Annotated in this window: 214 protein-coding genes, 1 other RNA gene and 1 pseudogene (2 of these 216 running past the window's edge); 107 read left to right on the top strand and 109 right to left on the bottom strand. The window is 61.7% G+C overall.

Annotated features, from left to right (window positions below; translation table 11 throughout):
* Together ACIPO9_RS04155 and ACIPO9_RS04150 are read left to right on the top strand one after the other, a co-directional pair.
* On the top strand, window positions 1-1,398 hold the 3' portion of the coding sequence (locus ACIPO9_RS04155; RefSeq protein ID WP_274133276.1) for an FdhF/YdeP family oxidoreductase. The gene continues 933 nt to the left of window position 1, outside the view; only the last 1,398 of its 2,331 coding nucleotides appear in the window; its start codon lies beyond the left edge, outside the window; the stop codon is at window positions 1,396-1,398.
* Window positions 1,399-1,757: 359 nt separating this feature from the next.
* The gene (locus ACIPO9_RS04150; protein ID WP_274133251.1) at window positions 1,758-2,231 is read left to right on the top strand and encodes a glycine zipper domain-containing protein; all 474 of its coding nucleotides are present in this window, start codon (window positions 1,758-1,760) and stop codon (window positions 2,229-2,231) included.
* A gap of 59 nt (window positions 2,232-2,290) precedes the next feature.
* Here ACIPO9_RS04150 and ACIPO9_RS04145 read toward each other — a convergent pair whose 3' ends face one another.
* On the bottom strand, window positions 2,291-2,722 hold the full coding sequence (locus ACIPO9_RS04145; RefSeq protein ID WP_400779002.1) for an acyl-CoA thioesterase: 432 nt from the start codon (window positions 2,720-2,722) through the stop codon (window positions 2,291-2,293).
* A 466-nt stretch (window positions 2,723-3,188) separates the two neighbouring features.
* On the opposite strand from ACIPO9_RS04145, the gene ACIPO9_RS04140 reads away from it, so the two are divergent.
* From ACIPO9_RS04140 to ACIPO9_RS04120, 5 genes are all read left to right on the top strand, one after another.
* A complete protein-coding gene (locus ACIPO9_RS04140; RefSeq protein ID WP_400779000.1) occupies window positions 3,189-3,731 on the top strand; it encodes a hypothetical protein in 543 nt (180 codons plus the stop codon).
* 145 nt (window positions 3,732-3,876) lie between these two features.
* Window positions 3,877-5,007, top strand: a complete 1,131-nt coding sequence (locus ACIPO9_RS04135; protein WP_400778998.1) for a hypothetical protein — start codon at window positions 3,877-3,879, stop codon at window positions 5,005-5,007.
* Window positions 5,008-5,296: 289 nt separating this feature from the next.
* On the top strand, window positions 5,297-6,013 hold the full coding sequence (locus ACIPO9_RS04130) for a hypothetical protein (protein ID WP_400778997.1): 717 nt from the start codon (window positions 5,297-5,299) through the stop codon (window positions 6,011-6,013).
* A 774-nt stretch (window positions 6,014-6,787) separates the two neighbouring features.
* On the top strand, window positions 6,788-7,213 hold the full coding sequence (locus ACIPO9_RS04125) for an STM2901 family protein (RefSeq protein WP_400778995.1): 426 nt from the start codon (window positions 6,788-6,790) through the stop codon (window positions 7,211-7,213).
* Window positions 7,210-7,572 carry a DUF1493 family protein gene (locus tag ACIPO9_RS04120; protein ID WP_400778994.1) on the top strand — a complete coding sequence of 121 codons (363 nt, stop codon included), beginning with the start codon at window positions 7,210-7,212 and terminating at the stop codon, window positions 7,570-7,572. Before ACIPO9_RS04125 ends, ACIPO9_RS04120 begins: the two co-directional genes overlap by 4 nt.
* Before the next feature lie 70 nt (window positions 7,573-7,642).
* Here the strand turns inward: ACIPO9_RS04120 and ACIPO9_RS04115 are convergent, their stop codons facing one another.
* Window positions 7,643-9,184, bottom strand: a complete 1,542-nt coding sequence (locus tag ACIPO9_RS04115) for a phosphoenolpyruvate carboxykinase (RefSeq protein ID WP_274133257.1) — start codon at window positions 9,182-9,184, stop codon at window positions 7,643-7,645.
* 191 nt (window positions 9,185-9,375) lie between these two features.
* The gene (hslO, locus tag ACIPO9_RS04110) at window positions 9,376-10,278 is read right to left on the bottom strand and encodes an Hsp33 family molecular chaperone HslO (RefSeq protein ID WP_274133259.1); all 903 of its coding nucleotides are present in this window, start codon (window positions 10,276-10,278) and stop codon (window positions 9,376-9,378) included.
* Window positions 10,279-10,380: 102 nt separating this feature from the next.
* On the opposite strand from hslO, the gene ACIPO9_RS04105 reads away from it, so the two are divergent.
* The gene (locus ACIPO9_RS04105; RefSeq protein ID WP_400778992.1) at window positions 10,381-11,190 is read left to right on the top strand and encodes a phosphatase PAP2 family protein; all 810 of its coding nucleotides are present in this window, start codon (window positions 10,381-10,383) and stop codon (window positions 11,188-11,190) included.
* A 111-nt stretch (window positions 11,191-11,301) separates the two neighbouring features.
* Here ACIPO9_RS04105 and ACIPO9_RS04100 read toward each other — a convergent pair whose 3' ends face one another.
* Window positions 11,302-11,703: an RNA-binding S4 domain-containing protein gene (locus ACIPO9_RS04100; RefSeq protein ID WP_274133262.1), complete on the bottom strand. Its 402-nt coding sequence runs from the start codon at window positions 11,701-11,703 to the stop codon at window positions 11,302-11,304.
* A 187-nt stretch (window positions 11,704-11,890) separates the two neighbouring features.
* Between ACIPO9_RS04100 and ACIPO9_RS04095 the strand changes: the two genes are divergently transcribed.
* Complete coding sequence (locus ACIPO9_RS04095) at window positions 11,891-12,346, top strand: ATP-dependent zinc protease (protein WP_274133278.1); 456 nt, start codon at window positions 11,891-11,893, stop codon at window positions 12,344-12,346.
* Window positions 12,343-13,248, top strand: a complete 906-nt coding sequence (gene rimK, locus ACIPO9_RS04090; RefSeq protein WP_093465889.1) for a 30S ribosomal protein S6--L-glutamate ligase — start codon at window positions 12,343-12,345, stop codon at window positions 13,246-13,248. Before ACIPO9_RS04095 ends, rimK begins: the two co-directional genes overlap by 4 nt.
* 187 nt (window positions 13,249-13,435) lie before the next feature.
* Here the strand turns inward: rimK and ACIPO9_RS04085 are convergent, their stop codons facing one another.
* The 3 genes from ACIPO9_RS04085 to ompR form a co-directional block, all read right to left on the bottom strand.
* On the bottom strand, window positions 13,436-13,999 hold the full coding sequence (locus tag ACIPO9_RS04085) for a hypothetical protein (RefSeq protein WP_400778991.1): 564 nt from the start codon (window positions 13,997-13,999) through the stop codon (window positions 13,436-13,438).
* On the bottom strand, window positions 13,996-15,309 hold the full coding sequence (locus tag ACIPO9_RS04080) for an ATP-binding protein (protein WP_274133266.1): 1,314 nt from the start codon (window positions 15,307-15,309) through the stop codon (window positions 13,996-13,998). The genes ACIPO9_RS04085 and ACIPO9_RS04080 overlap by 4 nt, the downstream gene beginning before the upstream one ends.
* 171 nt (window positions 15,310-15,480) lie before the next feature.
* Window positions 15,481-16,218: a two-component system response regulator OmpR gene (gene ompR, locus ACIPO9_RS04075; RefSeq protein WP_274133268.1), complete on the bottom strand. Its 738-nt coding sequence runs from the start codon at window positions 16,216-16,218 to the stop codon at window positions 15,481-15,483.
* Window positions 16,219-16,500: 282 nt separating this feature from the next.
* Between ompR and ACIPO9_RS04070 the strand changes: the two genes are divergently transcribed.
* The 3 genes from ACIPO9_RS04070 to gshA all read left to right on the top strand — a co-directional run bounded on the left by ACIPO9_RS04070 (window position 16,501) and on the right by gshA (window position 21,031).
* Window positions 16,501-18,825 carry a Tex family protein gene (locus ACIPO9_RS04070; RefSeq protein ID WP_400778989.1) on the top strand — a complete coding sequence of 775 codons (2,325 nt, stop codon included), beginning with the start codon at window positions 16,501-16,503 and terminating at the stop codon, window positions 18,823-18,825.
* The gene (locus ACIPO9_RS04065; protein WP_274133272.1) at window positions 18,825-19,208 is read left to right on the top strand and encodes a PaaI family thioesterase; all 384 of its coding nucleotides are present in this window, start codon (window positions 18,825-18,827) and stop codon (window positions 19,206-19,208) included. The genes ACIPO9_RS04070 and ACIPO9_RS04065 overlap by 1 nt, the downstream gene beginning before the upstream one ends.
* A 236-nt stretch (window positions 19,209-19,444) precedes the next feature.
* On the top strand, window positions 19,445-21,031 hold the full coding sequence (gene gshA, locus ACIPO9_RS04060; protein ID WP_400778988.1) for a glutamate--cysteine ligase: 1,587 nt from the start codon (window positions 19,445-19,447) through the stop codon (window positions 21,029-21,031).
* 159 nt (window positions 21,032-21,190) lie between these two features.
* On the opposite strand, the gene argA is transcribed toward gshA, so the two are convergent.
* Window positions 21,191-22,489, bottom strand: a complete 1,299-nt coding sequence (argA, locus tag ACIPO9_RS04055) for an amino-acid N-acetyltransferase (RefSeq protein WP_274136778.1) — start codon at window positions 22,487-22,489, stop codon at window positions 21,191-21,193.
* 163 nt (window positions 22,490-22,652) lie between these two features.
* Window positions 22,653-23,801 carry an acetylornithine deacetylase gene (gene argE / locus ACIPO9_RS04050; RefSeq protein ID WP_400778986.1) on the bottom strand — a complete coding sequence of 383 codons (1,149 nt, stop codon included), beginning with the start codon at window positions 23,799-23,801 and terminating at the stop codon, window positions 22,653-22,655.
* A gap of 160 nt (window positions 23,802-23,961) precedes the next feature.
* On the opposite strand from argE, the gene ACIPO9_RS04045 reads away from it, so the two are divergent.
* Window positions 23,962-25,329 carry an inorganic triphosphatase gene (locus ACIPO9_RS04045; protein WP_400778984.1) on the top strand — a complete coding sequence of 456 codons (1,368 nt, stop codon included), beginning with the start codon at window positions 23,962-23,964 and terminating at the stop codon, window positions 25,327-25,329.
* Between the two features lie 178 nt (window positions 25,330-25,507).
* Here ACIPO9_RS04045 and ACIPO9_RS04040 read toward each other — a convergent pair whose 3' ends face one another.
* The gene (locus ACIPO9_RS04040; RefSeq protein WP_400778982.1) at window positions 25,508-25,978 is read right to left on the bottom strand and encodes an Lrp/AsnC family transcriptional regulator; all 471 of its coding nucleotides are present in this window, start codon (window positions 25,976-25,978) and stop codon (window positions 25,508-25,510) included.
* Between the two features lie 162 nt (window positions 25,979-26,140).
* Between ACIPO9_RS04040 and ACIPO9_RS04035 the strand changes: the two genes are divergently transcribed.
* The 5 genes from ACIPO9_RS04035 (at window position 26,141) to ACIPO9_RS04015 (ending at window position 30,275) form a co-directional block, all read left to right on the top strand.
* A complete protein-coding gene (locus ACIPO9_RS04035; protein ID WP_400606000.1) occupies window positions 26,141-26,488 on the top strand; it encodes a hypothetical protein in 348 nt (115 codons plus the stop codon).
* Window positions 26,489-26,600: 112 nt separating this feature from the next.
* The gene (locus ACIPO9_RS04030) at window positions 26,601-28,385 is read left to right on the top strand and encodes a GspE/PulE family protein (RefSeq protein WP_274136773.1); all 1,785 of its coding nucleotides are present in this window, start codon (window positions 26,601-26,603) and stop codon (window positions 28,383-28,385) included.
* Between the two features lie 92 nt (window positions 28,386-28,477).
* Entirely contained in the window at window positions 28,478-29,431 is a 954-nt protein-coding gene (locus ACIPO9_RS04025; protein WP_274136772.1) for an SPFH domain-containing protein, read from the top strand.
* Window positions 29,432-29,434: 3 nt separating this feature from the next.
* A complete protein-coding gene (locus tag ACIPO9_RS04020; RefSeq protein WP_274136771.1) occupies window positions 29,435-29,881 on the top strand; it encodes an NfeD family protein in 447 nt (148 codons plus the stop codon).
* 76 nt (window positions 29,882-29,957) lie between these two features.
* Window positions 29,958-30,275, top strand: coding sequence for a DUF2388 domain-containing protein (locus tag ACIPO9_RS04015; RefSeq protein ID WP_274136770.1), 318 nt, complete (start codon window positions 29,958-29,960; stop codon window positions 30,273-30,275).
* Between the two features lie 111 nt (window positions 30,276-30,386).
* Here ACIPO9_RS04015 and gcvP read toward each other — a convergent pair whose 3' ends face one another.
* From gcvP to ACIPO9_RS03970, 9 genes are all read right to left on the bottom strand, one after another.
* On the bottom strand, window positions 30,387-33,260 hold the full coding sequence (gene gcvP, locus ACIPO9_RS04010) for an aminomethyl-transferring glycine dehydrogenase (protein ID WP_400778980.1): 2,874 nt from the start codon (window positions 33,258-33,260) through the stop codon (window positions 30,387-30,389).
* Between the two features lie 205 nt (window positions 33,261-33,465).
* Complete coding sequence (gene gcvH / locus ACIPO9_RS04005; RefSeq protein ID WP_274132992.1) at window positions 33,466-33,852, bottom strand: glycine cleavage system protein GcvH; 387 nt, start codon at window positions 33,850-33,852, stop codon at window positions 33,466-33,468.
* Window positions 33,853-33,921: 69 nt separating this feature from the next.
* Entirely contained in the window at window positions 33,922-35,004 is a 1,083-nt protein-coding gene (gcvT, locus tag ACIPO9_RS04000; protein ID WP_400778978.1) for a glycine cleavage system aminomethyltransferase GcvT, read from the bottom strand.
* A gap of 156 nt (window positions 35,005-35,160) precedes the next feature.
* On the bottom strand, window positions 35,161-36,777 hold the full coding sequence (locus tag ACIPO9_RS03995; RefSeq protein ID WP_400778976.1) for an ABC transporter permease: 1,617 nt from the start codon (window positions 36,775-36,777) through the stop codon (window positions 35,161-35,163).
* A gap of 126 nt (window positions 36,778-36,903) precedes the next feature.
* Window positions 36,904-37,905 (bottom strand): extracellular solute-binding protein, encoded by a 1,002-nt coding sequence (locus ACIPO9_RS03990; protein WP_400778974.1) that lies wholly within the window; start codon window positions 37,903-37,905, stop codon window positions 36,904-36,906.
* A 91-nt stretch (window positions 37,906-37,996) separates the two neighbouring features.
* Window positions 37,997-39,217, bottom strand: a complete 1,221-nt coding sequence (locus ACIPO9_RS03985; RefSeq protein ID WP_400778972.1) for a 2-octaprenyl-3-methyl-6-methoxy-1,4-benzoquinol hydroxylase — start codon at window positions 39,215-39,217, stop codon at window positions 37,997-37,999.
* Window positions 39,218-39,275: 58 nt separating this feature from the next.
* Complete coding sequence (ubiH, locus tag ACIPO9_RS03980) at window positions 39,276-40,463, bottom strand: 2-octaprenyl-6-methoxyphenyl hydroxylase (RefSeq protein ID WP_274133002.1); 1,188 nt, start codon at window positions 40,461-40,463, stop codon at window positions 39,276-39,278.
* A complete protein-coding gene (gene pepP, locus ACIPO9_RS03975; protein ID WP_400606360.1) occupies window positions 40,460-41,794 on the bottom strand; it encodes a Xaa-Pro aminopeptidase in 1,335 nt (444 codons plus the stop codon). Before pepP ends, ubiH begins: the two co-directional genes overlap by 4 nt.
* 80 nt (window positions 41,795-41,874) lie before the next feature.
* Window positions 41,875-42,426 carry a YecA family protein gene (locus ACIPO9_RS03970; protein ID WP_400778971.1) on the bottom strand — a complete coding sequence of 184 codons (552 nt, stop codon included), beginning with the start codon at window positions 42,424-42,426 and terminating at the stop codon, window positions 41,875-41,877.
* Between the two features lie 148 nt (window positions 42,427-42,574).
* Here ACIPO9_RS03970 and ACIPO9_RS03965 point away from each other — a divergent pair, with 148 nt between their 5' ends.
* The 4 genes from ACIPO9_RS03965 (at window position 42,575) to ACIPO9_RS03950 (ending at window position 44,024) form a co-directional block, all read left to right on the top strand.
* Window positions 42,575-42,784, top strand: a complete 210-nt coding sequence (locus ACIPO9_RS03965) for a TIGR02449 family protein (protein WP_274133005.1) — start codon at window positions 42,575-42,577, stop codon at window positions 42,782-42,784.
* Window positions 42,781-43,098, top strand: coding sequence for a cell division protein ZapA (locus tag ACIPO9_RS03960; RefSeq protein WP_274133006.1), 318 nt, complete (start codon window positions 42,781-42,783; stop codon window positions 43,096-43,098). Before ACIPO9_RS03965 ends, ACIPO9_RS03960 begins: the two co-directional genes overlap by 4 nt.
* 31 nt (window positions 43,099-43,129) lie before the next feature.
* Window positions 43,130-43,308, top strand: a non-coding RNA gene (ssrS, locus tag ACIPO9_RS03955) — 6S RNA.
* 89 nt (window positions 43,309-43,397) lie between these two features.
* Window positions 43,398-44,024 (top strand): 5-formyltetrahydrofolate cyclo-ligase, encoded by a 627-nt coding sequence (locus tag ACIPO9_RS03950; protein ID WP_400606022.1) that lies wholly within the window; start codon window positions 43,398-43,400, stop codon window positions 44,022-44,024.
* A gap of 112 nt (window positions 44,025-44,136) precedes the next feature.
* Here the strand turns inward: ACIPO9_RS03950 and ACIPO9_RS03945 are convergent, their stop codons facing one another.
* Window positions 44,137-44,283 carry a hypothetical protein gene (locus tag ACIPO9_RS03945; protein WP_274133007.1) on the bottom strand — a complete coding sequence of 49 codons (147 nt, stop codon included), beginning with the start codon at window positions 44,281-44,283 and terminating at the stop codon, window positions 44,137-44,139.
* A 195-nt stretch (window positions 44,284-44,478) separates the two neighbouring features.
* On the opposite strand from ACIPO9_RS03945, the gene ACIPO9_RS03940 reads away from it, so the two are divergent.
* On the top strand, window positions 44,479-44,928 hold the full coding sequence (locus ACIPO9_RS03940) for an EVE domain-containing protein (RefSeq protein WP_400606024.1): 450 nt from the start codon (window positions 44,479-44,481) through the stop codon (window positions 44,926-44,928).
* Between the two features lie 110 nt (window positions 44,929-45,038).
* Here the strand turns inward: ACIPO9_RS03940 and ACIPO9_RS03935 are convergent, their stop codons facing one another.
* Window positions 45,039-45,434, bottom strand: a complete 396-nt coding sequence (locus ACIPO9_RS03935; protein ID WP_274133125.1) for a flagellar basal body-associated protein FliL — start codon at window positions 45,432-45,434, stop codon at window positions 45,039-45,041.
* Between the two features lie 165 nt (window positions 45,435-45,599).
* Between ACIPO9_RS03935 and ACIPO9_RS03930 the strand changes: the two genes are divergently transcribed.
* The 4 genes from ACIPO9_RS03930 (at window position 45,600) to ACIPO9_RS03915 (ending at window position 49,469) form a co-directional block, all read left to right on the top strand.
* Window positions 45,600-46,577 (top strand): NADPH:quinone oxidoreductase family protein, encoded by a 978-nt coding sequence (locus tag ACIPO9_RS03930; RefSeq protein ID WP_400778969.1) that lies wholly within the window; start codon window positions 45,600-45,602, stop codon window positions 46,575-46,577.
* Window positions 46,578-46,782: 205 nt separating this feature from the next.
* A complete protein-coding gene (locus tag ACIPO9_RS03925) occupies window positions 46,783-48,288 on the top strand; it encodes an S-type pyocin domain-containing protein (RefSeq protein WP_400778967.1) in 1,506 nt (501 codons plus the stop codon).
* Window position 48,289: 1 nt separating this feature from the next.
* Window positions 48,290-48,571 carry a bacteriocin immunity protein gene (locus tag ACIPO9_RS03920; protein ID WP_400778965.1) on the top strand — a complete coding sequence of 94 codons (282 nt, stop codon included), beginning with the start codon at window positions 48,290-48,292 and terminating at the stop codon, window positions 48,569-48,571.
* Window positions 48,572-48,617: 46 nt separating this feature from the next.
* Window positions 48,618-49,469, top strand: a complete 852-nt coding sequence (locus ACIPO9_RS03915; protein WP_400778963.1) for a hypothetical protein — start codon at window positions 48,618-48,620, stop codon at window positions 49,467-49,469.
* Window positions 49,470-49,550: 81 nt separating this feature from the next.
* On the opposite strand, the gene ACIPO9_RS03910 is transcribed toward ACIPO9_RS03915, so the two are convergent.
* A complete protein-coding gene (locus ACIPO9_RS03910) occupies window positions 49,551-50,186 on the bottom strand; it encodes an energy transducer TonB (protein ID WP_400778961.1) in 636 nt (211 codons plus the stop codon).
* Window positions 50,183-50,587, bottom strand: a complete 405-nt coding sequence (locus ACIPO9_RS03905) for an energy transducer TonB (protein WP_400778959.1) — start codon at window positions 50,585-50,587, stop codon at window positions 50,183-50,185. The genes ACIPO9_RS03910 and ACIPO9_RS03905 overlap by 4 nt, the downstream gene beginning before the upstream one ends.
* Window positions 50,588-50,846: 259 nt before the next feature.
* Here ACIPO9_RS03905 and glpT point away from each other — a divergent pair, with 259 nt between their 5' ends.
* Entirely contained in the window at window positions 50,847-52,196 is a 1,350-nt protein-coding gene (glpT, locus tag ACIPO9_RS03900; RefSeq protein ID WP_400778957.1) for a glycerol-3-phosphate transporter, read from the top strand.
* Between the two features lie 302 nt (window positions 52,197-52,498).
* On the opposite strand, the gene ACIPO9_RS03895 is transcribed toward glpT, so the two are convergent.
* Window positions 52,499-53,170 (bottom strand): gamma-glutamylcyclotransferase, encoded by a 672-nt coding sequence (locus ACIPO9_RS03895; RefSeq protein WP_400606038.1) that lies wholly within the window; start codon window positions 53,168-53,170, stop codon window positions 52,499-52,501.
* Window positions 53,171-53,530: 360 nt separating this feature from the next.
* Between ACIPO9_RS03895 and ACIPO9_RS03890 the strand changes: the two genes are divergently transcribed.
* Entirely contained in the window at window positions 53,531-53,986 is a 456-nt protein-coding gene (locus ACIPO9_RS03890; RefSeq protein WP_274133127.1) for a sn-glycerol-3-phosphate transporter, read from the top strand.
* A gap of 8 nt (window positions 53,987-53,994) precedes the next feature.
* Here ACIPO9_RS03890 and ACIPO9_RS03885 read toward each other — a convergent pair whose 3' ends face one another.
* The 6 genes from ACIPO9_RS03885 to ACIPO9_RS03860 all read right to left on the bottom strand — a co-directional run bounded on the left by ACIPO9_RS03885 (window position 53,995) and on the right by ACIPO9_RS03860 (window position 61,339).
* A complete protein-coding gene (locus tag ACIPO9_RS03885) occupies window positions 53,995-54,963 on the bottom strand; it encodes a CDP-6-deoxy-delta-3,4-glucoseen reductase (RefSeq protein WP_400778955.1) in 969 nt (322 codons plus the stop codon).
* A complete protein-coding gene (gene ubiD / locus ACIPO9_RS03880) occupies window positions 54,963-56,429 on the bottom strand; it encodes a 4-hydroxy-3-polyprenylbenzoate decarboxylase (RefSeq protein ID WP_274133022.1) in 1,467 nt (488 codons plus the stop codon). The genes ACIPO9_RS03885 and ubiD overlap by 1 nt, the downstream gene beginning before the upstream one ends.
* A gap of 73 nt (window positions 56,430-56,502) precedes the next feature.
* Window positions 56,503-58,467 carry an acyltransferase family protein gene (locus ACIPO9_RS03875; RefSeq protein WP_400778953.1) on the bottom strand — a complete coding sequence of 655 codons (1,965 nt, stop codon included), beginning with the start codon at window positions 58,465-58,467 and terminating at the stop codon, window positions 56,503-56,505.
* A gap of 87 nt (window positions 58,468-58,554) precedes the next feature.
* On the bottom strand, window positions 58,555-59,814 hold the full coding sequence (rho, locus tag ACIPO9_RS03870) for a transcription termination factor Rho (RefSeq protein WP_027979976.1): 1,260 nt from the start codon (window positions 59,812-59,814) through the stop codon (window positions 58,555-58,557).
* Between the two features lie 228 nt (window positions 59,815-60,042).
* Window positions 60,043-60,372 (bottom strand): thioredoxin TrxA, encoded by a 330-nt coding sequence (trxA, locus tag ACIPO9_RS03865; RefSeq protein ID WP_166594126.1) that lies wholly within the window; start codon window positions 60,370-60,372, stop codon window positions 60,043-60,045.
* Window positions 60,373-60,634: 262 nt separating this feature from the next.
* A complete protein-coding gene (locus ACIPO9_RS03860) occupies window positions 60,635-61,339 on the bottom strand; it encodes a FadR/GntR family transcriptional regulator (protein WP_274133025.1) in 705 nt (234 codons plus the stop codon).
* A gap of 267 nt (window positions 61,340-61,606) precedes the next feature.
* Here ACIPO9_RS03860 and ACIPO9_RS03855 point away from each other — a divergent pair, with 267 nt between their 5' ends.
* The 5 genes from ACIPO9_RS03855 to ppx all read left to right on the top strand — a co-directional run bounded on the left by ACIPO9_RS03855 (window position 61,607) and on the right by ppx (window position 66,239).
* Window positions 61,607-62,392 carry a transporter substrate-binding domain-containing protein gene (locus ACIPO9_RS03855; protein WP_400778951.1) on the top strand — a complete coding sequence of 262 codons (786 nt, stop codon included), beginning with the start codon at window positions 61,607-61,609 and terminating at the stop codon, window positions 62,390-62,392.
* 15 nt (window positions 62,393-62,407) lie between these two features.
* The gene (locus tag ACIPO9_RS03850) at window positions 62,408-63,073 is read left to right on the top strand and encodes an amino acid ABC transporter permease (RefSeq protein ID WP_400778949.1); all 666 of its coding nucleotides are present in this window, start codon (window positions 62,408-62,410) and stop codon (window positions 63,071-63,073) included.
* On the top strand, window positions 63,070-63,720 hold the full coding sequence (locus tag ACIPO9_RS03845) for an amino acid ABC transporter permease (RefSeq protein ID WP_400779237.1): 651 nt from the start codon (window positions 63,070-63,072) through the stop codon (window positions 63,718-63,720). The genes ACIPO9_RS03850 and ACIPO9_RS03845 overlap by 4 nt, the downstream gene beginning before the upstream one ends.
* A complete protein-coding gene (locus ACIPO9_RS03840) occupies window positions 63,707-64,441 on the top strand; it encodes an amino acid ABC transporter ATP-binding protein (protein WP_274133028.1) in 735 nt (244 codons plus the stop codon). Before ACIPO9_RS03845 ends, ACIPO9_RS03840 begins: the two co-directional genes overlap by 14 nt.
* Window positions 64,442-64,736: 295 nt before the next feature.
* Window positions 64,737-66,239, top strand: a complete 1,503-nt coding sequence (gene ppx, locus ACIPO9_RS03835) for an exopolyphosphatase (RefSeq protein WP_274133029.1) — start codon at window positions 64,737-64,739, stop codon at window positions 66,237-66,239.
* On the opposite strand, the gene ppk1 is transcribed toward ppx, so the two are convergent.
* Window positions 66,226-68,448, bottom strand: coding sequence for a polyphosphate kinase 1 (ppk1, locus tag ACIPO9_RS03830; protein ID WP_274133031.1), 2,223 nt, complete (start codon window positions 68,446-68,448; stop codon window positions 66,226-66,228). The two genes, ppx and ppk1, sit on opposite strands and share 14 nt — an antisense overlap.
* A 340-nt stretch (window positions 68,449-68,788) precedes the next feature.
* Here ppk1 and ACIPO9_RS03825 point away from each other — a divergent pair, with 340 nt between their 5' ends.
* Window positions 68,789-69,406: a DedA family protein gene (locus ACIPO9_RS03825; RefSeq protein WP_274133032.1), complete on the top strand. Its 618-nt coding sequence runs from the start codon at window positions 68,789-68,791 to the stop codon at window positions 69,404-69,406.
* On the opposite strand, the gene ACIPO9_RS03820 is transcribed toward ACIPO9_RS03825, so the two are convergent.
* Entirely contained in the window at window positions 69,384-70,622 is a 1,239-nt protein-coding gene (locus ACIPO9_RS03820; protein WP_400778947.1) for a sterol desaturase family protein, read from the bottom strand. The genes ACIPO9_RS03825 and ACIPO9_RS03820 overlap by 23 nt on opposite strands.
* Window positions 70,623-70,772: 150 nt before the next feature.
* On the opposite strand from ACIPO9_RS03820, the gene elbB reads away from it, so the two are divergent.
* A complete protein-coding gene (gene elbB, locus ACIPO9_RS03815) occupies window positions 70,773-71,441 on the top strand; it encodes an isoprenoid biosynthesis glyoxalase ElbB (protein ID WP_400606054.1) in 669 nt (222 codons plus the stop codon).
* Between the two features lie 151 nt (window positions 71,442-71,592).
* Here elbB and ACIPO9_RS03810 read toward each other — a convergent pair whose 3' ends face one another.
* Together ACIPO9_RS03810 and ACIPO9_RS03805 are read right to left on the bottom strand one after the other, a co-directional pair.
* Window positions 71,593-72,045: a YaiI/YqxD family protein gene (locus ACIPO9_RS03810; protein WP_274133035.1), complete on the bottom strand. Its 453-nt coding sequence runs from the start codon at window positions 72,043-72,045 to the stop codon at window positions 71,593-71,595.
* 110 nt (window positions 72,046-72,155) lie between these two features.
* Entirely contained in the window at window positions 72,156-74,051 is a 1,896-nt protein-coding gene (locus ACIPO9_RS03805; RefSeq protein WP_400778945.1) for an FTR1 family protein, read from the bottom strand.
* A 356-nt stretch (window positions 74,052-74,407) separates the two neighbouring features.
* Here ACIPO9_RS03805 and ACIPO9_RS03800 point away from each other — a divergent pair, with 356 nt between their 5' ends.
* The 4 genes from ACIPO9_RS03800 to ACIPO9_RS03785 are packed head-to-tail and all read left to right on the top strand — an operon-like array spanning window position 74,408 to window position 77,570.
* Entirely contained in the window at window positions 74,408-75,811 is a 1,404-nt protein-coding gene (locus tag ACIPO9_RS03800) for a COG3014 family protein (protein ID WP_274133037.1), read from the top strand.
* Between the two features lie 13 nt (window positions 75,812-75,824).
* Window positions 75,825-76,196, top strand: coding sequence for a YcfL family protein (locus ACIPO9_RS03795; protein ID WP_274133038.1), 372 nt, complete (start codon window positions 75,825-75,827; stop codon window positions 76,194-76,196).
* Window positions 76,197-76,232: 36 nt separating this feature from the next.
* Complete coding sequence (gene lpoB / locus ACIPO9_RS03790) at window positions 76,233-76,823, top strand: penicillin-binding protein activator LpoB (RefSeq protein WP_274133039.1); 591 nt, start codon at window positions 76,233-76,235, stop codon at window positions 76,821-76,823.
* Between the two features lie 3 nt (window positions 76,824-76,826).
* Window positions 76,827-77,570, top strand: a complete 744-nt coding sequence (locus tag ACIPO9_RS03785) for a penicillin-binding protein activator LpoB (RefSeq protein WP_400606060.1) — start codon at window positions 76,827-76,829, stop codon at window positions 77,568-77,570.
* Window positions 77,571-78,473: 903 nt separating this feature from the next.
* On the opposite strand, the gene ACIPO9_RS03780 is transcribed toward ACIPO9_RS03785, so the two are convergent.
* The 3 genes from ACIPO9_RS03780 to ACIPO9_RS03770 form a co-directional block, all read right to left on the bottom strand.
* Complete coding sequence (locus ACIPO9_RS03780; protein ID WP_400606062.1) at window positions 78,474-79,100, bottom strand: LysE family transporter; 627 nt, start codon at window positions 79,098-79,100, stop codon at window positions 78,474-78,476.
* Window positions 79,101-79,210: 110 nt separating this feature from the next.
* Window positions 79,211-79,813, bottom strand: a complete 603-nt coding sequence (locus ACIPO9_RS03775) for a mechanosensitive ion channel family protein (RefSeq protein WP_274133043.1) — start codon at window positions 79,811-79,813, stop codon at window positions 79,211-79,213.
* Window positions 79,813-81,723 (bottom strand): ATP-binding cassette domain-containing protein, encoded by a 1,911-nt coding sequence (locus ACIPO9_RS03770; RefSeq protein ID WP_274133044.1) that lies wholly within the window; start codon window positions 81,721-81,723, stop codon window positions 79,813-79,815. The genes ACIPO9_RS03775 and ACIPO9_RS03770 overlap by 1 nt, the downstream gene beginning before the upstream one ends.
* Before the next feature lie 46 nt (window positions 81,724-81,769).
* On the opposite strand from ACIPO9_RS03770, the gene ACIPO9_RS03765 reads away from it, so the two are divergent.
* Window positions 81,770-82,237, top strand: coding sequence for a TIGR02444 family protein (locus tag ACIPO9_RS03765; RefSeq protein WP_400779236.1), 468 nt, complete (start codon window positions 81,770-81,772; stop codon window positions 82,235-82,237).
* On the opposite strand, the gene ACIPO9_RS03760 is transcribed toward ACIPO9_RS03765, so the two are convergent.
* Window positions 82,234-83,316, bottom strand: a complete 1,083-nt coding sequence (locus tag ACIPO9_RS03760) for an AlgP family protein (protein WP_400778943.1) — start codon at window positions 83,314-83,316, stop codon at window positions 82,234-82,236. The two genes, ACIPO9_RS03765 and ACIPO9_RS03760, sit on opposite strands and share 4 nt — an antisense overlap.
* A 180-nt stretch (window positions 83,317-83,496) precedes the next feature.
* Between ACIPO9_RS03760 and ACIPO9_RS03755 the strand changes: the two genes are divergently transcribed.
* The gene (locus tag ACIPO9_RS03755) at window positions 83,497-84,174 is read left to right on the top strand and encodes an FKBP-type peptidyl-prolyl cis-trans isomerase (protein WP_274133046.1); all 678 of its coding nucleotides are present in this window, start codon (window positions 83,497-83,499) and stop codon (window positions 84,172-84,174) included.
* A gap of 60 nt (window positions 84,175-84,234) precedes the next feature.
* Here the strand turns inward: ACIPO9_RS03755 and rsd are convergent, their stop codons facing one another.
* From rsd to ACIPO9_RS03715, 8 genes are all read right to left on the bottom strand, one after another.
* The gene (rsd, locus tag ACIPO9_RS03750; protein WP_400606365.1) at window positions 84,235-84,693 is read right to left on the bottom strand and encodes a sigma D regulator; all 459 of its coding nucleotides are present in this window, start codon (window positions 84,691-84,693) and stop codon (window positions 84,235-84,237) included.
* A gap of 183 nt (window positions 84,694-84,876) precedes the next feature.
* The gene (locus tag ACIPO9_RS03745; RefSeq protein WP_400778941.1) at window positions 84,877-85,404 is read right to left on the bottom strand and encodes a disulfide bond formation protein B; all 528 of its coding nucleotides are present in this window, start codon (window positions 85,402-85,404) and stop codon (window positions 84,877-84,879) included.
* Between the two features lie 249 nt (window positions 85,405-85,653).
* Window positions 85,654-86,901, bottom strand: a complete 1,248-nt coding sequence (locus ACIPO9_RS03740; protein ID WP_400606073.1) for a heme biosynthesis protein HemY — start codon at window positions 86,899-86,901, stop codon at window positions 85,654-85,656.
* Window positions 86,898-88,040 (bottom strand): uroporphyrinogen-III C-methyltransferase, encoded by a 1,143-nt coding sequence (locus ACIPO9_RS03735; protein ID WP_400606075.1) that lies wholly within the window; start codon window positions 88,038-88,040, stop codon window positions 86,898-86,900. Before ACIPO9_RS03735 ends, ACIPO9_RS03740 begins: the two co-directional genes overlap by 4 nt.
* A 51-nt stretch (window positions 88,041-88,091) precedes the next feature.
* On the bottom strand, window positions 88,092-88,865 hold the full coding sequence (locus ACIPO9_RS03730; RefSeq protein WP_400778939.1) for a uroporphyrinogen-III synthase: 774 nt from the start codon (window positions 88,863-88,865) through the stop codon (window positions 88,092-88,094).
* A complete protein-coding gene (hemC, locus tag ACIPO9_RS03725; protein ID WP_400778937.1) occupies window positions 88,862-89,803 on the bottom strand; it encodes a hydroxymethylbilane synthase in 942 nt (313 codons plus the stop codon). Before hemC ends, ACIPO9_RS03730 begins: the two co-directional genes overlap by 4 nt.
* Window positions 89,804-90,054: 251 nt before the next feature.
* A complete protein-coding gene (locus ACIPO9_RS03720) occupies window positions 90,055-90,801 on the bottom strand; it encodes a LytTR family DNA-binding domain-containing protein (RefSeq protein WP_274133053.1) in 747 nt (248 codons plus the stop codon).
* Window positions 90,798-91,880 (bottom strand): sensor histidine kinase, encoded by a 1,083-nt coding sequence (locus ACIPO9_RS03715; RefSeq protein ID WP_400778935.1) that lies wholly within the window; start codon window positions 91,878-91,880, stop codon window positions 90,798-90,800. Before ACIPO9_RS03715 ends, ACIPO9_RS03720 begins: the two co-directional genes overlap by 4 nt.
* 144 nt (window positions 91,881-92,024) lie before the next feature.
* Between ACIPO9_RS03715 and argH the strand changes: the two genes are divergently transcribed.
* On the top strand, window positions 92,025-93,419 hold the full coding sequence (gene argH / locus ACIPO9_RS03710; protein WP_400778933.1) for an argininosuccinate lyase: 1,395 nt from the start codon (window positions 92,025-92,027) through the stop codon (window positions 93,417-93,419).
* Window positions 93,420-93,515: 96 nt separating this feature from the next.
* On the opposite strand, the gene ACIPO9_RS03705 is transcribed toward argH, so the two are convergent.
* Window positions 93,516-94,184: a glutathione S-transferase family protein gene (locus ACIPO9_RS03705; RefSeq protein ID WP_400778931.1), complete on the bottom strand. Its 669-nt coding sequence runs from the start codon at window positions 94,182-94,184 to the stop codon at window positions 93,516-93,518.
* Between the two features lie 169 nt (window positions 94,185-94,353).
* On the opposite strand from ACIPO9_RS03705, the gene ACIPO9_RS03700 reads away from it, so the two are divergent.
* The 3 genes from ACIPO9_RS03700 (at window position 94,354) to ACIPO9_RS03690 (ending at window position 98,227) form a co-directional block, all read left to right on the top strand.
* A complete protein-coding gene (locus tag ACIPO9_RS03700) occupies window positions 94,354-94,647 on the top strand; it encodes a hypothetical protein (protein WP_274133058.1) in 294 nt (97 codons plus the stop codon).
* 277 nt (window positions 94,648-94,924) lie between these two features.
* The gene (locus tag ACIPO9_RS03695) at window positions 94,925-95,173 is read left to right on the top strand and encodes a TIGR02647 family protein (protein ID WP_274133059.1); all 249 of its coding nucleotides are present in this window, start codon (window positions 94,925-94,927) and stop codon (window positions 95,171-95,173) included.
* 204 nt (window positions 95,174-95,377) lie between these two features.
* Window positions 95,378-98,227, top strand: a complete 2,850-nt coding sequence (locus tag ACIPO9_RS03690) for a class I adenylate cyclase (protein WP_400778929.1) — start codon at window positions 95,378-95,380, stop codon at window positions 98,225-98,227.
* Between the two features lie 114 nt (window positions 98,228-98,341).
* Here the strand turns inward: ACIPO9_RS03690 and ACIPO9_RS03685 are convergent, their stop codons facing one another.
* Window positions 98,342-98,563 (bottom strand): DUF1289 domain-containing protein, encoded by a 222-nt coding sequence (locus tag ACIPO9_RS03685; RefSeq protein WP_400778927.1) that lies wholly within the window; start codon window positions 98,561-98,563, stop codon window positions 98,342-98,344.
* A 2-nt stretch (window positions 98,564-98,565) separates the two neighbouring features.
* On the bottom strand, window positions 98,566-98,907 hold the full coding sequence (gene cyaY / locus ACIPO9_RS03680; RefSeq protein ID WP_274133062.1) for an iron donor protein CyaY: 342 nt from the start codon (window positions 98,905-98,907) through the stop codon (window positions 98,566-98,568).
* Window positions 98,908-99,146: 239 nt separating this feature from the next.
* Between cyaY and ACIPO9_RS03675 the strand changes: the two genes are divergently transcribed.
* From ACIPO9_RS03675 to ACIPO9_RS03650, 6 genes are read left to right on the top strand one after another with little or no spacing between them, the layout of a single operon-like run.
* A complete protein-coding gene (locus ACIPO9_RS03675; RefSeq protein ID WP_274133063.1) occupies window positions 99,147-99,305 on the top strand; it encodes a lipoprotein in 159 nt (52 codons plus the stop codon).
* 9 nt (window positions 99,306-99,314) lie between these two features.
* A complete protein-coding gene (gene lysA / locus ACIPO9_RS03670; protein WP_400778925.1) occupies window positions 99,315-100,562 on the top strand; it encodes a diaminopimelate decarboxylase in 1,248 nt (415 codons plus the stop codon).
* A 4-nt stretch (window positions 100,563-100,566) separates the two neighbouring features.
* Window positions 100,567-101,397: a diaminopimelate epimerase gene (gene dapF / locus ACIPO9_RS03665; RefSeq protein ID WP_274133066.1), complete on the top strand. Its 831-nt coding sequence runs from the start codon at window positions 100,567-100,569 to the stop codon at window positions 101,395-101,397.
* A gap of 13 nt (window positions 101,398-101,410) precedes the next feature.
* Complete coding sequence (locus ACIPO9_RS03660) at window positions 101,411-102,148, top strand: DUF484 family protein (RefSeq protein WP_274133067.1); 738 nt, start codon at window positions 101,411-101,413, stop codon at window positions 102,146-102,148.
* A gap of 2 nt (window positions 102,149-102,150) precedes the next feature.
* Window positions 102,151-103,056, top strand: coding sequence for a tyrosine recombinase XerC (gene xerC / locus ACIPO9_RS03655; protein ID WP_400778923.1), 906 nt, complete (start codon window positions 102,151-102,153; stop codon window positions 103,054-103,056).
* Complete coding sequence (locus ACIPO9_RS03650) at window positions 103,046-103,741, top strand: HAD family hydrolase (protein ID WP_274133071.1); 696 nt, start codon at window positions 103,046-103,048, stop codon at window positions 103,739-103,741. The genes xerC and ACIPO9_RS03650 overlap by 11 nt, the downstream gene beginning before the upstream one ends.
* A 325-nt stretch (window positions 103,742-104,066) precedes the next feature.
* On the opposite strand, the gene sutA is transcribed toward ACIPO9_RS03650, so the two are convergent.
* The 4 genes from sutA to glnK form a co-directional block, all read right to left on the bottom strand.
* On the bottom strand, window positions 104,067-104,399 hold the full coding sequence (gene sutA / locus ACIPO9_RS03645) for a transcriptional regulator SutA (RefSeq protein WP_274133073.1): 333 nt from the start codon (window positions 104,397-104,399) through the stop codon (window positions 104,067-104,069).
* A gap of 93 nt (window positions 104,400-104,492) precedes the next feature.
* Window positions 104,493-104,924, bottom strand: a complete 432-nt coding sequence (locus tag ACIPO9_RS03640) for a secondary thiamine-phosphate synthase enzyme YjbQ (protein ID WP_274133074.1) — start codon at window positions 104,922-104,924, stop codon at window positions 104,493-104,495.
* Between the two features lie 251 nt (window positions 104,925-105,175).
* On the bottom strand, window positions 105,176-106,513 hold the full coding sequence (locus ACIPO9_RS03635; RefSeq protein WP_274133075.1) for an ammonium transporter: 1,338 nt from the start codon (window positions 106,511-106,513) through the stop codon (window positions 105,176-105,178).
* 33 nt (window positions 106,514-106,546) lie between these two features.
* Entirely contained in the window at window positions 106,547-106,885 is a 339-nt protein-coding gene (gene glnK / locus ACIPO9_RS03630) for a P-II family nitrogen regulator (protein ID WP_002555808.1), read from the bottom strand.
* 419 nt (window positions 106,886-107,304) lie between these two features.
* Between glnK and ACIPO9_RS03625 the strand changes: the two genes are divergently transcribed.
* Window positions 107,305-107,568 carry an accessory factor UbiK family protein gene (locus tag ACIPO9_RS03625; RefSeq protein ID WP_400778921.1) on the top strand — a complete coding sequence of 88 codons (264 nt, stop codon included), beginning with the start codon at window positions 107,305-107,307 and terminating at the stop codon, window positions 107,566-107,568.
* Window positions 107,569-107,618: 50 nt separating this feature from the next.
* Here the strand turns inward: ACIPO9_RS03625 and ACIPO9_RS03620 are convergent, their stop codons facing one another.
* Both ACIPO9_RS03620 and ACIPO9_RS03615 read right to left on the bottom strand, forming a co-directional pair.
* Window positions 107,619-107,924: a HigA family addiction module antitoxin gene (locus ACIPO9_RS03620; RefSeq protein ID WP_400778919.1), complete on the bottom strand. Its 306-nt coding sequence runs from the start codon at window positions 107,922-107,924 to the stop codon at window positions 107,619-107,621.
* A 7-nt stretch (window positions 107,925-107,931) separates the two neighbouring features.
* Window positions 107,932-108,210: a type II toxin-antitoxin system RelE/ParE family toxin gene (locus ACIPO9_RS03615; RefSeq protein WP_400778917.1), complete on the bottom strand. Its 279-nt coding sequence runs from the start codon at window positions 108,208-108,210 to the stop codon at window positions 107,932-107,934.
* A 168-nt stretch (window positions 108,211-108,378) separates the two neighbouring features.
* Here ACIPO9_RS03615 and ACIPO9_RS03610 point away from each other — a divergent pair, with 168 nt between their 5' ends.
* Window positions 108,379-109,872: a YifB family Mg chelatase-like AAA ATPase gene (locus ACIPO9_RS03610; protein WP_400778915.1), complete on the top strand. Its 1,494-nt coding sequence runs from the start codon at window positions 108,379-108,381 to the stop codon at window positions 109,870-109,872.
* A 138-nt stretch (window positions 109,873-110,010) separates the two neighbouring features.
* On the opposite strand, the gene ACIPO9_RS03605 is transcribed toward ACIPO9_RS03610, so the two are convergent.
* The 3 genes and pseudogenes from ACIPO9_RS03605 to ACIPO9_RS03595 form a co-directional block, all read right to left on the bottom strand.
* Window positions 110,011-110,733, bottom strand: a complete 723-nt coding sequence (locus tag ACIPO9_RS03605; RefSeq protein ID WP_400779234.1) for a methyl-accepting chemotaxis protein — start codon at window positions 110,731-110,733, stop codon at window positions 110,011-110,013.
* Window positions 110,734-110,865: 132 nt separating this feature from the next.
* A pseudogene (locus ACIPO9_RS03600) lies at window positions 110,866-111,984 on the bottom strand (Cache 3/Cache 2 fusion domain-containing protein); the annotation flags it as partial.
* Between the two features lie 358 nt (window positions 111,985-112,342).
* Entirely contained in the window at window positions 112,343-113,263 is a 921-nt protein-coding gene (locus tag ACIPO9_RS03595) for a LysR substrate-binding domain-containing protein (RefSeq protein ID WP_400778913.1), read from the bottom strand.
* 166 nt (window positions 113,264-113,429) lie between these two features.
* On the opposite strand from ACIPO9_RS03595, the gene ACIPO9_RS03590 reads away from it, so the two are divergent.
* The gene (locus ACIPO9_RS03590) at window positions 113,430-114,812 is read left to right on the top strand and encodes a NorM family multidrug efflux MATE transporter (protein WP_400778911.1); all 1,383 of its coding nucleotides are present in this window, start codon (window positions 113,430-113,432) and stop codon (window positions 114,810-114,812) included.
* Window positions 114,813-114,934: 122 nt separating this feature from the next.
* Here the strand turns inward: ACIPO9_RS03590 and ACIPO9_RS03585 are convergent, their stop codons facing one another.
* Window positions 114,935-116,605, bottom strand: a complete 1,671-nt coding sequence (locus ACIPO9_RS03585; protein WP_400778909.1) for a putative bifunctional diguanylate cyclase/phosphodiesterase — start codon at window positions 116,603-116,605, stop codon at window positions 114,935-114,937.
* 203 nt (window positions 116,606-116,808) lie between these two features.
* Between ACIPO9_RS03585 and rep the strand changes: the two genes are divergently transcribed.
* The 4 genes from rep (at window position 116,809) to ACIPO9_RS03565 (ending at window position 121,372) form a co-directional block, all read left to right on the top strand.
* Window positions 116,809-118,818 (top strand): DNA helicase Rep, encoded by a 2,010-nt coding sequence (gene rep / locus ACIPO9_RS03580; RefSeq protein ID WP_400606115.1) that lies wholly within the window; start codon window positions 116,809-116,811, stop codon window positions 118,816-118,818.
* Between the two features lie 40 nt (window positions 118,819-118,858).
* On the top strand, window positions 118,859-119,431 hold the full coding sequence (locus tag ACIPO9_RS03575) for a xanthine phosphoribosyltransferase (protein ID WP_400606117.1): 573 nt from the start codon (window positions 118,859-118,861) through the stop codon (window positions 119,429-119,431).
* A gap of 121 nt (window positions 119,432-119,552) precedes the next feature.
* Window positions 119,553-120,437, top strand: a complete 885-nt coding sequence (locus ACIPO9_RS03570) for an MBL fold metallo-hydrolase (protein ID WP_400778907.1) — start codon at window positions 119,553-119,555, stop codon at window positions 120,435-120,437.
* 119 nt (window positions 120,438-120,556) lie between these two features.
* The gene (locus ACIPO9_RS03565; protein ID WP_400606123.1) at window positions 120,557-121,372 is read left to right on the top strand and encodes a sulfite exporter TauE/SafE family protein; all 816 of its coding nucleotides are present in this window, start codon (window positions 120,557-120,559) and stop codon (window positions 121,370-121,372) included.
* A 112-nt stretch (window positions 121,373-121,484) separates the two neighbouring features.
* Here ACIPO9_RS03565 and ACIPO9_RS03560 read toward each other — a convergent pair whose 3' ends face one another.
* The 6 genes from ACIPO9_RS03560 to dadA form a co-directional block, all read right to left on the bottom strand.
* Window positions 121,485-123,410, bottom strand: coding sequence for an acetyl-CoA hydrolase/transferase C-terminal domain-containing protein (locus ACIPO9_RS03560; RefSeq protein ID WP_400778905.1), 1,926 nt, complete (start codon window positions 123,408-123,410; stop codon window positions 121,485-121,487).
* A gap of 190 nt (window positions 123,411-123,600) precedes the next feature.
* Window positions 123,601-123,978 (bottom strand): c-type cytochrome, encoded by a 378-nt coding sequence (locus tag ACIPO9_RS03555; RefSeq protein WP_400606371.1) that lies wholly within the window; start codon window positions 123,976-123,978, stop codon window positions 123,601-123,603.
* A gap of 217 nt (window positions 123,979-124,195) precedes the next feature.
* Entirely contained in the window at window positions 124,196-124,744 is a 549-nt protein-coding gene (locus tag ACIPO9_RS03550) for a cupin domain-containing protein (protein WP_274133093.1), read from the bottom strand.
* 150 nt (window positions 124,745-124,894) lie between these two features.
* Entirely contained in the window at window positions 124,895-125,968 is a 1,074-nt protein-coding gene (alr, locus tag ACIPO9_RS03545) for an alanine racemase (RefSeq protein ID WP_400778903.1), read from the bottom strand.
* Between the two features lie 133 nt (window positions 125,969-126,101).
* Window positions 126,102-126,455 (bottom strand): RidA family protein, encoded by a 354-nt coding sequence (locus ACIPO9_RS03540; protein WP_274133095.1) that lies wholly within the window; start codon window positions 126,453-126,455, stop codon window positions 126,102-126,104.
* A complete protein-coding gene (dadA, locus tag ACIPO9_RS03535; RefSeq protein ID WP_274133096.1) occupies window positions 126,427-127,728 on the bottom strand; it encodes a D-amino acid dehydrogenase in 1,302 nt (433 codons plus the stop codon). Before dadA ends, ACIPO9_RS03540 begins: the two co-directional genes overlap by 29 nt.
* A gap of 157 nt (window positions 127,729-127,885) precedes the next feature.
* On the opposite strand from dadA, the gene dadR reads away from it, so the two are divergent.
* Entirely contained in the window at window positions 127,886-128,374 is a 489-nt protein-coding gene (dadR, locus tag ACIPO9_RS03530; RefSeq protein ID WP_274133097.1) for a transcriptional regulator DadR, read from the top strand.
* Between the two features lie 110 nt (window positions 128,375-128,484).
* Here the strand turns inward: dadR and ACIPO9_RS03525 are convergent, their stop codons facing one another.
* Both ACIPO9_RS03525 and ACIPO9_RS03520 read right to left on the bottom strand, forming a co-directional pair.
* Complete coding sequence (locus tag ACIPO9_RS03525) at window positions 128,485-128,838, bottom strand: YkgJ family cysteine cluster protein (protein ID WP_400778901.1); 354 nt, start codon at window positions 128,836-128,838, stop codon at window positions 128,485-128,487.
* Window positions 128,839-128,955: 117 nt separating this feature from the next.
* Window positions 128,956-129,189: a DUF1127 domain-containing protein gene (locus ACIPO9_RS03520; RefSeq protein WP_274133099.1), complete on the bottom strand. Its 234-nt coding sequence runs from the start codon at window positions 129,187-129,189 to the stop codon at window positions 128,956-128,958.
* A gap of 177 nt (window positions 129,190-129,366) precedes the next feature.
* Between ACIPO9_RS03520 and ACIPO9_RS03515 the strand changes: the two genes are divergently transcribed.
* Complete coding sequence (locus tag ACIPO9_RS03515) at window positions 129,367-130,794, top strand: PLP-dependent aminotransferase family protein (RefSeq protein ID WP_274133100.1); 1,428 nt, start codon at window positions 129,367-129,369, stop codon at window positions 130,792-130,794.
* A gap of 59 nt (window positions 130,795-130,853) precedes the next feature.
* A complete protein-coding gene (locus ACIPO9_RS03510; protein ID WP_400779233.1) occupies window positions 130,854-132,434 on the top strand; it encodes a phospholipase D family protein in 1,581 nt (526 codons plus the stop codon).
* Here the strand turns inward: ACIPO9_RS03510 and ACIPO9_RS03505 are convergent.
* Together ACIPO9_RS03505 and ACIPO9_RS03500 are read right to left on the bottom strand one after the other, a co-directional pair.
* Window positions 132,431-133,576, bottom strand: coding sequence for an MFS transporter (locus ACIPO9_RS03505; RefSeq protein ID WP_274133101.1), 1,146 nt, complete (start codon window positions 133,574-133,576; stop codon window positions 132,431-132,433). The genes ACIPO9_RS03510 and ACIPO9_RS03505 overlap by 4 nt on opposite strands.
* Before the next feature lie 190 nt (window positions 133,577-133,766).
* Window positions 133,767-135,260, bottom strand: coding sequence for an aldehyde dehydrogenase (locus tag ACIPO9_RS03500; RefSeq protein ID WP_274133102.1), 1,494 nt, complete (start codon window positions 135,258-135,260; stop codon window positions 133,767-133,769).
* Between the two features lie 276 nt (window positions 135,261-135,536).
* Between ACIPO9_RS03500 and ACIPO9_RS03495 the strand changes: the two genes are divergently transcribed.
* Window positions 135,537-135,899, top strand: a complete 363-nt coding sequence (locus tag ACIPO9_RS03495; RefSeq protein ID WP_400778899.1) for a cupin domain-containing protein — start codon at window positions 135,537-135,539, stop codon at window positions 135,897-135,899.
* Between the two features lie 154 nt (window positions 135,900-136,053).
* On the opposite strand, the gene rpmG is transcribed toward ACIPO9_RS03495, so the two are convergent.
* A complete protein-coding gene (gene rpmG / locus ACIPO9_RS03490; protein WP_062379766.1) occupies window positions 136,054-136,209 on the bottom strand; it encodes a 50S ribosomal protein L33 in 156 nt (51 codons plus the stop codon).
* Between the two features lie 11 nt (window positions 136,210-136,220).
* Window positions 136,221-136,457 (bottom strand): 50S ribosomal protein L28, encoded by a 237-nt coding sequence (rpmB, locus tag ACIPO9_RS03485; protein WP_274133105.1) that lies wholly within the window; start codon window positions 136,455-136,457, stop codon window positions 136,221-136,223.
* Between the two features lie 363 nt (window positions 136,458-136,820).
* Here rpmB and ACIPO9_RS03480 point away from each other — a divergent pair, with 363 nt between their 5' ends.
* Window positions 136,821-138,410, top strand: a complete 1,590-nt coding sequence (locus ACIPO9_RS03480; RefSeq protein WP_400606146.1) for an ABC transporter substrate-binding protein — start codon at window positions 136,821-136,823, stop codon at window positions 138,408-138,410.
* Window positions 138,411-138,531: 121 nt separating this feature from the next.
* Here the strand turns inward: ACIPO9_RS03480 and radC are convergent, their stop codons facing one another.
* Window positions 138,532-139,206: a DNA repair protein RadC gene (radC, locus tag ACIPO9_RS03475; protein WP_274133109.1), complete on the bottom strand. Its 675-nt coding sequence runs from the start codon at window positions 139,204-139,206 to the stop codon at window positions 138,532-138,534.
* 133 nt (window positions 139,207-139,339) lie between these two features.
* Here radC and coaBC point away from each other — a divergent pair, with 133 nt between their 5' ends.
* From coaBC to argB, 4 genes are all read left to right on the top strand, one after another.
* Window positions 139,340-140,548 (top strand): bifunctional phosphopantothenoylcysteine decarboxylase/phosphopantothenate--cysteine ligase CoaBC, encoded by a 1,209-nt coding sequence (coaBC, locus tag ACIPO9_RS03470; protein ID WP_400606149.1) that lies wholly within the window; start codon window positions 139,340-139,342, stop codon window positions 140,546-140,548.
* A gap of 6 nt (window positions 140,549-140,554) precedes the next feature.
* Complete coding sequence (dut, locus tag ACIPO9_RS03465) at window positions 140,555-141,010, top strand: dUTP diphosphatase (protein ID WP_274133111.1); 456 nt, start codon at window positions 140,555-140,557, stop codon at window positions 141,008-141,010.
* A 1,302-nt stretch (window positions 141,011-142,312) separates the two neighbouring features.
* Entirely contained in the window at window positions 142,313-143,710 is a 1,398-nt protein-coding gene (locus ACIPO9_RS03460; protein ID WP_274133132.1) for a phosphomannomutase/phosphoglucomutase, read from the top strand.
* Window positions 143,711-143,735: 25 nt separating this feature from the next.
* Window positions 143,736-144,641, top strand: a complete 906-nt coding sequence (gene argB, locus ACIPO9_RS03455) for an acetylglutamate kinase (protein WP_400606153.1) — start codon at window positions 143,736-143,738, stop codon at window positions 144,639-144,641.
* A gap of 116 nt (window positions 144,642-144,757) precedes the next feature.
* Here argB and ACIPO9_RS03450 read toward each other — a convergent pair whose 3' ends face one another.
* Both ACIPO9_RS03450 and pyrE read right to left on the bottom strand, forming a co-directional pair.
* On the bottom strand, window positions 144,758-145,369 hold the full coding sequence (locus ACIPO9_RS03450; RefSeq protein WP_400778897.1) for a DUF4124 domain-containing protein: 612 nt from the start codon (window positions 145,367-145,369) through the stop codon (window positions 144,758-144,760).
* Between the two features lie 23 nt (window positions 145,370-145,392).
* Entirely contained in the window at window positions 145,393-146,034 is a 642-nt protein-coding gene (pyrE, locus tag ACIPO9_RS03445; protein ID WP_274133114.1) for an orotate phosphoribosyltransferase, read from the bottom strand.
* Between the two features lie 82 nt (window positions 146,035-146,116).
* Between pyrE and ACIPO9_RS03440 the strand changes: the two genes are divergently transcribed.
* Window positions 146,117-146,896 (top strand): exodeoxyribonuclease III, encoded by a 780-nt coding sequence (locus ACIPO9_RS03440; RefSeq protein WP_274133115.1) that lies wholly within the window; start codon window positions 146,117-146,119, stop codon window positions 146,894-146,896.
* 183 nt (window positions 146,897-147,079) lie between these two features.
* On the opposite strand, the gene ACIPO9_RS03435 is transcribed toward ACIPO9_RS03440, so the two are convergent.
* A complete protein-coding gene (locus ACIPO9_RS03435) occupies window positions 147,080-147,448 on the bottom strand; it encodes a DUF4870 domain-containing protein (RefSeq protein WP_274133116.1) in 369 nt (122 codons plus the stop codon).
* A 36-nt stretch (window positions 147,449-147,484) separates the two neighbouring features.
* Entirely contained in the window at window positions 147,485-148,207 is a 723-nt protein-coding gene (rph, locus tag ACIPO9_RS03430) for a ribonuclease PH (protein WP_274133117.1), read from the bottom strand.
* A gap of 302 nt (window positions 148,208-148,509) precedes the next feature.
* Between rph and ACIPO9_RS03425 the strand changes: the two genes are divergently transcribed.
* The 6 genes from ACIPO9_RS03425 (at window position 148,510) to ACIPO9_RS03400 (ending at window position 153,909) form a co-directional block, all read left to right on the top strand.
* Complete coding sequence (locus ACIPO9_RS03425) at window positions 148,510-149,373, top strand: YicC/YloC family endoribonuclease (protein WP_400606162.1); 864 nt, start codon at window positions 148,510-148,512, stop codon at window positions 149,371-149,373.
* 13 nt (window positions 149,374-149,386) lie between these two features.
* A complete protein-coding gene (gene gmk / locus ACIPO9_RS03420) occupies window positions 149,387-150,007 on the top strand; it encodes a guanylate kinase (RefSeq protein ID WP_400606376.1) in 621 nt (206 codons plus the stop codon).
* 267 nt (window positions 150,008-150,274) lie between these two features.
* Complete coding sequence (rpoZ, locus tag ACIPO9_RS03415) at window positions 150,275-150,538, top strand: DNA-directed RNA polymerase subunit omega (protein WP_400606164.1); 264 nt, start codon at window positions 150,275-150,277, stop codon at window positions 150,536-150,538.
* Window positions 150,539-150,598: 60 nt separating this feature from the next.
* Window positions 150,599-152,707: a bifunctional GTP diphosphokinase/guanosine-3',5'-bis pyrophosphate 3'-pyrophosphohydrolase gene (spoT, locus tag ACIPO9_RS03410; protein ID WP_400606167.1), complete on the top strand. Its 2,109-nt coding sequence runs from the start codon at window positions 150,599-150,601 to the stop codon at window positions 152,705-152,707.
* Between the two features lie 24 nt (window positions 152,708-152,731).
* Window positions 152,732-153,112 (top strand): RidA family protein, encoded by a 381-nt coding sequence (locus tag ACIPO9_RS03405; RefSeq protein WP_274133121.1) that lies wholly within the window; start codon window positions 152,732-152,734, stop codon window positions 153,110-153,112.
* A gap of 59 nt (window positions 153,113-153,171) precedes the next feature.
* The gene (locus ACIPO9_RS03400) at window positions 153,172-153,909 is read left to right on the top strand and encodes a hypothetical protein (protein WP_400778895.1); all 738 of its coding nucleotides are present in this window, start codon (window positions 153,172-153,174) and stop codon (window positions 153,907-153,909) included.
* A gap of 123 nt (window positions 153,910-154,032) precedes the next feature.
* On the opposite strand, the gene ACIPO9_RS03395 is transcribed toward ACIPO9_RS03400, so the two are convergent.
* Window positions 154,033-154,887 (bottom strand): SDR family oxidoreductase, encoded by an 855-nt coding sequence (locus ACIPO9_RS03395; RefSeq protein ID WP_400778893.1) that lies wholly within the window; start codon window positions 154,885-154,887, stop codon window positions 154,033-154,035.
* Between the two features lie 212 nt (window positions 154,888-155,099).
* Between ACIPO9_RS03395 and exbB the strand changes: the two genes are divergently transcribed.
* The 6 genes from exbB to ACIPO9_RS03365 all read left to right on the top strand — a co-directional run bounded on the left by exbB (window position 155,100) and on the right by ACIPO9_RS03365 (window position 161,825).
* Window positions 155,100-156,071 carry a tonB-system energizer ExbB gene (gene exbB / locus ACIPO9_RS03390; RefSeq protein WP_274135546.1) on the top strand — a complete coding sequence of 324 codons (972 nt, stop codon included), beginning with the start codon at window positions 155,100-155,102 and terminating at the stop codon, window positions 156,069-156,071.
* Between the two features lie 3 nt (window positions 156,072-156,074).
* A complete protein-coding gene (exbD, locus tag ACIPO9_RS03385; protein WP_274135547.1) occupies window positions 156,075-156,500 on the top strand; it encodes a TonB system transport protein ExbD in 426 nt (141 codons plus the stop codon).
* Window positions 156,497-157,240, top strand: coding sequence for an energy transducer TonB (locus ACIPO9_RS03380; protein ID WP_274135548.1), 744 nt, complete (start codon window positions 156,497-156,499; stop codon window positions 157,238-157,240). The genes exbD and ACIPO9_RS03380 overlap by 4 nt, the downstream gene beginning before the upstream one ends.
* Window positions 157,241-157,331: 91 nt before the next feature.
* Complete coding sequence (locus ACIPO9_RS03375; protein WP_274135549.1) at window positions 157,332-158,261, top strand: hydrogen peroxide-inducible genes activator; 930 nt, start codon at window positions 157,332-157,334, stop codon at window positions 158,259-158,261.
* Between the two features lie 8 nt (window positions 158,262-158,269).
* Entirely contained in the window at window positions 158,270-160,345 is a 2,076-nt protein-coding gene (gene recG / locus ACIPO9_RS03370; protein WP_400778891.1) for an ATP-dependent DNA helicase RecG, read from the top strand.
* An 85-nt stretch (window positions 160,346-160,430) separates the two neighbouring features.
* Entirely contained in the window at window positions 160,431-161,825 is a 1,395-nt protein-coding gene (locus tag ACIPO9_RS03365; protein ID WP_274135551.1) for an aminoacyl-tRNA deacylase and HDOD domain-containing protein, read from the top strand.
* A gap of 197 nt (window positions 161,826-162,022) precedes the next feature.
* Here the strand turns inward: ACIPO9_RS03365 and ACIPO9_RS03360 are convergent, their stop codons facing one another.
* From ACIPO9_RS03360 to ACIPO9_RS03345, 4 genes are all read right to left on the bottom strand, one after another.
* Window positions 162,023-162,394, bottom strand: coding sequence for an SCP2 sterol-binding domain-containing protein (locus ACIPO9_RS03360; RefSeq protein WP_274135552.1), 372 nt, complete (start codon window positions 162,392-162,394; stop codon window positions 162,023-162,025).
* Between the two features lie 203 nt (window positions 162,395-162,597).
* Complete coding sequence (locus ACIPO9_RS03355; protein ID WP_037017594.1) at window positions 162,598-162,873, bottom strand: HU family DNA-binding protein; 276 nt, start codon at window positions 162,871-162,873, stop codon at window positions 162,598-162,600.
* A gap of 190 nt (window positions 162,874-163,063) precedes the next feature.
* Window positions 163,064-164,212, bottom strand: coding sequence for an NAD(P)/FAD-dependent oxidoreductase (locus ACIPO9_RS03350; RefSeq protein WP_400778890.1), 1,149 nt, complete (start codon window positions 164,210-164,212; stop codon window positions 163,064-163,066).
* Between the two features lie 34 nt (window positions 164,213-164,246).
* Window positions 164,247-164,414 (bottom strand): rubredoxin, encoded by a 168-nt coding sequence (locus tag ACIPO9_RS03345; RefSeq protein ID WP_108236219.1) that lies wholly within the window; start codon window positions 164,412-164,414, stop codon window positions 164,247-164,249.
* Between the two features lie 204 nt (window positions 164,415-164,618).
* On the opposite strand from ACIPO9_RS03345, the gene ACIPO9_RS03340 reads away from it, so the two are divergent.
* On the top strand, window positions 164,619-165,194 hold the full coding sequence (locus tag ACIPO9_RS03340; RefSeq protein WP_400778888.1) for a chorismate--pyruvate lyase family protein: 576 nt from the start codon (window positions 164,619-164,621) through the stop codon (window positions 165,192-165,194).
* Window positions 165,194-166,084 (top strand): 4-hydroxybenzoate octaprenyltransferase, encoded by an 891-nt coding sequence (ubiA, locus tag ACIPO9_RS03335; RefSeq protein WP_274135559.1) that lies wholly within the window; start codon window positions 165,194-165,196, stop codon window positions 166,082-166,084. Before ACIPO9_RS03340 ends, ubiA begins: the two co-directional genes overlap by 1 nt.
* A 47-nt stretch (window positions 166,085-166,131) precedes the next feature.
* Here ubiA and ACIPO9_RS03330 read toward each other — a convergent pair whose 3' ends face one another.
* The gene (locus tag ACIPO9_RS03330; RefSeq protein WP_400778886.1) at window positions 166,132-166,509 is read right to left on the bottom strand and encodes a hypothetical protein; all 378 of its coding nucleotides are present in this window, start codon (window positions 166,507-166,509) and stop codon (window positions 166,132-166,134) included.
* 171 nt (window positions 166,510-166,680) lie between these two features.
* Between ACIPO9_RS03330 and phoB the strand changes: the two genes are divergently transcribed.
* The 3 genes from phoB (at window position 166,681) to ACIPO9_RS03315 (ending at window position 170,160) form a co-directional block, all read left to right on the top strand.
* Window positions 166,681-167,370: a phosphate regulon transcriptional regulator PhoB gene (phoB, locus tag ACIPO9_RS03325; protein WP_062379821.1), complete on the top strand. Its 690-nt coding sequence runs from the start codon at window positions 166,681-166,683 to the stop codon at window positions 167,368-167,370.
* Between the two features lie 48 nt (window positions 167,371-167,418).
* Complete coding sequence (gene phoR, locus ACIPO9_RS03320; RefSeq protein ID WP_400778884.1) at window positions 167,419-168,720, top strand: phosphate regulon sensor histidine kinase PhoR; 1,302 nt, start codon at window positions 167,419-167,421, stop codon at window positions 168,718-168,720.
* A gap of 99 nt (window positions 168,721-168,819) precedes the next feature.
* Window positions 168,820-170,160, top strand: a complete 1,341-nt coding sequence (locus tag ACIPO9_RS03315) for a hemolysin family protein (RefSeq protein WP_274135564.1) — start codon at window positions 168,820-168,822, stop codon at window positions 170,158-170,160.
* A gap of 159 nt (window positions 170,161-170,319) precedes the next feature.
* Here the strand turns inward: ACIPO9_RS03315 and ACIPO9_RS03310 are convergent, their stop codons facing one another.
* The 8 genes from ACIPO9_RS03310 to ACIPO9_RS03275 form a co-directional block, all read right to left on the bottom strand.
* Window positions 170,320-171,228 carry a peptidoglycan DD-metalloendopeptidase family protein gene (locus ACIPO9_RS03310; protein ID WP_400606188.1) on the bottom strand — a complete coding sequence of 303 codons (909 nt, stop codon included), beginning with the start codon at window positions 171,226-171,228 and terminating at the stop codon, window positions 170,320-170,322.
* 337 nt (window positions 171,229-171,565) lie between these two features.
* A complete protein-coding gene (locus tag ACIPO9_RS03305; RefSeq protein ID WP_400778882.1) occupies window positions 171,566-172,462 on the bottom strand; it encodes a response regulator in 897 nt (298 codons plus the stop codon).
* Between the two features lie 182 nt (window positions 172,463-172,644).
* A complete protein-coding gene (gene phoU, locus ACIPO9_RS03300; protein WP_274135569.1) occupies window positions 172,645-173,403 on the bottom strand; it encodes a phosphate signaling complex protein PhoU in 759 nt (252 codons plus the stop codon).
* 54 nt (window positions 173,404-173,457) lie between these two features.
* Window positions 173,458-174,291 carry a phosphate ABC transporter ATP-binding protein PstB gene (gene pstB, locus ACIPO9_RS03295; RefSeq protein ID WP_274135570.1) on the bottom strand — a complete coding sequence of 278 codons (834 nt, stop codon included), beginning with the start codon at window positions 174,289-174,291 and terminating at the stop codon, window positions 173,458-173,460.
* Between the two features lie 112 nt (window positions 174,292-174,403).
* Entirely contained in the window at window positions 174,404-176,074 is a 1,671-nt protein-coding gene (gene pstA / locus ACIPO9_RS03290; RefSeq protein WP_400778881.1) for a phosphate ABC transporter permease PstA, read from the bottom strand.
* 15 nt (window positions 176,075-176,089) lie between these two features.
* Entirely contained in the window at window positions 176,090-178,102 is a 2,013-nt protein-coding gene (locus tag ACIPO9_RS03285; protein ID WP_400779232.1) for an ABC transporter permease subunit, read from the bottom strand.
* A gap of 483 nt (window positions 178,103-178,585) precedes the next feature.
* Window positions 178,586-179,557 carry a phosphate ABC transporter substrate-binding protein PstS family protein gene (locus tag ACIPO9_RS03280; protein ID WP_274135573.1) on the bottom strand — a complete coding sequence of 324 codons (972 nt, stop codon included), beginning with the start codon at window positions 179,555-179,557 and terminating at the stop codon, window positions 178,586-178,588.
* Between the two features lie 168 nt (window positions 179,558-179,725).
* Window positions 179,726-181,018: an MFS transporter gene (locus tag ACIPO9_RS03275; RefSeq protein WP_274135574.1), complete on the bottom strand. Its 1,293-nt coding sequence runs from the start codon at window positions 181,016-181,018 to the stop codon at window positions 179,726-179,728.
* A 380-nt stretch (window positions 181,019-181,398) separates the two neighbouring features.
* Between ACIPO9_RS03275 and ACIPO9_RS03270 the strand changes: the two genes are divergently transcribed.
* Complete coding sequence (locus tag ACIPO9_RS03270; RefSeq protein WP_274135576.1) at window positions 181,399-181,800, top strand: acyl-CoA thioesterase; 402 nt, start codon at window positions 181,399-181,401, stop codon at window positions 181,798-181,800.
* Window positions 181,801-181,896: 96 nt separating this feature from the next.
* On the top strand, window positions 181,897-182,808 hold the full coding sequence (locus tag ACIPO9_RS03265) for a D-hexose-6-phosphate mutarotase (RefSeq protein WP_400778879.1): 912 nt from the start codon (window positions 181,897-181,899) through the stop codon (window positions 182,806-182,808).
* A 173-nt stretch (window positions 182,809-182,981) separates the two neighbouring features.
* Here ACIPO9_RS03265 and ACIPO9_RS03260 read toward each other — a convergent pair whose 3' ends face one another.
* From ACIPO9_RS03260 to ACIPO9_RS03240, 5 genes are all read right to left on the bottom strand, one after another.
* Entirely contained in the window at window positions 182,982-183,518 is a 537-nt protein-coding gene (locus ACIPO9_RS03260; protein ID WP_400606197.1) for a DUF3299 domain-containing protein, read from the bottom strand.
* An 81-nt stretch (window positions 183,519-183,599) separates the two neighbouring features.
* A complete protein-coding gene (locus ACIPO9_RS03255) occupies window positions 183,600-183,845 on the bottom strand; it encodes a GlsB/YeaQ/YmgE family stress response membrane protein (protein WP_274135582.1) in 246 nt (81 codons plus the stop codon).
* A gap of 250 nt (window positions 183,846-184,095) precedes the next feature.
* Window positions 184,096-185,178, bottom strand: a complete 1,083-nt coding sequence (locus ACIPO9_RS03250; protein ID WP_274135584.1) for a 5-(carboxyamino)imidazole ribonucleotide synthase — start codon at window positions 185,176-185,178, stop codon at window positions 184,096-184,098.
* 6 nt (window positions 185,179-185,184) lie between these two features.
* A complete protein-coding gene (gene purE / locus ACIPO9_RS03245) occupies window positions 185,185-185,676 on the bottom strand; it encodes a 5-(carboxyamino)imidazole ribonucleotide mutase (protein WP_074754780.1) in 492 nt (163 codons plus the stop codon).
* A gap of 212 nt (window positions 185,677-185,888) precedes the next feature.
* A complete protein-coding gene (locus tag ACIPO9_RS03240) occupies window positions 185,889-186,800 on the bottom strand; it encodes a LysR substrate-binding domain-containing protein (protein WP_274135587.1) in 912 nt (303 codons plus the stop codon).
* Window positions 186,801-187,100: 300 nt separating this feature from the next.
* Here ACIPO9_RS03240 and ACIPO9_RS03235 point away from each other — a divergent pair, with 300 nt between their 5' ends.
* The 6 genes from ACIPO9_RS03235 (at window position 187,101) to ACIPO9_RS03210 (ending at window position 194,858) form a co-directional block, all read left to right on the top strand.
* Window positions 187,101-188,525 carry an aspartate ammonia-lyase gene (locus ACIPO9_RS03235; RefSeq protein ID WP_274135588.1) on the top strand — a complete coding sequence of 475 codons (1,425 nt, stop codon included), beginning with the start codon at window positions 187,101-187,103 and terminating at the stop codon, window positions 188,523-188,525.
* 323 nt (window positions 188,526-188,848) lie between these two features.
* Window positions 188,849-190,303, top strand: coding sequence for a sodium:alanine symporter family protein (locus tag ACIPO9_RS03230; protein ID WP_274135589.1), 1,455 nt, complete (start codon window positions 188,849-188,851; stop codon window positions 190,301-190,303).
* A gap of 30 nt (window positions 190,304-190,333) precedes the next feature.
* Window positions 190,334-191,338 carry an asparaginase gene (locus ACIPO9_RS03225; RefSeq protein ID WP_400778878.1) on the top strand — a complete coding sequence of 335 codons (1,005 nt, stop codon included), beginning with the start codon at window positions 190,334-190,336 and terminating at the stop codon, window positions 191,336-191,338.
* A 179-nt stretch (window positions 191,339-191,517) separates the two neighbouring features.
* Window positions 191,518-192,510, top strand: a complete 993-nt coding sequence (locus ACIPO9_RS03220; RefSeq protein ID WP_400778876.1) for an AraC family transcriptional regulator — start codon at window positions 191,518-191,520, stop codon at window positions 192,508-192,510.
* Window positions 192,511-192,688: 178 nt separating this feature from the next.
* Window positions 192,689-193,717 carry a histone deacetylase family protein gene (locus tag ACIPO9_RS03215; protein WP_400778874.1) on the top strand — a complete coding sequence of 343 codons (1,029 nt, stop codon included), beginning with the start codon at window positions 192,689-192,691 and terminating at the stop codon, window positions 193,715-193,717.
* 28 nt (window positions 193,718-193,745) lie between these two features.
* On the top strand, window positions 193,746-194,858 hold the full coding sequence (locus ACIPO9_RS03210) for a polyamine ABC transporter substrate-binding protein (protein ID WP_400778873.1): 1,113 nt from the start codon (window positions 193,746-193,748) through the stop codon (window positions 194,856-194,858).
* A gap of 110 nt (window positions 194,859-194,968) precedes the next feature.
* On the opposite strand, the gene ACIPO9_RS03205 is transcribed toward ACIPO9_RS03210, so the two are convergent.
* Entirely contained in the window at window positions 194,969-195,850 is an 882-nt protein-coding gene (locus tag ACIPO9_RS03205) for a bestrophin family protein (protein ID WP_274132165.1), read from the bottom strand.
* A 150-nt stretch (window positions 195,851-196,000) separates the two neighbouring features.
* On the opposite strand from ACIPO9_RS03205, the gene tkt reads away from it, so the two are divergent.
* Window positions 196,001-198,073: a transketolase gene (tkt, locus tag ACIPO9_RS03200; RefSeq protein WP_400779231.1), complete on the top strand. Its 2,073-nt coding sequence runs from the start codon at window positions 196,001-196,003 to the stop codon at window positions 198,071-198,073.
* A gap of 164 nt (window positions 198,074-198,237) precedes the next feature.
* Here tkt and ACIPO9_RS03195 read toward each other — a convergent pair whose 3' ends face one another.
* Complete coding sequence (locus tag ACIPO9_RS03195; protein ID WP_274132164.1) at window positions 198,238-199,449, bottom strand: YeeE/YedE family protein; 1,212 nt, start codon at window positions 199,447-199,449, stop codon at window positions 198,238-198,240.
* Between the two features lie 177 nt (window positions 199,450-199,626).
* Window positions 199,627-201,174: a PLP-dependent aminotransferase family protein gene (locus tag ACIPO9_RS03190; RefSeq protein WP_400778871.1), complete on the bottom strand. Its 1,548-nt coding sequence runs from the start codon at window positions 201,172-201,174 to the stop codon at window positions 199,627-199,629.
* A gap of 89 nt (window positions 201,175-201,263) precedes the next feature.
* On the opposite strand from ACIPO9_RS03190, the gene ACIPO9_RS03185 reads away from it, so the two are divergent.
* Genes ACIPO9_RS03185 through ACIPO9_RS03175 form a run of 3 tightly spaced genes read left to right on the top strand, consistent with a single transcriptional unit; the run spans window position 201,264 to window position 203,033 of the window.
* Complete coding sequence (locus ACIPO9_RS03185; protein ID WP_400778869.1) at window positions 201,264-201,905, top strand: FMN-binding negative transcriptional regulator; 642 nt, start codon at window positions 201,264-201,266, stop codon at window positions 201,903-201,905.
* Window positions 201,898-202,344 carry a GNAT family N-acetyltransferase gene (locus ACIPO9_RS03180; RefSeq protein WP_400778867.1) on the top strand — a complete coding sequence of 149 codons (447 nt, stop codon included), beginning with the start codon at window positions 201,898-201,900 and terminating at the stop codon, window positions 202,342-202,344. Before ACIPO9_RS03185 ends, ACIPO9_RS03180 begins: the two co-directional genes overlap by 8 nt.
* Window positions 202,345-202,361: 17 nt before the next feature.
* A complete protein-coding gene (locus ACIPO9_RS03175) occupies window positions 202,362-203,033 on the top strand; it encodes a GNAT family N-acetyltransferase (protein WP_400778865.1) in 672 nt (223 codons plus the stop codon).
* Window positions 203,034-203,377: 344 nt separating this feature from the next.
* Here the strand turns inward: ACIPO9_RS03175 and oadA are convergent, their stop codons facing one another.
* Window positions 203,378-205,183: a sodium-extruding oxaloacetate decarboxylase subunit alpha gene (gene oadA / locus ACIPO9_RS03170; protein WP_400778864.1), complete on the bottom strand. Its 1,806-nt coding sequence runs from the start codon at window positions 205,181-205,183 to the stop codon at window positions 203,378-203,380.
* Between the two features lie 98 nt (window positions 205,184-205,281).
* On the bottom strand, window positions 205,282-206,697 hold the full coding sequence (locus ACIPO9_RS03165) for an acetyl-CoA carboxylase biotin carboxylase subunit (protein WP_274132153.1): 1,416 nt from the start codon (window positions 206,695-206,697) through the stop codon (window positions 205,282-205,284).
* Window positions 206,698-206,905: 208 nt separating this feature from the next.
* On the opposite strand from ACIPO9_RS03165, the gene ACIPO9_RS03160 reads away from it, so the two are divergent.
* Window positions 206,906-207,856, top strand: a complete 951-nt coding sequence (locus ACIPO9_RS03160) for a LysR family transcriptional regulator (RefSeq protein WP_400778862.1) — start codon at window positions 206,906-206,908, stop codon at window positions 207,854-207,856.
* Here ACIPO9_RS03160 and ACIPO9_RS03155 read toward each other — a convergent pair.
* The 3 genes from ACIPO9_RS03155 to ACIPO9_RS03145 all read right to left on the bottom strand — a co-directional run bounded on the left by ACIPO9_RS03155 (window position 207,810) and on the right by ACIPO9_RS03145 (window position 211,169).
* A complete protein-coding gene (locus tag ACIPO9_RS03155) occupies window positions 207,810-207,956 on the bottom strand; it encodes a PA3496 family putative envelope integrity protein (protein WP_400779230.1) in 147 nt (48 codons plus the stop codon). The two genes, ACIPO9_RS03160 and ACIPO9_RS03155, sit on opposite strands and share 47 nt — an antisense overlap.
* Window positions 207,957-208,118: 162 nt before the next feature.
* Complete coding sequence (hexR, locus tag ACIPO9_RS03150; protein ID WP_274132150.1) at window positions 208,119-208,985, bottom strand: transcriptional regulator HexR; 867 nt, start codon at window positions 208,983-208,985, stop codon at window positions 208,119-208,121.
* A gap of 144 nt (window positions 208,986-209,129) precedes the next feature.
* Complete coding sequence (locus tag ACIPO9_RS03145; RefSeq protein ID WP_400778860.1) at window positions 209,130-211,169, bottom strand: putative bifunctional diguanylate cyclase/phosphodiesterase; 2,040 nt, start codon at window positions 211,167-211,169, stop codon at window positions 209,130-209,132.
* 294 nt (window positions 211,170-211,463) lie between these two features.
* On the opposite strand from ACIPO9_RS03145, the gene uvrD reads away from it, so the two are divergent.
* The 3 genes from uvrD to ACIPO9_RS03130 all read left to right on the top strand — a co-directional run bounded on the left by uvrD (window position 211,464) and on the right by ACIPO9_RS03130 (window position 215,339).
* Window positions 211,464-213,650: a DNA helicase II gene (uvrD, locus tag ACIPO9_RS03140; protein ID WP_400778858.1), complete on the top strand. Its 2,187-nt coding sequence runs from the start codon at window positions 211,464-211,466 to the stop codon at window positions 213,648-213,650.
* Window positions 213,651-213,947: 297 nt separating this feature from the next.
* Window positions 213,948-214,799: a Tim44 domain-containing protein gene (locus tag ACIPO9_RS03135; protein ID WP_274132147.1), complete on the top strand. Its 852-nt coding sequence runs from the start codon at window positions 213,948-213,950 to the stop codon at window positions 214,797-214,799.
* Window positions 214,800-214,931: 132 nt separating this feature from the next.
* Window positions 214,932-215,339, top strand: a complete 408-nt coding sequence (locus ACIPO9_RS03130) for an SMI1/KNR4 family protein (RefSeq protein WP_274132146.1) — start codon at window positions 214,932-214,934, stop codon at window positions 215,337-215,339.
* A gap of 48 nt (window positions 215,340-215,387) precedes the next feature.
* On the opposite strand, the gene ACIPO9_RS03125 is transcribed toward ACIPO9_RS03130, so the two are convergent.
* Entirely contained in the window at window positions 215,388-217,151 is a 1,764-nt protein-coding gene (locus ACIPO9_RS03125; protein ID WP_400778856.1) for a cation:proton antiporter, read from the bottom strand.
* A gap of 310 nt (window positions 217,152-217,461) precedes the next feature.
* Here ACIPO9_RS03125 and ACIPO9_RS03120 point away from each other — a divergent pair, with 310 nt between their 5' ends.
* Entirely contained in the window at window positions 217,462-217,947 is a 486-nt protein-coding gene (locus tag ACIPO9_RS03120) for an acyl-CoA thioesterase (protein ID WP_274132144.1), read from the top strand.
* Between the two features lie 172 nt (window positions 217,948-218,119).
* Here ACIPO9_RS03120 and pdxY read toward each other — a convergent pair whose 3' ends face one another.
* Entirely contained in the window at window positions 218,120-218,992 is an 873-nt protein-coding gene (pdxY, locus tag ACIPO9_RS03115) for a pyridoxal kinase PdxY (RefSeq protein ID WP_400606232.1), read from the bottom strand.
* Between the two features lie 134 nt (window positions 218,993-219,126).
* Here pdxY and ACIPO9_RS03110 point away from each other — a divergent pair, with 134 nt between their 5' ends.
* The gene (locus ACIPO9_RS03110; RefSeq protein WP_274132142.1) at window positions 219,127-219,519 is read left to right on the top strand and encodes a DUF3301 domain-containing protein; all 393 of its coding nucleotides are present in this window, start codon (window positions 219,127-219,129) and stop codon (window positions 219,517-219,519) included.
* A 7-nt stretch (window positions 219,520-219,526) separates the two neighbouring features.
* On the opposite strand, the gene ACIPO9_RS03105 is transcribed toward ACIPO9_RS03110, so the two are convergent.
* Window positions 219,527-220,489, bottom strand: a complete 963-nt coding sequence (locus ACIPO9_RS03105; protein ID WP_274132141.1) for a GTP-binding protein — start codon at window positions 220,487-220,489, stop codon at window positions 219,527-219,529.
* Window positions 220,490-220,543: 54 nt separating this feature from the next.
* Here ACIPO9_RS03105 and ACIPO9_RS03100 point away from each other — a divergent pair, with 54 nt between their 5' ends.
* Window positions 220,544-220,915 carry an NADH:ubiquinone oxidoreductase gene (locus tag ACIPO9_RS03100; RefSeq protein ID WP_400778854.1) on the top strand — a complete coding sequence of 124 codons (372 nt, stop codon included), beginning with the start codon at window positions 220,544-220,546 and terminating at the stop codon, window positions 220,913-220,915.
* A 153-nt stretch (window positions 220,916-221,068) separates the two neighbouring features.
* Here ACIPO9_RS03100 and zigA read toward each other — a convergent pair whose 3' ends face one another.
* Window positions 221,069-222,274 carry a zinc metallochaperone GTPase ZigA gene (gene zigA, locus ACIPO9_RS03095; RefSeq protein WP_400778852.1) on the bottom strand — a complete coding sequence of 402 codons (1,206 nt, stop codon included), beginning with the start codon at window positions 222,272-222,274 and terminating at the stop codon, window positions 221,069-221,071.
* Window positions 222,275-222,361: 87 nt separating this feature from the next.
* Here zigA and ACIPO9_RS03090 point away from each other — a divergent pair, with 87 nt between their 5' ends.
* Window positions 222,362-222,751 carry a glutamine synthetase gene (locus tag ACIPO9_RS03090; protein ID WP_400778850.1) on the top strand — a complete coding sequence of 130 codons (390 nt, stop codon included), beginning with the start codon at window positions 222,362-222,364 and terminating at the stop codon, window positions 222,749-222,751.
* Here the strand turns inward: ACIPO9_RS03090 and ACIPO9_RS03085 are convergent.
* Both ACIPO9_RS03085 and ACIPO9_RS03080 read right to left on the bottom strand, forming a co-directional pair.
* On the bottom strand, window positions 222,748-223,998 hold the full coding sequence (locus ACIPO9_RS03085) for an N-acetylmuramoyl-L-alanine amidase (protein WP_400778848.1): 1,251 nt from the start codon (window positions 223,996-223,998) through the stop codon (window positions 222,748-222,750). The genes ACIPO9_RS03090 and ACIPO9_RS03085 overlap by 4 nt on opposite strands.
* Before the next feature lie 253 nt (window positions 223,999-224,251).
* Window positions 224,252-224,637: the 3' portion of a DUF3617 domain-containing protein gene (locus ACIPO9_RS03080; RefSeq protein ID WP_400778847.1), read on the bottom strand. It continues 136 nt past the right edge of the window; only the last 386 of its 522 coding nucleotides appear in the window; its start codon lies beyond the right edge, outside the window — the gene reads right to left on this strand; the stop codon is at window positions 224,252-224,254.

The following is a 224,637-nucleotide window of genomic DNA, read 5'->3' as shown; positions in this document are numbered from 1 at the left end:
ACCAATGGGCCTGCGGTGTTCGACCACGCCTTCCTCAACGAGCACACCCACGGCGTGCTGGACTACCTGGCCGTGGTCGACGACACCTCCTGGGAGTTCATCGTCGAGCAGTCCGGTCTGTCGCTGCAAGACATCGAGCTGGCGGCGCGCATGTACGCCAAGAGCAAGAACGTCATCATGTGCTGGGCGATGGGCCTGACGCAGCATCGCCATTCGGTGCCGACCATCCAGGAAGTCGCCAACCTGATGCTGCTGCGCGGCAACATCGGCAAGCCTGGCGCTGGCCTGTGCCCGGTGCGTGGCCACAGTAACGTTCAGGGCGACCGCACCATGGGCATCAACGAGCGCCCACCGGCGTTCTTCCTCGATGCCCTGGAAAAACGCTTTCAGTTCAAGGTGCCGCGCGAGAACGGCCACAACGTGGTCGAGGCCATCCATGCGATGCTCGAAGGCCGCTCCAAAGTCTTCATCGCCCTGGGCGGCAACTTCGCCCAGGCCACGCCAGACAGCAACCGCACCTTCGAAGCACTGCGCAACTGCGACCTGACCGTGCAAATCAGCACCAAGCTCAACCGCAGCCACCTGACCCACGGCAAGGAAGCGCTGATCCTGCCGTGCTTCGGCCGCACCGACATCGACATGCAGGCCGAAGGCCCGCAGGCGGTCACCGTGGAAGACTCCTTCAGCATGGTTCACGCCTCCAACGGCCAGCTCAAGCCGCTGTCGCGCCACATGCGCTCGGAGCCTGCGATCCTGGCCGGTATCGCCAACGCGACCCTGGGCAAGCAGCCGGTGGACTGGCTGTGGCTGGTGGAAGATTATGACCGCATCCGCGACCTGATCGCCGACACCATTCCGGCGTTCCAGAACTTCAACGAGAAGATCAAGAATCCGGGCGGCTTCTACCTGGGCAGCACCGCCGGTTCGCGCAAATGGAACACGCCAAGCGCACGCGCCACCTTCAAGTCCAACCAGTTGCCGCAGGACCTGCTGCACGAAAGCATTCGCGCCAAGGGCATCGTGCCGGACCTGATCATGCAGTCGATGCGCTCCCACGATCAGTACAACACCACCATCTACGGCCTGGACGACCGTTATCGTGGTGTGAAGGGCATGCGTGACGTGATGTTCCTCAACGAAGCCGACATCATCCGCCTGGGCTTCGTGCCCGGCCAGAAAGCCGACATCGTGTCGATCTGGGGCGATGACATCGAGCGCCGGGTCAAGGGCTTCACCCTGTTGCCGTTCGATATCCCTGCCGGCCAGGCTGCTGCCTACTACCCGGAAGTGAACCCGCTAGTGCCGCTGGAAAGCATTGGCGAAGGCAGCCATACGCCGACGTCGAAGTTCGTGGCGATCAAGCTGGAGCGGCATAGCGAAACGGCGCGAATCATCTAACGCCGAACGCCATTCCTTGTAGGAGCGCGCTTGCCCGCGACAGCGGTGTGTCATGACCGAATCCGGTGCGGACACGCCGCCGTCGCGGGCAAGCGCGCTCCCACAGGTCAGTCACTCATCCGCATGACTCTGTGTATCCCGCCCTGTACATTTGAATTCCTTTCGCCCACAAAAAAGGCCCGAATCGCATGATTCAGGCCTGTGTGAAGTAGTCTATGACCGGGCAAAATAGATTAAGTTCCCGATCAAAAACAATAACTTAGATATTTGTATACAAGTCGTGTTACTCGTCGGAATTCGATTGTGACATTTTCTTCATGATTGCAGGATCGCGTCGTCATCCCTACGAGCACTCATACATGAAGTATTCCTCGATTCTGTTGTTGTCCCTCTCGCTGGCCACTGGTTTCGCCTCGGCTGGCGATAACCTGAACGCCGGTGTGGGCGGCGCATTGGGTGGGGTACTGGGTTCGGTTGTCGGCCAGCAGATCGGCGGCAGCACTGGCTCCGCCATCGGCGCAGGCCTGGGCGGCGCTGCAGGTGGCGCAGTGGGCGCCAACCGCCACAACCGTGCCGAAGCTGCCATTGGCGGTGGCCTGGGCGCTGCCGGCGGCAACGTGATCGGCCGCAGCGTCGGTGGCAGCACCGGCAGCCTGATCGGCGCAGCAGCCGGCGGCGGTGCCGGTGGCGCACTGGGTAACTACATGGGCGAGCAGAGCCGTCGTGACGACGACAACCGCCGTGGTTATCGTGGTGACCGTCGTTACTACGACCATGACCGCGGCCACCGTCACCACGACCACGGTCGTCATCGCGGCTGGCGTCATCGCTGATCCGCAAAGCAGCTATCGCACATGACCACCGGCCGCCGACTACGCGGCCGGTTGTCGTTTCAGACCGTCAGATGTTCCAGCGCCTGACGCATTTCTGCGGGAATGGCCACCGGCTGGTTCGACTGGCGATCCACGAACACATGCACGAAGCGCCCGGCCGCACAGGCCTCCTCTTCTCCCGCCCTGAAAATCGCCAGCTCGTATTGCACTGAACTGTTGCCCAGCTTACCCACCCGCAGACCGACCTCGATCAGGTCCGGGTAGGCAATCGAGGCAAAGTAGTCACACGCCGAACTGACCACGAATCCCACCACGCTCCCCTCATGAATATCCAGCCCGCCGCGTTCGATCAGGTAGCTGTTCACGGTGCTGTCGAAGAAGCTGTAGTACGTCACGTTGTTCACATGGCCGTAGATGTCGTTGTCATGCCAACGCGTGGTGATGGGCTGGAAGTGGCGGTAGTCGGTGCGTTGCGGGGTCTGGCTCATCATGCATCCCTCTGTGATTGCTCAAGGCCGTGACACAAATGTCGATCAGGATACATTCCTCACACAACTTCGATACCGGGCACTAGCAAAACAACATCACGCCGCTTAACCTCCCGCAACACAAAACCGCGGTCGAATGCGCCCGTGCGCTCATGCCCCAAGATCATCTAGAAAACGCGACATCCGCCAGGGAGAGGCCATGCAACCCAACCAACCGCCCAAGGACGACGGGCAGACCGTGATACAGCGCCTGACACCCGACCAGTTCGATGTCGTACTCGGATCGCATCCAGGCAAGCGAAAAGTCCCACAGCAAAAAAGACCCTTGCCCCTGGGGACCCTGCTGATTGGCGTCGCCCTGCTGCTGGCGATCGTTTACCTATTCACGCAGATGCTCCAACCAAGGAAAGCAGTTGCGACGGCTGTTGACCCATCCTTGACGCTCCAGGCTCCGAGCGAGCCGGAGACCATGGCGCCTGAACCCGCGATCCGCACCACTGAGCAGGTGGTCTACGTGGCGCCACGGCTGGACACGACATCCCAGCCTGCGGCCTCCAAACCGCTGGATGACTGCCTGAAAGAAGGCAACGTGATCGACCGCGACGTCATCAATTGCCGCTTCGGCGACGGCCAAGCCAACGACTACAACGCGCCTCGCCCCCAGGGCATGGTCTCGGATCGCTACATGGCGCAGTACAAATCTGCCGCCGCCAAGCCCAAGGCCGAAACCGGCCGGCAATACGAAGTGGCGGGCGTGCTGATCCGTGAGGTTGACGGCCGCAACCGCTACGAGGCGCGTTATCGAATCTACAACCACCACGTCGAAAACAGCAGCGTGTGCATGAACTTCAAGAGCGACAGTGTCGAATACCGCGAATGCCGGCGTGCCGCCGAGCCCTACTTCAAGGACATGTGCAGCGACTGGACCAAACGCGCAGCCAAGGACAAGGATGAAAAAAACAAATTGGCACAAGACCAGTTCTGCGAAGCGGCGCGAACCTATCGGCCATAGTGGCACCGCAGGCATTTAAGGTAATCAATGCGTGCCGTCTTCAAAGAGGGCTAACATATTAAATATCGCGCAACAAACCTAACTTTGCTAACGGCAGAATCACGTCATACCTTTTGAATTCCAATCAACCAAAAGGTAACAGGCAATGAGCATTTTTACGGTATTCTTTTGTGGCACGGGCTCCAACAAGTTTGATCCGCACAATCCCAACTACTGGAATGGCGAACTGGTTTCCACGCTGGCCAATAATATGGCAAGCAAGGAGTTTGCTGACTGGATCGTGATCGACGGCCCAGGCAGTGGCAACTTGCAAGCGGACGAGTTATTCACCTCCCCTGGTGGCTACGGCATGACCGGCACCCTGTTCGGCTCTGGCTGGGAGGAGAACGTCCAGCATGCCATGAACGTCATGAAGGGCCACACGACCTGGCAACGCACCGAGCTGACGCAGAAGGAACATGATCGCCTGACCAAAGCCGGGGTGCCGATTCCACCGGTGGAGGTCGGCAACTCCTGGTTCTGGCGCCGTTACGACTACGGGAAACGCCACGTTACTCAGCAGCAGTTGCAGGAACAGATCATCAAGACCTTCCGCAAAGGCGAGATCATTCCCAAGCAGGTCAACCTGGTGGGCTGGAGCCGTGGCGGCATCAGCTGCCACATGCTGGCAAATGCCATGCTCGCCGATCCGAAACTCAAGCACATCAACGTCAACATCCTGGCCCTGGACCCGGTCCCTGGCCTAGGGAATTGCCAACCCCACCGCATAAAGCTGGGCAGCAACGTAAAAGAATATGTGGCGTTTTACGCCCGTGACGAACGCTCGAAAGGTTTCGCCTGCGTGATCCCGCAGATGGACAGCTCTACCGCTGTGCATGTCTATCCAATGGTGGGCCGCCACGCAACGCTGGTAGGCAACGCAGCACTGGATGGCATCAAGGGCCCGAGGGTCGTGGAGCAACCGGGGCTGGTGGTGCGCCACTATGCCGAACGATGCCTGACCCGGTGGGGATCGGCATTGAACAAGATGCTTAAACTCACCCCTGCCCAGATCAACGCACATCTGAAAACAATTGCTGACCGCCAAGTGATGTATCTGGATATGCGAAAACACTCTTACACCAAGATCACTGAGCATGAGGGTGATGAGCGTTATGTCACCTTGGGAAGTAAGGGGGTAAAGTTTTCGCTGGTCGCAGGTCTTAACTTCAAGCCTGACACCGGACTGTCAGCACCCATTGCCAAATCCGCAGAGGACTACAAACACATCTCGTAAGCAAGGCTTCAAATTAATTAATGGAAAAGATTGCGTGATTACATGATTCCAGAATGATCGTCACATCTTCGCTTCACCCTCGCGTTCTTGAGTGATCCACTCGAACACTTGGCACCCAGAATTCACCCCAGCACGGCCTGCCTTCATTAGCGACCACGTCTTGCTTTGAAGGTGGGCCTTTCTGCTCTGTACCCAAAGATTTTCAGAACTCGTTCGACAAAATCCGGTTTCGATGGTCATACGTTTCGCCAAGCAGAAGCCCTCAGGCCGATCACTTCAGGAAGACGTCATGACCCGCACCCATTACCTGCCCCTGTTATTCACCGCCTTGATGGCCAGGCTCGCCGGTTGCGGTGACAAGAGCGCCGGAAAAGCCGCCAGCGCCACTGCCGACGCTCGCGGGCTGTCCAAATCAATGACGGTGGATGTCAGCGGCGCCATGAACCTGCACTACGAGGCCCATGGCGACGCGGTAGGTGTAGGGTTCCTGCCGGGCAAGCAGCCCGGCGCCAACTGGCTGACCCTGAGCGCCGACCAGGAAGCCGACGGCGACCGCAACGAAGTCAGCATCGGGCCGGTGGTGGGCTTCTCTTTTGAAGATCCCGATCAGGAAAAGCACGCCATCATGTTTCAGGGTGGCCGCGTGGAAGTCGCCCACGACGAAAACAGCGCCTCCTACGATACCGGTTCCTACTACCAGTACTACGATGCCGACAAGAGCGGTGCCAACAGCAACGTGAAACTCGATTTCAGCAAGATCGAGAAGCTTGAGTCGGGCAACAAGCTGCTGGACCGCTATCGCCTGATCGGCACCTTCCAGTTCAATGCCGCCCTGTCACCCGAGCAGCCGTCCGACGACTGTACCCGGGAAGCCGCCGCCTACGCCGCCGAGCACGGCGAACGTCATCCGGGGTTCGACGCTGGGTTGTGCAATGCCAAGAGCGTCGTTGCCAAAGGCAGCTTCGACATCACCCAGGACTTTCCCGCGACCCAAAAAGCGGGCTGAGCCCTGCCAGGTCCGATGACTGGCGATGCCGATCTCAAAGCCGCCCCCGCCGGCAAGCCGTGCTGCTACGGGGTGGTGGGGGGATGCGCGGTTTGTGTTACACCATTGAATCCGTAGCAGCACGGCTTGCCGGCGGGGCGATTTCAAGGACGCCGACGCCGGCGAGCCGGATTGCTACGGACCAGCGGTGCGACACAAACCTCGCCGGCACCCACCACCCCGTAGCAGCACGGCTTGCCGGCGGGGCGATTTCCAGACCGCCGACGCCGGCAAGCCAGACTGCTACGGACCAGCGGTGTGACACAAACCTCGCAGGCACTCACCACCCCGTAGCAGCACGGCTTGCCGGCGGGGCGATTTCAAGGACGCCGACGCCGGCGAGCCGGACTGCTACGGACCAAGGGTGTGACACAAATCTTGCGCCCCCCCCAATCCCCCGTAGCAGTCCGGCTTGCCGGCGATGACGGTTTCGAGGACACATCCGCCGGCGAGCAGGGTTGCGACGGGATGCAGGCCAGTTCCACGATCTGACAGGTGCAAGCGGCTGAAAGCCTTTATGAAGTTCACGCAAAGGATAGGGAGACGACTGTAGGAATCGTCACTTTTTGCGTTCACCTGTCGCCAGATTTTTCCTCCTTATGGCGTTTGAAGAAAAAGGGAGATACGCACACTGTTCTCGGAGACTTCCTACGCAACGCCCGGACTGCGCCTGCAAACCGCGATCATCCTCCCCCTTAGTATGTCCAGCCTGACTAAAGTGAGCGGCTGGACTACATGAGCAATACCTACTGCTACGAATATGATTGCGGCCTTACCGCAGAACAACTCTGGTGGTTGATCGCAACAGAGACTCTGATGGAAGAATTCGGGCTTGATGACATTCTGGCGGCAACCGCTATCGTCAGCGGTGCGAACATCGTTCCCACGCGCGCCAAACCAAGCGGCGCTGTTCCCCGCACGTCCCTTGCATCATTACTAGCACGCAGGCTCAGTCGTAAACGCAATCTGCCGTTCAGGGTCCCAACGCTGACCGGATTTTTCCCTCCCAACATCAGGATGACCAGTAAAGCAGGCGCTGTGTTTGGTAGAGCCATTCCAGTAGTAGGATGGGCTTACACGGCATATGAGCTAACGTCGGTTGCCATCAAAACGCTCAAAAAATACAACGCCATAGTGAAGCCCGAGGATCAGGCCTTTTGACTGCAAAAAAGACTGCTGCGCTTCCAGACGACCAAGACATGCAGCGACTGATAGCGCTGCTTCTTGAGCACATCAGCCCACTGGCCGTCGAAGAGCTAACTCTCAACACCTCGATCAATCATGATCTGGGATGTGATGGCGACGACGCTGCGGAGCTGATGGCAGATCTCGCAGACCGTTTTCCTATTGATTTCGTTGACTACGACGCCTATCGATATTTCCACCCGGAAGGGTATGACCTGATGCGATGGCGTCGGGCAAAGGATCGCAGAGGCAACGTTCCCCTGACGCTTGCGATGATGTACGAGGCAATACAGTTACTGCGATGGAGCACTTTTGAAGTTGAATCTGCGGCTTGATATCCCGTAGCAGTCCGGCCCATAAAAAAACCGCCCCGAAGGGCGGTTTCTTGTTCGGCTGAATCCGATCTTACAACTTCGGACCCGCTGCCTTGATGGCGTCGCTCACGTCGAACTTCTTGAAGTTCTCGATGAACAGGCCGGCCAGGGCCTTGGCGGCTTCGTCGTAGGCCGCTTTGTCAGCCCAGGTGTTGCGCGGGTTGAGCAGTACGGTTTCGACGCCCGGTACCGACTTCGGCACGTCCAGGTTGACGGTGTCCAGGTGCTCGGTTTCAGCACCGATCAGCGCGCCGCTCTGGATGGCTGCGATGACGCCACGGGTGGTCGGGATGTTGAAGCGTTTGCCCACGCCGTAGCCGCCGCCGGTCCAGCCGGTGTTGACCAGGTAGACCTTGGAGCCGAAGCCGCGGATGCGCTTGATCAGCAGCTCTGCGTATTCGCCAGCCGGACGCGGGAAGAACGGCGCGCCGAAGCAGGTGGAGAAGGTCGACTTGATGCCGGCGCCCGAGCCCATTTCGGTCGAACCGACCAGCGCGGTGTAGCCCGACAGGAAGTGGTAGGCCGCTTGTTCTTCGCTGAGGATCGACACAGGCGGCAGCACGCCGGTCAGGTCGCAGGTCAAGAAGATCACGGCGTTTGGCTCGCCGCCCAGGTTCGCTTCGGAGCGCTTTTCAACGTGCTCCAGCGGGTAGGCGGCGCGGCTGTTCTGGGTCAGGCTGCTGTCGGCGTAGTCGGCGTGCTTGTTGGCATCCAGAACGACGTTTTCCAGCACTGCGCCATGCTTGATGGCTTTCCAGATGACAGGCTCGTTCTTCTCGGACAGGTCGATGCACTTGGCGTAGCAGCCGCCTTCCATGTTGAAGACAACGCCTTCGCCCCAGCCGTGCTCGTCGTCACCGATCAGGTAACGGCTTTCGTCGGCCGACAGGGTGGTCTTACCGGTGCCCGACAAACCGAAGAACAGCGTCACGTCGCCTTCTTCGCCGATGTTGGCGGCGCAGTGCATTGGCAGCACGTCGGACGCTGGCAGCAGGAAGTTCTGCACCGAGAACATGGCCTTTTTCATTTCGCCGGCGTAACGCATGCCCGCGATCAGGACTTTCTTCTGTGCGAAGTTGATGATGACGGTGCCGTCGGAGTTGGTGCCGTCACGCTCAGGCACGCACTCGAAGTTGGCAACGTTGAGGATCTGCCATTCTTCGCGACCGGCCGGGTTGTACTGCGCCGGGTTGATGAACAGGCAACGACCGAACAGGTTCTGCCAGGCAGTCTGGGTGGTCATCTTCACGGCCAGGTAGTGATCGGCCGCTGCGCCTACGTGCACGTGGGAAACGAAGTGTTCCTGGGCGTTGTTGAACGCCTCGACACGGGCCCACAGGGCATCGAATTTGTCGGCAGGGAATTTGCGGTTGATCGGACCCCAGGCAATTGCTTCCTGAGTAGTCGGTTCTTCAACGATGAAACGGTCGACTGGCGAACGGCCAGTGCGATGGCCGGTTTCCACGACGAGTGCGCCGGTATCGGACAGTACGCCTTCACCGCGACTGAGGGCTTCTTTAACCAGATCGTCGACACTGAGATCGGTGTGAACGGCGTTATTGGCTTGCGTCATGAGATTCCCCGTCGGCCCGCTGGCCGAGTGCTCCAAACGTTTTGTAGTAGAAAAACCCTGACTACTACAGCTAAAAAGTGGCCGGATTATGCCAGAAAAGCCCAAAAAAGGTAGGGCCCTCCTGTCAGAACTACATAAAGGAGAGCCAAGCCTGCCGGGCAGAAACCATTCAGCCCGGTCGCGGCACTACATCAATGGCGAGTGTCGGAAGGGGTATCGACGCCACCGCCTGCAAACAGCTGCACTACATCTGTTGCATCGAACAGATAGCGCTGATTGCAGAACTGGCAATCGATCTCGACGGTACCGTTGTGCTCGACCACCAATTGCTGTGCATCTTCCAGACCAAGACTGACCAGCGCGTTGGCCGACCGCTCGCGCGAGCAGCTGCAACGGAACACCAGCGGCTGAATATCGAACATGCGCACGGCGTCTTCGTGGAACAGGCGGTGCAGAACGGTCTCGTTGTTCAGGCTCAGCAGCTCTTCGGCAGTCAGGGTGTCGACCAGCGTGTTGACGTGCTGCCAACTGGCTGCGCGCTCTTCGGGCTCGCGGAGTTTTTCCGGTGGCAACTGTTGGAGCAGCATGCCTCGGGCCCGTTTGCCGTCAGCCTTGATCCAGAAGCGCGTAGGCAACTGCTCGGACATCACGAAGTATTCGGACAGGCAGGCCGACAGATCGACGCCGTCCAGACCGACGATGCCCTGGTAGCGTTTGCCCTGGCGAGGATCGATGGTCATGGTCAGGTCGCCGTCGGGCATCAGGTCCTGCAACGTCGCGCCTGGCGTGACCAGGCTCTCGTCGTAACGGGCAATACCGCGAAGCTCGCGCTCGCTGGAGCACTCGATCATCAGCAGCGACACCGGGCCGAGGGAGCGCGCCTGGAGCACCAGCAAACCGTCAAACTTCAAGGTTCCCACCAGCAAGGCGGCCGCTGCGAGCATTTCGCCCAGCAATTGCGCGACCGGCTCTGGGTACGGGTGCTTGGCCAAAACCTCCGCGTAGCTGCGCTCGAGCGCCACTAGCTCGCCGCGAACGTCGCTCTCATCGAAGATGAAACGCTGGGTGTAATCGATATCCGGGAATTCATGCATGGGAAAAAGGTATCTGAATTAATGACAAAGTGATGACAAGCGCCTATAAAACGCGGTTTCGCACTAACCTGTGCCGCATTGCCATTTCGATGGGGTTATTTTATGGACTATCCAGCGCTGTTCCAACCCAAGTGGAACGCCAAAAAATTCTTGCTGTGTCATCTGGTAGCGCTCGTCTTGCTGCTGGTGTGGATTTGGCCCACAGGCCATACGGCATTCACGCAGTTCGACGAATGGTTTTTCCATCTGCTGAACCGACCACTGGTACAGAACAAGGCCTGGTTGTGGACCTGGACAGTCGCCAGTATGCGCCCGTTCGATATCGTCGTCGGCCTGATTCTGTTGATGCTGCTCATCAAGGGCGACTGGGTGTTCAAGGCGGTGCAGGCACGGGCTGCATTGATCGGCTTCGTGTTGACGCTGATCCTGCTGCTGATCATCCGCACCGTGTTTTCCAAGATCATCGACCACACGTCCTTGCAGCATGACAGCGCATCGGTGGTTATTCCCGACGCGATCAAGCTCAGCGAGATCTTCCCGACGCTGGAAGACAAATGGCAGCTCAAGGACCGTTCGAGCCAGAGCTTTCCGGGCGACCACGCTTCGGTCTTGCTGATCTGGGCAATGTTCATGACCCTCTTCAGCCGCACCGTTGGCCAACGCGTAGTGATCTGGGCGCTGGCGTTGCTGTTCATGATGCCGCGCCTGGTCGCGGGTGCGCACTGGGGCCAGGATGACTACATCGGCGGCGTATTGATCGCCCTGCTGGCGCTGGCCTGGAGCTGCTACACCCCGTTCGCGGCGGTCGCCACCGGCTTTGTGCTGCGAGCGACGGCGCCGATCTTCAATCTGTTCGGGCGGATTCCGCTGTTCAAATGCCTGGCGATCATGAAGCCGGGCGCGCAGTTGTAACCGCCGACGACTTGTAGCAGCACGGCTTGCCGGCGGGGCGTCATTGAAATCGCCCCCGCCGGCAAGCGGAGCGCCGCCCGGCCGGGCTGCTAGGAATTGGCAGGCGCGACTTCAATCATCCCCTGACCGAAACTGAAACAATTGTCGGCGCTGCTTCTTGGTCGGCCTGCCGTCCGTTGTCACGCCCAGGCTGCCCGCCTTGCGCATCTCGGCCGCCTGCTCACGTTTGGCCACACTTTCCGGGGTTTCGCTGTAGAGCAACTGTGCCTCCGGCGCGCCGCGGCGCACGATGGACAGCGCCTTGACGACGACCGTGCGCTCATCGAAGCCGGCTCGAATCTGGAACTCGTCGCCAATGCGCGGCTCCTTGCCCGGCTTGCAACGCTCTCCACGGCAATGCACCTTGCCGCTTTCTATGGCCGCCTTGGCCAGTGCGCGGGTCTTGAAGAAGCGCGCGGCCCAAAGCCATTTGTCCAGACGAACCTTGTCGTCCTCGTCTGACTTCTGTGTCATCTGAATTCCTCAATTACGTGATAGTCAGAACTGTACTACGCAATGTCGAGCACGCAGTAATCGCAAGCGTTGGGTAGAATCCTCCGCACACATGTGAGGGCATGCACACTCGTCTTCGCCAAGCTATTGTGGGCAGAACGCTCAAACGTACGGGATCGCTTTGAAAACATTCGACCATCTCACAGTCATCGGCCTTCGCGAATGGGTGGCGCTGCCCCATCTGGGCGTCGCCGGGCTGCGCGCGAAGATCGACACCGGGGCCAGCACCTCAAGCCTGCACGCCACGGAAATCGAGCCCTTCGAACGCGATGGAGAAAAGTGGGTGCGCTTCAACGCCCACCTTGGCACCGTCGTGCAGTTGCGCCATCGCCGATGCGAAGCGCAACTGGTGGCGATGAAAACCATCAAGAGTTCCAACGGGCAGGCTCAGGTGCGGTATGTGATTCGCACCACGCTGGCGCTGGGTGACCGGGTCTGGCCCGTCGAATTCACGCTGGCGTGCCGCAAGGCCATGCGGTATCGGTTGTTATTGGGTTCCAAGGCTCTGATCGACGGCCAGCTGGTGGTCAATCCGGGCGTTACTTATGTTCAGGACAAACCGGTATTTCCGGCCTCAAATTCCTCTGTCACAGGTGTTGCATGAAGATCGCTGTGCTTTCGCGAAATCCGCGTCTGTATTCAACTCGTCGCCTGGTCGAAGCCGGTATCCAGCGAGGCCACGAGGTCGTTGTGATCGATACCCTGCGCGCCTATATGAACATCGCCAGTCATAAGCCGCAGATCCACTACCGGGGCAAGCCACTGGAAGGTTTCGATGCGGTGATCCCGCGCATCGGCGCCTCGGTCACCTTCTATGGCTGCGCGGTACTGCGTCAGTTCGAAATGATGGGCGTGTTCCCGCTCAACGAATCGGTCGCCATCGCCCGCTCGCGAGACAAGCTTCGCTCGCTGCAGCTGCTGTCCCGCCGCGGGATCGGCCTGCCGGTGACCGGCTTTGCCCACTCCCCCGACGACATCCCCGACCTGATCCAGATGGTCAATGGCGCTCCGCTGGTCATCAAGGTGCTGGAAGGCACCCAGGGCATCGGCGTGGTGCTGTGCGAAACCGCCACGGCTGCGGAATCGGTGATCGAGGCGTTCATGGGCCTCAAGCAGGACATCATGGTGCAGGAGTACATCAAGGAAGCGGGCGGTGCGGACATCCGCTGCTTCGTGGTGGGCGACAAGGTTATCGCCTCGATGATGCGCCAGGCCAAACCCGGCGAGTTCCGCTCCAACCTGCACCGTGGCGGCACGGCCAGCCTCATCAAGATCACCCCCGAAGAACGCATGACGGCCATCCGCGCCGCCAAGGTCATGGGCCTGAGCGTGGCCGGGGTCGACATCCTGCGCTCCAACCACGGGCCGCTGGTGATGGAAGTGAACTCCTCGCCGGGCCTGGAAGGCATCGAGGCCACCACAGGCAAGGACGTGGCGGGAATGATCATTCAATACATCGAGAAAAACGGCGGCCCGCACATGACGCGGACCAAGGGCAAGGGGTGATCCTCCCTCGAATTGACGCAGGTGCCAACTGCTAATATGATGGGGCATCGAGGCGACTGACCGGATGAGAACGAGCGCCTCCCAGCGGTGAAACCGTAACCACGCAAGGTGGTTCGAAAGTGGTGTCCGGATCTGCTTTACCCAATACAAACTAAGACGCCTTGTGCGTCTTTTTTTGTTTCTGCCGTCAGCGCTTGGTGGCGGTTGGTTGTCGCAGGTAAACCTTGCCACACAGCAGCATGAATCCCATCCGGCCGAAGAGTTTCGGAGGCGCTTGTGTCTGATGGTAGGCGCTCTCCACTACAAGGTTCAGGTCCTGAGGTTTGCTGGGCGCAGCCCGACGAACCTCAAAGAAAATGTGGTATGGCCCCTCCGGATTCTCAATCCTCAACGAGTAGGCCCAGTTGCGTTGCGCTGCGGTCTGCCACACCTTGATATGCGGCTGATTCAGATTCGCCACGATCGTCGGCAGATCCAGCGACAACCGATAGCGCACAGGACAAAACGTCCTTGGCCTCGCCCCTGCGTCGATGGTTGCCTCACCCGCTTGCGAGGCCTCAGGGTCACATGCCTTGCTGAAGCAATGGTTCGAGAACGTGACGTGAATACTCAACGTGCGCTTGGCCAGCTCACTATGAAACGAAAACGTAAAAGGGTTCAGGTGATCGAACCCGTAAGTCAGATCACCTATCGTCAGCGGCGGGAAGTAGTTGGCTAACGGGGAGTTCCGCGTGGCACCACTCGATGTCAAACCGCATCCCTTGGCAACATCAACCCCAGCGGCAGCCTGACTCGCGCTTCCAGCCCTCCTCCCGAACGGTTACGCAGCTCGACATTGCCGCCGTGCATCGCGGCGATGCGCTTGACGATCGCCAGCCCCAGGCCGGTGCCTTTGCCGCTGCGGGCGCGGTCGCCGCGGGTGAAGGGGTTGAAGATGCCTTCCAGTTCCGACGGATCGATGCCCAGGCCGCGGTCCATGACGCTGAGCACCACGTAAGGAGCGCCGCTGTCGCCGGACACATAGGCCGCCACCTCAACACCATCCCCTGCGTGATGCATGGCGTTGCCGATGAGGTTGGCGAGCAGGCGCTTCATCGAAACACGGCGCAACGCAAAGGGCGGAATGGACTCAAGGCACAGGCGCACCTGTTCCACCGGCGTGTTGTAAGGCGCGACCACTTCGTTGACCAGCTCCACCAGATCGACTTCCTCGACCTCTTCGTCGCGCCCGTCGCGGATGAACGCCAGAAACTGATCCAGGATCGCGTCCATGTCTTCGATGTCGCGAACCATGCCATCCATGAATTCGTTGTCCTTGGGCATCAGCTCCAGTGACAGCCGCAGCCGCGTGAGCGGTGTGCGCAAGTCGTGGGATACCCCGGCCAGCATCAGTTCCCGCTCCTGCCCTGCCTGCTCGACGTCTTCGGCCATCTGGTTGAAGGCGCGGTAGACCTCGGTCATTTCGCTGGGGGTATCGCTGACCGGCAGGCGCACGCTGCGCCCCTGCCCCAACTGGCGGGCGGCGAACACCAGGCGCTTGAGCGGCTGGTTGAGCTGGCTGACGAAAATCCACGCGGAGGCCGTGGACAGCAGACCGATTGCCAGGAACCAGCCCAGCACGCTCCAGATTTTCTGGCCACGCAGAGGGTGCGGATACAGCGGCACCTTCAGCCAGCCATCGCCCAGACTCGGCGCACGCACCCACAGCGCCGGAGGCGCATGCACGCGCAGTCGCACCTCGGTGTCTGCGCCAAGCTCCGCCTGCATCTGCCGCTGGTAGATCTCGGAGTACGGCCAGTGCTGCTCGCCTTCCGGAACGCCACCGCCAACCACGCGAATCAGGCCCGCCGCGTCGGCGATGGTCTGCCGGTCGCTTTCATCCGCCGCCCAGTAGGCCCGCAAGGTCAAGGCAACGCCATGGCTGTACTGGCGGTCCACAAGCACGTCCTCGTTCATCAGCAGATAGACCAGCGTCAGTGCCTTGGAGAACAGAACCACGATAAGCACCAGCCACAGGGTGCGAGAGAAAAAACTTTGCGGGAACCAGAGCGGCGTCTTCATGGCAGCAGCTACACACTTTGCAGGAGCGAGCCAGGCTCGCGAATTTTCGCGGATGACAAGAGACAGCAAAACCAGGCACTCCGGCGATTCCGTCTGGAAACGTCAGGGTGACTGGTTGGCGTTTGCGGGTGCTCAACGCACCCGACGGGCAATCTGTCGACTCGACCTTTGTTACTTGTTGGCGCCGTCCGGCACAAATACATAGCCCACACCCCAGACCGTCTGGATGTAGCGCGGCTTGGCAGCGTCCACTTCGATCAGGCGCCGCAGGCGGGAAATCTGGACGTCGATGGACCGCTCCAGCGCATCCCATTCACGACCACGGGCCAGGTTCATGAGCTTGTCCCGGGTCAATGGCTCGCGGGCATGCATGACCAGCGCCTTGAGCACCGCGAACTCACCGGTGGTGAGCATGTGCACTTCATCGCCGCGCTTGAGCTCACGGGTTGCCAGGGACAGCTCGTAGTCGCCGAAGGTGACGGTTTCGTCCTCGCTGGCCGGTGCTCCGGGAACTGGCGCGGACTGGCGACGCAACACCGCCTTGACGCGGGCCATCAGCTCGTCAGGGTTGAAAGGCTTGGCCAGGTAATCGTCAGCGCCCAGCTCAAGGCCCTTGATGCGGCTCAGCTCGTCGCCCTTGGCGGTGAGCATGATGATGGGAATCTGGTTGTTGGAGGCGCGCAGACGACGGCATGCCGACAGGCCATCCTCGCCCGGCAGCATCAGGTCCAGGACCACGAGGTGAAACACTTCGCGAGCCAGCAGTCGGTCCATTTGCTCCACGTTGGCCACCGCACGGGCGCGATAGCCCTTGCTGGTGAAAAAGCGTTCTAACAGGCTGCTCAGGCCCGGGTCATCATCGACGATGAGGATTTTCTCGCCTTCAGCCGTTTGTGCAGTGCTGCTCATTGGATGCTCCTTTGATCTCGGCGCGCATTATGGCGTAGCTGCTGCTACGCGCACCGTGTGCATTGTTAGCAGATTTTTCCTGGGCTGCCACTGATGCTCTGCCTCGCGGCTGCGGGGCTATCGCGGGCGGGGCTTCTACAAGGGTTTTACCGCAGCTGACGGGCCGGTCCCCATATCCGGGTTCACTGGGTATAATGCGCCGCCCTCAAGGTCAGGCAACACCCGCTCACGGCGGTTCGCCAGCAGCTGGATTTTTTGCACATACATTTGCCAGGTGGTTTTATGGACAGTATCAACAGCCGCATCGCCGAGGAACTCGGTGTCCGCCCGCAACAGGTCGAAGCGGCCGTCGCGCTACTGGATGAAGGCTCTACCGTGCCCTTCATCGCTCGCTACCGTAAAGAAGTGACTGGCAGCCTCGATGACACGCAACTGCGTCATCTGGAAGAGCGCCTGCGCTATCTGCGTGAACTCGAAGACCGCCGCGTGGCGATCCTTGCCAGCATCGAAGAGCAAGGCAAGCTGACCCCTGAATTGGCCCGCGACATCAAGCTGGCCGACACCAAGACCCGCCTCGAAGACCTGTACCTGCCGTACAAGCAGAAGCGCCGCACCAAGGGCCAGATCGCCCTGGAAGCGGGCCTCGGCGAACTGGCGGACGGCCTGTTCAACGACCCGACGCTGACACCTGAAACCGAAGCTGCGCGCTTCGTCGATGCCGAAAAAGGCTTCGCCGACACCAAGGCCGTGCTCGAAGGCGCCAAGTACATCCTCATGGAGCGCTTCGCCGAAGACGCCACGCTGCTGGAAAAACTGCGCGGTTTCCTCAAGCAGGAAGCGGTCATCAGTGCCCGAGTGGTGGCTGGCAAGGAAGAAGAAGGCGCGAAATTCCGCGACTATTTCGAACACGACGAGCCGCTCAAGAGCATGCCGTCGCACCGCGCCCTGGCGATTTTCCGTGGCCGCAACGAAGGCATCCTCAGCTCGGCGCTGAAGGTCGGCGAGGAACTGCCAGGCACCCTGCACCCTTGCGAGCTGATGATCGGCGAGCGTTTCGGCCTGTCGAACCAGAACCGCCCTGCCGACAAATGGTTGGGCGAAGTGGTGCGCTGGACGTGGAAGGTCAAGCTCTATTCGCACCTTGAAACCGACCTGCTGGGCGAGCTGCGCGACGGCGCCGAGACCGAAGCCATCAACGTGTTCGCCCACAACCTGCACGACCTGCTGCTGGCCGCCCCCGCAGGCCCGCGTGCGACCCTGGGCCTGGACCCTGGCCTGCGCACCGGCTGCAAGGTGGCCGTGGTCGATGCCACCGGCAAGCTGCTGGATCACGCCACCGTTTACCCGCATGTGCCGAAAAACCAGTGGGACCAGAGCATCGCTGTGCTGGCCGCCCTGTGCGCCAAGCACTCGGTTGACCTGATCGCCATCGGCAACGGCACCGCCAGCCGCGAAACCGACAAGCTGGCCGCCGAACTGATCAAGAAATACCCGGGCCTGAAGATGACCAAGATCATGGTCTCCGAGGCAGGCGCTTCGGTGTATTCGGCCTCGGAACTGGCGGCCAAGGAATTCCCGGACCTGGACGTGTCGATCCGTGGCGCGGTATCCATCGCCCGTCGCCTGCAGGATCCGCTGGCAGAGCTGGTGAAGATCGATCCGAAATCCATCGGCGTCGGCCAGTACCAGCACGACGTTTCCCAGCTCAAGCTGGCGCGGGGCCTGGACGCGGTTGTCGAGGACTGCGTGAATGCCGTGGGCGTGGACGTGAACACCGCGTCGGTCGCCCTGCTGGCGCGCATTTCCGGCCTCAACACCACGCTTGCGCAGAACATCGTCAACCACCGTGACGAGAACGGCGCCTTCAAGACTCGCGCTTCGCTGAAAAAAGTCCCGCGCCTGGGCGAGAAGACCTTCGAACAGGCCGCAGGCTTCCTGCGCGTCATGAACGGTGACAATCCGCTGGATTCGTCCGCGGTGCACCCTGAGGCCTATCCGCTGGTGCAACGCATCGCCGCTGAAACCGACCGCGACATCCGCTCGCTGATCGGCGACGCCAGCTTCCTCAAGCGTCTGGATCCGAAGAAATTCACCGACGAGACTTTCGGCCTGCCGACCGTCACCGACATCCTTCAGGAACTGGAAAAGCCGGGCCGCGACCCGCGCCCGGAGTTCAAGACTGCCGAGTTCCAGGAAGGCGTCGAAGACCTCAAGGACCTGCAACTGGGCATGATCCTCGAAGGCGTGGTGACCAACGTGACCAATTTCGGTGCTTTCGTCGACATCGGCGTGCATCAGGACGGTTTGGTGCATATCTCTGCGCTTTCGGAGAAGTTCATCAAGGATCCTCGCGAAGCGGTGAAAGCCGGTGACGTGGTCAAGGTCAAGGTCATGGAAGTCGACATTCCGCGCAAGCGCGTGGGCCTGTCGATGCGCATGAGCGACACCCCGGGCGAGAAGATCGACGGCGCCCGTGGCCCGCGTCCAGGCTCCTCGCCGCGTCAGCAGCAGAGCAGTGCACCGCGCAAGGAAACCGCGACCGCAGCCCCGGCCAACAACGCCATGGCTTCACTCTTCGCCAACGCCAAACAACTGAAGAAGCGCTGATGGATATTCCGCAAGGTCTGACCGAAAGCGCCTACTTCAAGACGCTGGGCTGCAAGCTGGTGCGCCTGGGCGACGGTGTCGCCGAGGTGACCCTGGCGCTGGAGCCGCACCTGCGCAACCGTGGCAACGTGATGCACGGCGGCGCGCTTTTCAGCCTGGTCGATATCGCCATGGGGCTGGCCTGTTCCAGCTCCCACGGTTTCGACAAGCAAAGCGTTACCGTTGAATGCAAGATCAACTACATGCGCGGCGTGCCGGACGGTGAAGTCACCTGTATCGGCACCGTCCTGCACGCAGGAAGACGCACGCTGGTGGTCGAAGCCGAGGTGCGCCAGGCCGACAAACTGGTCGCTAAAGCGCAAGGCACGTTCGCGATCGTCTAGCTGTCCGATAGGAATATGAGTTAATTTCGGCGCAGAATCTGTGCACTGGTTCCGAGATGGACAGCAGTGCCGGAATTATTCTGGCAGTTCCTGCAGGCAGACCTGCAGGAACCGACAGCGACGGACTCAGGCGTTCGGACCAAAAACGAGGCGAAAACGCCAGTTCCTTTCTTCACCCTTGTAGACCGCCATATCGCCCCCATATAGGGCCGACTGACGCGTGAAGGAATTCCAACTTGAGCGAACTTCTCAACCGCCGCCTGGCTCTGCTTGGCGAGCAGCCCAACCTCTCCCTCCTGGAGAAGTGCTTGCATGGTATCGAGCGTGAATGCCTGCGCGTGACGGGCGAAGGTCGCCTGGCCCAGACGCCGCATCCCGAAGCACTGGGCTCTGCGCTGACCAACGAACAGATCACCACCGATTACTCCGAATCGCTGCTGGAGTTCATTACCCCGGCGCTGAGCAACCCTGCAGATACCCTCGAAAGCCTGGAGAAAATCCACCGCTTCGCCTACAGCAAGCTGGGCAACGAGTACATCTGGAGCCCTTCGATGCCGTGCCCGCTGCCGGCCGAGGAAGACATCCCGATCGCGTATTACGGCACCTCCAACATCGGCAAGCTCAAGTACGTGTACCGCCAGGGCCTGGCGCTGCGCTACGGCAAGACGATGCAATGCATTGCCGGGATCCACTACAACTTCTCGCTGCCGGAGGCCATCTGGCCGCTGCTGCGCCAGACCGAAGGCTTCCAGGGCAGCGACCGCGACTTCCAGTCCGAGAGCTACATTGGCCTGATTCGCAATTTCCGTCGCTACAGCTGGCTGCTGATGTACCTGTTCGGTGCATCGCCGGCGCTGGACGCCAGCTTCCTGCGTGGCCGTTCGCACCAGCTTGAGCAGTACGACGCCGACACGCTGTACCTGCCCTACGCCACCAGCCTGCGCATGAGCGACCTGGGTTACCAGAGCAACGCCCAGGCCGACCTGACGCCTTGCTATAACGACCTGCTGACCTACACCGACAGCCTGCGCAAAGCGGTGGCAACGCCCTACGCGCCGTATGTCGAAATCGGTACGCACAAGGATGGCGAGTGGATTCAGCTCAACACCAACGTGCTGCAGATCGAGAACGAGTACTACTCGACCATCCGCCCCAAACGCGTCACCTACTCGGGCGAACGTCCGATTCAGGCGCTGATGGCCCGTGGCGTGCAGTACGTCGAAGTACGCTGCTTGGACATCAACCCGTTCCTGCCAGTGGGCATCGACCTGCAACAGTCGCGCTTCATCGACGCCTTCGTGCTGTTCTGCGCTCTGCAGGAAAGCCCGCAACTGGCCGATTGCGAGTGCGGTAACGCCAGCAGTAACTTCCTGACCGTGGTCAAGGAAGGTCGCCGTCCGGGGCTGCAACTGAGCCGCAACACCTCGACCATCGACCTGAAGGTCTGGGCCGACGAGTTGCTGGACAAGATCGAGCCGATCATTGCGCTGCTGGACAAGAGCCAGGGCATCGACGAGCACGCCAAATCAATGGCCGCGCAGCGTGCCAAGGTCGCGGATGCGTCGCTGACGCCGTCGGCACAGGTGCTGGCCGCGATGAGCGAGCACAAGGAAGGCTTTACCGCGTTCTCGCTGCGCCAGGCGCAGGTGCACGCCGAGCACTTCCGTAGCCAGCCGTTGAGTGTCGAGGATCAGACGGACTTCGAAACCAGGGCTCGCGAGTCGCTGGCGCAGCAGTCCGAGATGGAACAGACCGAAGAGCCGGTGGACTTCGACACCTTCGTCGGGGCTTATCAGGCGAGCATTCTGGCGATCAGTAATTGATTCAGCGATCACTGTAATTGTAGGAGCGCGCTTGCCCGCGATAGCAGAGTGTCAGGCACCGACGATGTGCCCGGCAAAATCGCAGTCGCGGGCAAGCGCGCTCCTACAAGGGCCATATTCCAAACCAGGTGATTGACCCGGCCTGGAATCACTTCTTCGTCAGATCGCCTTCTCGAAAATCTTCGAATTACGCTGATAGTTGTACAGCGACGCCCGCGCACTTGGCAGGCGGTCCACGCTGCTTGGCTCGAAGCCCCGCTCGCGGAACCAGTGCGCGGTGCGGGTGGTGAGCACGAAAAGGGTCTTGAGGCCCTGGGCCCGCGCCCGCTCCTCGATGCGTTCGAGCAACTCATCGCCGCGTCCGCCGTGGCGGTACTCAGGATTCACCGCCAGACACGCCAGCTCCCCCGCCTCGGAATCGGCAATCGGATACAGCGCCGCACAGGCAATGATCAGCCCTTCGCGTTCGACCACACTGAACTGCTCGATCTCGCGCTCCAGCACCTCGCGGGAGCGGCGCACCAGAATGCCCTGCTCTTCCAGCGGGGTGATAAGGTCGATCAGGCCGCCCACATCGCCAATCGACGCCTCGCGCACCAGTTCGAACTGCTCCTGGGCGACCAGCGTACCGCCACCGGCGCGGGTGAACAGCTCGGACAACAGCGCGCCATCCTCGACATAACTGACGATGTGGCTGCGGGCCACGCCACCACGGCAGGCCTGGGCCGCCGCATCCAGCAACTCGGCCTGATAGTTGTTGCCCAGACGCTGAAGGTGCGCCGGTACTTGCTGCGGGCGCAATTCACGCACCAGCCGGCCCTGCTCGTCCATCAGGCCGGATTCAGCGCCGAACAGCAGCAGCTTCTCCGCCCCCAGATCGACCGCCGCGCGGGTCGCGACGTCTTCGCAGGCCAGGTTGAAAATCTCGCCCGTTGGCGAATAGCCCAAGGGCGACAGCAGCACGATGGAACGCTCATCGAGCAGGCGATTGATACCCTTGCGGTCGATGCGGCGCACCTCGCCGGTGTGCTGATAGTCGACGCCTTCGAGCACGCCAATCGGGCGCGCCGTGACGAAATTGCCACCGGTCACCCGCAGGCGCGAGCCCTGCATGGGCGAAGCAGCCATATCCATCGACAGCCGGGCCTCGATGGCGATACGCAGCGCGCCGACCGCATCGATCACGCATTCCAGCGTGGCCGAGTCGGTCACCCGCAGGTCGCGGTGGAAATGCGGGGTGATGCCCCGCGCTTCCAGGCGGCTTTCGATTTGCGGGCGCGAACCGTGGACCAGCACCAGACGCACGCCCAGGCTGTGCAGCAGCACCAGGTCATGGACGATGTTGCCGAAGTTGGGGTGCGCGACGCCGTCCCCCGGCAGCAGGACGATAAAGGTGCAGTCGCGGTGAGCATTGATATAGGGAGACGCGTGGCGTAGCCAATTGACGTAATCGGGCATCTTCAAAAGGGCCTGTAGAAAAATGGACGAAGGGTGAAAACACTCACAGCGGCATGAGCTTTATCGTCGGAACAGGCATCGCAACACGCGTAGTCTCCTTCTGGTTCTGGGTTCTGGCTGGCTCAGGTGACAGCACTCAATGGACAGCATTCAAGGGCCGCATTCAAGGTGTAGCCAGGCAGTAATGCTGGATCAATTCACGCAGTAGACGCACTGTAGGCTGCAAACGTGACATTTCGAGATATTCGCCGGGCTGGTGCGCGCAGGCGATGTCTCCCGGGCCCAACACGATGGTTTCACAGCCCAGGCGCTGAAGATAAGGCGCTTCAGTGCCAAATGCCACCGCTTCTGCGGTATGCCCTGTCAGACGCTCGGCCACCCGCACCAGTTCCGCATCGGCGCTTTGCTCGAACGGCGAGACTTCGGCGAACAACGGCGCGTAGTCGATCTGCACCTGATGCTGTTTGGCCAAGGGTTGCAGCTTCTGGCGAATGGCGGCGCGCAGCATTTCCGGGTCCATGCCCGGCAGCGGGCGCAGGTCGAACTCCAGTGAACACTGGCCGCAAATGCGGTTGGGGTTGTCGCCACCGTGGATGCAGCCGAAGTTCATGGTCGGTTGCGGAACGCTGAACTGTGGGTTGCTGAACTGCGTCTGCCACTGCTGGCGCAGGCCCTTGAGGGCGCCGATGGCGTCATACATCGCTTCAAGGGCGCTGTGGCCAAGGCTCGGATCCGACGAATGGCCACTGCGGCCCAGAATCTCGATGCGCTCCATCATCACGCCCTTGTGCAGGCGAATCGGCTTTAGGCCCGTGGGCTCGCCGATCACCGCAGCGCGGCCCAGCACGCCACCGGCCGCTGCGAGGGCCTTGGCGCCGGACATCGAGCTCTCCTCGTCGCAGGTCGCCAGGATGATGAGCGGCTGCTTGAACGGCTTGTCCAGCAAGGGTTGCAGGGCCTCGATCGCCAGCGCGAAAAAGCCTTTCATGTCACAGCTACCCAGTCCTACCCAGTTGCCGTCGACTTCTGTCAGCTTCAGCGGATCGGTCTTCCACAGCGCATCGTCATAGGGCACGGTGTCACTGTGGCCCGACAGCACCAGGCCGCCGGGGCCGCTGCCGTAGGTGGCCAGCAGGTTGAATTTGCCAGGGCTGACCTGCTGGATGTCGCAGGCAAAACCCAGATCGCCAAGCCAGGTGGCCAGCAGGTCGATGACGGCGCGGTTGGACTGATCCAGCGCAGGTTGCGTGCAGCTCACCGAAGGCGCGGCGATCAGGGCCGCGAACTGCTCTTTCATGGACGGCAATGGCATAGGCGACTCCTGGGTGCAGGTTGTCGAACATCATAGGGTGTTCGAGCAGCTGGAATAAACGGTCACGGGTGATGTCCTGTACACTGCACGACCCACGCAGCTGTGTCGATTCCGGCTGCGTCTCCTGTTATCAGTCATACAGCTCCTGGATTCTCCGGCCATGCAGAAAGAAACCGAAATCAAACTCCGCGTCAGCCGCGAAACCCTCACCGCCTTGCGCGAGCACCCGCTGCTAAAGAAACGCAACAAGAGCGGCTGGGAGCGTCTGGAGCTGTTCAACCAGTACTTCGACACCCCAGAGCGCGAACTGGCTCACGCCAAGGTCGCCCTGCGCCTGCGCCGTGACGGCGACGCGATCATCCAGACCCTCAAGACCCGCGGCCAGAGCGTTGCCGGCCTGTCCGAGCGCAACGAGTACAACTGGGACCTGCCCAAGGCCAAGCTGGACTTGAAGAAGCTCGACGGCGAATGCTGGCCCGAGCAACTGGCCGACCTGGACAAGAAGACCATCAAGCCGCTGTTCACCACCGATTTCGTCCGCGAAAAGGCCGAGATTGCCTGGGGCCGTGGCAAGTCCAAGGTGGTGATCGAGGCGGCGCTGGACCTGGGCAACGTGATCGTCGGCAAGCAGAAGGAAGAAATCTGCGAGCTGGAGCTGGAACTGCGCGAAGGCGAACCGGCCGCCCTGCTGGAACTGGCCGCCGAGCTTGCCGAGAAGCTGCCACTGATGCCATGCGACATCAGCAAGGCCGAGCGCGGTTATCGCCTGTTCGACGCCAGCAGCTACTCGATCAAGCTGCCGGTTCCCGAGCTGCACGCCGAAACCTCCATGGACGATGCCTACAGCGCGCTGGCCTGGTTCCTGCTGGGCAGCAGCCAGCGTCTGGCCGAGCAATACCGCTTCAACGGTCACTGGAGCCTGCTGCAAGACTGGGTGCAGATGCTCGCCGAGCTGCGTGCCCTCACCGGCAGCCTGGGCCAGGCCGCCCCACGCGCCTTGACCCACGACCTGCGCGCGGCGCTGGACGCCCTGCTCGAAGACTGGCGCACGCTGGTGCAGGCCGGCCAGGACGATCCTGATGTCCGTGCTGCCGCCCACGAGCAGTTCATCGAAGAGCTGGAAGACCCCCGCTGGGGCCTGTTCTCGCTGACCACCTCGCGTTGGCTGATGGAGCGCAGCTGGACCGTGGAGCGCACCAACCGTGGCAACCGCCAGGGCAACGCGATGCTCAGCAGCTGGCTGCCGCGCTTCCTGGGCGATGAAGCCACCGCGCTGAACCTTGCGCGCTATCAGCAGCAGCCTGAAGACCTGGCCGAGCAGTTGCCACGCATCGAGCGCATCCAGGTCTGGCTGCACCGCGCCCGCCAGACCCTGGAACTGCCGGAACTTGACCGCCTGTACGGCGAGCTGAACAAGCTTGAAGAGTTGGCGCAGCTGGACATCACCGACGAAGTCCTCGATGCCCGCGAACAGCAGACCATTACCGTGCTGCAAAGCAAGGCGTGGAAGACGCTGCTGAAGATCTAAGCAACGCCAAACCCCTGTAGGAGTGAGCTTGCTCGCGATTGCAGAGTGTCAGATTCGGAAATGGTGACTGATACGCCGCGATCGCGAGCAAGCTCACTCCTACAGGAGAGGTGGTGAATCAGTCAGGCAACCTCCAACTGATCCACCGCCATCGCGGGCAAGCGCGCTCCTACAGAGGTTACCGGGACACGGGCAGACTCGTGGTCGATTTGATCTCCGACAGCGCCACCGTCGAGTTCACCTCCTGAATCCCCGGCACCAGCGACAGCTTTTCGAAGAAAAACCGCTCGTACGCCTCGATGTCCGGCGTGACGATGCGCAGCAGAAAGTCCACCGCCCCCATCAGCACGTAACACTCCAGCACTTCCGGAAAGCCGCGAATCGCCTCGGTGAATTCGGTGAAATTCGAACGTCCGTGGGCGTTGAGCTTCACTTCGGCGAAGATCTGCGTATTCAGGCCGATCTTCTTGCGATCCAGCAGCGTCACCTGGCGCCGGATAACCCCCTCATCCTTCAACCGCTGAATCCTGCGCCAGCACGGCGACTGGGACAGGCCCACCTGCTCGGCGATCTGCGCGCTGGACAGCGAAGCGTCCTCCTGCAGCAGCGCCAGGATCTTGCGGTCATAGGCATCCAGTTCAATTTGCATAGGATATTCTCGGATTCAACAATCGACGCATAATCTAGTCGAAATGGCCGTTGATCAACCGATCATAGACCAGAAATTCCCGTTTCAGCATGCAAGACTTTCTCTCACTCAAACAGCTCGCTGCCGTCAGCCCATCGGACAGCGAAAACAGGAGAGTTCAGCATGTCCCACCTGCAAGCCGTCAACGCCGCGCCGCTTCGTCACGATGCCTGGTCCGTCAGCAATGCCCACTGCCGTTCGCGTTACCAGATCCTTGCCGAGGCCGAGCCAGACCTGATCTGCCGGGTGCTGAACCTGTTCGCCATGCAATACCTGATTCCGCAACAAGTCAGCGTGTTGCAGCAGGAAGGCATGCTGATGATCCAGGCGGAAGTCGACGGGCTGACGTGGCACCGAGCCCAGGTGATTGGTGAAAAAATGCGCAATCTGATCAATGTTTGTTCAGTGGAACTGGAACCGATGGAGGATTTTCACGTCCTATCCGAGCCCGTCTCACTGGCGGTCGGTTGAGTACGCTGAAAATATTGGCAACGCTTCACTACCTGCAGGACGCAACAACTGGCACGCTTGGGACTACTCTTGCTTACCAACGAAGTAAGCCGTCTCGTCCAAAGGAGCCCGCATGTCCGTCCTTGCCTCATCTTCCCAGGACCGCTGGCTGGATCTGAATGAAGTCCTGCGCGATCTCGTCGCGCAGGGATACCTCGACCAGGACAACGCCGAATACGCGCTGACCCTGCGTCGCACTGCGCAGAACCTGCAAACCCACCCGCTGGAATTCATCGCGGCGCAGCAGTTCGACAACCTGCGTCGCCCCGGCAAGAAGCTCGACCTGGAAACCCTCACGGCCTGGCTGGCCGAGCAATCCGGCCAGCCCTACATGCGCATCGACCCGCTGAAGATCAACGTCGCGGCCGTCACGCCGCTGATGTCCTACGCCTTTGCGCAGCGTCACAAGATTCTCGCAGTGGCCGTGGATCGCGAAGCCGTGACCATCGCCAGCGCCCAGCCCTACGTGAAAGCCTGGGAAGCGGACCTGATGCACGTGCTGAAAATGCCGATCAAGCGCGTGGTCGCCAACCCGGCCGACGTGCAGAAGCTGGCGGTCGAGTTCTACCGGTTGGCCAAGTCGGTCAGCGGTGCCAGCGCCACCGACCAGAAAGTCAGCTCGCTGGGCAACTTCGAGCAGTTGCTCAAGCTCGGCGCCAGCGATCAGGAGCCCGACGCCAACGACGCGCACATCGTCAACATCGTCGACTGGCTGTTCCAGTACGCCTACCAGCAGCGCGCCAGTGACATCCACATCGAGCCACGCCGGGAAGCCGGCACGGTGCGCTTTCGCATCGACGGCGTGCTGCACAATGTCTATCAGTTCCCGCCGCAGGTGACGATGGCGGTGACCAGCCGCCTGAAAAGCCTGGGCCGGATGAACGTTGCCGAGAAGCGCAAGCCGCAGGACGGCCGGGTCAAGACCAAGACGCCCGACGGCGGCGAAGTGGAGCTGCGACTTTCGACCTTGCCTACCGCATTCGGCGAGAAGATGGTGATGCGGATCTTCGACCCCGAAGTGCTGCTCAAGGATTTCGACCAGTTGGGCTTCTCCGGTGACGATCTGCGGCGCTGGGAGGGCATGACCTATCAGCCCAACGGCATCATCCTGGTGACCGGCCCGACCGGTTCCGGCAAGACCACCACGCTCTACACCACGCTCAAGAAGCTGGCGACGTCGGAGGTCAACCTCTGCACCATCGAAGACCCTATCGAGATGGTGGAGCCGGCCTTCAACCAGATGCAGGTCCAGCACAATATCGACCTGACCTTCGCCAGTGGCGTGCGCGCGCTGATGCGGCAGGACCCGGACATCATCATGATCGGCGAGATTCGCGACCTGGAAACCGCCGAAATGGCGATTCAGGCCGCGCTGACAGGGCACCTGGTGCTGTCGACCCTGCACACCAACGACGCGCCGAGCGCAATCAGCCGCCTGCTGGAACTGGGCGTGCCGCATTACCTGCTCAAGGCGACGATTCTTGGCGTGATGGCCCAGCGTCTGGTGCGTACCTTGTGCCCCCATTGCAAGGCGCCCATCGAGCTTGATGAAGTGGATTGGCAGACCCTGACCCGACCGTGGCAGGCGCCGGTGCCGAGCGGCGCCCATCGCGCGGTTGGCTGCGCTGAGTGCCGCGACACGGGGTATCGCGGGCGTGCGGGGGTCTACGAAATCATGTTGATGTCCGATGCGGTCAAATCCCTGATCACCGCCGACCTGGACCTCACGGCCCTACGCCGGCAGGCCTTCAAGGACGGCATGCGCAGCCTGCGCCTGTCGGGTGCGCAAAAGGTTTCGTCCGGCATGACCACCGTCGAAGAAGTGCTGCGCGTCACGCCTCAGAGCGAACAGCGCTAGGCAACACCCCGCCACGTTCCCCCAATGTTTATCGCCACTACACAGGGTAGAATCGGTACAGAACTCCAACCATTGTTCAACAGGGATAGGTTATGCAAATCGGTAGTGTGGTTTTACTCTTCGTCGCCTTGGCCATCGCCATCGTGTTCATGGGTTTCAAGGTGGTGCCGCAGGGCTATCAATGGACGGTCGAACGCTTTGGCCGCTACACCAACACCCTGAAGCCGGGCCTTAACATCATCGTGCCGGTGATGGACCGCGTCGGACACAAGGTCAACATGATGGAGACCGTGCTCGACATCCCCCCACAGGAAGTCATCACCTCCGATAACGCCACGGTGCAGATCGACGCCGTCTGTTTTTATCAGGTGGTCAACTGCGCCCAGGCTGCATACGAAGTGAACAATCTGCAGCACGCGATCCGCAACCTGCTGCAAACCAACATCCGTACCGTACTCGGCTCCATGGAACTGGACGCCATGCTCAGCCAGCGAGACTCGATCAACGAGCGCCTGTTGCGCATCGTCGATGAAGCCACCGCGCCATGGGGCATCAAGATCACCCGCATCGAGATCAAGGACATCAGTCCGCCTGCCGACCTGATGGCAGCCATGAGCGGCCAGATGAAAGCCGAACGGATCAAGCGCGCACAGATTCTCGAAGCCGAAGGCCTGCGCGCCTCGGCGATTCTCACCGCCGAAGGCAAGAAACAGGCGCAGATCCTGGAGGCAGAAGGCGAACGCCAGGCCGCTTTCCTGGAGTCCGAAGCCCGCGAGCGGCAGGCCGAAGCCGAGGCCCGTGCGACCCAGGTGGTATCCGAAGCCATTGCCGCCGGTGATGTGCAGGCGATCAACTACTTCGTTGCACAAAAATACATCGACGCGCTGGGCAGGCTCGCGGCAGCCAACAACAGCAAAGTCATCCTCATGCCACTGGAAGCCAGCCAGATGATCGGCGCGGTCGGCGGTATCGGTGAAATCGTCAAGGCCACCTTCGACAAAGGCGCTGCCGACAAGAGCAGGCCTGAAGCCGGCAAGCGAGTCTGAGCCATGTGGGACTACCTGCAAAATCTGTCGTTCTGGGACTGGCTCGGGCTGGGCACCGTCCTGCTGATCCTGGAAGTGTTCGGTGCAGGCGGTTATCTGCTCTGGATTGGCGTGGCCGCGGCGGGCGTCGGAATTCTCACCTACATCATCCCGGCAATGAGCTGGGAGGTGCAGTTCCTGCTGTTCGCCGTGCTGTCGGTGCTGACTGCGCTGTACTGGTGGCGACGCCAGCGCAGCGTGTTGCGCAAGTCCGACCAGCCAGGTTTGAACATGCGAGGTTCGGAGCTGATCGGCCGCACTTTCACCGTTCACGACGCCATCGTCGGCGGTCGCGGCAAGATCAAGGTGGGCGATGGCGTATGGATGGTCGTAGGGCCGGATACCGCCGTGGGCATGCAGGTCAAGGTGATCGCCCAGGACGGCGCGATCCTCAAAGTGGAAGCAGTATGAGTGGGGCGAAATGGAACTACATCGACCTTGGGCGTATCAAATCATTTCAGAACAACCAAAGTCGGAGTAACCCGTCATGCGTCTTAAACTTGCTGTAGCCACGTTAGCCCTGCTCTCCCTGCCGGTCGGTTCAGCCATGGCTGACGGCTTTCTGCGAGACATCATTTCGTCCGGCGCCACCACTGGCTCGACGTACCTCACGTTCCGCCACCACAAGCTGATCGTTGCGGCTCAGGATGACGCCGGTAGCTTCGTCGCCAGCGATGGCGCAATCCGTGGCCCATACCTGGAAGCAGCGCTGGACCAGGTACGCAAGGACAACCCAGGCCTGAACGCCTCGGACATGGACCTGGCCAACGCGATTCTGGCGAAGAATCTCGTTGCTGAAGAGTAATTTTCAGACCACACGCATACATGTAGCAGCACGGCTTGCCGGCGGGGGCGATATCAAGGACGCCCCCGCCGGCAAGCCGTGCTGCTACGGATACCCAGTGTCACCCTTGCCTCACCGGTAATCATCCACCGGCACACAGGCGCAGAACAGGTTTCGATCCCCGTAGACATTGTCGACCCGATTCACCGCTGGCCAGTACTTGTGCTGACGGGTGTGCGCGGTCGGCGTGATCGCCTCGGCAAGGGTGTACGGCCTGTCCCATCCATTGATGACGTCTTCCAGGGTATGCGGCGCACGCTTGAGCGGGTTGTCTTCGGCCGGCCAGACGCCCTTCTGCACCTGAGTGATCTCCGCACGAATGCTCAGCATCGCCTCGATGAAGCGATCCAGTTCGGCCTTGGATTCGCTTTCCGTTGGCTCGATCATCAGCGTCCCCGGCACCGGAAACGACATGGTCGGCGCATGGAATCCGTAGTCCATGAGACGCTTGGCGACGTCCTCCTCACTGATGCCGGTGTCAGCCTTGATCGGCCGCAAGTCGATGATGCACTCATGGGCCACACGATCATTGCGCCCGGTATAAAGCACAGGAAACGCGCCGGTGAGCTGCTGCGCCAGGTAGTTCGCGGCAAGAATCGCCACCTCACTGGCGTCGGCCAGTTGCGGCCCCATCATCGCGATGTACATCCAGCTGATCGGCAAGATACTCGCACTGCCCCAGGGCGCGGCACTGACTGCCGTGTTCTGCGCGTTGGGCCCCTCCAGCGGGATCACCGGATGGTTGGCCACGAACGGCGCCAGGTGCGCCCTCACCCCGATCGGCCCCATGCCCGGCCCGCCGCCGCCATGGGGAATGCAAAAGGTCTTGTGCAGGTTCATGTGCGAGACATCGGCGCCGATGTCCGCTGGCCTCGCCAACCCGACCTGCGCGTTGAGGTTCGCGCCGTCCATGTACACCTGCCCGCCGTGCTTGTGGATAACCTCGCAGATATCACGCATGCCTTCCTCGTAAACACCGTGGGTCGAGGGATAGGTCGCCATCAGGCAGGACAGCTTGTCCCCGGCCTCCTGGGCCTTGGCTTTCAGGTCCTCCAGATCGACGTTACCGGCATCGTCACACTCGACGATCACCACCCGCATGCCCGCCATCTGCGCCGACGCCGGGTTGGTGCCGTGGGCCGATGACGGAATCAGGCAGATGTCCCGCTGCCCCTGCTTGCGGCTCTCATGGTACTTGTGAATCGCCAATAGCCCCGCGTATTCGCCCTGAGCGCCGGAGTTGGGTTGCATGCAGATCGCATCGAACCCTGTGATCGCGCACAACCAGGATTCCAGCTCATCGATCATCGCCTTGTAGCCCGTGGCCTGCTCCACCGGCGCGAAAGGATGCAGGTTGGCGAATGCAGGCCAGGTGATGGGGATCATTTCACTGGTAGCGTTGAGCTTCATGGTGCAGGAGCCCAGCGGGATCATCGACTGGTTGAGGGCCAGATCCTTGTTTTCCAGTTGCTTGAGGTAGCGCAGCATCTCGGTTTCGCTGTGATGGGCGCTGAACACCGGGTGGGTCAGATAGGGCGAGGTGCGCGTGAGGCTGGCGGGAATGCCGTCGCCCAGCGCCTCGGCATCAAGATCGGCGACGTTCAGTCCATGATCGGCGCCGCAGAAGATATCCAGCAGCTTATCCACCGTGTGCTCATCGCAGCTTTCGTCCAGGCTCACGCCCAGCCTGCCTTCGCCAAGAATCCGCAGGTTGAAGCGCGCCGCGCTGGCACTTTCCAGAATCGCCGTCTGCGCGCCGCCGACGTCCAGAGTCAGGGTGTCGAAGAAGTGCTGGTTGAGTCGCTTCACGCCTTTGCGTTCGAGGCCTGCGGCGAGAATGGCGGTCAGACGATGCACCCGCTGTGCGATGCGTTTCAGGCCTTCGGGGCCGTGGTACACCGCATAAAAACTGGCGATATTGGCCAGCAACACCTGCGCGGTACAGATGTTGGAGTTGGCCTTCTCGCGACGGATATGTTGCTCGCGGGTCTGCAGGGCCATGCGCAGCGCGACATTGCCCCGTGCATCCTTGGAGACGCCGATGATGCGCCCCGGAATCCCCCGCTTGAACTCCTCCCGACAGGCAAAATAGGCTGCATGAGGCCCGCCGTAGCCCATGGGCACCCCGAAGCGCTGCGAAGAGCCGAACACCACATCGGCGCCCATTTCACCGGGCGGCGTCAGCAGCAACAGGCTCAACAGGTCCGCCGCCACGCAGGCCAGCGCCTGTTGCGCGTGCAATTGTTCGATCAAGGGCTTGAGGTCGCGGATCTCGCCGTGAGTGTCGGGGTATTGCAGCAGCGCGCCGAACACCTGGTGGCTGGCGAGGTTATCCACAGCATCGACCACCAGCTCGAAACCGAAGCCTTCGGCGCGGGTTTGCACCACGGACAGGGTCTGGGGATGGCAGTTTTGGTCGACGAAGAAGGTGTTGCTTTTGGATTTCGAGATGCGCCGGGACAGCGCCATGGCTTCGGCTGCGGCAGTGGCTTCATCGAGCAGGGAGGCGTTGGCCATGGCCAGGCCCGTGAGGTCGATGGTCATCTGCTGGAAATTGAGCAGTGCCTCGAGCCGGCCCTGGGCGATTTCAGGCTGATAAGGCGTGTAGGCGGTGTACCAGCCAGGATTTTCCAACACGTTGCGCAGGATGACGTTGGGCGTGAGGGTGCCGTGGTAGCCCATGCCGATGAGGCTGGTCCAGATCTGGTTGCGCTCGGCGTGGGCCTTGAGTTTGGCCAGGGCGGCTTCTTCGCTCAAGGCGGCAGGCAAGTCCAGTGCGCGATTGAAACGGATGGCCGGCGGCACCGTTTGTTCGATCAATTCGGTTCGGCTGGCAACGCCAAGGGCGTCGAGCATGGCCTGCTGCTCGGCGGCATCGGGGCCAAGGTGGCGACGCAGAAAGCTGTTGGGGTCGTGTAACTGGCCAAGGGATGGCGACGTAGACATGACGGCCTCTCTCTTTTTGGACGACTAAAGCCGCAACGGGCAGAGCTTTAGAGTCTAGAAAGGGATTGGCGGTTGTGTGGAGAAAAGTCCAACGCCGTGATTACACCGTAGGAGCGCGCTTGCCCGCGAAGGCGGTGTGTCAGGCCACTACTAGAGATCTGACACACCGCAGTCGCGGGCAAGCGCGCTCCTACAAGAGCACGGCTTACTCGCCGATGGCGGCCTTGTAGCCGGCAGCGTCCAGCAGTTTGTCCAGGTCGGCCTGGGCATTGGCTGGCTTGAGCTTGAAGATCCAGGCGCCGTACGGGTCGCTGTTGAGCGACTCAGGGGAGCCGTCCAGCTCGTCGTTGACCGCGATGACTTCACCGGCAATCGGCGAATAGATGTCGGAAGCGGCTTTCACCGACTCAACGACGCCCGCCTGATCGCCTGCTGCGAAGGTCTTGCCGACTTCGGCCAGTTCAACGAACACCACGTCACCCAGCGCTTCCTGCGCGTGGTCACTGATACCCACGGTCACGGTGCCATCAGCTTCCAGACGCGCCCACTCGTGGCTTTCGGCAAAACGCAGGTCGGCGGGAATATTGCTCATATTTTTTATCCTCTATACATCATCAGGTCAGCGGAGAAACCCGCCAGGGATGGCTTGCAAAAACAAAGGTCAGATCAAGGCCTTGCCGTGGCGCACGAACGTCGGCTGAACCACTCGGACCGGGTACCACTTGCCGCGAATCTCCACCTCGGCACGGTCGCCAGTCGCCATCGGTACGCGCGCCAGCGCAATCGACTTGCTTAGCGTAGGAGAGAAACTACCACTGGTGATCTCTCCTTCGCCAACTTCCGCTATTCGGACGACCTGATGGGCGCGAAGAACACCACGTTCTTCCAGCACCAGCCCCACCAGCCTCGATTCCACGCCTTTGGCCTTTTCCGCCTCAAGCGCCTTGCGGCCGATGAACTCACGGTCCTCGGGCGTCCACGCCACGGTCCAGGCCATGTTGGAGATCAGCGGTGAAACCTGTTCGTCGATTTCCTGACCGTAAAGGTTCATACCGGCTTCAAGGCGCAATGTGTCGCGGGCGCCGAGGCCGATCGGCGAGATGCCGGCGCCGACCATGTCGTTGAAGAAGCTGCAGGCCTGATCGCTCGGCAGGATGATTTCCAGTCCGTCTTCGCCGGTGTAGCCGGTGCGCGCGATGAACCAGTCGCCTTGCTGGCGACCTTCAAATGGCTTGAGGGTGTGGATAAGTTCGGCGCGGGCCTGGGTCACCAGTTCGGCGATCTTGTGCCGTGCGTGGGGGCCTTGAATGGCCAGCATCGCAAGTTCCGAACGGTGGGTCAGTTGCACATCGAAGCCGGCCAGATGAGCGTTCATCCAGGCCATGTCCTTGGCACCGGTGGCGGCGTTGACCACCAGACGATAACCGTCTTCGGTCAGGTAGACGATCATGTCGTCGACAATACCGCCGCGGGTGTCGAGCATGGCGCTGTAGAGGGCGCGTCCCGGGCTTTGCAATCTGCCGACGTCGTTAGCCAGCAGATGTTGCAGCCAGGGCTTGGCGCCACTGCCCGACACATCGATGACATGCATGTGCGACACATCGAAAATCCCGCAATCGCGGCGCACCTGATGGTGTTCCTCGACCTGCGAGCCGTAGTGCAACGGCATATCCCAACCACCAAAATCGACCAGCTTCGCGCCGAGCGCGAGGTGCAAGTCGAATAGGGGCGTACGCTGTCCCATGGGGTTCCTCCTTCCGGGCTTGGCGAAGACGCAATCGGTCAGAACGCAGGCAAGTCCCCCGTGACTTGGGGTATGAAACCTTTGCGAACTTGCAGAATTGTCTGACAGACCACGTCGATTGCGGCGCATTGTAGCCGCAAGGCTGTGACCCCGCACCTAGCCGATGGGTCTGGCCGAACGTCTGATTAGGCCAATTACCGGTAGTAAACCGACCAGGACCAACGTAAGCGCCGGCAAAGCGGCACGCGCCCACTCGCCTTCGCTGGTCATTTCGAAAATCCGCACCGCCAGTGTGTCCCAGCCAAACGGGCGCATCAGCAGGGTGGCGGGCATTTCCTTGAGCACATCGACGAACACCAGCAGCGCAGCGCTCAGGGTCCCCGGCACCAGCAGCGGCAGATAAATTTTGAAAAACAAACGTGGCCCACTGACACCAAGGCTGCGGGCAGCTTCCGGCAATGACGGGCGAATGCGCGCCAGGCTGCTTTCCAGCGGCCCGTAGGCCACGGCAATGAAGCGCACCAGATACGCCAGCACCAGGGCGGCAAGGCTGCCCAGCAGCAGCGGTTTGCCCGCCCCGCCCAGCCAGGTGGAAAGGGGCACCACCAGTTCACGATCCAGGTAACTGAACGCGAGCATGATCGACACCGCCAGCACCGAGCCCGGCAACGCGTACCCGATATTGGCCAGGCTCACGCCCGAGCGGATGGCGCGGGTCGGTGCCAGGCGACGGGCGAACGCCAGGATCATCGCCACGCTCACGGTCACCAGCGCCGCGATCCCTCCAAGATACAGGGTGTGAACAATCAACCCGGTGTAGCGTTCATCCAGGTCGAACCGCCCGCGCTGCCAGACCCAGACGATCAACTGCAGCAGCGGCACCACGAATGCGCAGGCGAACACCAGGCCACACCAGCCACTGGCCGCCAGCGCCTTGATGCCCTTCAGGTGATACAGCGCCTTGACCCTGGGTCGCTCGTTACTCGGCCGGCTGGCGCCCCGCGCCCGTTGCTCGCCGTACAGCACCAGCATCACCGCGAGCAGCAGCAGGCTCGCCAGTTGCGCCGCGCTCGACAGGCTGAAGAAGCCGTACCAGGTCTTGTAGATCGCGGTGGTGAAGGTGTCGAAGTTGAACACCGAGACCGCGCCGAAGTCGGCCAGGGTTTCCATCAACGCCAGTGCCACACCGGCGCCAATCGCAGGCCGCGCCATGGGCAATGCCACTCGCCAGAACGCCTGCCAGGGCGATTGCCCGAGAATTCGCGCCGCCTCCATCAAGCCCTTGCCCTGGGCGAGAAACGCGGTGCGCGCCAGCAGGTAGACGTAGGGATAGAACACCAGCACCAGAACGATGATCACGCCCCCGGTCGAACGCACCCGTGGCAGGCGCAGACCGCTGCCGAACCACTCGCGCATCAGGGTTTGCACCGGGCCTGCGAAGTCCAGCAGGCCAACAAAGACGAAGGCCAGCACGTAGGCAGGAATGGCAAAGGGCAGCATCAGCGCCCAGTCGAGCCAGCGCCTGCCGGGAAACTCGCACAGGGCCGTCAGCCAGGCGAGGCTGACGCCCAACAGCGTGACGCCCACGCCCACGCCCAGCACCAGTGTCAGGGTATTGCCCAACAGGCGCGGCATCTGGGTTTCCCACAGATGGAACCAGATTTCGTGATCGATGGTCTGCCAGGAGAACAGCAACACGCTCAGCGGCAGAAGCACCAGTGCGGCGATGGTGAAGACCAGGGGGTACCAGCGACGCTGGGCGGGATGGGCCAAGGGGAATATCTCAGATTTACCAGGACCTTTAGGAGCGCGCTTGCCCGCGACTGCGGTGTGTCATCTGAAGATGTAACGTCAGACACTCCGCCGTCGCGGGCAAGCGCGCTCCTACAGGCGTGTTCGTTAATTCCAGCCAGCGCGATCCATCATGCGGATTGCTTCGGCCTGGCGGCGGCCGGCGACTTCCACGGGGATGGTGTCGGCCTTGAACGACCCCCAGCTCGCGACCTCTTCCGATGGCGCGACGTTCGGGTTGGCCGGGAATTCCTGGTTGGTGCCGGAGAAAATGGTTTGTGCCTCAGGCCCGGTCATCCACTCCACCAGTGCCTTGGCGGCCTCCGGGTGCGGTGCGTATTTGGTCAGGCCGATGCCCGAGAGGTTCACGTGCACGCCACGGTCCGACTGGTTCGGCCAGAACAGACGCACGGCCAGGTCCGGGTTCTGCTTGTGCAGGCGGCCATAGTAGTAGGTGTTGACCACGCCGACGTCGCACTGCCCGGCGTTGATCGCCTCAAGCACGGCGATGTCATCGGAAAATACGTCGGTGGACAGGTTGTTGACCCAACCCTTGAGGATCTTCTCCGAAGCCTCGGCGCCGTGGGTTTCGATCAGCGTGGCGGTCAGCGACTGGTTGTAGACCTTCTTGGCGGTGCGCAGGCACAGGCGGCCTTCCCACTGTTTGTCAGCCAGAGCTTCGTAGGTGGTCAGCTCTTCAGGTTTGACCCGGTCCGTGGAGTAGGCAATGGTCCGCGCGCGCAGGCTCAGGCCGGTCCAACTGTGAGTGGAGGAGCGATATTGCGGCGGGATGTTGCTGTCGATCACAGGCGAGGTGAACGGCTGCAGGATGCCCATCTGTTCGGCCTGCCAGAGGTTGCCGGCATCAACGGTGAGCAGCAGGTCGGCGGTCGCGTTCTGCCCTTCGGCCTTGATGCGCTGCATCAGCGGCGCTTCCTTGTCGGTGATGAACTTCACCTTCACGCCGGTCTTGGCGGTGTAGGCGTCGAATACGGGTTTGATCAGTTCATCGATACGGGAGGAATACACCACCACTTCGTCGGCAGCCTGGGCGGTATTGCCGAGCACGGCCAATGCCAGGGCAGCCAGAAGTCGCTTGCTCGCCTGCATGCTGAGGTCTCGTCTTTGCGGAATGAGGCGAAATGGTAGTGAATCTCATCAACGAAATCCGTGCGGAGCCGTTACGAGATGTTGCAAACCCTCAGATCTTGGCCAACTCCGGCAAATCCCCGGTCAAACCCAACGCCTGACGAACAAACATCGCCTTGGCCTCGGCCGACTGGTCCACCATTTTCAACCCGGTGTTACGCAGCCAGCGAACCGGCAGCGGATCGGCCTGGAACAGTCGCTCGAAGCCTTCCATCGCAGCCATCAGCGCCAGGTTGTGCGGCATGCGGCGGCGTTCGTAGCGGCTCAACACCTTCTGATCGGCCAGGCGCTCGCCTCGCTCGGCGGCGTTGTGCAGCACTTCGGCCAGCACCGCAGCATCCAGGAAACCCAGGTTCACGCCCTGCCCCGCCAGCGGGTGGATGGTGTGCGCGGCATCACCGATCAGCGCCAGCCCTTCGGCCACATAGCGTTTGGCATGTCGCTGACGCAACGGCACACACACTCGCGGATCGGCTGAAACGACCTGTCCCAAAGTCCCCTCGAATGCCCTCTCCAGTTCCCGGCAGAAAGTGTCCTCATCCAAGGCCATCAAGCGTTCGGATTCAGCCGGGGTCACCGACCAGACAATCGAACACCAATGCTCGCCGTCACGCTCCAGCGGCAGGAATGCCAGCGGACCTTCATCGGTAAAGCGCTGCCAGGCAGTGCTGCGGTGGGATTGTGCCGTGCGAACGCTGGTCACGATGGCGTGGTGCATGTAGTCCCATTCGCGGGTCGCGGTGCCGGTCATGCGTCGCACGGTCGAATTGGCGCCGTCGGCCGCCACCACCAGCGGCGCGCGCAAGGTGCGGCCATCGGCCAGGGTCAGCAGCCAGTCATCGCCGGAGCGGCGCATCTGCTCCAGCCTTGCGTTGGCCAACAGGCCGATGTCGCAATCGTGCAGACGCTCGATCAAGGCATCCTGGACCACGCGGTTTTCCACGATATGCCCCAGCACCTGGGCGTGCACGCTGGACGCCGAGAAGTGCACCTTGCCCGTGCCGCTGCCGTCCCACACGTGCATTTCGCCGTACGGGCTGGCGCGTCGCGAGACGATGCCGTCCCAGACATTCAGCCGTTCAAGGATGCGCTGGCTGGCCGCCGACAAAGCACTGACCCGCGGCTCGAAAGGCGCGTCCTGGTCGAAGGGTTTGACACTCAACGGGCTGCCGTCGACCACCAGAATGTTCAACCCGCTGTTCTGCAGGGCCAGCGCAAGCGCGCTCCCGACCATTCCAGCCCCGACAATCAGCAGATCTGCGCGCGTTTCCATGCTTTAAATCGTTCTCGTGTGTGGCGTACGTGGCATAGCCCGGCAATGAAAAATAGACTCAGACATCCGCCCGCGTCCCCAGCCCCATGGCCTGGCGGGCGAACCAGCTCTTGGCCGACGGCAGCAAGTCCAGGCCAAGCAGGCCGATATTGCGGCCAGCGGTAATCACCGGTTGGCGGCTGCCGAACAGGCGGGTGACCTGATCGGAGAAACCGACGGTGAGTTTCTGGTCCATGAACTGACGGTCGCGATAAGCCTGCAGGGTCGCCAGATCGCCGGGCGGCGCGTCGCTGGCGAGCAGCGCTTCGGCCAGCGACGCCGCATCGCGCAGTGACAGGTTGAAACCCTGCCCGGCAATCGGGTGCAGGCTATGAGCCGCGTTGCCGAGCACGACCAGATTGGAGCGCACCTGTTCCTGCGCCTGAATCAGCGACAGCGGGTAGGTATGACGCACACCCACCTGTTTCAGCGCACCCAGGCGATAGCCGAAGATGCCCTGTAATTCGTTGAGAAAACTGCGGTCATCCAGTGACATCAGCCGTTGCACATCATTGCCGGTGCGGGTCCAGACCAGCGCGCAGCGGTTCTCCGGCAGGGGCAGCAATGCCATCGGGCCTTCATCGGTGAAGCGCTCGAACGCCTGTCCGCAATGGGCCTCGCCGGGGGTGATGTTGGCGATCAACGCACTCTGGTCATAGGGCGTGCTGTCGACCGCGATGCCCAGTTGCTCGCGCAGGCTGGAACGGCCACCGTCGGCCAGCACCGCCAGGTCGCATTCGATCTGGGTTTCGTCGTTCAAGGTCAGGCGATAGCCATCGGGCAGCGCCTGCATCTGTTTCACTTCCGCCGGCACGCGCCAACTGACCACATCCTTGTCCAAACCTTGCCACAGGCATTGGCCCAGCCAGGCGTTTTCGACCACATAGCCCAGTGCTGGCACACCTTCTTCCATCGAAGACAACCGTGCCGCGCCGAAGCGGCCTTTGTCGGACACCTGAATCTGCAGGATCGGCTCGGCGCGACGGCTGATCTGCTGCCACAGGCCGAGCCGGTCGTAGATCTGCCGCGCGCCAAAAGACAGCGCAGAGGAACGCGCGTCGTAGCTCGGCTGATAACTGTCGCCGGGAGCGAAAGGCTCGATCATCACGATCTTCCAGCCCCGCGCCTTGGCACCTGCCTGCAACGCCAACGCCAGGCTGGCGCCAACCAGGCCGCCGCCGACGATGGCCAGATTGAAGCGGCTCATGCGACTTCCACCCGCGCAGCAGCCATCAGTTCCTCGATCTCGGCCACCGTCTTGGGCACACCGCCGGTCAGGATTTCACAGCCTTTTTTGGTCACCACGACATCGTCCTCGATTCGTACACCAATCCCGCGCCATTTCTTTGCGACGTTCTGGTTGTCCGGCGCCACGTAAATGCCAGGCTCGACCGTCAACGCCATGCCGACTTCCAGCACACGCCACTCGCCGCCGACCTTGTACTCGCCGACATCATGCACGTCCATACCCAGCCAGTGCCCGGCGCGATGCATATAGAAAGCTTTGTACGCTTCGCTGGCGATCAGTTCATCGACCTCGCCCTGTAGCAACCCAAGCTCCACAAGGCCCTGGGTGATGACCTGAACCGTCGCCTCGTGAGCCTGGTTCCAGTGGTTGCCCGGCTTGATCGCTGCGAACGCCGCTTCCTGGGACCTGAGCACCAGCTCGTAGATCGCCTTCTGCTCGGGAGAAAACCTGCCATTGACCGGGAAGGTCCGGGTGATATCGCTGGCGTAACAGTCGATCTCGCAGCCGGCGTCGATCAACACCAGGTCGCCATCCTTGAGCGGTGCGTCATTCTCCTGATAGTGCAGGATGCAGGCGTTGCGGCCCGAAGCGACGATGGAGCCATAGGCCGGCATCTTTGCCCCGCCCTTGCGGAATTCGTAGTCGAGCTCGGCCTCCAGGCTGAACTCGTGAAGGCCCGCACGGCTGGCCTGCATCGCACGCACGTGGGCACGGGCAGAAATCTGCGCGGCCTCACGCATCACCTTCACTTCCGCGGCGGATTTATACAGGCGCATGTCGTGCAGCAGGTGATCCAGCGCAACGAATTCCTTGGGCGGCTGCGCACCCAGGTTCGCCTTGGAGCGAATGACGTTGATCCACTCCATCACATGACGATCGAACTCGGGGTTGCTGCCCATGGACGAATACACCCGGTCGCGGCCTTCGATCAGGCCCGGCAGGATGTCGTCGATGTCGGTGATGGGGAATGCATCGTCGGCGCCGAAATCGCGGATGGCGCCGTCCTGTCCTGCGCGCAAACCGTCCCACAGCTCGCGCTCGGGGTTGCGTTCGCGGCAGAAGAGCACGTACTCGCCGTACTCGCGCCCGGGAATCAGCACGATCACGGCCTCGGGCTCGGGAAAGCCGCTCAGATACTGAAAGTCGCTGTCCTGACGGTACACATGTTCGACATCACGATTGCGAATGGCCACGGCAGCCGCCGGCAGAATGGCGATGCTGTTGGGCTCCATCTGCTCCATCAAGGCTTTGCGGCGACGGGCATATTCGGCTTTCGGGATATGGATCATGGGCAAGTACGGTCCTCCGGATGAGCGCTCCGGCCACTGACGCGCTCAGGCGCCAGCGACCGGTTCGCGGCAGTGGGCAATCAATGCAGGGAAGGTTTGGCTTCAGGTTCCGCTTTCTTGTTGAACTCGGTGAACAGCAGCAGCGGCGCGACGCGCAGGTATTCCATGACTTCCATGAAATCGCTCTCGCCGTCTTCGGACTCTTCCAGGGTGTCCTGGATTTGCGCGATGGCGGCCAGGTCTTGCAGGACGTCGCGGGCGTCTTCGCTCAGCGACTGACCGCCGACACGGGCGAAGCCGTTGAGGAAGCCCTGGCACCACTGGCCCATGGCGGCCGTACGGTCGGACAGGGGTTCGTCGTCGCCGGGAAGCAGCAGCACGACAGCCATGTCATCGCCGGTCAGCTCGCCCTTGACCATCTCCTGCAGGCCGATCAGGGCCTGGCGGACGTTGGCTTCAGGTTCGGTTTCCAGCAGCAGAATCGCATCGGCGATCCACTCCTCGGCATCGAAGCCTGCGCCGGCGCAACTGCGGCCCAGCAACAGGCCGTGCAACTCGGCGGGGGAAACGGGGTGGCCTGCGCTGCTGAGCAGGGTCGCAAAACCGGTATACGGGGAATTCTGTTTAGGCATGGCAACTAGGCGCCAAGCGGCGCAATGTCTAGAATGGAGGCCTTGTATCGTAGCACCGGCAGACGCACCCAAGCTATCCAGGCGAATTTCGAGGCGATCCAGACGCCAGCACCTGCACCACTCATCTGAAAATAATCAGTGGAAAACAATGGAAGACAACGACCTGCATGCGCTGATGGCCCGACTGGAGTTATTGATCAATCGTGTCGAGCAACTAAAAAGTCAAAACGGACTCTTATTAGCTCAGGAAAAATCCTGGCGCGAGGAACGCGCTCACCTCATTGAAAAGAACGAAATCGCCCGGCAAAAGGTCGAGTCCATGATTTCGCGCCTCAAGGCCCTGGAGCAAGACTCATGAGTAATGGCAACAGCATCACCGTTCAAATTCTCGACAAAGAGTATTCGATCATCTGCCCTCAGGAGGAGCGCACCAACCTGGTCAGCGCCGCCCGCTACCTGGATGGCAAGATGCGCGAGATCCGCAGCAGCGGCAAAGTGATCGGCGCCGACCGCATTGCCGTGATGGCCGCCCTGAACATTACTCATGACCTGTTGCACAAACAGGAACTGCCGCAGACCCAGGCCAACGGCTCGACTCGCGAGCAGGTTCGCGACCTTCTCGAGCGTGTGGACCTGGTCCTTGCCACGGATTCGGATAAAGCACAAGGCTGATTGTTCGGACATGATTGGGTATACTTGCGACCGCTCCCTGGAGTGCTTGCCAGTCGGTCATGTCCCTGAGCCGATACGCACAACCACGGGGGTTGCACGTTGGGGTTGGTGTGCATGTCCGCTCGACGGAAAGCCTTAAAACCTCCTGCAATCTCCACCTTGAACTTTCGGGTTCAAGGGCTACACCGACAGCGGTTCGTCGGGGAGTCTCGAATTCTCTATCCATTGCCAGGCGCCCTGTCTGGCAATGGAGATCGTGATCGCACGGTCACTCCTTCAAATCGCACGGACCCGCCTGCATGACCTCTTCTGGCGCAGCCTCCCTGAACGATTCGTCCACCCTCTCCCGCCCTCAGTTACGCCGCGTTCTACGCAAGGCCCGCCGCGCGCTCAACCGCGCAGAACAGCGACGAGCGGCACAGGGCTTGTACCGGCAACTGGCGCAAAACCCGCTTTTTCGACGTTCCCGGCATGTTTCGCTGTACCTTCCGATGGACGGTGAAATCGACCCGCGCCTGCTGCTGCGTGAAGCACAACGGCGCGGCAAGGCGACCTATCTTCCGGTGCTCAGCGCCTGGCCACGGACCAAGATGGTGTTTCAGCGTGTGAGGCCCGGGGATAAGTTTCGTCCCAATCGGTTTCGCATTCCCGAGCCGCACATCAACCCGCGCCAGCAGCGCAAGATCTGGGCGCTGGACCTGATCTTGATGCCATTGGTGGGTTTTGATGACCAGGGCGGTCGGCTGGGCATGGGCGGTGGATTCTACGACCGCAGCCTGGCGTATCAGGCACGCCGCAAGGCCTGGCAGAAGCCAGTGCTGCTGGGCATGGCCCATGAGTGTCAGAAAGTCGGAAAGCTGGCGGTTGCCAGTTGGGATGTACCGCTACAAGGAACGGTATCGGACAAGCGCTGGTATATGGCGTGACAGCTTGTCGGAGCGCGCTTGCCCGCGATTGCGATGTGTCAGGTATGGATTTGTCACCGACACACCGCCGTCGCGGGCAAGCGCGCTCCTACAAGCGGTGTATCCGGGGGAACTAGCGGCGATACGGCTGCTGTTGCTGGGTGATTTCAACCGGTGCGTCGGTCTTGGCCGACCAGAGACTTTGCGCGTAACCGGTGGTGACAATGCCCAAGCCGAACAAAATGACCAAAATCCATAGTAAATCCGGCTTGCGTTGCATTGATTGCCCCCCTTTGGCAAATCAAAACCCGGCATCCACTGCCTCTGAAAATAGGGCCGCGTAGCGGTGTAGCGCTTGAAGTGGCGGCATTCTCCAACAACGTGACCCAACACGCAAATACTGGCGTCAACCGACTGTCGGTTTGTCACGAAAGCGTCGGACAACCTGTCCAGACCCCATTCAGGAGCTTCAAAAATGGCCTATTGGCTGATGAAATCCGAGCCTGACGAGCTGTCCATCGCAGGCCTGAAAAAACTGGGCGAGGCCCGCTGGGATGGGGTTCGGAACTACCAGGCACGCAACTTCCTGCGCGCCATGGCGGTGGGCGACGAATTCTTCTTCTATCATTCGAGCTGCCCTGAACCGGGCATCGCGGGTATCGGCAAAATCGTCGAAGCCGCGTATCCCGACCCCACGGCGCTGGACAACACCAGCCACTACTTCGACGCCAAGGCCAGCCAGGACAAAAACCCCTGGAGCGCAATCAACGTCGCCTTCGTCGAGATTTTCCCCAAGGTGCTGGGCCTGGGCTACCTCAAACAACAGGCCGCCCTTGAGCAAATGCCCTTGGTGCAAAAAGGCAGCCGGCTGTCGGTCATGCCTGTCACGCCGGAAGAATGGGCTGCGGTGCTGGCCTTGCGCTGAAAAAATTCAACCGCCAACGACATCGCCCCGTAGCAGTCCGGCTTGCCGGCGTCGACGGTCCTTTGATCGCTGACGCCGGCAAGCCGGACTGCTACGGGAAGTTCACTGCATCACTGCGCGATGAAGTTGTTGAACAACAGATCATCCACCACAGGCTTGCCAGTCTCCTGGCTCAACACCTGCTGGGTCTGCTTCAGGGCTTCCTGACGCAGCTTTTCCTTGGCATCGACGTTGCTCATGGACTCGATCGTCTGCTGGGTGAACAGCGCCACCAACTGATTCCGAATCAGCGGCTCATTGGCCTTCACCAGCTTCTGCGCCTCGGCGCCGGTCACGCGCAAGGCCACGTCAGCCTTGTACACGTGCAGCTTCGGCCCGCCATCGAGCGCATAGTTGCCCACGAACGGCGGGGTCAGGGCCACATAGGAAACCTTGTTCGGGTCATCTTTCTCGCCACCCTCTTCGTTGGCCATTGCCACAACAGGCATCGACAACGTCAACAGCATCAGAATCCACGCTTTCGCTTTCAAAATCCCACTCCTCTAATCCGGTGCGCCATAGCTTACAGGGCTCTGCGGCTTATGTAGGTCTATCAGGCCGGGTCATGCTCATTGACCCCAAAACCCCTCTACCTACACTTATCGGCCATCACTGGAAAAGGAATAGCCCCGATGAAAGCCGTGCTCTGCAAAGCCTTCGGTCCCGCCGCAAATCTGGTGCTGGAAGACGTCGCCACCCCGGAACCGAAAAAGAACGAAATTCTGCTCGACGTGCACGCCGCCGGGGTCAACTTCCCCGACACCCTCATCATCGAAGACAAATACCAGTTCAAGCCGCCCTTCCCCTTTTCCCCCGGCGGCGAAGCCTCGGGCGTGGTGAGCGCGGTGGGTGAAAAAGTCAGCCACCTCAAGGTCGGCGACCGGGTCATGGCCCTCACCGGCTGGGGCAGCTTCGCCGAACAGATCGCCGTGGCCGGGTACAACGTCCTGCCCATCCCCGAAGCAATGGACTACACCACCGCCGCCGCATTCAGCATGACCTACGGCACCTCCATGCACGCCCTCAAACAGCGCGCCCAGTTGCAACCCGGCGAAACACTCCTGGTGCTCGGCGCCTCGGGCGGCGTGGGCCTGGCCGCCGTGGAAATCGGCAAAGCCATGGGCGCCCGCGTCATCGCCGCCGCCAGCAGCGCCGACAAACTGGAAGTCGCCAGAAACGCCGGCGCCGACGAACTCATCAACTACAGCGAAAGCAGCCTCAAGGACGAACTCAAGCGCCTCACCAACGGCAACGGCGTCGACGTCATCTACGACCCCGTCGGCGGCGACCTCTTCGACCAGGCCGTGCGCGCCCTCGCCTGGAACGGCCGCCTGCTCGTCGTCGGCTTCGCCAGCGGCCGCATCCCGGAACTGCCCGTCAACCTCGCGCTGTTGAAAGGCGCCTCGGTCGTCGGCGTCTTCTGGGGCTCCTTCGCCCAGCGCCAACCACAGGACAACGCGGCGAACTTCCAGCAACTGTTCAAATGGTACGGCGAAGGGAAATTGAAACCGTTGGTGTCGAAGGTTTATCCGCTGGAGCGGGCGGGGGAAGCGATTGATTCGTTGGGGCAGAGGAAGGCGGTTGGGAAGGTGGTGGTTGGGGTGAGGTGAAGTCATTACTCATCTGCAAAGCGCCTGCCGCAACGGCGGGCGTTCCTTTGAGGTTCTCTTGCCCTAGAGCCCATCCTTCAATAACTGTACAAGAGTCGCGACGCCCCTAGCACAAATTAAAATCAAAAAGTAATAATTATCTATACAACCTTTATATCACAAACATAGTTACTTCAACGCCATACAGCTAACAAGGAGAAACTGTATGGCCGAAAAAAATATTATCGTAAATCGCGGCATACCTCTGGACTCAGGGAACGGCCCTGGATTCCATTCTGATGTGCCTTACGGCTATGGGCTTGGCAGCAGGGGCGAGATCTTAAATCAGGACTTCGATGGAAGTGACACCATTGCTGCCTGGCTTCAGACGATGTGGGCAGAGGAAGCAGCTGCTGCTGCCCGTGAGGCAGAAGCTGCATCGATTATTGCTGCCGAAGTTGCGCGCAGAGATGCAGAAGCGGCTGATCGCGCAGCTGACCAGAGAGCACGCGAGCTTGCTCAAGCTCAGGCAGACTCCTCTGCTCGCCAGTCGGCGGAGGATCAGGCTAGAGACGAGGCTAACAAACTTGCTCAGCGGCTTATGGCGGAAGCCAACTTAACTGCGCAAAAAGCCGCACTAGAAAGTGAGAGGAGGAATGCGGAAGACTATATAAAACATGCATCCGATGCCGGGCGGCTCTGGTCGACAATCGCGAGCCCCAATACGGTCTCTACTGGCCATCCAAAAGGATTGGAAAGGGCAACCGAGATCGCGAAAAAACTTCTGATTCGTAAAGCAGCCGCAACTCTGGGGAGGCAGCTGCCCTTACTGGCGGCGCTTTACCCGTCAGATCTTGCCCCGAGCGAACTAGCTCCTGCAATTTTCACAACGCCAGCTTCCGAACTGGGAGTCAGTGAAACCGATCTTGGATTTGTTGCGGGCAACAAAGGGACGACCGCTGTAACTCACCGGTTGATGCCTAGTGCCGACGCATCAGATAGTCGTGTGGAATGGAGAGAGGTAGACGGCGTAGCTGTCGGATCTCAAGTTCGGGTAAGACCAGCTGTCTATGATCCCGTTACAAACACTTATAACTTTACGCGAGATGGTGAATCCACACCAACGCTGACATGGACGCCACAGCAACTCCCAGACGCCAGCTCCACGAGTCTGCCTTCCGCCCCACAGAGCAGCCCTCTTTACACTGGGGGCGATAGTACGCCTGCGCGCCCTCAACATAACATCCATCCCGAACACACTGTAGAACCAGACGACTACATAGTCCCATTACCCGCAGAATTAGGACTCGGCAGCGCGTATATTTACTTCAAAAACCCGAGGCAGATCGCGGGCGTTGCAAGTGGGTATGGATCTCCTGTACAGGGAACCTGGCTCGGTGATAAAACCAGAACAACTGGAGCACCCGTCCCTGCTCAAATTGCCAACCAGTTACGTGGTCAGAGGTTTAAAAATTTTGATAGATTCCGTGAAGCATTCTGGGAGGCCGTCGCTGCGGACGCACAACTGGGGCCTCAGTTGAGCAGTGCAAATCTGTCGCAGGCAAAACGCGGGAAGGCACCATACCCACAAAAAAATGATCAGGTCGGCGGCCGAGATAAATTCGAGATCCATCATGTGGACGAGGTTGCCAAAGGAGGGGCAGTATACGATATGGACAATATGGTTATCATGACCCCAGCGCAGCACATTGAATATCACAAAGGTGAATAACATGATTTTCAAAGAAAAACTTGAGGACTACACAGAGGCGGAATTTTTAGAATTCCTTCAAAACATCTTCAGCCCACATGAAAATCTCCCAGCTGATGAGTTTGATGCCTTCGTTAGGGCGCACGTAAAACATTTCGAAAAAATTTCAGGGCATCCTAATCAATCCGACGTGATTTTCTATCCAAAGCCGGGACAGGATGATAGTCCACAAGGAGTTCTTGAAGAGGTCAAGAATTGGCGGGCGGCTAACGGGATGCCGGGATTTAAGTCAGAACATGACTGAGCCAGACTACTAGAACATACCAATCCAAAACACGGATGTAATACATATGCACGACATTAATCTTCAGCTCAACCAACTGCCATACGCCATCCGAGCCGAACTGACGGCACACGTAGGCGATACGTCAGGATTCACAGCTATTCAACGCGTCGCCCACCACCGGGCAGTGGCAAACAATCTGATCGCATATAAACGCTCTCTCTATGAACCTCTCGCCCCAGGTGATGAAATGGCGGGCGTTATCGCCGACATGCTGCAGGGGACAGATCTCTCGTTTATCACCGGGCCGGCGCATCAACCTTTTCCGCGATGGGCGACACACGAGATCATCAAGTATCTGCAGGTGTTCGTAAATAATCTCGCTCCAGTGCAAACCAGACTTGAGCAGGAAGCTCATCAGCGCGCCGTTCAAGCTGCACAGGAGGCTGCCCGAATAGCCGCACAGCGTCAGGCCGAAGAGGCAGAGCGGCGTCGAATTCAGGAAGAGGCGGCGCGCCTGCAGGCCCAGCGAGAGGCTGAAGCCGCTGCACGTCTCGCAGCCGAACAGGCTGCTCGCCTGCTTGCCACACAACAGGCCGAAGCCGCGGCGCGGGCACTTGCCCAGCGCAAAGCCGAAGAAGCCGCGCTTGAAGAAGCACGCATGGCTCTTGCGCTCGCGGAGGCATCAATGCCGCAACCGGCAACTCCTGCCGAGGCAAACGATGGCAACACTGAGCAGTCAGCGGAGCACCGCCCTGCACGTGAAATCTTCTTCATTCCCGGCCCAGCCGCCATGGCGGAAATCGACCGCGCAACGCTGGCTCTCAAGCACAGCATTGACGCAGCCGTGGCTCAGTACGCTTCAGCCATCGGTCCGTATCTGAATACATCACCTGCGCTGGCAGCCACTGCACGCTAACCCAAAGCAGACGGGGTAACCGCAAGCAAAGGAGCGCAGATTCAACATCTGTGCTCTTTTGCACCGGTCACTCGCCGAAACCTACAACCGCGCCCTGATCCGCTCTGGCAACAAATCCAGATACTTGAGCTCCGGGCGCTCCCGACACGCACTCAGTATCCCCGGGATCGCGCTTACAAACTGCTCATCGATTTCCCTGTCAGCTGCAAACGACAACTTCTCGTTATGAGCCTTGCGCGCCAGCAACTGTCGGGTGTGGCGAAACGTGGGGATTTCCACCGCGTACTCATCGGGGATCTTCTGCTTGAGGTAGTCGGCCTCTTTGTTGATCCTGGCGCAGCTCAACGACCGCACACGGCTGCGCATGCGCGCCATCAGTTCACGGCTGTCGCCCTTGGCCGCGAAATACACATCGGTCTGCACCCGAATCGTTGCCGGGCTGCTGGCATCGACCGTCCACGGCTTGAGCCGCCAGCGGGAAACGGTGCGAATCGCCGACTCGGCAAATTCGCGGTAGGAGCTTTGCAGCACTTCAATGTCGGTGATCGAACCATCGTGGTGGGCGGAAAACTCCACGCGCACCACACCGGATACTCCCGCACGATAAAGGCTTGCTGGATAAACAGCATGAGGCTGCTTTTCGTATTCCAGTTTCATTTCCTCAGCCTGAGCCAGGGCGCTCAGGCCAAGCGCGATACACAAGACCAGTCCCTTCACGATTCCTGCCTCCTTTCCCACGAAATCACCATACGCAAGCGCTGCTCCAGCCGCTCCTGATCGAACAGGTAATGGACCGACTCACCTATCACCGCCGGCATCTCATCCGTGACGTCCCAAGGCTTGAAGCGCCAGCGTCTGATGGCAGAAACAACGGCGTTTGCCGCCTTCCGGTCGGTTTGTTCCACAACCCTGATGCCGCTCACCGAGCCGTCGTGGTGGATGTCGTAATCCACCCGCGCACTGGAAAACAACTTGCCGCCACGCAGCGAGGACGGGTACGCGGGGGATACATATCGATCGAACTCGGGATGGGACGTATCGCTGGCGTACGCGCCACCCAGCAGCAGCGCGCTAAGCCCGACGATCCCTGAAATCCTCCATAGCAACTTCACCTTCACCTCCACTCCAGACGCCCTGCGGCAGATGGCGGCGATGGTATGGCGGAGTGATGGCGCAAGTAAGGGAACGATTCCTGTTCTCAAGTAGGACAAATCTGAAAGACGAAATCCAGAGATACACATTCGCGTCATGTTCGTAATCCAACACGGCAAATCGCCGGAATCCGGAACGTTCAGCGATGAGAAACCTTCCTATTTTCTGTAATGAAAATGTAATATTCGGATTCGCATAACAAAACAAAAGCCACTGGAGTGTTCGATGTTTGCCCTTTTCCGCCCTGCCGCGCATCAGGCCCCGCTGCCTGCCGAGCGCGTCGATAGCACGTACCGTCGTCTGCGCTGGCAGATTTTCGCAGGCATCTTCTTTGGCTATGCGGGGTACTACCTGCTACGCAAGAACTTCTCGCTGGCCATGCCCTACCTGATCGATCAGGGCTACACCCGGGGTGAGCTGGGGGTGGCGATTTCGGCGATCGCGATTGCCTATGGCCTGTCGAAATTCCTGATGGGGCTGGTGTCGGACCGCTCCAATCCGCGTTACTTCCTGCCGTTTGGCCTGCTGGTTTCTGCGGCGGTGATGTTCGTGTTCGGTTTCGCGCCTTGGGCGACGTCGAGCGTGACGATCATGTTCATCCTGCTGTTCATCAACGGCTGGGCGCAGGGCATGGGCTGGCCGCCGAGCGGGCGGACGATGGTGCACTGGTGGTCGCAGAAGGAGCGCGGCGGCGTGGTTTCGGTGTGGAACGTGGCGCATAACGTCGGTGGCGGCCTGATCGGTCCGCTGTTCCTGCTGGGCCTGGGCTGGACCAACGACTGGCACGCCGCATTCTATGTACCGGCTGCGGTGGCGCTGTTCGTGGCGTTGTTCGCTTTCGCTACCATGCGCGACACCCCGCAATCAGTGGGCTTGCCGCCGGTGGAGCAGTACAAGAACGACTTCCCGGAAGGCTACGATGCGAGCCACGAGGAGGAGTTCAGCGCCAAGGAAATCTTCGTCAAGTATGTGCTGCGCAACAAGATGCTCTGGTACATCGCGCTGGCCAACGTGTTCGTCTACCTGCTGCGCTATGGCGTGCTGGACTGGGCGCCGACCTACCTCAAGGAAGCCAAGCATTTTGATGTCGACAAGACGTCCTGGGCCTACTTCTTCTACGAATGGGCCGGCATTCCGGGGACGCTGCTGTGCGGCTGGATGTCGGACAAGATCTTCCGTGGCAACCGTGGCCTGACCGGAATCGTGTTCATGTTGCTGGTGACAGTGGCGACCCTGGTGTACTGGCTCAATCCGGCCGGTAACCCGACCATCGACATGATCGCGCTGGTTTCCATCGGCTTCCTGATCTATGGCCCGGTGATGCTGATCGGTCTGCAGGCCCTTGAACTGGCACCGAAGAAGGCGGCAGGAACTGCGGCAGGGTTCACCGGCCTGTTCGGCTATCTGGGCGGCTCGGTCGCGGCCAGTGCGCTGATGGGCTACACCGTGGACCATTTCGGCTGGGATGGCGGCTTCGTGATACTGATTGCTGCGTGCGTGTTGTCGATCGTGTTCATGGCACCGACCCTGCGTCACACGCGGGTGGCGAGCCAGTCGCGGGAAGCCGTGGCTTAAGGCCGCTGGGCTTGATATAGCAGCACGGTCGGGCGGCGATCCGATGCCGGCGATAGTGATGCAACGGACGCCACCGCCGGCAAGCCGTGCTGCTACGGGGCATGAAGACCACCTCATAAGACCCACCTGTGGGAGCGGGCTCGCCCGCGAAGGCGGTGGGTCAGTCACCATCGAGTCATCATGGCTGACACATTCGCGGGCAAGCCCGCTCCCACAGACTGTCTTGGCGCAGGAATTACGGGTAGTTCCGTGACTCGACCGTTGAGAGCGCTGATGAACACCGATCCTTCATACCAATCTCCTTAAACCGCCAACAAAACCGGCCTGCACCGCTTGAAGCGCTCTTCCAGGCTCACGTCCGGCATGGCGTGGGTGCGTAGGGCGTGGATGGTTTGTTCGACGTATTCCCAGGTGGTGCCGTAGCGGCCGGCGGCGTTGGCCAGGACCTGGGTCAGGATGCTGTCGGGCAGGTTGCCGGCGTAGCTGGGCAGGTGGCGTTCGAGCACGAAGCCCAGGGCCTGGACCTTGGTGCCGTCTTCGAGGCGGCAACTCAGCCAGTGCGGGCGATAGGAGGGATACGGCATCTCCCGCTCCCACAGCGCCAGCAGGGACTGCTCGATGTTTTCTTCGGGCAGCCGATAGGCGAAACCACTGCACGAGCCGCCGCGATCCAGACCGAAGACCAGGCCGGGTTGCTCGGGTGTGCCGCGATGTTCGTGGGACCAGAGATACAGGCCGCGATGGTAGCCATGCACCCGACCGCGCTGACGCTCCACGGCGGAGCACTCGGGGCGCCAGATCAGTGACCCATAGGCGAACAGCCAGATGGGGCCGCCTTCGTGACGGGACAGGGTGGCGTGCATGGAGGCCAGGAGTTGCTCGTGGGTCAGTTTGGGGCCAAGGTCGATAACAGGTGGATAACTCAGCCCCAGACCCTCATGGACGGCTGCCACCAAGCTATTGATTTGATTCACCCTCTGGCTCCTCGCTGGCCAACTCAAGGCCAGTGTAATGCTAAACGCCTGCACACGCGCTGAACGCAGCGTTCGCAACTGCATGACTATCAGACTCAACCCTGACGCAATCCGTCACGCCAGAAAAGCCGAATCAACCCGATCAGAGATGCAATTCGCACTCCAGCCGCCGCGCCGCCCGGCAGGATGCGGCCTGCAGCCTGGCGACCATTTGTCGGTCGGCAGATTAGGACGTTTCCTACGCAACCATCGGAAACTTCAACTTACGCGCCAAATGGGGCTTACGTATAAATCCGCGCGTTCGCGCCCAGTGCGCGCTGGCGATTAACGGAACGACACGTGAATACATTCAGTAGAGTCCTGCCACTGCTGCTGGGCAGCGCCATATGGCTCAGCCCGGCCCATGCCGATCACGACGACAGGGGCTTCTGGCAACTGCAGACCAGCGTCTATACCCGACACTTCTCGCCCTCCCCTGAGCACACCAACCGGCAAAACCTGATCGGCGTGGAGCGCAATGAAGAGTCGGGATGGCTGTATGGCGCCGCAACCTTTCGTAACTCGTTCGGCCAGCGGTCGGTCTATGCCTATGGCGGCAAACGCTTCGACAGCACTGACCATCCGTTCTATGCCAAGCTCAGCGGGGGGCTGTTGCATGGCTACAAGGGCAAATACCGCGACAAGATCCCGCTGAACCGGTTTGGAGTCGCCCCGGCGCTTATTCCGGCCGTCGGCATCAGCATCAAGCCGGTCACCGCAGAACTGGTGCTGCTGGGCAGTTCCGCTGCGATGGCCAACGTCGGCTTGAGGTTCTAGCGGGCGCCTCAGGACCGGGGCGCGTAGGCGAACACATCGGCGCGCATCTGCTGCGCGTCCATGCCGGCAACCACGAGGGCGTCGAGCGTCGAGTAGACCATGGCCGGCGATCCGCTGGCATAGACCTGGATGGATTTGAGATCCGGGAAGTCCTCGCAGACCGCCTCGTGCAGCATGCCGCAGCGCCCTTCCCAACCGCAGAGGTCGCTGACCACCTGATGCAGGTAGAGGTTGTCGAGGGTTTTCCACTCGTCCCAGTGCTTGAGCTCGTAGAAATCCTCGGGGCGACGCACGCCCCAGTACACGTGGACCGGATACGGGAAGCCCTTGGAACGGCAGTGCTCGATCAGGCTGTGCATCTGGCCCATGCCGGTGCCCGCCGCGATCAACACCAGCGGACCGTCAGGCAGTTCGCCCAGGTGGGTGTCGCCAAACGGCAACTCCACCCGCGCCATGCCGTCACGCTGTAACTGTTTGATCAGATTTTGCGCGCTGGCTTCGCGGGCCAGTACATGCAGCTCCAGGTCGCGCCCGCTTTCCGGGGCGGAAGCCATGGAGAACGCGGACTTCTCGCCGTCGTCGCGGGCAATCATCAGGTATTGCCCGGCGTGATAGCGCGGCGGCTTGCCGGCCGGGGCGCGCAGCATCACCCGCCACACATCGCCGCCGACTTCGACGCATTCGGTAACCTGGCAGGCGAACTTGCGCACCGGCAGCTCGCCCAGTGGCAGGACGCTGTCCCACACCACGACGCAATCTTCCTGCGGCACTGCCAGACAGGTGTAGATCTCGCCGTGGCCATGCAGCTCGCCCGCCTGTACGACACTGCCTTCAACCAGCAACGCCGAGCAGATGTGGCAATTGCCGTTGCGGCAGCTCTGTGGACATTCATAACCCAGGCGCTGGGCTGCATCGAGGATCCGCTCGCCGGGCAATGTCTCAAGTACTGCGCCCGACGGCTGCAAGGTTACACGCATCAATCTATTCCCAGCTGATTCCAGAGTTCGTCGATACGACGCGTGACGGCTTCATCCTTGACGATGGCTCGGCCCCATTCGCGGGTGGTTTCACCCGGCCATTTATGGGTCGCATCCAGGCCCATCTTCGAGCCAAGGCCCGAGATCGGCGAGGCGAAGTCCAGGTAGTCGATCGGCGTATTGTCGATCATCACCGTGTCGCGCTTGGGGTCCATGCGCGTGGTGATTGCCCAGATGACGTCGTTCCAGTCCCGCGCGTTGATATCGTCGTCGGTGACAATAACGAACTTGGTGTACATGAACTGTCGCAAAAACGACCAGACACCCAGCATCACGCGCTTGGCGTGGCCCGGGTACTGTTTTTTCATGGTCACGACGGCCATGCGGTACGAGCAGCCTTCTGGCGGCAGGTAGAAGTCGGTGATCTCCGGGAACTGCTTCTGCAGGATCGGTACGAATACCTCGTTCAGCGCCACGCCCAGAATCGCCGGCTCATCCGGCGGACGTCCGGTGTAGGTGCTGTGGTAAATCGGCTTGATGCGGTGGGTGATGCGCTCGACGGTGAACACCGGGAAGCGGTCGACCTCATTGTAATAGCCGGTGTGGTCGCCGTACGGCCCCTCATCGGCCATTTCGCCGGGGTGAATCACGCCTTCGAGCACGATCTCGGCGCTGGACGGCACTTGCAGGTCATTGCCACGGCACTTGATGAGCTCGGTGCGATTGCCACGCAACAGGCCGGCGAAGGCGTACTCCGAAAGGCTGTCGGGAACTGGCGTCACGGCGCCGAGAATCGTCGCCGGGTCTGCGCCCAGCGCCACGGACACCGGGAATGGCTGGCCAGGGTGCTTGTCGCACCATTCCTTGAAATCCAGTGCGCCGCCGCGATGGCTGAGCCAGCGCATGATGACCTTGTTGCGGCCGATCACCTGCTGGCGATAGATGCCCAGGTTCTGGCGCTCTTTGTTCGGACCCTTGGTGACGGTCAGGCCCCAGGTGATCAGCGGGCCGACGTCGCCGGGCCAGCAGGTCTGTACCGGGAGCATGCCCAGGTCGACGTCATCGCCTTCGATGACCACTTCCTGACACGGGGCGTCCTTGACGACCTTGGGCGCCATGGAGATGACCTTCTTGAAGATCGGCAGCTTCGACCAGGCGTCTTTCAGGCCCTTGGGCGGCTCGGGCTCCTTGAGGAAGGCCAGCAGCTTGCCGATTTCCCGCAGCTCGTCGGTGGACTCGGCGCCCATGCCCATGGCCACGCGTTCGGGCGTGCCGAACAGGTTGCCGAGCACCGGGATATCAAAGCCGGTCGGGTTCTCGAAGAGCAAGGCCGGGCCCTTGTTGCGCAGGGTCCGGTCGCAGACTTCGGTCATCTCAAGCACCGGAGAAATGGGTACCTGGATGCGTTTCAACTCTCCGCGCTGCTCAAGCTGCTGCACGAAATCCCGTAGATCCTTGAATTTCATTAACCCGGCCACTTAACAAATAGATGCACATCCTACCTGCTCTGGCGGCCGACAGCAGCCACCTGGCGTGCATTCATCCGCCTTTGGACAGGTTTTCACCGAGGAAAATGGGCGCCAGCAGGGAGGTCATGCGCTCCCCGCCCTGATCGGAGAGGTGATTTTCATCCATGTACTGGGAATAGCCGTCGAATTCGGCGCGGCAGATGCCACCCGGACACATCAAAGTCGCGGGGTCCAGCACGCGGACCTGGGCATCTTCCCTGCTCAACTGGCTGAACAACGCATCGAGAAACTGCTGACGCGCCTCATGCTCGGCGATCGGACGCCCCAGGCGCTCGGCCGAACGCCCGACCATGGCGAGGCTGGCCAGCCGCGCCACGGTGCCCTGACGTTGCAGCGGCACTTCCTTGAAGATCCACACCCGCGCGCCGGTCTCGCGCACGCTGTGCACCATGGCGCTCAGATCCTTGGCCACCTGTTGCTCGGCAATGCGACGGCTGTCATTGCGGTACAGCACGTGCTGCATGTCGCCATCCTCCTCGCCATAGAGGTAGAGGCTCCAGCGCGCGGCCAGCACCACGTCGCGAATCTTGTTTTCGCGAATCGATTGCAGGGTCACCTGATTGAAATCCTGGCATTGCTGACGAGTTTCGTGCCCCTGTATCGGCAGGCAACCGGACAGGCTCGCCAGCCACACCGGCGTTTCATAGCGCCGGGCGTCAGCGGCGATGGCCGGCATCAGCGCGGCGGCGTGGCTGTCTCCCCACACCAGTTGCACGGGGGGCGCATTACCGTCATCGGCAAAGCGGCAGACCTTGGTCAGGTCTTCACTTTTGCGCTGCAGCAGGCACTCTTTCTGCCCCAGTTGCCAGTTCCGGCTCTGGGCATACTGCTGCGCCTGACCAGAGAGGCGTTGCGGCATGCCGTCGGCGTCGCGTACTACCTGCCCCGCCGCGCCGATGACCAACAGCGCCGCAAGGCCCGCGCCCAGCACCTGCTTGCGCCCGGCCAGAATCCGCTTTTCGCGGAATGGCAATTCGACCAGCCGCCAGCTCAAAAACGCCAGCACCAGGCTGAGCACGACCCAGCCACCGGCCTCCAGCGCCTGCATGCCATCGACAGAAACGGCGTTGGCGTAGACGAAAACCGGCCAGTGCCACAAGTACCAGGAATAGGAAATCAGGCCGACGCCCACCATCACCGGCAGGCTCAACAGCCGCCCCACAAGCGTAGGTGCGTGGCCGTTGGCCCAGATCATCGCCGTGGCGCCGAGCACCGGAAGCAACGCCGCCCAGCCTGGGAACTGCGTGTACTTGTCGAAACCGAAAATCGCGTACAGCACCGCCGCAAGCCCGGCCAGGCTTACCCACTGACAGGTCTTGGCCGATGGCGCGTGTCGAGGCGCGGGCAACACCGCGAGCATTGCACCGCACAGCAATTCCCAGGCGCGCATCGGCAGCAGGAAAAACGCCGCATCAGGCTGGCGTTTGATGACCCAGACGTTGAGCGCAAACGACACCAGCAGAAGACCGAACAGCATCCAGCGCCAATGCCGCAGGAAGCGGGTCAGCAACACCATCAGCAACGGAAACAGGATGTAGTACTGCTCTTCTACCGAGAGCGACCAGGTATGCAGCAGCGGTTTGAAATCGGAGGCGGGGTTGAAGTAGCCGTCTTGGCGCATGAACAGGATGTTGGAGACGAACATCGCCTGATAGCGCACCGCGCGGCCCAGTTGCGAGTAGTCGTTGGCGGGCATCAGCAGCCAGCCGACCAGCAGTGCCGCGAGCATCATCACGCTCAGGGCGGGGATGATCCGGCGCGCCCGACGCGCCCAGAAATCGACAAAGCTGAAGCGTCCGGCGCTGATTTCCCGAAAGATGATCGAGGTAATCAGAAAACCGGAGATGACGAAAAACACATCGACGCCAACAAAGCCGCCGCTGAAGACGCCAAAACCGAAGTGGTAGAGCACTACCGGAATGACAGCCAGAGCCCGCAGCCCGTCGATGTCCCGACGATTGCCAAAGGTATGCATGACGCTCCTTGTCCCGCTTTTTCAAATATTGAAACCAAAAAAATGGTGCCCCAAAGGGACACCACTTTTCTACAGCCGTTCAGCAGCTTACTTGCGCTTCATCGACAGGAAGAACTCATCGTTGGTCTTGGTCTGTTTCAGCTTGTCGACCAGGAATTCGATGGCAGCGACTTCATCCATCGGATGCAGCAGCTTGCGCAGGATCCACATGCGCTGCAGTTCGTCGTCGGCGGTCAGCAACTCTTCGCGGCGGGTGCCGGAACGGTTGATGTTGATGGCCGGGAAGACGCGCTTTTCAGCGATCTTGCGATCCAGAGGCAGTTCCATGTTGCCGGTGCCTTTGAATTCTTCGTAGATCACTTCGTCCATCTTCGAGCCGGTTTCAACCAGCGCGGTGGCGATGATGGTCAGCGAGCCGCCTTCTTCGATGTTACGAGCCGCACCGAAGAAACGCTTCGGTTTTTCCAGCGCGTGAGCATCGACACCACCGGTCAGTACCTTGCCGGAGCTCGGGATCACGGTGTTGTAGGCGCGGGCCAGACGGGTGATGGAGTCGAGCAGGATGACCACGTCCTTCTTGTGTTCGACCAGGCGCTTGGCCTTCTCGATCACCATCTCGGCAACCTGCACGTGGCGGGTTGGTGGCTCGTCGAAGGTGGAGGCAACCACTTCGCCGCGCACGGTGCGCTGCATTTCGGTCACTTCTTCCGGACGCTCATCGATCAGCAGGACGATCAGATGGACTTCGGGGTTGTTACGGGTGATGTTCGACGCGATGTTCTGCAACATGATGGTCTTGCCCGCCTTCGGCGGCGCAACGATCAGACCACGTTGACCTTTGCCGATCGGGGCGCACAGGTCGATGACACGACCGGTGAGGTCTTCGGTGGAACCGTTACCGGCTTCCATCTTCATGCGCACTGTCGGGAACAGCGGCGTCAGGTTTTCGAACAGAATCTTGTTCTTCGCGTTTTCTGGACGGTCGAAGTTGATGGTGTCGACCTTGAGCAGTGCGAAGTAACGCTCGCCTTCCTTCGGTGGGCGAATCTTGCCAACGATGGTGTCGCCAGTGCGAAGGTTGAAGCGGCGGATCTGGCTCGGCGAGACGTAGATGTCGTCTGGGCCGGCGAGGTAGGAAGCGTCTGCAGAGCGGAGGAAGCCGAAGCCATCCTGGAGGATCTCCAGCACGCCATCACCCGAGATTTCCTCGCCGCTTTTAGCGTGCTTCTTCAGCAGGGAGAAGATCACATCCTGCTTGCGCGAACGGGCCATATTTTCTATGCCCATCTGTTCGGCCATTTCGAGCAGATCGGTAATAGGCTTTTGCTTGAGTTCAGTCAGGTTCATATAGGAATGACGTAATCATGTATGGAGGGGGAAATTAAGCTTTTGGCTTAATGAGGCCGCGCCGCAGAGAAGGCGACAGGATCGCGTACAAATCGAAAGGAGAGCGTCGGCGACGGCTAGCAGGGGGCAACGGAGAAGCCGTTGCGGGGCCGAATGTACCACTTGATTTTCCGAGCGTCTAGTGCAACGCCAGAAAAAAGCCCCGCAATTTGCGGGGCTTTAGCGCCATCAGATGTTGGCGTCGAGGAATGCTTGCAGCTGGGACTTGGACAGTGCGCCGACCTTGGTCGCCGCGACTTCGCCGTCCTTGAACAGCATCAGGGTCGGAATACCACGAACGCCGTGCTTGGCCGGAGTTTCCTGGTTTTCGTCGATGTTCAGCTTGGCGATGGTCAGCTTGCCTTCGTAGGTGCCGGCGATATCGTCCAGAACCGGGGCAATCATTTTGCAAGGGCCACACCACTCAGCCCAGTAATCTACCAGCACAGGGCCTTGTGCCTTCAGGACATCGGCTTCGAAGCTCGCGTCGCTGACGTGTTTGATAAGGTCGCTACTCATGAGATTTCTCCGAGGTCATAGGCAAAAAAACGTGGCCCATCATAACTGCGTCAAGCCGTGACAGGAAGGCGCTGGCGATTGTCTCTTGCTATGGAGCGTAATGACTAGCTTTATTGAAGTGACCCCGCACACCTCCGACCTGTAGCTGCACGGCTTGCCGGCGGGGGCGGTGTGTCTGTGAATGATGTGCCGCCTGACACGCCGCTCCCGCCGGCAAGCCGTGCTGCTACGGGGGTCGTGAACGGCCAGTTGGTTCGTTCAATCAGGCCGAAGGGGCGACGAAGACGATCCCTGTGCGCAGGGCAGCGCCTCTGATGTGTTCCTGCATGGCCTTTTGTGCCGGCCCCGAGGCATTACGGGCCAGGGCGCGGAGGATCTTGCGGTGTTCCTGCCAGGTTTCCATCGCCCGCCCAGGGCGGATGAAAGGCAGCTTCTGGCTCTCAAGGAAGATGTCGGCGCTGGCGGTGATGATGTCGAGGATCGCCTGGTTACCGCTGGCGACCAGAATTCGGCGGTGAAAGTCGAAATCCAGCTTTGACGCACACTCAAAATCCCCCGCCTTCAGCTCAAGGCGCATGGCTTCGACGTTGTCTTCCAGCGCGTCTCGCTCATCGGCGGTCAGCGTGACTGCTGCAAGCCCCGCAGCGAACCCCTCCAGCGCATAACGCAATTGAAAGGTTTCTGCCGGTGACGCATGGGCGGCGTGTGGCCAGGAAAAACCATGGGTGCTCTGTTGTGGTTCAACGATCGCCTGGACGAACACGCCTTTGCCGGGCTGCACGCTGACCACGCCCAAGGCGCTCAGTGACGACAATGCCTCGCGCAGGGACGCCCGGCTCACGCCCAGCCGGACAGCAAGATCGCGCTGCGAAGGCAGGCTGTCGCCGGGGCCGTAGCCCTGCTCGGTGATCAGTTTGCGGATCGCCTGGAAGGCGGCTTCGGGTACTGCAACGGGGCTGGAATGCATGGCAATCGGAACGCGGCAACCAAAGGTAAGACCCTCTTGTATCGCCATCGCAAGGATTCGGCAAGCGACGCCCAAGCCGGGTGCTTCGCCGCTCACAGCCGCTCCAAGACGGGGCGCGCCCTTTGCCAACTGTTCAGACCAGTTAGACCACATCACCCCTGCAGCCCGCATTCCTTGGTCGCTTTTGATCGACTGGCATGGGCTGTGCACTGGCGCATGACATCAAACCCCGATTCGCCTTCCCATCAGTTCGATCCGGAGATGTCCATGACCAAGCGTTACAGCGCACTGTTCGCCGCCCTGTTTGCCAGCCTCATGCTCGGCCAGGCCCCCGCCCACGCCAATGGCCTGGATGACGTGACCGCCCGCGGCGTCTTGAAAGTCGCCGTGCCCCAGGACTTCCCGCCCTTCGGCTCGGTAGGCCCGGACATGAAACCCCGCGGCCTGGACATCGACACCGCGCAACTGATCGCCAATCAGTTGAAGGTCAAGCTGGAACTGACGCCGGTCAACAGCACCAACCGCATTCCGTTCCTGACCACCGGCAAGGTCGATCTGGTGATCTCGAGCCTGGGCAAGAACCCTGATCGCGAGAAGGTCATCGACTTCTCCCGCGCCTATGCGCCCTTCTACCTCGCGGTGTTCGGCCCGCCTGACGCATCGATTGCCGGGGTCGACGACCTCAAGGGCAAGACCATCAGCGTCACCCGCGGCGCCATCGAAGACATCGAGCTGACCGCCGTCGCGCCGAAGGAAGCCACCATCAAGCGCTTCGAAGACAACAACTCGACCATCGCCGCGTACCTCGCCAACCAGACCGACCTGATCGCCAGCGGCAACGTGGTGATGGTGGCGATCAGCGAGAAGAACCCCAAGCGCATTCCCGCACTGAAAGTGAAGCTCAAGGATTCGCCGGTCTACGTGGGCGTGAACAAGGGTCAGCCGGAGCTGCTGGCCAAGGTCAACGAGATCCTGGAAACCGCGAAGAAGGACGGCGCGCTGGAGAAGAACTCGCAAACCTGGCTCAAGCAACCGCTGCCAGCCGATCTCTGATTCGAGGCCCTCTAGATGGCGTATCAGTTCGACTTCATACCGGTTGTGCAAAACGCTGACCTGTTGCTGCGCGGCGCCTTGTTCACCCTGGAGCTGACCGCCATCGGTACATTGCTTGGGGTCAGCGTCGGCATCGTCGGCGCGATTGTCAGGGCCTGGAAGATCCAGCCGTTCTCGGCCCTGTTCGGGGTCTACGTCGAGCTGATCCGCAACACGCCGTTCCTGGTGCAACTGTTCTTTATCTTCTTCGGCCTGCCGTCACTGGGGCTGAAGATTTCCGAATGGCAGGCGGCGGTGCTGGCGATGGTGATCAACCTTGGCGCGTACTCCACGGAGATTATCCGCGCCGGCGTGCAGGCCATTCCTCGCGGACAGCTGGAAGCCTCGGCGGCGCTGGCGATGACGCGCTTCGAAACCTTCCGTCACGTGGTGCTGGTGCCCGCGCTGGGCAAGGTGTGGCCTGCGCTGAGCAGCCAGATCATCATCGTGATGCTGGGTTCGGCGGTCTGTTCGCAGATTGCCACCGAAGAGCTGAGCTTCGCCGCTAACTTCATTCAGTCCCGCAACTTCCGCGCCTTCGAGACGTACATCATCACCACCTTGATCTACCTCGCCATGGCACTGCTGATTCGTCAGTTGCTGGCCTGGGTCGGGCGTCGCTACATCGCGAGGAACCACTGATGGAATTCACTCTCTGGGACATCGTGCGCAACCTGCTCACGGGGCTGCAATGGACGCTGGCGCTGTCGCTGGTGGCGTTCATTGGCGGTGCCGTGATCGGCTTGCTGGTGATGACGCTGCGCATCAGTGACACGCCTTTCCTGCGCGCCCTCGCCCGCGGCTACATCGAGCTGTTTCAGGGCACGCCGCTGTTGATGCAGCTGTTTCTGGTGTTCTTCGGCGTGGCATTGCTGGGTGTGGAAATCTCGCCGTGGGTGGCGGCGGCATTGGCGCTGACGCTGTTCACCAGCGCGTACCTGGCCGAAATCTGGCGTGGTTGCGTGGAGTCGATCTCCAATGGGCAGTGGGAAGCCTCGGCGAGCCTCGCGCTTACACCCTTCGAACAGCTGCGTTACGTGATCCTGCCTCAGGCGCTGCGCATTGCCGTGGCGCCGACCGTGGGCTTTTCGGTGCAGGTGGTCAAAGGCACCGCCGTGACCTCGATCATCGGCTTCACCGAGCTGACCAAGACCGGCGGCATGCTCGCCAATGCCACCTTCGAGCCTTTCATGGTCTACGGCTTCGTCGCCCTGGGCTACTTCCTGCTTTGTTATCCGCTGTCGCTCAGCGCGCGCTACCTGGAAAGGAGACTTCATGCCTCTGCTTAGAATTTCCGCCCTGCACAAGTATTACGGCGATCACCATGTGCTCAAAGGCATCGACCTGAGCGTCGAGGAAGGCCAGGTCGTGGCGATCATCGGCCGCAGCGGCTCGGGCAAAAGCACCCTGCTGCGCACGCTCAACGGCCTTGAGTCGATCAACGATGGCGTGATCGAGGTCGACGGCGAGTACCTGGACGCCGCCCGTGCCGATCTGCGCAGCCTGCGGCAGAAGGTCGGGATGGTGTTTCAGCAGTTCAACCTGTTCCCGCACCTGACCGTGGGCGAGAACGTGATGCTCGCGCCGCAGGTGGTGAAAAAGGCCTCAAAGGCCGAGGCGGCGAAGCTGGCCAAGGAAATGCTCGCTCGGGTGGGTCTGGGCGAGAAGTTCGATGCGTTTCCAGATCGGCTGTCCGGCGGCCAGCAACAGCGCGTGGCCATTGCACGGGCGTTGGCGATGTCGCCGAAGGTTCTGCTGTGCGACGAAATCACTTCGGCGCTGGATCCGGAGCTGGTCAACGAAGTGCTGAGCGTGGTGCGCGAGTTGGCCAAAGACGGCATGACCCTGATCATGGTGACCCACGAAATGCGTTTTGCCCGGGAAGTGGGTGACAAGCTGGTGTTCATGCACCAGGGCAAGGTGCACGAGGTAGGCGACCCTCGGGAATTGATGGCCAACCCGAAAACGCCTGAGCTGGCGAATTTCATCGGTTCGGTCGAGCACGCCTGATTACCTCACCGGCCCTGTAGGAGCGCGCTTGCCCGCGATGGCGTCAGGCCAGGCGACACGATGGTGATAGATCCTCCGCCGTCGCGGGCAAGCGCGCTCCTACAGCGATTGCCCTGGACACACTCCAGTCGCAACCCGCGATAGCGTTTTTGTCATGAAACAGAAACCTTACTGACACACCGCAATCGCGGGCAAGCGCGCTCCTACGGCGATTTGCGGCGATTGATGCCATCTTGTTTGGCGACGATGGCCGTTCGTGGCACGATGTCGGGGTTAACGACCGAGACTTTTGACCATGCCGCCATCCACCGAACCAAACCTCTCGCTGATCGCTGCGATCGACCTGGGCTCCAACAGCTTTCATATGGTTGTTGCCAAGGCTCACCAAGGCGAAATCCGCATCCTTGAGCGGCTTGGCGAGAAAGTGCAGTTGGCCGCCGGGATCGACGACGAGCGCCAGCTCAACGAAGAATCCATGCAGCGCGGGCTCGATTGCCTCAAGCGTTTTGCCCAGCTGATCAACGGCATGCCACCGGGCGCCGTGCGGATCGTCGGCACCAACGCCCTGCGCGAAGCGCGCAACCGCAATGACTTCATCCACCGCGCCGAAGAAATCCTCGGCCATCCGGTGGAGGTCATCTCTGGCCGTGAAGAAGCGCGTCTGATCTACCTGGGCGTGTCCCACACCCTGGCCGACACCCCGGGCAAGCGTCTGGTGGCGGACATCGGCGGCGGCAGTACCGAATTCATCATCGGTCAGCGCTTCGAACCATTACTGCGTGAAAGCCTGCAGATGGGCTGCGTGAGCTTCACCCAGCGCTACTTCAAGGACGGCAAGATCACCCCGGCCCGCTACGCCCAGGCCTACACCGCCGCGCGCCTCGAGATCATGAGCATCGAGCATGCCCTGCACCGCCTGACCTGGGATGAAGCCATCGGCTCGTCCGGCACCATCCGCGCCATCGGCCTGGCCCTCAAGGCGGGCGGCCATGGCACCGGTGAAGTGAATGCCGAAGGCCTGGCATGGCTCAAGCGCAAGCTGATGAAGCTGGGCGAAGTGGACAAGATCGACTTCGACGGCATCAAGCCTGATCGCCGCGCGATCTTCCCGGCGGGCCTGGCGATTCTGGAAGCCATCTTCGACGCCCTCGAACTAAAACGCATGGACCACTGCGATGGCGCGCTGCGTGAAGGCGTGCTCTATGACCTGCTGGGCCGTCATCACCACGAAGACGTGCGCGAACGCACCCTGACCTCGCTGATGGACCGTTATCACGTCGATCTGGAGCAGGCCGAACGCGTCGAGCGCAAAGCACTGTCCGCGCTGGACCAGGTGGCTGCGGCGTGGGGGCTGGAAGACGAGATGTACCGCGACCTGCTGAGCTGGGCCGCCAAGGTGCACGAGGTGGGCCTGGACATCGCCCACTACCACTACCACAAGCACGGCGCCTACCTGATCGAGCACTCGGATCTGGCAGGGTTCTCGCGCGAAGACCAACAGATGCTCGCGCTGCTGGTGCGCGGCCATCGTCGCAATATTCCCAAGGACAAGTTCGCCGAGTTTGGCGATGAAGGCGTGAAGCTGATTCGTCTGTGCGTGCTGCTGCGTTTCGCGATCCTGTTCCACCACATTCGCGGCACCCAAGAGATGCCGCAGCCTGTGTTGACCGCCCTCGATAACCAGCTCGACGTGCTGTTCCCCGATGGCTGGCTGGAAAACAACCAGCTGACTCAGGCCGACTTCGCGCTGGAAGCGGAGTGGCTGACCCGAGTCGGCATCGTCCTCAGCGTACGCTGAGGACCGGGTTGCTCAATTTCTCCAGCAACGACGCCTGCACATTGCGGGCGTTCTGGTTGCCGGTCGGGGTGCTGCGCACGTAGCGCCCGTCCGGTTGCAGGATCCAGGCGTGGGTGTTGTCCGTCAGATACCCTTCGATTTCCTTCTTCACCCGCAGAATCAGCTTCTTGCCCTCGACCGGGAAGCAAGTCTCCACGCGCTTGTCCAGGTTGCGCTCCATCCAGTCGGCACTGGACAGGAACATCTGCTCGTCGCCGCCATTGAGGAAGTAGAACACCCGGGTGTGCTCCAGGAAGCGGCCGATGATCGACCGCACCTGAATGTTATGCGAGACGCCCGGCACGCCCGGACGCAGGCAGCACATGCCGCGCACGATCAGGTCGATCTTAACGCCGGTCTGGCTGGCCTTGTACAGCGCGCGGATGATCTTCGGATCGGTCAGCGAGTTGAACTTGGCGATGATGTGCGCAGGTTTGCCCTCGGCCGCGAACTGGGTTTCGCGGGCGATCATGTCGAGCATGCCTTTCTTCAGGGTGAACGGCGCGTGCAGCAGTTTTTTCATGCGCAGCGTCTTGCCCATGCCGATCAACTGGCTGAACAGCTTGCCCACGTCTTCGCACAGCGCGTCGTCCGAGGTCAGCAGGCTGTAGTCGGTGTACAGGCGGGCGTTGCCGGCGTGGTAGTTACCGGTGCCCAGGTGCGCGTAGCGCTGGATCTCACCGCCCTCGCGGCGCAGGATCAGCATCATCTTGGCGTGGGTCTTGAAGCCGACCACGCCGTAGATCACCACCGCACCGGCCGCTTGCAGGCGGCTGGCCAGTTGCAGGTTGGATTCTTCGTCGAAGCGCGCACGCAGCTCGATGACCGCCGTCACTTCCTTGCCGTTACGCGCGGCATCCACCAGCGCATCGACGATTTCCGAGTTGGCGCCACTGCGGTACAGGGTCTGGCGCACGGCCAGAACGTGCGGGTCTTTCGCCGCCTGGCGCAGCAGATCCACCACCGGTGTGAACGACTCGAACGGGTGCAGCAGCAGAATGTCCTGCTTGCTGATCACGTTGAAGATGTTTTCGCTGTTCTGCAAAAGCTTCGGGATCGCTGGAGTGAACGGCGTGTATTGCAGCTCCGGATGGCTGTCCAGGCCGGTAATGCTGAACAGGCGCGTCAGGTTCACCGGACCGTTGACCTGATACAGCTCGGTCTCGCTCAGGTTGAACTGCTTGAGCAGGTAGTCGGACAGGTGTTTAGGGCAGGTGTCGGCCACTTCCAGACGCACCGCATCGCCGTAGCGACGGGAGAACAGCTCGCCACGCAGGGCGCGGGCAAGGTCTTCGACGTCTTCGGAGTCGAGCGCGAGGTCGGCGTTACGGGTCAGGCGGAACTGATAGCAGCCCTTGACCTTCATGCCCTGGAACAGGTCGTCGGCGTGAGCGTGGATCATCGACGACAGGAACACGTAGTTGTCGCCAGGGCCGCCGACTTCTTCCGGCACCTTGATGATGCGCGGCAGCAGGCGCGGCGCAGGAATAATCGCCAGGCCCGAGTCGCGACCGAAGGCGTCGATGCCTTCGAGCTCGACGATGAAGTTCAGCGACTTGTTCACCAGCAACGGGAACGGGTGCGTCGGGTCCAGGCCGATCGGGGTGATGATCGGCGCGATCTCGTCGCGGAAATAGCGACGTACCCAGGTCTTGAGCTTGGCGGTCCAGTAGCGGCGACGGATGAAGCTGACCTGATGCTTTTCCAGCTCAGGCAGCAGGATGTCGTTGAGGATCGCGTACTGGCGGTCCACATGGCCATGGACCAGTTCGCTGATGCGCGCCAGCGCCTGGTGCGGCTGCAGGCCGTCGGCACCGGCCTGTTCACGGGCGAAGGTGATCTGCTTCTTGAGGCCGGCGACGCGGATTTCGAAGAATTCGTCCAGGTTGCTGGAGAAGATCAGCAGGAACTTGAGGCGTTCGAGCAGCGGGTAGGACTCATCCAGCGCCTGCTCAAGGACGCGAATGTTGAACTGCAACTGCGACAGCTCGCGATGGATGTAGAGGCTGCTGTCGTCCAGGTTGGGAATCACGATCGCCGGAGTGACCGGAGGGTGCGGCTCGGGCGCGGGCACTACCTCGATGGTCGGTTCGACCATGGCAGTGATTTCCTGCGTCACGGCCTGAGGTTCAAGTTCAACTGCGGCTTCGGTAGATCCTTCGGTGCTCATGACTAATCCTGTAAGGCAAATGCCCTGTGTCAGTTGGGCTGCGTAAACGGCTGGCGTAGGAATGTGCCGTTCGCGCTATAAACCCCGCGATGAAATCAGTGACGAACAGTATCGCAGACCGGTCACTGAGGCTACGAGCGGGCAAACGTGACAGTTATAAGCCGGAATTATGACTCTTACATGACAGATACATTTCCTCTGAGCATGCAGGACGCTAAACCCGCTTCCTAGACGACGATTCTCTTTAGCTTGTAGGAAACTTTAACGCCGAGACACATTTCCACACTTTCCTAGATGTCTTCGGCGAGTTAGGCTGCGCGTTCATTTCGCCAGCACCCATATGATGCTCCAGCATTTTTTACAAGAATTTGGCTACTTCGCCCTTTTCCTCGGAACCTTCTTCGAAGGCGAGACGATTCTGGTCCTCGCCGGATTTCTTGCGTTCCGTGGGTACATGGACATCAACCTGGTCGTGGTGGTTGCCTTCTTCGGCAGCTACGCAGGCGACCAGCTCTGGTATTTCATGGGGCGCAAACATGGCCGCAAGTTGCTGGCACGCAAACCGCGCTGGCAGATGCTCGGTGACCGGGCCCTGGAGCATATTCGCAAGCATCCGGACATCTGGGTCTTGAGCTTCCGCTTCGTCTACGGCCTGCGCACGGTCATGCCTGTTGCCATTGGCCTGTCCGGCTACCCACCGGGACGCTACCTGCTGCTCAACGGCATTGGCGCCGCGATCTGGGCCGCTGCGCTGGGCGCGGCTGCCTACAAGTTCGGCGCGGTGCTGGAAGGCTTGCTGGGCAACGTCAAGAAGTACGAGCTGTGGGTACTTGGCGCGCTGCTGGTGATCGGCGGCCTGCTGTGGATCCGCCGCCGCATCAAGAACGCACGCATCGCCCGTGAGGCCAAGCTGGCGGTGCCGGCGGCGGTCGACGTCAAGGACCGGCCAGACGAGTGAAGTGCCCCCGAGCGCAATACACTGCGATTGCGCTCGCCAGGGTGTAACTGAGCAGCACAACCCACCCCAGCGCAGTGCCCGGCCACAGGCCCACCACAGGCGCCAGCGCCATCAGCGGCAGATTCGCTGCCAGGCGAACACCTTCCAGTTTCAACGCCGCCGGCCGGTTCTCCAGCGCAGCGCCAAACACGAACAGCCCCAACGCGACCCACGCCCAGCCGACGATCAGCGCAGGCCACGGCAACACTTCGCCATTGGACAGCAGGTAGCTGCCCAGCAGCGTGTACAGCGAAAACTGCACCCCGATGTATACCTGCGCAGCCAGGCTCAACGGCACCTCGAATTTGCGAAACTGGGCAAGATCGGCCTTGTGCAGCGGATGACTGGCGGCCACATCCTCGGGGCGCCAGCCAGTGGGCATGAACCAGATCCGCAGCTTGTCGCGCCAGGAGCGGGTGCGCCGCGCATCCTGCAGCAGTTGCGCATAGAACTGCACATTGGCCCACAGCGGGTTCCAGCTTCGAAGGGGTGTGGTCACGCCAAAGATCGGCGGCTCGCTGTCCAGTTCCTCCTGGAAGGTGCCGAATAGCCGGTCCCAGACGATGAACACCCCGCCGTAGTTGCGATCCATGTAGACAAGGTTCTGCGCATGGTGGGCGCGATGATTGGACGGCGTGACGAAGAACCACTCGAACCAGCCAAGCTTGGGGATGTGCCGGGTATGGACCCAGAACTGGTACAGCAGGTTGAGGGACGCTACCGCCACGAACACCACCAGCGGTACACCGATCACGGCCAGCGGCAGGTAGAAGATCCAGCTCAGCAGAAAGCCGGTGCTGGTCTGGCGCAGGGCCGTGGACAGGTTGTAGTCCTCGCTCTGGTGATGAACCGAATGCGCGGCCCACAGAATGTTGCGCTCGTGGCCCATGCGGTGCAGCCAGTAGTAGCAGAGGTCATAGAGCACAAACGCCATGACCCAGACCCAAACGCTGTCGGCAGACAGTTGCCACAGGCCCAGATGCTTGAGCGCAAAGCCATAGGTCACAAGACCCACGCCCTTGGTCAGCAAGCCCGTGGTGGTCGAGAGCACGCCAGTGCTCAGGCTGTTGATGGCGTCGGCGACCCGGTAGTTGCTCACCTTGCGCCAGCGGTCGGCCAGCAGTTCCACGGCAATCAGCACGAAGAAAAACGGCACTGCGTACAAAATGAAATCCATGAACGCCCCCTGCGATAAAACGTCAGAGATTAGGCCTGCCCTTGGCAAAACCCTATGGCAACAGATGACAAATTAGTAGACATTTGACGACATCACTGGCGCGGCGAGCGACTCGCCCACGCCGGGAAAACCCACGAGAGGGAGCACAGCATGAGCAAGAAAGTGGCCGTCATTCTTTCCGGTTGCGGCGTCCAGGACGGCGCGGAAATTCATGAAAGTGTGCTGACCCTGCTGCGCCTGGACCAGCGCGGCGCCGAGGTGAAATGCTTTGCGCCCAACATCGCCCAGCACCATGTGATCAACCACCTGACGGGCGAAGAAACCGGCGAAACCCGCAACGTGCTGGTCGAATCGGCCCGAATCGCCCGTGGTGCCATCGAAGATATCCGCGAGGCTGACATCACCGAGTTCGATGCGCTGATCATTCCCGGCGGCTTCGGCGCGGCGAAGAACCTGTCGAACTTTGCCGCGGAAGGCGCGAACTGCAAGGTTCAGGCAGAAGTGCTGGCCATGGCCGAAGCTTTCGCCGAGGCCGGCAAACCCATCGGACTGATCTGCGTGTCACCGGCGCTTGCCGCGAAGATCTACGGCCCCGGCGTGACCTGCACAGTGGGCAACTGCCCGGACACCGCCGCGCAGATCACCCGGATGGGCGGCAAGCATCAGGAATGCGACGTGGCCGACATCGTCGAGGACAAAGACCGCAAACTGGTCAGCACCCCGGCCTACATGGTGGCCACTTCCATAAGCGAAGCGGCGTCAGGGATCAACAAGCTGGTGGATCGGGTGTTGGAATTGACGCAAGAAAGCGAGGCCTGAGTCAGCTTCTACCCGTAGGAGCGCGCTTGCCCGCGATCTGGCGCGAAGCGGCAGCAAACTCTCAAATGCCGTACACCTGACACACCGTGTGCAATGGTTTTACGGCTGCTACGCAGCCGATCGCGGGCAAGCGCGCTCCTACGCTTCAGGGTCAGCCGCGGGCCAGGCGCGTGAGGATCCGGTCCAGCGAGTTGGAAAAGGCCTGCTTCTCGCGATCACCATAGGCACCCTGCCCACCCCCGACCTGCCCCTGCTCGCGCAGGTCGGTAAACAGGTTGCGCACGGCCAGACGCTCGCCCATGTTCTGCGCGTCGAACTCCTTGCCGCGCGGGTCCAGTGCAGCGACGCCCTTCTTCACCAGCCGGTCGGCCAGCGGCACGTCGCTGCAGATCACCAGTTCCCCAGGCACGGCATGCTCGACCAGGTAATCATCCGCCGCATCCGGTCCACTGGGCACCACGATCAGCTTTACCAGCGCGAACGACGGCCGTGGCACGGCCTGCCCGGCCACGAGGACCACTTCGAACTGGCGCTTGAGGGCAAATTTGACCACTTGATCCCGCGCTGCCTTGGGGCAGGCGTCGGCATCGATCCATACGCGCATAGATTCACTCCCGATCGTAGGAGCGCGCTTGCCCGCGATGGCGGTGTGTCTGGTGACCAATACGGGTCTGACACACCGCCGTCGCGGGCAAGCGCGCTCCTACAGGTTATTCAAGCAGTCTCGGCGCGGCGTTTTTCCGCCAGCCAACTGCGCCCGTACAACAGCGCAATCGCGATCAACGCAACCGCCTGCGCCGCCAGCGAATACGCATCGGCATGAATCCCCAGCCAGTCGAACTCGAAGAACGGCACCGGACGCGTGCCGAAGATGCCCGCCTCCTGCAACGCCTTGACCCCGTGCCCGGCGAACACCACCGACAGCGCGCACAACAGCGCGGCATTGATGCTGAAGAACATCGCCAGCGGCAGTCTCGCCGAACCACGCAGGATCACCCACGCCAGGCCCACCAGCAGCACCAGCGCCGTCGCACCGCCCGCCAGCACAGCGTTGTGTCCCGCAGGCCCTGCCTGGAGCCACAGGGTTTCGTAGAACAGAATCACCTCGAACAGCTCGCGATACACCGAGAAGAATGCCAGCACCGCAAAACCGAAGCGCCCGCCGCCGCCCACCAGACTGCTCTTGATGTAGTCCTGCCAGGCCGCCGCATGACGCCGGTCGTGCATCCACACACCCAGCCACAGCACCATGACCGCCGCAAACAGCGCCGTCGCACCTTCGAGCAGCTCACGCTGGGAGCCGCTGACGTCGATCACGTAAGCCGCCAGCGCCCAGGTGCCCAGGCCTGCCAGCAAGGCCAGCCCCCAGCCGATGTTGACGCTGCGCACCGCCGACTGCTGGCCGGTGTTGCGCAGGAACGCGAGGATCGCCGCCAGCACCAGAATCGCCTCCAGGCCTTCGCGCAGCAGGATCAGCAAGCCAGAGATGAAGCTCAGCGACGTGCTCAGGCCATCGCTGCCCAGCAAACCGGCCGATTCCTTGAGCTTGACCTTGGCCGTCTCCAGCCGCTGCGCCGCCTGTTCGGTCGGCAAGCCGTCCTGCAGTGACTGCCGATAGGCCATCAGGGCCTTCTCGGTATCCTTGCGCACGTTGGCGTCGACGTTGTCCAGCGAGCTTTCCACCAGCTCGAAGCCTTCCAGGTAAGCTGCAACCGACAGGTCATAGGCCTGCTCGCGGTCACCGGAACGGTAGGCGGCCAGGCTCTTGTCCAGCGTCGCGCTGGTGTAGTCGAGCAACTGCGCAGGGCCACGCTGAACCTGGGGCGGCTGGGCACGCTGGGCACGGAAGGCGGCAGCGGCCTGCGGGCCTTCGGCGGCGAGCACCTCGGCCGGGGTCTGGCGGGCCAGGTCCGCGAGGTTGAAGGTCTTGACCGGTTCTGCCTTGGCGTCGGCGGTAAAGCTGGCGATGTAGGTCGCGACGTCCCAGCGCTGGCGATCATCGAGCTGATCGGCGAAGGACGGCATGTCGGTGCCTTCGATCCCCAGTCCCAGCGTGCTGTAGACGTCATACAGGCTCAGGCGATCGAACCGCGCCGCGTCACGCATGTTCGCCGGCGCCGGGCTCATGCCCACCGCAGCCGGGCCATCGCCCGCCCCTGCATCGCCGTGGCACACCGAGCAGTACTGCGCGTACAGCGGCGCGCCACGGGCCGCATCCGGCGTGATGATCGGCGCCTGGCTCACCTCATAGGCCACGGCCAGCTTCGCGCCCAACTGGCGCGCCTGGCGGGCGACCTGGGCACCGTCCTGCTTCTGCCCCACCGCTTCGAGCAGCGCCTTGGTGCCCTGGGCAAGCTCCGCCTGCTCAGCACGGGCGGGCAATGCCGCGATCAGATCCTGCACGGCGCCGAGGAACTCGACCTGTTCATGGTATTCGGCTTCATCGATGACCTTGCCGTCCGCCACCGTCGCCGGGTAATCGGCGCTGACGTAGTTGAACAGGTGCAGGGCCTGGGCGGCGCCATCGACGGAGTCGGCCCGGGTGGCCACGCTGAACAGCGTCAGCAGCGCCATGCCCAGGCAGGCCATGAAGCGTGAATGGGAAAGCATGAGTGAATCTCAAATAGGAATGCGAAGGGTTGTTATTGTTCATGTCTGCCGCCGCGCACTCAAGCGATATGGCGCGATGTGGAGGCTTTTTGCGGGAAATAGGCACGCGATCAGGGGCCTGCGGGCGACTTTGAGCCCATTGGCAGAACTGTGAACCACTTGTCAGATGGATCCGAAACCGTTGTAAGCCATCAAAAAGCCATTGTTTTAGCCAGAGTCCTCCTTATAATCCCGGCGCACTATGGCAGGCGGCCATCATCCGCCCTGCCCCTCAACCGGGCCTCCCAGCCTCTCGAACGGACCCGCCTTCACTGGCTCAATCAAGCCAGGCCGGCTTTTTTCAAGGATTGATCTTGATGTCTTCCCGCGCTCTGACTGCACTCGCGCTGATCACGGCTGTGCAACTGACCGGCTGTGCCGCGTTTCGCAACTACGACAGCGAGCTGCAACAAACCAACCAGCAGCTCACCAGCGGCAATGTCGATGGCGCGCTGACCCTGCTGGAAAAGAACAACACCGGCGAAGACAAAGACCTGCTCTATTACTTCGAGAAAGGCGAACTGCTGCGCTCCAAGGGCGACCTGACGGGCAGCCAGGCGGCGTGGGGCCGTGCCGACCAGACGGTGATCGCCTGGGAAGATTCGGTCAAACTCGACAGCGGCAAGTACCTGGCCCAATTCGGCAGCTACCTGGTGAACGACAAGGTTCGTCGATACGAAGGCTACGACTACGAAAAGGTCATGCTGACCACCCAGATGGCCCTGAACCTGCTGGCCAAGAACGACTTCGAAGGCGCGCGCACCGAGATCAAGAAGACTCACGAGCGCGAGGCCGTCATCGCCGAGCTACGTGACAAGCAGTACCTCAAGAGCGAGGACGAGGCCAAGACCCAGGGCGTCGCCACCCAGTACAAAGACCTCAAGGGTTATCCGGTCGAATCCCTCGATGCGCCGGAAGTCGTCGGCCTGAAAAACAGCTACCAGAGTGCGTTCAGCCATTACCTGGCAGGCTTTGTCTATGAAGCGCTGGGCGAGAAGGACCTGGCCGCGCCGGGTTATCGCCAGGCCGCCGAGCTGCGGCCGAACACCCCGTTGCTGGATCAGGCGCTGCTGAACCTCGACGCCGCCGGCAGCAAGAACACCGCCACCGACGGCAGCGAAGTGCTGATCGTGGTGCAGTCCGGTTTCGCCCCGGCCCGTGACTCGGTGCGCATCCCGCTGCCGCTGCCGATCAGCAACAACATCGTGATCACCCCGCTGTCGTTCCCGGTCATCAAGCCGGACAACTCCACGCCGTTCTTCAACCAGATCGGCCTGGACGGCCAGCAGGTCAACCTGACGTCGCTCAACAGCATCTCGGCGATGTCCCGCCGCGCCCTGCGTGACGACATGCCGGGCATCATCGTGCGCACCACCGTGCGCGCCATTACCCGTGGCGTGACCCAGAAGAAGCTCAACGAGACCAGCCCTCTGGCGGGCCTGGCAGTGGGCATCGCCTCGGCGGTGGTCGAAGGCGCGGACACCCGCACCTGGCGCACCCTGCCGGACAACACCCTGGTGGCCCGCATGCGCCTCAAACAGGGCGAGCATCAGGTCGTGCTGCCCTCCTCGCTGGGCGGCACCCATGTACAGGTCAAGATCGACCGCCCTTATCAAGTCGTCACCCTGCGCGCCGTCGGCAACCAGGTCTACACCGACGGCCTGGCCGCCCACGTGATCCCGTCGAGCCTGCCGCAGGCCGTGGCCGCCAACAAACCCTGACCGGAGATAGTTCATGCGTTGCAAGATTCTGGGCGTGATGGCCCTCGCCCTACTCGCCGGTTGCGCCACCCCGCCGCCGCCAGCCCCTGGCAGTGCCGCCAGCAAGGTGGTTGCCATGGGTGATCTGAAGAACATCGAGATCGGCCCGATGCGCGTTGCACGGGAAAACGGCTTCATGACCGTCAACGTCTCGCTGCACAACACCAGCAGCTACAACAAGACGATGTACTACCGCTTCGCGTGGCTGGGCAACGACGGCTTCCCCGTTGCCGAACCCGAGGCCTGGAAGAGCCTGACGCTGTACGGCACCCAGAGCAGCTTTCTGCCGGCCATCGCCCCGGTGCCGAAGGCCACTGACTTCCGCCTTGAAGTCAAAACTCCTTAATCGCTCAACATTCGCCTGGCCCAAGAGATCCTGAACATGTTTTCCATTCGCCTCTCGCTCATCGCCGCCGTCGCCCTGCTGGCCACCGGTTGCGCCAACAACTCGCCCACCCTGGGCAGCAAGAACATCAGCTACGGCGACACCAAGGCTGTCGAAACCGTCACCAACGAATTCGGCTCGACCGACCTGCAAATGATCGCCGAGAGCATGACCCGCTCCCTGGCCCAGTCCGGCACCCTGCAAGGCCGTCCGGTGGTGCAGGTCTATGACGTGAAGAACAAGACCAGCGAGTACATCGATACCCGCGAGATCACCACCACGATTAAGACCCAGCTGATGAAGTCCGGGACCGCCCGTTTCGCCAGCGACAACACCGACATGCAGAGCCAGGTCGACCAGCTGAAGCTGCAGAACCAGAGCGGCCTGTACAAGAAATCCACAGTCAGCAAGACCGGCAACATGGTCGCGGCCAAATACCGCCTGGAAGGCTCGATCAGCTCCATCGTCAAGCGCAGCAGCGACTACAAGGACGTCTTCTACAAATTCAGCCTGCAACTGATCGATGTCGAAAGCGGCATCGCTGAGTGGATGGACGAAAAAGAAATCCGCAAGACCACGGAGCGCTAAGCAATGCGTGCATGGATCGGCATTCTTGGCCTGCTGTGCGCCGTGGGCGCCCAGGCCGCCCCGAAAGTCGCGGTCACGGACATGGCCTTCGAACAGCAGGTGGAGCAGTACATCCACACGGTGTCGGCGCAGACCAGCTTCCAGGCCAACCGGTACAGTGCCAGCGGCTCGGCCAGCTACAGCGAGTACGAAGCCCGCAACACCTACATCGAGCAGGGCGAACTGCGTAAATTCAGCGGCGACATCAAGGGCGAGATTCTAAAGTCCGGGATGTTCCAGCTAGTGCAGGGCACGCCGTACACCGCAGGGTCCAAGGAGGACGTTTACGACGTCATCAAGCGGATCAAGAACGGCAATTTCAAGGGCGCCGACTACGTGCTGTTTGGCACCGTCTCGGACATCGACTTCCATCAGGACGTCAACGAGATCGCCAACACCAACGCTCACTCGGCGGTGCTGGGCCTGACGCTGGTAGGTGATTTCAGCCTGATCAACACCCGCACCTTCGAAATCACCTCGGCCTTCACGGCCATGGGCGAAGGCCAGGACACCAAGCTGGTGAACGGCAACGACCTGCGCGTCACGCCCAACCGCGGCCGCGTGGTGAAGGAAGTGTCGAAGTCGATCGGCATGGATGTAGCGCGTCAATTGCGTGAGCAACTGCGCGGTGAAGTGGAGTACTCCCAGGAGCTGCCACCGTCGCGCAACAACCTGCCCCGCGACGAAGCCCCGAAAATCCTGCGCTGAAGCAGAACGTCGGGTGATGATCCCCGGTTGCAGTACGGCCGGGCGGCGCTCCGCTTGCCGGCGATGGCGCCCTTGAAATCGCTATCGCCGGCAAGCCGGACTGCTACGGTGGTGCGGTTTTCCCCGAGGCACGGCGCGCCGCACGCCCGTAGGAGCGCGCTTGCCCGCGATGGCGTCCGGTCACCCGCACATCCGGCACTGACACACCGCAGTCGCGGGCAAGCGCGCTCCTACAGGTTCATGCGCAGTGCAAATTTGCCCGACCCGCCAAAATCCTGCGGCGACCACGTTTCCTGTAGGAGTGGGCTTGCTCGCGATAACGTTATGTCTGTGATGAGTACGGTGCCTGACACACCGCTATCGCGAGCAAGCTCACTCTACAGGTTCTTTGCCAAACGGCTGTCAGGTGTGATGCATCAACCGCCCATGCCAAACACCGAAAATCCTGCAGCGCGAGAGGCACGGTACGCCGCGCGCCTGTAGGAGCGCGCTTGCACGCGATGGCGTCCGGTCAGCCAGCACATCCGGCACTGACACATCGCGGTCGCGGGCAAGCGCGCTCCTACGGGGTCATGCGCAGGGCAGCTTTGCCATACACACCACGACCCTGCGGCGACCACGTTTCCTGTAGGAGTGAGCTTGCTCGCGATAGCGTTATGTCTGTGATGAGTACGGTGCCTGACACACCGCTATCGCGAGCAAGCTCACTCCTACAGGTTCTTTGCCAAACGGCTGTCAGGTGTGATGCATCAACCGCCCATGGCCAAACACCGAAAATCCTGCAGCGCGAGAGGCACGGTACGCCGCATGCCTGTAGGAGCGCGCTTGCCCGCGATGGCGTCCTCAAGACCGCTCCCGCCGGCAAGCCGTGCTGCTACGGTTATGTCGTTGGCCCAATCTGGGTCATGCGCGATGCAAGGTCGCCAGGAACGCCGCGGCGCTGACGAACAAACCGGCAAAGGTGCGGTTCATTCGGCGTTGCTGCTTGGGGGTCTTGAGGGCGCGCAGCACCTTCGAGGCCAGCCCTGTGTAACCGGCCATGACGGTCAGGTCCACCGCCACCATGGTTACGGTGATGGTCAGGTACTGCGGCAGCAGCGGCAGGTGGGTGTCGATGAATTGCGGCAGGATCGCCAGCATGAACACCAGCGCCTTGGGGTTGCTGATGTTCACCAGAAAGCCCCGGGCAACCAGCGCCAGCGGCTTGCCAATCGGGCGGATGCCCGCGTTATCGGACAGGTCGGTGGGCAGCGCGCGCCATTGCTTGATGCCCAGGTACACCAGATACGCCACACCGAACCATTTGATCAGCGTGAACGCCAGCGACGAAGCCGCGAGTACCGCACCGAGCCCCGCAGCGATGATTGCGATCTGAACGATGAGCGCCAGTTGCAGCCCCAACGCGTTCCAGTAACCGCGCCAGAAACCGTATTGCAGGCCGCTGGACATCGACGCAATGGCACCGGCTCCCGGCGAAAGACTGATGACCCAGCAGGCGGCGAAGAAGGCCAGCCATGTTTCGAGCGACATTGCGCACCTCAGGCAAGAATGTAACGTTGCCTTAACCTAAGGTTTCTGCGGCCCGAAGACCAATTATTTCTAACTGTTGCGGCGACTTGGCAGATAGCTGTGCAGGTGTGTCAGGCCTGGCCCTGTTCGCCCGCGCGCTTTTCGCCCGAGATGATCGGCGTGCCGTCATTGCCCCGCCAGCGGCGGATCGACTTCTGGAAGAACTGACTGTTGGGCACCTGCACCAGCGTGCCGCCCAGTTCGGCCGGCTCCACCAGCGTGGTGAACATCAGGTTGATGGCCGTGACCCGGCCCTTGATGCCAGGCTTGTCGGTGGTGTCCACCAGCTCCACCACATCGCCGATGCGAAACGGCCCCATGGTGAAGATGAACACCGCACACAGCAGGTTCGACAGCACGCTCCACATGGCGAAGAACGCCACCGCAGCCACCGCGACGAACCCTGAAAGCGCCGCCCACAACACCGATGCCGAAACCCCGAGACGACCCAGCACCGCCACCAGCGCCGTGCCCATGATGAGCCAGCGCAGGCCGCCGCGCACCATGACCAGCAGCTCAGGCGGCAGCAAGGGATAGCGCTCGGCAATGCGCGTCAGGAAGCGTGCGACGAAGCGCTGCAAGGTGTAGCCGATCAACAGGATCAGCAGAATCTGCAGCGCCACCAGAATCGGTTCGATCCAGTACGCCGGAACCGGCAGGGCCAACGACTCCATCAGGACAAGGCTTCCAGTTCCGCCTGCATCGACTCCAGCAGCTCCAGCGCCTCCATCCAGGCCTCCTCCACTTCCGACTCGCGAGCTTTCAGCTTGGCCTGCTCGGCCAGCAGATCGCGCAGTTTGTCCTTGTTGGCGGCCTCATAGATCGCGCTGTCGCCGAGGGACGCTTCGACCTTCGCCAGCTTCTCGTGAAGGGTATTGAGCTCTTTTTCCAGCTTCTCGGCTTCACGCTTGTGCGGAGCCAGTTGCTGACGCAACGCAGCCGCCTGCTGACGCTGGGCCTTCTTGTCAGTCTTGTCGGCATTGACCGGGGTGTTGCTCACCGGTGCATTGCGCTGACGGTAATCAGCCAGCCAGCGGGTGTAGTCGTCCAGGTCGCCGTCGAACTCTTCGACCACGCCATCGGCTACCAGCAGGAAGTTGTCCGTGGTGCTCTTGAGCAGGTGGCGGTCGTGGGAAACCACCAGCACCGCACCGCCGAACTCCTGCAAAGCCATGGTCAGCGCCAGGCGCATTTCCAGGTCCAGGTGGTTGGTCGGTTCGTCGAGCAGCAACAGGTTCGGCTTGTCCCAGGCGATCAAAGCCAGGGCCAGGCGGGCCTTCTCACCACCGGAGAAATTCAGCACCGGCTCTTCAAGGCGCGCGCCCCGGAAGTCGAAACCGCCGAGGAAATCGCGCAGGGTCTGCTCGCGTTCGGTCGGGGCGATGCGCTGCAGATGCAGCAAGGGGCTTGCCTTGGCGTCCAGCGAATCGAGCTGGTGCTGGGCGAAGTAGCCGACCGTGGTGTTCTCGCCCCGATACAGGCGCCCGCTCAGGGGCTCAAGCTCGCCAGCGAGGTTCTTGATCAGCGTGGATTTACCGGCACCGTTGGGGCCCAACAGACCGATTCGCGCGCCAGGCGTCAGTTGCAGCTTGACCTTCTGCAGGATGGCCTTGTCGCCATAACCCAGGCGGGCGTCCGACAGGTCCAGCAGCGGGCTCGAGATCTTATCCGACTCGCGGAACGAGAAGTTGAACGGCGAATCCACATGGGCCGCCGACAGCTCTTCCATCCGTTCCAGCGCCTTGATCCGGCTTTGGGCCTGACGGGCCTTGGTGGCCTGGGCCTTGAAGCGGGCGATGTACTTTTCCATGTGCGCGCGCTGCGCCTGCTGCTTCTCGAAGGCTTGCTGCTGCTGCGCCAGACGCTCGGCGCGAGCCCGTTCGAAGGCGCTGTAGCCGCCGCGGTACAGGGTGATTTTCTTCTGTTCGACGTGGGCGATGTGATCGACCACCGAATCGAGGAAGTCGCGGTCGTGGGAAATCAGCAGCAGTGTGCCCGGATAGCCCTTGAGCCAGTCTTCAAGCCAGAGAATGGCGTCCAGATCCAGGTGGTTGGTCGGTTCGTCGAGCAGCAACAGATCCGACGGACACATCAAGGCCTGCGCCAGGTTCAGACGCATCCGCCAGCCGCCGGAGAAACTTCCGACCTGCCGCTCCATCTGATCGTTAGTGAAGCCCAGACCTGCGAGCAATTTGCGCGCGCGGGCGTCGGCGGTATAACCGTCGGCGCTGTCGAGTTCAGAGTGCAGGCGAGCCTGGGCTGCGCCGTCGTGGGCAGCCTCGGCGGCAGCCAGATCATTTTGTACCTGGCGCAGACGGATATCGCCGTCCAGGACGTAGTCCACCGCCAGGCGCTCAAGGGTATCGACCTCTTGGCGCATGTGGGCGATACGCCAGTCGGCGGGCAACGAGCAATCACCGTTATCGGGTGACAGCTCCCCGCGCAACAGGGCGAACAGGCTGGATTTGCCGGCGCCATTGGCGCCGATCAGGCCGGCTTTCTGGCCGGCGTGCAGGGTCAGCTCGGCGTCTTCTAGCAGACGTTGCGGACCACGCTGTAAGGTGAGGCTTTGAAGTCGGATCATAATGGCGGCGGAGTCTACCAGCTTCGTCCAGAACGGGTAGATGACTATGCATGCAGACCTATGGAGTTTCACTCTGGATTTTTACGCACGCCCCGGTGTTGAACAGGCGTGTCTGGCGCTGCAAGCCCACGGCGGCAATGTCTGCGCGCTGTTGTGTGGCGTCTGGCTGGACCAGAACCGCACCCCTTTCGATAGCGCGCGTGCAGGACAAATCAGACAATTGGCGTCGCCCTGGCACGATCAGGTGGTAGGCCCGTTGCGCGCGCTGCGCACGCAGTGGAAAAGCGCAGCCGCCACCGATGAAGAACTGGGCGCATTACGTGAACGTTTGAAGGTGCTGGAACTGGATGCCGAGCGAGAGTTGCTGGTCAGGCTGCAACGATTGATTCAGGACTGGCCTGAGCGAGGCGCGCAAAGGACTGGCGCCTGGCTGGAAGCGCTCGCGGGAGACGCCGCGAACCGTGCCCCGGACGCACTGCAGATCCTGCAGCACGCCGGGGAGGACATCACTTAGGAAGCGCTGCCTGGCGTCGAACCCGATGCAGGGGTCGCTGCCGGGGTCGCAGGCGCTACCGAAGCGGCTGGCGCGGTGGCCTGAGTCGATGCTGCCGGAGCAGGCGTCGCAGGCTTGGCGGCTGCCGGGGTCGCAGGTTTTGCTGCTGGTTTTGCTGCTGGACGGGCCGCAGGTTTCGCTGCTGCTGGCTTGGCGGCGGCTGGTTTGGCCGCAGGCTTTGCAGCAGTTGGCTTGGCAGCTACCGGTTTGGCTGCGGGTTTGGCAGCGGCTGGCTTGGCTGCGGTCTTGGCGGCAGCCGGTTTCGCGGCAGGCTTGGCAGCAGCGGTGGCAGGCTTGGCTGCAGGCTTGGCTGCAGCAGTCCTGGCCGGAGCCTTGGCGGCAACCGGAGCTTTTGCAGCCGGCTTGGCGGCAGGCTTGCTCGCAGCTTTGGCAGCGACAGGCGCCTTGGCAGCAGCAGGTTTGGCGGCGGCGGTTTTAGCAGCAGGTTTGGCTGCAGCTTTCACCGGGGCCTTGGCCACAGGTTTTGCAGCGGCTTTGACCGGCGCTTTCGCAGCGGCGGCTTTGGCAGGTGCCTTGGCAGCAGCGGCTTTGGCAGCAGGTTTTGCAGCTGGCTTGGCGGCTGGTTTCGCGGCAGCCTTGGCAGCAGGTTTAGCCGCAACCTTGGTCGGTGCCTTCGCTGCACGGTCGCTCAACGCCTTGCCCACGGCTTCCTTCACACGGCCAACGCCCTGCGCCAGCTTCAGGCTTTCCTGAGCGTCGCGCTTGAGGTTCTGGATGTAGGTGCGGGTTTCGGTCTGGCGATCTTTCAGCGCATCGAGCAACGCTTCAAGTTCATCGACGCCGGACTTGGCCTTGGCCTGCGCCTTGGCTTTGCCGGCAGTGGCGGCGTCCTGCAGTTTGGTGCGCGACTTGTGCAGTTTTTCCTGCGCCTTGCCGCGTTGTTTTTCGAGCTTGGCGAGCAACTTCTCGGCGTCAGCCAAAGCGGTGGAACAGGCATTTTCGAGATGTTCGAGCAAGCTGCTCGAGAGTTGTTGGAGCAAATGCAACGGAGTGTTTACTGGCTTCTTGTTGGCCGACATGACTTTCCTCCTGACTGATTTGAATGCGGCTCATACTAGACCTCTGCCCGCTACGCCGCTAGGGCATCTTGACACTACAATTTCCGGTCTGTTGCACTCGCACGAAAAACAGCACATCTACCCATCACACTCGGCCCCCGGCGCTGGCATAATCGCCACTCCCCAGGCCGGAGAGCATTCATGTCGCGCTACCTGTTTATGTCGTTGTTCCTCTTGGTACCCCTTGCTCACGCGACCGATGCCCCACCCTCCGACAATGCCCATGACCTGGCATACAGCCTGGGCGCGAGCCTGGGTGAACGCCTGCGCCAGGAGGCGCCGGACCTGCAGTTGCCGGCACTGATCGAAGGCCTGCAACAGGCGTATCAGAACAAGCCGCTGGCGATAAAACAGGAACGCATGGAGCAGATCCTCAGCGACCACGACGCAGCGCTCACGCAAGCTGAAAATTCCGGCCAGTCCGAGCCGCAGACCGAAGCTGCACTCAAGGAAGAGCGCCGGTTCATGGACAGCGAGAGAGCCAAGCCGGGTGTGCGCCAGCTCGCCGACGGCATCCTGATGACCGAGCTGACACCCGGTTCAGGCCCCAAGCCCGACATCAACGGTCGCGTGCAGGTGAAGTACGTCGGACGCCTGCCTGACGGCACGATCTTCGACCAGAACCCGCAGCCTCAGTGGTTCCGCCTGGACAGCGTGATTGCCGGCTGGACCACGGCGCTGGCCGACATGCCGGTCGGTGCCAAATGGCGCCTGGTGATTCCATCCGCGCAAGCCTACGGGGCCGAAGGCGCAGGCGACCTGATCGATCCGTTCACTCCGCTGGTGTTCGAAATCGAGCTGCTCGGGGTCTCCCAGTAACAGTAAAACCAGGCAACAAAAAAGGGTGCTCGAAGGCACCCTTTTTTACATCAGACCGACTCAGGCCTGGGCTGTAGCCGACTCGCTGTGAGCCGTGTGCAGCACTTCGATCAGGCAATCCTCGAGCTCGAACCGCTCATGGAGCAGGCCACCCAGCTCCTTGAATTTTTCCGCGACGCATTTGCCTTCATCACACAGATCGTTGAAGGCCAGAAGCTTTTCGGTGATGACGTCGATGCGGGGATAGATCGTGTCGGCGAGTTCAAGACCGCGCTTATCGTTGAACGCCTTGGCCTCGCCCGTCAGTTGCTCGTAGATTTCGAAATGACCGGCCGAGACATAATCGACCAGGGTGCCGCAGAATTCCTGCAGCTGCTTGGTGGTTTCCGACAAGGCATGGGGCTCTGCACCCAGAACATCGTAAGCCTTGATAAGCTCGGCGCGCTCCAGCAACCAGCGATCGATCAGCTTGTGAACTCCGCCCCAGCGTTCCTGAGCATTCTGACAACTTTCCAGCATGATGTTCTCTCTTCCCTTCAGGGGCACGCTGCCTGGAATCGCTTGGCGATCCGGCCTGATGCTTATGAAAACCGGCTCTGAAAAACGTCGACAGCAGCCTAAATCCGATGACGCGTGCGGCCCAGATTATGCCCGCTCGACCAGGCCTTCAAGGTACGTCGCCGATAAAGTTCATACAAGCGTTTAATCCGCCGACCCCACATCCATTGATCTGAACGGGCGAAATTCGATTACCAGGTAGTACAGCGCAAACAGACCAAGCCCCGAAAAAACCAGCAGGCTCCACTCCGGCGCACTGATCCCCAGAAGCGACCAGGTGATTTCCGAGCACCCCGCGCCACCGACGAGAATCAGGTAGACGACCTTCCAGAAAGGCTGGGAGTCGAGCAGGTATTGCAGGTTTTCGGCACAGGAAGCGGGGACGTCCACCGGCAGGTCTTGCAACCACACTTGCCGCGCCGCGACTGCGGCGCCTGCCAGCGCAAAGACGAACAGAGCCCCGGAGTAGACGCGCCAACCATTCATGCCGGGCTTGTGCAATACCGCAATCAGGCACAGACCCGAGCAGCTCAGCAACAGACCACGCTGCAGGAAACACAGCGGGCAAGGTGCGCCTAACGCGACGCGCTCAAGATAGAAAGCAGCTCCCACGACCGATGCGCAGGCGAGGAACGCCAGGAAAAACAGAGAGCGCGTGCGGGCCAGATGCATGGAAAATCCGTAACAAAAGACGAAGGCGGCTACGGTAGAGGAAAGGCGGACCCGCTTTCAAGGCGGCCAGAGGAGGATATTTCCTTCATTGCGTAGGGATTTCCGGATTCCAACGATAGGAATTTGAACTGCCACTCTGCTCATTCATGGCAAGGCTTATAGCAATTAGGGAAACGTCCTACACCAAGCGCCGCGAAGACAGCAAAAAGGCCCGAACACGGGCCTTTTGCGGTGACAGCGAAGCAAAGGTCAGGCGCGGGCGAGAGCAGGCAGCGGACGCGCCAATAAACGCTCATCCAGCAGGCCAAGCCCTTCTTGAAACAGCTGGTTGCTGCGGTCGGTTTCACCCAGTTGCCCAAGAAGCCGGGCAAGCTCGGCACAGGCTTCAGGGTTGCGCTGCAGCCTGAGGCTCGCCTCCAGATAGTCCCGCGCCTTGCCCCACAGGCTGCCTTGCAGGCACAAACGGCCCAGGGTCAGCAGCAGACCCGGATCGTCGGAATGGCCCTTGAGCCAGCCCTCGGCGGTTTGCAGTTGCCGGGCCGGATCGTTGCCTCGAACCAGGCCGTACAACCGCGCCAGATGGCTGTTGTAGTCGCGTTTCATGGCGGTGCGCAGCACCTCTTCGGCCTGGGCATCGGCGCCGTGGCGACGCAACTGTTCGGCGTACGCCAGAATGAGCGCAGGCTCCTGACGCTGGGCCGAGGTCAGTTGCTGCCAGGCCTGCTCCAGCGCTGGCAGGCCAGCGGCCTCGGATTCGTTTCCAGTCGGGCGGTACGCAGCCAGCGAGAGGTTTTCGCCCCAGGCACGCTTTTCCAGTTCCGCCAGTTCCTGGGCAGGCAGGACCTTGTCCTTGCGCAGTTCAGGCATCAGGCGGATCAGCTCGGACCACTCGCCGCGCTGGCGATACAGACGCTGCAATTGGCGCAGCACCTGCGGGTTGTGCGGATGACGCTCCTGCATCGCTTGCAGGGTCGAGAGCGCACCATCGCTGTCGCCACGGTCGAGTTGCAACTGGGCGTGGTTCAGGGCAATGGCCAGCTCGGCGTGCGGCTGACGCTCCAGGGCGCGCTCCAGCAGGTTGTCGCTGTCCTCGTAACGACCCTGTTCATTGGCTGCACGCGCTGCGCCCAGGTAGAATTGCAAAGGCTGCGGCTCGGCTTCGGCGGCGCGGCTCAGGTGCTTCTGCGCGCTGGCCCAGCGACCTTCGGCCAGGTCCATCTGCCCCTGCTCGATAGCGTTCTGCACGCGACGGCTGCGGTTACGTCGGGACCACGGATTGACCACCCCGCCCGAGGTGGTCAGCAACGTCACCAGGCCGCGCACGATCCAGATCAGTAAACCGATTGCCACCAGCAAGCCCAGCGCCGCCCACAGGCTGGATTCGTAGCGGAAGCTGTCGTAGGCGATGAGCACGTAACCCGCATGCCGGGAGATGGCCAGCCCCACCAGCGCCGCCACCACGATCAGTACGAAGACGATCACATAGGCGCGCTTCATGGCTTGCTCCCGGACTGCGCTCCGTCAGCCGGCTGCTCCAGCGCGCCGCCCACTGGTTTGTGGCGCTGCTCAAGATACGCCTGAACGGCGCCCAGGCTCTGGGTCAGGTCCGGGGTCATGACGGAGACCGGCTGTTTGGCCAGTTCGTCCAGGCGCTCGCCCAGCACTTTGCTCTGCGGGTTGTCCTGATTGAAGTTCGCGTCCAGCACGCTGCGCGCTTCGGCCACGGCTTTGCTGTAGACCGGCGCCTCACCGTTGAGGGCGGCCCACTGAGCCTGCTCCAGCGCCAGGCTCAGGGCCAGGCGAACCTGGGTCAGGCTTTCGCCTGCCAGCAACGGACGGATGTTTTTATCGGCGTTGAAATCGATGCGGATGTACTGGGAAATCTTGTCCCACCACTTGGCCCAATAGCTGTCTTCGCTGCCATCGGTAAGGCCGAGCAGCGACTGGCCCTTGTCCTTGTACTCAGGCGCCAGTGCATTGAGTTGCACCGCCTGCTCACGCAGCGCGGCCAGCTGCAGAAACAGCCCGGTGCGGTCCGGTTGATCGACGCTGCGCAGCGCCGCCAGGCTCTTGGCCAATTGCTCGCGGGCAGCGTAGGCACCCGGATCGTCCTGCTCGCGCAGGATTTCATCGGCGCCCTGCACCAGCGCCTGAGCGCTGTTGATGTCCTGCAACGCAGACAACCGCAGGCTGGCCAGGCGCAGCAAGTGCTCGGCTTCGGCCAGGCGCCAGTCCTTGCGGCTGGCACCGAGCACGGTTTCCAGCCGCTGACTCAGGCGCTGCTGGTCGCCCTGAAGCTGGGTGACCAGACGGCGGCGGTCTTCCAGCTCCGCGGCAGGCGGCAGTTGCGCCAGGCGCGCGGCCAGTTGCTCTTCGCTCTGCTTGAGGCTTTGGGTCTGGGCAGTAATGTCCTGCAACTGCCCGGACTGCTGCTGGTGGCCGGCCTGGATCGCTCGAAGCTGCCAGACGCTCCAGCCACCGACGGCAACGCCTGCCGCGCCCAGCAGTAACGCCAGTACAGCCAGCCCCGTAGCGGAGCGACGATGGGAAGGTTCTTTTTGCGCTGGACCTTGCAACGGCTCAGGTTTGGCCATTACCGGTTCAACGTCATCTTTGGGCAAGACTGTTTCGCTCACGTATCCATCCTGTGCATTTGGGCGCAATCGCGTCGTACGACTCGTCGATCATTACGCCTGAGAGGCAGGTTCGGGTTGTTCCCGCAACGCTGCCAGCAAGGCCGCGGCACTCGCGCCACGACAGTCCACTACGCTCTGAGCCCCGGCTTCACGGGCAAGTTCTGCGACCCTGGGGCTCGGTACGAATAAAGGCAACCGCGCCAGTTGCGGCCAGGCATCGCCCGCAAGCTGACGCAGATGTTCAAAACCCTGTCCACTGCTGACCACCAGCCCGTTCAGGCGTTCCGCCTCGACTCGTTGTGGCAGGACGAACGCCGGGTACTGCGGCAACGAGCGACGGTACAGCGGCAGATAATCGACAGCAACTCCCTGCTCACGCAGCTGCTCGGCCAGCCATTCGCGGCCGCCTTCGCCGCGCATGATCAGCACTTTGGGATCGTAGCCAGAAATGGCGGCTTGCAGTTGCGGCAGAGCGACCAGCGCTTCGCTGTCATCGCCCTGCTCGGGGTAGAACACCCGCAGGCCGTAGTCATCGAGAATCTGCGCGGTGGCGGCACCCACTGCAAACCAGTCCTGCATCGGCGGTTGCGGCCAGACTTCATCGACCAGTTCCAGCCCCAGCCGGGCCGCAGGCTTGCTGACCACGATCACCGCGCAGTACGCGGCGAGGTTGTAGATGATCGAGCGATTTTCTTCCGAAACCGGCAACGGCTGGATGTCCAGAAGCGGCAGGCTGCTGCTGAAAATGCCTTCTTCGGCGAGGGTCAGGGCCAGTGCCTGGGACTCCTCGGCCGGACGCGTCAGCAGCAGGCGCCAGCCCTTCACTCCTCGCCCGCCTCGCCGTACACCGCCTTGAGGATCTGCGCAGCGCCCTGCTCCAGCAGCGCTTCGGCCACCTGTACGCCCAAGCCTTGCGCATCTGCCAGCGGTGCTCGCGCTTCGGCGTGAAGCAGCAGGCTGCCGGCAGGGTCGCCCACCAGGCCACGCAGCCACAGCTGGTTGTTTTCCAGCACGGCATAGCAGGCGATCGGCACTTGGCAGCCGCCGTTGAGGTGCTTGTTCAACGCACGTTCTGCGGTGACGCGCACGGCGGTGTCGATGTGGTGCAGCGGCGCCAGCAAGGCGTGAAGCTCGGTGTCGGCAGTGCGGCACTCGATGCCCACCGCACCCTGACCACCGGCGGGCAGGCTGTCCTCGACGCTGATCGCCGAGGTGATGCGGTCTTCGAAGCCAAGGCGAATCAGGCCGGCGGCGGCGAGGATGATCGCGTCGTATTCGCCGGCATCGAGCTTGGCCAGACGGGTATTGACGTTGCCGCGCAGGAAATGGATTTTCAGGTCGGGACGGCGCGCCAGCAACTGGGCTTGACGACGCAGGCTGGACGTACCGACGATGCTGCCGGCAGGCAGATCGTCGAGACTTGCGAAGGAGTTGGACACGAACGCATCGCGCGGATCTTCCCGCTCACAGATGCAGAACAGGCCCAGCCCCTGGGGGAAATCCATCGGCACGTCTTTCATGGAGTGCACGGCGATGTCCGCTTCGTTTTCCAGCAGGGCGGTTTCCAGCTCCTTGACGAACAGGCCCTTGCCGCCGATTTTCGACAACGGGGAGTCCAGCAGCTTGTCGCCACGGCTGACCATCGGAACCAGGGACACGGTCAGGCCTGGGTGGGCCTGTTCCAGGCGAGCCTTGACGTACTCGGCCTGCCAGAGGGCCAGCGCGCTTTTGCGGGTGGCGATGCGGATTTCGCGAAGGGACATGGATCAATCCGTACTGAGTGAATGCGCCGATGATAACAGCTCGACCCAGGCGGGCCGAATGACTGTCTTGTATCCGCACGCATCATGAACTCAATCGGTGCACGCAAGCCATGCGACGGCGTGTCGCTCGCCCTGCCGGCCGGATCCCATGTAGGAGCGCGCTTGCCCGCGACCGCATTGTTTCAGGCAACCCTATTCACAGACATACCGCAGTCGCGGGCAAGCGCGCTCCTACAGAGAACGGCGATGGTTCAAAGCTGCTGCATCATCTTGCGCACGCCCGCCACGTGCCGGCGGCTGACAATCAGTGCATCGCCATTGAGTCCCTTGAGGAACAGCTGGAAATGCCCCAGGGGCGTTCGCTGCAGGCGCTCTATACGGTCGCGGGCCACCAGGGCGTTGCGGTGGATGCGCACGAAGCGATCACCGAACTCGTCTTCCAGCGCCTTGAGCGGCTCATCGAGCAGCACCTCGCCATCCTCGTGGCGAAGGGTCACGTACTTGTGGTCAGCGATGAAATAGATCACGTGATCCAGCGGGATCAGCTCGATGCCCTTGCGGGTGCGGGCACTGATGTGGCTGCGCGGGCCGTTGCCGCTTTCGGCAGCGGGCCGGGTCATGGCGGCCAGTTGCACGCGGTTGGGGCGCTCGGCCTTTTTCAGGGCTTCGAGCAGGTTTTCAGGGCGCACCGGCTTGACCAGATATCCCACGGCGCTGACCTGGAAAGCCTCCAGGGCAAACTCATCATGGGCGGTACAAAAGACCACTGCCGGAGGGGTGTCGCGTTCGCACAGTTTGGCTGCGACCTGGAGTCCATCCAGGCCCGGCATGCGAATGTCGAGCAACACCACGTCGGGCTTGAGGCTGTCGATCAGCGTCAGGGCTTCTTCGCCATTGGTGGCACTGGGTTCAAGGACCCGATAGCCCTCCAGGTCGCCAACCAGACGGCTCAGGCGATCGCGGGCTAGGGGTTCGTCATCAACGATCAGGACATTCATATTGCTCTGGCTTCCTGCGTGAGTCTCGCACAAGGATAGCGTAGACAGGTGAAGTGACGACCGTCACGGCGTTCCACGCTCAGACTCGCGAGAGGGCCAAAAAGTGCCGTGATTCGGGCGCCGATATTTGCCAAGGCCTGCTGAGTGCCGCTCGAAGCCTGCCTCAGGCTGGCTTCTTCATAGGGATTACTGACACGCAATATGAATACTCCCCGTTCGTAGTTCGCCTCGACCCTGACCACCCCGCCTTCGACGCGGGGCGCGATACCGTAGATCAATGCGTTCTCAAGTAATGGCTGCAAGGTTAGCTGGGGAATCGGCACATCGTCGGGAATTGCACTGACGTCCCAGTCCAACTGTAGACGCTCGCCAAGTCGATATTGCTCAATCGATAGATATCGTTTGGCCAACTCCAGCTCATCTCGCCACGTGGTCAGGCTGCCGGGCTTTCCCAGGCTGGCGCGAAACAGGTCCGACAGATCCAGCACCGCCTGCTCGGCCTTGCGCGGGTCACTGGTGACCAGGCTTGCGATGCTGTTGAGCGTGTTGAACAAAAAGTGCGGCCGGATCCGCGCCTGCAATGACTCGATCCTGGCCCGCAACTCCGCCTGTTGCTGTTTGCGCCACTGACTCTGCAGATAAAAGTAGCGCAACATCAGCGCAGACATGATGAGTGCAATCAACGAATAACGAAGATAGCGCTCGATGTCCCCGTCTGCGGCACTGGCGCCCTCGATCTGACAATAGTCAGTCACCCCGGTGCACGCCAACGTCACGGCCACCACCAGCAGGCAACCCAGGGCCCCGGCGATGCCAGGCTTCAAACGCGCGAGCCAGGGCCGCAAGCCGCACAGCAACGCCGCCGACAGCAGCACGATCCACTGCACGAACAGCGAAATCAAAGCCAGGCGCACCCAGTCGAACCCCGGATGCATGGGTTCGACCAGCACCAGGACCAGCACCAGCAGTTCGGCCAGCACGACCAGAACCAGCAGCGCCCCGGGCAGGCACAGTTCCGGAAGGAAGAACTCGGTTCTGGCCGCAGCGCTCTGGCCCGGATTGTTGCGCTCGTTTTGCATGGGTTCAGTCTCTGCCCTCGCGCCCCTGCGGGCAAGCCGCCCGGCATAAAAAACAGCAATGCTGTTATCATCGCCCGCGCCTTTTGAAAACGGCGACGCGAATTCTCAATCAGCACAGTAACCAGCACAGCAGCGAGCGAATCCATGAGCACCGACAAGACCAACCAGTCCTGGGGCGGCCGCTTCAGTGAACCCGTCGACGCCTTCGTCGCACGCTTCACCGCCTCCGTCACTTTCGACCAGCGCCTCTACCGCCACGACATCATGGGCTCGATCGCCCACGCCACGATGCTGGCCAAGGTCGGCGTACTGACCGATGCCGAACGCGACACCATCATCGACGGCCTGAAGACCATTCAAGGCGAGATCGAAGCCGGTACGTTCGACTGGCGCGTGGACCTGGAAGACGTGCACATGAACATCGAAGCGCGTCTGACTGACCGTATCGGTATCACCGGCAAGAAACTGCACACCGGCCGCAGCCGCAACGACCAGGTCGCCACCGACATCCGCCTGTGGCTGCGTGACGAGATCGACCTGATCCTGGCTGAAATCACTCGCCTGCAAGAAGGCCTGCTGGGCCTGGCCGAGCGTGAAGCCGAGACCATCATGCCGGGCTTCACTCATCTGCAGACCGCACAGCCTGTGACCTTCGGCCACCACATGCTGGCCTGGTTCGAAATGCTCAGCCGCGACCACGAGCGCCTGGTCGATTGCCGCAAGCGCACCAACCGCATGCCACTGGGCAGCGCGGCGCTGGCCGGCACCACCTACCCGATCGATCGCGAACTGACCTGCCAGTTGCTGGGTTTCGAAGCCGTGGGCGGCAACTCGCTGGACAGCGTTTCGGATCGCGACTTCGCCATCGAATTCTGCGCAGCCGCAAGCGTAGCCATGATGCACCTGTCGCGCTTCTCCGAAGAGCTGGTGCTGTGGACCAGCGCGCAGTTCCAGTTCATCGACCTGCCTGACCGCTTCTGCACCGGCAGCTCGATCATGCCGCAAAAGAAAAATCCCGACGTGCCTGAGCTGGTGCGTGGCAAGAGCGGCCGCGTGTTCGGCGCGCTGATGGGCCTGCTGACCCTGATGAAAGGCCAGCCGCTGGCCTACAACAAGGACAACCAGGAAGACAAGGAGCCACTGTTCGACGCCGCCGACACCCTGCGTGACTCGCTACGCGCCTTCGCCGACATGATTCCCGCGATCAAGCCCAAGCACGAAATCATGCGTGAAGCAGCCCTGCGCGGCTTCTCGACGGCGACTGACCTGGCCGACTACCTGGTGCGCCGTGGCCTGCCGTTCCGTGACTGCCACGAGATCGTCGGCCATGCCGTGAAATACGGCGTGCAAACCGGCAAGGACCTGGCCGAAATGACACTGGACGAGCTGCGCCAGTTCAGCGACCAGATCGAGCAGGACGTGTTCGCCGTGCTGACCCTGGAAGGCTCGGTCAACGCCCGCGACCATATAGGCGGCACCGCCCCGGCTCAGGTCAAGGCGGCCGTGGTGCGTGGCAAGCAATTGCTCGCCACCCGCTAACCCGTAGGAGCGCGCTTGCCCGCGATAGCGGTATGTCAGTCGACGATTTTGTCACAGGCACACCGCCGTCTCGGGCAAGCGCGCTCCTACAACAGCTTAGGCAGCGCCTGCGGGCCTGACCCGCTCCAGAAATAGCGGATAGTCCACTTCCCGATCCGCCGCGATGATGCGGGCGTTCGGCCGATCATTTAGTTGCGCCAGCAATTGCCTCGCACCCATCACTTCGTCAATCAGGTTCAGACCGAACAGCTGCTGCGCTACCTGCTGCGCGAGATCCACGCTGTACATGAAGTAGATATCAGCCAAGGTAAACTCATTGCCGCTGAGATAGGGCGCGATGCGCGCGCGTCGGGCTAATGCCGCGAAGCCCTTGATCAGATCCCGCCTGGCCTTGGCCTTGAGCGCCTCAGGCGTGGCACGGCCTGCGAATAGCACTTCGACGTAGCAAAGCCGTGCAGGCAGTTCGATATAGAGCTCGATTTCCTTGACCGTCGTCCAGATTTGCGCACGTTCGAACGGGTCGATGGGCAGCAACGCAGGCTGCGGGTGGGTGTCTTCGATATAACGCAGAATAACGTCGGTTTCGCTGATGAAGCCATTCGGTGTGCCCAGCACTGGGACCTTGCCACGAGCGCTGATCGCCAGCGTTTCGGGATTCTGACAACCGTGCAGCGGCATTACTTCAAAGGGCAGTCGCTTTTCGAGCAACGCCAGCTTGACCATGTTGAAGTAGTTGCTAGAGGCGAATCCATAGAGTTTGTACATAAAACCGGGCCTCCCTGGCCGTGTAAGTGGATAGGTGCGTTCCGTCCGGACACCGAAGCGGACCGGAACCAAACCTAACACCCGATTGAGATCTTGGGTTGATCCGAATCATGACCAGACCTTGCAAGAAATTGGCGTTAAACTGCCAGCCTTTCCCGAGGAGTTCGCCATGAGCGACCAGATCGACAACGATGAAGAAGAATTCGCTGGATCGACCCTGATCCAGGCGATCGAAAACCAGATCGAGAGCGACAACCCGCCTGCCGCCAAGGCCACGTTCAACAAGCTGACGCTGGTGGGTTACGAGCGTGACGACATCCTGGAAATGATGGCCCACGTGCTGGCGTTCGAAATCGACGACATGCTCGAAGCCGATCGCCCGTTCGACAACGAGTGGTACGAAAAAGCCCTGCGCGCCCTGCCAGAGCTGCCACCGGGCGTGAAGCTCGAAGACGACGAGTAAACGACGAAAACCCCGTAGCAGCGCGGCTTGCCGGCGGGGGCGGTGTGTCAGTTGAACAATGTTTGGCTGACACACCGCTCCCGCCGGCAAGCCGTGCTGCTACGAGAGCAAGACAATGCCCCGCGCCAAAACGTCACCTGACGACCGGCCAGATACTTTCTGCAAAACCCCCAGACGCTTACTACACTCCAGATGCCCCGCTGCCGCTTCGAAAACGGGGTTGTCACGTCTGCGATGCACTCGCCGCGTCATTCATTAGAAAAAGTCTGGAGCCTCTATGTCGTTCACCCCTGAATTGGTTGCCGAACTGGAAATCCTGTCTCTGTTCAATCTGCGCAATACCCAGGAGGGCTTGAAGGTCCATCACGTGGCCGCCCCTGCAGCCATCGCTGCCGCCCAACGACTCTTTGACAAAGGCCTGACCACTCAGGTCGACGGTGGTTATCTCACAAGCCTCGGGCTGGACGCCGCCGAACACGCGCAATCGCTGCTCATCATTCTGTCTGCCGCCCAGGAAGCGGCCTGAGGTCGCCCGCTCGCGAAACCTTTGCTCAGGATGTGTGAAATAAAGGTTTCGCGAACCCTTCATTTATAAGATGCTGCGCCGATAGAATTCTGACGCCAGAAAAAACACTAACAGTCGCGTCAACGACCGTTGCTCGCCCCTGTACCTTCTTCCTGCCGTCCAGTTCGCCACCCCAGCAGTGCCGCTCGCCGGCCTTGAGTCGCGATGACGCGTAGTTTCGAAATCCGCCCCGACCTGGATGAGGGCATCGACCGCAAGGTTCTCAGCCAGTTACGCAACCGCTTCCTGACCCTCAATGAAGGGCGGATCGCGCGTGCCAATGAAGGTCTGTCCACACGTCAGCAATCGGTTCTGGCGCTGCTGCCGCTGTTCTTTCACGTCAATCACCCGCTGCTGCCCGGCTATGTGTCCGGCGCCACGCCTGCGGGGGTTTCAAATTACGAACCCGATGCCCAGGCCCTTGCCGAAGCCCAGCGCCTGACCCGCTCGTTTTCCTACAGACCAAGGCGCGGCAGTGCGCCGCAACCGATCCACGGCATCTTCCTGATGGGCAGCCTGGGCACACTCGCCCAGGCCGATCACAGCGACATGGACGTTTGGATCTGCCACGACACCCTGCTCCCCCCCGAGCAGGTGCTGGAACTGCGCAAGAAATGCCAGGCGCTGGAAGCCTGGGCAGCGACCATGGGTGCCGAGGTGCATTTTTTCCTGATCGACCCGCAGCGCTTCGTGCTGGGCGAGCGCGACGCGCAACTGAGCGGCGAAGACTGCGGGACCACCCAGCACTACCTGCTGCTGGACGAGTTCTACCGCACTGCCATCTGGCTGGCCGGGCGCACGCCGATGTGGTGGCTGGTGCCCGTCTACGAAGAATCCCGTTACGCCGAATACACCCATACGCTGCTGTCCAAACGCTTCATTCGGGCCGATGAGGCCATCGACCTGGGTAACATGTCCCACATCCCGCCCGGAGAATTCATCGGCGCAGGGCTGTGGCAACTGTTCAAGGGAATCGAATCGCCCTACAAGTCGGTGCTCAAGCTGCTGTTGACCGAGGTCTACGCCAGCGAACATCCGAACGTGCAGTGCCTGAGCATGCGCCTCAAGCAGCAGGTGTTCGCCAACCGCACCGACCTCGACGAGCTGGACCCGTACATGATGGTCTACCGTCGCATCGAGGAGTACCTGCTGGGGCGCGGCGAAACCGAGCGGCTGGAGCTGGTGCGGCGCAGCCTGTACCTGAAAGTGAACAAGAAACTCACCGGCCTGCCGCGCCTGCGCACCACGAGTTGGCAGCGCCAGTTGCTCGACAAGCTGGCCAGGGAATGGAAGTGGGACGAACGCCAACTGGCGCTGCTCGACAGCCGCAGCCAGTGGAAGGTGCGCCAGGTCGCCAGCGAGCGCCGGGCGCTGGTCAGCGAGCTGAATTACAGCTACCGCTTCCTGACCCAGTTCGCCCGAAACCAGAACGTCATCAGCTCGATCAACAAACGCGACCTGAGCGTGCTCGGCCGCAGGCTTTACGCAGCCTTCGAGCGCAAGGCGGGCAAGGTCGAGTTCGTCAATCCCGGCATCGCCCCGGACCTGGCCGAGGACACCCTGACGCTGGTGCAGTCGCCCAACAAGCTTGAGCCCGGCAAATATCAGTGGGGCCTCTACAACGGCAACCTCGGCATTCAGGAGTGGGAACATTTCGCGCCGATAAAGCGCAGCCGCGAATTGCTGGAGCTGCTCGCCTGGTGCCATCGCAACAATGTGATCGACAGCAGCACCCGCCTGGCGCTGCACCCCGGCACCAGTGACCTGACCGAATTCGAGCTGTTCAACCTGCAAGGCGCGTTGCAACAGAGCCTGCCGATGCCACTGGGCGTGGTGAGTGAAGAAGCGCTGTTGCGCCCCAGCGTGCCGACGGAAATCCTGTTGCTGGTGAACGTGGGCGTCGATCCGCTCAAGCACCACAAGGACCTGAACATCCTGATGACCACCGAGCGCACGGACTCGCTCAGTTACGCAGGCGTGCGGGAAAACCTGGTGCTGACCTTCGACCAGATCACCCTCAACAGCTGGAACGAGGTGCTGGTCAGCCGCTTCGATGGCCCATACGCGCTGCTCGACTGCCTGACCGAACTGCTCAATCACCTGCCCGATTCGCAGCCCAGACCGGTGATTCGTGTGCGCTGTTTCTGCCACAACCGCGCCCCGGCCATCGCCCAGCGGGTCGAGGAGCTGGTCAATACCGCGCAGTTGCTCTTGGCCAGGCGGCTGAATCATCGCTACCTGATCCAGATCGAACAGAAGTATCACGTGCTGGAGATGACGCCGGGCCAGGTCACTCACGTCCCGCTCGATAACCTGCCGGCGCTGTACGACTATCTGGGCGAGGAATTGCCCGATTACAGCCCGATCCATCTGGACCCGCAGGCGCTGGATGACAGCGATCTGTCGCTGATCATTCCTCACGGCCAGCCAGAATGTATCCAGGTGTTCTACCGCATCAGCGAGCCCTGGGCCGATCTGTACGTACTCGATGAGCACAATGCGCTGTGGCACCAGCGCCTGCCCTGGCACGACGAGCCCAGCCTGCTGATGCCGATCCAGCGCTTCCTGCAATCGCTGATGTACCGCCGCGGGGCGTTGCTGCCGCTGGACAACCCGATGGATCCGCAGGTGCTGGAAACCCTGTACTACCGCATCACCCCGGACGGCAGCGCCCGCGCGCGGCGTATCGAGCAGCGGCTGGCGCCCGTGACCCGGACCGACAAACCGTTCTACGACGTGCAGGCCATCGTCGAGGAAGCCGCGCCGGGTGAGGTCAACGTCACGCTGTACTGCGATGGCATGGAGTTTTCGGAGCTGGAATTCGGCGAGCAACTGTTCAGCATCGTGGCCCGGCAGATCCTTGAGCGGCGCAGCGAGCCACAGCGCTATCGTTGCTACATCACGGACCTGGATCTATCCGGTGTGCTGACGGAAACCCGCGGCCAGACGATCCTGTTCCTGCGCTACAAGGCCGAGCTTGAGAAGTCGCTGAATGATGCGATGGATGAGGCTTGATCCCACAAGTCACACCACCCCGTAGCAGCACGGCTTGCCGGCGGGAGCGGTGTGTCAGTTGGAAAATGTCTGGCTGACACACCGCTCCCGCCGGCAAGCCGTGCTGCTACGGAGCTAGGCGTCCAGACGGCGTTGCTCGGCCTGGCGCACGATCTCGCGCCGGCGCTCGTCGGTCGCCGCACGCCATTCGCGGATGTCTTCGACGTGGCGCAAACATCCGGTACACACTTTCTGCTCATCGAGCCGGCACACACTGATGCACGGCGAAGGCACCGCCGGGCTGACGTTGCTGAACAGCGGCTTGGGCGGACGGACGGGGGCGGTGCTGGTGGTCACGATCAGTTGCCGTCGATGGCTTCGAAGTCGATTTCCACGCCGGCCTGCTTCAGCGCCAGTCGGCCGAGCATCTCGCCCAGCAGCTCTTCGGTCTTGTCGCAGACCCAACGCTTTTCCTCGGCGTCGTAGTCGAAGTGAAAACCGCCTGCGACAGCGGCCAGCCAAAGCTGACGCAGCGGCTCCTGGCGGCTGAAGATGAATTGAGTGCCGTTCTCGAATTTCACGGTCAGCACGCCGGCCGAACTCTCAAGGTCCAGGTCCAGGTCGCTCTCGTCGAAAATATCTTCGAGCTTTTCTTGGGTCGCATCGACCAGGTCGTGAAAACGGGCTTCGGTCAAACTCATTGCAGGAACCTCGAAAGTGTCTACTGATGGCGCAGCGACGCAAGATACGGTCGCTTACAGCCAATTGCAAAGCATACCCGCCCTTCGGCGACTTGCCGCGCCAAAAAAACGCACGTTCATCGGCAGGCACACCGGCGGTTGCGTCAAAGCCCCGCCGGACGGGAACCTTGGCGCATAGGCAATCTGTCGGGTGGTGGGTATACTCGGGCGCAATTAATGCTTATCCAAAGGATTTCGCCATGAAGCGCCTGATTTCCTCACTGGCCGCGCTGCTTGCTGTCGCGTGCCTGGTATCTGCCTGCGGTCAGAAAGGTCCACTGTATCTGCCAGACGACGAACAGTCCGATGCACCTGGCGCCCAGACCAAATCGCACTCGCACAAGCATTCGACCTACTAGGGATCAGCCATGGAAGCCTTCAACTACCGCGGCGGTGAGCTGTTCGCGGAAGGCGTGGCATTGTCTGCCATCGCCGAGCGGTTCGGCACGCCGACCTACGTCTACTCTCGCGCTCACATCGAGGCGCAGTACCGCGCCTACGCCGATGCCCTGAGCGGCATGCCGCACCTGGTGTGCTTCGCGGTCAAGGCCAACTCCAACCTGGGCGTGCTCAATGTGCTGGCGCGCCTGGGTGCCGGTTTCGACATCGTTTCCCGTGGCGAACTGGAGCGCGTGCTGGCCGCAGGCGGCCAGGGCGACAAGATCGTGTTCTCCGGCGTCGGCAAGACCCGTGACGACATGCGCCGCGCCCTTGAAGTGGGCGTGCATTGCTTCAACGTCGAATCCACCGACGAGCTGGAGCGCCTGCAGGTCGTGGCCGCCGAGATGGGCGTGCGCGCCCCGGTTTCGCTGCGTGTGAACCCCGACGTTGACGCGGGCACCCACCCGTACATTTCCACGGGCCTCAAAGAAAACAAGTTCGGCATCGGCATCGAGCAGGCCGAAGACGTGTACATCCGCGCGGCCCAGTTGCCGAACCTGGAAGTGATCGGCGTCGATTGTCACATCGGTTCGCAACTGACCACCCTGTCGCCTTTCGTCGATGCGCTGGATCGCCTGCTGGATCTGGTCGACCGTCTGGGCGACTGCGGCATCCAGCTGCGTCACCTGGATCTGGGTGGCGGCCTGGGCGTGCGCTACCGCGACGAAGAGCCACCGCTGGCCGGCGACTACATCAAGGCTGTGCGTGAGCGCCTGGCCGGTCGCGACCTGGCGCTGATGTTCGAACCGGGCCGTTTCATCGTCGCCAACGCAGGCGTACTGGTGACCCAGGTCGAATACCTCAAGCACACCGAGCACAAGGATTTCGCCATCGTCGATGCGGCCATGAACGACCTGATTCGTCCCGCGCTGTACCAGGCCTGGATGAATGTCACGGCGGTCAAGCCACGCGACGGCGCGACCCGCACCTACGACATCGTTGGGCCAATCTGCGAAACCGGCGACTTCCTGGCCAAGGAGCGCGAACTGGCGCTGGCCGAAGGTGATCTGCTGGCTGTGCACTCTGCCGGCGCCTATGGTTTCGTCATGAGCTCCAACTACAACACCCGCGGGCGTGCCGCCGAGGTTCTGGTGGATGGCGATCAGGCGTTCGAAGTGCGTCGTCGTGAAACCGTGACTGAGCTGTTTGCCGGCGAAAGCCTGCTGCCGGAGTAAGCCCATGCTGCTGCGTTTTACCAAGATGCATGGCCTGGGCAACGACTTCATGGTGCTGGACCTCGTGAGCCAGCACGCGCACATCCTGCCCAAGCACGCCAAGCAATGGGGCGATCGACACACCGGTATCGGTTTCGATCAGCTGCTGCTGGTTGAAGCGCCGAGCAATCCGGACGTGGATTTCCGCTACCGGATCTTCAATTCCGACGGCTCTGAAGTCGAGCAGTGCGGCAACGGAGCGCGCTGCTTTGCGCGCTTCGTGCTGGACAAGCGCCTGACGGCCAAGAAACAGATTCGCGTGGAAACCAAGGGCGGCATCATCGAGCTGGACATCCGCAACGATGGCCAGATCAGCGTCGACATGGGCGCACCGCGCCTGGTGCCTGCCGATATTCCGTTCGATGCGCCGCAACAGGCCACCAGCTACACGCTTGATGTCGAAGGCGAAAGCGTCGAGCTGGCTGCCGTGTCCATGGGCAATCCCCATGCGGTGCTGCGGGTTTTCGACATCAATAACGCACCGGTTCACAGCCTGGGCCCGAAAATCGAGAACCATCCCCGCTTTCCTGCGCGGGTGAACGTCGGTTTCCTGCACGTCGTGGATCGTCAGCGCGCACAATTGCGTGTCTGGGAGCGTGGCGCCGGGGAAACCCAGGCCTGCGGTACCGGCGCATGTGCGGCAGCGGTTGCGGCCATCAGCCAGGGCTGGATGGATTCGCCGCTGCTGATCGATCTGCCTGGCGGACGCCTGTCCATCGAGTGGGGCGGCCCTGGCCAGCCCGTGCTGATGACCGGCCCCGCCGTCAGGGTCTATGAAGGCCAAGTACGTCTATGAGTGAGAGCATGCAATGACCGACCAGCCTCAGACTTCAACCGACCTGCCCAGCGAATCGCCTGCCGATGACGCAGCGCCCGCCCTTGAAGCCGAGGCTGTCGCGAAATGGCTTGCACAACACCCGGACTTTTTCGCCGAACACGATGAGCTGCTGACCAGCATGCGCATCCCCCACCAGCGCGGCGACAGCGTCTCGCTGGTGGAGCGCCAGCTCAAGCTGCTGCGCGAGCGCAACATCGAGATGCGCCATCGCCTGTCGCAACTGATGGACGTGGCCCGGGACAACGACCGCCTGTTCGAAAAGACCCGTCGCCTGATTCTCGCGCTGATGGACGCCACCAGCCTCGAAGAAATCGTCATCGCCGTGGAAGACAGCCTGCGCCAGGACTTTCAGGTGCCCTTCGTCAGCCTGATCCTGTTCAGCGACAACCCCATGACCGTTGGCCGCTGGGTCAGCGCAGCCGAAGCGCAGAAGGCCATTGGCGGGCTGATGTCGGGCGGCAAGACCGTTTGCGGCGCCCTGCGTGAGCACGAACTGGAATTCCTGTTCGGCGCCGACCAGAGCAAGGAAGTGGGCTCGACCGCCATCGTTTCCCTGAGCCATCAAGGGCTGCACGGCGTGCTTGCCATCGGCAGCCGTGATCCGCAGCACTACAAGAGTTCGGTCGGTACCCTGTTCCTGAGCTACATCGCCGACGTGCTGAGCCGCCTGTTGCCGCGCTTCACCAACGCCCTGCGTTCGGTTCGCTAGTCATGGAACGGCAACTGGACGCTTACTGCACGCACCTGCGCAGTGAGCGCCAAGTGTCGGGCCACACGCTGCAGGCCTACCGCCGCGACCTGAGCACGGTGCTGGGCTACTGCGAAAAACAGCAGATCGCCAGCTGGCAGGCACTGGACGCCCAGGCCATGCGCGGCCTGGTGGCACGCCTGCACTCCCAGGGCCAGTCATCGCGCAGCATCGCCAGGCTGCTGTCGGCCGTGCGCGGCTTCTATCATTACCTCAACCGCGAGGGCCTGTGCGATCACGATCCGGCCAATGGCCTCGCGCCGCCCAAGGGCGAGCGGCGACTGCCCCGCACGCTGGACACCGACCGCGCCCTGCAACTGCTTGAAGGCGGTGTCGAGGATGATTTCATCGCCCGCCGCGATCAGGCGATCCTCGAGCTGTTCTATTCGTCAGGCCTGCGGCTATCCGAGCTGACGGGGCTGAACTGCGAAAATCTGGATCTGGCCGACGGCCTGGTTCAGGTGCTCGGCAAGGGCAGCAAGATGCGCGTCCTGCCCGTGGGTAAAAAGGCTCGGGAGGCGCTGGAGCAGTGGCTCAAACAGCGCGCACTGACCAACCCCCAGGACGACGCGGTATTCGTCAGCCAGCAGGGCCGACGCCTGGGCCCGCGCTCGATTCAGCTGCGGGTCAAGGCCGCCGGCGAGCGCGAACTGGGGCAGAACCTGCATCCGCACATGCTGCGGCACTCTTTCGCCAGCCACTTGCTGGAATCGTCCCAGGATCTGCGCGCCGTACAGGAACTGCTCGGCCACGCCGACATCACCACTACGCAGATCTACACCCATCTGGATTTTCAACACCTGGCAACGGTGTATGACAGCGCCCACCCCAGGGCCAAACGCAAGGATTCTTCTGACCATGAGCATTAAGCTGATTACCTTCGACCTGGACGACACCCTGTGGGACACCGCGCCGGTGATTGTCAGCGCAGAGGCCATGCTCCGGGACTGGCTGGCCGAGCACGCGCCCAAACTGGGCCCGGTGCCGGTGGAGCATCTGTGGGAAATCCGCTCGCGGCTGGTCGAAGCCGACCCGAGCTTGAAGCACCGAATCAGTGCACTGCGCCGTCGGGTGTTGTTTCATGCGCTGGAGGATGCCGGTTATCCACAGGCCGAGGCGCAGGATCTGGCGGATCAGAGCTTCGAAGTGTTCCTGCACGGACGGCATCAGCTGGATATCTTCCCTGAAGTGGTGCCGACCCTTGAGATCCTGACCCGCTCCTACACCCTGGGCGTGGTCACCAACGGCAACGCGGACGTGCGCCGCCTGGGGCTTGCCGACTTCTTTGCCTTTGCCTTGTGCGCCGAAGACATAGGCATCGGCAAACCTGACCCCGCGCCATTCCTCGAGGCCCTCAAACGCGGCAAGGCCCAGGCCTTCGAGGCCGTGCACATCGGCGACCACCCCGGCGACGACATCGCCGGCGCCCAACAGGCCGGCCTGCGTGCGATCTGGTACAACCCGGGGGGCAAGGTGTGGGAAGCCGACAGAAGACCCGATGCAGAAATCGAGAGCCTGACGGAGTTGCCTGAGGTGTTGTCGCGTTGGGGTTAGGGGTTGGCTTGATATCGCTACGTTGATGCCCTTCGGGCGCATTCGCGGGCAAGCGCGCTCCCACATTTTTTGCAACGTACCATGGCCTGATGGACCGAGTGGATAGCCTTCGAGGCAGACCGTAAAGATCATATGCCTGGCACCAAGGCTACCAACTCGGCCCATCAGATGCGGCACGTTGCAACAAATGTAGGAGCGCGCTTGCCCGCGATAGGCCCAAAGGGCATCAACGTAACAATTCAAAGCCGAAAACCTACATGCCAAACCCCACCCAAAAAAAAGCCCGCAGCGACAGCGGGCTTTTTCCAGCAGGCATCAGACACCCTCAGATAGGGCGGCTACCGTACTTGTTGTCAGGCTTCTTGGGCGGATCGGCGACCACGTTGGCCTCCACTTCCTGCACTTTGCCGCCACGGGCGAGGAACTCTTCCATCGCGCGAGCCAGAGCATCACGCTCCTTGTTCTTGGCCTCGACGCTAGGCAGTTCATCAACCGAGACCGCAGCCTTGGCCTTGCCTTTGGTTGGGGTTACCGGGGCATCGGAACTGTCATCAATTTCCGCGCCATCGTCTTCGGGAGCAGCTGCAAGCTCCTCACCCTCGTCCTCACCTTCCAGATCGTCGTCAAGACTTTCGTTATCGATGTCGTCGTCGCTCATGTTCTACCTCATGACTTGCGAAAGCAGATTAGTTATAGCCCAGCTGCGCTTAATTTCTAAGACCGCCAGAAAAAATTCAACTACCGCCGATTATCAGCGGTCGTGCCCCTCACCCTGAAGGGTGGCGAGGACTTTGCGGGCACCGCCGTGATCGCGATGCTCGCCTAAATAAACACCTTGCCATGTCCCCAGCGCCAACCGTCCATCCGATACCGGGAGGGTCAACTGGCAGCCTAGCAAACTGGCCTTGAAGTGCGCGGGCAGGTCGTCAGGACCCTCGTCGTCATGTTCATAACCCTCAAGTCCTTGTGGGACCAGCCGGTTGAAAAAACGCTCGAAGTCGCGCCGCACTGCCGGGTCGGCATTCTCGTTGATGGTCAACGAGGCCGAGGTATGCTGCAGCCACAAATGCAACAGCCCGACTCGGCAATCACGCAGCCAGGGCAGCTGTGAGACGATTTCCTCCGTTACCAGATGAAATCCCCGAGGCCTTGCCCGTAGCGTGATCCTGGTCTGTTGCCACATACAGTTCTCCGCCCTTCGGCGCGCATTCTAACGCGCTGAAAAAAAAAACAAAGCGCGTAATGAGTGACGTTTTCTGTAAGCCAGAAACCCTTGGCTGCATCCTGCCGCCGCAGCCCCGTGCAAGGCTCTGTAGCGACCTGTTCAAGCCAATTGCGCCCAGCGCTTGCGCCTTCTGCGCCCGGTCATGCCTATCGACAAACGCCAGACAAAAAAATGCCCGGCAAACCGGGCATTTTTTTCAAAAGCGATGATTACAAGTTGTAGCCACGCTCGTTGTGTTGCGCAAGGTCCAGGCCGACCGCTTCTTCTTCCTCGGTGACACGCAGGCCCATGACCACGTCCAGCACCTTGAGGATGATGAAGGTCACGATCGCGGTGTAAATGATCGTGAAGCCCACGCCTTTGCACTGAATCCAGACTTGTGCGGCGATGTCAGTGACAGTGCCGAAGCCGCCCAGCGAAGGTGCAGCGAAGACGCCAGTCAGGATCGCACCCAGGATACCGCCGATGCCGTGCACGCCGAAGGCATCCAGGGAGTCGTCGTAGCCCAGTTTGCGTTTCAGGCTGGTGGCGCAGAAGAAGCAGACCACGCCAGCGGCCAGACCGATCACCAGGGCGCCCATCGGGCCCACGGTACCGGCAGCCGGAGTGATGGCAACCAGGCCGGCAACCACGCCCGAAGCGATACCCAGTGCGCTTGGCTTACCGTGGGTCAGCCACTCGGCGAACATCCAGCCCAGTGCAGCGGCGGCGGTTGCGATCTGGGTGACCAGCATCGCCATGCCCGCAGTGCCGTTGGCCGCAGCGGCGGAACCGGCGTTGAAGCCGAACCAGCCTACCCACAGCATTGCCGCGCCGACCAGGGTGTAGCCCAGGTTGTGCGGAGCCATCGGGGTGGTCGGGAAGCCTTTGCGCTTGCCCAGTACCAGGCACGCTACCAGACCCGCCACACCGGCGTTGATGTGAACAACGGTGCCGCCCGCGAAGTCGAGCACGCCCCAGTCCCACATCAGGCCGCCCACGCCGCTCCAGACCATGTGTGCGATCGGTGCGTAAACCAGGGTGAACCAGATCGCCATGAAGATCAGCATCGCGGAGAACTTCATGCGTTCTGCGAAGGCGCCGACGATCAGGGCCGGGGTGATGATGGCGAAAGTCATCTGGAAGGTGACGAACACCGCTTCAGGGAACAGAGCGGCAGCGCCGGTGATGCTCGACGGGGTGATGCCCGCCAGGAACGCCTTCGACAGACCGCCGACGAAGGAGTTGAAGTTCAGCACGTTGGCTTCCATACCGGTGGTATCGAACGCCAGGCTATAGCCGTAGACCATCCACAGGATGCTGATCAGGCCGGTGATTGCAAAGCACTGCATCATCACCGAAAGAACGTTTTTGGAGCGAACCATGCCACCGTAGAACAGCGCCAGACCCGGAATGGTCATGAACAGCACCAGCGCGGTGGAGGTCAGCATCCAGGCGGTATCGCCGGAATTGAGTACAGGGGCTGCCACTTCGTCTGCCGCCATGGCCAAGCCAGGGGTTACGAGGGACAACAGGGCTCCTAGCCCTGCGAATTTACGCAGAGTCATATTGTTTTCTCCTGGGGCGTTGGGTTTGGCGGCTTAGATTGCGTCGGTATCGGTTTCGCCGGTACGGATGCGAATCGCCTGTTCCAGATTGACTACGAAGATCTTCCCGTCACCGATCTTGCCGGTGTTGGCCGCCTTGGTTATCGCTTCGATAACGCGGTCCAGATCCTTATCGTCGATCGCAACATCGATCTTCACCTTGGGAAGGAAGTCGACAACATATTCCGCACCGCGATACAGCTCGGTGTGGCCTTTCTGACGTCCGAAGCCTTTGACTTCAGTAACGGTGATGCCCTGCACGCCGATTTCGGACAGCGACTCGCGGACGTCGTCCAACTTGAACGGCTTGATGATGGCAGTGACTAGCTTCATGAAACTCTCTCCCGAATTGGTGGACTTGCCCCAGGAAAACAAACCCGTCTCAAGTCTAAGCGCAGTGTCTGGCTTTGTAACGCGTCGAAGGCCTCAAACAGACCCGACCCTCTCCAGAAAACTGCTTCTGACGAAACACTTCCCTGCTCCGCTTGCCGCACTGCATTCGTCACAGCGACTGCATCAGTGCATGGGTCATATGCCACTAAGCAGAAACCTTGCCACATCGTCACAAACCACGATTTGCCGGGCCTCGGTCCCGATCCTGTGATATCCACATCGCCATCATCGATTTCATCCGCACAACAACAGTGCGTCCATGCACGGGCCGATGCGCGAAAACCGTGCAGTGCGCCGCCAGCGAAGTCCCACAGGCGCTGCGTGTTACACTGGCCACCCACTGATTCCGGAAAATGACCATGCTCGCGCCCAAAGCTTTCCTAGATGCCCTGAGCGGCCACACCTCGCGGATGTTCAACGGCGAAACCCCGTTGCCACGCAACGAGTTCGAAACCCAGTTCAAGGCACTGATGCAGAGCGGCTTCAGCAAACTGGACCTGGTCAGCCGCGAGGAATTCGACAGCCAGATGGTCGTCCTGGCCCGCACCCGTGCACGGTTAGAGGCGCTGGAGGCGAAGATGGCAGAGCTTGAGGCGCAGGTGGCGGGGCAGGTGAAGGACTGAGTCACCAGAGCCGATGTGCACCGGCACTGATCGGGCACATCGGGACTTGCTCACGCACAGTGCGTGATGGGTTGGACTTGCGCTTTGATTGCCAGACCTCGTTCGATCTCTGCCTTGCGCAGGTCGTAGGTCAGTTGCAGGTTCAGCCAGAATTCCGGAGTCGTTTCCAGGCACGCTGCCAAACGCAGCGCTACGTCTGCGCTTACGCCGCGGCGCTGTAGAACGATGTCATTGACGGTCGGCGTGGAAACATTGAGTGCGCGCGCAAGCGCGGCCGACGTCAGGCCCAACGGCTCCAGATATTCCTCTTTGAGAATTTCGCCAGGGTGTACCGGGCGCATTCCATTTTTGGTCATGGTTACCTCAGTGGTAATCGACGATTTCGACATTTTCCGGGCCGTTCGCGCCCCACACAAAACAAATTCGCCATTGGGCGTTGATCCGAATGCTGTGCTGCCCCTTGCGATTACCGCCGAGCGCTTCCAGACGATTTCCCGGTGGGGATTTCAGATCCGCCAGCGATGTCGCAGCGTCAAGCATTGTCAGCTTGCGTTCCACGACAGAAAGGACCGATGACCACACACGAGTCTTGCCCTGCCGAAAAAGCGATTCAGTGTCCGTACATTTGAAGCTTGCAATCATTGCTAACGCTTAACGTTATTCGTTAATTTCGAATTGTAGGCATAGCTCAACACGAACGCAACGCGAACATCCTCGGACACACCCCGTAGAACTTGCAGCCTCCTCAAACCTGCCCCCACGACTATCCTTGAGCACGCCGCAGGAAGCGGTGCCGTTCAAGGATCGATCATGTCTCTGGCCATTGTTCTCAGCCGCGCTCAGGTTGGCGTCGAAGCGCCTGCTGTCACTGTCGAAACCCATCTGGCGAACGGTTTGCCCAGCCTGACGCTGGTCGGGTTGCCGGAAGGCGCGGTGAAGGAGAGCAAGGATCGGGTGCGCAGTGCGATCCTCAATTGTCGCCTGGAGTTTCCGGCCCGGCGCATCACCTTGAATCTGGCCCCTGCGGATTTACCCAAGGACGGCGGGCGCTTTGATCTAGCGATTGCGCTCGGGCTGCTGGCGGCCAGCACGCAGATTCCGATGCTGGCGCTCGATGGCGTGGAGTGTCTGGGCGAACTGGCGCTGTCCGGGGCGATCCGGCCGGTCCAGGGCGTGCTCCCTGCGGCCTTGGCGGCACGGGACGCGGGGCATACGCTGATCGTCCCGGCGGTCAATGCCGAAGAGGCCTGTCTGGCTTCGGGGCTGAAGGTGATTGCGGTCAGTCATCTGCTGGAGCTGGTGTCGCACCTCAACGGCCACACCCCGATTGCCCCGTTCAAGTCCAACGGGCTGATCCTGCAAAGCCTGCCTTATCCCGATCTCAGCGAAGTACAGGGCCAGACCGCCGCCAAACGCGCGCTTCTGGTGGCCGCTGCCGGGGCCCACAACCTGCTGTTCAGCGGCCCGCCAGGCACTGGCAAGACCTTGCTCGCCAGCCGCCTCCCCGGCTTGCTGCCGCCGCTGGACGAGCGCGAGGCGCTGGAGGTCGCGGCCATCCAGTCGGTCGCCAGCCATGCGCCGCTGACCAGTTGGCCACAGCGGCCATTCAGGCAGCCTCACCACTCGGCTTCGGGCCCCGCGCTGGTGGGTGGCGGCAGCCGTCCGCAGCCTGGCGAAATAACCCTGGCGCATCATGGGGTGCTGTTTCTCGATGAGCTTCCCGAGTTCGAACGACGCGTGCTGGAGGTATTGCGGGAGCCTTTGGAGTCGGGCCATATCGTGATTTCCCGCGCCCGTGATCGGGTGCGGTTTCCTGCGCGCTTTCAACTGGTGGCCGCGATGAACCCCTGCCCTTGCGGTTATCACGGTGAACCCACGGGGCGCTGTCGCTGCTCCACCGATCAGATCCAGCGCTATCGCAACAAACTCTCCGGCCCCTTGCTGGACCGCATCGACCTGCACCTGACTGTAGCGCGCGAGGTCACCTCGCTAAACGCCCAGCCTCAGACCGGAGAAACCAGCGCCAAAGCCGCACTTTTGGTGTCCGAAGCCCGCGATCGGCAGCTCAAACGCCAGGGATGCGCCAACGCCTTTCTCGATCTGCCTGGGTTGCGTAAGCACTGTGCATTGCAGGCAGAGGACGAGGCCTGGCTTGAATCCGCCTGCGAGCGCCTGAATCTCTCTCTGCGTGCCGCGCACCGCCTGTTGAAAGTGGCGCGCACGCTGGCGGACCTGGAGCGGATGGAGGCGATATCCCGAAGCCATATTGCCGAAGCACTGCAGTATCGGCCGTCGTCGGGATGAGCGCCTCAGGCTTTTGATTCTGGCCGCAGGCCGTAGCAGCACGGCTTGCCGGCGGGGCGGTGTGTCAGGCAAGTATTGTTTAACTGACACACCGCCCCCGCCGGCAAGCCGTGCTGCTACGGGATCTTGATCGGCGCGTTAGCGAAACCGATCCACTTCCTTACGCAGATCCGCCGCCAGCGAGTTCAATTCTTGCGCGGTCACCGCAAGGTTCGAAACCACTTCACGCTGTTCGCTGTTGGCCAGTGCAATGCTCTGCAGGTTGGCACTGAGTAGCGTCGCGGTGTTGCTCTGCTCTTGAGTCGCGGTGGTGATGGAGGCGAACTGCTCGCCCGCCGAGCGGCTTTGCTCGTCGATCTGGGCCAGCGCTGCAGCGACCTTGGCGTTGCGCGACAGGCCTTCCTGCATCAGCGCATTGCCCTGCTCCATGGTACTGATGGCGTTGCCGGTTTCCTGCTGGATGCTGGCGATCATCCCGGAGATTTCGTCGGTGGCCTGGCGGGTGCGCGAAGCCAGGTTGCGAACCTCGTCGGCCACCACCGCAAAACCACGACCCTGCTCACCCGCCCGCGCCGCTTCGATGGCGGCATTGAGGGCCAGCAGGTTGGTCTGTTCGGCAATCGAGGTAATCACGCTGACAATGCCGCCGATTTCCTGGGAACGCTGGCCCAGGGTGTCGATGACCGCCGCCGTGCTGCCCAACGAACCTGCAATCTGTTCCAGCGAAGCCGAGGCTTCTTCCATCGACGCGCGACCGATGCGTGTCTGCTGGGCATTGCCCTGGGCCAGACGCTCGGTGTTGCCCATGTTGTCGGCAATGGTCAGGGCGGTGGCGCTGAACTCTTCGACGGCACCGGCCATGCTGGTGATCTCGCCAGACTGCTGCTCCATGCCTTCGTACGCACCACCGGACATGCCGGACAGCGCATGGGCGCGGCCGCTGACTTCCTGGGCTGCGGTGCGGATGTGCGAAACCATGGTTTCCAGCGCCTGCCCCATCTTGTTGAAGCTGCCTGCCAACTGGCCGATCTCGTCATCGCGGGCGACATTCAGGCGCGCAGACAGATCACCGGCACCCAAGGCCTCGGCCTGCCGGACCAGATCCGACAGCGGTTGCAGCTTGCTGCGCAGCAGCCAGATCGCGGCGCCCACGGCAATCAGCATCGCCAACAGGCTGCCGATGCCCAGTTGTGTGCCGACACTCCAGGTCACGGCACTGATTTCGTCCTTGGGCATGACCGCCAGAATCGACCACGGCCCGCCCTTGAAGGGTTCGGCGATGGTGTAGAAGTCGTTGCCCGCGTCCTGCCAGAAACGGCCTTTGCCCGGGGTCTTGACCAGCTCGGACAAGGTATTGCTCGCCTGATCCAGATCCTTCACGCCTGCCGGCGGCACCAGCCATTTGTTCTGCTCGTCCAGCAAGGCCAGCGAGCCGGTCGAGCCGATGCGGAAGCTCTTGAGGTTGTCGAACTGCGCCTTCTGCGCGTCGGTGTAGTCAAAGCCTACGAACAGTACGGCAATCACCTTGCCGCTGGTGTCGCGCACCGGGGAATACTGGGTCATGTACAGGCGGTCGAACAGCAGCGCGCGCCCCACGTACCCTTGCCCGGCCAGCAGCTTTTCATAGGCCGGGTGCTTGTGATCGAGCACCGTACCGATGGCGCGGGAGCCGTCCTGTTTGCTCAGGGAGGTGCTGATGCGAATGAAGTCATCGCCACTGCGCACGAAAACCGTCGCCACACCGGCGGTCATCTTCTTGAAGTCATCGACCTCGGTGAAATCATTGTTCAGGGCATTGCCATTGAGCAGCAGCGCCGGCGTCTGCACGCCCGCCACGGCGATCTGCTGATCGGCCTGCACGCTCAGGTTGCTAAAGCGCTTCTCGAACAACCCGCTCAGGCGCTGAGTGCTGTCACGCAAGGTGCTGTGAAAGGTGGTGAGCTGGTCGGCGAGCAGGCGCGCTTCGCTACCCATGTGTTCTTCGCGGATGGCCAGGTTCGCCGAGTCCAGTGAACGCAGGGCGAACAGGGTGCTGCCACTGATGACAACGGCCAGGACGATGGCCAGGGCAATGCCGAGCTGTGAGGCAATTCGGGCGCGGGGCGCAGGCATGGAGACTCCTTGCCGAACGACTGGATCGTCCTGATCTCAGCAAACGCATTCGGACTGATTTAATAGATGGGATCGATGACACAATGTGGAACAAACGTTCTGCAATTACACATTCGGCTGACAGACAGAATACTTGAGTCCTACACCGGGTCTTAGGACAGGAGGCTACATTTCCGGATGTTTCGCGCGGGTGGCTGACCTCAATCCTGTAGGAGCGCGCTTGCCCGCGATGGCGTCATCAAGATCGCCGACGCCGGCAAGCCGGACTGCTACGGTCCGAGCTGACCGCTCTTGCCCGCGATGGTTGAGATCGCCCCCGCCGGCAAGCCGTGCTGCTACGGGACCGGGTTTATCTCAATCACTCTAAAATGGTGACTTCCGGCAACTCCATCGCCTGCACCTCGGCCTGAAGAAAGTCACTGAGCCTGCGCAGGCGCTCTCCGCCGGGACGGGTCTTGGGCCAGACCAGGTAGTAGTTTTCGCCGCTGACCACCGCAGTCCGCCATGGCAGGCTCAGCCGCCGCTGGCTCACATCCTCGGCGACCATCAACAGATCCCCCATCGACACCCCGTAGCCCCGGGCGGCGGCGATCATGCCCAGCTCCAGGGTGTCGAACACCTGCCCGCCACGCAGCGATATCTGATCCGACAACCCCATGCGTTCCAGCCAGTTGCGCCAGTCACGGCGGTCGGGCGTTGGGTGCAGAAGCTCGGCGCTGGCCAGCCGCTCGGCATCCCAGGGCGCATCATCGAGCAGGCTCGGCGAGCCCACCGGAATCAGCAACTCCGGGAACAGGTAGGTCGCCTCCCAATCCGCCGGAAAATGCCCACGGCTGAGCAACACGGCGCAGTCGAACGGCTCCTGAGTGAAGTCCACGGCGTCGATGTCCATCCACGCGCTGGTCAGTTGCACCTCGTTGCCGACCTGCAGATGACGAAAGCGGCTGAGCCGCGCCAGCAACCAGCGCATGGTCAGTGTCGACGGCGCTTTCATGCGCAGGATGCCTTCTTCTGCCATCAACGCACTGCACGCCCGCTCCAAGGCCGAAAACCCTTCGCGAACGCCGGGCAACAGCTCCCGGGCCGCTTCGGTCAGTTGCAGGTTGCGGCCGTTGCGGCGAAACAACTTGCAGGCGAAATGCTCCTCCAGCGTGTGGATATGCCGGCTCACCGCACTCTGGGTCACCGAAAGCTCTTCGGCTGCGCGAGTGAACGAGCTGTGCCGTGCAGCGGCTTCAAATGCACGCAACGCATACAAGGGCGGAAGACTACGAGACATGAGGCGCTTTCCTACTTGAGGATCGTCGATACCGACCACTGTACTGCAAAATTATCAGGATGAGTTTTACTCATGCCAATGATCGGATTTATCCCTTTGTGCATCTGGATCCGAACCACGACAATGAGTCGCTCACCAATGCCTCTCCTTCTTGAGCGACACGCCCATGCATCAGCACGCCTTCAAAGAACTGTGGATCATCCTGCGCCTGGCCGGGCCGCTGATTGCATCCCAGATGGCGCACATGCTGATGGTCTTCACCGACACCGTCATGATGGGCAAGCTCGGCCCCGAATCTCTCGCGGGCGGCGGCCTGGGTGCGGCCAGCTACAACTTTGTGTCGTTTTTTTGCGTAGGCGTGATGGCCGCCGTGGGTACGCTGGTGGCCATTCGGCGCGGCGCCAACGACGACGACGGCGCCACCCGCCTGACCCAGGCCGGGCTGTGGCTGGCGTGGGGCATGGCGCTGGTGGCCGCGCTGATCCTGTGGAACCTCGAGCCGATCCTGCTCAACTTCGGCCAGGACGAGGCCAACGTGCACATGGCCAGCCAATTCCTGATCACCCTGCCGCTCGCCCTGCCCGGTCTGCTGAGTTTCATGGCCCTGCGTGGCTTCACCAGTGCGCTGGGGCGTGCCACGCCGGTGATGGTGATCAGCCTGGTGGGCGTGGTGCTCAACTTCGCCCTCAACTACGCCTTCATCCACGGCCTGTTCGGCCTGCCGCACTGGGGGCTGATGGGCATCGGGCTGGTGACCGCCATAGTCACCAACGGCATGGCGCTGAGCCTTGCGCTGTATATCCGTTACCACAAGGCGTACGCGGCCTATCCGATCCACAAGAACCTGATGAAGCTGTCGCGTCCCGACCTCAAGGAACTGTGGCGCCTGGGCCTGCCGATTGGCGGCACTTACGCGGTGGAAGTCGGGCTGTTCACCTTCGCCGCCTTCTGCATGGGTGCCATGGGCAGTACGCAAATGGCCGCGCACCAGATTGCCCTGCAGTCGGTGTCGATGGCGTTCATGATTCCCGTGGGCATTTCCTACGCGGTCACCATGCGCATCGGCCTGCATTACGGCGCGGGAAACCTGCTGCTCGCGCGCACTGCCGGGCGCATGGGCATCGCTTTTGGCGGCCTGCTGATGCTGAGTTTCGGGATTCTGTTCTGGGTCGCGCCGCATCTGGTCATCGGGCTGTTCGTGGACCTGAACGATCCGAAATTCCAGGGTGTGGTGGAACTGGCGGTGAAACTGCTGGCGATTGCGGCCTGGTTCGAAATCCTCGACGGCACGCAGACCATCGCCATGGGCGCGATTCGTGGGTTCAAGGATGCCAAGACCACGTTCCTGATCGGCCTTGCCAGTTACTGGGCCGTGGGCGCGCCACTGGCCTGGGGCCTGGGCTTTCTCGCGCATCAGGGTGCCGAAGGCGTGTGGTGGGGGCTGGCGGTGGGGCTGCTGTGCTCGGCGGTGGCGTTGACCTGGGCGTTCGAACGCAAGACCACCCGGTTGCTGCGCAAGGAGGCGACGGGTGTCGTGGTGATGGGTTGAAGTGAAGCTTCTGTAGGAGCGCGCTTGCCCGCGACGGCGGCGTGTCAGGCGACTAATTCATGGCCTGACACACCGCTGTCGTCCGGATGCGGCCCAGACCAAGCGCGCTCCTACGAATAGACTCACATTCCTTGTATCAACCGCCCTTTCGCCTGGTCGAACATCAAGTAATCCAGCAACTCCGGCAGCGCCAGCGGGTGGCTGATCAGGTAGCCCTGGGCCTGATCGCAATTGAAGCTGCGCAGCAACGCCAGTTGCTCCGGCGTTTCGACGCCCTCGGCCACCACTTCCAGGCTCAGGTTGTGCGCCAGGTTGATCATGGCGTGAACCAGCTTGCGGTTCTCCTCGCGCTGTTCCATCTCCCCGACGAAACTGCGATCGATCTTGAGCAGGGTGATGGGCAGGCTGTTCAGGTGCACGAATGAAGAGAAGCCAGTGCCGAAATCGTCCAGCGAGAAGCGCACGCCCAGGCGTCCCAGAGCGTCCATAGTCTGTTTGACCAGATCGCTGCGGCGCATGACGGCGGTTTCGGTCAGCTCGAATTCAAGCCATTGGGCATCCACGCCACGGTCGGCAATCAGGCGGCCCAGCGTTGCCAGCAGCTGATTGTCTTGAAACTGGCGGAACGACAGGTTGATCGCCATGTGCAGCGGCGGCAGGCCTTTTTCGCGCAAGGTCTGCATGTCGCGCAGGGCCCGGGAAATCACCCAGTAGCCCAGCGGCACGATCAGCCCGCTCTGCTCGGCCAGCGGCACGAACTCACTGGGCGGCAACAGGCCGCGCTCGGCATGGCGCCAGCGCACCAACGCTTCAAGCCCCAGGATCCGCCCCGAATTCAGGCACAGGCGCGGCTGGTAGTGCAGTTCCAGCTCGTCGCGACGCAACGCGCGGCGCAGTTCGCTTTCCAGGTCAGCGAGGCTGCGGGCGTTGCGGTTGATGCGTTCGTTGAAGATATGAAAGGTGCAGCCCTGCACGCCCTTGGCCTGCTGCATCGCGATGTGCGCATGCCACATCAACGGGTCGGCGCCGGCGTCGGCCCGAGCGTGGGCGATGCCCAGGCTGCAGCCGATCAGCAGGCTTTCACCATCGACCCAATACGGCTCCGACAGCGCCTCGGTAATGCGCTCGGCCATCCACTCGGCACGCTCCGGGGCGCGGCGGGTGTCGATCAGCAAGGCAAATTCGTCGCTGCCAAGGCGTGCAACTTGATCGCAGGCCTCAAGCTGGCTTTTCAAGCGCGAGACAACCTGCAGAATCAGCCGGTCGCCTGCCTGGTGCCCCAGTGCATCGTTGGCGCGGCGGAAGTTATCCAGGTCCAGATGCCCCAGCGCCAGGCCTCGACCGTCGAACTCTGCCAATCGAGCTGTAAGAAGCGTCTGAAAACCCTGCCGATTGGCGATACCCGTCAACGGGTCCTGTTCCGCCAGGCGCTGTAGGGTGTTTTCCAGCAGCCCGCGCTCGCGAACATGACGCAGGCAGCGGCGCAAACTGTGAGTACTCAGGGAATCGCGCACCAGCCAGTCGCTGACGCCCACCGGATCATGCTCGGGCTCGGCGTCCAGCAGCAGCACCGTGGGCCAGTTGCACTGCCCCGCGAAAGGCTGCAAATCAGGTGTCGTCAAAAGAATGTAGGTATGAGAGGGGTCTATCCAGCTGCCAATAGCTTCCCAGCTCGAAGCACTGTCGAGAAAAACGGCGTCCCCAAGGGGCACCAGGCACTCGCGTAACAACGCTGACCAATGCGGCGTGTCCGCCAGCAGCAGCAAACGCAAGGGTTCGACAGGCGTAGACAAGCTAGATCCCCACACAATCCAAAGACATCGGCGCCCATTCGGATGAGGGTCGCCGAACGCGTGAATCCCCACGTGATGCGCAAATGTAACAAATCGGCGAAATATTGATAGCGCGGCGCATCACAGTGTCAGACGGTCGCTGCACAATCCACGGACCCTGTTAAAATGCTCGCCCATTTTTACAGCGACCTCCTCAATTCCCCATGTCCCGACTCAATCCCCGGCAACAGGAAGCCGTGAACTACGTCGGCGGCCCTCTTTTGGTGCTCGCCGGTGCTGGCTCCGGCAAGACCAGCGTGATCACGCGCAAGATTGCCCACCTGATCCAGAACTGCGGCATCCGTGCCCAGTACATCGTCGCCATGACCTTCACCAACAAGGCGGCGCGGGAAATGAAGGAACGGGTCGGCACCCTGCTGCGCGCAGGCGAAGGGCGCGGCCTGACCGTTTCGACGTTCCACAACCTGGGGCTGAACATCATCCGCAAGGAACACGCTCGCCTCGGTTACAAGCCCGGTTTCTCGATTTTCGACGAAACTGACGTCAAGGCGCTGATGACCGACATCATGCAGAAGGAATACTCGGGCGACGACGGCGTCGACGAGATCAAGAACATGATCGATTCCTGGAAAAACGATCTGATCCTGCCTGCAGAAGCCCTGGCCAACTCGCGCAACCCCAAGGAGCAGACCGCCGCCATCGTCTACACCCACTACCAGCGCACGCTCAAGGCGTACAACGCGGTGGACTTCAACGACCTGATCCTGCTGCCGGTGAAGCTGTTCCAGGAACACGCCGACATCCTCGAAAAATGGCAGCACAAGGTCCGCTACCTGCTGGTGGACGAATACCAGGACACCAACGCCAGCCAGTACCTGCTGGTGAAGATGCTCATCGGCACGCGCTGCCAGTTCACGGTGGTGGGCGACGACGACCAGTCGATCTATGCCTGGCGCGGCGCGCGGCCGGAAAACCTGATGCTGCTCAAGGACGACTATCCGTCGCTCAAAGTCGTGATGCTGGAGCAAAACTACCGCTCCACCAGCCGCATCCTGCGCTGCGCCAACGTGCTGATCTCCAACAACCCCCACGAGTTCGAGAAACAACTGTGGAGCGAGATGGGTCACGGCGATGAAATCCGCGTGATCCGCTGCAAGAACGAAGACGCCGAAGCCGAGCGCGTGGCGGTCGAGATTCTGAGCCTGCACCTGCGCACTGACCGCCCCTACAGCGACTTCGCGATCCTGTACCGCGGCAACTACCAGGCCAAGCTGATCGAGCTGAAACTGCAGCACCACCAGATTCCCTATCGCCTGTCGGGCGGCAACAGCTTCTTCGGCCGCCAGGAAGTGAAGGACCTGATGGCCTATTTCCGCCTGCTGGTGAACCCGGACGACGACAACGCCTTCTTGCGGGTGATCAACGTGCCGCGCAGGGAAATCGGCTCGACCACCCTGGAAAAACTCGGCAACTACGCCACCGAGCGCAAGGTGTCGATGTACGCCGCCACCGACGAAATCGGCCTGGGCGAGCATCTGGACGGCCGCTTCACCGACCGTCTCAAGCGCTTCAAGCACTGGATGGACGGCGTGCGCCAGCAGTGCGCGACCCAGGACCCGATCGCCGCCCTGCGCAGCATGGTCATGGACATCGACTACGAGAACTGGATTCGTCAGAACAGCTCCAGCGACAAGGCCGCCGATTACCGCATGAGCAACGTGTGGTTCCTGATCGAGGCATTGAAGAACACGCTGGAGAAAGACGAAGAAGGCGGCATGACCATCGAGGAAGCCATCGGCAAGCTGGTCTTGCGGGACATGCTCGAACGCCAGCAGGAAGAGGAAGACGGCGCCGAGGGCGTGCAGATGATGACGCTGCACGCATCCAAGGGCCTGGAATTCCCCTACGTGTTCATCATGGGCATGGAGGAGGAAATCCTCCCGCACCGCTCCAGCATCGAAGCCGACACCATCGAGGAAGAACGCCGCCTGGCCTACGTGGGCATCACCCGCGCCCGCCAGACCCTGGCGTTCACCTTCGCCGCCAAGCGCAAGCAGTACGGCGAGATCATCGACTGCCTGCCGAGCCGCTTCCTGGACGAATTGCCACCGGACGACCTGGCCTGGGAAGGCAACGACGACACACCAACCGAAGTGAAAGCCGTTCGCGGCAATACGGCATTGGCGGACATTCGCGCCATGCTGAAAAGATAAACAACCATTTCGCGCATCTTTTGCGCACCGAGGAACTGCCGTGGAAGCACTGCACAAGAAAATTCGCGAGGAAGGCATCGTACTTTCCGAGCAGGTACTGAAGGTCGACGCGTTTCTCAACCATCAGATCGATCCGGTCCTGATGCAGCAGATCGGTGACGAATTCGCCACGCTGTTCGCCAATTCGGGCATCACCAAGATCGTCACCATCGAGGCCTCGGGCATCGCGCCTGCGGTGATGACCGGCCTGAAACTGGGCATCCCGGTGATTTTCGCGCGCAAGCACCAGTCCCTGACCCTGACTGAAAACCTGTTCTCGGCGACGGTGTACTCGTTCACCAAGCAGACCGAAAGCACCATCGCCATTTCCACGCGCCACCTGACCAGCAGCGACCGCGTGCTGATCATCGATGACTTCCTGGCCAACGGCAAAGCGTCCCAGGCGCTGATTTCGATCATCAAACAGGCCGGCGCCAGCGTGGCGGGCCTGGGGATCGTGATCGAGAAGTCGTTCCAGGGCGGCCGCGCGGAACTGGACGCCCAGGGCTATCGTGTAGAGTCACTGGCTCGGGTGAAATCCCTGGCCGACGGCAAGGTGACATTCGTGGAGTAATCCATTGTAGGAGCGCGCTTGCCCGCGACCGCAGTGTGTCAGACGACCAATTCATGGACTGACACCTCGCAATCGCGGGCAAGCGCGCTCCTACAGCAGGCAGCAACAGACGGAGAGAAGCATGAACATCGGCGAAAAACTGAGCGTTGAAGCCTTCTTCGACCCGCAGACCTCGACCATCAGCTACCTGGTGACCGACCGTTCGACACTCAAGGCGGCGGTGATCGACAGCGTGCTGGACTACGACCACAAGTCCGGGCGCACGCGCACCGAATCGGCTGACAGGCTGATCGCCCGAATCCGTGAAACCGGCGTGACGGTGGAGTGGATTCTGGAAACCCACGTTCACGCCGACCATCTCTCCGCGGCCGCCTATCTCAAGGAACAACTGGGCGGCACGGTGGCCATCGGCAGCCACATCACCCGTGTGCAGAAAGTCTTTGGCACCCTGTTCAACGCCAAGGGCGAATTCGCCCGCGACGGTAGCCAGTTCGATTGGCTGCTGGAGGACGACGCGCACTTCCAGATCGGCTCGCTGCAAGCCCGCGCCATGCACACGCCAGGGCACACCCCGGCCTGCATGACGTACGTGGTGGATCTGGGCGATGAAGCCATCGCGTTCGTGGGCGACACCCTGTTCATGCCGGACTACGGCACCGCCCGCTGCGATTTTCCCGGCGCCGATGCGCGCACGCTGTATCGCTCCATCGGGCGGATTCTCAGCCTGGCGCCGCAGACACGGCTGTTCATGTGCCACGATTACCTGCCCAACGGCCGCGACCTGATGTACATGACCACCGTCGCCGAACAACGCGCCAACAATATTCATATTCGCGAAGGCATCGATGAAGACGCCTTCGTGCAGATGCGCGAAAAGCGCGACGCGACGCTGGAAATGCCGGTGCTGATCCTGCCTTCGGTGCAGATCAACATGCGCGGCGGCCACATGCCCGAGCCCGAGGACAACGGCGTTCGCTACCTCAAGATTCCGATCAATGCCTTGTAATCACGCCGCCACGTAGCAGTCCGGCTTGCCGGCGTCGGCGCTCTCAAGATCGCTGTCGCCGGCAAGCCGGACTGCTACGTTTGAATCAATGAGCCCAACCAGAATAAGCCCCACTGAACATGACTGAACACGAAATGATCGGAGCCGGCCTCGGCACAATCATTGGAGCGGTATTGGCGCTGACAGGCGCCGGCGGCGGGATTCTTGCGGTGCCGTTGCTGGTTTTCGCATTGCACCTGAGCATGGTCGAGGCAGCACCCGTCGGGCTGCTGGCCGTGGGCCTGGCCGCTGCGGTCGGCGCGTTGCTGGGCTTGCGTCAGGGCATCGTGCGTTATCGGGCGGCGCTGTTCATCGCCCTGATCGGCATGTGCCTGACGCCCCTGGGCCTGTGGCTGGCGCACCAGATCCCCAACGCGCCGCTGGCACTGGCCTTCGCCGGGGTGCTGATCTACGCCTGCGCGCGTATCTATCGCAAGGCGGCCCACGAGCTTCACCACGGCAAGCCACCGGAGCGCGCGGCGTTCCTGCCCTGCGTGCTCAACCCGCTGGAAGGCCGCCTGCGCTGGACCCTGCCCTGCGCACGCTCGCTGGCGATCACCGGCGTGGTGTCGGGCGTGCTGTCCGGGCTGCTGGGCGTGGGGGGCGGCTTCGTCATCATCCCGGCCCTGACCCGCTACACCGACCTGGACATGAAAAGCATCGTCGCCACATCGCTGGCGGTGATCGCCCTGGTGTCCACCGGCAGCGTCATCAGCGCCAGCTTCAGCGGCGTGATGCACTGGGCGGTCGGCGTGCCGTTTGCGGCGGGGGCCGTGGTGGGGTTGATCGCCGGACGGCAGATGGCGCGGTTTCTCGCTGGGCCCAGGCTGCAGCAGTTGTTTGCCGTGACCGGGTTTGTTGCGGCGGTGCTGTTGATCGTCAAAACCTTGGGCTAACGAACACCACCGCCTGTAGGAGCGCGCTTGCCCGCGACGGCGTCGTGTCATCCGACAAATTTGTCACAGGCACACCGCCGTCGTCCGGATGCGGCCCAGACCAAGCGCGCTCCTACAGGGTTGTGGCCTGCAACCCTGCCAGCAGCAGCCGCTGATACAGGTCCTCGCGCAGGCCCTGCGGATCATCCAGCTCCATGCGCCGCAGATGCTCAGGAAACGCCTCGGGCTCCGGCGCCTCTAGCGCCGCCTTGCCCAGATCGAGAATCTCGGTGAGCTTGAACTTGCTCTTGAGCCAGTTCAGCGCCCGCAGCAGATCCCGCTCCACCGGGGTGAAGTCAGTCCCCAGCGGGTATTCCACGAACAACGGCGCAAACTGGTCGCGTATCTCCTTCAACCGCTGGGGCGTGTTGCGGGTGAACAACGGGTCGAGCCGGAACCCCTTAGGCAACTTGCCCGCCTTCTGCGCCTGGTCGATCAGCCCCTGCTGAAAACGTGAGTCGGTGACGTTGAGCAAGGCTTCGATCACCGCCGCATCAGTCTTGCCGCGCATGTCGGCGATGCCATATTCGGTGACGACGATGTCGCGCAAATGCCGAGGAATGGTTGTGTGCCCGTATTCCCAGACGATGTTGGAGCTGACCTCGCCGCCGGACTCACGCCAACTGCGCAAAATCAGGATCGAGCGGGCACCCTCCAGCGCATGGGCCTGGGCGACGAAGTTGTACTGCCCGCCCACGCCGCTGACCACCCGCCCATCCTCCAGTTGGTCGGAGACCGCCGCGCCAAGCAGGGTGACGGTAAACGAGCTGTTGATGAACCGCGCATCCTTGCGCTGTGCGCGCTTGAGCGCCTCGTTGCCGTATAGCTCGTTGATGTAGCTGATGGCGGTCATGTCGATCTGCGCCAGTTGCTCGGGCGTGAACTCACCCAGACGCTGATAGAAGCTGCGCGGGCCGAGGAAAAATCCGCCGTGGATCAGCACGCCATTGTCATGGACCGACTCATCGAGCAGACCCGCGTCCGCCTGCTGCTGCAAGGTCACGTCGGGATAGACCTTGCGCCGGATGATCCCGGCATCGAGCAACACCAGCAGGCCGTTGACCAGCATCTCGCTGCAACCGTATAGCCCCGCGCCAAAAGGCATGACCCCGCCTTCGGCCTCGATCAACGGCCGCCAGGTGGAGATCCCGTCCAGCTCGGCCAGGCACGCGCGATACATGTCGTTGTTGGCCTGCCGCGCCAGCAAGGCCGCCGTCAGCGCATCGCCCATCGAGCCGATGCCGATCTGCAATGTCCCACCATCGCGCACCAGGGTGCTGGCGTACAGGCCAATGAAATGGTCCTGAAACCCCACCGGCATGTTGGGCGTGGAGAACAGCGTGCTGCGCTCCGGGTGTTCGATCAGCAGGTCGAAGGTGTCGATGCCCACCTCGGCATCGCCGGGCATGTAGGGCAAGTCGGTGTGGACGTGGCCAAGCATGAGGATGTTTTCGCCAAGCGCACGACGTTTTTCCAGCATGGGCAGCAGGTCGAGGGTGATGTCGGGGTTGCAGCTCAGGCTCAGGTGATCCGGGCGCTGGGGATCGTGGGCGACCAGTTGCGCCACCAGGTTCAGGCCATTGGCATTGATGTCCCGGGCGGCATGGCTGTAGTTGCTGCTGACGTAGTCCTGCTGCGCCGCAGGGCTGCCCAGAAGGCTGCCGGGCTGCATGAAGAACTGCTCGACGTGCACGTTTTCGGGCAGGCTGTTCTTGTGCAGGTCGGTGAGAAAGTCCAGCTCGGGGTAGTCGCCGAAGACCCGTTCGAGGAACGGCTCCAGAAACCGCCCCTGCAACCCGTCACCCGCCTTGGGACGCCCCAGGCACAACGCGGTGTAGATCGTCAGTTGCCGCTGGGGCAAGGTCTTGATGCGGGCATAGAGCGCGTTGGCAAAGCGATTGGGCTTGCCCAGCCCCAACGGCATGCCCATGTGGATGTGCGGCGGCAGTTCGGCCAGTGCATGGTCGACGGCTTGCTCGATCGAGCAGGAATGGGGCATCCGGCCTCTCCTGAAGGGTCATTCGATGGAGCTTGGACCGGGCGGGGGCGGGTTTTGCTGCAAATCTTGCGGCATGGCAACGTCCCGTAGCAGCACGGCTTGCCGGCGGGGGCGGCGTGTCAGACAACACATCCGTGGCAGGGACACCGCTCCCGCCGGCAAGCCGTGCTGCTACGGGACCGCGTGCATCTTATAAACCCGACATCTTCTTGATCGCGCCCTTGAGCTCTTCGTCCGAGCAATCGGCGCAGGTGCCCTTCGGTGGCATGGAATTGATGCCCGTGATCGCCTTGGCCAACAGACCGTCCAGGCCGCCCTGCTCCTTGGCGCGCTTGCCCCAGTCGGCGCTGTCGCCGATCTTCGGTGAGCCCAGCAGGCCCGAGCCGTGGCAGGCGTTGCAATGTTTGCCGATCACATCGTCAGGCGACTTCGCGCCCCCGCCGCCGCCCGCAGTGGCCGCGACGTCCATGCCCGGGCACTCCTTGCCTTGCACGCAAACCTGCCCGACCGGTTCGAGTCGCTTGGCAAGATCGTCTTGAGTGGTGGCCTGGGCGGTCAGCACCCACATGGCCAGACCTGCAACTGCAGCGAGGATCTTATTGGTATGGTTCACGCTTTCACCCTCATGGTGGCTATAACGCTCCTGCGATCACGGTAAGTCGCAGGTGACGAGATTATAGCGGGTCGCCCGTTGGTCGTAACATCCCTGAAGACAGCAGGGTTATTGACACATCGACCCGAGGGCTTCGCCCCCCACCGGCACAAGGATGGGGAGAACGCGTGAATCAGAAGTTCGCCGGGGTGGCAGCGCTGATGAGCCGCGCCGGAGCGTCGAACGGATTGCGAAAGCGATGGGGTCGGGTGCTTTCGAAATAGTAGCTGTCGCCAGCCTCGAGCACATAAGTATCGAGACCGACCACCAGTTCAAGGCGTCCTTCGACCAGAATGCCGGTCTCCTCGCCTTCGTGGACGAGCATTTCGTCGCCCGTGTCGGCGCCTGGCGGATACACCTCGGTGAGGAATGCTATCGCCCGGCCAGGATGGGATTTGCCCACCAGCTTCATGGTCACGGCGCCGTCCGAAATATCGATCAGCTCGCTGGCCTTGTACACCACCTGCGTGGGGTTCTGCGGCTCAAGCTCTTCGGAAAAGAACTCCACCATGGACATTGGAATGCCGCCCAGCACTTTTCGCAGGGAGCTGATCGAGGGGCTGACGCTGTTCTTCTCGATCATGGAAATGGTGCTGTTGGTCACGCCCGCTCTTTTGGCGAGTTCACGTTGCGACAGACCTTTCAGTTTGCGAATGGATTGCAGTCGTTCGCCGACGTCCAATGCGGGGGTCCTCCTTATAGTCAATCACGGTCTACGGGTCGCAATGATCGCAACCGCGTTCAGTATTTACAACACTTGACCAGATTAGCAAAGGGACCCGCACCCGCCAGCGTCGGCGGGTGTTTGTCTGAGGTGGGCGCGCCTAAGGCCTCAAGCCTCGGAATAGAGCCGTGGCACGCGCTTGAGGTTGCAGAAGATCTGATAGGGAATGGTGCCGGCACTGGAAGCGACGTCGCTGGCCAACACGTTCTTGCCCCACAATTCGACGCGGCTGCCCAGGCCTGCACCCGGAACGTTGGTCAGGTCGACGCAGAGCATGTCCATGGAAACACGCCCTAGCAGTTGGCTGCGATGGCCATCGATCATCACAGGGGTGCCCGTGGGTGCCTGGCGTGGATAACCGTCGGCATAACCCATGGCCACCACGCCGATGCGCATGGGGCGGTCGGTGACGAAGGCGCCGCCATAGCCAACGGGTTCGCCAGCGGGCAGGTCACGGACGCAGATGACTTTGGATTCGAGGGTCATGACCGGTTGCAAGCGGTCAGCCACCGGCTGCGACTGATCGAAAGGCGTCGCGCCGTACAGCATGATCCCGGGACGGACCCAGTCGCTCGGCACCTTGGGCCAGCCCATGACGCCCGGGGAATTGCGCAGGCTGATCTCAGCCGACAGTCCTTCGCGTGCTGTCTGGAAGATCGCCACTTGTTCGTCGGTGCGGGTGCTGTCGAGTTCGTCGGCGCGGGCGAAGTGGCTCATCAACACCACCTTCGCGACCTTGCCGCTGGCCTGCAGGCGCTGGCAGGCGGCCTGGTATTCGGCGGGGTGGATACCGACGCGATGCATACCCGAATCCATCTTCAGCCAGACCGTCAGCGGCTTGCCGACCGCCGTGCGCTCGATGGCCTCGAGCTGCCAGGTGGAGTGCACCACGCACCAGAAATCGTGCTCGACAATCAGCGAGAGCTCTTCTGCCTCGAAAAAACCTTCCAGCAGCAAGACCGGCGCACGAATACCCGCGTGGCGCAGTTCCAGGGCTTCCTCGATGCAGGCCACGGCAAAACCGTCGGCTTGGGATTCCAGTGCCTGAGCCACCCGTACCGCGCCGTGCCCATAGGCATCGGCCTTGATGACCGCGAGCGCTTTGGCACCCGTGGTTTCGCGGGCCAGTTGGTAGTTGTGGCGCAGGGCTTGAAGATCGATGAGGGCGCGGGCTGGACGCATGGTGGGGCTCGGGTCTGAAGTGTTCGGACTGTAGGAGCGCGCTTGCCCGCGATTGAGGTATGTCTGTTACGAATGGCTCGACTGACACACCGCTGTCGCGGGCAAGCGCGCTCCTACAGGGACGTTTGTGGCATTACGGCAAAGCAGCGACTACGGACATCTCGATCAGCACATCCGGCGCGGCCATCTTCGCTTCGACGGTGGCACGGGCTGGGGCGAAGCCTTTGGCCAACCAGGTGTCCCAGATGCCGTTCATGGTGGCGAAGTGGGAGCCGATGTCATTCAGGTAGATCGTCACCGACAACAGACGGCTCTTGTCGGTGCCAGCCAGATCCAGCAGGCGCTCGATATTGCCGAGCACTTCGCGGGTCTGTTGCTCGATGTTCCCGGTCATGTCGTTGGCCACTTGGCCGGCAAGGTAAACGGTGCCGTTGTGGATGACGACCTGACTCATGCGCTCATTGGTGAGCTGGCGCTGTACTGACATGTTTTGCGATCTCCTTGGAACTGCCATAGCGGGAAATATCGAGGCCTTCGGCGCTGATCTGAGGCTTTTTGCGGGCGATCAGGTCGGCCAGCAAACGACCGGAGCCGCAGGCCATGGTCCAGCCCAGTGTTCCGTGGCCGGTATTGAGGAACAGGTTGCGATACGGAGTGGCACCCACGATAGGCGTGCCGTCCGGCGTGGTCGGGCGCAGGCCGGTCCAGAAACTGGCCTGGGCCAGATCGCCGCCCTGAGGATAGAGATCGTTGACGATCATCTCCAGCGTTTCACGCCGACGGGGATTCAGCGAGAGGTCAAAACCGGCAATCTCGGCCATGCCGCCGACGCGGATGCGGTTGTCGAAACGGGTGATCGCCACCTTGTAGGTTTCGTCCAGGATGGTCGAGGTCGGGGCCATGGCGGAATTGGTAATCGGCACAGTCAGCGAGTAACCCTTGAGCGGATAGACCGGCGCCTTGATGCCCAGCGGCTTGAGCAACTGCGGAGAGTAGCTGCCCAGCGCCAGCACGTAGCGGTCAGCGGTTTCCAGCTTGCCGTTCACACGTACGCCGTTGATCCGGTCGCCGGCGAAATCGATCGACTCGATCGACTGGCCGAAACGGAATTCAACGCCTAACTTCACACACATCTCGGCCAGGCGCGTGGTGAACATCTGGCAGTCGCCGGTCTGATCGTTCGGCAGACGCAGGGCGCCGCTCAGAATGTTGCTGACGCTGGCCAGCGCCGGTTCGACCCGGGCAATGCCTTCGCGATCCAGCACTTCGTAAGGCACACCGGCCTGTTCCAGCACGGCGATGTCCTTGGCGGCGTTGTCCACCTGCTCCTGGGTGCGGAACAGCTGGGTGGTGCCCAGGCTGCGGCCTTCGTAGGCAATACCGGTTTCGGCGCGCAGTTCGTCCAGGCAATCGCGGCTGTACTCGGACAGGCGCACCATGCGCTCCTTGTTCACGGCATAGCGGTTTTGCGTGCAGTTACGCAGCATTTGCGCCATCCACAGATACTGATCGATGTCGGCAGTGGCCTTGATCGCCAGCGGAGCGTGACGTTGCAACAGCCATTTGATGGCCTTGAGCGGCACGCCCGGCGCGGCCCACGGCGAGGCATAGCCAGGCGAAACCTGACCTGCGTTGGCGAAACTGGTTTCCATGGCAGCGGCAGGCTGACGGTCGACGACAGTCACCTCGAAGCCAGCACGGGCCAGGTAATAAGCACTGGTGACACCGATTACGCCACTTCCAAGGACCAGAACGCGCATGTTGATTTCCTCATCGCGGATATCCGCTGACGTTTTCAAGTTTTAAACAAGGATGTGCGCAGTATATGCAGCGATGAGCAGTGCATTTAACTGTATAAAATCCTATATTCAGCTTTAATTCTCGACAACGAAGGCTTTGACCAGAGGGGGTTGTTCGATGCGCACCCAACACCAGTCCAAACGTGAGCTGGACAAGATCGATCGCAACATCCTGCGCATCCTGCAGGGCGACGGCAGAATCTCCTTCACGGAGCTGGGCGAGCGCGTGGGGCTGTCTACCACGCCCTGTACGGAGCGGGTCAGAAGGCTTGAGCGCGAAGGAATCATCATGGGCTACAGCGCCCGCCTCAACCCGCAGAATCTCAAGGCCAGCCTGCTGGTGTTCGTCGAGATCAGCCTGGATTACAAGTCCGGCGACACCTTCGAGGAATTCCGCCGCGCCGTGCTCAAACTGCCCCATGTGCTGGAGTGCCATTTGGTGTCGGGGGACTTCGACTACCTGGTCAAGGCGCGCATCTCGGAGATGGCGTCCTATCGCAAGCTGCTGGGGGACATCCTGCTCAAACTGCCCCATGTGCGGGAGTCCAAGAGCTATATCGTGATGGAAGAGGTGAAAGAGAGCCTGAACCTGCCGATTCCGGAGTGACACACAAATCCCTGTAGGAGCGCGCTTGCCCGCGACGACGTCGTGTCAGACGACATCGATGTCACAGATCCACCGCAGTCGCGGGCAAGCGCGCTCCTACAGGCGTTGCGTCAGACCAACACCTGCCGCGTCGAGGCGATGAATTCGTGCACCTGCATCTCGACTCTGGGATGAATCAGGACTTCAGGGCGGCGACCATTGGGGCATGGCAGGGACGCGGTGGTGCCAAACAGCCGACAGATCAGCGGGCGTTCGTCGTAGACCGTGCAGCCGCCGGGCCCGAGATGCACGCAGTTCAATTCGTTGAGCGCCGCTTCCTGCTCGGCGGCCGTCTTGCGCGGCAGGCGGGCCATTTCTTCGGAAGAGGTGGTGACGGGGCCGCAGCAGTCATGGCAGCCGGGCACGCATTCGAAAGACGGGATCTGCCGCCGCAAGTCGCGGATTTTCTGGCTGTTGCAGCTCATCGCGTCAGATTTCCCTGTGAAAGGCTCTATTGTGCCTCACCCCTGGCGCGGGTTAAAACCTGCGGGCGATCCCTGCCCTCTCTGCGCCATTCCAGGCTTTGCGAGTGATCGACCAGCTCAGTCCTTCCAAAATGGTTTGATCCCCTCGTTACGCGCCTGCTCATAGCTCAAGCCAATATCGCGCAGCTGGTCAGCTGTCAGCCGGAGCAGCGCGCGACGGGTCGCCCGACGATGCTGAAACAGCCCCCACAGGCTCAACCCCTCGGGCGCGTTCACTCGGACCGATACGCCCTGCTCTTCAACCAGTTCCTGTGCATACAGCGTCAACCTGACATCGCTCATCCCGCTCATTTCCAGACACCTCATCATGGGTTTGCAGTGAATCCATGATGCGTCTGTATGGAAAACCATTACAGATCCAAAGAATTCCAATTTTTTGCATACAGATCCAGCACAGCCCTGGCTGAATGCTGTATTTTTGCCCTATCTGTATCGGTCGAATACCGGAACATCCTGCGGGAGTACGCCATGACCCTCTACGTCAATCTTGCCGAACTGCTCGGCACGCGCATCGAAAACGGTTTCTATCGCCCCGGCGACCGGCTGCCGTCGGTCCGTGCCTTGAGCCTGGAACACGGCGTGAGCCTGAGCACCGTGCAGCAGGCCTATCGATTGCTGGAAGACAACGGACTGGCGTCCCCCCGGCCCAAGTCAGGGTATTTCGTCCCAGTAGGACGCAAGACACCCGCCTTGCCCGCCGTAGGACGCCCCGCACAAAGGCCTGTGGATATTTCGCAATGGGACCAGGTGCTGGAACTGGCCCGCGCCACGCCCAGCCCGGATATCGTGCAACTGGCGCGCGGCATGCCGGACATCACCAGCCCCACGTTGCGCCCCTTGATCCAGGCGCTGGGCAAGATCAACCGCCGCCTGGACATGCCCGGCCTGTATTACGACAACGTCCACGGCACCCAGGTGTTGCGCGATCAGGTCGCGCGGTTGTTGCTGGACTCGGGCACCAGCATCGCGCCGGACGACCTGGTGATTACCACCGGGGCGCAGGAGGCACTGGCCGTCAGCATTCGCTCGATCTGTGAGCCTGGCGATATCGTCGCCGTGGACTCGCCCAGCTTCCACGGCGCCATGCAGGCCCTCAAAGGCCTGGGCATGAAGGCGCTGGAAATCCCCACGGACCCCATCACCGGTATCAGCCTGGATGCGCTGGAGCTGGCGCTCGAACAATGGCCGATCAAGGCCATACAACTGACGCCCAACTGCAACAACCCGTTGGGCTACATCATGCCCGAGGACCGCAAGCGCGCCCTGCTGACCCTGGCGCAACGCTTTGACGTGGCGATCATCGAGGATGATGTCTACGGCGACCTCGCCTACAACTACCCTCGCCCGCGCACCATCAAATCCTTCGACGAAGATGGCCGCGTGCTGCTCTGCAGCTCGTTTTCCAAGACCTTGGCGCCGGGCCTGCGGGTGGGCTGGGTAGCGCCGGGGCGCTATCTGGACCGCGTGCTGCACATGAAGTACATCAGCACCGGCTCCACCGCGACCCAGCCGCAACTGGCGATTGCCGAATTCCTTCAGGCCGGCTTCTACGAGCCGCACATGCGCCGGATGCGCGGCCAGTACCAGCGCAGCCGGGACCTGATGACCGACTGGGTGACCCGCTATTTCCCGGAGGGCACGCGGGTCAGCCGCCCGCAGGGTGGCTTCATGCTCTGGATCGAGCTACCGGAGGATTTCGACTCCCTGCGTCTGAATCGCGCACTGGAAGGCCAGGGCGTACAGATTGCGGTCGGAAACATCTTTTCGGCGTCGGGCAAATACAGAAACTGCCTGCGCATGAACTTCGCCGCCAAACCCACACCTCAGATCGAAGAGGCCGTGCGCAGGGTAGGCGTCACGGCCGCACGGCTGATGGCGCAAACTGAGCCGGCATGACTTAACCTTTTGCCGAAAATGCGGTCATATCGCCATGGTGGACCATTCGGATGACTGCGTTGACACACAAATGGGCACAGCCCCTCTTTCTGGCGTTTGCCCTGGTTCTGGGTGGCTGCACTCACTCGCCCGTGCAACAGGACGGCCCGACCCAGGCGCTGCTGGCATCAGAATCGGCCTTTGGCCGCTCGATCCTGGCCCAGGCCGCACCCCATGAAGGCCGCTCGGGCTTTCGCCTGCTGCCCAACAGCACCGAAGCCTTCATGGCGCGAGCCGAGCTGATCCGCAACGCCAAGACCAGCCTGGACCTTCAGTACTACATCGTCCACGACGGCCTGAGCACCCGGGCGCTGGTGGACGAACTGCTCAAGGCCGCCGATCGCGGCGTGCGCGTGCGCATCCTGCTGGATGACACCACCAGCGACGGCCTGGATGAAGTCATTGCCACCCTCGCCGCCCACCCCAACATCCAGATTCGCCTGTTCAATCCGCTGAACCTGGGCCGCAGCACTGGCGCCACCCGCTCGCTGGGCCGGCTGTTCAACCTGTCGCTGCAACACCGGCGCATGCACAACAAGCTCTGGCTGGCCGACAGCGCCGTGGCCATCGTCGGCGGGCGCAACCTGGGCGACGAATATTTCGACGCCGAGCCCAACCTGAATTTCACCGACATCGACATGCTCAGCGTCGGCCCGGTCGCCGAGCAGTTGAGCCACAGCTTCGACCAGTACTGGAACAGCACTCTGAGCAAGCCGGTCGATGATTTTCTGTATTGGCCGCCTGACATGAAGGATCTGGCCGAAGCGCGCAAACGCCTGGCCGCATCGCTGGATCAGTCTCACGTCGAGAAGAAGGCCCTGTATGAGCGGCTGATGGCCTACAAGACCCATCCGCGCATGAAGACCTGGCTCAACGAACTGATCTGGGCCCATAACCAGGCGCTGTGGGATGCGCCGACCAAGGTGCTGTCTCGCGGTGAGCCCGATCCGCACCTGCTGCTGACCACCCAGCTGAGCCCGGACCTGCTGAACGTGCATCAGGAACTGATGATGATTTCGGCGTATTTCGTGCCCGGCCAGCAGGGCCTGACCTACCTGACCGGCCTTGCCGACAGCGGCGTATCGGTGAGCCTGCTGACCAACTCGCTGGAGGCCACCGATGTGCCTGCAGTGCATGGCGGCTACGCGCCCTATCGCAAGGCGCTGCTGGCCCATGGCGTGAAGCTGTTCGAACTGCGCCGCCAGCCTGGAGACCCGAGCAACCGCGGCAGCGGGCCGCGTTTTCTGCGCACCAAGACCTTCAAGGGCGGCTCCGAATCGAGCCTGCACAGCAAGGCGATGATCTTCGACCAGCGCAAGACCTTCGTCGGCTCGTTCAACTTCGACCCGCGCTCGGTGCTGTGGAACACCGAGGTCGGCGTGCTGGTGGACAGCCCCGAGCTGACCGGCTACCTGCGTGATCTGGCCCTGCAAGGTATGGCGCCGGCCATCAGCTACCAGGCCAAGCTGGAAAACGACCGCGTGGTGTGGGTCACCGAAGACAACGGCAAGATGCACACGATCTACAAGGAGCCCGGGGACTGGTGGCGCAGGCTCAATGCCTGGTTTGCCAGCGCGGTAGGCCTTGAGCGGATGCTTTAAGCCGCGACAGGTTGCGGACCGAACGCCTCTCGGCGCCGGGACAACACCACCAGGCCCATGGCGCCCGCAGCCATCAACAACGGCAGCGCCTGTCCGCTGATCCATTGGCTTCCCGCCCCGGCCGCCAACGGCCCGAGCAGACAGCCGACGCCCCACAGCTGCGCCACGTGGGCGTTGGCCCGCACCAACGCGTCGTCGCGATAACGCTCGCCGATCAAGATCAGCGACAGGGTGAACAGCCCGCCCGCGCTGGCGCCGAACAGCACCCACAGCGGCCAGATCGCAATCGTGTCGATGAACAGCGGAATCGCCAGGCTCGACAGCATCAGGGCCAGCGCGCATCCGGAGAACAGGCCCCGGCGCGAAATCCGGTCGGCCAGCGCACCAATCGGCAGTTGCAGCAAAGCGTCGCCGACCACCACGGTGCTGACCATTGCCAGGGCAATTTCAGGGGTAAAGCCCTGCTCCAGGCAATACACCGGCAACAAGGTCAGAATCATCGCTTCAAAACCGGCGAACAAGGCAATGGCCCACGCGATGGCAGGCAATTCCCGACAGAAGCCGCCCAGATCGCGCAGGCTGACATGACTTTCCTCGGCACTCGGCGCGCCGGTTCGCCCCAGCAGCACGAACGGCGAGACAGCAAGCAGGGCTGTGCCGATCCAGAAGCCGTAGTCGTGCCCGGTGCCGATCACGCCCAGCAGCACCGGCCCGCCCAACTGGCTCAGGGCATAGCAACTGCCGTACAGCGCCACCAGCTTGCCGCGCAGGTTTTCGGTGACCAACTGGTTGATCCAGCTTTCGCCGAGGATGAACACCATGGTCAGGATCACGCCGAGCATCAGGCGCAAGCCCAGCCAGATCCAGTAATGCGGGAGCAGCGCTAAAAGCCCCACGGAAATCGAACCGCCCCACAGGCACAGGCGCATCAGGTTCGCCGTGCCCAGCATCGCCGCCAGGCGACTGGCCAGGCCCGCGCCCAGCAGCACGCCGATGGCCGGCATCGCTGCCATGACGCCGATCGCGAAGCTGCCATAGCCCCAGGCCTCAAGGCGAAGCGACACCAACGGCATGCTCACGCCCAGCGCCAGGCCGACGCTCAGCACGGACGACAGCACCGCAAAATAGGTACCCCAACGCATTGCTGCCCTCCCGCCGAGACAAAACAGCCGGGCTCTTTTGAGGGGAACCCGGCTGCTCATGATATCGATGTTGCCTGAACCGACGCCTTCGCGAGCAAGCTCGCTCCCACAGGCGTAAGCGATCCCTGTGGGAGCGAGCTTGCTCGCGAATGAAGCCGCCGCGCAGTTCAGGCGTCTGCGCGAACCCTTCTTACAACTTGATCCAGGTCGCTTTCAGCTCGGTGTACTTGTCGAACGCATGCAGCGACTTGTCGCGGCCGTTGCCCGACTGCTTGAAGCCACCGAACGGCGCGGTCATGTCGCCACCGTCGTACTGGTTGACCCACACGCTACCGGCGCGCAGCGCACGAGCCGTCAGGTGCGCCTTGGACAGGTCAGCCGTCCACACCGCCGCCGCCAGGCCGTATGGCGTGTCGTTGGCGATCTGCACCGCTTCTTCTGCGGTATCGAAGGTCAGCACCGACAGCACCGGCCCGAAGATTTCTTCCTGGGCGATCTTCATGGCGTTGGTCACGCCGTCGAAAATCGTTGGCTCCACGTAGGTGCCGCCGGTTTCCTGAAGAATGCGCTTGCCGCCAGCGACCAGCTTGGCGCCATCGGTGTGGCCGGCTTCGATGTACGACAGCACGGTGTTCATCTGCTGGGTATCGACCAGCGCGCCCACGTTGGTCGCAGGGTCCAGCGGGTTGCCCGGCTTCCAGGCCTTGAGCGCCTCGATCACCATCGGCAGGAATTTGTCCTTGATCGAACGTTCCACCAGCAAGCGCGAACCGGCGGTACAGACTTCGCCCTGGTTGAAGGCGATGGCACTGGCCGCCGATTCAGCCGCTGCCTGCAGATCAGGCGCATCAGCGAAAACGATGTTCGGGCTCTTGCCGCCCGCTTCCAGCCAGACGCGCTTCATGTTGGATTCGCCGGAGTACACCAGCAATTGCTTGGCGATCTTCGTCGAGCCGGTAAACACCGCAGTGTCGACGTCCATGTGCAGCGCCAGCGCCTTGCCGACGGTGTGACCGTAGCCCGGCAGCACGTTCAGCACGCCAGCAGGAATGCCGGCTTCGATAGCCAGTTGCGCAACACGGATGGCGGTCAGCGGGGATTTTTCCGACGGCTTGAGCACCACCGAGTTACCGCTCGATAGCGCAGGGCCCAGTTTCCAGCAGGCCATCAGCAGCGGGAAGTTCCACGGCACGATGGCCGCAACCACGCCGATAGGCTCGCGGGTCACCAGACCCAGTTGGTCGTGGGGGGTGGCTGCAACTTCGTCATACAGTTTGTCGATGGCCTCGCCACTCCAGCTCAACGCCTGCGCGGAGCCCGGGATGTCGATGCCATAGGAGTCGCTGATCGGCTTGCCCATGTCGAGGGTTTCGAGCAGGGCCAGCTCTTCGATGTTTTCCTTGATGAGCGCCGCGAAGCGAATCATCGCTGCCTTGCGCTTGACCGGTGCCAGACGCGACCAGGCGCCGGAATTGAAGGTCTTGCGGGCGCTTTCCACGGCACGCTGGGCGTCGGCTGCATCGCAGCTGGCAACCTTGGCCAGGAACCGGCCATCGACCGGGCTGATGCAGTCGAAGGTGGTGCCGGATGCGGCGTCGGTGTACTCGCCATGGATGAAGGCACGGCCTTCGATCTTCAGATTCTGGGCGCGTTTTTCCCAGTCAGCTTGAGTCAGGGTGGTCATGAAACGTCCTCCTCTTGTGAATTGTGCGCGCCCTCGCGCTCATGAACCGTGCTGCAGGAGATCACCTGACGCGCTGCCGGATCGGCCAAAGGCATCCGTCACCCTAAACCAGCCTTGAGGGAATTTCCAATATATTGGACAAAAATAGGCTAAAAGGCGTTTTATCGTGCATTTTATTCAACAGCCGGTCTGTCAGTCCGTCAGAGGGATCTGGCACTATCGCAACACAGCCTCACTCAATCACCATCTTCCATCGCCCATTCAGGAGCCAGGGACATGAGCATCGAAAGCATCGTCGATTTCAGCGAAGCCAGCACCAGCGCAGAACGCTACACGCCAGCGGCAGAGAAGATTCTCAAGGGCGATCCGGCGCAAACCCTCTACAACCACTACAACAGCCCCTGCGGGCAGATGAACGCGGGCGTGTGGGAAGGCGAAGTGGGCCAATGGAAGGTCAACTACACCGAGCATGAATATTGCGAGATCGTGCAGGGGGTTTCGGTGCTGCGCGATGAGCAAGGCAACGCCAAGACCCTGCGTGCGGGGGATCGGTTCGTGATTCCGGCGGGGTTCAAGGGGACCTGGGAAGTGCTGGAGGCGTGCCGCAAGATCTACGTGGTGTTCGAACAGAAAGCCTGACCTGTAGGAGCGCGCTTGCCCGCGATTGCGGTGTGTCAGCCAAAGAAATTTCACAGACACAACGCAATCGCGGGCAAGCGCGCTCCTACAAGAATCCGTCGCCCACAAAAAAGCCCGCATCGCTGCGGGCTTTTTCGTAAGAGGCGAAAATCAATTACTTGATTTTGGCTTCTTTGTAGATCACGTGCTTACGAGCAACCGGATCGAATTTTTTAATTTCGATTTTGTCCGGAGTGGTGCGCTTGTTCTTGTCGGTGGTGTAGAAGTGGCCGGTATTAGCGGTCGACACCAGACGGATCAATTCACGCATGATTCTCTCCCTTAAACCTTGGCGCCAGCAGCGCGGATTTCGGCCAGAACAACCGTGATGCCACGCTTGTCGATGATACGCATGCCTTTAGCAGATACGCGCAGACGTACGAAGCGTTTCTCTTCCTCAACCCAGAAGCGATGATGCTGCAGGTTTGGCAGGAAACGACGACGGGTTTTGTTGTTTGCGTGGGAAATGTTATTCCCGGTTACCGGACCCTTACCGGTAACTTGACAGACTCTCGACATGCCTCAGCCCTCTAAAACCACATGCCCAACCCGGCATGGGTTGGCCGCTTAATCTCTCAGTCATTTGGCGCCAGGCGCCGCGTTTCTTCAGGGGTCTTACCGGCCACACCTGCGGTGAAGGCAGCGGGCCCCTAGAAAAGAGCGCTGCTTTATACCAGAAACCCTTTGGAGCAACAACACAAACGACGAATTACCTGCAAGAAACTCAGGGCTTTGAGTCTGGCAGGGCCAGCGCCAAGGGGCGCGACGGGAAATATACCACTCGTCGCGCCAGAGCGATTGTTCTGGGCCGACGCATGGTCTAGGGTTGATCTCTCTCCAGACTGCGCCGGCAGATGGGCCATTTCAGAAAGGAAACTCGCCATGCGCCTAGCTGTTTTACCCCTGTTGCTTGCGTCCCTGTCCGCCCCCCTGATGGCGCAGGCCGCGACCAGCCTGAGCGTTTGCACCGAAGCCAGCCCCGAAGGCTTTGACGTGGTGCAATACAACTCGCTGACCACCACCAACGCCTCGGCCGACGTGCTGATGAACCGCCTGGTCGACTACGACGCCCAGACCGGCAAGCTGGTGCCCAGCCTCGCGGAAAGCTGGAGCGTCTGGCCCGACGGGCTGACCTACGACTTCAAGTTGCGCTCCGGGGTGAAATTCCATCACACCGACTATTTCACCCCAACCCGCGACTTCAACGCCGATGACGTGGTGTTCAGCTTCCAGCGCATGCTTGACCCTGCCAACCCGTGGAACAAGGTCGCGGTGCAGGGCTTCCCGCACGCCCAGTCCATGCAGTGGCCATCGCTGATCAAGAAGGTCGAGGCGCCGGATGCCAATACCGTGCGCATAACCCTGGACCACCCGGACGCGACCTTCCTCGCCACCCTGAGCATGGGCTTCGCCTCTGTCTATTCGGCCGAATACACCGCGCAACTGATGAAAGCCGGCACGCCGGAGAAGCTCAACAGCCAGCCAATCGGCACCGGGCCGTTCATCTTCAAGCGTTTCCAGAAGGATTCGGTGGTGCGCTATGAAGCCAACCCGGATTACTTCGCCGGCAAACCGGCGGTCGATGCGCTGATCTACGCGATCACCCCCGATGCCAACGTCAGGCTGCAACGCATCCGCCAGAACGAATGCCAGATCGCCCTCTCGCCCAAGCCGCTGGACGTCAGTGAAGCAGGCAAGGATCCGAACCTGAAAGTCGAAAAGACTGACGCATTCATGACCGCTTTCATCGCGATCAACAGCCAGCATCCGCCGCTGGACAAGCCCGAGGTGCGCCAGGCGATCAACCTGGCGTTCGACAAGGACACTTACCTCAAGGCGGTGTTCGAAGGCTCGGCCCGTGCCGCCAATGGCCCGTACCCGCCGAACACCTGGGGTTACGCCAGCGACCTGCCCGGCTACAAGCATGACGTGGCGAAAGCCAAGGACCTCTTGGCCAAGGCCGGGTTGAAGGACGGTTTCAAGACCACGATCTGGACCCGCCCTTCCGGCAGCCTGCTGAATCCCAACCCCAATGCGGGCGCGCAACTGCTGCAGAATGACCTCGCGGCGGTGGGCATCAAGGCGGAAATCAAGGTCATCGAGTGGGGCGAGCTGATTCGTCGCGCCAAGACCGGCGAGCATGACCTGCTGTTCATGGGCTGGGCCGGCGACAACGGCGACCCGGATAACTTCCTGACGCCGCAGTTCTCATGCGCGGCGGTGAAGTCCGGCACCAACTTCGCGCGTTACTGCGATGAAGGCCTGGACAAGCTGATCAGCGAAGGCAAGGCCGTGCCGGACCAGGACAAGCGCAGCAAGCTGTATCACCAGGCCCAGGAGCAGATCCAGAAACAGGCCCTGTGGCTGCCGCTGGCACACCCGACCGCCTTCGCGCTGACCCGCAAGAATGTGCTGGGTTATGACGTCAGCCCGTTCGGACGGCAGGATTTCGCCAAGGTGATGGTGAAGTAGGACGAAGGATCCCTGCTTCCCTGTGGGAGCGCGCTTGCCCGCGATGGCGGTGTGTCAGTCGACGGATTCGTCTCAGGCACACCGCCGTCGCGGGCAAGCGCGCTCCTACAGGCATCAAGGCCTACATCAACCCATGCTCCACCATCGACAACGGATCACCGTCGCCGATGATCACATGGTCGATCACCACGACATCCACCATCGCCAACGCTTTCTTCAGGCTTTGCGTCAGGTCGATATCCGCCTGGCTGGCCTCGCACACGCCGGACGGATGGTTGTGGCAGAGGATTACCGCCGCGCAGTTGTGCGCCAGCGCCCGCTTGACCACCTGCCGGGCATGCACATGGGCCATGTTGATCGAGCCCTGAAACAGCGCTTCGAACGCCTGCACGCGGTTCTTGCTGTCCAGGAACAGACACCCGAACACCTCGTGAGGCTCGTGCCGCAGCAAGGCCTTCAGGTAGCTGCGCACCTGTGTCGGGCTACCCATCACCGAGCCGCGCCTGAGGTCCTCGCCCATATTGCGCCGGGCGATTTCCATGACGGCCTGCAATTGCGCAAACTTGGCCGGGCCCAGGCCCATTTCGCTGCTGAACGCGGCCAGATTGGCATCGAGCAGCGCCCGCAGGCTGCCGAACCGGCTCAGAAGATGCCGGGCCAGGTCCACGGCGCTCTTCCCCGACACACCCGTGCGCAGGAAGATAGCCAACAGCTCGGCATCGGAAAGGCTCGCAGCCCCTCGTTCGAGCAACTTCTCCCGGGGCCTTTCGGCGGCTGGCCAATCGCGAATACTCATAGCACCTCCCTGACTGTGGGCGCCGCTGTTCCCGTGCGGTCGCTGTGCTATCTTAGCCATCTTTTTTACGCGGCAGCCGGGCCTTGGGAGGCGACTTGTTTGCCGCGTGTAAACTCGACCAAAAGGCAGGCCTATGCAGCGGCTGTATCGCAAACGAATCGTTCTTGGCGTCGGCGGTGGCATCGCGGCTTATAAAAGTGCAGAGCTGGTGCGTCGATTGCGCGACCACGGCGCCGAAGTACGCGTGGTCATGACCCGTGGCGGCGCCGAGTTCATCACCCCACTGACCATGCAGGCGCTGTCCGGCCACCCGGTTCACCTCGATCTGCTGGACCCGGCGGCAGAAGCCGCGATGGGCCACATTGAACTGGCCAAGTGGGCCGACCTCGTGCTGATAGCCCCGGGCACTGCCGACCTGATGGCGCGCCTGGCCCAGGGCATCGCCAATGACCTGCTGACCACCGTGGTGTTGGCCACCGACGCTATCGTCGCGGTCGCGCCGGCCATGAACCAGGCCATGTGGCGCGACCCGTCCGTGCAGGCCAACCTTGCGACTCTGGAATCCCGCAACTTCCGCATCTTCGGCCCTGCCAGTGGCAGCCAGGCCTGTGGCGACGTGGGTTACGGCCGCATGCTCGAACCCAACGACCTTGCGCAACTGGCCGCCGATTGCTTCGAGCGCCTGACGCTGACCGGCAAACACGTACTGATCACCGCCGGCCCGACCCAGGAAAACATCGACCCGGTGCGCTACATCACAAACCACAGCTCCGGGAAAATGGGCTTCGCCCTGGCCGAAGCTGCCGTGGAAGCCGGTGCACGGGTCACGCTCATCACCGGCCCCGTGAACCTGCAGACCCCGGACCGGGTGACGCGCATCGACGTGGTCAGCGCCCGCGACATGCTCGCCGCCTGCGAAGCCGCCATGCCCTGCGATCTGTTCATCGCGTCTGCCGCAGTCGCTGACTACCGCCCGGAAGTCGTCGCCCCACAAAAATTGAAGAAAGACCCTACGAAGGGAGATGGCTTGCTGCTGCAGATGGTTCGCAACCCGGACATTCTGGCGACCATCGCCCAGCGTGAGGACCGCCCCTTCAGTGTCGGTTTCGCCGCCGAAACCGAGAACCTGCTCGACTACGCCGCGCGCAAGCTCAAGGACAAGAACCTTGATCTGATCATCGCCAATGACGTCGCCAACCCAAGCATTGGCTTCAACAGCGAAGAGAACGCCTGCAGCGTGATCGACCGGGCATTGCACGAAACGCTTTTCGCACAGACCAGCAAGGGCAAGATTGCCCGCCAGCTGGTGACTTTTATCGCTGACCGTATGAAACAGGTTTAATCACGTATGCACGCTCTACAAGCCAAGATCCTCGACCCACGCATTGGCGGCGAATTCCCGCTTCCGGCCTACGCCACCACAGGCTCGGCCGGCCTGGACCTGCGCGCCATGCTCAAAGAGGACACGGTGCTTGAGCCCGGCCAGACCCTGCTGATCCCGACCGGCCTGTCGATCTACATCGCAGACCCGAGCCTGGCCGCGCTGATCCTGCCGCGTTCGGGCCTGGGCCATAAGCACGGCATCGTGCTGGGCAACCTCGTCGGCCTGATCGACTCCGATTACCAGGGCGAGTTGATGGTCTCCTGCTGGAACCGTGGCCAGACCGCGTTCAAGATCTCCATCGGCGAGCGCATCGCACAGCTGGTACTGGTGCCCGTGGTTCAGGCGCACTTCGAAGTGGTTCAGGAATTCGACGAAAGCCAGCGTGGCGCAGGCGGTTTCGGACATTCCGGCAGCCATTGATCGTGCGGCACAATTCACTGGCAGGCCTGCCGATGAAGCCCTGAGCGGGCCTGGCAGGATGCAGAACACCTCATCCGCACCCGTAAGACCGAGCAGGGAGAGTCGAGTTTGAAAGGCATCAAACGCACAGCCAAAGCGGCCGCAGGCCAGGAAACGACTGATGCAACGGTCAAGGACGCCAACCTGAGCCTGGCAAGCCCGGGCCTTCTCCCTTCGCTCATCGGCATAGTGGCCGCCGGGGTCCTGGTCTGGCTCGGCCTGATGAGCCAGCCCCAGCAACAGGACCAGTTGGCCCAGGCCTGGGGCACCGCTCAAGCCGGCGCCATCGGCAAGGCCCTGCGCCAGATCAACGCCGGCACCCAGGCTGCCGCGCAGGACCCTGCATTGGGTGAAGCCCTGCAAAGCAACGACCCGGCGCGGATCGAAGCCGTCCAGAGTCAACTTGCCCACCGTGACAGCGTCATCGGCGCGCGCGTGAACCCCATCGGCTTCAACACCGTCGACAATCAGGGCGCCCTGCCGATCAGCTTTGCGACCCTGGACATGCTCGCCAAGGCCGCCAAAGGCGAGACGCCCACCCCCGAAGCCCGCAAGGTGGGCGACAACTGGGTGGTCTACAGCGTCGCACCGGTGCGCACTTCCGCCGATGCGCCCGTCACCGGCACCCTGCTGCTGGGTTTCAAACTGCAACGGCTGACCAACGCCCTGCCAGAGGCACCCGCCGACGTCGGCCAGATCGTGCTGAGCCAGCAGTTTGGCGATGCAGCCGCCCAGAGCTTCCTGACCCGCGGGCAAACCGATGGCGGCCGCCCGATCGAATTCGCCACCGGCTTCCCCAACTGGAAGCTGACGTTCGCCCCCGGCCCCGCCCTGGTGTCTTCACCGCCCTCGCTGATGTTGCTCCTGGCGGCGCTGGTGGCCATTGGCAGCGTGCTGTTGGGTCTGTACCTGAACGAAAGCGCGCTCAAGCGCCGGGTCAAGGCCGACGCCCGGCAGCTGGAACAATTGCTTGAAGAACTCTCGGGCGGCAAAGCCGTCAAAGCCTTCAGCCTCAGCCTGCCGGCCCTGAACAGCCTGGCGCAGAGCATGGCGCGGATCTCGTTGCGCACCCCGCCGACCCCGGTCGTCGCCAGCAACGGTTCTGCCGCGACCCCGTCCAGCTCGCCAGGCAGCAAGGCTGTCTTTACGTCGCAGGATACCGATGACAGCGAGCTGACCGATCCACTGTTTCAGGACACAGACATTCTCGATCTCGATGTCATCGACGAGTCGCAGTTTCTGGAGTCGGAGCAATCCCACGCAATGAGCAGCACCGTTTCCATCGCACCTGCATTTCCGGACACCATCTTCCGCGCCTATGACATTCGCGGCATCGTCGGCGAAACCCTCAGCGGCGAAACCGCCTACTGGATCGGCCGCGCCATCGGTGCCCAGACCCAGGCACAGGGCGAACCCAACGTCAGCGTCGGCCGCGACGGTCGCCTTTCCGGCCCGGAACTGGTGGCCCAACTGATCAAAGGCCTGTACGACAGCGGCTGCCACGTCAGCGATATCGGCCTGGTGCCGACGCCCGCGCTGTACTACGCCGCCAACGTGCTGGCCGGCCGCACCGGCGTGATGCTCACCGGCAGTCACAACCCCAAGGACTACAACGGCTTCAAGATCGTGATCGCGGGCGACACTCTGGCCAACGAGCAGATCCAGGCGCTGCACGACCGCATCAAGCGCAACAACCTGCCGCCGGCCAAGGGCAGCGTCAGCAAAGTCGATATTCTTGACCTGTACAAAGGCCAGATCATCAACGATGTGGTGCTGGCGCGGCGCATGAAAGTGGTGGTGGATTGCGGCAATGGCGCAGCCGGGGTCATCGCGCCCCAACTGCTCGAAGCCCTCAATTGTGAAGTCATCCCGCTGTTCTGCGAGGTCGACGGCAGCTTCCCCAACCACCATCCGGACCCGGGCAAACTGGAAAACCTCCAGGACCTGATCGCCAAGGTCAAGGAAACCGGCGCCGACGTGGGCCTGGCATTCGACGGCGATGGCGACCGCGTAGGTGTCGTCACCAACGCGGGCAGCGTCGTATACCCTGACCGCCTGTTGATGCTGTTCGCCCGCGATGTGGTCAAGCGCAATCCGGGTGCCGACGTCATTTTCGACGTCAAATGCACACGGCGCCTGATTCCGTTGATCCAGGAGTACGGCGGGCGTCCGGTGATGTGGAAAACCGGTCATTCGTTAATCAAGAAGAAGATGAAGGAAAGCGGCGCGCTGCTGGCTGGCGAGATGAGCGGCCACATCTTCTTCAAGGAACGCTGGTTCGGTTTCGACGACGGTATCTACAGCGCTGCGCGCCTGCTGGAAATACTCAGCCAGGAAAAACTCAGCGCTGAAGAGCTGTTCCAGACCTTCCCGAACGATCTGTCTACACCGGAGATCAACGTCAAGGTTACCGAGACCAGCAAATTCAGCATCATCCAGGCGCTGGAGCGTGATGCGCAGTGGGGCAACGCCAACCTGACGAGCATCGACGGCGTACGCGTCGATTATCCGAAAGGCTGGGGCCTGGTTCGGGCTTCCAATACCACCCCGGTGCTGGTATTACGCTTCGAAGCCGAGACCGAGGCCGAACTGCAACGGATCAAGGACGTGTTCCGCACCCAGTTGAACAACGTAGCACCGGACCTAGAACTTCCTTTTTGATCAAATTTTCTTCAGTGGAGCCCAAATGACCCTCGAACGTGATGCCGCAGCCAACGCCGCCAAGGTCCTTTCCGAAGCGCTGCCTTACATCCGACGCTTCGTCGGCAAGACGCTGGTGATCAAGTACGGCGGCAACGCCATGGAGAGCGAGGAGCTGAAAACCGGCTTTGCGCGCGACATCGTGCTGATGAAGGCCGTGGGCATCAACCCGGTCGTGGTTCACGGTGGCGGCCCGCAGATCGGCGACCTGCTCAAGCGCCTGTCCATCGAGAGTCACTTCATCGACGGCATGCGCGTCACCGATGCCCAGACCATGGACGTGGTGGAAATGGTGCTGGGTGGCCAGGTCAACAAGGACATCGTCAACCTCATCAACCGTCACGGTGGCAGCGCCATCGGCCTGACCGGTAAAGACGCGCAACTGATCCGCGCGAAAAAGATGAACGTGACCCGCCAGACCCCGGACATGACCAAGCCGGAAATCATCGACATCGGCCACGTTGGCGAAGTCGTGGGCATCAACACCGATCTGCTGAACATGCTGGTCAAGGGTGACTTCATCCCGGTGATCGCGCCGATTGGCGTGGGCGCCAATGGCGAGTCCTACAACATCAACGCCGACCTGGTCGCGGGCAAGGTGGCCGAAGCGCTGAAAGCCGAAAAGCTGATGCTGCTGACCAACATCGCGGGCCTGATGGACAAGGAAGGGAAAGTATTGACCGGCCTGACCACCGAGCAGGTCAACGGCCTGATCGCCGACGGCACCATCTATGGCGGCATGCTGCCCAAGATCCGCTGCGCCCTTGAGGCCGTGCAGGGCGGCGTGACCACCTCGCACATCGTCGATGGCCGCGTACCGAACGCCGTGCTGCTGGAAATCTTCACCGACACCGGCGTCGGCACCCTCATCAGCAACCGCAAGCGCGCCTGATCGATCTCTAGACGGGCGAATCACTCGTAGCAGCACGGCTTGCCGGCGGGGGCGTCCTTGAGATCGCCCCCGCCGGCAAGCCGTGCTGCTACGGGAGATGTTTGCAGCAGAAAAACCTACTGCGTCAGCAACTGCTGCAATCGCGCGCGGTCCTGCGCGAAATCGGCGTCAGCCTGCTTGCGCGTGGTCTGGTACCGCAGGATGTCTCCTTTGAGATTCTGCTGCTGGTCGCGCACATCGCTCATCTGATCGATCAGGCTTTGCGGAACCTGACGCCCCGCTCGCTCCTGATCGGCCGCCTGCCCCTGCAACACCCCTTGCTGGGTCGCCAGGTTCTGGATATTGCCCTGGGCCACGGAAATCAGCGTATCGAGCTCCGCCAGCTTGCGCGTGCGGGCACGGTCGACGTCCGCCACGCTGCTGTACAAGTGCAGCAACTGCGCATCGGCATCGGCCTGGACCTTGGCCGCCTGCGCAGCCGCCTGGGCCTCGCGCATTTCATCGGCGGTCGGCGCAGGGGGCACCACCTGGATGACCCGCCCGCGCTGGTTGAGCACCTCATAGCCCTTGCCGGAATACTCCGCCGGCACCTGACGGTCCATGACGGTCACGCCACGGCTGTCGATGTACCGGTAGAACATGATGCCCGGGCTGTCATCGGCTTGAACGCCTGCGATGCAACCGACACTCAGCAACAACGAAAGACCTACTGCGCCCGGCTTGAGCATAAAAATCCCGATCCTCTGACGACTCAGATTCCGTACTGAGCCCGGTACGCCTCAACGGCTGGCAGATGCTGCTTGAGCTGCGGATCGTCTGCCAGGAATTCCAGCACCTGATTCAACGAAACGATGCTCACCACCGGAATACCGAAGTCACGCTCGACTTCCTGGATCGCCGACAGCTCGCCGTTGCCACGCTCCTGACGGTTCAGCGCGATCAGCACGCCAGCGGCATTGGCGCCCTGGGCCTTGATGATCTGCATGACTTCGCGAATCGCGGTGCCTGCGGTGATCACATCGTCGATGATGAGCACATTGCCCGCCAGCGCAGCGCCTACCAGGCTGCCGCCTTCACCGTGGTCCTTGGCTTCCTTGCGGTTGAAGCACCAGGGCGTGTCGATGTCATGCCGGTCGGCCAAAGCCACGGCTGTCGTGGCCGCCAGGGGGATACCCTTGTAGGCCGGGCCGAACAGGACATCGAAGGAAATACCGCTTTCAACCACGGCGGCCGCATAGAACTTGCCCAGTTGGGCAAGTGCCGAACCGCTGTTGAAAAGACCGGCATTGAAGAAGTAAGGACTGGTCCGTCCGGACTTCAGAGTGAACTCACCGAAGCGCAAAACCCCACGATCGATGGCAAAACGAATGAAATCGCGCTGATACGCATGCATGAAAAAAGCCCCGAATACCACGGATTTAGCTAATTAGGTAGAGCTCGGGTATCATACACGCACGTGATTTTTGGGGCCATTTATGCGGATCATCAGTGTGAACGTTAATGGTATTCAGGCTGCAGTCGAGCGTGGTTTGCTCAGTTGGCTGCAAGCCCAGAATGCCGACGTCATCTGCCTTCAGGATACCCGCGCCTCCGCCTTCGAACTGGATGACCCGGCCTACCAACTGGACGGTTACTTCCTTTATGCCTGCGATGCCGAAGTCCCCACTCAGGGTGGCGTGGCACTTTATTCGCGGTTGCAGCCGAAAGCGGTCATCAACGGTCTGGGCTTTGAAACAGCCGACCGTTACGGGCGTTACCTGCAGGCCGATTTCGACAAAGTCAGTATTGCAACTTTGCTGCTTCCTTCCGGGATGAACGGCGATGAAGACTTGAACCAGAAGTTCAAGCTCATGGACGACTTCGGCAAGTACCTGGACAAGCAGCGGCGCAAACGTCGCGAGTACATCTATTGTGGCTCGCTGTATGTGGCGCAGCAGAAGCTGGACATCAAGAACTGGCGCGACAGCCAGCAATCCCCGGGCTTCCTGGCGCCAGAGCGTGCCTGGATGGACGAGATTGTCGGCAACATGGGTTATGTCGATGCCCTGCGCGAAGTCAGCCGCGAAGGCGACCAGTACAGCTGGTGGCCGGATAACGAACAGGCCGAGATGCTCAACCTGGGCTGGCGCTTCGATTATCAGCTGCTGACCCCGGGCCTGCGCCGTTTCGTACGCAGCGCACGCCTGCCACGCCAGCCGCGCTTCTCGCAACACGCGCCGCTGATCGTGGACTACGACTGGACGTTGACCATCTGACGTTCAGTTGACCAAAAGAAAAGCCGACGTGAAGTCGGCTTTTGCTTGTCTGCACCCCGAGAACACCCCAACCCCGTAGCAGCACGGCTTGCCGGCGGGGGCGGCGTGTCAGGCGATGCATATTTTGCTGATACACCGCTCCCGCCGGCAAGCCGTGCTGCTACGGGTGCGCCGGGCAGCGAGTTACTTGATCAGCCGCCAGGTGAACGGGTAGCGATAGGCAACGCCGTCATTGGCCTTGATCCCGGCAATGATCGTCAGCACCAGTGCGCCGACGCCTACCAGCATCAGCAGCGGGAAGCCGATGACGATCACCATCAGCAGAAAGCAGATCATCGCCGCGATCGCCACGGTGATCTGGAAGTTGAGGGCTTCCTTGCCCTGGGCGTCGATGAAAGGGTCAGCCTCTTTCTTCAACTGCCAGACAATCAACGGCCCCAGCAGGTTGCCGAACGGAAAGATCAGGCCGAAGAACGCCGCAAAGTGGCACAACATGGCCCACTGACGCACTTCCTTGCTCGGTACTGGCAACGGCGGTTGGCTGTCGATCATCGAACATTCCCTTTTCAGATGGTGGTGAAACCCGAATCAGTCAGCCAGGGCGGCTTTCTGCAATTCGAAGATTTCGTTCATGCCTTTCTGGGCCAGCGCCAGCATCGCATTGAGATCCTGCGGCTGGAACGGCGCGCCTTCGGCGGTGCCCTGCACCTCGATGAAACCGCCGGTGCTGGTCATCACCACGTTCAGGTCGGTCTCGGCAGCGGAGTCTTCCAGGTAATCCAGGTCCAGCACTGGCTCGCCCTGATACATGCCCACCGAAACGGCGGCGATCATCTGCTTGAGCGGGTCGCCGGCTTTGAGGCCGCCGCGCTTCTTGATGGTCTTGAGGGCATCGATCAGCGCCACCATGGAACCGGTGATCGAAGCGGTGCGAGTACCGCCGTCGGCCTGGATCACATCGCAATCAACGTACAGCGTAATGTCGCCCAGCTTGGACATGTCCAGGGCTGCGCGCAGCGAACGGCCGATCAGGCGCTGGATTTCCAGGGTCCGGCCGCCCTGCTTGCCCTTGCTCGCTTCACGCTGGTTACGCTCGCCCGTTGCGCGGGGCAGCATGCCGTATTCGGCAGTCAACCAGCCCTGGCCCTGACCCTTGAGAAAGCGCGGCACGCCGTTTTCGACGCTGACGGTGCAGATCACCTTGGTGTCACCGAACTCGACCAGCACAGACCCCTCGGCGTGTTTGGTGTAGTTGCGGGTGATGCGGATCGAGCGGAGCTGATCGGCAGCGCGACCACTTGGACGTTTCATCTGGGATACCTGTACTGAGACGGAAAACTTGGGTGCATTATAGAGGCGCAAGCTCACGCTGGGGCATCTAATGAGCCGTCGATGACCGCTGGCACGCTCGCGAAACGACAAAACCGAACGCCTCACACATCCGATGGCCAATTCCCACGGCAGTTGCGGCATTTGGACATTTGGGCGCGCGACCTGCTCTGCGCTACAATCTTGCGCCTTTATAGCCTGTCGTTTTCGCACGACATTCATTCGGGCAGATCACCGCCCCGAACAGGCTACCGCCAACGCCTGACTTTATAGAGGTAATTGCCATGGTGCACAGCATGACGGCCTTCGCCCGCGCCGAACGAGCCGGCACCCAAGGCACGCTGAGCTGGGAACTGCGCTCGGTCAACCATCGTTATCTCGAACCGCACCTGCGCCTGCCCGAAGCTTTCCGCGACCTGGAAGGCGCCGTTCGCGAAGCGCTGCGCCAAGGCCTGTCCCGGGGCAAGATCGAGTGCACCCTGCGCTTTACCGAAGAAAGTGCCGGCAAACCGCTGCAGGTGGATCGCGAACGCGCAAGCCAGTTGGTGGCGGCAGCCGAGACCATCGCCAGCCTCATCAAGCAGCCGGCTGCGCTGAACCCGCTGGAAGTCCTGGCCTGGCCGGGGGTTCTGGTCGGCGACGCCAGCGACCCGCAGGCGCTGAACAATGACGCCCTGGCGCTGTTCAACGAAGCGCTGGACGAACTCAAGGCCGGTCGCGCCCGCGAAGGTGCGGACCTGGCCAAACTTCTCGACGAACGGCTGACGTCCATAAGCACCGAGGTCGCTACCCTGCGCACCCTCGTGCCGCAGATGCTCGCCACCCAGCGCCAGAAGGTGCTGGATCGCTTCGCCGACATGAAGGCCGAACTCGATCCGCAGCGCCTGGAACAGGAAATGGTACTGCTGGCGCAGAAAAGCGACGTCGCCGAAGAACTCGACCGCCTGAACACCCACGTCACGGAAGTGCGTCGGGTGCTCAAGACCGGCGGACAGGCCGGGCGCCGGCTGGACTTCCTGATGCAGGAACTCAACCGCGAAGCGAACACACTGGGCTCCAAAGCCTTCGATCCTCGTAGCACCCAGGCTGCGGTCAACCTCAAGGTGTTGATCGAGCAGATGCGCGAACAAGTGCAGAACATTGAGTAAGGCCACCTCCGACATGACCCACAGCACCGGCACTCTTTATATCGTTTCCGCCCCTTCGGGCGCGGGCAAGACCAGCCTGGTCAAAGCCCTGATCGATGCCCAGCCGCAGATCCGCGTCTCCGTTTCCCACACCACTCGCGCCATGCGCCCGGGTGAAGTGGACGGTGTGAACTACCACTTCGTCGATCGCGCCGAGTTCGTGCAGATGATCGAGCACGGTGACTTCCTGGAGCAGGCCGAAGTCTTCGGCAACCTGTACGGCACCTCGCAAAGCCGCCTGCAGCAGACCCTGGACGAAGGCCACGACCTGATTCTGGAAATCGACTGGCAGGGCGCCGAGCAAGTGCGCAAACTGATGCCCCACGCCCGCTCGATCTTCATCCTGCCACCCACCCAGCAGGCCCTGCGCCAGCGCCTGACCAACCGTGGCCAGGACAGCGACGAGATCATCGAAGGCCGCATGCGCGAAGCCGTGAGCGAGATGAGCCACTACGTCGAGTACGACTACATCGTCATCAACGACGATTTCGCCACGGCGCTGGAAGACCTCAAGGCGATTTTCCGCGCCAACCTGCTGAGCCAGGAACACCAGCAGCAGCGTCATAGCCAGCTGCTGACACAATTGTTGGCATAAACACGCTACTGCCGTTCTGCTTACACCACGAACCTGTAGGAGCGCGCTTGCCCGCGATGGCGGTGTGTCAGGCAATGATTGTGTTGGATTGATTGACGCCATCGCGGGCAAGCGCGCTCCTACAGGGTGGGGCAAAGCATTGAAAACGTGTCAAAACCGACCGCTCGTGGCTTGCCGCTTGAAGCTTTTGCCTGTCCACTTGTAAACTACCGAGTCCGCTCGCCCATCCGGGCACCGCGCATACCGCATTTGCTACGAGGAATACCCATGGCCCGCGTGACCGTTGAAGACTGCCTGGAACATGTAGATAACCGCTTTGAGCTGGTCATGCTCGCCACCAAGCGTTCGCGTCAACTGGCTACCGGCGGTAAAGAGCCTAAAGTAGCCTGGGAAAACGACAAGCCTACCGTTGTTGCCCTGCGTGAAATCGCAGAAGGCCTGATGGACTACTCCGTCATTGCAGAAGCCGAAATCGTTGAAGATGAACCACTGTTCGCAGCGTTCGAGGACGAGTCCAACGAGGCCGTCTAAGCCTATGCCCGGTCGACGTAGCAAGGCGCAGGGTCACAGCCCTCGGCAAGGAGTCCTATCTTGCCGAGCATAGACGCCCTCGCCGATCGCCTCTCGACCTACCTCGGCACTGACCAGGTCAACCTGGTTCGCCGAGCGTACTTCTACGCCGAACAAGCCCACGACGGCCAACGCCGTCGCAGCGGTGAAGCCTACGTCACGCATCCGCTGGCGGTGGCCAATATCCTTGCCGACATGCACATGGACCATCAGAGCCTGATGGCCGCGATGCTGCATGACGTGATCGAAGACACCGGCATCGCCAAGGAAGCGCTGTGTGCGCAGTTCGGCGAAACCGTGGCCGAACTGGTCGATGGGGTCAGCAAACTGACCCAGATGAACTTCGAGACCAAGGCCGAGGCGCAGGCCGAGAACTTCCAGAAGATGGCCATGGCCATGGCGCGCGACATCCGCGTGATCCTGGTCAAGCTGGCCGACCGCCTGCACAACATGCGCACCCTGGAAGTGCTGTCGGGCGAGAAACGCCGCCGCATTGCCAAGGAAACCCTCGAAATCTACGCGCCCATCGCCAACCGCCTGGGCATGCACAGCGTGCGTATCGAATTCGAAGACCTGGGTTTCAAGGCCATGTACCCGATGCGCTCCACGCGCATTGGCCAGGCCGTCAAGCGCGCCCGCGGCAACCGCAAGGAACTGGTCAACAAGATCGAAGAGTCGCTGAGCCACTGCCTGGCGGTCGATGGCATCGAGGGCGAAGTCAGCGGCCGGCAGAAACACCTCTACGGCATCTACAAGAAGATGCGCGGCAAGCGTCGGGCCTTCAACGAGATCATGGACGTCTATGCGTTCCGGATCATCGTCGACAAGGTCGACACCTGCTATCGCGTGCTCGGCGCTGTACACAATCTGTACAAACCCCTGCCCGGCCGCTTCAAGGATTACATCGCGATTCCCAAGGCCAACGGCTACCAGTCGTTGCACACCACGCTGTTCGGCATGCACGGCGTGCCCATCGAAATCCAGATTCGCACCCGGGAAATGGAAGAGATGGCCAACAACGGGATTGCCGCGCACTGGCTGTACAAGTCCTCTGGCGACGAGCAGCCCAAGGGCACTCACGCTCGCGCCCGCCAGTGGGTCAAGGGCGTGCTGGAAATGCAGCAACGCGCCGGGAACTCGCTGGAATTCATCGAGAGCGTGAAGATCGACCTGTTCCCGGACGAGGTCTACGTGTTCACACCCAAGGGCCGGATCATGGAGCTGCCCAAGGGCTCCACAGCGGTGGACTTCGCCTATGCGGTGCACACCGACGTCGGCAACAGCTGCATCGCCTGCCGGATCAACCGCCGCCTGGCGCCGCTGTCCGAACCGCTGCAAAGCGGCTCGACGGTCGAGATCGTCAGCGCGCCGGGCGCACGACCCAACCCTGCCTGGCTCAATTTCGTGGTCACCGGCAAGGCGCGTACCCATATCCGTCACGCCCTCAAGCTGCAGCGCCGCTCCGAGTCCATCAGCCTGGGCGAACGCCTGCTGAACAAGGTGCTCAACGGCTTCGACAGCAGCCTGGACAAGATCCCGCGCGAACGCCTGCAAGCGATCCTGGCCGAGTACCGGGTCGAGGTCATCGAAGATCTCCTCGAAGACGTCGGCCTGGGCAACCGCATGGCCTACGTCGTGGCGCGCCGGCTGCTGGCCAGCGAAGGCGAGGAGCTGCCAAGCGCCGAAGGACCGCTGGCGATTCGCGGCACCGAGGGCCTGGTGCTCAGCTACGCCAAGTGCTGCACACCGATTCCGGGGGACCCGATCGTCGGCCATCTCTCGGCGGGCAAAGGCATGGTCGTGCACCTGGACAACTGCCGCAACATCAGTGAAATCCGCCACAACCCGGAAAAATGCATCCAGCTTTCCTGGGCCAAGGACGTCACCGGCGAATTCAACGTCGAGCTGCGCGTCGAACTGGAACACCAGCGCGGGCTCATTGCCCTGCTGGCCAGCAGCGTCAACGCAGCGGATGGCAACATCGAAAAAATCAGCATGGACGAGCGCGATGGCCGCATCAGCGTGGTTCAACTGGTGGTCAGCGTGCACGACCGTGTGCATCTGGCCCGCGTGATCAAGAAACTGCGCGCCCTGACCGGCGTGATACGCATCACCCGCATGCGCGCGTAGCCAAACCGCCAACAGGAGTTTTTCATGAGCAAGACCGTCATCTCCAGCGACAAAGCCCCGGCCGCAATCGGCACTTACTCGCAGGCGATCAAGGCAGGCAACACTGTCTACATGTCCGGCCAGATTCCTCTGGACCCAAAGACCATGGAACTGGTCGAAGGCTTCGAAGCCCAGACCGTCCAGGTGTTCGAGAACCTGAAAGCCGTGGCTGAAGCGGCTGGCGGTTCGTTCAAGGACATCGTCAAGCTGAACATCTTCCTGACCGACCTGAGCCACTTCGCCAAGGTCAACGAAATCATGGGTAAATACTTCGAACAGCCTTACCCGGCACGCGCTGCAATCGGCGTCGCTGCCCTGCCACGTGGCGCCCAGGTTGAAATGGACGCCGTGCTGGTCCTCGAGTAAATCCCCTCGCGGAGCGCATCCACGCTCCGCTACCCCCGAGCAAAGAAAGGACTCCGCATATGCGTATCGCATTTGCCCTCTCGCTGCTGGCCGCGCTATTGAGCGGTTGCGCCAGCCATTCCAACAAGACGCCCGACGGCGTCTGGATCAACCAAGCCGCCATCGATGCCGCTGCCGAAGGTGGCAACCTGCGCCAATCGCTGCTGGCGTATGGCCCGACGCTGGAATGGAACATCAATACGGCGGCAGGCCAGGCTACGTCCTATAACGGTTTCGAGCTGACCGAAGGCAAGATCGCCAAAGACCCCGAGGGTCTGTGGAAGGTCAATGTCTATGGCAGCGCCTCTGACGATCTGAAGCTCAAGGGCGATGAACTGGTGCAGAACGCCAGCGACACAGGACCCGAACAGCATTTCCGCCAACCCAAGGAAGCCGCACAGGCCGGCGCACAGCCGGGTGCAGCCTTCGAACGGGCGCTCTACACCGCCTATCTGGGTGGCAAGTGGAAAATCGTCAATGGCGAAGGTGAAGGCAGCATCGTCGAATTCCAGCCGGACGGTACCGTCAGCGGCCTGCCGGGCAATGACCGCTACGCGCTGTGTCTGGCCGGCGACTGCGCTGCCATGAGCGGCGAATACGACAGCATGTGGCTGGAGAAGAACGAGCGCGGCAATCCGTGGGTGTTCGTGCGCACGGGCAAGCAGCTGGAGATTTTCCAGGCGGTGAACAACGCCCAACCAACCGAAATGCCCGAACTGCGTCCGGGCGAGCGGCATTGGGTGCTGGAGAAAAACTGATCCACACCAACCTGTAGGAGCGCGCTTGCCCGCGACGGGGTCGATGAATTCAACACAGCCATCGCCTGACACACCGCCGTCGCGGGCAAGCGCGCTCCTACAGGGTTTTGTGTGGATGGACGATCACTCTCCAGCCAACATCGCCTCATACCCTTCCTTGTAACTGGCATAACGCGGCGCCCACCCCAGCGCTTTGGCCCGTGCATTGCTGCACCGCTTGCTGCCTGCGCGGCGAACGCTGTTTTCATCCGACCACTGCGTCACTCCCAGGCGCTCGCGCATCCAGTCGACCACCTCAGCCAGCGCCACAGGCGCGTCATCGACGCCCAGGTAGCAATCCTCGAGCGCCACGCCGCGCGCATCGGCCTGCAGCAGAAACGCCAGCAGGCCCGCCGCATCGTCGGCATGAATCCGGTTGCCATAGAGAGGTGGCTCAACGGCCACGCTGTAGCCCTGACGCACACGGTTCATCAGGTCACTGCGCCCCGGCCCGTAGATCCCGGTGAGCCTGACGATGCTTGCAGGGATGCCACTGCTCAGCGCCACCTGCTCGGCCTCGCGCATCACCTGTCCGGAAAAGCCTGTGCCTTCGGCGGGCGAGGTCTCGTCGATCCACTCCCCGTCCTGCTGCCCGTACACGCTGCTGCTGGAGACGAACAGAATCCGCTTGGGCCGCTGCCCACTGCGTTCGGTCCAGGCCAGCACGTGGCGCAAGCCCTGGACATACGCCGCGCGATACCCTGCTTCGTCGCGCTGACTGGGCGTCGCGCTGTAGACCAGGTAATCGATACGCCCTTCCGGCCATTGCTCGGGCATGCGTGCGTCGAACAGGTCGCCACTGACCCCGCGCACGCCGCGGGGGAGCTTGGCGACGCTCCTGCGCAATCCGTAGACCGTCCACCCCTGAGGCAACAGCTCAGCGGCCAGACGCCCGCCAATATCCCCGCAGCCAGCTATCAAAACGGATGGCACCGTCATGGCCAATCTCCACATCAAAAGTAGGTTCTAGTCCGTAAAACAAGGCTGGAATGCGACCATCGGGACGCATTCGTGTTAAAAAAAGATACTCTATTACTTTTGTTAACAAGAATTACTTGCAATAATATCGGCCCTTTGTTCTTCACCGCTCGCCTCGTGCCAGCGCGTCGCATTCAGAACGAAACACCTTTTTCATATCAGGTCGGGCCAGCATGACACTTAATCAATCCCCCGCTTCGTCGATCACGTCTTCGGCCCTGCCACGTGCAGGTCGCGCGATTGCCGCCGTATTGTTCAGCCTCATGCTGGCGCCTGTGGCGCTGGCCGACTCGAACGCTCCGGCTCAGTCCCCGGCGCCGGCGGTTCAACCTGCAGCCCCTGCCGCTACGCCAGTTGACACCACCGCAGCCCCTGCCGTTCAGGACGCTGCACCGGTCGAGTCGGTTGAAGCCGCTGCCGAAGACAACAGCCTGGGCATGTCCCACGACCTGTCGCCGTGGGGCATGTACAAGAACGCCGACATCGTCGTTAAAGCCGTGATGATTGGCCTGGCCATCGCCTCGATCATCACCTGGACCATCTGGATCGCCAAAGGCTTCGAGCTGCTGGGCGCCAAGCGTCGCCTCAAGGGTGAAATCGCCGCCCTCAAGCGCGCCCGTACTCTGGACGAAGCCAGCGCCGGTGCCAAGAAGCAAGGCACCCTGGCCAACCTGCTGGTGCACGATGCCCTCGAAGAGATGCACCTGTCGGTCAACAGCCGCGAGCGCGAAGGCATCAAGGAGCGCGTCAGCTTCCGCCTGGAGCGTCTGGTAGCCGCTTGCGGCCGCAACATGAGCATGGGCACCGGCGTGCTCGCCACCATCGGTTCCACCGCGCCCTTCGTCGGCCTGTTCGGTACCGTGTGGGGCATCATGAACAGCTTCATCGGCATCGCCAAGACTCAGACCACCAACCTTGCAGTCGTCGCTCCCGGCATCGCCGAGGCACTGCTGGCCACCGCACTAGGCCTGGTCGCGGCGATTCCTGCCGTGGTCATCTACAACGTCTTCGCCCGCTCCATCGCAGGCTACAAGGCGCAGGTCTCCGATGCCTCGGCCCAGGTACTGCTGCTGGTCAGCCGCGACCTGGACCACCAGCCGACCGCCGAACGTGCCCAGCAACCGCACATGGTAAAAATGGGGTAAGCCATGGGCCTGCATCTAAACGAAGGTGGCGATGACCTCGCCGAGAACCACGAAATCAACGTGACGCCGTTCATCGACGTCATGCTGGTGCTGTTGATCATCTTCATGGTGGCGGCGCCTCTGGCCACCGTGGACATCAAGGTCGACCTGCCCGCCTCCACGGCCAAGCCGGCGCCCCGACCCGAGAAGCCGATCTTCCTGAGCGTCAAGGCCGACCAGAGCCTGTACCTGGGCGACGAGAAGGTCGCTCGCGAGCAGATCGGTCCGGTGCTGGACGCCAAGACCAAGGGCAAGAAAGACACCACCATCTTCTTCCAGGCCGACAAGGGTGTGGATTACGGCGACCTGATGGAAGTCATGAACGCGCTGCGCGGGGCCGGTTACCTGAAAGTCGGCCTGGTCGGTCTTGAGACGGTTGGTAAGAAATGATCAATACGCGCCAAAAACTGACGCGCTATAGCGGTAGTCTGTTGTTGGTGCTGGCGGTCCATGCTGGGGCGATCTTCGTCGCGCTGCACTGGTCCGCCCCGCAGGCCATCGAGCTGCCACCGGCGGCGATGATGGTTGAGCTGGCGCCTGTACCCGAGCCCGCTCCGCCTCCACCGCCCAAAGTGGTGCAACCGCCGCAGCCGCCTGCGCCGGAAGAGGAACTGCCGATTCCGCCAATCGCCGAAGCGCCGAAGCCGGAAATCGCCATTCCAAAACCGGTCAAGCCCAAGCCGAAACCACAGCCGCCAAAGCCCGTTAAAAAGGTCGAGCCGCCGAAGGAAGAAAAGCCTGCCGATGAAAAGCCGGTGGACACTCCCCCTTCGACCGCAAAGCCCGAGAAATCGGCCGCACCGGAACCTGCTCCGCCAACGCCACCGAGCACCGCACTGCCAAGCTGGCAGGGTGATCTGTTGCGCCACCTGAGCAAGTACAAGAAGTATCCGGATGATGCGCGTCGTCGTGGCATGCAGGGCATCAACCGTCTGCGCTTCGTCGTGGATGGCGAAGGCCGCGTACTGTCCTACGAAATTGCCGGGGGTTCAGGGAGTGCCTCGCTGGATCGGGCCACACTGGAAATGATTCGTCGTGCCCAGCCGTTGCCCAAGCCGCCGGCCGAACTGCTCAACAACGGCACGCTGGAAGTGGTCGCGCCCTTCGTTTATTCCCTGGATAAACGTTGAAACGGTGATTTTGCGACAACAGAGGGTTTGATAACGTGCGTCTATCGATTGCACCCGCTATGCTGGGGCCGCAACTTCATGGACGCACGCTATGACCCTCACAGAATTGCGCTATATCGTTACCCTCGCTCAAGAGCAGCATTTCGGCCATGCCGCCGAACGCTGCCACGTCAGCCAGCCGACCCTGTCGGTAGGCGTGAAGAAGCTGGAAGATGAACTCGGTGTGCTGATTTTCGAGCGCAGCAAGAGTGCGGTACGTCTGACGCCGGTTGGCGAGGGCATCGTGGCTCAAGCGCAGAAGGTGCTCGAACAGGCCCAGGGCATCCGTGAACTGGCCCAGACCGGCAAGAACCAGCTGACCGCCCCGCTGAAGGTCGGCGCCATCTACACCGTCGGCCCTTACCTGTTTCCCCACCTGATTCCGCAACTGCACCGGGTCGCCCCGCAGATGCCGTTGTATATCGAAGAGAACTTCACCCACGTGCTGCGCGACAAACTGCGCAACGGTGAACTCGACGCGATCATCATCGCCCTGCCGTTCAACGAAGCCGACGTACTGACCATGTCCCTGTACGACGAGCCGTTCTACGTGTTGATGCCGGCCGATCACCCCTGGACCCAGAAGACCTCCATCGACGCCGCAGCGCTCAACGACAAGAGCCTGTTGCTGCTGGGCGAAGGCCACTGCTTCCGCGACCAGGTGCTCGAAGCCTGCCCGACCCTGGTCAAGGGCGGCGACAGCGCCAAGCACACCACGGTCGAGTCCAGCTCGCTGGAAACCATCCGCCACATGGTGGCTTCGGGCCTGGGCGTTTCGATCCTGCCGATGTCGGCCGTTGACAGCCACCATTACGCCCCCGGCGTGATCGAGGTTCGTCCGCTGTCCGCACCGGTTCCGTTCCGCACCGTCGCCATCGCCTGGCGTGCCAGTTTCCCGCGTCCAAAGGCCATCGAGATCCTGGCCGACTCGATCCGCCTGTGCTCCGTAGCCCGCCCCAAAGCCCAGGCACAGGCGAGCTAAGTAGCGGTATGACGGAGCTGTCTCACGTCTCGGTCACGGCGCTCAAGGGCGTCGGCGAGGCCATGGCTGAAAAGCTGGCGAAAGTCGGACTGGAAAATATCCAGGACGTACTGTTCCACCTGCCCCTGCGTTATCAGGACCGCACCCGCGTCGTGCCCATCGGCGCCTTGCGGCCCGGGCAGGATGCGGTAATCGAAGGCGTGGTCAGTGGCGCAGACGTGGTCATGGGCAAGCGCCGCAGCCTGCTGGTGCGGCTGGGTGACGGCACGGGCGTGCTGAGCCTGCGCTTCTATCATTTCAGCAATGCCCAGAAAGACGGCCTCAAGCGTGGTACCCACGTCCGCTGCTACGGCGAAGCCCGGCCCGGCGCGTCGGGGCTGGAAATCTATCACCCCGAATACCGCGCCATCACCGGCGAAGAGCACATCGCGGTGGAGCAGACCCTAACCCCGATCTACCCGACCACCGAAGGCCTGACCCAGCAGCGCCTGCGCCAGTTGACCCAACAGAGCCTGGGCATGCTCGGCCCGCGCAGCCTGCCGGACTGGCTGCCGGACGAACTGGCCCGGGACTACCAACTGGCGCCACTGGCCGATGCCATCCACTACCTGCATCACCCGCCGGCCGACGCCGATGTCGAAGAGCTCGCGCTGGGCCATCACTGGGCACAGCACCGGCTGGCATTCGAAGAGCTGCTGACGCACCAGCTTTCCCAGCAACGCCTGCGTGAAAGCCTGCGCTCCCAACGCGCGCCCGCGCTGCCGATTGCCAAGCGCCTGCCCAGACAGTTCCTCGCCAACCTCGGCTTCCCGCCGACCGGTGCGCAGCAACGTGTGGGCAAGGAAATCGCCTACGACCTCAGTCAGCAGGAACCGATGCTGCGGCTGATTCAGGGTGACGTAGGTGCAGGCAAAACCGTGGTCGCAGCGCTGGCCGCATTGCAGGCACTTGAGGCCGGGTATCAGGTCGCGCTGATGGCGCCCACCGAGATTCTGGCCGAGCAGCACTACATCAACTTCACCCGCTGGCTCGAACCACTGGGCATCGAGACTGCGTGGCTGGCGGGCAAGCTCAAGGGCAAGGCCCGCGCTGCGTCGCTGGAACAGATCGCCAATGGCGTACCAATGGTCGTCGGCACCCATGCGCTGTTCCAGGACGAGGTGCAGTTCAAGAACCTGGCCCTGGTCATCATCGACGAACAGCACCGCTTCGGTGTGCAGCAGCGCCTGGCGTTGCGCAAGAAAGGCGTGGGCGGCCTGATGTGCCCGCATCAGCTGATCATGACCGCAACGCCGATTCCGCGAACCCTGGCGATGAGCGCCTACGCCGACCTAGATACCTCGATCCTCGACGAACTGCCGCCGGGCCGCACGCCGGTCAACACCGTGCTGGTGGCCGACAGCCGCCGTATCGAGGTGGTCGAGCGCGTGCGCAATGCCTGCGCCGAAGGCCGTCAGGCCTACTGGGTGTGCACGCTGATCGAAGAATCCGAAGAGCTGACCTGCCAGGCCGCCGAGACCACCTTTGAAGAACTGACCAGCGCACTGGGCGAGCTCAAGGTCGGGCTGATCCACGGCCGCATGAAGCCCGCCGAAAAAGCTGCGGTCATGGCCGAGTTCAAGCAGGGCAACCTGCAACTGCTGGTGGCGACGACGGTGATCGAAGTCGGCGTGGACGTGCCCAATGCCAGCCTGATGATTATCGAGAACCCGGAACGCCTGGGCCTGGCGCAGTTGCACCAGTTGCGCGGGCGGGTTGGCCGGGGTAGCGCGGCCAGTCATTGTGTGTTGTTGTACCACCCGCCATTGTCACAGATCGGCAAGCAGCGTCTGGGCATCATGCGCGAGACTAACGACGGCTTCGTGATCGCCGAGAAAGACCTCGAATTGCGCGGGCCGGGCGAGATGCTCGGCACCCGACAAACGGGCCTGTTGCAGTTCAAGGTCGCGGACCTGATGCGCGACGCCGACCTGCTGCCCGCGGTCAGAGACGCCGCCCAGGCGCTGCTGGAACGCTGGCCGCAACACGTCAGCCCCTTGCTCGAAAGATGGCTGCGGCACGGGCAGCAATACGGGCAAGTGTGATTCAGTCAGCAATAAGAACTTGTCTCACCTATACGACAACTAAGCTGGTTATACTTCAGCAATTGTAGGAATCTGGATACAGGCCATGACAGAAGTTGCCCAAATCGACGCAACCCAACACGCCCCGTCTGTCATCCGGCAGTTGCTTGGCAAAGCTGCCATCAGCTACCGCGAAGTCATGGACGACGAAAACCTCCCCAGCGCGCAGAAGGTCCAGGCCATTCTGGTACACGATTCCGTCGGCGCATTGCTGATCCTGTTCCCGCAAAATCAGCTGCTGGATCTCAACCGCCTGACCGAACTCACCGGGCGCAAGCTGACGGCGGTCTCGCAGGATCATCTGAGCCAGATGCTGGGCAAGAACAATCTGCATGCCCTGCCGGCGCTTCCGGCGCTGACCAGTTCGCCTTGCCTGTACGATGAGCGCGTGCTGCAGGAATCGACCGTGCTGATCGATTCAGGCGAGCCAGGCCTGCTGCTGGAAATCGGCAGCGACGACTTCAAGACCCTGCTGAGCAAAGCCAGCGCCGCGCGTTTTGGCGAGCCCGTCACCTCCGTGCAGCCGAACCTGACCCGTCCTGACGATGACCGCGAGGAAATCACCAAGGCGGTGCAGAACTTCACAGCGCGCCGAATCCAGCAGCGTCTGGAAGCGACCGTGGAAATTCCACCGCTGGCCGACACCGCGCAGAAGATCATCAAACTTCGAGTAGACCCGGACGCCACCATCGATGACATCACTGGCGTCGTGGAAACCGATCCGGCGCTGGCCGCTCAAGTGGTCAGCTGGGCCGCCTCGCCGTACTACGGTTCTGCCGGCAAGATCCGTTCGGTCGAGGACGCCATCGTTCGCGTGCTGGGCTTTGACCTGGTCATCAACCTGGCCCTGGGCCTGGCGCTGGGCAAGACCCTCGAACTGCCGAAAGACCATCCGCAGCACGCCACGCCTTACTGGCAGCAGTCGATCTACACCGCTGCGGTAATCGAAGGCCTGACCCGCGCCATGCCGCGCGCCAAGCGCCCGGAAAGCGGCCTGACTTATCTGGCCGGTCTGCTGCACAACTTCGGCTATCTGCTGCTGGCTCACGTGTTTCCGCCGCACTTCTCGCTGATCTGCCGCCAGATCGAAGTGAACCCGCACCTGCACCACAGCTTCGTGGAGCAGCACCTGCTGGGTATCAGCCGCGAGCAGATCGGTTCCTGGCTGATGCGCAACTGGGACATGCCCGAAGAACTGGCGACCGCCCTGCGCTTCCAGCACGACCCGCAGTACGCCGGCGAATACCACGAGTACGCCAACCTGGTGTGCCTGGCGGTGCGTCTGCTGCGCAAGGAAGGCATTGGCTCGGGCCCGGTGGAAGGCATCCCGGACGAGCTGTTCGAGCGTCTGGAACTGCCACGCGAGAAAGCCGAAGAAGTGGTGCAAAAGGTGCTCGAAGCCGAAGTACTGCTGCGCGAACTGGCTTCGCAGTTTCACTGACACCGCATGACCCGTAGCAGCAGGGCTTGCCGGCGGGGGCGTCTTCAAGATCGCTCCCGCGGGCAAGCCCGGCTGCTACAGGAAATCACCGCCCACAAACTCCTGCCTTACCACTGACCCGTAGCAGCACGGCTTGCCGGCGGGGGCGTCTTCGAGATCGCTCCCGCCGGCAAGCCGGACTGCTACGGTTTCGCGCGTTATTTCTTCTTCGGTTTCAGGTACTTCGTAAGGCCCTGGAACCACATCACCAGGCCGGTGTTGCCGGTCACCTGAATGTTCTTGTCCTGAATCCCCTGCATGAACGCCAACTGCTTGTTCTTCGCCTGCATCGTGGCGAAGCCGTAGGCGGCGTCCCTGAACGAGATGGCGAACGCTGGCGATGCTACCGCGCCACCCCGGCTGACGACACGCTGGTCACGCACGACAAAATGCCGGGCCACCTTGCCGTCGGTGGTCTGCAATTGAAAGGTCAGATCCTTGCCCGCCAGTTGTTGCTGGAACGCGGGGTTGTTGCGGCTGGCGCGGGCCATCAATTGGCCCAGCATCCAGAGAAGAAAACGAAACTTCATGTCCAAGACCTCTACCGTTGAGCAGCCAATGCAGCATCCAGCGGCAGTGTATCGGGCTTGATGGCAAGGGGGAGAAGCAGAACCTGCCGGTCGCAAAGTGGTTGTGGCACCACACGAATCGCAGGCAATAAAAATGGGCATCCCGCTGTCCGGGTATGCCCATCTGTACGCTGTTCGCCCTCCGCAAGGCGTCCAGCGTGGTATTACGGATTGACGCTGTCTTTCAGGAACTTGCCCGGCTTGAACGCAACGGTGTTGCTGGCCTTGATTTTTACCGGCTCGCCGGTCTGTGGGTTTTTACCTGTGCGCGCGCCGCGATGGCGTTGCAGGAAGGTGCCAAAGCCAACCAGCGTCACACTGTCCTTCTTGTGCAAGGCGTTGGTGATTTCATCCAGGACGGCGTTGAGGACACGATTGGCTTGTTCTTTGGTGAGATCTGCTTTTTCAGCAATAGCGGCTGCGAGTTCTGGTTTACGCATATGAAGCCTCTTTTACGGTTTTTTGTTTTTATGTCCCGTGCAGCCCTTCCAGGGGCAGCGAGCAGGTGCCGCAACGGCTCTACGTAGCGGCAGACCGCAATGAGGATGGCATGGCGCCGATTCCGACGCCAGTGCGTGAGCGACGTTTGTATCAACAAAAACGTGCCTTATCCGACAGAACGACAGTTATTTACGCCAGCAGCGGCGGCAGCGCCTTGTTCAGGGCCAGTTTCTCCATCACCGCCGCGCCTGTCAGGGCGTATCCCAGGAGGCTTCCGTCAGCGGCGTGGCACAGCGCCTTGATGTCCGCGCCCTGCCCTTCGACCGTCCATACGCCTTCCATGCCCTTGGGCACGGGGGAGACAACCAGCGGGCACACCGGGGTTTTCACGGTGATCGGCATCGGCCCGTATTTGACGGCAGTCGGCGTGCCCGCCAGGGTTTGCGCCAGTGCCCGGGCGCAGCTCATCAGCGGCATCACGTACAACAGGTTCAGGCCATCGACCTCGGCGCAGTCACCCAGCGCGTAGATGTTGGCGTGAGAGGTTTTCAGGTGACGGTCCACTACCACGCCCCGGCCCGTCTCAAGGCCGGCAGCGGCGGCCAGATCGACGCGCGGGCGCAGGCCGATGGCCGAGACCACCAGATCGCACTCGATCACCTGGCCATCGGAGAGATGCGCCTCAAGGCCATCTTCACGGCGCGAAAGTCGCGTCAGCACCGGCCCCAGATGGAATCGCGCGCCCAGGCCTTCGAGCCCGGCCTGCACTGCCGCCGCGGCTGCAGGATGCAACAGCGTCGGCATCACCTGCTCACAGGGCGCGACCAGATCCACCTCATGCCCGCCGACGATCAGGTCATTGGCGAACTCGCAGCCGATCAGGCCCACGCCCAGGATCAGTACCCGGCGCTTGCCTGCCGCCGCCGCGCGAAAGCGGGCGTAGTCTTCCAGATCGTTGATCGGGAAGATCGCATCGCCAGCGTCGCCTTCCACCGGCACGCTTACCGTTTGCGCGCCCCAGGCCAGGATCAGGTCGCGATAGTGCACCGCTTCCTCGCCGATCCACAGGCGCTTGTGGCCACGGTCGATGCCGCTGACCCGGGTGTGGGTGCGCACTTCGGCGTTCAGTTGCTCGGCCATGGTGCCGGGTTCGGCCATGCTCAGGCCGTCGGCGTCCTTGTTCTTGCCAAAGCCGGTGGAGAGCATGGGTTTGGAGTAGGAACGCCCGTCATCGGCGGTGATCAGCAGCAGCGGCGTTTGGCCATCGAGCTTGCGAAATTCCCGGGCCAGGTTGTAGCCCGCAAGGCCAGTACCGACAATCACCACAGGTGCGTTCATTCATTTCTCCTTGAGTCGTTTGGGGAATGGCGGATCAGGCGATTTCGATCATTTCGAAGTCCATCTTGCCTACGCCGCAGTCCGGGCAGAGCCAGTCTTCGGGTACGTCTTCCCAGCGGGTGCCAGGCGCGATGCCGTCATCAGGCCAGCCATCGGCTTCGTTGTAGATCAGGCCACAGACAATGCATTGCCACTTTTTCATGGTTCGGTTCTCTCGTTTTCCAAGGCTAAACGTGCCCGGCCGCCGCGCTGTGCTCGCGCAGGTTTTCAACCGGGTCAGGGCGTTTTACTGATCGGGGGGCGATGACGCAAGTTTCATTGACGCCAAAGCCGCGTCCCGGCTTCAAGTGAGGCCCTGCAATCATGCTAAGCTCGCCGCCTCGATTACTGCCAATGTTTGCTCACTGTGATCCAGCAAAATCCTGCAAGTCCGACGCCCCGATGGCTGCTGCGCGATGAACTGACGCAAGCGCCCGAACCTGTCGTCCTCGAGTGGCTGTTCCACGAAGACTCCCTGACCCGCCGCCTGACCCGCCTGTCCCACGATGGCTTCAGCGTCGCGCCGCAGTTCGAAGGCTGGCAGACCCTGCGCGCCGATGAGTGCAGCGCCTTGCAGTTGCCCCAGGGCAGCGAGGGTTGGGTGCGCGAGGTGTACCTGCAAGGCCACGGCCAGAAGTGGGTGTTCGCCCGCAGTGTGGCCGGCCGCCAGGCGCTGGAACACGACGGCTTGCACATGGATGAGCTGGGCACCCGCTCACTGGGCGAGCTGCTGTTCAGCGACCGCGCCTTCACCCGCGGCCCGTTGCAGATCTGCCAATACCCGCAAGAATGGCTGCCGAACGCCGATACCGCGCACGGCCTGTGGGGGCGCCGGTCGTGCTTTAGCCGTGGTGGCTTGAGCATTCTGGTGGCCGAGGTGTTTCTGCCCACCGTCTGGCACGCTATCGATCAAGCCGCTGACTTCAACAAGGAGCGTCACTGATGTACCTGTCGCTGCTCAAGTCCCTGAACCGCCTGCACCCACGCACCTGGGACTTCATTCAACTGACCCGCGTCGATAAACCCATCGGCATCTACCTGCTGCTGTGGCCGACGCTGTGGGCCTTGTGGATCGCGGGCAAGGGTTCGCCGTCGCTGGGCAATGTGCTGATATTCGTGATCGGCGTGTTCCTGATGCGTGCCGCCGGCTGCGTGATCAACGATTTTGCCGACCGCAAGGTCGATGGCCACGTCAAACGCACCGAGCAGCGCCCGCTGGTGAGCGGCAAGGTCACTTCCAGGGAAGCGCTGACGCTGTTCGCGGTGCTGGTGGGGCTGAGCTTCGCGCTGGTACTGCTGACCAACGCCACGACAGTCTGGCTGTCATTCGGCGGCCTGGCGCTGGCCGCGACTTACCCTTTCATGAAGCGCTACACCTATTACCCGCAGGTGGTGCTGGGCGCTGCGTTCTCCTGGGGCATGCCGATGGCGTTCACCGCCGAGACCGGCAACCTGCCCGCCGCCGCCTGGCTGCTGTACATCGCCAACCTGTTGTGGACGGTGGGCTACGACACCTACTACGCGATGACCGACCGCGAGGACGACCTGAAGATCGGCGTGAAGTCCACCGCTGTGCTGTTCGGCGATGCCGACCGCGTGATCATCCTGACCCTGCAATGCCTGGCGCTGTTCTGCCTGATGCTGGCCGGTTCGCGCTTCGAGCTTGGGCTGTATTTCTTCCTCGGCCTTCTGGTGGCGGCCGGTTGCTTCGCCTGGGAGTTCTGGTCCACGCGCAGCAAGGATCCACAGGCCTGCTTCAAGGCATTCCTGCATAACCATTGGGCGGGACTGGCGATTTTCGTGGGGATCGTGCTGGACTATTGGTTGAGGTAAAGCGGTGGTTGCGCTGACCGCAGGCCAGCGCAACGTCAGCCCCTAGTTCAAGGCTTGGCAACGTGCCAGACGCCACCTTTACCGTCGCCGGTCTTGTCACCGGCCTTGTCTTCCTTATAGGTGTACAGCGGCTTGCCTTTATAGACCCACTGCGAGGCACCGTCGTCGCGCTTGATGATGGTCCAGTCGCCTTCGGCCTTGTCGTCGGCACCGGCCTTGAGCGGCGGCCAGTTGGTTGCGCACTGGTCATTGCAGACCGACTTGCCGGCCGAGGTGTCCTTGTCGAAGGTGTAGAGCGTCATGCCATGGTGGTCGGTCAGTACGCCGTCCTTTTCCATCGCCTGATGATGAGCGAAGGCCAGTGTGGACGATGCCAGCGCGGCAGCGCCCAAGAGACCCATAACAGCAGTGGAAATTCTAGCCATAGGTACATCCTCTTTTTGTTGATCCAGGGTGGGACAATCTTTGTGGGACAAGACCACAAGCGTAGCTCTGGACCGGACATAACGCCCGTGGCCAACTAACCTGTCACACGACTGCAATAATTCCGTTATCTAATGCGCCCCAAGACAGTTAAATGACATGAGGTTCGAGGCATGGTTGGCAGGAGCATTCTGATCGTCGACGACGAAGCGCCCATTCGCGAAATGATCGCCGTTGCGCTGGAAATGGCCGGCTATGACTGCATGGAGGCGGAGAACTCTCAACAGGCTCACGCCGTCATCGTCGACCGCAAACCCGACCTGATCCTGCTCGACTGGATGCTGCCCGGCACGTCCGGCATCGAGCTGGCCCGCCGCCTGAAGCGCGACGAGCTGACCGGTGACATCCCGATCATCATGCTCACGGCCAAGGGTGAGGAAGACAACAAGATCCAGGGTCTTGAAGTCGGCGCCGATGACTACATCACCAAACCATTCTCTCCTCGCGAGCTGGTCGCACGCCTCAAGGCCGTGCTGCGCCGCGCTGGCCCCAACGATGGCGAATCGCCAATCGAAGTCGGCGGCCTGCTGCTGGACCCGATCAGCCACCGCGTGACCATCGACGGCAAACCTGCCGAGATGGGCCCGACCGAATACCGCCTGCTGCAGTTCTTCATGACTCACCAGGAACGCGCCTACACCCGCGGGCAGTTGCTGGACCAGGTCTGGGGCGGCAACGTCTACGTCGAAGAGCGCACCGTTGATGTACACATTCGTCGCCTGCGTAAAGCACTCGGTGATGCCTACGAAAATCTGGTACAAACCGTCCGCGGTACTGGCTACCGTTTTTCCACCAAAAGCTGAGACAGCTTTTGGGAGCGAATCCGTTCGCTGAAGACAAGGACGCGTTAATTGAACCACAACTGGCATGGCACCCTGATCCGCCATCTGCTGCTGTTGATTACAGTCTCGCTGCTGGCGGGCCTGGTCAGCGGCCATTACGGCTGGTGCCTGACAATCGGCCTGGGCTTTTACCTGGCCTGGACCCTCAAACAGCTGATGCGCCTGCATCACTGGCTGCGCCATCACAAGCCTGACGAGCCGCCACCGGATGGATACGGCCTGTGGGGCGAAGTCTTCGACAGCATCTATCACCTGCAACGCCGCGACCAGCGCGTGCGAGGCCGCCTGCAGGCGGTCATCGACCGCGTTCAGGAATCCACCGCAGCGCTCAAAGACGCCGTCATCATGCTCGACAGCGAGGGCAACCTGGAATGGTGGAATCGCGCCGCTGAAACCCTGCTGGGCCTCAAAACGCCCCAGGACAGCGGCCAGCCGGTGACCAACCTGGTGCGCCACCCGCGCTTCAAGGAATACTTCGAGCAAGGCAGTTACGCCGAGCCGCTGGAGATCCCCTCCCCGGTCAACGACCGCCTGCGCATCCAGATGCTGATTACCCGCTACGGCAACAACGAGCACCTGATGCTGGTGCGCGATGTGACCCGGCTGTATCAGCTTGAGCAGATGCGCAAGGATTTCGTCGCCAACGTGTCCCACGAACTGCGCACGCCGTTGACCGTGATCTGCGGTTATCTGGAGACGCTGCTGGACAACGTGGACGAGATCAACCCGCGCTGGGCCCGCGCGCTGCAACAGATGCAGCAGCAAGGCGGGCGCATGCAGACGCTACTCAATGACTTGTTGCTGCTGGCCAAGCTCGAAGCCACCGACTACCCCTCCGACAACCAGCCCATCGCGGTACCGGCCCTGCTACAGAGCATCGCCGCCGACGCGCAGGCGCTGTCGGGCAGCAAGAATCAGAAGATTACGCTGGACATCGATAGCGACACGAGCCTCAAGGGCAGTGAAGCGGAATTGCGCAGCGCGTTCTCCAACCTGATCTTCAACGCAGTGAAATACACCCAGGCAGAAGGCCAGATCCGCATCCGCTGGTGGGTCGACGGCCGGGGCGCGCACCTGAGCGTGCAGGACTCAGGCATTGGCATCGACCCCAAACATATCCCCCGCCTGACCGAGCGTTTCTACCGGGTGGACTCCAGCCGCGCCTCCAACACCGGTGGCACGGGGCTGGGCCTTGCGATCGTCAAGCACGTGCTGTTGCGACACCGTGGCTCGCTTGAGATCAACAGCGTGCTGGGCAAAGGCAGTGTGTTTATCTGCAACTTTGCCCCGGTACAGATGACCAAGGCCTAGTAAAGGCGGCAGATAGCCGCTAAATTGCGCTGCTTATGCCCTCCATTTGTGAGGGTTTATTTCATCCCTGCACTTATACGGAACCTGCAAAACTCCATCATGGACCCTTCCCCTGGTATTAGCCTGGCTTCAATTTTCGCCGACTTCGGCATGATTCTCTTCGCAATGATCCTGGTCCTGCTCAACGGTTTCTTCGTTGCGGCAGAGTTCGCCATGGTCAAACTGCGCGCCACGCGCGTGGAGTCCATCGCCGACAAGAACGGCTGGCGCGGCCGCATCCTGCGCACGGTTCACAGCCAGCTCGACGCTTATCTGTCGGCCTGCCAACTGGGTATCACCCTGGCCTCGCTGGGCCTTGGCTGGGTCGGTGAACCGGCGTTCGCCCACCTGCTGGCACCGCTTCTGGAAGCTGTCGGCATCGGCTCGCCGGAAGTCATCAAGGGCGTGTCGTTCTTCTCCGCCTTCTTCGTGATCTCCTACCTGCACATCGTGGTCGGCGAGCTGGCGCCCAAGTCCTGGGCCATCCGCAAACCCGAACTGCTGTCGCTGTGGACGGCGGTGCCGCTGTACCTGTTCTACTGGGTCATGTACCCGGCGATCTACCTGCTCAACGCCAGCGCCAACGGCATCCTGCGCATTGCCGGCCAGGGCGAGCCTGGCCCGCATCACGAGCACCATTACAGCCGTGAAGAACTGAAACTGATTCTGCACTCGAGCCGTGGCCAGGACCCGAGCGACCAGGGCATGCGCGTGCTGGCGTCGGCCGTGGAAATGGGCGAGCTGGAAGTGGTGGACTGGGCCAACTCCCGGGAAGACCTGGTCACCCTGGATTCCAACGCCCCGCTCAAGGAAATCCTTGCGCTGTTCCGCCGCCACAAATTCAGCCGTTACCCGGTGTACGACGCAAAAAGCGGCGAGTTCGAAGGCATTCTGCACATCAAGGACTTGCTGTTGGAGCTGGCGGCGCTGGATCACATCCCGGAATCCTTCAACCTCGCCGAGCTGATCCGCCCGGTAGAGCGCGTGTCCAAGCACATGCCGCTGTCGCGCCTGCTGGAGCAGTTCCGCCAGGGTGGCGCGCACTTCGCGCTGGTCGAGGAAGCCGACGGCAAGGTCATCGGCTACCTGACCATGGAAGACGTGCTGGAAGTGCTGGTCGGCGACATTCAGGACGAACACCGCAAGGCCGAGCGCGGCATCCTGGCCTACCAGCCCGGCAAACTGCTGGTACGGGGCGACACGCCGCTGTTCAAGGTCGAACGCCTCCTGGGTATTGATCTTGACCACGTCGAGGCCGAAACCCTGGCAGGCCTGATCTACGACAGCCTCAAGCGCGTGCCTGAGGAAGAGGAAGTGATGGAGGTCGAAGGGCTGCGCATCATCATCAAGAAGATGAAAGGCCCGAAGATCGTACTGGCGAAGGTTTTGAAGCTGGATTGATCCACCAGACGCCGTGATCGTTCCCACGCTCCGCGTGGGAATGCATCCCACGACGCTCTGCGTCGGCCAGCCATCGGACGCGGAGCGTCCGGGGCGGCGTTACCACGCTGAGCGTGGGAACGATCATCGTCGCGGGCAAGCGCGCTCCCACAGGTGCAATCAATTCCCGCCAATCGCGAAATTGGGCAGGTTCTGCACCGGCTGGGCGAACTCGTAGGGGATCGACTCCAGCGCCAGCCCCACGTTGCGCTGCACCACGAAATGCAGATGCGGCCCGGTGCTGTTGCCGGTGTTGCCAGAACGCCCCAGCGGCGTCCCCACGGCCACACGCTCGCCTTCCCTGACGCTCACCGAACCCTGCTTGAGATGCAGATACACACCCATGGTGCCGTCGTCATGCAGGATGCGCACGAAGTTGCCCGACGGGTTGGCGCCCCGTCCTGATTGTCCGTTCTCGGTCTTGATCACTGTGCCACTGCGCGCCGCGATGATCTGGGTGCCTTCAGGCATCGCGATGTCGATGGCGTAGCGGCTCTTGGCGCCCGTGTGGCTGTACTGCCCGTTGGGCCCCTGGCTGATGCGGAACGGCCCGCCCACCCACGGCAGCGGATAACGGTAGCCAAGGCCTGCGAAAGATGCGCTGCGCTGCGGATCGCCGACGATGGAGCGCAGGCTGGACTTGTAGGCCATGGCCCTGCTGGGGATCTGTGGGCTCAGCGCGATGAGACGTTCGTTGCTGCGGGCGGGAATGGTGCGGCGGATGACCTGATCGGCAACCCCGACCACGTTCTTCACGCCCGAGAGCCTGAGTTCCACTTCGACCGGCGCATACAGGTCGTTGCGCACGTAGAGGCTGTCCACGCCCTTGGCTTTCTTGACGTTCAGCCGCACCTGGCTGTCGATGCGCTCGACCATGCGCTCGCGCAGTTTCATCACTTGCGCGCCGGGGACGGGTTGATCGGTAAACGAGACCACTCCGTTGGCATCGGTGAATCGGTAGATAGTGACAGCTGCGGCCGATTGCGCAGCCAGCAACAACACACACACCACCAGCAAGCGCTCTAACATCAGGATAGGCCTGGCTAAGGGGACGATTGGCGCCCAGCCTAACAGCGAAACCGACGGAAAAGGACTCATCCGTATCAATCGGTGACAGACGAAGCGTCAAGGAATTCGCGTCAGGGGCGAGCGCGAGGGAATGTGCAATTTCTATGCAAGGGAGAAGGCCGTGCTGCTACGACTCCACGTGTGTCATTGAGGGTTGAATTGTCTGACCTGACGCCTTCGCGGGCAAGCGCGCTCCTACAGGAAATCCGCTGCCACACAAATCTGTGTCGAACCGCTGGCCCGTAGCAGCACGGCTTGCCGGCGGGGGCGTCCACGAGAACGCCGCCGGGGCAAACGGTCAGGCGCCAGGAATAAAGTGCTTCTGCGCCGTACCACGGGCGATCAGGCGCGACAGGTAGTCGAGCTTCTGGGTGTCCTGGTCGACGAAGCGGAAAGTCAGTTGCAGCCAGTCGCTGTCGGGCTTCTGCTCGAACGCCGCGATGGCGTGCAGATAACCGTTCAAACGCGCCACTTCTGCGTTCTCGCCCTGCTCAAGGTCGAGCACGGCGCTGTCGAGGATCTGCGGCAAGGCTTCGCTGCGACGGACCACAAGCGAGGCTTCCTTGAGGGTCAGCGCCTTGATGATGCACTGCTGGATGCCGCTGGACAGGCGCAACTGGCCCTGGCCACGGCCACTCGGCTCGGCAGGTGCCGTCGGCTTGGCCATGGGTTTGACCAACGGCTGCGCAGGTGCGGCGGCCGCAGGGGTCGCGTTGACCACTTCCGGACGGTTGCCAGTCAGAGCGCCGAGCGAGTCGTTGGCGAACGCCGCATTAACGCGAGCCGGGCCGCTGCTCATCAGGGCCTCCAGCTTGCCGACCTTGTGCAGCGCCTTCTTGACCTTGGTCAGCAGTTGCTCGTTGGTGAACGGTTTGCCGATGAAGTCCGAGACCCCGGCCTGAATGGCCTGAATCACGTTTTCCTTGTCGCCACGGCTGGTCACCATGATGAACGGCATGCCCTTGAGGCTTTCCTGCTGGCGGCACCAGGTCAACAGTTCCAGACCCGACATCTCGGGCATCTCCCAGTCGCACAGCACCAGATCGAACGCTTCGCGGGTCAGGAGCACCTGAGCTTTACGGCCGTTGACCGCGTCTTCCAGGGTGATGCCGGGAAACGCGTTACGCAAACCTTTCTTCACCAGATCGCGGATGAACGGCGCATCATCCACCACCAACACACTGACTTTACTCATTGACGCTCCTGATGGCGTGTTCACCGCAAATGGCGAGCATATCGCTGGCTAGTGGCCAACTGCCAAATTGTTTGACGGCACCGGGATATTTATTCGCGGGTGACTGAAATAAGCGGCCCCAAAACAGCCGGTTGGCCCAAAAAAAAGCCTGGCATCGGCCAGGCGTTTTTTCTCAGGCAATCTTACTTATCGTCAGGCGAGTCCGGAACATTAGGCATTTCGGCAGACAGCCCTTTGACTTCTTCCTGCATGCGCTTGAGGCCCAGGTGACGCACGTCGGTGCCGCGCACCAGGTAGATCACCAGCTCCGAGATATTGCGAGCGTGGTCGCCGATGCGCTCCAGCGAACGCAGCGCCCAGATCACGTTCAGAACGCGGGAGATCGAGCGTGGATCTTCCATCATGTAGGTCACAAGTTCACGCAGGGCGGTCTTGTACTCACGGTCGATGGTCTTGTCGTACTGGGCGACCGACAGTGCCAGGTCAGCGTCGAAGCGGGCGAACGAGTCCAGTGCATCACGCACCATGCTGCGTACCTGGTCGCCGATGTGGCGCACTTCGACGTAGCCGCGTGGCGACTCGCCTTCTTCGCAGAGCTGGATGGCGCGGCGGGCGATCTTGGTGGATTCGTCGCCGATGCGCTCCAGGTCGATCACCGACTTGGAGATGCTGATGATCAGACGCAGGTCCGAGGCCGCAGGCTGACGACGCGCCAGAATGCGCAGGCACTCTTCGTCGATGTTGCGTTCCATCTGGTTGATGCGGTCGTCGACTTCACGAACGCGCTGGGCCAGGCCCGAGTCGGCGTCGATCAGTGCGGTAACCGCGTCGTTGACCTGCTTCTCGACCAGACCACCCATTTCCAGCAGGTGGCTGCGAACTTCTTCCAGTTCAGCGTTGAACTGCTGGGAGATGTGATGTGTATGGCTGTCTTTGATCATGCTGAGTGTCCGTCCGATTGATTGCGCGGTGGTTCAGGGCTGACGAAACACGTGCTAGCCGTAACGACCGGTTATGTAGTCTTCAGTCTGTTTTTTGGCCGGGTTGGTGAACACCGTATCGGTGTCGCCGTACTCGACCACCTTGCCCATGTACAGAAATGCGGTGTAATCCGATACACGCGCCGCCTGCTGCATGTTGTGGGTAACGATCACAATGGTGTATTTGGATTTCAGTTCGTAGATCAACTCTTCGACTTTTAACGTCGAAATCGGGTCGAGCGCGGAGCACGGCTCATCGAGCAGCAGTACTTCGGGTTCGACGGCGATAGTGCGGGCGATCACCAGACGTTGCTGCTGACCACCGGAAAGCCCGAGCGCCGACTCGTGCAGGCGGTCCTTGACCTCATCCCACAGTGCCGCGCCACGCAGTGCCCACTCGACCGCTTCGTCGAGCGCACGCTTCTTGTTGATGCCCTGAATCCGCAGGCCGTAGACCACGTTCTCGTAAATGGTCTTGGGGAACGGGTTGGGCTTCTGGAACACCATGCCCACCTGACGACGCAGTTCGGCGACGTCTTCGGTGCGGGTGTTGATGTCACGCCCGTAGAGCTTGATCTCGCCCTGCACCCGGCAGCCGTCCACCAGATCGTTCATGCGGTTGAAGCTGCGCAGCAGAGTCGACTTGCCACAGCCCGACGGGCCGATGAACGAGGTGACCCGTTGCTTGGGAATGTTCAGCGCGATATCGAACAGCGCCTGTTTTTCACCGTAGAACAGGTTCAGGCCCGGCACTTCCAGGGCGATGTCTTCACGGGCGAGGTCCAGCCCCTGGCGCTTGCGACCCAGGGCCGACATGTTGATGCCGTGGGTGTGGGGATCTTTCTGCATCTTCGGTTCTCTGTTCGTTCTTGGCGGCAAGTTTCAAGCCGTAAGCTGCAAGTTCGGGCAAACGCGACTACGGCTTTGCTTGCCGCTTATTGCTTGCCGCTTGACGCTGGTTTTATCCATCGAGCGCCCGGTATTTCTCGCGCAGGCGGTTGCGGATGGTCACTGCCGACAGGTTCAGCAGGGCAATCACCAGCACCAGCAACAGCGCCGTGGCGTACACCAGCGGCCGCGCCGCTTCGACGTTGGGGCTCTGGAAGCCCACGTCATAGATGTGAAAGCCCAGGTGCATGATCTTCTGATCAAGGTGCAGATAAGGGTAGTTGCCGTCCACCGGCAGCGACGGCGCGAGCTTGACCACGCCCACCAGCATCAGCGGCGCGACTTCGCCAGCGGCGCGGGCCACGGCCAGGATCAGGCCGGTCATCATCGCGGGGCTGGCCATGGGCAGGACGATCTTCCACAGGGTTTCGGCCTTCGTCGCGCCCAGCGCCAGCGAGCCTTCGCGCAGGGTCAGCGGAATGCGCGCCAGGCCCTCTTCTGTCGCGACGATCACCACCGGCACCGCCAGCAGCGCCAGGGTCAGCGATGCCCACAGCAAGCCCGGCGTACCGAAGGTGGGCGCAGGCAGCGCCTCGGGGAAGAACAGCCGGTCGAGGGAGCCACCCAGCACATAGACGAAGAAGCCGAGGCCAAACACCCCGTAGACAATGGCCGGTACACCCGCGAGGTTGTTCACCGCAATGCGGATCAGCCGGGTCATCGGGCCCTGACGGGCGTATTCGCGCAGATAGACCGCCGCCAGCACGCCGAACGGCGTCACGATCACGGCCATGATCAGGGTCATCATCACGGTGCCGAAAATCGCCGGGAAGATCCCGCCTTCGGTGTTGGCTTCCCGCGGATCGTCGCTCAGGAATTCCCGGAGCTTGGTGAAGTAGAAGCCCAGCTTGGTGGCAACGCCCATGGCGTTGGGCTGGTAGGCATGCACCACCTTACCGAGGCTGATGACCACCTCTTTGCCGTTGGCATCGCGCGCGGTGAGGCTGTCGCGGTTGAAGTCGGTGTGCAGGGCGAGCAGCCGCGATTCGATTGCCTTGTAGCGGGCATCGTACTCGGCGCGCTCGCTGGCCATATCAGCTTGGGCCTGCGCATCCAGCCTGCCGTTGAGCTCAAGCTTGCGGGCCTGCAGACGCAGACGCTCGATACCGTGGTTGACCGCGCCGATTTCGGTTTTCTCAAGGCGGTTCAGCTCATCGGCGATCTTCTGCACGCGCTTGATGCGCTCGTGAAGCTGCGGCCACGCGGCCTCACCCTCGGCCACCACGCGCTCGCCTTCCTTGACGTTGACCAGATAGCCGTAGAAGTTGCCCCACTCGCGGCGCTCGATCGTCATCAGATCGGCAGGCTTGCGCTGGTCGGTCAGCCAGTCGCCGACGATCCAGCTGAAATCACTGCGGTTGATGTCACGGTTGCCGACCTTGAACAGGTCGCGGGTCATGAACTCCGGGCCCTGGTCAGGCACCGGCAACCCGGCGCTCTTGAGCCGCGCGCGAGGCACCTGCTCGGACTGCACCAGCTCGCCCACCAGCACATGCCGCTCCTGGCCGGGCACGTCGTATTGTGCAGAGATGACATCGGCGGGCCAGAAATGCCCCAGCCCGCGCACAGCAATCACTGCCAGCAGGCCAATGGTCATGATGACGGCAATGGAAACCGCGCCCGCACTCATCCACACGCCGGGGGCGCCGCTTTTGAACCAGTTCTTCAGGGAGGTCTTTTTCATCAGTTTCTACCTGCCCTAGAGAGACGAATACTTCTTGCGCAGGCGCTGACGAATCAGCTCTGCCAAGGTGTTCATGACGAAGGTGAACATCAGCAACACCAGCGCCGCCAGGAACAGCACGCGGTAATGGCTGCCGCCCACTTCGGACTCGGGCATCTCCACCGCGACGTTGGCCGCCAGGGTGCGCATGCCTTCGAACAGGTTCATGTCCATGATCGGCGTGTTGCCGGTGGCCATCAGCACGATCATGGTTTCGCCCACCGCGCGGCCCATGCCGATCATCAGCGCCGAGAAGATGCCGGGGCTGGCGGTCAGGATCACCACGCGAGTCAGCGTCTGCCAAGGCGTCGCACCCAGCGCCAGTGAACCCAGGGTCAGGCTGCGCGGCACGCTGAACACGGCGTCTTCGGCGATGGAGTAGATATTGGGAATCACCGCAAAGCCCATGGCCAGGCCGACCACCAGCGCGTTGCGCTGATCGTAGGTGATGCCCAGATCATTGGTGATCCAGGAGCGCATGTCGCCGCCGAAGAACCAGTTCTCCAGGTGCGAACTCATGCCCAGCGACACCCAGCCCACCAGCAGGATCACCGGGATCAGGATCGCGCTTTCCCAGCCTTCGGGCACCCGCAGGCGCAGCGACTGGGGCAGGCGCGACCAGGCAAACCCGGCCAGCAGGATGCCAACGGGCGTGAAAAGCAGCAGGCTGAAGATCCCCGGCAGATGGCCTTCCAGGTACGGCGCCAGAAACAGCCCGGCGAAGAAACCGAGGATCACCGTGGGCATGGCTTCCATCAATTCGATCACCGGCTTGACCTTGCGGCGCATGCCCGGGGCCATGAAGTAGGCGGTGTAGATCGCCGCAGCCACCGCCAGCGGTGCTGCCAGCAACATCGCGTAGATCGCGGCCTTGAGCGTGCCGTAGGTCAGTGGCGCCAGGCTCAGCTTGGGCTCGAAGTCGGTGTTGGCCGCCGTGGACTGCCAGATGTACTGGGGCTTGTCGTAGTTTTCATACCAGACCTTGTCCCACAGCGCGCTCCACGAGACTTCCGGGTGCGGATTGCTCAGGCTCAGCGGCTGCAACTTGCCGTGCTGCTCGACCAGCACCAGGTTGGCCCGAGGCGACATGGCCATCAGCGCCGGGCCATCGGCCACCTGATCGATCAGCAGCGTGCGGTGTGCGGTGCTGTGGAACACGCCAAGCTTGCCGGCGCTGTCCATGGCGATGAAACCCTTGCGGCGTTGCTCCGGCACAATCTGCGAGATCGGCGCGCCGTTCATGCTGAAATCGCGGATGTGTTGCAGGCGCATCTCGCCATCGACGTCCCGCGCCATGAACCACTGGGCAATGCCGCCCTTGGAGTTGCCGATCATCAGCGAGATACCGCCCACCAACTGGATGCTGGCGGTGATCTCGGCGTTGGCGTCCTCCAGAAGCTTGTAGCGACCGTTGAGGCTGCGATCGCGCAGGTCGAACACGTCCGCCTGGGCGCGGCCGTTGATGACGTACAGCCACTGCTGGCGCGGATCGACGTAGATCGCCTTCACGGTGGCGGACAACTGCGGCAGCTCGATGCGGCTTTGAACGTTGGTGGTCTCGCCGGTCATCAGGTTTTCAGTCTGGCTAACCGAGACCACATGCAGCTGAGTCCCGGTGGAACCGGCCACGATCAATGTGGAGTCGCCGGCATTGAGGCTGACGTGCTCCACCGCCCGGCCTTCCTGATCCAGCCCCAGCGGAGTCTCGCCGTACGGATAGGTGATGGCAGGAGTAATGGTTTTCTTGTTGTCCGGGTAGCTGATCGGATAGGCGTGCTTGAACACCAGTACCTGACCGTTGGACAGGCCGACGGCGATCACCGGCTTGCCGGGTTGATCCTTGGCGACGGAGGTCACGTGGGCGCCCGCAGGCACCGGCAGGCTCACGCGAGACAGCTCGGAGCCATCCTTGATGAGGAAGAATATCGCCTGGCCATTGTCGGACACACGCATGCCGACCTCGTTCTGCTCCTCGATGGCGAAGACCATGGGATTGCCGGCATCCTGCAACCAAGCTGGGGCCAGGGCAGGCCGGGTGGTCAGTTTCGCGCCCTGGAACAGCGGCACCACGACGTAGGCCAGGTAGAAGAAAATCAGAGTGATTGCGGCCAGCACGGCAAGGCCGCCCACCAGCACGTACCAGCGTGTGAGCCGGTCCTTTAGCGCACGAATACGACGCTTGCGTTGTAGCTGCGGCGTATTGAAATCAATGCGCTCGGGTGGAGACTTGTCGGTCATCGATGAATTGGCCAAATCATTCATGCGCACACCCTAGTCACTGCACATGACAAATACATGACAGCGTGGTGACGCAAAAAAGCCCGCCGCCTCGATAATCGTGGCAACGGACTGCTCATTTTTGCGAGCCTCGTTCCATAAGGCCTTTTCGTTCAATTGGCGGGACGAACCTGTTGCCCGCCCCTGGGATGCACTTTTTATAACGGCAGGACGGCTCTGCGTGCCACCCCCTTGTTAAAGCCCCAGATCAGCCAATGCCTTGCTGGCAACCTTGGCTGGAAGTGGAATGTACCCGTCTTTGATGACAACTTCCTGACCTTGTTTGGACAAAATCAGTTTTACGAACTCGGCCTCAAGCGGGTTGAGCGGCTTGTTCGGTGCCTTGTTGACGTACACATAAAGGAAGCGCGCCAACGGATAGGTGCCGTTCAGAGCGTTCGCTTCGTTGTCTTCGACGAATTCGCCGCCTTCTTTCTTCGCCAGCGGCACAGTACGCACGCTGGACGTTTTATAACCAATGCCGGAATAACCGATGCCGTTCAGCGAGCTGCTGATGGAGCTCACCACCGAGGCCGAGCCCGGTTGCTCGTTGACGTTGGCCTTGAAGTCGCCCTTGCACAGGGCCTCTTCCTTGAAATAACCGTAGGTGCCCGACACCGAATTGCGGCCGAACAGCTGGATGGTCTTGCCCGCCAGATCCCCCGCTACGCCCACGTCGCCCCAGGTTTTGGCTTCGGCCTTGGCGCCGCACAGCCGCGTGGCGGAGAAAATCGCATCGACCTGCTGCATCGTCAGGCCCTTGATCGGGTTGTCCTTGTGCACGAACACGGCCAGCGCATCCACCGCCACGGGAATCGCGGTGGGCTTGTAGCCGTATTTCTGCTCAAAGGCCGACAACTCGCCGTCCTTCATTTTGCGGCTCATCGGGCCCAGGGTCGCGGTGCCTTCGGTCAGCGCCGGTGGCGCGGTGGAGGAGCCGGCGGCCTGAATCTGGATGTTTACCGTGGGGTACTCTTTCTTGTAGGCCTCGGCCCACAAGGTCATCAGGTTGGCCAGGGTGTCGGAGCCGACGCTGGACAGGTTGCCCGATACACCGGTGGTTTTAACGTAGGGCTTGATCGCCGGATCGACCGCAGCAACGGCCTGGACAGCGGGCACGCTGACGGCTACCAGGGTGAATGCGGTCATCAAACGCTTGAATGTCATGCCTGGCTCCTGGCGAGAAAAGAGAGTCGGCCGGGATCAATGATGGCCATGTGACTACTCTATGTCCGAATTGTGACAATGAAATGAAAGGCCGCGCCTCTTTTGAAGGAACGGCCTTTAATGGAGCCATGAATTTGCTACAGGATATTGCTCAGTCAGCAGACTGAATCAAGCGACCTTTTTCTTGAGCAGAAACAGCCCGATTCCCATCCCCAGTCCACACAGGATCGCCACATACCAGGCCGGGCCCATCGGGTTGGCCTTGAGCATCAGTGTCACGACCATAGGCGTCAGGCCACCGAAGATCGCATACGCCAGGTTGTAGGAAAACGACAGCCCGGAGAAACGCACCACCGGCGGGAACGCCTTGACCATCACGAACGGCACGGCGCCGATGGTGCCGACGAACAGGCCGGTCAGCGCGTACAGCGGATACAGCAGGTCCGGGTGGGCGCCGACGGTGTGGTAGAAGGTCCACGAAGTGATCAACAACCCAAGCGAGCCGATCAGGAACACCAGGCCCGCGCCGAAGCGGTCCGCCAGGGCGCCTGCGCCGATGCAACCCAGGCTCAGCAGGACGATGGCCAGGCTGTTGGCCTTGAGGGTGTCTGCCGGGGCGAAACCGTAGCTGGTCTGCAGAAGGGTCGGGGTCATGAGGATGACCACCACCACACCTGCCGACAGCAGCCAGGTCAGCAGCATCGACAACACCACGGCGCCGCGATGATCGCGCAGCACGGCCTTGAGCGGCACTTCCTCGGCCAGGGCCTTGCGCTGTTGCAGTTCGGCGAACACCGGCGTCTCGTGCAGCCAGCGGCGCAGGTACACCGACATCAGGCCGAACACCCCGCCCAGCAGGAAAGGAATGCGCCAGGCGTAGTCCGAAACCTCGGCCGGTGTGTAAATGCTGTTGATCCAGGTGGCGACCAGCGAGCCGAGCAGAATGCCCGCGGTCAGACCCGAGGTGAGGGTGCCACAAGCGTAACCGACGTTACGTGCGGGAACGTGCTCGGAAACGAATACCCACGCCCCTGGCACTTCGCCACCAATGGCGGCGCCCTGAATGACGCGCATCAGCAGCAACAAAAGCGGCGCCCAGATGCCAATCTGCGCATAGGTGGGCAGCAGGCCCATGATGAGGGTCGGCACAGCCATCAGAAAAATGCTCAGGGTGAACATTTTCTTGCGGCCCAGCAGGTCACCGAAGTGCGCCATCACGATGCCGCCCAGTGGGCGAGCCAGATAGCCAGCGGCGAAGATGCCAAACGTTTGCATCAGACGCAGCCATTCAGGCATGTCCACGGGGAAGAACAGCTTGCCCACCACGGCTGCGAAGAAGACGAAGATGATGAAATCGTAGAACTCCAGCGCGCCGCCCAAGGCAGACAGCGACAGGGTTTTGTAATCGTTGCGGGTCAGTGGGCGCGAAGGCTGCGCAGCACTTGAAGACACAGAGGACATGACAATGGCTTCTCTTTTGAGGCTTTCCTGGGACAAAAAATCAACAACGAGGCAGCCGTGGGTAACGGTGCTACACGCGATTTATCGTCTCGAAGAGGTAATCGGGCATCAAAATTGCGTGCCAATAACGGCGTAGTGCGCCAAATCGGTTCGGCACGATAGCAAATTGCGCGTGAATGCACATGGATTGCAACGAGAGCCCGCCACAATGGGAACCCGGCGGTCGTCTCGTGACGCATGGACCGATATACTTGCCGACCGCGACTCAACCGGTCTTTGAGGGAAGTTGTGCGAAACCATTTACCCAAGTCGTTTTCGCAGAGTTTCCCTAATTAAATGTATTGAAGACTTAGAGAGTCATGGGTCAGAGGGACCCCGCAATGAACGAACTTGAACAGGAAGATCCAATCCCGCAGGGCGATCTGGCTCTGCAAATCACTGCGCTTCCGCGCGAAACGAACGGCTTTGGCGATATCTTCGGCGGCTGGCTGGTTGCCCAGATGGATCTGGCCGGCACGGCCATGGCCAGCAAGGTCGCAGGTGGCCGCGTGGCGACCGTGGCCATCGACCGCATGGCGTTTCTGGTGCCGGTGGCGGTGGGCGCGCAACTGTCCTTTTATACCCAGACCCTGGAAATCGGCCGCAGCTCGATCCGCATGATGGTTGAAGTGTGGAGCGACGATCCGCTGTCCAGCGAATGGCGCAAGGTCACCGAGGCCATGTTCGTGTTCGTGGCCATCGATGGCAGCGGGCGCACCCGTTCGGTACCGGCGCGGCGCTAAGCGCAGGGCAGGCGTCAACGCACTTGGCATCGGGCGGTAAACTCATCAAGCTTGGCAGAGTCTGATTCAGTCACTGTCCTTTGAGTGAGTACCCCTATGCCTACGCCAGAAGTCGAATCCATCCAGCTCGGTGAGCTCAATTGCTGGCGCATCCGCCACGGCCAGGCCGAACTGGTGGTCGCCCAGCAGGGTGCGCACATCGTCAGCTATCAGATCGACGGCGACGAGCCGCTGATCTGGTCAAACCCAGGCGCGGTGTTCAAGCACGGCAAGGCGATTCGCGGCGGCATGCCGATTTGCTGGCCGTGGTTCGGCAATTTCCAGCGCAACCCGCAAGCCGTCCAGGACATGCGCCAGGGCAGCGAGCCGGCCAACGCCCACGGTGAAGTCCGTGCCATCGACTGGGAGTTGATGGGCATGGGCGAAGATGGCGATGCGTTGATCGTCGAGTTCATTCAACCCAAAGCCGAAGGCCATCTGCCCGGCTGGCCGCACACTGTCGGCGTGAAGCTGCAGATCCGCATGGACGCTGCGCTGAACGTCAGCCTGCTGAGCTTCAACGCCGGCCCCGAAGACGTCACCATCAGCCAGGCACTGCACAGCTATTTCGCCGTCAGCGACGTGCGCCAGGTCAGCATCGAAGGCCTGGACGGGGTGAGCTACCTGAATACACTGGAAAGCTGGGACACGCCGCAAGTGCAGGCCGGTGACATCACCTTCACGGGCGAGACCGACCGGATTTACCAGGGCACCCCGGACCTGATTTCCATTGTCGACCCTGGCTGGAAGCGCCGGATCCAGATCCAGACCCTTGGCTCGAACTCCTCGGTGGTGTGGAACCCGTGGATCGAGAAGACCAAAACCTTCAGCGACATGCAGGCCGATGGCTGGCAGAGCATGGTGTGCGTCGAGACCGCGAACGTCATGAGCGACATCGTGACGCTCAAGCCGGGCGACATGCACGCGATGAGCGTGAGCATCTGGGCCGAGCCGCTGACGGACGAGTAATCCACATCCGTAGCAGCACGGCTTGCCGGCGGGAGCGATCTGAAGAACGCCCCCGCCTGTAGGAGCGCGCTTGCCCGCGATGGCGGTGTATCTCTGGCATATGTGTTGTCTGACACACCGCTGTCGCGGGCAAGCGCGCTCCTACAATGCAGAGTTCAAGCCGGGGATCGCGCTTACAAATCCGCCTCAGTCACCACCCTCACCTTCGACGCATCCAGCGCGTACGCCGCATCGGCCAGGTCATGGTTGACCGTCTCGATCTTCAGCGTGCCGATGACCCACAGCGGCGTGTAGATATCGTCGATCTTCAGACCCTTGGGATAGCGCACCAGCACCAGTTGGTTGGGCGGCGGTGGCGGTACGTGGATGCAGGCGCCCGGGTAAGGCACCAGAAAGAACAGCGTGCTGTGGCCCTTGGCGTCAGTTTCCAGTGGCACCGGATAGCCGCCCAGGCGAATGATCTTGTTGTTCATGGCCGCGACGGTCTTGGTCGAGTACATCACCGCGGGCAAGCCCTTGCTCTGCTTCAGGCCGCCCTTGGCATCGAACGTCCCCTTGGCTTCCGGGGAGTTGTGATCGATCTCGGGCATGGCTTCGAGGGCTTTCTGGTCCGACTTGGGCATCAGTTCCAGCCAGTCGGTTTCAGGGGGTTCGGCGGCGCTGGCCAGTGCACAGACCAGCAGCAGGGGAAGCAGTAGAAGACGACGCATCGATAGGCTCGGCAGGGGGAATTCAAGTGCCGCGCATTCTAGCCCTCTGCGCGCTGATAGCGCAGAGGGCCGGAACCGGTTTCATTTCTTTTTGATCATGCCGTAGATGACCAGCAGCACGATTGCACCCACCAGAGCACCCAGGAAACCGGCGCCCTCGCCTGCCTGATAGATACCCAGTGCCTGACCGCCGTAGGTCGCGACCAGCGAGCCTGCGATACCCAGGATGATGGTCATGATCCAGCCCATGCTGTCGTCGCCGGGTTTCAGAAAACGAGCCAGCAGCCCCACGATCAGGCCGATGAAGATGGTTCCGATGATGCCCATGCCATTTCCCTCTGTTTGAATGAATATGCCAAAGCCTAGTCGGCTATCGGCAACACGCTATGAGAGGGGTTGGGGGGATGAATGGTTCAACACGATTCCCCACGAACCTGTAGGAGCGCGCTTGCCCGCGACCGCAGTGTATCTGTACCACAAGCGGGGCCTGACACACCGCCGTCGCGGGCAAGCGCGCTCCTACAGGGCAACGGTCCGCATCAAAGATTGTGATCCGGACCGAGGATTGTGGCGCAAATCAGTTCTTGATCAGCGCCTCAACCAGCTTCACCTGGCGATCCAGCGTTGCGCGGTCCTTGCTGCGCACGGTGGCATGACCCACCTTGCGACCGACCTTGAACGCCTTGCCGTAGTGATGCAGGTGGCAGTCATCGACGGCGATGACCTTGTCCACGGCTGGCACTTCGCCGATGAAGTTGAGCATCGCGCTCTCGCCCACCTTGGCCGTCGAACCCAGCGGCAGGCCGGCAACGGCGCGCAGGTGGTTTTCGAACTGGCTGCACTCGGCGCCTTCGGTGGTCCAGTGACCGGAGTTGTGAACGCGCGGAGCGATTTCGTTGGCTTTCAGGCCGCCATCGACTTCAAAGAACTCGAACGCCATCACGCCCACGTAATCCAGCTGCTTGAGCACACGGCTCGAGTAATCCTCGGCCAGTGCCTGCAACGGGTGGTCGGTGCTGGCGATGGACAGGCGCAGGATGCCGCTGTCGTGGGTGTTGTGCACCAGCGGGTAGAAGCGGGTTTCGCCATCGCGGGCACGCACGGCGATCAGCGACACTTCACCGGTGAACGGCACGAAGCCTTCGAGCAGGCAAGGCACGCTGCCCAGCTCGGCGAAGGTATCGACCACATCTTCCGGCTTGCGCAAGACTTTCTGGCCCTTGCCGTCGTAACCCAGGGTGCGGGTTTTCAGCACCGCCGGCAGGCCGATGCTGGCGACTGCCGCGTCAAGGTCCGCCTGGGACTGGATGTCGGCGAACGCAGGCGTCGGGATGCCCAGGTCCTTGAACATGCTCTTCTCGAACCAGCGGTCCCGGGCGATGCGCAGGGCTTCGGCGCTCGGGTAGACCGGCACGAACTGCGACAGGAACGCCACGGTTTCAGCAGGCACGCTTTCGAATTCGAAGGTCACCAGGTCCACTTCGTCAGCCAGCTGACGCAGGTGGTCCTGATCGCCGTAATCGGCACGCAGATGCTCGCCCAGTGCAGCGGCGCACGCGTCCGGCGCAGGGTCCAGGAAGGCGAAGTTCATACCCAGCGGGGTGCCCGCCAGTGCCAACATGCGACCCAGCTGGCCGCCACCGATTACGCCGATCTTCATGAAAACTCAGGCCTCGCGTGGGTCTGGATTGTCCAGAACGCTGTCTGTCTGCTCAGTGCGGAATTTTTTCAGCACTGCATGGAATTGCGGGTGCTTGGCGCCCAGGATGCTGGCCGACAGCAGCGCTGCGTTGATCGCACCGGCCTTGCCGATCGCCAGGGTGGCAACCGGAATGCCTGCTGGCATCTGCACGATGGACAGCAGCGAATCGACACCCGACAGCATCGAGGATTGCACAGGCACGCCCAGCACCGGCAGGTGGGTCTTGGCGGCGCACATGCCCGGCAGGTGAGCAGCACCGCCAGCACCGGCGATGATCACCTCGATGCCACGGCCTTCAGCCTCTTCAGCGTACTGGAACAGCAAGTCCGGAGTGCGGTGGGCCGATACCACTTTGACTTCGTACGGAATGCCGAGCTTTTCCAGCATATCGGCGGTGTGGCTAAGGGTGGACCAATCGGACTTGGAGCCCATGATCACGCCAACCAGTGCGCTCATCGTCGTGCCTCTTCATCGGGCGCCCGCAGGCGCGTCTAAAAACAACAAGCCACGCGGGAGAACCGGCGTGGCTTGTCGTACGAATTATGACCAGTGCAACCGGCCAAAGGCCGCGCAGTATACCGCAAAGAGTGAGGTTTGACAGACGGCTGATGACCTCCTGTCAGCAGCCCGCAAACAGCCGCCAGCGCCCGAGATTACTGACCTGCAGGTCAAGTGACCGGCTGCGCCACGCCACCCTCGAGCTTGCGCCACAACAACCGCACGTTGGCCTTGCGCACCAGGGCGCAGCGGTACAGGCGAATCTCCAGCGGCACATGCCATTGCGCACCACCGCAGACCACCAGTTCGCCTCGTTCCAGCTCGGCGGCGATGGACAACCTGGGCACCCAGGCGATCCCCAATCCTTGCAGGGCCATGCCCTTGAGGCTGTCGGCCATCGCCGTTTCATACACCGTGGTGAAGCGCAGCGCGCGCTGGCGCAACAGCAGATTCACCGAACGGCCCAGAAATGCGCCGGCGCTGTAAGCCAGAAGCGGCACGCTCTGATCGCTCTCCAGATCGAACAACGGTTTGCCGTCGGCATCTGCCGAGCAGACCGGCAGCATCTCGGTCATGCCCAGGTGCAGCGAAGGAAAAATCTCGGCGTCCATCTGCAGCGCCGCATCCGGATCGTAGAAGGCCAGCATCAGGTCGCAACCGCCTTCGCGCAGGGCATGCACGGCGTCGCCAACGTTGGTGGCGACCAGCCGGGTGGCGATGTTCAGGCCTTCGTTGCGCAACTGGGCGATCCAGCGCGGGAAGAAGCTCAATGCCAGCGAGTGCGCCGCCGCGATCTGCATGACCTCGCCCTGCCCGCTTTCCAGATGATGCAGATGGCGCAGCACTTCGCCGAGCTGATCGACCACGGTACGCGCCGTGACCAGGAACAGTTGCCCCGCCGCCGTCAACTCGATGGGCGTGCGCGAGCGGTTGACCAGTTGCAGGCCCAATGCGGCCTCAAGGCTGCGAATCCTGCGGCTGAACGCCGGCTGGGTCACAAACCGCCGCTCGGCCGCCTGGGAGAAGCTGCGAGTGGCAGCCAGGGCGCTGAAGTCTTCCAGCCATTTGCTTTCCAGATTCATGGTGTTCTCCGGGGGACAAAACGCACCGCTTTGCGTAGGAGCGCGCTTGCCCGCGATCAGGTTGTGTCAGCCGATGCCCGTGGTGCGGACAGATTGCGGTCGCGGGCAAGCGCGCTCCTACAGGAAACATGTTGTCCCTTGGCTCGCTGTTCACACGCTCGTCACAATCCGAACGTCACATCAACATTATGCCGTTTGTGCATAGGCTAGCGCTTAACAGCATTGGTCCGCAATCATCCACAAGCCTAGTATTCAAGGCGTTCCGGCTCAGACCGTGTCCCATTTGAGAGTTTCTCTATCATGTCCTCCGCTGCATCATTTCGCATCGAAAAAGATCTGCTTGGCACCCTCGAAGTCCCCGCTGATGCCTACTTCGGCATCCAGACCCTGCGCGCGGTGAACAACTTTCACCTCTCCGGCGTTCCGCTCTCTCACTACCCCAAGCTGGTCGTGGGCCTGGCCATGGTCAAGCAAGCAGCCGCCGATGCGAACCATCAGCTGGGCCACTTGAGCAGCGAGAAGCACGCAGCCATCAGCGAAGCCTGTGCACGCCTGATCCGCGGTGATTTCCACGAGCAGTTCGTGGTCGACATGATTCAGGGTGGCGCCGGTACGTCCACCAACATGAACGCCAACGAAGTCATCGCCAACATTGCCCTCGAAGCGATGGGCCATGCCAAGGGCGAATACAAATACCTGCACCCCAACAACGATGTGAACATGGCGCAGTCGACCAACGACGCCTACCCGACGGCCATCCGCCTGGGTCTGCTGTTGGGCCACGACGCCCTGCTCGCCAGCCTCGACAGCCTGATCCAGGCGTTCGCCGCCAAGGGCCAGGAGTTCTCCCACGTCCTGAAGATGGGCCGCACTCAGCTGCAGGATGCCGTGCCGATGACCCTCGGCCAGGAATTCCGCGCCTTCGCCACCACGCTGACCGAAGACCTCAACCGCCTGCGCAGCCTGGCGCCTGAGCTGCTGACCGAAGTGAACCTGGGCGGCACCGCCATCGGCACCGGCATCAACGCAGACCCCGGCTACCAGCACCTGGCCGTGGAACGCCTGGCAATCATCAGCGGCCAGCCACTGGTTCCAGCCGCCGACCTGATCGAAGCCACCTCCGACATGGGCGCCTTCGTGCTGTTCTCCGGCATGCTCAAGCGCACCGCGGTCAAGCTGTCGAAGATCTGCAACGACCTGCGCCTGCTGTCCAGCGGCCCGCGCACCGGCATCAACGAAATCAACCTGCCGGCGCGCCAGCCAGGCAGTTCGATCATGCCGGGCAAGGTCAACCCGGTGATTCCGGAGGCCGTGAACATGTGCGCCTTCGAAATCATGGGCAACGACCTGGCCCTGACCGTGGCAGCCGAAGGCGGCCAACTGCAACTGAACGTGATGGAGCCGCTGATCGCCTACAAGATCTTCGACTCGATCCGCCTGCTGCAGCGCGCCATGGACATGCTGCGCGAGCACTGCATCGTCGGCATCACCGCCAACGAACAGCGTTGCCGCGAGCTGGTCGAGCACTCGATCGGCCTGGTCACCGCGCTGAACCCGTACATCGGTTACGAAAACGCCACCCGCATCGCCCGCGTCGCCCTGGAAACAGGCCGTGGCGTGCTGGAACTGGTGCGCGAGGAAGGCCTGCTCGACGAAGTGATGCTCGCCGACATCCTGCGCCCGGAAAACATGATCGCTCCACGATTGGTGCCCCTTAAGGCCTGATTGCGTGCCACCCGTTTTGACTGCAATACGATCACCAGGCTGAGGGCCTAGACACCCCTCACCCTTTTGAGGGCCGGAAGTACACGCTTCCAGGCCCTTTTTTTTGCCCGCTGTTTCGCAGTTGCCCATGTAGGAGCGCGCTTGCCCGCGACAGCGGTGTATCTGCTCCACATGCATGACTGACACACCGCAATCGTCCGGATGCGGCCCAGACCAAGCGCGCTCCTACAGGCCAAATCCGGATCAAAAGCAGAAACGGTCTACAGACTCCGATAACGCGCACCGGTATAGTGCGCCCCCTCTAAAAAAGCGAGGAACATCCAATGCTTGAAGTCATCAACGACTTCCTCTCGGGAAAACTACTGATCGTGCTCATCGTCGGGCTCGGTGGATATTTCACGATTCGCTCGCGTTTCGTTCAATTGCGCCACTTCTTTCACATGTTCGCGGTGTTTCGCGAAAGTCTGCGCAGCAGCTCGGGCCAGTTGAGTTCGTTTCAGGCGCTGATGCTCAGCCTGGCTGGCCGAGTGGGCGCGGGTAACATCGCCGGTGTCGGCATCGCCGTGACCCTGGGCGGACCGGGCGCGGTGTTCTGGATGTGGGTCACTGCCCTGGTCGGCATGGCCAGCAGCTTCTTCGAATGTTCTCTGGGTCAGCTGTACAAACGCTGCGACTCCGAAGGCCAGTACCGCGGCGGCCCGTCTTTCTATATCCAGCACGGCCTGGGCAAGCGCTGGCTGGGCATGGTCATGGCGGTCCTGCTGCTGGTGACCTTCGGTTTCGCCTTCAACGGCCTGCAATCCCACGCCGTGACCCACTCGCTCAATAACGCCTTCGGGGTATCGCCTACCTACGCCGGTATCGCACTGGCGGTGTTGCTGGGCCTGGTCTTCGTCGGCGGCATCAAGCGCATCGCGGCCGTGGCCGACCTGCTGGTACCCGTCAAGACGCTGGTCTACATCGCCGTGACCCTGTACGTGATCGGCGTGCAGTTCGAACACGTTCCGCACATGCTGATGACCATCGTCAAAAGCGCCTTCGGCCTGGACGAAGTGTTCGGCGGCCTGCTGGGCAGCGCGATCGTGATGGGCGTGAAGCGCGGCGTGTTCGCCAACGAAGCGGGCCTTGGCAGTGCGCCAAACGTCGCCGCGGTCGCCGAGGTCAAGCACCCGGTCGCCCAGGGCGTGGTCCAGGCGTTCAGCGTGTTCCTCGATACCTTCGTCATCTGCACCTGTACCGCGCTGCTGATCCTGCTGTCGGGCTTCTACACCCCGGGCTTCGAAGGCGACGGCATTGCGCTGACCCAGAACTCGCTGGCTGCGGTGGTCGGTGACTGGGGCAAACTGTTCATCAGCGTTGCACTGGCGCTGTTCGTCTTCACCTCGATCCTCTACAACTATTACCTGGGCGAGAACAGCCTGCGCTTTCTGATCGGCGAGAGCCGCAAGGCGTTGCTCGGCTACCGTGCACTGGTGCTGGCGCTGATCCTGTGGGGCGCGGTGGAAGACCTTGGCACCGTATTCGCATTTGCCGACATCACCATGACGCTGCTGGCGTTCGTGAACCTGATCGCGCTGGCGATGCTGTTCAAGGTCGGTTTGCGTATCCTGCGTGACTACGATGAACAGCGTAAGGCAGGCATCGACACCCCGGTGTTCGACTCCAGCAAGTTCCCCGACCTGGACCTGGACCTCAAGGCCTGGCCCAAGCCCGGCCACGAGCAAGCTGCTGCCCAGCCCGCAAAGGCCGGCGACAAAGCACTCGCCGACGCACCATGACCATCTGAACATCAGCCCAGGGAGACATGCATGAATCGCGACAACCACGCACCGGCCAAGCAAGTGATGGTGCTCTACACCGGTGGCACCATCGGCATGCAGGCCAGCGAGAACGGCCTGGCGCCAGCGTCCGGATTCCAGGCGCGGATGGCCGCACAACTGGCTGGCCAGCCTGCGCTGGTGGTGCCGCAGTGGCAATTTCGCGAAATGTCTCCCCTGATCGACAGCGCCAACATGACGCCTGCCTACTGGCAGCGCCTGCGCGAAGCGGTGGTCGATGCGGTTGAAAGCCAAGGTTGCGACGCTGTGCTGATCCTGCACGGCACCGACACCCTGGCCTACAGCGCGGCGGCCATGAGCTTTCAATTGCTGGGGCTGAATGCGCCGGTGGTGTTCACCGGTTCCATGCTCCCGGCCGGAGTGCCGGACAGCGATGCCTGGGAAAACGTCAACGGCGCCCTGCAGGCCCTCGGCGAAGGCCTGGCGTCCGGCGTGCATCTGTATTTCCACGGCGAGCTGCTGCAACCGACCCGCTGCGCAAAAATTCGCAGCTTCGGGCGCAACCCCTTCGCTGCGCTGAACCGCGCTCGCGGTGGCGAGGCTGCCGGGAATCTGCCTGCGGCGCTGGACTACCGCCAGCCTAAACACCTGGCCGAAGTCGCCGTACTGCCGCTGTTTCCGGGCATCGGCGCGAGTCAGCTCAACGGCCTGATCGACAGCGGCATTCAAGGCCTGATCCTCGAATGCTTCGGCAGCGGCACCGGCCCCAGCGACAACCCCGCCTTCCTGGACAGCCTGCAACGGGCCCAGGAACAAGGCATCTGCGTGGTCGCGATCACCCAATGCCACGAAGGCGGCGTCGAACTGGACGTCTACGAAGCCGGCAGCCGCCTGCGCACCGTGGGCGTACTCTCCGGCGGCGGCATGACCCGCGAAGCGGCGTTCGGCAAGCTGCACGCCCTGCTCGGCGCAGGCCTGCCCATCGCAGAAGTGCGGCGGTTGGTGGAGCTGGATGTGTGTGGGGAGTTGCGCTGATTACAGCCTGCACACCACTCCTGTAGGAGCGCGCTTGCCCGCGACCGCTGTATATCTGACAGATATTGCTGCCAGACACGCCGCCATCGCGGGCAAGCGCGCTCCTACAATCCATCTCACAGAGTCCGGCACACGTCTTGCTCCCCTCTTCCGATCAAAAGAACCATCGGAAGGTCTTCATGCTGCATTCCCACCTCACCACCCTCAACGCCGTTTCCCTGGTGCTGGAAACGTTCTGCGCGGAAGGCTGGGCCAGCGAAGCGTTGCTGGCCGGGAGCGGGATCACGCAAGCCGACCTCGGGCGGCCGGACATTCGTATCACGACCTTCCAGGAAATGCAGGTCTGCGCCAACGCCGTGGCGTTGCGCCGGGAGATCGGCTTGCCGCTGGGGCGGCGCATGCATGTGTCGTCCTACGGGATTCTCGGTTACGCCCTGCTCACCAGTGCCACTTTCGGTGACGCCCTGCGCCTGGCGCTGGAGTATCCGGCGCTGCTGGGCACGCTGTTCGAACTGCAATTGATCGAAGACGGCGAGCGGGTCTGGTTCAGCGCCAGCGACTACCGCGACGACGAAAGCCTGCGGGTGTTCAATGCCGAGCTGTGCCTGGCCTCGCTGAAGGTGATCTGCGATGACTTGCTGGGCAGACCGCTGCCGTTGCTCGGTGCGCGTTTCGCCCATGCCGCCCCCGACTATCAGGCCAGCTACCGCGAGAGTTTTGACTGCCCGTTGCACTTCGACGCCCAGGACAACGCCTTCGCCTTCGACAAACGCCTACTCAATCAAGCCCTGACCCTCGCCGACCCCATCACCCACCGCGACATGCGCGAGCGCTGCCGCAAACAGAACATCGAATTCACCGGGCGCCAGGCCTGGCTGGGGCGGATCCGCCACTTATTGGCAGACCAGCTCGAACAGACGCCGAGCCTTGGGGTAATCGCGCAAAAAATGAACTGCTCCGAGCGCACCCTGCGTCGCCACCTGCAAGCCACCGGCAGCAGCTATCAGCAGCTGCTGGACGAGCTACGCTTCGACCGGGCCAAGCAACTGCTGCAGGAAGATCAATTGCCGATCCATCGCATCGCCGAAGTGCTGGGCTTCAGTGAAACCGCGAGTTTTCGTCAGGCGTTCATTCGCTGGAGCGGTGTGGCGCCGAGTCAGTTTCGGGTTTGACCGCACGCTACCCGGGTTTGGACATATGCCTCGAAACGGGGCGCTTTGCCCTATTCAGGGGCGATTTACGGACAGACTTTATGGCCGAATAAATCCCCTTTTGGCCGTTTCCGTCGTTCTCCGAAAGGCCCCGCGCCTCAAGAATGTCGGACAACCTAGTCCACAGGAGAACAAGAAAATGCTGACGATCTATTCAGACGATCACCATCTGCACCACGGCCGCTGCGAGTTGATCGACGGCAAGCTGATGCCCTGCTTCGAGATGCCGTCCCGTGCCGACCACGTGCTGCAACGGGTCAAGGACCGCGAGATTGGCGCCGTCGAGGCCCCGAAAGACTTCGGCATCGCGCCGATCCAACGGATTCACACCCAGGCTTTCCTGGAATTCTTCAAAGGCGCCTGGGACCGCTGGGCCGCGACCAACCCAGAAGGCGACCTGCTGCCCTACACCTGGCCTGCGCGCACGCTGCGCTCGGTCATGCCCACCAGCCTGCATGGCCAGTTGGGTTACTACACCTTCGATGCCGGAGCACCGATCACCGCAGGCACCTGGCAGGCCGCTTACAGCGCAGCCCAAGTGGCACTGACCGCCCAGGCCGCGATCCAGAATGGCGCCCGCAGCGCGTTCGCCCTGTGCCGTCCGCCGGGACACCACGCCGCCAGTGACGTGATGGGTGGCTACTGCTACCTGAACAACGCCGCCATCGCCGCCCAGGCATTCCTCGACCAGGGCCACAAGAAGGTCGCGATTCTCGACGTCGATTACCACCACGGCAACGGCACGCAGTCGATTTTCTACGAGCGCAGCGACGTGCTGTTTACCTCGATTCACGGCCACCCCGAAGCCGAATTTCCGTTCTTCCTGGGCTACGACGACGAGCTGGGCAGCGGCGCCGGTGAAGGCTTCAACTTCAACTATCCGCTGGCCGCAGGCAGTGACTGGCCGACCTGGAGCGCCGCACTGGACCAGGCCTGCGCCGAGATCGAACGCTACGACGCGGATATCGTCGTGGTCTCGCTGGGCGTGGACACCTACAAGGACGACCCGATCTCGCAGTTCAAGCTCGACAGCCCCGACTACCTGCGCATGGGCGAGCGCATCGCGCGGCTGGGCAAGCCAACGCTGTTCGTGATGGAGGGCGGTTATGCCGTCGAGGAAATCGGCATCAATGCGGTGAACGTGCTTGAAGGTTTCGAAAGCGTCTGACCCAATCAATCAGAAGAAGAGAACAACGATGAACAGACTCAAGCGTTTTATCGCATCGGCACTGCTCACGACCTCAGGCGCGGTCATGCTCGGCGGCGCAGCGCACGCCGACGAGCCCAAGACCCTGCGCGTCTACAACTGGTTCGACTACATCACCCCGCAGACCCTGGAAAACTTCAAGAAGGACACCAAGGTCCCGCTGATCTACGACATCTTCGACACCAACGAAGCCCTGGAAGCCAAGCTTCTGACCGGCAACTCCGGCTACGACGTGGTGGTGCCGTCCAACGTGTTCCTGGCCAAGCAGATCGAAGCCGGTGTGTTCCAGCCGCTGGACAAGTCGAAGCTGACCAACTATTCGCACCTGGACCCCAGCCTGATGAAGCTGCTGGAGGCCAACGATCCGGGCAACAAGTTCGCCGTCCCTTACATGTACGGCACCATCCTGATCGGCTTCAACCCGGACAAGGTCAAGGCGGTGCTGGGTGAAAAGGCGCCTGTGGACAGTTGGGACCTGATCTTCAAGGAAGAGAACATCAGCAAACTCAAGCAGTGCGGCGTGACGCTGCTGGATTCGCCTTCAGAGATTCTGCCGCTGGCCCTGCAGCATCTGGGGCTCGATCCTAACAGCAAGAATCCGAAGGACTACGACAAGGCAGAAGCCTTGCTGATGAAGATCCGTCCGTACATCACCTACTTCCACTCGTCCAAGTACATGGCAGACATCGCCAATGGCGATATCTGCGTGGCCGTCGGCTATTCGGGCAGCTTCTCCCAGGCGGCCAACCGCGCCAAGGAAGCGAAGAACGGCGTCGTGGTCGACATGCGCCTGCCCAAGGAAGGCGCACCGATCTGGTTCGACATGCTGGCGATTCCGAAAGGTGCAAAAGACGTCGAAGACGCCCACACCTTCATCAACTACCTGCTGCAGCCGAAGGTGATTGCGCCGATCAGTGATTTTGTCGGGTATCCGAACCCCAACAAGGACGCCACCGACCTGGTTGACCCGGCGATCCGCAACAACCCGAACCTGTACCCGACGGCCGAGGCCATGAAGACGCTGTACACCCTGACGCCGCTGCCGCGCGACGCCGAGCGTGCACGTACGCGGGTGTGGACCAAGATAAAATCCGGTACCTGACCCTGTAGGAGCGCGCTTGCCCGCGACTGCGATCTGTCTGTTGCAGATGTATCCACCTGACACGACGCAATCGCGGGCAAGCGCGCTCCTACGGTTTCAGGTGGGGCCGACTATCTTTGCTTTTCCGTCGCATCGCGCAACATCGAATTCAGATTCCCTGAAATGTTTTCACACAAAGCCTTCATCTGAATCTCATGCTCCGACGCCTTGAACGGGCTTTGCAGGTCGGTGCCGATCTTCTCGATGGCCAGCAGCATGAAGCCCACCACGGTCGAGGCCAATGGCGTAAACCACCCCAGCGTCTCCACCAGGCCAATCGGCACGATGATGCAGAACATCGTGATGAACAGCCGCGGGAAGGTTACGTACGGATAAGGCAACGGTGTATTGGCGATCCGCTCCATGCCGCCCTGACAGTTGGAAATTTCCACCAGGGTCGCTTCAAGGCGCTCCAGCCGGATGCTGTCCAGCCGACCAGCCTTGTATTCATGGGCGATGATCGCCGCCGATTCATTGAGAATCGCGTTGGGGAAGTTATTGGTGCGCGTGCGCCGGTCGTACTCTTCCCGAGGGATCATGGCCGTCACTTCCTCGCCGCAGTCGCCGCCCTTCAGATGCGCCGACAGGCATTCCACGTAGGCCACATGCCGTCTTAGCAGCAAGGGTTTCACCGGGTTGATGTCGCCTTCGTCGTCAATCAGCGTCAGCACCTGCCGCGCGAAGCTGCGGGAATTGTTCACCAGTGCGCCCCATAGCGTGCGCGCTTCCCACCAGCGGTTGTAGGCACTGGAGTTGCGGAAACTGGTCAGCACCACCAGCGCCGACCCCAGCAGCGTCAGCGGCATCGACGGCAAGGTGATCTTGCGCTCCAGGTAGAGCATGAAATCCACCGTCACGATAACGTCCCAGATCAGCAGCCAGAACAGCGACCAACCGATGTAGGTAAAGGTCCGGATCATGGCGCGGTATTTCTTGATGATCGTGTCCTTCAATGGTCACCCCCTGTCGTGTGATTCAAGCCCCAGGGGATTCGAATGCATTCAGGCCCGATCGTTCGCCACAAACATTCATGGAACGATCCCGCCCTCCCCGTGCTCGACATCTATCTGGATGCCACTGCCACACGTCACGAGGAGATCAACATGGGCTCGCCTGCTACGTCGAACGCCAATGAACGCGACCAACTGACCATCAACACCATCCGCACCCTGGCCATGGATGCGGTGCAGAAGGCCAATTCCGGCCATCCCGGTACGCCCATGGCGCTGGCCCCGGTGGGCTACACGCTGTGGAAGGATTTCTTGCGCTACCACCCGGAACACCCTGACTGGCCAAACCGCGACCGCTTCGTGCTGTCGGTGGGCCATGCCTCGATGCTGCTGTATTCGCTGCTGCACCTGGCGGGCGTGGTGGAGATCGACGAGCATGGCAAGCGCTCGGGCAAGCCTGCGATCAGCCTTGAAGACATCAAACAGTTTCGCCAGTTGAGCTCGAAAACCCCGGGCCATCCCGAATACCGCATGACCACGGGGGTCGAGACCACCACCGGCCCCCTCGGCCAAGGCTGCGCCAACAGCGTCGGCATGGCGATGGCCGAGCGTTGGCTGGGTGAGCATTTCAACCAGCCGGATGCCAAGCTGTTCGACTACAACGTCTACGTGCTCTGCGGCGATGGCGACATGATGGAAGGCGTGACTGCCGAAGCTGCGTCGATTGCCGGGCATTTGAAGTTGTCGAACCTGTGCTGGATCTACGACAACAACACCATCAGCATCGAAGGCCACACGGAACTGGCCTACAGCGACGACGTGCAGAAGCGCTTCGAGGGCTATGGCTGGAAGACTCATCACGTCAAGGACGCCAACGACGCCGCCGCACTGGCCAGGTCGATCAAGGCCTTCCAGCAGACCGACGATGCGCCGACCCTGATTGTCGTCGACAGCGTGATCGGCTACGGCTCGCCCAACAAGCACAACACCGCCTCGGCCCACGGGGAGCCGCTGGGCGGGGACGAAATCAAACTGACCAAGAAGGCCTACGGCTGGGACGAGAACAGCAGTTTCCTGGTGCCCGAAGAAGCCCGCCATCACCTGCGTGACGCCATGCTGGAGCGCAGCGCGGACGACTATATTGCCTGGCAGAAAACCTTCGCCGAGTTCGAAGAAAGCCAACCCGAGCTGGCCGATCAACTGCAACGCATGCGCGCAGGCGAGATGCCCGAGGGCTGGCGCAACACGGCCTTGAGTTTCGATGCCGACAAAAAGGGCATCGCCACCCGGGCTGCCGGCGGCAAGGTGCTCAACGGCTTCGCGCAACAGATCCCCTGGCTGATGGGTGGCTCGGCGGACCTTTCGCCCTCGACCAAGACCAATCTCACCTTCGAAGGCGCAGGCAGCTTCGAGGCCGGCAGCTACAACGGCCGCAATCTGCATTTCGGGGTCCGCGAGCATGCCATGGGCTCGATTGCCAATGGCCTGGCGCTGTCCTACATCCGCCCCTACACCTCGACGTTCCTGGTCTTCAGCGACTACATGAAGCCGCCGATCCGCCTGGCCGCGATCATGGAATTGCCGGTGGTGTTCGTCTTCACCCACGACTCCATCGGCGTCGGCGAAGACGGCCCGACTCACCAGCCCATCGAGCATCTGACGCAACTGCGCGCCACCCCAGGCCTGCTGACCTTGCGTCCGGGCGATGCCAACGAAACCGCCGAAGCCTGGAAAGTCGCCCTGGCGCAGACCCACCGGCCCAGTTGTATCGTGTTGTCACGCCAGCCGATGCCGACGCTGGATCGCTCGATCTACGCCAGCGCCGAAGGCCTGGCCCGAGGCGCGTACGTGCTCGCCGACTCGGGGCATGAGCAGCCAGAGGTGATCCTGATCGCCACCGGCAGTGAAGTCGGGATGACAGTGGAAGCGTTCGAGAAGCTCAAGGCCGAGGGCGTGAAGGCGCGCGTGGTGTCGATGCCCAGTTGGGAATTGTTCGAGCACCAGGGCAAGGCCTACCGCGATGAAGTGTTCCCGCCCAGCGTCAAGGCGCGGGTGGTGGTGGAACAGGCAGGACCGGTGGGCTGGGACCGTTATGTCGGCCAGAGCGGCGCGAAGATCGTGATGAACACCTTCGGCGCCTCAGCCCCGATCGACAAGCTGCAGGCCAAGTTCGGGTTCACGGTGGAAAACATCGTGAAGGTGGCCAAGGCCCAGCTCCAACTGTAGGAGCGCGCTTGCCCGCGATGACGGTGTAACTGACACATACCTTGTATCAGGTACACCGCTTCTCGTAGCAGCACGGCTTGGCGGCGGGGGCGATTTCAAGGACGCCCCCGCCGGCATCGGAACGCCGCCCGGCCGTGCTGCTACGGTCCGTTGTCAGATGAAGATCAGCAGCCGCTCAGAACCACCGGGCGGCGTTCACCTTCGAAGAAGAACGGACGAATCCGCACGCCCACCGCGTTGCCGGCGAACGCTGCGATCAGCCACAGCCAGCCATGCAGGCTGCCCGAAGCAATGCCGCTGAAATACGCGCCGATGTTGCAGCCATAAGCCAGACGCGAGCCATAACCCAGCAGCAGACCACCAATTACCGCCGCAACCAGCGAGCGGGTAGGAATCTTCAGGCTTGGCGAGAAACGTCCTGCAAGCCCGGCCGCCACTGCCGCACCCAGCATGATGCCAATGTCCATGACCGTGGTGATGTCTTCCCACACTGGCGCAGCCAGTGCCTTGGCGTTGGCCGGCATCTGCCAGAACGCCCAGCTGCCAACGTCCACACCCAGGCTACCGGCGACCTTCGCGCCCCAGAGTGCAAATGCAGAGGTGATGCCCCACGGACGGCCAGCCAGCGCCAGCGTCGCGTAGTTGAGCAGCGCCAGGGCAATCGCGCCCCACACCAATGGCCACGGTCCGCGCAGGAAGCGGCGCAAGCCAACGTGCTCGCTGGTCACCGCAGCTTCCAGTTCGCCGTGGCGGCGCTTTTCAAGCTTGACGGTCACCAGCGCGATCACCGCGAACAGCGCCAGGCTCATGACCAGCGCAGGCATCACGCCGAAGGTCTTGACGATAGAGGTCGCAGGGAACGAAGGCAGCGAGAACCACCAGTCGACATGGTGCGTGGCGATCAGCGAGCCAATGATGAAGAACAGCAGCGTCACCAGCATTCGCGCATTGCCGCCGCCCACGGTGAACAGCGTGCCCGATGCACAGCCGCCGCCCATCTGCATGCCGATGCCGAAGATGAACGCACCGAACACCACGGAAACACCGGCAGGCGCGACGAGGCCGTTAACCGGCGTGCCGAACAGCGTGCCCGCGCCCAACGCCGGGAAGAACAGCACCACGGCGATGGCCAGCATGACCATCTGCGCCCGCAGGCCCGCGCCACGGCGCTCATTGATGAACACCCGCCAGGCGGAGGTGAAGCCGAACGCCGCGTGGTACAGGGTCAGGCCCAGGGCGGCGCCGACGATCAGCAACAGCACCTGCTTGCCGCCGACGGCCGATTGAAGAAACAACGCACCGACCACCAACAGAATGAAAGCGATCAGCGGCGTACCGAACTTGCGCTCGGGAGACGCAGAAAGAGGGAGGCTCATGATGTATCTCGGGAAAATTTGCGATGGGCGCGAGTATACCCCGACAACCTGCGGACCCGCCCCTGTAGGAGTGAGCTTGCTCGCGATAGCGTTTTGTCAGTGCCAGATGTGCAAGCTGACACTATGCCATCGCGAGCAAGCTCACTCCTACAGGTATGCGTTGGGGGTGAGATTGGGTCACACGCCCCAGGCTTCCCGCAACCGCATCAGCGCCGACGCGATATCCGCCTCCGGCACCGCCGCGAACCCCAGCACCAGCCCTGCCCGCTTATCCACAGGCTCGGCGGAGTCAGGCAGCCAGTAATCACTCAACGGCGCCACTTCCACCCCAACGCTTTCGGCCTTGGCGACCAGCTCTCGCTCCCGCTCAAGGCTGTCCACCGCCACCGACACATGCAGCCCCGCCAGCGGCTTGGGCATTGGACTGCAACCGGGCAGATCCTGCGGCCAGCCGGCCAGCAAGGCGTCACGCCGACTCAAGGCCGCACGGCGCATCCTGCGGATATGCCGCTGGAAATGCCCCGCCGCGATGAACTCCGCCATCACCGCCTGAGTGCCGATTTCCGAGTGACGCATGTCTACCGCCCGCCGCTGGCTGAACGGCTTGACCAGATCCTGCGGCAACACCAGATACCCCAGGCGCAACGCCGGAAACGCCACCTTGCCGAAAGTACCGACGTAGAGCACTCGCCCGCTGCGGTCCAAGGCGGCCAGCGGTGCCAGTGGCGCGCCGCTGTAGCGATACTCGCCGTCGTAGTCGTCCTCCACGATCCAGCCGCCGGTGCGTTCTGCCCAGGCCAGCAATTCAACCCGACGCGCCAGGCTCATGGTCACGCCCAATGGGTACTGGTGCGACGGCGTGACGTACGCCAGCTTGCAGCTACTGTCATCAGGTTCGGGCGCGCGCATGCCTTGGGCGTCGACCGGCATTCCACGCAATCTGGCACCGGCCACGGCAAAGGCATGCCCTGCGGCGCGATAGCCCGGATTCTCGATGGCGACACTATCGCCCTCATCGAGCAGCAACTGTGCACAAAGGGTGATTGCCTGCTGCGCGCCGCTGGTGATCACAATTTGCTCAGGCAGGCAGTGCATGTCACGAGACGTTCTTAAATACACGGCGATCAATTCGCGCAGCCGCCACTCGCCTGCCGGGTCGCCATAACCGAGCTGATGCAGGCCGGGTTTTCGCCAGAAAGCCGCGTGCAGCTTGCCCCACACATCGAACGGGAACAGGTCGAACGCCGGCACCCCGACCCGAAATGCCCTTGGCAATCCGGTTTTTGGCGCACTCAAATGATGGCGCTGCAGCCGCTCCAGCGATGCACTGTGGATAACTTTGCTGGCTAAATCTCCAGTGCCATCGGTCGATTTTGTGGATAAACCTGTTGATAAGCCTAGGGATAACCCTGTGGACAATTTTGTGGATAGTTTTTTCGAAGCGACGGTTTTATCAGCAAAGCTGGCTACATAAGTGCCATCTCCCACCCGCCCCTCGGTGAAGCCTTCGGCGTACAGCTGGTCATAGGCGCGCATGACGCTGTTGCGCGATATCGACAATGCACTGGCCAGATCCCTACTCGCCGGCAACCGCGTACCGCTGCGCAGACGCCGGTCAAGGATGCGCTGGCGCAGCGCCAGGTATAGCTGTCGGCTCAAGCCTTGGCGGCGGTCGAGTTCGATGCCGGCGAAATCGAACGTCAATGAGGGGGTGATGGCAGGCATTGGATTGGCCCTATGAAATTGACCATGAATGGTTCTTACATCAGACCAATAGCCTGCCTAGGATTAAGCCAATTGCCAAGGAAAATCCCATGTACACACCCCGCCACTTCAAAGATGAGGACCAGGCCAGCCTGTTCCGGCAAATCGAAGGTACGCGCCTGGCCACTCTGGTCACGTTCGACGAAACCGGGCTTGTGGCCAGCCACGTGCCGCTGTTGCTCGACCCGACGCAAGGCCCCAATGGCACCCTGACCGGGCATCTGGCCAAGGCCAATCCGCAATGCCAGGCATTGGCGAACGGCACCGAGGTTCTGGTCATCTTTCAGGGCGCCGATGCCTACATCAGCCCGTCGTTCTATGCCGCCAAGGCCGAGCACGGCAAAGTGGTGCCCACCTGGAACTACCTGGCCGTGCATGCGTACGGACGGCCACACGTCATTACCGATCCCGAACAGTTGCTGGCCATCGTCAGCGGACTCACCGACAAGCACGAAGCCGCCCGCGCCCAGCCCTGGGCCGTGAGCGATGCGCCCGCCGACTATATTCAGAGCATGCTCAAGGGCATCGTCGGCTTTGCCATCCCCATCGAGCGCCTGGAAGGCAAGCGCAAACTCAACCAGAACCGCAGCGCCGAAGACATCGCCGGCGTGAGCAAAGGCCTGGCCGAAAGCCAGCATCAGAACGATCAGCAAATCGCACGCTTGATGAGCCAAGGAGAAAACCGTGTCTGACGTACACATCCGCCCCGTCACCGCAGACGATCACGCCAGCTGGCTGCCACTGTGGAAGGCTTACCTGACCTTCTACAAGGCCGAATTGCCGGACGCCGTGACCCAAAGCACCTGGCAGCGTTTTCTGGACAGCAACGAGCCCACCAACGCGGCACTTGCCTGGGTAGACGGCAAGGCGGTCGGCATGGTCCATTTCATTTATCACCGCTCCAACTGGAGCATCAACTACTCCTGCTACCTGCAGGACCTGTTGGTAACGCCCGACCAGCGCGGCACCGGTGTGGGTCGCAAGCTGATCGAGTACGTCTACGACGCCGCCAAAAAAGGCGGTGCCGACAAGGTGCATTGGCTGACCCACGAAACCAACGCCACGGCGATCCATCTGTACGAACGCATCGCCGAGCGCCCTGGCTTCATCCAGTTCCGCAAACCGCTGTAAGTACGGATACCCTGAACATGTCAGATCTTGCACATTGGCAATCGGCGAAACTGCCGGACACCCACACCCTCAACGGACGCTTCGTACGCCTGGAAAAGCTCGACGCCGCCAGGCATGCAGCCGGCTTGTGGGACGCACTGGAAGGCCCCGGCGCCGACCCGAAGCTCTGGGACTACCTGGCCGTCGGCCCCTTCACCGAACGCGCCGCCTTCGATGACTACCTCGCGGGCCTTCAAGCCAGCACCGACCCGTGGTTCTACACCGTGATCGACCAGCAAAGCGGCGCGATCGACGGTTTTCTGAGCCTGATGTCCATCGTGCCGAGTGCCGGACGCATCGAAATCGGCCACGTGACCTTCGGCGCATCGATGCAGCGCACGCCTAAAAGCACTGAGGCCGTGTACCTGCTGGCCAAGGAATCCTTCGCACTGGGCAACCGCCGCCTGGAGTGGAAGTGCAACGCCAACAACGCCCGCTCCATGCGCGCCGCCGAGCGCTTTGGTTTCAGTTTCGAAGGCACCTTCCGCCAGCACATGATCGTCAAGGGCCAGAACCGCGACACCGCCTGGTACTCGATCCTGGACAGCGAATGGCCGCAGATCGAGCCGGCATTTGCCGCTTGGCTGGCTGTGGATAACTTCAAGGACGGCGAACAGATTGACACCCTGGCTCATTTCCGCACGCGATAACCCTGAACCGTAGGAGCGCGCTTGCCGGCGGGGGCGATCTCTCCCCCTCGCGTGGACCTCCCCGGCACCCTCGCCCGTAGGAGCGCGCTTGCCCGCGATTGCGGTGTGCCTGTGCCGAATGTGCGACTGGCCCACCGCCGTCGCGGGCAAGCGCGCTCCTACAGACTCCGCTTCGCGCGCTACAACCCCGAAATCCGTAGCAGCACGGCTTGCCGGCGGGGGCGATTTTCCGGGCTCAGTAAAAAGCAGGCAAAAAAAGGGGAGCCACGAGTGCTCCCCCAGAGGTAACCATTGAGCCTCCCGCGTCTATGCGAGGGAGGCTGTTTATCGTTGCTTGATCGCGATCATTCGATCTCGATCAGAATCTCACCCGGGTTCACGCGATCACCCTTGGCGACGTTGATCGCCACGATCTTGCCGGCAATCGACGCCTGTACCTCGGTTTCCATCTTCATGGCTTCGGTAATGAGCACGGCCTGGCCAACCTTGACGGTGTCGCCTTCCTTGACCAGCACATCGACAATGTTGCCCGGCATGGTGGTGCTGACGTGGCCCGGTTTGCTGGCCTGGGCGCGCTTGCCGATGCCGCCGCCGACAAACTCGTTGAGCGGTTCGAACACCACCTCTTCCGGCATGCCATCGATGGACAGGTAGAAGTGGCGCTTGCCCTCGGCCTTGACGCCCACGCCGGTGATGTCGACGCGATAGCTTTCGCCGTGTACGTCAATGACGAACTCGGTCGGAACGCCCTCGCCGCCCGCCCTGGCCACGGTGCCCGGCTCCGGAATCGGCAGCAGCGGCTCTGGCGCCAGGGTGCCAGCTGCACGTTCTTCGAGGAACTTGCGGCCAATGTCCGGAAACATCGCGTAAGTCAGCACATCCTCTTCGGATTGAGCCAGTGCGCCGATTTCGCCACGCAGCTTGGTCATTTCCGGCTTGAGCAGGTCGGCCGGGCGCACGTCGATCAGCTCTTCGTTGCCGATGGCCTGACGACGCAGCTTCTCGTCCACCTCGCCCGGCGCCTTGCCGTAGCCGCCGGTGAGGTAGAGCTTCACTTCGTTGGTGATGGTCTTGTAGCGCTCGCCAGCCAGTACGTTGAAGAACGCCTGGGTGCCGACGATCTGCGAAGTCGGGGTCACCAGCGGCGGGTAGCCCAGGTCCTTGCGCACGCGCGGGATCTCGGCCAGCACTTCGGCCATGCGGCTAAGGGCGCCCTGCTCCTTGAGCTGGTTGGCCAGGTTGGAAATCATGCCGCCCGGAACCTGGTTGACCTGCACGCGAGTGTCGACTGCGGTGAATTCGCTCTCGAACTGGTGATATTTCTTACGCACGGCGTAGAAATACAGGCCGATTTCCTGCAGCAGCTCCAGGTCCAGGCCGGTGTCGAATTCGCTGCCTTTGAGCGCAGCAACCATCGACTCGGTGCCAGGGTGGCTGGTGCCCCAGGCGAAGCTGGAGATCGCGGTGTCGATGTGATCGACGCCGTTTTCCACCGCCTTGAGCTGACACATCGCAGCCAGGCCGGCGGTGTCGTGGGAGTGGATGAACACTGGCAGCGACTGCTCGGCTTTCAACGCCTTGACCAGTTCGCCAGCCGCGAACGGCGTGAGCAGACCAGCCATGTCCTTGATCGCCACGGAGTCGCAACCCATGGCCTCCATCTGCTTGGCCTGAGCAACAAAAGCCTCGATGGTATGCACCGGGCTGACGGTATACGCGATGGTGCCTTGAGCGTGTTTGCCCGCAGCCTTCACTGCCTCGATGGCCACGCGCAGGTTACGCACGTCGTTCATGGCGTCGAAGATGCGGAACACGTCGATCCCGTTGACCGCCGCCTTGGCGACGAAGGCCTTGACCACGTCGTCGCTGTAATGGCGGTAGCCCAGCAGGTTCTGGCCACGCAGCAGCATTTGCAGACGGGTGTTGGGCAGCGCCGCGCGCAGTTGGCGCAGGCGCTCCCACGGGTCTTCCTTCAGGAAGCGCACGCAGGCGTCGAACGTCGCGCCGCCCCAGACTTCCAGCGACCAGTAGCCGACTTTGTCGAGCTTCTCGCAGATCGGCAGCATGTCTTCGGTGCGCATGCGGGTGGCGAGCAGCGATTGGTGGGCGTCGCGCAGGATGGTGTCGGTTACAAAGATCTTCTTCGTCATTCTTATCTCCTCATAGCTCCAAGCTTCAAGCTACAAGCCGCAAGAAAAAGCCGATCCGCTTTGACTTGTAGCATGCCGCTTGCAGCTTGCAGCTGCATTCAAAGTCCTGCGTGGGCGGCAATGGCGGCGGCGATGGCCAGGGCCAGCTCTTCGGGTTTGCGCTTGATCGAGTAGTTGGTCAGTTCAGGGTGGCTTTCAACGAAGCTGGTGTTGAACTGGCCGCTGCGGAACTCCGGATTGCGCAGGATTTCCTGGTAATACGCGGCGGTGGTCTTCACGCCTTGCAGGCGCATGTCATCCAGCGCGCGCAGGCCACGGTCCATCGCCTCTTCCCAGGTCAGCGCCCAGACGATCAGCTTCAGGCACATCGAGTCATAGAACGGCGGAATGGTGTAACCGGTGTAGATCGCCGTATCGGTCCGCACACCGGGCCCGCCGGGCGCGTAATAACGGGTGATTTTGCCGAAGCTGGGCAGGAAGTTGTTCTTCGGGTCTTCGGCGTTGATGCGGAACTGCAACGCGAAACCACGGTGGATGATGTCTTCCTGCTTGACCGACAGCGGCAGCCCGGAGGCGATGCGAATCTGCTCGCGAACGATGTCGATCCCGGTGATTTCCTCGGTGATGGTGTGTTCCACCTGCACCCGGGTGTTCATTTCCATGAAGTACACCTCGCCCTCGGCGAGCAGGAACTCCACGGTACCGGCGTTCTCGTAGCCCACGGCCTTGGCCGCGCGCACCGACAGGTCGCCGATGTAGGCGCGCTGCTCGGGGGTCAGCTGAGGGCTCGGGGCAATCTCGATCAGCTTCTGGTTGCGGCGCTGGATCGAGCAGTCACGTTCGAACAGGTGCACCACATTACCAAAGCTGTCGCCGAGGATCTGCGCCTCGATGTGCTTGGGATTGACGATGCATTTTTCCAGGAACACTTCGGCCTTGCCGAAGGCCTTGGTCGCTTCGGAAATGACCCGAGGGAACGCCTGTTCTAGTTCTTCACGGCTGTTGCAGCGACGAATGCCTCGCCCGCCACCACCGGAAGTGGCCTTGAGCATCACCGGATAGCCGATACGTTCGCCTTCGTCCAGGGCCTCGGCGATGTCCGCGACGTTGCCTTCGGTACCCGGCGTGACCGGAACCCCGGCCTTGATCATGCTGCGCCGTGCTTCGGTCTTGTCGCCCATGCGGCGAATGACTTCAGCCGAAGGACCGATGAATTTGATTCCACGTTCGGCGCAGATGTCCGCCAGTTCAGCGTTTTCAGAGAGGAAGCCATAACCTGGGTGCAGTGCGTCGCAACCGGTTTCCACGGCCAGGTTCACCAACTTGCGCGGGTTAAGGTAACCCTCGAGCGGTTCGGAACCAATGCCATAAGCCTCGTCCGCACGCTTCACATGGAGCGCATGGCGGTCCGCGTCGGAGTAGATCGCAACCGAACGGATGCCCATCTCGGCGCAGGCGCGCACGATACGAACAGCAATTTCCCCACGGTTGGCGATCAGGATTTTTGTTATCACTGGCATTTCCTCGACCGATGATCAGACGGACCGGAGACCCGGTCTGTACGAAGCGACGTTGCGCTACATCAATGTTGCGGCATGTTGCGTCGCAGCGATGGCCTCACCCTATGACGAATCAGCAATTAACAAAAATGAGTAAAAATTGGGTTAAACATAAGTAAAACCTTATAGTTAATCTTTCAGCCATTGGCGGAGTGCTTGAAAATTGCGTAAGTCATTGATGCGTATGACATTGCGTCAATTGCGGATCTTCAATGAAGTCTGCGATCTGCGGTCCTACAGCCGCGCGGCTGAGGAAATGTCTCTCACGCAACCGGCCGTCAGCCTGCAGATTCGTCAGCTCGAGGAGCTGATCGGGCAGCCTTTGTTCGAGTACGTCGGCAAGAAGCTGTACCTGACCGAAGCCGCCGAGGCGCTGCAATTGGCCAGCCGTGACATTTTCGGGCGTCTGGAAAACCTCGACATGCAGCTCTCCGACATGCAGGGCTCGTTGCAGGGGCAACTCAAGCTTGCGATCGAATCCAGCGCCAAGTATTTCGTTCCCCACCTGTTCGCAGCTTTTAAGCGCCAATACCCCGAAGTCATGCTGAATCTGACGGTGGTCAATCGCGCCCAGGTGATCCGCAGGCTTTCAGACAACCGTGACGATCTGGTGGTGATGTCGATGGTGCCGCAAGACATGGGGCTGGAGTTTCTGCCGTTCCTCAACAACCCGATTGTTGCAGTCGCGCGCCCCGATCATCCGTTGTCGCAACTGGCCAATCCAACCCTCAAGGATCTTGAAGGCCACACACTGATCATTCGCGAGCATGGCTCGGGAACACGCCGGGCCTGCGAGGAGTATTTCAAGGAAAAGCGCATCCACTTCGAGCACACGCTGGAAGTGTCCTCGGCCGAAGCGCAGCGCGAATGCGTGGTGGCGGGGCTGGGTGTGGCCCTGCTGACACGGCATGCGCTGAGCCTGGAACTGGCCACCGCAACCCTCAAGGAGCTGCCGGTGGCCGAGCTGCCGCTGTATCGCAGCTGGTGCGTGGTACAGGCCAGAGACAAGCGCCTATCGCCGGTGGCTCACGCCTTCCTTGCGTTCATCCGCACCGAACGTGCACAGATCAGCGAGCTGGTCGCGCGTTTTGATGGCCAGCTTCCGCAGCGCTAGCGCTCTGCCAGAAGGAACCGGAGACATCGAGGTAATCATCGAATTCGAGGGTCAGGCGGCGGTCTTCGAACCGCGTTTCAATCGCACGCCGAAACGCCATGCGGCGCTGGTCTTCCTGCTGACGGCGGGTTTTGACGTTGGAGGTCTGTGAGTCATCGTAGTGCCGAGGCATATCCTGTCTCCCATTGCGTGTGCGGGAGTACAGGGTGGCCTTGGGGCGTGACGATCAAGCGGCGAAAGCGTTACAAGTTGGTGAAGGCTTTCAATCTTCCGATGACTTGATCGACTTGGGCGACAGACGCAGGCTGCGCAAGCTGCGCTTCACGCTCTTGAGGTGGTTGACCAGACTTGGGCCGCGGGCCATGGCGACGCCCATTGCCAGCACGTCGATGACCACCAGGTGCGCGATGCGCGAGGTCAGCGGCGTATAGATCTCGGTGTCTTCGTGAACGTCGATGGCCAGGTTGACCGTCGACAGTTCCGCCAGCGGGGTCTGGCTCGGGCACAGGGTAATCAGGTTGGCGCCGCTCTCACGCACCAGGTTGGCGGTGATGAGCAGGTCTTTGGAGCGCCCCGACTGCGAAATGCACACCGCGACATCGGTAGGCTTGAGCGTCACGGCCGACATGGCCTGCATGTGCGGATCCGAGTAGGACGCAGCCGTCAGCAACAGTCGGAAGAACTTGTGCTGGGCGTCAGCCGCTACAGCTCCCGATGCACCGAAGCCATAGAACTCCACCCGATGGGCCGAGGCCATCACCGACACGGCCGCCTGCAGCGCGTGAGGGTCGAGCTTCTCGCGCACCTCCATCAGCGTGTGCAGCGTGGTGTCGAAGATTTTCAGGCTGTAGTCGGCCACCGAATCGTCTTCATGGATCGCGAACTGCCCGAAGCTTGCGCCAGCGGCCAGGCTCTGGGCCAGCTTGAGCTTCAGGTCCTGGAACCCGGTGCAGCCGATGGCTCGGCAAAAGCGCACGATGGTGGGCTCGCTGATGCCGACGCTATGGGCCAGATCGGCCATGGAGCTATGCATCACTGCCGCAGGATCGAGCAGCACATGGTCGGCTACCTTGAGCTCCGACTTACGCAAGAGATGGCGGGACTGGGCGATGTGCTGCAACAGATTCAAAGGACAGGACTCATTAGAAGGATGGGCCGGGTTGTAGCTTTCTTGTAGTTATACTACATGACCTGCAAGCCGCACAGCTAAACGAGCCTGCAATGCTCAAACGATCGTTTGTGAGCGACTCGTCGCCGTGGAGTGTAGGACTTTTCACGCATGACTCCAGGCACCCACTACACAATCACGCAGGACATTGCCCATCGCACTCGCCTCCACCGGCCGACTGATCAGGTAGCCTTGCACCTCATCGCAGGCATGTGCCCGCAGAAACGCCAACTGCTGCGCGTCTTCCACGCCCTCGGCCACCACTTTCAGGCCCAGGCTGTGGGCCATGGCGATGATGGCGCGAGTGATTGCCGCATCTTCGGTGCCCTCGTTCAGGCCACGAATGAACGCCTGGTCGATCTTGACGTAGTCCACCGGAAAACGCTTGAGGTAACTCAGGGATGAATAGCCGGTACCAAAATCGTCGATGGCCAGCTTCACCCCCAGCTCACGCAACTGCTGGAAGGTGCTGATGATGTGTTCGACACTGTCGAGCAACTGGCTTTCGGTCAATTCCAGTTCAAGGTATTCGGGCATCAGCCCGGTTTCATCGAGCACCTGGCGCACCAGGCTGACCAGCTTGCCCTGACGCAACTGGTGCACGGACAGGTTCACCGACACCCGGATCGGCGCCAGGCCGCTGCGTTGCCACTCGCACGCCTGCCGACAGGCGCGGCGCAGGACGAACTCCCCGATATCGGCGATCAGCCCGCTCTCCTCTGCCAACCCGATGAACTCCCCCGGCGGCACCATGCCCCGGACCGGATGCAGCCAGCGCACCAGCGCCTCGGCGGAATTCAGCAGCCCGGTCGCCAGCTCAAGCTTGGGTTGGTAAAACACTTCAAGCTGCCCTTCCTCGATAGCGCGGCGCAGTTGAATCTCCATTTGCAACCGCTCCAGGGTGCGCGCCTGAAGGCTGTCGGTGTAGAACTGGAAGTTGTTCCCGCCCAGGTGCTTGGCGTGTTGCATCGCCATGTTGGCCTGGCTGACCAGCGCGACCACGTCCTTGCCCGATTCGGGCAACAGCGCGATGCCGATGGAGGCATTGACGACCAGTTCATGCCCACTCACCGACAAAGGCGCACGCAGCTTGGCCAGCAGGCGCGTGGTGGTGCGGGCCAGCGTGGTGAGGTTGCCGTGGGTGTCGAACAGCACTGCGAACTCATCGGCGGACAGCCGGGCAATGGTGTCGGCGTCGGACAGTTCGGCACTCAGGCGGCGCCCGACCTGACGCAGCAACTGGTCAGCGACATCCAGCCCCAGGCTGTCGTTGAGCAGCTTGAAGCGATCCAGGTTGATGTGCAGCAAGGCCAGGTTCTGCCCGCCTTGTCGAACACGCTGATTGGCCTCGCGCAGCCGCTCGTTGAACAGCGAACGATTGGCAAGGCCGGTCAGTTCATCGTAGTGCGACAGGTAGCGGGTGCGTTCTTCGTACTGCCGGGCCAGCTCCTGATTGAGCGCCTCGCTTTTGGCCTGGGCTTCTTGCAGATGCTCGATCAGGGCCAGGTTCTGAAAGCGTCGGGTCAGGCCGCGCTGGATCAACCGGTTGACCTGCGCGCTCACCACGATCAGCGCCAGCAGAAGAATCAGCCCCAGCCACGCCCAGCCGCGCAACGGCACATCCCCGCCCCAGAACAGGTAAACGATGGGCGGGGCCAGACAGGGAACGGTGAACGTCAGGAACGCCGGAATGCTCGCGGCGTAGGCCACGCTGGCCGACAGGGTCGCCGCGCCGATCAGGCCGAAGACCCAGGCCTGCTGGAGGAAGCTTTCAACGGGCACCACCACCAGCGCCGCGCTGGCCAGTGTCAGGCCACTGACGCAGGCCCCAGCGAGAAACATCCGCCGCCAGATCGGCTGCGCCTGGCGCTCAGGCGGTGCTGCGCGAAACGCGGCCACCTGCAACACCCGCAGGCACACCAGCGCCGACAGCCAGCCGACCCAGATGCCCACCAACAGATAGCGTTCAGGGCTCCAGAGCAGCCAGGCGCAGAGCATGCCGTTGATGAACATGAACAAGGTCGGCAGCAGCGAGCCTTGATAAAGAAGACGTGTGCGCTCGACGGCAAGCTGGGTCGCGAACTGTTTGCGGATGACGCGGCGTGTCGCCACAGAGTCGGCCGGGGCGTCTTTGCTGGAGATCATGGCAATTCTTGTAATTAGTGGGCCTTGAACGTCAGCGGAGCATACACAAGCCACCGCACGGACCATACAGTCAGAAAAATAAATTGCATGAATGGCTCGGGGGCCTCGCTTTCCGCGCTCTCACCTCCTTGTAGGAGCGCGCTTGCCCGCGACCGCGGCGGGTCAGCCAACCCATCCGTCACAGGCACACCGCCATCGCGGGCAAGCGCGCTCCTACAGGGCTGTGGTGTGATCTTGTCTACCGACCGGCGTTAGAGTTTGCCCGCCATCCCCGCCGCACCCTAGAATGCGCCGATGCATACTGATGACCTCTCCCTCCTGCTCAATTCCCTCAACGATGCCCAACGCCAGGCGGTCGCCGCCTCCGTGGGTCGTCAGTTGGTCCTGGCCGGCGCTGGTTCCGGCAAAACCCGTGTGCTCGTGCACCGCATCGCCTGGCTGATGCAGGTCGAGAACGCCTCGCCGCACTCGGTCCTGTCGGTGACGTTCACCAACAAGGCCGCCGCCGAGATGCGTCATCGCATCGAGCAACTGATGGGCATCAGCCCGGCGGGCATGTGGGTCGGCACGTTCCACGGCCTGGCGCACCGCCTGCTGCGGGCGCACTGGCAGGAAGCGGGGCTGAACCAGAATTTCCAGATCCTGGACAGCGACGACCAGCAGCGGCTGGTCAAGCGCGTGATCCGCGAGATGGGCCTGGACGAGCAGAAATGGCCTGCGCGTCAGGCCCAGTGGTTCATCAACGGCCAGAAAGACGAAGGCCTGCGACCCAAGCACATCCAGGCCGCCGGCGACATGTTTCTCGGCACCATGAAGGCGATTTACGAGGCGTACGAAGCCGCTTGCCAGCGCGCCAGCGTCATCGACTTCTCGGAACTGCTGCTTCGCGCCCTGGACCTGTGGCGCGACAACCCGGGCCTGCTGGAACACTACCAGCGCCGTTTCCGTCACATCCTGGTGGACGAATTCCAGGACACCAACGCCGTGCAGTACGCCTGGTTGCGCCTGCTGGCCAAGGGCGGCGACAGTCTGATGGTGGTCGGCGACGACGACCAGTCGATTTACGGCTGGCGCGGCGCGAAGATCGAGAACATTCATCAGTATTCCGATGACTTCCCGGACACCGAAACCATACGCCTGGAGCAGAACTATCGCTCCACGGCCAGCATCCTGAAAGCCGCCAACGGGCTGATCGTCAACAACAGCGGCCGCCTGGGCAAGGAACTGTGGACCGACGTCGGCGACGGCGAGTTGATCAGCCTGTACGCCGCGTTCAACGAACACGACGAAGCGCGCTACGTGGTCGAGACCATCGAAAGCGCGATCAAGACCGGCATGTCGCGCAGCGATATCGCCATTCTCTACCGCTCCAACGCCCAGTCCCGGGTGCTGGAAGAGGCCTTGCTGCGCGAGCGCATCCCGTACCGCATCTACGGCGGCCAGCGCTTCTTCGAGCGCGCCGAGATCAAGAACGCCATGGCCTACCTGCGCCTGCTCGATGGCCGTGGCAACGATTCGGCCCTTGAGCGCGTGATCAACGTGCCGCCGCGAGGCATCGGCGAGAAGACCGTCGAGGCGATCCGCGAGCACGCCCGCCACGCCGACGTGTCGATGTGGGAATCGGTGCGCCTGCTGGTGGCCAACAAAGGAGTCACCGGGCGCGCCGCCAGTGCGCTGGGCGCCTTTATCGAGCTGATCGAGAACCTCTCGGCCAAGGTCATGGACATGCCGCTGCACCTGATGACCCAGACCGTCATCGAGCAGTCGGGCCTCATCACCTACCACCAGGAAGAAAAAGGCGAGAAGGGCCAGGCTCGGGTAGAAAACCTTGAGGAACTGGTCAGCGCCGCCCGCGCCTTCGAAACCAGCGAGGGCGAGGAAGACCTGACGCCGCTGGCCGCATTCCTCGGCCATGCATCCCTGGAAGCCGGCGATACCCAGGCCGATGAACACGAAGACAGCGTCCAGCTGATGACGCTGCACAGCGCCAAGGGCCTGGAATTCCCTTACGTGTTCCTGGTGGGCATGGAAGAAGGCCTGTTCCCGCACAAGATGAGCCTGGAAGAGCCGGGACGCCTTGAAGAAGAACGCCGCCTGGCCTACGTCGGCATCACCCGCGCGATGCAGCACCTGGTGCTGACCTACGCCGAAACCCGACGCCTGTACGGCAGCGAGACCTACAACAAGGTGTCGCGCTTCGTACGCGAGGTTCCACCGAATCTGATTCAGGAAGTGCGCCTGTCCAACAGCGTCTCGCGCCCGTTCGGCGGCTCCAAGACCATGGCGCCCAGCCGGCTGTTCGACGGCGAAGGCATCCCCCAGAGCCAGTTCTCCCTCGGCCAGCGCGTGCAGCACGCGGTGTTCGGCGAAGGCGTGATCCTCAACTTCGAAGGCTCGGGCGCCCAGGCGCGGGTCCAGGTGAACTTCGCCGAAGGCAGCAAGTGGCTGATGCTGGGGTATGCGAAGCTGGAGCCGGTTTGATTCCGGTCTGACGCCGGACCTCTGTAGGAGCGCGCTTGCCCGCGATTGCGGCGTGTCTGTAACGAATGAATCGTCTGACACACCGCAATCGCGGGCAAGCGCGCTCCTACAGGGTCCACTTGCATTCCTACGTTGCGCCCCCATCTTTCCTACAGAACTTTCTCAACTGCCCTACGACCCAAGTAGTACGGGCTCTATTGAGATCCACGCAAAAGCCAGAAACATATGGTCGCTGGTCAGACACATTTGTCCTGTTCAATATGGCGCGCGTGCAATCCACAAACGGGAATTCCCTATATGCAACGTTTTCTAAGCATCGCCTTGGCGCTGGTCATCGGGCTCACCATGAGTCTGGATGCCAACGCCGCGCGTTTCGGTGGCGGCAAGAGCATGGGCTCGGCGCCTAGCCACCAGGCGCGTCAGACAGCTCCATCCGCTCCAGCCGCAGCACCTAACGCCGCCGGTCGCCCTGCGCCTGCGGCAGGCGGTGCTTCCAAATGGCTGGGTCCACTGGCCGGTATCGCTGCCGGTGGCCTGCTGGCCTCCATGTTCATGGGCGGCGGTTTCCAGGGCATGCAGTTCTTCGACATCCTGATCATGGCGGTCATCGCCTTCGTGATCTTCCGCTTCATCGCGGCCCGTCGTCGCAAACAGCAGCCACACATGGCTCCAGCCGGTGCTCCGTACCAGCGTGAAACCATCGAGCAGCCTGCGCAGAACACCAACTCGATGTTCGGCGGCTCGCCTGCCGCGTCGGCCCGTCCGGTGATCAACGCGCCAGCCTGGTTCAACGAAGAGCGCTTCATTGAAGCCGCACGCAATCACTTCCAGTCGCTGCAGCAGCACTGGGACGCGAACGAGATGGACAAGATCGCCGAGTTCGTGACCCCGCAAATGCTGCAGTTCCTGAAAAAGGAACGTGCCGACCTGGGCGACGGCTTCCAGTCGACCTACATCGACAACCTGAGCGTGCAACTGGAAGGTGTCGACGACCGCGCAGACAAGACCATTGCCACGCTGACCTTCAGCGGCGTCTCGAAGACTTCGCGTTTCGACCAGGGTGAAGTGTTCAGCGAAAGCTGGAACATGGAACGCGCCCCGGGCGAGAACCAGCCTTGGCTGGTGGCAGGTATTCGCCAGAACGGCTGAAACTCTGCGGCATCGCTCTAGTCAAAAACCCCGAACTCGTTTCGGGGTTTTGCTTTTTTGAGTTCTGCGATTAATTTGGTGATGTCTTTAAGCTACTGTATAACCCGCGCAATTTGTTAGAGGATCCACGTCGTGGAAGAAGTCATCGAACAACTCCGTGAAGCCAATGAGCCGGTTCCCGTCCCGCTTGAGCTGCCGGACGAAGATCAGCTGGTCGAAATCGAAGAAGAGCTGTTCATCAACATTCCTTTCGTGTTCAAGGAATTTCTGCTGACGGTCAGCGACGTGGTATACGGCAGCCTGGAGCCGGTCACGGTCACCGACCCCGGCTCGCACACCTACCTGCCGGAAGTGGCGGCCAACGCCTGGGACGCAGGCGTGCCCCGCGACCTGATCCCGATCTGCCAGGACGGTGACGACTACTACTGCGTCGAGGAAGACGGCACCGTGGTGCTGTGGTCCGGCGAAGAAGAGCTGGTCACCGAAGAGAGCTGGGAATCGGTGTGGCACTGGGCGCGGGACGTCTGGCTGGAAAGCTGAGCCGCGCCTGCCCTCACCTTTCGACCTTCGGGGCTCAAGTTTGCGAGCTTAGCGCTCCGAAGGTTCCTGGTTGTTGCCCAGCGTCTCCAGCAGCGCGATCTGCATGCGCGTGTGCACGCGGATGAACCAGCGCCACAGCACCGCGGCCACCACCGCCGCGACCATCACGATCAGCAGCAGCCACTCGCTGGTCGGTAGCATGCTCGCCGAGAGCAATGCGATCAGCACAAACAGCACCGACAGCGACAGCAGCGGGATCACTTCGGCGATCACCCGGCGCACCCGCTCGGTATGGCGCCCCGCCATTTCCGGCTTGACCCCCATCTCTGCCAGCAGCATCGAGAGCGCCTTGAGCTTGCGATAGGCCGCGATCAGGAACGGCAGCGACAGCAGCAACGACGCGCCCCAGACCCATGCCTTCTGCTGGCCGACTTCACTGACCCACTCGCTGAAGTATTCGCCGATGCGCTCGCCGAAATACCCGCCGCAGAAGAAGATCGCTACCACCAGGGCCAGGTTCACGCCCACTTGCAGCAGAATCTTGCGAATCATCGATGCCAGCAACGCGCCCTGCCCCTGGGGCTGGATGCTGCGCAGCCATTCCCCGTACAGGCCGAAAACCCGGGCGACGCGCGCAGGCACGATATTGCCCAGGGAGTGCGACAGCGGATCGGCCGCCCGGATCAGGTAGGGCGTCAGCAGCGTGGTGATCGCCGACACAGCCACCGCAACCGGATAGAGGAAGTCGCTGGTGACCTGCAACGTCATCCCCAGCGCCGCGATGATGAAGGAAAATTCGCCAATCTGTGACAGGCCCATCCCGACCCGCAGTGAGGTCTTGCCGTCGTTACCGGCGATAAACGCCCCCAGTCCGCAAGACAACATCTTGCCCAGCACCACGGCCACGGTGATGACTGCGATTGGCCAGGCATAGTCGAGCAGGATCTTAGGATCGATCATCAAACCGATGGCGACGAAGAAGATGGCGCTGAACATGTCGCGAATGGGTTCGATCAGGTGCTCGATTTTCATCAATTGCCGGGATTCGGCCATGATCGCGCCGATCAGGAACGCGCCGAGCACCATGCTGTATTCCAGCTTCACCACCAGCAGGCAGAAGCCGAAACACAGGCCCAATACGGTGATGAGCAGCATCTCGTTGCTTTCGAACTTTGCCACGTAGGCCAACAGGCGCGGCACCAGCAGAATGCCAATGACCAGGGCGACAATCATGAACAGCGAGAGCTTGCCTACGGTGGAGAAGACTTCGCCGGAGCTGACCGTGCCGCTGACCGCGATGCCGGACAGCAACGCGATGATACCGATACCCAATATGTCCTCGACGATCAGCACGCCGAAGATCAGTTGGGCAAACCGCTGGTTCTTCATCTTCAGGTCATTGAGCGCCTTGACGATGATGGTCGTTGAGGAGATGGCCAGGATCGCTCCCAGAAACAGCGAATCCATGGTGCTCCAGCCGAAATACTGGCCGATCTCGTAGCCGATCCAGATCATCAGCATGATTTCGAGAAACGCGGCAATGAACGCCGTGGCGCCAACCTTGAACAGCTTGCGCAGGCTGAATTCGAGCCCCAGGCAGAGCATCAGGAAGATCACTCCAAGCTCGGCCAGGGTCTTGATGGTGTCTTCGTCGTGGATCAGGCCGAACGGCGGGGTGTGCGGACCGATGATGAAGCCGGCCACGATATAGCCCAGCACCACCGGTTGTTTGAGACGATGAAACAGCACCGTCACCACCCCGGCCACGAGCATGATGACGGCCAGATCCTGAATGAAACTGATGGCGTGCATGGGCGCGGCTCCTTGTCACTAGCAGTGGTATGCGCGTTCTCGCCTCGATAGAGAAGCGACTGCTGTGCGAAAAGCCGCCAACGGTGTCGGTTTAATCTGACAGGAACGCAGGAATTACCCCATCCAAGGGTTTTTGCAGGTTAACACCGCACAAAAGCCGATAAAGCCGGTGCAATATATAGAAACAGATAGGCTTCAAGCGTGACGACGACGCGGCGGTTTGCGTCCCGATAACGTTGGCTTTGATTGCCAATCCACACCCGAGCACCGTCCAAGGTGCCAACTTGACTCAATTGACCGTGAGCACGCTATGGAACCCGGAAACGCCCAGCTGTCGATGACTGTATTGATGACCCCGGACATGGCCAACTTCTCTGGCAACGTGCACGGCGGCACCCTGCTCAAATACCTCGACGAAGTGGCTTACGCCTGCGCGGCCCGTTATGCCGGCCGGTATGTCGTGACGCTGTCGGTGGATCAGGTGATCTTCCGCGAGCCGGTGCATGTCGGCGAGCTGGTGACCTTTCTCGCCTCGGTGAACTACACCGGCAACACCTCAATGGAAGTCGGGATCAAGGTCGTGACCGAGAACATCCGCGAGCGCTCGGTGCGTCACTCCAACAGCTGCTTCTTCACCATGGTGGCCGTGGATGACCAGCGCAAGCCGGTGAGCGTGCCGCCTCTGGTGCCCGAGACCAGCGAGGGCAAGCGCCGCTACGTCCAGGCCCAGCAACGCCGCCAGATTCGCCAGGAACTGGAAAAGCGCTACCGCGAAATCCGTGAGGATGGTGTGTAAGGCGACATCCATCTGTAGGAGCGCGCTTGCCCGCGACGGCAGTGTGTCTGAGCCCGGTGTGGGTCTGATACACCGCGGTCGCGGGCAAGCGCGCTCCTACAATCGGCATTCGCGGTGTGTCAGGCAGCCGCCCCGCCGGCAAGCGGACGCCGCACGGCCGGGCTGCTACGGGTCAAGGGTGCAAACGCACCGCCTCGAACTTCACCCGCGGATGCGCAATCCGGTCCTGGGCGCGTACCAGTTCCAGCTCGTAGCTGCCGCACGCCTGGGTCTCCAGCAGCACCTCATGCACCGCCGAAGCCGTGTATTCGAAGGCGCTGCGCAAATCATCCCCCAGCAACACCTTCGACAGGAACAGTCCCGAAGTCAGGTCGCCCACGCCCACTGGCTGGCGCGGGAAGGCCAACAGCGGCCTGCGCAGGTGCCAGCTTTCGTGCTCGGTCACCAGCAGCATTTCAAAGCCGTCGGCGGGCTTTCCGGGGTAATCCAGGTGCTTGACCACGATGGCTTTCGGCCCCCGGGCCAACAATGCGCGGGCCATGGCCAGGCAATCCATCAAGGAGCTTGGCTTGCGCCCTGAAAAGCTGTCCAGTTCCAACTGGTTCGGGCAGAGGAAATCCGCCACTGCAGCCGCTTCATCCAGCAGGAAATCACTGACTTCCTGGGGCACGATGCAGCCTTTCTCGGGGTGCCCCATGACCGGATCACACAGGTACAGCGCACGGGGGTTGGCGCGCTTGATCTGCGCCACTGCCGTCAGAATCGCCCGCCCCTGCGCCGCGCTGCCCAGATAACCCGACAATACCGCATCGCAATTGCCCAGCTCGCCGATGGCCGCGATCCCTTCGACCAACGCAGGAATTTGCTGCGGCGCCAACACTTCGCCCGCCCAGTGTCCATACTGAGTATGGTTGGAGAACTGCACCGTGTTGAGCGGCCAGACATTGATGCCGATCCGCTGCATGGGAAATACCGCAGCGCTGTTGCCAGCATGTCCGAAGACCACGTGAGACTGGATGGCGAGTAAATGAGGCGAACGTTTCATGACAGGTTCCTGAAGCCGGGAAAGCACCTTAGTAGTGAAGCCGGACGAAGTGAAGCGAAATTAAACGACCGGACTATGGCTGTCGGTGACCTGAGGCAGTTAAGCTGGACATCTTCCGTTGGAGCTCTCTTTCCATGCTGACCCTGGGCAACATTTTCGTCCTGATGCTGCTGGCAACCGCTGGCGCCTGGCTGTGGCATTCCCATGGCCTGCGCGAACGTGCCCTTGAGCGCGTGAAACAGCACTGTGCCAAGCTCGACATCGAATTGCTCGATGGCAACGTCGCCCTGCGTCGTATCACGTTCAAGCGCGACAACGAGGGCCGCAAGCGTCTGGCCCGGGTGTACAACTTCGAGTTCACCGTGACCGGCGAGCAACGCCACCCCGGCACCATCACCATGTTCGGCAAGCACACCGCCCAGATCGAACTGGCGCCCTACCCGTTCGAAATCAAGAATCCCAAGCCGACCGCGGAAATCATCCAGCTCAACGAGTGGCGCCAGGAACACAACAAGTGGAAGCAGTGAGCGGCCTCTAGACCCTGCAACCGGTCAATCGCTCGCTCAACTGCGCCTCATCCTGCGGCTCGGCAAAGATCAACTCCAACCGCGAATCCTTGCGCCACTCACTGGGCGCCCACTGGATGTCGCTGCCATCGAGCCCGTTGCCCGACACCCACCCATCCTGACTGTGGATAACCAGCTTGGCGCGGCGCCAGCCAAGGCTTTGCAGCCATTCGCGCACTTTGCCTGCGTCGAACACCCGATCCGGATGCCAACGCCAGCCGATGCTCCAACCCTCGGGCTGCGCCTGGCTCAGGCAGATCGGCGTCATCGGGTCGGTCCAGACGGCCGGCATCTGCGCCAGGGTCCTGGGCGCAACGAAGTTATCCACACCCTCCCGCGCACGCACGTCGATACCGGGCAGTTGATCCAGCGCAACGACGCCCGACTCGGTCCAGACCACAGGGCGATCAGGCAGCGAGTGGATGATTGCCTGTCGAGCCGCTGCGTCCAGCCCCGCCGACTTGTTCAGCACCAGCAGCCCGGCGTCCGTCATCGCATCGTGCTGGGTTGCGGGCAACGGCTTGCCCTGGACCAGCGCCAGTGCATCGAGCACCATGACGCAAGGCTGCACCGCCAGCACGCCTGCCCACGGCGCGTCTTTCAGTTGCGCCATCAGTTGCACCGGGTGACCCAGCCCGGACGGCTCGATGAACAGCCGGTCAGGCTTTGCCTTGCGCAAAAGGCGCCCCAGGCCGATCTGGAACGGCGCGCCATTGACGCAGCACAGGCAACCACCAGCCACTTCGCCAAGTGCGATACCATCCTCGGCCGTGCTGAGCAGCGCAGCGTCCAGGCCGATCTGACCGAATTCGTTGATCAGAATGGCCCAGCGCTCACCCGCAGGCTTGAGCGAAAGCAGGTGCTTGATGAGGCTGGTCTTGCCGGCACCCAAAGGGCCAGCAATGACATGGGTGGGAATGTTCTGCAGCATGTCCGGCCATTGTTGAACGTCGCTCCCGAAAACGAGCGCAGACGGAGGTAATCGATGCGAGCAATCTGGCTGCCCGTGCGGCTGGCGTTGGTGCTGTTGGCGGTCACGTCGGGACAGACGTGGGCTGAATCCTGCGTGGTTCATAGTCAGGCCGAGCGACTTGACGTGAAAGTCTGTCAGGAAAATCTCAATATTCCGCCAGATCTCTTCCGCAACGGTTTCTGCAAACCGCAGCTCAAGGACCAGAAGGTCGAAGTCGCCTACATGGAGCAATGCCCCTCGGGGTCCTTCGGCCAGTGCAGCAACGCACAAGTCGCCAATATGCCCTATCGGCAGAACATTCACTATTACGGCGTGGCCAGCGATGCCGCCTTCCTCAAGCCCTTTTGCGAGCAGCAGAGCAAGGGTGTGTGGAAGGCGCAGTAGACGCCGATGATTGCGGTGGTGATTGCAAATACGCCCCCGCCGGCAAGCGGAACGCCGCCCGGCCGGGCTGCTACGGGTTCTGGTTGTTCACAACTACCGTGTACGCAACCTATCCGTAGCAGCACGGCTTGCCGGCGGGAGCGGTCTCAAGCCCTACGCCGCTTCCCCATGCCAATCACCAAACGGATCGGCCAACTCTCTCCACCCTTCAACACCCACCGCCATCTCGACATCGGTCAACAGGCATGCATCAAGATCGGCGTTCAGCCGGGCGAAATCGATGTTCTGGCCGATGAATACCAGTTCCTGCCGGCAATCCCCACTCTGCGCCATCCAGTTGCGCATGATGACCTCGGTGCTTTCCTGATCCTGCGGCCAGTGCTCCTTGGGCACGAAACGCCACCAGCGCCCGGCGAAGCCATATCGCATCAACCCGCCCGCCTGTGACCAACTGCCGGCCTCCTGATGCTTGCTCGCCAGCCAGAAGAAGCCCTTGGAACGCAGCAGTTTGCCGTTGCTCCAGTCGCCATTGATGAAATCGAAAAACCGCTGCGGGTGAAACGGTCGGCGCGCGCGATAGGCCGTCGAGGCGATGCCGTACTCTTCGGTTTCCGGCACATGCTCACCCCGCAGTTCCTTGAGCCAGCCCGGCGCCTGGGCCGCGCGCTCGAAATCGAAGCGGCCGGTATCCAGAATCTTGCCCAGCGGCACTGCGCCCATCACCATCGGCAGTATTTCCGCCTGGCTGTTGAGGCTTTTCAGGATCGCCATCAACTCCTGGCGCTCGGCCGAGCTGATGAGGTCGATCTTGCTGATGAGGATCACGTCGGCGAACTCCACCTGCTCGATCAGCAAATCGGTGATGGAACGTTCGTCATCTTCACCCAGCGTTTCGCCGCGTGAGTCGAGGCTTTCCGCAGCCTGGTAGTCCTGTAGGAAATTCAGGCCATCGACCACGGTGACCATGGTGTCCAGGCGCGCAATATCAGCCAGACTCTGTCCCGCCTCGTCGCGAAAGGTGAAGGTTTCCGCCACCGGCAGCGGCTCGGAAATGCCGGTGGACTCGATCAGCAGATAATCGAAGCGGCCATCGCGCGCCAGCCGGCTGACTTCTTCCAGAAGGTCTTCGCGCAGGGTGCAGCAGATGCAGCCGTTGCTCATTTCCACGAGCTTTTCTTCGGCGCGGTTGAGGCTGACGTCACGCTGGACCTCACCGCCATCGATGTTGATTTCGCTCATGTCATTGACGATGACCGCCACTCGCAGGTCTTCGCGGTTACGCAGGATATGGTTGAGCAGCGTGCTTTTGCCGGCGCCGAGAAAGCCGGACAGGACGGTAACGGGGAGGCGGTTCATCATGGTCTCATCAGGTAGCAGGTTCGAATGCTTTTTACGTTATAATATAACAATACAAAGCTGCTAACTTTATTTTGCAAGGTCGGCTCAATGGTCAGGGTTTTCAGTATTTTCTCGGGGCTTGTTCTGCTGCTGAGTACACAGGCGTTTGCCGCACCGCCCTCGCCCAGGCTGGATCAGGCGCTGTGTACGCGCAGCGCGACAGTGCTGGCGTGCCTCGATGCGTATGGCAACAGCTACAGCGTGGCGATGTCGGGCACCACCATGTACCTGCGCGGGTATGAAAGCGAAGGCAAACGGCGCTGGGCGCAGACCAACAGCCGCTATGGGTCGCTGACGTTCTTCACGGGGCTCGCCTCGGATGGCGAGGCGTGGGTGGGGTATATCCAGAAAGTCGGCTGGACGACGATCAGCCGGGTGTCTAGCTCCAGCGGCAGCCGGAGCAAGATCACCTGCAGTCGCGTGACGGGTTGTCGTTAGACCACCGCCTGCTCCGCCGCCTTCTGCTCCTGCCGCCAGGCAATGAACGAACCTGCCGGAGGGTTGCGCTCGAAGTACTGCTTCATGCCATCGAACAGCCCGTCGGCCACGGCCTGCTGATGACGCGCCGTCACCAGGCGCTGGCTGTCGCGGCTGTTGGAGATGAAGCCGGTCTCCACCAGAATCGACGGCACGTCCGGGGATTTCAACACGGCAAATCCGGCCTGTTCCACGCGCTTCTGGTGCAGCGTCGTCACACCCTCCAGGCTGCCGAGCACGGTGTGGCCCAGTTGCAGGCTGGCGGCGATGGTGGCGTTCATCGACATGTCGAGAATCACCCCGGCCAGCATCGGGTCCTTGTCTTTCAGGTTGAGCAAGCTGTTGGCGCCGATCAGGTCCGCGCCGTTTTCGCGTTGGGCCATGAAACGCGCGGTCGCCGAGGTCGCGCCGTTCTCCGACAAGGCAAACACTGACGCGCCCGATGCGGTCAGGCGCGGCGCGGCATCGGCATGCACCGAAATGAACATGTCGGCGTTGTATTTGCGGGCAATGTCCACGCGCTTGCGCAGCGGCACGAAGAAGTCGTCGTTGCGCACCAGGCGCACATCGAAGCCCTTCTCGCGCTTGAGCCGCTTGGCCAGCAACTGGGCGATGGACAACACCACGTCTTTCTCGCGCTCGCCCTTGGAGCCGATGGCGCCCGGGTCCTTGCCGCCGTGCCCGGCATCGACCACCACCATGGTGTCGCGCTTGGGGTGATTCTTGTCAGGCACTGGCGCAGGCGGCTCTTTGGCCACGACGGCGGCAGGCGCTGCTGCGGCCAGTTGCACGGGAGGGTGCGCGGCGACGTCATGACCCAGGTCCACCACCAGGCGGTTGCCCTGCGCGCCCTCAGGCCCGAGCAAAAAGCTGTTGAGCTGCACGGGCGAAGCCAGGTCGAGCACGATACGGGTATCGCCCTGGCCGAAATGACCGGAGCGGATTGCCTTGATTGGCGAGTTTTCCAGCGCCAGTTGACTGAAGTCGCCCTCGAGTCGCGCACCGCTGACGTCGATGATGATGCGCTCAGGTGCATTCAGGGTGAAGGTTTTGTACTTCACCGGACCGCTAAGATCGAACACCAGCCGCGACTTGTTTTCGGAGCGCCATAGTCGCGCGTTGCGAATCTGCGTGGCATTGACGGAGAAAGGAAGCGCGAAAGCGGCGCTGGCCAAAAGCATATTGAGCAGCATTTGACGTCGATGCATGGCACGTTCCGAAAAAAGACGAGCATCCCGGCTCTGGTAGGCATGAACATTGTTCGTAACAATATAACATGCCGCCAGAAACTCGAAGATGAAGCTTTTTACAGAATTGGCCGGACTTTTAAGCTGCAAATCAAAGGCTAAGGGCAAAAAACTCATGTGAAACAAGAGGATGTTCCACGTGGAACATGGACAGGGGATTGGTCGCTGAAAACAGAAACGCCCCGGTAAACGGGGCGTTCGGACAAACGGTCAATCAGGTGCGAGGCTTAACGGTTCCACAGTTCTGGTCCAGCCAGACGGCCTTGGTGTCCATGCTGCCGTTCTGCTGCTGTCCGGTGGCATTGAACGAGCCCACAACGTGGGTGTTGAACTCGCGATCACTGAGGAACTGGGCAGTACCGGTACCCTGGGCACGAGGGCAACTGAATTTGAATTTCCAGGTCGGCCCATTGCGATCAGTGATTTGCTGACTGCACCCGGACTTGGGATCGGTCAACGGAATCTGTTCGTTCTTCACCTGCTCCGGTGTCAGGCACACCCGCACGCCTTTCCCGCCCAGGGTAATGCCTTGTTTTTCCAGCATTTTTTCCATGGCCGCACGTTGCTGTGGAGCCATCATCTGCAGCTGGGCGAGCATGA

The sequence above is a fragment of the Pseudomonas sp. NPDC090203 genome, assembly GCF_044746765.1.
Taxonomy (GTDB): Bacteria; Pseudomonadota; Gammaproteobacteria; order Pseudomonadales; family Pseudomonadaceae; genus Aquipseudomonas; species Aquipseudomonas putida_AD.
Note: the sequence above shows the minus strand (reverse complement) of the source record. Positions and strands in the feature narration are given on the sequence as shown.

Bases quoted from the DNA above. Each gene is read 5' to 3' on its own strand.
- ACIPO9_RS04150 (WP_274133251.1), top strand. From the start codon at position 1,758: ATGAAGTATTCCTCGATTCTGTTGTTGTCCCTCTCGCTGGCCACTGGT.
- ACIPO9_RS04145 (WP_400779002.1), bottom strand. From the start codon at position 2,722: ATGATGAGCCAGACCCCGCAACGCACCGACTACCGCCACTTCCAGCCC.
- ACIPO9_RS04140 (WP_400779000.1), top strand. From the start codon at position 3,189: ATGGCGCCTGAACCCGCGATCCGCACCACTGAGCAGGTGGTCTACGTG.
- ACIPO9_RS04135 (WP_400778998.1), top strand. From the start codon at position 3,877: ATGAGCATTTTTACGGTATTCTTTTGTGGCACGGGCTCCAACAAGTTT.
- ACIPO9_RS04130 (WP_400778997.1), top strand. From the start codon at position 5,297: ATGACCCGCACCCATTACCTGCCCCTGTTATTCACCGCCTTGATGGCC.
- ACIPO9_RS04125 (WP_400778995.1), top strand. From the start codon at position 6,788: ATGAGCAATACCTACTGCTACGAATATGATTGCGGCCTTACCGCAGAA.
- ACIPO9_RS04115 (WP_274133257.1), bottom strand. From the start codon at position 9,184: ATGACGCAAGCCAATAACGCCGTTCACACCGATCTCAGTGTCGACGAT.
- hslO (WP_274133259.1), bottom strand. From the start codon at position 10,278: ATGCATGAATTCCCGGATATCGATTACACCCAGCGTTTCATCTTCGAT.
- ACIPO9_RS04105 (WP_400778992.1), top strand. From the start codon at position 10,381: ATGGACTATCCAGCGCTGTTCCAACCCAAGTGGAACGCCAAAAAATTC.
- ACIPO9_RS04100 (WP_274133262.1), bottom strand. From the start codon at position 11,703: ATGACACAGAAGTCAGACGAGGACGACAAGGTTCGTCTGGACAAATGG.
- rimK (WP_093465889.1), top strand. From the start codon at position 12,343: ATGAAGATCGCTGTGCTTTCGCGAAATCCGCGTCTGTATTCAACTCGT.
- ACIPO9_RS04080 (WP_274133266.1), bottom strand. From the start codon at position 15,309: ATGAAGACGCCGCTCTGGTTCCCGCAAAGTTTTTTCTCTCGCACCCTG.
- ompR (WP_274133268.1), bottom strand. From the start codon at position 16,218: ATGAGCAGCACTGCACAAACGGCTGAAGGCGAGAAAATCCTCATCGTC.
- ACIPO9_RS04070 (WP_400778989.1), top strand. From the start codon at position 16,501: ATGGACAGTATCAACAGCCGCATCGCCGAGGAACTCGGTGTCCGCCCG.
- ACIPO9_RS04065 (WP_274133272.1), top strand. From the start codon at position 18,825: ATGGATATTCCGCAAGGTCTGACCGAAAGCGCCTACTTCAAGACGCTG.
- argA (WP_274136778.1), bottom strand. From the start codon at position 22,489: ATGCCCGATTACGTCAATTGGCTACGCCACGCGTCTCCCTATATCAAT.
- argE (WP_400778986.1), bottom strand. From the start codon at position 23,801: ATGCCATTGCCGTCCATGAAAGAGCAGTTCGCGGCCCTGATCGCCGCG.
- ACIPO9_RS04045 (WP_400778984.1), top strand. From the start codon at position 23,962: ATGCAGAAAGAAACCGAAATCAAACTCCGCGTCAGCCGCGAAACCCTC.
- ACIPO9_RS04040 (WP_400778982.1), bottom strand. From the start codon at position 25,978: ATGCAAATTGAACTGGATGCCTATGACCGCAAGATCCTGGCGCTGCTG.
- ACIPO9_RS04035 (WP_400606000.1), top strand. From the start codon at position 26,141: ATGTCCCACCTGCAAGCCGTCAACGCCGCGCCGCTTCGTCACGATGCC.
- ACIPO9_RS04030 (WP_274136773.1), top strand. From the start codon at position 26,601: ATGTCCGTCCTTGCCTCATCTTCCCAGGACCGCTGGCTGGATCTGAAT.
- ACIPO9_RS04025 (WP_274136772.1), top strand. From the start codon at position 28,478: ATGCAAATCGGTAGTGTGGTTTTACTCTTCGTCGCCTTGGCCATCGCC.
- ACIPO9_RS04020 (WP_274136771.1), top strand. From the start codon at position 29,435: ATGTGGGACTACCTGCAAAATCTGTCGTTCTGGGACTGGCTCGGGCTG.
- ACIPO9_RS04015 (WP_274136770.1), top strand. From the start codon at position 29,958: ATGCGTCTTAAACTTGCTGTAGCCACGTTAGCCCTGCTCTCCCTGCCG.
- gcvP (WP_400778980.1), bottom strand. From the start codon at position 33,260: ATGTCTACGTCGCCATCCCTTGGCCAGTTACACGACCCCAACAGCTTT.
- gcvH (WP_274132992.1), bottom strand. From the start codon at position 33,852: ATGAGCAATATTCCCGCCGACCTGCGTTTTGCCGAAAGCCACGAGTGG.
- gcvT (WP_400778978.1), bottom strand. From the start codon at position 35,004: ATGGGACAGCGTACGCCCCTATTCGACTTGCACCTCGCGCTCGGCGCG.
- ACIPO9_RS03990 (WP_400778974.1), bottom strand. From the start codon at position 37,905: ATGCAGGCGAGCAAGCGACTTCTGGCTGCCCTGGCATTGGCCGTGCTC.
- ACIPO9_RS03985 (WP_400778972.1), bottom strand. From the start codon at position 39,217: ATGGAAACGCGCGCAGATCTGCTGATTGTCGGGGCTGGAATGGTCGGG.
- ubiH (WP_274133002.1), bottom strand. From the start codon at position 40,463: ATGAGCCGCTTCAATCTGGCCATCGTCGGCGGCGGCCTGGTTGGCGCC.
- pepP (WP_400606360.1), bottom strand. From the start codon at position 41,794: ATGATCCATATCCCGAAAGCCGAATATGCCCGTCGCCGCAAAGCCTTG.
- ACIPO9_RS03970 (WP_400778971.1), bottom strand. From the start codon at position 42,426: ATGCCTAAACAGAATTCCCCGTATACCGGTTTTGCGACCCTGCTCAGC.
- ACIPO9_RS03965 (WP_274133005.1), top strand. From the start codon at position 42,575: ATGGAAGACAACGACCTGCATGCGCTGATGGCCCGACTGGAGTTATTG.
- ACIPO9_RS03960 (WP_274133006.1), top strand. From the start codon at position 42,781: ATGAGTAATGGCAACAGCATCACCGTTCAAATTCTCGACAAAGAGTAT.
- ACIPO9_RS03950 (WP_400606022.1), top strand. From the start codon at position 43,398: ATGACCTCTTCTGGCGCAGCCTCCCTGAACGATTCGTCCACCCTCTCC.
- ACIPO9_RS03945 (WP_274133007.1), bottom strand. From the start codon at position 44,283: ATGCAACGCAAGCCGGATTTACTATGGATTTTGGTCATTTTGTTCGGC.
- ACIPO9_RS03940 (WP_400606024.1), top strand. From the start codon at position 44,479: ATGGCCTATTGGCTGATGAAATCCGAGCCTGACGAGCTGTCCATCGCA.
- ACIPO9_RS03935 (WP_274133125.1), bottom strand. From the start codon at position 45,434: ATGCTGTTGACGTTGTCGATGCCTGTTGTGGCAATGGCCAACGAAGAG.
- ACIPO9_RS03930 (WP_400778969.1), top strand. From the start codon at position 45,600: ATGAAAGCCGTGCTCTGCAAAGCCTTCGGTCCCGCCGCAAATCTGGTG.
- ACIPO9_RS03925 (WP_400778967.1), top strand. From the start codon at position 46,783: ATGGCCGAAAAAAATATTATCGTAAATCGCGGCATACCTCTGGACTCA.
- ACIPO9_RS03920 (WP_400778965.1), top strand. From the start codon at position 48,290: ATGATTTTCAAAGAAAAACTTGAGGACTACACAGAGGCGGAATTTTTA.
- ACIPO9_RS03915 (WP_400778963.1), top strand. From the start codon at position 48,618: ATGCACGACATTAATCTTCAGCTCAACCAACTGCCATACGCCATCCGA.
- glpT (WP_400778957.1), top strand. From the start codon at position 50,847: ATGTTTGCCCTTTTCCGCCCTGCCGCGCATCAGGCCCCGCTGCCTGCC.
- ACIPO9_RS03885 (WP_400778955.1), bottom strand. From the start codon at position 54,963: ATGCGTGTAACCTTGCAGCCGTCGGGCGCAGTACTTGAGACATTGCCC.
- ubiD (WP_274133022.1), bottom strand. From the start codon at position 56,429: ATGAAATTCAAGGATCTACGGGATTTCGTGCAGCAGCTTGAGCAGCGC.
- ACIPO9_RS03875 (WP_400778953.1), bottom strand. From the start codon at position 58,467: ATGCATACCTTTGGCAATCGTCGGGACATCGACGGGCTGCGGGCTCTG.
- rho (WP_027979976.1), bottom strand. From the start codon at position 59,814: ATGAACCTGACTGAACTCAAGCAAAAGCCTATTACCGATCTGCTCGAA.
- trxA (WP_166594126.1), bottom strand. From the start codon at position 60,372: ATGAGTAGCGACCTTATCAAACACGTCAGCGACGCGAGCTTCGAAGCC.
- ACIPO9_RS03860 (WP_274133025.1), bottom strand. From the start codon at position 61,339: ATGCATTCCAGCCCCGTTGCAGTACCCGAAGCCGCCTTCCAGGCGATC.
- ACIPO9_RS03855 (WP_400778951.1), top strand. From the start codon at position 61,607: ATGACCAAGCGTTACAGCGCACTGTTCGCCGCCCTGTTTGCCAGCCTC.
- ACIPO9_RS03850 (WP_400778949.1), top strand. From the start codon at position 62,408: ATGGCGTATCAGTTCGACTTCATACCGGTTGTGCAAAACGCTGACCTG.
- ACIPO9_RS03840 (WP_274133028.1), top strand. From the start codon at position 63,707: ATGCCTCTGCTTAGAATTTCCGCCCTGCACAAGTATTACGGCGATCAC.
- ppx (WP_274133029.1), top strand. From the start codon at position 64,737: ATGCCGCCATCCACCGAACCAAACCTCTCGCTGATCGCTGCGATCGAC.
- ppk1 (WP_274133031.1), bottom strand. From the start codon at position 68,448: ATGAGCACCGAAGGATCTACCGAAGCCGCAGTTGAACTTGAACCTCAG.
- ACIPO9_RS03825 (WP_274133032.1), top strand. From the start codon at position 68,789: ATGATGCTCCAGCATTTTTTACAAGAATTTGGCTACTTCGCCCTTTTC.
- ACIPO9_RS03820 (WP_400778947.1), bottom strand. From the start codon at position 70,622: ATGGATTTCATTTTGTACGCAGTGCCGTTTTTCTTCGTGCTGATTGCC.
- elbB (WP_400606054.1), top strand. From the start codon at position 70,773: ATGAGCAAGAAAGTGGCCGTCATTCTTTCCGGTTGCGGCGTCCAGGAC.
- ACIPO9_RS03810 (WP_274133035.1), bottom strand. From the start codon at position 72,045: ATGCGCGTATGGATCGATGCCGACGCCTGCCCCAAGGCAGCGCGGGAT.
- ACIPO9_RS03805 (WP_400778945.1), bottom strand. From the start codon at position 74,051: ATGCTTTCCCATTCACGCTTCATGGCCTGCCTGGGCATGGCGCTGCTG.
- ACIPO9_RS03800 (WP_274133037.1), top strand. From the start codon at position 74,408: ATGTCTTCCCGCGCTCTGACTGCACTCGCGCTGATCACGGCTGTGCAA.
- ACIPO9_RS03795 (WP_274133038.1), top strand. From the start codon at position 75,825: ATGCGTTGCAAGATTCTGGGCGTGATGGCCCTCGCCCTACTCGCCGGT.
- lpoB (WP_274133039.1), top strand. From the start codon at position 76,233: ATGTTTTCCATTCGCCTCTCGCTCATCGCCGCCGTCGCCCTGCTGGCC.
- ACIPO9_RS03785 (WP_400606060.1), top strand. From the start codon at position 76,827: ATGCGTGCATGGATCGGCATTCTTGGCCTGCTGTGCGCCGTGGGCGCC.
- ACIPO9_RS03780 (WP_400606062.1), bottom strand. From the start codon at position 79,100: ATGTCGCTCGAAACATGGCTGGCCTTCTTCGCCGCCTGCTGGGTCATC.
- ACIPO9_RS03775 (WP_274133043.1), bottom strand. From the start codon at position 79,813: ATGGAGTCGTTGGCCCTGCCGGTTCCGGCGTACTGGATCGAACCGATT.
- ACIPO9_RS03770 (WP_274133044.1), bottom strand. From the start codon at position 81,723: ATGATCCGACTTCAAAGCCTCACCTTACAGCGTGGTCCGCAACGTCTG.
- ACIPO9_RS03765 (WP_400779236.1), top strand. From the start codon at position 81,770: ATGCATGCAGACCTATGGAGTTTCACTCTGGATTTTTACGCACGCCCC.
- ACIPO9_RS03760 (WP_400778943.1), bottom strand. From the start codon at position 83,316: ATGTCGGCCAACAAGAAGCCAGTAAACACTCCGTTGCATTTGCTCCAA.
- ACIPO9_RS03755 (WP_274133046.1), top strand. From the start codon at position 83,497: ATGTCGCGCTACCTGTTTATGTCGTTGTTCCTCTTGGTACCCCTTGCT.
- rsd (WP_400606365.1), bottom strand. From the start codon at position 84,693: ATGCTGGAAAGTTGTCAGAATGCTCAGGAACGCTGGGGCGGAGTTCAC.
- ACIPO9_RS03745 (WP_400778941.1), bottom strand. From the start codon at position 85,404: ATGCATCTGGCCCGCACGCGCTCTCTGTTTTTCCTGGCGTTCCTCGCC.
- ACIPO9_RS03740 (WP_400606073.1), bottom strand. From the start codon at position 86,901: ATGAAGCGCGCCTATGTGATCGTCTTCGTACTGATCGTGGTGGCGGCG.
- hemC (WP_400778937.1), bottom strand. From the start codon at position 89,803: ATGTCCCTTCGCGAAATCCGCATCGCCACCCGCAAAAGCGCGCTGGCC.
- ACIPO9_RS03720 (WP_274133053.1), bottom strand. From the start codon at position 90,801: ATGAATGTCCTGATCGTTGATGACGAACCCCTAGCCCGCGATCGCCTG.
- ACIPO9_RS03715 (WP_400778935.1), bottom strand. From the start codon at position 91,880: ATGCAAAACGAGCGCAACAATCCGGGCCAGAGCGCTGCGGCCAGAACC.
- argH (WP_400778933.1), top strand. From the start codon at position 92,025: ATGAGCACCGACAAGACCAACCAGTCCTGGGGCGGCCGCTTCAGTGAA.
- ACIPO9_RS03705 (WP_400778931.1), bottom strand. From the start codon at position 94,184: ATGTACAAACTCTATGGATTCGCCTCTAGCAACTACTTCAACATGGTC.
- ACIPO9_RS03700 (WP_274133058.1), top strand. From the start codon at position 94,354: ATGAGCGACCAGATCGACAACGATGAAGAAGAATTCGCTGGATCGACC.
- ACIPO9_RS03695 (WP_274133059.1), top strand. From the start codon at position 94,925: ATGTCGTTCACCCCTGAATTGGTTGCCGAACTGGAAATCCTGTCTCTG.
- ACIPO9_RS03690 (WP_400778929.1), top strand. From the start codon at position 95,378: ATGACGCGTAGTTTCGAAATCCGCCCCGACCTGGATGAGGGCATCGAC.
- cyaY (WP_274133062.1), bottom strand. From the start codon at position 98,907: ATGAGTTTGACCGAAGCCCGTTTTCACGACCTGGTCGATGCGACCCAA.
- ACIPO9_RS03675 (WP_274133063.1), top strand. From the start codon at position 99,147: ATGAAGCGCCTGATTTCCTCACTGGCCGCGCTGCTTGCTGTCGCGTGC.
- lysA (WP_400778925.1), top strand. From the start codon at position 99,315: ATGGAAGCCTTCAACTACCGCGGCGGTGAGCTGTTCGCGGAAGGCGTG.
- dapF (WP_274133066.1), top strand. From the start codon at position 100,567: ATGCTGCTGCGTTTTACCAAGATGCATGGCCTGGGCAACGACTTCATG.
- ACIPO9_RS03660 (WP_274133067.1), top strand. From the start codon at position 101,411: ATGACCGACCAGCCTCAGACTTCAACCGACCTGCCCAGCGAATCGCCT.
- xerC (WP_400778923.1), top strand. From the start codon at position 102,151: ATGGAACGGCAACTGGACGCTTACTGCACGCACCTGCGCAGTGAGCGC.
- ACIPO9_RS03650 (WP_274133071.1), top strand. From the start codon at position 103,046: ATGAGCATTAAGCTGATTACCTTCGACCTGGACGACACCCTGTGGGAC.
- sutA (WP_274133073.1), bottom strand. From the start codon at position 104,399: ATGAGCGACGACGACATCGATAACGAAAGTCTTGACGACGATCTGGAA.
- ACIPO9_RS03640 (WP_274133074.1), bottom strand. From the start codon at position 104,924: ATGTGGCAACAGACCAGGATCACGCTACGGGCAAGGCCTCGGGGATTT.
- ACIPO9_RS03635 (WP_274133075.1), bottom strand. From the start codon at position 106,513: ATGACTCTGCGTAAATTCGCAGGGCTAGGAGCCCTGTTGTCCCTCGTA.
- glnK (WP_002555808.1), bottom strand. From the start codon at position 106,885: ATGAAGCTAGTCACTGCCATCATCAAGCCGTTCAAGTTGGACGACGTC.
- ACIPO9_RS03625 (WP_400778921.1), top strand. From the start codon at position 107,305: ATGCTCGCGCCCAAAGCTTTCCTAGATGCCCTGAGCGGCCACACCTCG.
- ACIPO9_RS03620 (WP_400778919.1), bottom strand. From the start codon at position 107,924: ATGACCAAAAATGGAATGCGCCCGGTACACCCTGGCGAAATTCTCAAA.
- ACIPO9_RS03615 (WP_400778917.1), bottom strand. From the start codon at position 108,210: ATGATTGCAAGCTTCAAATGTACGGACACTGAATCGCTTTTTCGGCAG.
- ACIPO9_RS03610 (WP_400778915.1), top strand. From the start codon at position 108,379: ATGTCTCTGGCCATTGTTCTCAGCCGCGCTCAGGTTGGCGTCGAAGCG.
- ACIPO9_RS03605 (WP_400779234.1), bottom strand. From the start codon at position 110,733: ATGGCCGGTGCCGTCGAAGAGTTCAGCGCCACCGCCCTGACCATTGCC.
- ACIPO9_RS03595 (WP_400778913.1), bottom strand. From the start codon at position 113,263: ATGTCTCGTAGTCTTCCGCCCTTGTATGCGTTGCGTGCATTTGAAGCC.
- ACIPO9_RS03590 (WP_400778911.1), top strand. From the start codon at position 113,430: ATGCATCAGCACGCCTTCAAAGAACTGTGGATCATCCTGCGCCTGGCC.
- rep (WP_400606115.1), top strand. From the start codon at position 116,809: ATGTCCCGACTCAATCCCCGGCAACAGGAAGCCGTGAACTACGTCGGC.
- ACIPO9_RS03570 (WP_400778907.1), top strand. From the start codon at position 119,553: ATGAACATCGGCGAAAAACTGAGCGTTGAAGCCTTCTTCGACCCGCAG.
- ACIPO9_RS03565 (WP_400606123.1), top strand. From the start codon at position 120,557: ATGACTGAACACGAAATGATCGGAGCCGGCCTCGGCACAATCATTGGA.
- ACIPO9_RS03560 (WP_400778905.1), bottom strand. From the start codon at position 123,410: ATGCCCCATTCCTGCTCGATCGAGCAAGCCGTCGACCATGCACTGGCC.
- ACIPO9_RS03555 (WP_400606371.1), bottom strand. From the start codon at position 123,978: ATGTGGGTGCTGACCGCCCAGGCCACCACTCAAGACGATCTTGCCAAG.
- alr (WP_400778903.1), bottom strand. From the start codon at position 125,968: ATGCGTCCAGCCCGCGCCCTCATCGATCTTCAAGCCCTGCGCCACAAC.
- ACIPO9_RS03540 (WP_274133095.1), bottom strand. From the start codon at position 126,455: ATGTCAGTACAGCGCCAGCTCACCAATGAGCGCATGAGTCAGGTCGTC.
- dadA (WP_274133096.1), bottom strand. From the start codon at position 127,728: ATGCGCGTTCTGGTCCTTGGAAGTGGCGTAATCGGTGTCACCAGTGCT.
- dadR (WP_274133097.1), top strand. From the start codon at position 127,886: ATGCGCACCCAACACCAGTCCAAACGTGAGCTGGACAAGATCGATCGC.
- ACIPO9_RS03525 (WP_400778901.1), bottom strand. From the start codon at position 128,838: ATGAGCTGCAACAGCCAGAAAATCCGCGACTTGCGGCGGCAGATCCCG.
- ACIPO9_RS03520 (WP_274133099.1), bottom strand. From the start codon at position 129,189: ATGAGCGGGATGAGCGATGTCAGGTTGACGCTGTATGCACAGGAACTG.
- ACIPO9_RS03515 (WP_274133100.1), top strand. From the start codon at position 129,367: ATGACCCTCTACGTCAATCTTGCCGAACTGCTCGGCACGCGCATCGAA.
- ACIPO9_RS03505 (WP_274133101.1), bottom strand. From the start codon at position 133,576: ATGCGTTGGGGTACCTATTTTGCGGTGCTGTCGTCCGTGCTGAGCGTC.
- ACIPO9_RS03500 (WP_274133102.1), bottom strand. From the start codon at position 135,260: ATGACCACCCTGACTCAAGCTGACTGGGAAAAACGCGCCCAGAATCTG.
- ACIPO9_RS03495 (WP_400778899.1), top strand. From the start codon at position 135,537: ATGAGCATCGAAAGCATCGTCGATTTCAGCGAAGCCAGCACCAGCGCA.
- rpmG (WP_062379766.1), bottom strand. From the start codon at position 136,209: ATGCGTGAATTGATCCGTCTGGTGTCGACCGCTAATACCGGCCACTTC.
- rpmB (WP_274133105.1), bottom strand. From the start codon at position 136,457: ATGTCGAGAGTCTGTCAAGTTACCGGTAAGGGTCCGGTAACCGGGAAT.
- ACIPO9_RS03480 (WP_400606146.1), top strand. From the start codon at position 136,821: ATGCGCCTAGCTGTTTTACCCCTGTTGCTTGCGTCCCTGTCCGCCCCC.
- radC (WP_274133109.1), bottom strand. From the start codon at position 139,206: ATGAGTATTCGCGATTGGCCAGCCGCCGAAAGGCCCCGGGAGAAGTTG.
- coaBC (WP_400606149.1), top strand. From the start codon at position 139,340: ATGCAGCGGCTGTATCGCAAACGAATCGTTCTTGGCGTCGGCGGTGGC.
- dut (WP_274133111.1), top strand. From the start codon at position 140,555: ATGCACGCTCTACAAGCCAAGATCCTCGACCCACGCATTGGCGGCGAA.
- ACIPO9_RS03460 (WP_274133132.1), top strand. From the start codon at position 142,313: ATGAGCAGCACCGTTTCCATCGCACCTGCATTTCCGGACACCATCTTC.
- argB (WP_400606153.1), top strand. From the start codon at position 143,736: ATGACCCTCGAACGTGATGCCGCAGCCAACGCCGCCAAGGTCCTTTCC.
- ACIPO9_RS03450 (WP_400778897.1), bottom strand. From the start codon at position 145,369: ATGCTCAAGCCGGGCGCAGTAGGTCTTTCGTTGTTGCTGAGTGTCGGT.
- pyrE (WP_274133114.1), bottom strand. From the start codon at position 146,034: ATGCATGCGTATCAGCGCGATTTCATTCGTTTTGCCATCGATCGTGGG.
- ACIPO9_RS03440 (WP_274133115.1), top strand. From the start codon at position 146,117: ATGCGGATCATCAGTGTGAACGTTAATGGTATTCAGGCTGCAGTCGAG.
- ACIPO9_RS03435 (WP_274133116.1), bottom strand. From the start codon at position 147,448: ATGATCGACAGCCAACCGCCGTTGCCAGTACCGAGCAAGGAAGTGCGT.
- rph (WP_274133117.1), bottom strand. From the start codon at position 148,207: ATGAAACGTCCAAGTGGTCGCGCTGCCGATCAGCTCCGCTCGATCCGC.
- ACIPO9_RS03425 (WP_400606162.1), top strand. From the start codon at position 148,510: ATGGTGCACAGCATGACGGCCTTCGCCCGCGCCGAACGAGCCGGCACC.
- gmk (WP_400606376.1), top strand. From the start codon at position 149,387: ATGACCCACAGCACCGGCACTCTTTATATCGTTTCCGCCCCTTCGGGC.
- rpoZ (WP_400606164.1), top strand. From the start codon at position 150,275: ATGGCCCGCGTGACCGTTGAAGACTGCCTGGAACATGTAGATAACCGC.
- ACIPO9_RS03405 (WP_274133121.1), top strand. From the start codon at position 152,732: ATGAGCAAGACCGTCATCTCCAGCGACAAAGCCCCGGCCGCAATCGGC.
- ACIPO9_RS03400 (WP_400778895.1), top strand. From the start codon at position 153,172: ATGCGTATCGCATTTGCCCTCTCGCTGCTGGCCGCGCTATTGAGCGGT.
- ACIPO9_RS03395 (WP_400778893.1), bottom strand. From the start codon at position 154,887: ATGACGGTGCCATCCGTTTTGATAGCTGGCTGCGGGGATATTGGCGGG.
- exbB (WP_274135546.1), top strand. From the start codon at position 155,100: ATGACACTTAATCAATCCCCCGCTTCGTCGATCACGTCTTCGGCCCTG.
- exbD (WP_274135547.1), top strand. From the start codon at position 156,075: ATGGGCCTGCATCTAAACGAAGGTGGCGATGACCTCGCCGAGAACCAC.
- ACIPO9_RS03380 (WP_274135548.1), top strand. From the start codon at position 156,497: ATGATCAATACGCGCCAAAAACTGACGCGCTATAGCGGTAGTCTGTTG.
- ACIPO9_RS03375 (WP_274135549.1), top strand. From the start codon at position 157,332: ATGACCCTCACAGAATTGCGCTATATCGTTACCCTCGCTCAAGAGCAG.
- recG (WP_400778891.1), top strand. From the start codon at position 158,270: ATGACGGAGCTGTCTCACGTCTCGGTCACGGCGCTCAAGGGCGTCGGC.
- ACIPO9_RS03365 (WP_274135551.1), top strand. From the start codon at position 160,431: ATGACAGAAGTTGCCCAAATCGACGCAACCCAACACGCCCCGTCTGTC.
- ACIPO9_RS03360 (WP_274135552.1), bottom strand. From the start codon at position 162,394: ATGAAGTTTCGTTTTCTTCTCTGGATGCTGGGCCAATTGATGGCCCGC.
- ACIPO9_RS03355 (WP_037017594.1), bottom strand. From the start codon at position 162,873: ATGCGTAAACCAGAACTCGCAGCCGCTATTGCTGAAAAAGCAGATCTC.
- ACIPO9_RS03350 (WP_400778890.1), bottom strand. From the start codon at position 164,212: ATGAACGCACCTGTGGTGATTGTCGGTACTGGCCTTGCGGGCTACAAC.
- ACIPO9_RS03345 (WP_108236219.1), bottom strand. From the start codon at position 164,414: ATGAAAAAGTGGCAATGCATTGTCTGTGGCCTGATCTACAACGAAGCC.
- ubiA (WP_274135559.1), top strand. From the start codon at position 165,194: ATGTACCTGTCGCTGCTCAAGTCCCTGAACCGCCTGCACCCACGCACC.
- ACIPO9_RS03330 (WP_400778886.1), bottom strand. From the start codon at position 166,509: ATGGCTAGAATTTCCACTGCTGTTATGGGTCTCTTGGGCGCTGCCGCG.
- phoB (WP_062379821.1), top strand. From the start codon at position 166,681: ATGGTTGGCAGGAGCATTCTGATCGTCGACGACGAAGCGCCCATTCGC.
- ACIPO9_RS03315 (WP_274135564.1), top strand. From the start codon at position 168,820: ATGGACCCTTCCCCTGGTATTAGCCTGGCTTCAATTTTCGCCGACTTC.
- ACIPO9_RS03310 (WP_400606188.1), bottom strand. From the start codon at position 171,228: ATGTTAGAGCGCTTGCTGGTGGTGTGTGTGTTGTTGCTGGCTGCGCAA.
- ACIPO9_RS03305 (WP_400778882.1), bottom strand. From the start codon at position 172,462: ATGAGTAAAGTCAGTGTGTTGGTGGTGGATGATGCGCCGTTCATCCGC.
- phoU (WP_274135569.1), bottom strand. From the start codon at position 173,403: ATGATCAAAGACAGCCATACACATCACATCTCCCAGCAGTTCAACGCT.
- pstB (WP_274135570.1), bottom strand. From the start codon at position 174,291: ATGCAGAAAGATCCCCACACCCACGGCATCAACATGTCGGCCCTGGGT.
- pstA (WP_400778881.1), bottom strand. From the start codon at position 176,074: ATGAAAAAGACCTCCCTGAAGAACTGGTTCAAAAGCGGCGCCCCCGGC.
- ACIPO9_RS03285 (WP_400779232.1), bottom strand. From the start codon at position 178,102: ATGGTCTTCGCCATCGAGGAGCAGAACGAGGTCGGCATGCGTGTGTCC.
- ACIPO9_RS03280 (WP_274135573.1), bottom strand. From the start codon at position 179,557: ATGACATTCAAGCGTTTGATGACCGCATTCACCCTGGTAGCCGTCAGC.
- ACIPO9_RS03275 (WP_274135574.1), bottom strand. From the start codon at position 181,018: ATGTCCTCTGTGTCTTCAAGTGCTGCGCAGCCTTCGCGCCCACTGACC.
- ACIPO9_RS03270 (WP_274135576.1), top strand. From the start codon at position 181,399: ATGAACGAACTTGAACAGGAAGATCCAATCCCGCAGGGCGATCTGGCT.
- ACIPO9_RS03265 (WP_400778879.1), top strand. From the start codon at position 181,897: ATGCCTACGCCAGAAGTCGAATCCATCCAGCTCGGTGAGCTCAATTGC.
- ACIPO9_RS03260 (WP_400606197.1), bottom strand. From the start codon at position 183,518: ATGCGTCGTCTTCTACTGCTTCCCCTGCTGCTGGTCTGTGCACTGGCC.
- ACIPO9_RS03255 (WP_274135582.1), bottom strand. From the start codon at position 183,845: ATGGGCATCATCGGAACCATCTTCATCGGCCTGATCGTGGGGCTGCTG.
- ACIPO9_RS03250 (WP_274135584.1), bottom strand. From the start codon at position 185,178: ATGAAGATCGGCGTAATCGGTGGCGGCCAGCTGGGTCGCATGTTGGCA.
- purE (WP_074754780.1), bottom strand. From the start codon at position 185,676: ATGAGCGCACTGGTTGGCGTGATCATGGGCTCCAAGTCCGATTGGTCC.
- ACIPO9_RS03240 (WP_274135587.1), bottom strand. From the start codon at position 186,800: ATGAATCTGGAAAGCAAATGGCTGGAAGACTTCAGCGCCCTGGCTGCC.
- ACIPO9_RS03235 (WP_274135588.1), top strand. From the start codon at position 187,101: ATGTCCTCCGCTGCATCATTTCGCATCGAAAAAGATCTGCTTGGCACC.
- ACIPO9_RS03230 (WP_274135589.1), top strand. From the start codon at position 188,849: ATGCTTGAAGTCATCAACGACTTCCTCTCGGGAAAACTACTGATCGTG.
- ACIPO9_RS03225 (WP_400778878.1), top strand. From the start codon at position 190,334: ATGAATCGCGACAACCACGCACCGGCCAAGCAAGTGATGGTGCTCTAC.
- ACIPO9_RS03220 (WP_400778876.1), top strand. From the start codon at position 191,518: ATGCTGCATTCCCACCTCACCACCCTCAACGCCGTTTCCCTGGTGCTG.
- ACIPO9_RS03215 (WP_400778874.1), top strand. From the start codon at position 192,689: ATGCTGACGATCTATTCAGACGATCACCATCTGCACCACGGCCGCTGC.
- ACIPO9_RS03210 (WP_400778873.1), top strand. From the start codon at position 193,746: ATGAACAGACTCAAGCGTTTTATCGCATCGGCACTGCTCACGACCTCA.
- tkt (WP_400779231.1), top strand. From the start codon at position 196,001: ATGGGCTCGCCTGCTACGTCGAACGCCAATGAACGCGACCAACTGACC.
- ACIPO9_RS03195 (WP_274132164.1), bottom strand. From the start codon at position 199,449: ATGAGCCTCCCTCTTTCTGCGTCTCCCGAGCGCAAGTTCGGTACGCCG.
- ACIPO9_RS03190 (WP_400778871.1), bottom strand. From the start codon at position 201,174: ATGCCTGCCATCACCCCCTCATTGACGTTCGATTTCGCCGGCATCGAA.
- ACIPO9_RS03185 (WP_400778869.1), top strand. From the start codon at position 201,264: ATGTACACACCCCGCCACTTCAAAGATGAGGACCAGGCCAGCCTGTTC.
- ACIPO9_RS03175 (WP_400778865.1), top strand. From the start codon at position 202,362: ATGTCAGATCTTGCACATTGGCAATCGGCGAAACTGCCGGACACCCAC.
- oadA (WP_400778864.1), bottom strand. From the start codon at position 205,183: ATGACGAAGAAGATCTTTGTAACCGACACCATCCTGCGCGACGCCCAC.
- ACIPO9_RS03155 (WP_400779230.1), bottom strand. From the start codon at position 207,956: ATGGCGTTTCGGCGTGCGATTGAAACGCGGTTCGAAGACCGCCGCCTG.
- ACIPO9_RS03145 (WP_400778860.1), bottom strand. From the start codon at position 211,169: ATGATCTCCAGCAAAGACGCCCCGGCCGACTCTGTGGCGACACGCCGC.
- uvrD (WP_400778858.1), top strand. From the start codon at position 211,464: ATGCATACTGATGACCTCTCCCTCCTGCTCAATTCCCTCAACGATGCC.
- ACIPO9_RS03135 (WP_274132147.1), top strand. From the start codon at position 213,948: ATGCAACGTTTTCTAAGCATCGCCTTGGCGCTGGTCATCGGGCTCACC.
- ACIPO9_RS03125 (WP_400778856.1), bottom strand. From the start codon at position 217,151: ATGCACGCCATCAGTTTCATTCAGGATCTGGCCGTCATCATGCTCGTG.
- ACIPO9_RS03120 (WP_274132144.1), top strand. From the start codon at position 217,462: ATGGAACCCGGAAACGCCCAGCTGTCGATGACTGTATTGATGACCCCG.
- pdxY (WP_400606232.1), bottom strand. From the start codon at position 218,992: ATGAAACGTTCGCCTCATTTACTCGCCATCCAGTCTCACGTGGTCTTC.
- ACIPO9_RS03110 (WP_274132142.1), top strand. From the start codon at position 219,127: ATGCTGACCCTGGGCAACATTTTCGTCCTGATGCTGCTGGCAACCGCT.
- ACIPO9_RS03105 (WP_274132141.1), bottom strand. From the start codon at position 220,489: ATGCTGCAGAACATTCCCACCCATGTCATTGCTGGCCCTTTGGGTGCC.
- ACIPO9_RS03100 (WP_400778854.1), top strand. From the start codon at position 220,544: ATGCGAGCAATCTGGCTGCCCGTGCGGCTGGCGTTGGTGCTGTTGGCG.
- zigA (WP_400778852.1), bottom strand. From the start codon at position 222,274: ATGATGAACCGCCTCCCCGTTACCGTCCTGTCCGGCTTTCTCGGCGCC.
- ACIPO9_RS03090 (WP_400778850.1), top strand. From the start codon at position 222,362: ATGGTCAGGGTTTTCAGTATTTTCTCGGGGCTTGTTCTGCTGCTGAGT.
- ACIPO9_RS03085 (WP_400778848.1), bottom strand. From the start codon at position 223,998: ATGCATCGACGTCAAATGCTGCTCAATATGCTTTTGGCCAGCGCCGCT.